Annotated in this window: 203 protein-coding genes; 112 read left to right on the top strand and 91 right to left on the bottom strand. The window is 60.4% G+C overall.

What is annotated here, in order from left to right:
• Nucleotides 1-427: 427 nt before the first annotated feature.
• Nucleotides 428-1,411, bottom strand: a complete 984-nt coding sequence (locus IEX57_RS13565) for a LysR family transcriptional regulator (RefSeq protein ID WP_188704882.1) — start codon at nt 1,409-1,411, stop codon at nt 428-430.
• A 505-nt stretch (nt 1,412-1,916) separates the two neighbouring features.
• On the opposite strand from IEX57_RS13565, the gene IEX57_RS13560 reads away from it, so the two are divergent.
• The 4 genes from IEX57_RS13560 (at nt 1,917) to IEX57_RS13545 (ending at nt 9,528) form a co-directional block, all read left to right on the top strand.
• Nucleotides 1,917-2,930 (top strand): zinc-dependent alcohol dehydrogenase family protein, encoded by a 1,014-nt coding sequence (locus IEX57_RS13560; protein ID WP_188704881.1) that lies wholly within the window; start codon nt 1,917-1,919, stop codon nt 2,928-2,930.
• 95 nt (nt 2,931-3,025) lie between these two features.
• Complete coding sequence (locus IEX57_RS13555; protein ID WP_188704880.1) at nt 3,026-4,225, top strand: efflux RND transporter periplasmic adaptor subunit; 1,200 nt, start codon at nt 3,026-3,028, stop codon at nt 4,223-4,225.
• 682 nt (nt 4,226-4,907) lie between these two features.
• Nucleotides 4,908-8,105: an efflux RND transporter permease subunit gene (locus IEX57_RS13550; protein WP_188704879.1), complete on the top strand. Its 3,198-nt coding sequence runs from the start codon at nt 4,908-4,910 to the stop codon at nt 8,103-8,105.
• Between the two features lies 1 nt (nt 8,106).
• Nucleotides 8,107-9,528 (top strand): efflux transporter outer membrane subunit, encoded by a 1,422-nt coding sequence (locus IEX57_RS13545; protein WP_188704878.1) that lies wholly within the window; start codon nt 8,107-8,109, stop codon nt 9,526-9,528.
• A gap of 139 nt (nt 9,529-9,667) precedes the next feature.
• Here IEX57_RS13545 and IEX57_RS13540 read toward each other — a convergent pair whose 3' ends face one another.
• From IEX57_RS13540 to IEX57_RS13530, 3 genes are all read right to left on the bottom strand, one after another.
• Entirely contained in the window at nt 9,668-10,855 is a 1,188-nt protein-coding gene (locus IEX57_RS13540) for a DUF4034 domain-containing protein (RefSeq protein ID WP_188704877.1), read from the bottom strand.
• Nucleotides 10,856-11,062: 207 nt separating this feature from the next.
• Nucleotides 11,063-11,443 carry a VOC family protein gene (locus tag IEX57_RS13535; RefSeq protein WP_188704876.1) on the bottom strand — a complete coding sequence of 127 codons (381 nt, stop codon included), beginning with the start codon at nt 11,441-11,443 and terminating at the stop codon, nt 11,063-11,065.
• Between the two features lie 20 nt (nt 11,444-11,463).
• The gene (locus IEX57_RS13530) at nt 11,464-11,820 is read right to left on the bottom strand and encodes an antibiotic biosynthesis monooxygenase (RefSeq protein ID WP_188704875.1); all 357 of its coding nucleotides are present in this window, start codon (nt 11,818-11,820) and stop codon (nt 11,464-11,466) included.
• Nucleotides 11,821-11,906: 86 nt separating this feature from the next.
• On the opposite strand from IEX57_RS13530, the gene soxR reads away from it, so the two are divergent.
• Together soxR and IEX57_RS13520 are read left to right on the top strand one after the other, a co-directional pair.
• Nucleotides 11,907-12,389, top strand: coding sequence for a redox-sensitive transcriptional activator SoxR (gene soxR, locus IEX57_RS13525; protein ID WP_188704874.1), 483 nt, complete (start codon nt 11,907-11,909; stop codon nt 12,387-12,389).
• Between the two features lie 120 nt (nt 12,390-12,509).
• On the top strand, nt 12,510-14,123 hold the full coding sequence (locus tag IEX57_RS13520) for a methyl-accepting chemotaxis protein (protein WP_188704873.1): 1,614 nt from the start codon (nt 12,510-12,512) through the stop codon (nt 14,121-14,123).
• 113 nt (nt 14,124-14,236) lie between these two features.
• Here the strand turns inward: IEX57_RS13520 and IEX57_RS13515 are convergent, their stop codons facing one another.
• The 7 genes from IEX57_RS13515 to IEX57_RS13485 form a co-directional block, all read right to left on the bottom strand.
• Nucleotides 14,237-14,497 (bottom strand): hypothetical protein, encoded by a 261-nt coding sequence (locus IEX57_RS13515; RefSeq protein ID WP_188704872.1) that lies wholly within the window; start codon nt 14,495-14,497, stop codon nt 14,237-14,239.
• A gap of 147 nt (nt 14,498-14,644) precedes the next feature.
• Entirely contained in the window at nt 14,645-16,300 is a 1,656-nt protein-coding gene (locus IEX57_RS13510) for an alkaline phosphatase family protein (protein ID WP_188704871.1), read from the bottom strand.
• Nucleotides 16,301-16,392: 92 nt separating this feature from the next.
• On the bottom strand, nt 16,393-17,754 hold the full coding sequence (locus tag IEX57_RS13505) for a sensor histidine kinase (protein ID WP_188704870.1): 1,362 nt from the start codon (nt 17,752-17,754) through the stop codon (nt 16,393-16,395).
• Nucleotides 17,730-18,395, bottom strand: coding sequence for a response regulator (locus IEX57_RS13500; protein WP_188704869.1), 666 nt, complete (start codon nt 18,393-18,395; stop codon nt 17,730-17,732). Before IEX57_RS13500 ends, IEX57_RS13505 begins: the two co-directional genes overlap by 25 nt.
• A gap of 82 nt (nt 18,396-18,477) precedes the next feature.
• Nucleotides 18,478-19,092 carry an undecaprenyl-diphosphatase gene (locus tag IEX57_RS13495; protein WP_229709020.1) on the bottom strand — a complete coding sequence of 205 codons (615 nt, stop codon included), beginning with the start codon at nt 19,090-19,092 and terminating at the stop codon, nt 18,478-18,480.
• Nucleotides 19,093-19,269: 177 nt separating this feature from the next.
• A complete protein-coding gene (locus IEX57_RS13490) occupies nt 19,270-20,988 on the bottom strand; it encodes a hypothetical protein (RefSeq protein ID WP_188704868.1) in 1,719 nt (572 codons plus the stop codon).
• 324 nt (nt 20,989-21,312) lie between these two features.
• A complete protein-coding gene (locus IEX57_RS13485) occupies nt 21,313-21,696 on the bottom strand; it encodes a hypothetical protein (RefSeq protein WP_188704867.1) in 384 nt (127 codons plus the stop codon).
• 373 nt (nt 21,697-22,069) lie between these two features.
• On the opposite strand from IEX57_RS13485, the gene IEX57_RS13480 reads away from it, so the two are divergent.
• Together IEX57_RS13480 and IEX57_RS13475 are read left to right on the top strand one after the other, a co-directional pair.
• Complete coding sequence (locus tag IEX57_RS13480; RefSeq protein ID WP_188704866.1) at nt 22,070-23,689, top strand: methyl-accepting chemotaxis protein; 1,620 nt, start codon at nt 22,070-22,072, stop codon at nt 23,687-23,689.
• A gap of 232 nt (nt 23,690-23,921) precedes the next feature.
• Nucleotides 23,922-26,645, top strand: coding sequence for a bifunctional diguanylate cyclase/phosphodiesterase (locus IEX57_RS13475; RefSeq protein ID WP_188704865.1), 2,724 nt, complete (start codon nt 23,922-23,924; stop codon nt 26,643-26,645).
• Between the two features lie 130 nt (nt 26,646-26,775).
• Here IEX57_RS13475 and IEX57_RS13470 read toward each other — a convergent pair whose 3' ends face one another.
• The 3 genes from IEX57_RS13470 to IEX57_RS13460 form a co-directional block, all read right to left on the bottom strand.
• Nucleotides 26,776-27,894 carry an ABC transporter substrate-binding protein gene (locus IEX57_RS13470; protein ID WP_188704864.1) on the bottom strand — a complete coding sequence of 373 codons (1,119 nt, stop codon included), beginning with the start codon at nt 27,892-27,894 and terminating at the stop codon, nt 26,776-26,778.
• A gap of 106 nt (nt 27,895-28,000) precedes the next feature.
• Nucleotides 28,001-28,450 (bottom strand): hypothetical protein, encoded by a 450-nt coding sequence (locus IEX57_RS13465; protein WP_188704863.1) that lies wholly within the window; start codon nt 28,448-28,450, stop codon nt 28,001-28,003.
• Nucleotides 28,451-29,123: 673 nt separating this feature from the next.
• Nucleotides 29,124-30,065 carry a hypothetical protein gene (locus IEX57_RS13460; protein WP_188704862.1) on the bottom strand — a complete coding sequence of 314 codons (942 nt, stop codon included), beginning with the start codon at nt 30,063-30,065 and terminating at the stop codon, nt 29,124-29,126.
• A 267-nt stretch (nt 30,066-30,332) separates the two neighbouring features.
• Here IEX57_RS13460 and IEX57_RS13455 point away from each other — a divergent pair, with 267 nt between their 5' ends.
• Both IEX57_RS13455 and IEX57_RS13450 read left to right on the top strand, forming a co-directional pair.
• Nucleotides 30,333-31,406, top strand: coding sequence for a Gfo/Idh/MocA family oxidoreductase (locus IEX57_RS13455; protein ID WP_188704861.1), 1,074 nt, complete (start codon nt 30,333-30,335; stop codon nt 31,404-31,406).
• Nucleotides 31,407-31,524: 118 nt separating this feature from the next.
• Nucleotides 31,525-32,322 (top strand): alpha/beta fold hydrolase, encoded by a 798-nt coding sequence (locus tag IEX57_RS13450; protein WP_188704860.1) that lies wholly within the window; start codon nt 31,525-31,527, stop codon nt 32,320-32,322.
• Nucleotides 32,323-32,329: 7 nt separating this feature from the next.
• Here IEX57_RS13450 and IEX57_RS13445 read toward each other — a convergent pair whose 3' ends face one another.
• From IEX57_RS13445 to IEX57_RS13435, 3 genes are all read right to left on the bottom strand, one after another.
• Nucleotides 32,330-34,588: a putative bifunctional diguanylate cyclase/phosphodiesterase gene (locus IEX57_RS13445; protein ID WP_188704859.1), complete on the bottom strand. Its 2,259-nt coding sequence runs from the start codon at nt 34,586-34,588 to the stop codon at nt 32,330-32,332.
• A 111-nt stretch (nt 34,589-34,699) separates the two neighbouring features.
• Nucleotides 34,700-35,128, bottom strand: a complete 429-nt coding sequence (locus IEX57_RS13440) for a TOBE domain-containing protein (protein ID WP_188704858.1) — start codon at nt 35,126-35,128, stop codon at nt 34,700-34,702.
• Between the two features lie 56 nt (nt 35,129-35,184).
• Entirely contained in the window at nt 35,185-35,829 is a 645-nt protein-coding gene (locus IEX57_RS13435; RefSeq protein ID WP_188704857.1) for a PEP-CTERM sorting domain-containing protein, read from the bottom strand.
• Between the two features lie 561 nt (nt 35,830-36,390).
• On the opposite strand from IEX57_RS13435, the gene IEX57_RS13430 reads away from it, so the two are divergent.
• Nucleotides 36,391-36,909 (top strand): hypothetical protein, encoded by a 519-nt coding sequence (locus IEX57_RS13430; RefSeq protein ID WP_188704856.1) that lies wholly within the window; start codon nt 36,391-36,393, stop codon nt 36,907-36,909.
• Nucleotides 36,910-37,102: 193 nt separating this feature from the next.
• On the top strand, nt 37,103-37,435 hold the full coding sequence (locus IEX57_RS13425; RefSeq protein WP_188704855.1) for a hypothetical protein: 333 nt from the start codon (nt 37,103-37,105) through the stop codon (nt 37,433-37,435).
• Nucleotides 37,436-37,505: 70 nt separating this feature from the next.
• On the opposite strand, the gene IEX57_RS13420 is transcribed toward IEX57_RS13425, so the two are convergent.
• Both IEX57_RS13420 and IEX57_RS13415 read right to left on the bottom strand, forming a co-directional pair.
• Nucleotides 37,506-39,215, bottom strand: a complete 1,710-nt coding sequence (locus IEX57_RS13420) for a purple acid phosphatase family protein (RefSeq protein WP_188704854.1) — start codon at nt 39,213-39,215, stop codon at nt 37,506-37,508.
• A gap of 163 nt (nt 39,216-39,378) precedes the next feature.
• The gene (locus tag IEX57_RS13415) at nt 39,379-40,347 is read right to left on the bottom strand and encodes a threo-3-hydroxy-L-aspartate ammonia-lyase (protein ID WP_188704853.1); all 969 of its coding nucleotides are present in this window, start codon (nt 40,345-40,347) and stop codon (nt 39,379-39,381) included.
• Between the two features lie 502 nt (nt 40,348-40,849).
• On the opposite strand from IEX57_RS13415, the gene IEX57_RS13410 reads away from it, so the two are divergent.
• The gene (locus tag IEX57_RS13410) at nt 40,850-41,905 is read left to right on the top strand and encodes an OmpA family protein (RefSeq protein ID WP_188704852.1); all 1,056 of its coding nucleotides are present in this window, start codon (nt 40,850-40,852) and stop codon (nt 41,903-41,905) included.
• 84 nt (nt 41,906-41,989) lie between these two features.
• Here the strand turns inward: IEX57_RS13410 and IEX57_RS13405 are convergent, their stop codons facing one another.
• Both IEX57_RS13405 and IEX57_RS13400 read right to left on the bottom strand, forming a co-directional pair.
• Complete coding sequence (locus tag IEX57_RS13405) at nt 41,990-42,565, bottom strand: FxDxF family PEP-CTERM protein (RefSeq protein WP_229709019.1); 576 nt, start codon at nt 42,563-42,565, stop codon at nt 41,990-41,992.
• 641 nt (nt 42,566-43,206) lie between these two features.
• Nucleotides 43,207-43,683: a MarR family winged helix-turn-helix transcriptional regulator gene (locus IEX57_RS13400; protein ID WP_188704850.1), complete on the bottom strand. Its 477-nt coding sequence runs from the start codon at nt 43,681-43,683 to the stop codon at nt 43,207-43,209.
• A gap of 33 nt (nt 43,684-43,716) precedes the next feature.
• Between IEX57_RS13400 and IEX57_RS13395 the strand changes: the two genes are divergently transcribed.
• The 9 genes from IEX57_RS13395 to IEX57_RS21485 all read left to right on the top strand — a co-directional run bounded on the left by IEX57_RS13395 (nt 43,717) and on the right by IEX57_RS21485 (nt 53,051).
• Entirely contained in the window at nt 43,717-44,457 is a 741-nt protein-coding gene (locus IEX57_RS13395; RefSeq protein ID WP_188704849.1) for a siderophore-interacting protein, read from the top strand.
• A gap of 91 nt (nt 44,458-44,548) precedes the next feature.
• Nucleotides 44,549-44,851, top strand: a complete 303-nt coding sequence (locus IEX57_RS13390; protein ID WP_188704848.1) for a putative quinol monooxygenase — start codon at nt 44,549-44,551, stop codon at nt 44,849-44,851.
• Between the two features lie 197 nt (nt 44,852-45,048).
• On the top strand, nt 45,049-45,219 hold the full coding sequence (hemP, locus tag IEX57_RS13385; protein ID WP_188704847.1) for a hemin uptake protein HemP: 171 nt from the start codon (nt 45,049-45,051) through the stop codon (nt 45,217-45,219).
• A 180-nt stretch (nt 45,220-45,399) separates the two neighbouring features.
• Nucleotides 45,400-47,628 carry a TonB-dependent hemoglobin/transferrin/lactoferrin family receptor gene (locus IEX57_RS13380; protein WP_188704846.1) on the top strand — a complete coding sequence of 743 codons (2,229 nt, stop codon included), beginning with the start codon at nt 45,400-45,402 and terminating at the stop codon, nt 47,626-47,628.
• A 284-nt stretch (nt 47,629-47,912) separates the two neighbouring features.
• The gene (locus IEX57_RS13375) at nt 47,913-48,968 is read left to right on the top strand and encodes a hemin-degrading factor (protein WP_188704845.1); all 1,056 of its coding nucleotides are present in this window, start codon (nt 47,913-47,915) and stop codon (nt 48,966-48,968) included.
• 14 nt (nt 48,969-48,982) lie between these two features.
• Complete coding sequence (locus IEX57_RS13370; RefSeq protein ID WP_188704844.1) at nt 48,983-49,813, top strand: heme/hemin ABC transporter substrate-binding protein; 831 nt, start codon at nt 48,983-48,985, stop codon at nt 49,811-49,813.
• Nucleotides 49,810-50,844, top strand: a complete 1,035-nt coding sequence (locus tag IEX57_RS13365) for a FecCD family ABC transporter permease (RefSeq protein WP_188704843.1) — start codon at nt 49,810-49,812, stop codon at nt 50,842-50,844. Before IEX57_RS13370 ends, IEX57_RS13365 begins: the two co-directional genes overlap by 4 nt.
• Nucleotides 50,844-51,629, top strand: a complete 786-nt coding sequence (locus tag IEX57_RS13360) for a heme ABC transporter ATP-binding protein (RefSeq protein WP_188704842.1) — start codon at nt 50,844-50,846, stop codon at nt 51,627-51,629. Before IEX57_RS13365 ends, IEX57_RS13360 begins: the two co-directional genes overlap by 1 nt.
• Nucleotides 51,630-51,725: 96 nt before the next feature.
• Nucleotides 51,726-53,051 carry a methyl-accepting chemotaxis protein gene (locus IEX57_RS21485; RefSeq protein ID WP_188704841.1) on the top strand — a complete coding sequence of 442 codons (1,326 nt, stop codon included), beginning with the start codon at nt 51,726-51,728 and terminating at the stop codon, nt 53,049-53,051.
• A gap of 26 nt (nt 53,052-53,077) precedes the next feature.
• Here the strand turns inward: IEX57_RS21485 and IEX57_RS13350 are convergent, their stop codons facing one another.
• On the bottom strand, nt 53,078-53,242 hold the full coding sequence (locus IEX57_RS13350) for a hypothetical protein (RefSeq protein ID WP_188704840.1): 165 nt from the start codon (nt 53,240-53,242) through the stop codon (nt 53,078-53,080).
• Nucleotides 53,243-53,343: 101 nt separating this feature from the next.
• Nucleotides 53,344-54,249: a DMT family transporter gene (locus tag IEX57_RS13345; RefSeq protein ID WP_188704839.1), complete on the bottom strand. Its 906-nt coding sequence runs from the start codon at nt 54,247-54,249 to the stop codon at nt 53,344-53,346.
• A gap of 97 nt (nt 54,250-54,346) precedes the next feature.
• Here IEX57_RS13345 and IEX57_RS13340 point away from each other — a divergent pair, with 97 nt between their 5' ends.
• On the top strand, nt 54,347-55,123 hold the full coding sequence (locus IEX57_RS13340) for an AraC family transcriptional regulator (protein WP_229709018.1): 777 nt from the start codon (nt 54,347-54,349) through the stop codon (nt 55,121-55,123).
• Nucleotides 55,124-55,286: 163 nt separating this feature from the next.
• Here the strand turns inward: IEX57_RS13340 and IEX57_RS13335 are convergent, their stop codons facing one another.
• Entirely contained in the window at nt 55,287-56,420 is a 1,134-nt protein-coding gene (locus tag IEX57_RS13335) for an ABC transporter substrate-binding protein (RefSeq protein ID WP_188704838.1), read from the bottom strand.
• 489 nt (nt 56,421-56,909) lie between these two features.
• Here IEX57_RS13335 and IEX57_RS13330 point away from each other — a divergent pair, with 489 nt between their 5' ends.
• The gene (locus IEX57_RS13330) at nt 56,910-58,904 is read left to right on the top strand and encodes a peptidase U32 family protein (RefSeq protein WP_188704837.1); all 1,995 of its coding nucleotides are present in this window, start codon (nt 56,910-56,912) and stop codon (nt 58,902-58,904) included.
• Nucleotides 58,905-58,980: 76 nt separating this feature from the next.
• On the opposite strand, the gene IEX57_RS13325 is transcribed toward IEX57_RS13330, so the two are convergent.
• On the bottom strand, nt 58,981-59,994 hold the full coding sequence (locus IEX57_RS13325; RefSeq protein WP_188704836.1) for a hypothetical protein: 1,014 nt from the start codon (nt 59,992-59,994) through the stop codon (nt 58,981-58,983).
• 127 nt (nt 59,995-60,121) lie between these two features.
• On the bottom strand, nt 60,122-60,787 hold the full coding sequence (gene ypfH, locus IEX57_RS13320) for an esterase (protein ID WP_188704835.1): 666 nt from the start codon (nt 60,785-60,787) through the stop codon (nt 60,122-60,124).
• 120 nt (nt 60,788-60,907) lie between these two features.
• On the opposite strand from ypfH, the gene IEX57_RS13315 reads away from it, so the two are divergent.
• Nucleotides 60,908-61,357 carry a MarR family winged helix-turn-helix transcriptional regulator gene (locus IEX57_RS13315; protein ID WP_188704834.1) on the top strand — a complete coding sequence of 150 codons (450 nt, stop codon included), beginning with the start codon at nt 60,908-60,910 and terminating at the stop codon, nt 61,355-61,357.
• 89 nt (nt 61,358-61,446) lie between these two features.
• Entirely contained in the window at nt 61,447-62,685 is a 1,239-nt protein-coding gene (locus tag IEX57_RS13310; protein ID WP_188704833.1) for an MFS transporter, read from the top strand.
• A gap of 45 nt (nt 62,686-62,730) precedes the next feature.
• Here the strand turns inward: IEX57_RS13310 and IEX57_RS13305 are convergent, their stop codons facing one another.
• From IEX57_RS13305 to IEX57_RS13275, 7 genes are all read right to left on the bottom strand, one after another.
• Nucleotides 62,731-63,132, bottom strand: a complete 402-nt coding sequence (locus IEX57_RS13305; RefSeq protein WP_188704832.1) for a DUF4259 domain-containing protein — start codon at nt 63,130-63,132, stop codon at nt 62,731-62,733.
• A gap of 107 nt (nt 63,133-63,239) precedes the next feature.
• Entirely contained in the window at nt 63,240-64,109 is an 870-nt protein-coding gene (locus IEX57_RS13300) for a transporter substrate-binding domain-containing protein (protein WP_188704831.1), read from the bottom strand.
• A 218-nt stretch (nt 64,110-64,327) separates the two neighbouring features.
• Nucleotides 64,328-65,158: an S-formylglutathione hydrolase gene (fghA, locus tag IEX57_RS13295; protein WP_188704830.1), complete on the bottom strand. Its 831-nt coding sequence runs from the start codon at nt 65,156-65,158 to the stop codon at nt 64,328-64,330.
• Nucleotides 65,159-65,169: 11 nt separating this feature from the next.
• The gene (locus tag IEX57_RS13290; RefSeq protein WP_188704829.1) at nt 65,170-66,279 is read right to left on the bottom strand and encodes an S-(hydroxymethyl)glutathione dehydrogenase/class III alcohol dehydrogenase; all 1,110 of its coding nucleotides are present in this window, start codon (nt 66,277-66,279) and stop codon (nt 65,170-65,172) included.
• Between the two features lie 218 nt (nt 66,280-66,497).
• A complete protein-coding gene (locus tag IEX57_RS13285; RefSeq protein WP_229709017.1) occupies nt 66,498-67,118 on the bottom strand; it encodes an MlaC/ttg2D family ABC transporter substrate-binding protein in 621 nt (206 codons plus the stop codon).
• Nucleotides 67,119-67,256: 138 nt separating this feature from the next.
• Nucleotides 67,257-67,922 (bottom strand): Type 1 glutamine amidotransferase-like domain-containing protein, encoded by a 666-nt coding sequence (locus tag IEX57_RS13280; protein ID WP_268238347.1) that lies wholly within the window; start codon nt 67,920-67,922, stop codon nt 67,257-67,259.
• A 98-nt stretch (nt 67,923-68,020) separates the two neighbouring features.
• The gene (locus tag IEX57_RS13275; RefSeq protein WP_188704828.1) at nt 68,021-68,941 is read right to left on the bottom strand and encodes a transporter; all 921 of its coding nucleotides are present in this window, start codon (nt 68,939-68,941) and stop codon (nt 68,021-68,023) included.
• 640 nt (nt 68,942-69,581) lie between these two features.
• On the opposite strand from IEX57_RS13275, the gene IEX57_RS13270 reads away from it, so the two are divergent.
• From IEX57_RS13270 to IEX57_RS13245, 6 genes are all read left to right on the top strand, one after another.
• Nucleotides 69,582-70,523 carry a class I SAM-dependent methyltransferase gene (locus tag IEX57_RS13270; RefSeq protein WP_188704827.1) on the top strand — a complete coding sequence of 314 codons (942 nt, stop codon included), beginning with the start codon at nt 69,582-69,584 and terminating at the stop codon, nt 70,521-70,523.
• Complete coding sequence (locus IEX57_RS13265) at nt 70,520-72,721, top strand: glycosyltransferase (protein WP_188704826.1); 2,202 nt, start codon at nt 70,520-70,522, stop codon at nt 72,719-72,721. The genes IEX57_RS13270 and IEX57_RS13265 overlap by 4 nt, the downstream gene beginning before the upstream one ends.
• A gap of 24 nt (nt 72,722-72,745) precedes the next feature.
• Nucleotides 72,746-74,137: a class I SAM-dependent methyltransferase gene (locus tag IEX57_RS13260; protein WP_188704825.1), complete on the top strand. Its 1,392-nt coding sequence runs from the start codon at nt 72,746-72,748 to the stop codon at nt 74,135-74,137.
• Nucleotides 74,130-74,936 (top strand): ABC transporter permease, encoded by an 807-nt coding sequence (locus IEX57_RS13255; RefSeq protein WP_188704824.1) that lies wholly within the window; start codon nt 74,130-74,132, stop codon nt 74,934-74,936. Before IEX57_RS13260 ends, IEX57_RS13255 begins: the two co-directional genes overlap by 8 nt.
• 15 nt (nt 74,937-74,951) lie before the next feature.
• Nucleotides 74,952-76,313 carry an ABC transporter ATP-binding protein gene (locus tag IEX57_RS13250; protein WP_188704823.1) on the top strand — a complete coding sequence of 454 codons (1,362 nt, stop codon included), beginning with the start codon at nt 74,952-74,954 and terminating at the stop codon, nt 76,311-76,313.
• A 75-nt stretch (nt 76,314-76,388) separates the two neighbouring features.
• Entirely contained in the window at nt 76,389-78,014 is a 1,626-nt protein-coding gene (locus IEX57_RS13245; RefSeq protein WP_188704822.1) for an FkbM family methyltransferase, read from the top strand.
• Nucleotides 78,015-78,148: 134 nt separating this feature from the next.
• Here the strand turns inward: IEX57_RS13245 and IEX57_RS13240 are convergent, their stop codons facing one another.
• From IEX57_RS13240 to metE, 7 genes are all read right to left on the bottom strand, one after another.
• Nucleotides 78,149-79,057, bottom strand: coding sequence for a glycosyltransferase family 9 protein (locus tag IEX57_RS13240; protein ID WP_188704821.1), 909 nt, complete (start codon nt 79,055-79,057; stop codon nt 78,149-78,151).
• Nucleotides 78,970-79,359 carry a hypothetical protein gene (locus tag IEX57_RS13235; protein WP_188704820.1) on the bottom strand — a complete coding sequence of 130 codons (390 nt, stop codon included), beginning with the start codon at nt 79,357-79,359 and terminating at the stop codon, nt 78,970-78,972. The genes IEX57_RS13240 and IEX57_RS13235 overlap by 88 nt, the downstream gene beginning before the upstream one ends.
• Before the next feature lie 95 nt (nt 79,360-79,454).
• Nucleotides 79,455-80,963 (bottom strand): DUF1254 domain-containing protein, encoded by a 1,509-nt coding sequence (locus tag IEX57_RS13230; protein ID WP_229709016.1) that lies wholly within the window; start codon nt 80,961-80,963, stop codon nt 79,455-79,457.
• Between the two features lie 230 nt (nt 80,964-81,193).
• Entirely contained in the window at nt 81,194-81,703 is a 510-nt protein-coding gene (locus tag IEX57_RS13225; protein ID WP_188704819.1) for a flavin reductase family protein, read from the bottom strand.
• Nucleotides 81,704-81,832: 129 nt separating this feature from the next.
• Nucleotides 81,833-82,867, bottom strand: coding sequence for a methionine synthase (locus IEX57_RS13220; protein WP_188704818.1), 1,035 nt, complete (start codon nt 82,865-82,867; stop codon nt 81,833-81,835).
• Nucleotides 82,868-82,893: 26 nt separating this feature from the next.
• Nucleotides 82,894-83,961, bottom strand: coding sequence for a DUF1852 domain-containing protein (locus tag IEX57_RS13215; RefSeq protein WP_229709015.1), 1,068 nt, complete (start codon nt 83,959-83,961; stop codon nt 82,894-82,896).
• Nucleotides 83,962-84,165: 204 nt separating this feature from the next.
• On the bottom strand, nt 84,166-86,460 hold the full coding sequence (gene metE / locus IEX57_RS13210; RefSeq protein ID WP_188704817.1) for a 5-methyltetrahydropteroyltriglutamate--homocysteine S-methyltransferase: 2,295 nt from the start codon (nt 86,458-86,460) through the stop codon (nt 84,166-84,168).
• A 113-nt stretch (nt 86,461-86,573) separates the two neighbouring features.
• Between metE and IEX57_RS13205 the strand changes: the two genes are divergently transcribed.
• Nucleotides 86,574-87,473 (top strand): LysR family transcriptional regulator, encoded by a 900-nt coding sequence (locus IEX57_RS13205; protein WP_229709014.1) that lies wholly within the window; start codon nt 86,574-86,576, stop codon nt 87,471-87,473.
• Nucleotides 87,474-87,693: 220 nt separating this feature from the next.
• Nucleotides 87,694-88,020, top strand: coding sequence for a hypothetical protein (locus IEX57_RS13200; protein ID WP_188704816.1), 327 nt, complete (start codon nt 87,694-87,696; stop codon nt 88,018-88,020).
• 416 nt (nt 88,021-88,436) lie between these two features.
• Here IEX57_RS13200 and IEX57_RS13195 read toward each other — a convergent pair whose 3' ends face one another.
• The 6 genes from IEX57_RS13195 to IEX57_RS13170 form a co-directional block, all read right to left on the bottom strand.
• Nucleotides 88,437-93,071, bottom strand: a complete 4,635-nt coding sequence (locus IEX57_RS13195) for an IPT/TIG domain-containing protein (protein ID WP_188704815.1) — start codon at nt 93,069-93,071, stop codon at nt 88,437-88,439.
• Between the two features lie 807 nt (nt 93,072-93,878).
• Nucleotides 93,879-94,166, bottom strand: a complete 288-nt coding sequence (locus tag IEX57_RS13190; protein WP_188704814.1) for a response regulator — start codon at nt 94,164-94,166, stop codon at nt 93,879-93,881.
• Between the two features lie 14 nt (nt 94,167-94,180).
• Nucleotides 94,181-95,326 carry an HD-GYP domain-containing protein gene (locus IEX57_RS13185; RefSeq protein WP_188704813.1) on the bottom strand — a complete coding sequence of 382 codons (1,146 nt, stop codon included), beginning with the start codon at nt 95,324-95,326 and terminating at the stop codon, nt 94,181-94,183.
• Complete coding sequence (locus tag IEX57_RS13180) at nt 95,323-99,732, bottom strand: response regulator (protein ID WP_188704812.1); 4,410 nt, start codon at nt 99,730-99,732, stop codon at nt 95,323-95,325. Before IEX57_RS13180 ends, IEX57_RS13185 begins: the two co-directional genes overlap by 4 nt.
• Before the next feature lie 674 nt (nt 99,733-100,406).
• The gene (locus IEX57_RS13175) at nt 100,407-102,377 is read right to left on the bottom strand and encodes an alkyl/aryl-sulfatase (protein WP_188698453.1); all 1,971 of its coding nucleotides are present in this window, start codon (nt 102,375-102,377) and stop codon (nt 100,407-100,409) included.
• Between the two features lie 349 nt (nt 102,378-102,726).
• Complete coding sequence (locus IEX57_RS13170) at nt 102,727-102,972, bottom strand: hypothetical protein (protein ID WP_188698450.1); 246 nt, start codon at nt 102,970-102,972, stop codon at nt 102,727-102,729.
• On the opposite strand from IEX57_RS13170, the gene IEX57_RS13165 reads away from it, so the two are divergent.
• A complete protein-coding gene (locus IEX57_RS13165; RefSeq protein WP_188698448.1) occupies nt 102,964-103,116 on the top strand; it encodes a hypothetical protein in 153 nt (50 codons plus the stop codon). The genes IEX57_RS13170 and IEX57_RS13165 overlap by 9 nt on opposite strands.
• A 316-nt stretch (nt 103,117-103,432) precedes the next feature.
• Here the strand turns inward: IEX57_RS13165 and IEX57_RS13160 are convergent, their stop codons facing one another.
• From IEX57_RS13160 to IEX57_RS13115, 10 genes are all read right to left on the bottom strand, one after another.
• Nucleotides 103,433-103,675 carry a hypothetical protein gene (locus IEX57_RS13160; RefSeq protein ID WP_188704811.1) on the bottom strand — a complete coding sequence of 81 codons (243 nt, stop codon included), beginning with the start codon at nt 103,673-103,675 and terminating at the stop codon, nt 103,433-103,435.
• Entirely contained in the window at nt 103,662-104,528 is an 867-nt protein-coding gene (locus IEX57_RS13155; protein WP_188704810.1) for a TnsA endonuclease N-terminal domain-containing protein, read from the bottom strand. The genes IEX57_RS13160 and IEX57_RS13155 overlap by 14 nt, the downstream gene beginning before the upstream one ends.
• Before the next feature lie 314 nt (nt 104,529-104,842).
• Nucleotides 104,843-106,666: a glutamine--fructose-6-phosphate transaminase (isomerizing) gene (gene glmS, locus IEX57_RS13150; protein WP_188704809.1), complete on the bottom strand. Its 1,824-nt coding sequence runs from the start codon at nt 106,664-106,666 to the stop codon at nt 104,843-104,845.
• Nucleotides 106,667-107,003: 337 nt separating this feature from the next.
• Nucleotides 107,004-107,771 carry an MBL fold metallo-hydrolase gene (locus tag IEX57_RS13145; RefSeq protein ID WP_188704808.1) on the bottom strand — a complete coding sequence of 256 codons (768 nt, stop codon included), beginning with the start codon at nt 107,769-107,771 and terminating at the stop codon, nt 107,004-107,006.
• A gap of 118 nt (nt 107,772-107,889) precedes the next feature.
• Entirely contained in the window at nt 107,890-110,061 is a 2,172-nt protein-coding gene (locus IEX57_RS13140; RefSeq protein ID WP_188704807.1) for a CHASE2 domain-containing protein, read from the bottom strand.
• Between the two features lie 161 nt (nt 110,062-110,222).
• Complete coding sequence (locus tag IEX57_RS13135; RefSeq protein WP_188704806.1) at nt 110,223-110,858, bottom strand: FHA domain-containing protein; 636 nt, start codon at nt 110,856-110,858, stop codon at nt 110,223-110,225.
• A 69-nt stretch (nt 110,859-110,927) separates the two neighbouring features.
• On the bottom strand, nt 110,928-111,776 hold the full coding sequence (locus tag IEX57_RS13130; RefSeq protein WP_188704805.1) for a Stp1/IreP family PP2C-type Ser/Thr phosphatase: 849 nt from the start codon (nt 111,774-111,776) through the stop codon (nt 110,928-110,930).
• A 300-nt stretch (nt 111,777-112,076) separates the two neighbouring features.
• On the bottom strand, nt 112,077-112,778 hold the full coding sequence (mtgA, locus tag IEX57_RS13125) for a monofunctional biosynthetic peptidoglycan transglycosylase (protein WP_188704804.1): 702 nt from the start codon (nt 112,776-112,778) through the stop codon (nt 112,077-112,079).
• Between the two features lie 156 nt (nt 112,779-112,934).
• Nucleotides 112,935-113,759 (bottom strand): shikimate dehydrogenase, encoded by an 825-nt coding sequence (aroE, locus tag IEX57_RS13120; protein ID WP_188704803.1) that lies wholly within the window; start codon nt 113,757-113,759, stop codon nt 112,935-112,937.
• Between the two features lie 59 nt (nt 113,760-113,818).
• Nucleotides 113,819-114,724, bottom strand: coding sequence for a LysR family transcriptional regulator (locus IEX57_RS13115; RefSeq protein WP_229709013.1), 906 nt, complete (start codon nt 114,722-114,724; stop codon nt 113,819-113,821).
• A gap of 144 nt (nt 114,725-114,868) precedes the next feature.
• Between IEX57_RS13115 and IEX57_RS13110 the strand changes: the two genes are divergently transcribed.
• Nucleotides 114,869-115,657 (top strand): NAD(P)H-dependent oxidoreductase, encoded by a 789-nt coding sequence (locus IEX57_RS13110; RefSeq protein ID WP_188704801.1) that lies wholly within the window; start codon nt 114,869-114,871, stop codon nt 115,655-115,657.
• 74 nt (nt 115,658-115,731) lie between these two features.
• Here the strand turns inward: IEX57_RS13110 and IEX57_RS13105 are convergent, their stop codons facing one another.
• A complete protein-coding gene (locus IEX57_RS13105) occupies nt 115,732-116,184 on the bottom strand; it encodes a rhodanese-like domain-containing protein (RefSeq protein WP_188704800.1) in 453 nt (150 codons plus the stop codon).
• Between the two features lie 371 nt (nt 116,185-116,555).
• Here IEX57_RS13105 and glnA point away from each other — a divergent pair, with 371 nt between their 5' ends.
• The 8 genes from glnA (at nt 116,556) to ntrC (ending at nt 124,762) form a co-directional block, all read left to right on the top strand.
• Nucleotides 116,556-117,965, top strand: coding sequence for a type I glutamate--ammonia ligase (glnA, locus tag IEX57_RS13100; RefSeq protein ID WP_188698500.1), 1,410 nt, complete (start codon nt 116,556-116,558; stop codon nt 117,963-117,965).
• A gap of 227 nt (nt 117,966-118,192) precedes the next feature.
• Nucleotides 118,193-118,783 carry an O-methyltransferase gene (locus tag IEX57_RS13095; protein WP_188704799.1) on the top strand — a complete coding sequence of 197 codons (591 nt, stop codon included), beginning with the start codon at nt 118,193-118,195 and terminating at the stop codon, nt 118,781-118,783.
• Between the two features lie 90 nt (nt 118,784-118,873).
• Complete coding sequence (locus IEX57_RS13090; protein ID WP_188704798.1) at nt 118,874-120,385, top strand: sensor domain-containing diguanylate cyclase; 1,512 nt, start codon at nt 118,874-118,876, stop codon at nt 120,383-120,385.
• 89 nt (nt 120,386-120,474) lie between these two features.
• Nucleotides 120,475-121,098 (top strand): HAD-IA family hydrolase, encoded by a 624-nt coding sequence (locus tag IEX57_RS13085; protein WP_188704797.1) that lies wholly within the window; start codon nt 120,475-120,477, stop codon nt 121,096-121,098.
• 27 nt (nt 121,099-121,125) lie between these two features.
• Nucleotides 121,126-121,410, top strand: coding sequence for an Rdx family protein (locus IEX57_RS13080; protein ID WP_188704796.1), 285 nt, complete (start codon nt 121,126-121,128; stop codon nt 121,408-121,410).
• A gap of 26 nt (nt 121,411-121,436) precedes the next feature.
• A complete protein-coding gene (locus IEX57_RS13075; RefSeq protein ID WP_188704795.1) occupies nt 121,437-121,922 on the top strand; it encodes a DUF4124 domain-containing protein in 486 nt (161 codons plus the stop codon).
• Nucleotides 121,923-122,258: 336 nt separating this feature from the next.
• Complete coding sequence (gene glnL / locus IEX57_RS13070) at nt 122,259-123,356, top strand: nitrogen regulation protein NR(II) (RefSeq protein WP_188704794.1); 1,098 nt, start codon at nt 122,259-122,261, stop codon at nt 123,354-123,356.
• Complete coding sequence (gene ntrC / locus IEX57_RS13065; RefSeq protein ID WP_188704793.1) at nt 123,353-124,762, top strand: nitrogen regulation protein NR(I); 1,410 nt, start codon at nt 123,353-123,355, stop codon at nt 124,760-124,762. Before glnL ends, ntrC begins: the two co-directional genes overlap by 4 nt.
• Before the next feature lie 154 nt (nt 124,763-124,916).
• Here ntrC and IEX57_RS13060 read toward each other — a convergent pair whose 3' ends face one another.
• The 3 genes from IEX57_RS13060 to argB form a co-directional block, all read right to left on the bottom strand.
• Entirely contained in the window at nt 124,917-125,588 is a 672-nt protein-coding gene (locus IEX57_RS13060; protein ID WP_188704792.1) for a pyrimidine 5'-nucleotidase, read from the bottom strand.
• A gap of 80 nt (nt 125,589-125,668) precedes the next feature.
• Nucleotides 125,669-126,124 (bottom strand): CBS domain-containing protein, encoded by a 456-nt coding sequence (locus IEX57_RS13055; protein WP_188704791.1) that lies wholly within the window; start codon nt 126,122-126,124, stop codon nt 125,669-125,671.
• An 87-nt stretch (nt 126,125-126,211) separates the two neighbouring features.
• The gene (gene argB / locus IEX57_RS13050) at nt 126,212-127,090 is read right to left on the bottom strand and encodes an acetylglutamate kinase (protein WP_188704790.1); all 879 of its coding nucleotides are present in this window, start codon (nt 127,088-127,090) and stop codon (nt 126,212-126,214) included.
• Nucleotides 127,091-127,588: 498 nt separating this feature from the next.
• On the opposite strand from argB, the gene IEX57_RS13045 reads away from it, so the two are divergent.
• The 4 genes from IEX57_RS13045 to IEX57_RS13030 all read left to right on the top strand — a co-directional run bounded on the left by IEX57_RS13045 (nt 127,589) and on the right by IEX57_RS13030 (nt 132,226).
• The gene (locus tag IEX57_RS13045) at nt 127,589-127,909 is read left to right on the top strand and encodes an H-NS histone family protein (protein ID WP_188704789.1); all 321 of its coding nucleotides are present in this window, start codon (nt 127,589-127,591) and stop codon (nt 127,907-127,909) included.
• 139 nt (nt 127,910-128,048) lie between these two features.
• A complete protein-coding gene (locus IEX57_RS13040; RefSeq protein WP_188704788.1) occupies nt 128,049-130,217 on the top strand; it encodes a UvrD-helicase domain-containing protein in 2,169 nt (722 codons plus the stop codon).
• Nucleotides 130,214-131,884, top strand: coding sequence for a response regulator (locus IEX57_RS13035; protein ID WP_188704787.1), 1,671 nt, complete (start codon nt 130,214-130,216; stop codon nt 131,882-131,884). Before IEX57_RS13040 ends, IEX57_RS13035 begins: the two co-directional genes overlap by 4 nt.
• 42 nt (nt 131,885-131,926) lie before the next feature.
• Nucleotides 131,927-132,226 carry an STAS domain-containing protein gene (locus IEX57_RS13030; RefSeq protein WP_188704786.1) on the top strand — a complete coding sequence of 100 codons (300 nt, stop codon included), beginning with the start codon at nt 131,927-131,929 and terminating at the stop codon, nt 132,224-132,226.
• Between the two features lie 81 nt (nt 132,227-132,307).
• Here the strand turns inward: IEX57_RS13030 and IEX57_RS13025 are convergent, their stop codons facing one another.
• The 6 genes from IEX57_RS13025 to IEX57_RS13000 all read right to left on the bottom strand — a co-directional run bounded on the left by IEX57_RS13025 (nt 132,308) and on the right by IEX57_RS13000 (nt 138,226).
• The gene (locus IEX57_RS13025; protein ID WP_188704785.1) at nt 132,308-134,206 is read right to left on the bottom strand and encodes a potassium transporter Kup; all 1,899 of its coding nucleotides are present in this window, start codon (nt 134,204-134,206) and stop codon (nt 132,308-132,310) included.
• A 92-nt stretch (nt 134,207-134,298) separates the two neighbouring features.
• Nucleotides 134,299-134,853, bottom strand: a complete 555-nt coding sequence (gene ampD / locus IEX57_RS13020) for a 1,6-anhydro-N-acetylmuramyl-L-alanine amidase AmpD (protein ID WP_188704784.1) — start codon at nt 134,851-134,853, stop codon at nt 134,299-134,301.
• The gene (gene ubiB, locus IEX57_RS13015) at nt 134,850-136,367 is read right to left on the bottom strand and encodes a ubiquinone biosynthesis regulatory protein kinase UbiB (protein ID WP_188704783.1); all 1,518 of its coding nucleotides are present in this window, start codon (nt 136,365-136,367) and stop codon (nt 134,850-134,852) included. Before ubiB ends, ampD begins: the two co-directional genes overlap by 4 nt.
• 91 nt (nt 136,368-136,458) lie before the next feature.
• Nucleotides 136,459-137,019, bottom strand: coding sequence for a ubiquinone biosynthesis accessory factor UbiJ (locus IEX57_RS13010; RefSeq protein WP_188704782.1), 561 nt, complete (start codon nt 137,017-137,019; stop codon nt 136,459-136,461).
• Nucleotides 137,020-137,087: 68 nt separating this feature from the next.
• A complete protein-coding gene (ubiE, locus tag IEX57_RS13005; RefSeq protein WP_188704781.1) occupies nt 137,088-137,825 on the bottom strand; it encodes a bifunctional demethylmenaquinone methyltransferase/2-methoxy-6-polyprenyl-1,4-benzoquinol methylase UbiE in 738 nt (245 codons plus the stop codon).
• A gap of 23 nt (nt 137,826-137,848) precedes the next feature.
• Nucleotides 137,849-138,226 carry a gamma-butyrobetaine hydroxylase family protein gene (locus tag IEX57_RS13000; RefSeq protein WP_188704780.1) on the bottom strand — a complete coding sequence of 126 codons (378 nt, stop codon included), beginning with the start codon at nt 138,224-138,226 and terminating at the stop codon, nt 137,849-137,851.
• 314 nt (nt 138,227-138,540) lie between these two features.
• On the opposite strand from IEX57_RS13000, the gene IEX57_RS12995 reads away from it, so the two are divergent.
• Nucleotides 138,541-138,804, top strand: coding sequence for a hypothetical protein (locus IEX57_RS12995; protein ID WP_188704779.1), 264 nt, complete (start codon nt 138,541-138,543; stop codon nt 138,802-138,804).
• Nucleotides 138,805-139,363: 559 nt separating this feature from the next.
• Here the strand turns inward: IEX57_RS12995 and IEX57_RS12990 are convergent.
• The 3 genes from IEX57_RS12990 to IEX57_RS12980 are packed head-to-tail and all read right to left on the bottom strand — an operon-like array spanning nt 139,364 to nt 142,830.
• Nucleotides 139,364-140,869 (bottom strand): ATP-binding protein, encoded by a 1,506-nt coding sequence (locus tag IEX57_RS12990; protein ID WP_188704778.1) that lies wholly within the window; start codon nt 140,867-140,869, stop codon nt 139,364-139,366.
• A complete protein-coding gene (locus tag IEX57_RS12985; protein WP_188704777.1) occupies nt 140,862-141,575 on the bottom strand; it encodes a response regulator in 714 nt (237 codons plus the stop codon). The genes IEX57_RS12990 and IEX57_RS12985 overlap by 8 nt, the downstream gene beginning before the upstream one ends.
• Nucleotides 141,550-142,830: an ABC transporter substrate-binding protein gene (locus tag IEX57_RS12980; RefSeq protein WP_229709012.1), complete on the bottom strand. Its 1,281-nt coding sequence runs from the start codon at nt 142,828-142,830 to the stop codon at nt 141,550-141,552. Before IEX57_RS12980 ends, IEX57_RS12985 begins: the two co-directional genes overlap by 26 nt.
• Nucleotides 142,831-143,221: 391 nt before the next feature.
• On the opposite strand from IEX57_RS12980, the gene IEX57_RS12975 reads away from it, so the two are divergent.
• From IEX57_RS12975 to IEX57_RS12960, 4 genes are all read left to right on the top strand, one after another.
• Nucleotides 143,222-144,475 carry an ABC transporter substrate-binding protein gene (locus IEX57_RS12975; RefSeq protein WP_188704776.1) on the top strand — a complete coding sequence of 418 codons (1,254 nt, stop codon included), beginning with the start codon at nt 143,222-143,224 and terminating at the stop codon, nt 144,473-144,475.
• Nucleotides 144,476-144,823: 348 nt separating this feature from the next.
• A complete protein-coding gene (locus IEX57_RS12970; RefSeq protein ID WP_188704775.1) occupies nt 144,824-145,738 on the top strand; it encodes a carbohydrate ABC transporter permease in 915 nt (304 codons plus the stop codon).
• 17 nt (nt 145,739-145,755) lie between these two features.
• A complete protein-coding gene (locus IEX57_RS12965) occupies nt 145,756-146,598 on the top strand; it encodes a carbohydrate ABC transporter permease (RefSeq protein WP_188704774.1) in 843 nt (280 codons plus the stop codon).
• A 218-nt stretch (nt 146,599-146,816) separates the two neighbouring features.
• The gene (locus tag IEX57_RS12960; RefSeq protein ID WP_188704773.1) at nt 146,817-147,944 is read left to right on the top strand and encodes an ABC transporter ATP-binding protein; all 1,128 of its coding nucleotides are present in this window, start codon (nt 146,817-146,819) and stop codon (nt 147,942-147,944) included.
• Nucleotides 147,945-148,645: 701 nt separating this feature from the next.
• On the opposite strand, the gene IEX57_RS12955 is transcribed toward IEX57_RS12960, so the two are convergent.
• The 3 genes from IEX57_RS12955 to gmk form a co-directional block, all read right to left on the bottom strand.
• On the bottom strand, nt 148,646-150,862 hold the full coding sequence (locus IEX57_RS12955; RefSeq protein WP_188704772.1) for a RelA/SpoT family protein: 2,217 nt from the start codon (nt 150,860-150,862) through the stop codon (nt 148,646-148,648).
• A 92-nt stretch (nt 150,863-150,954) separates the two neighbouring features.
• A complete protein-coding gene (rpoZ, locus tag IEX57_RS12950) occupies nt 150,955-151,161 on the bottom strand; it encodes a DNA-directed RNA polymerase subunit omega (RefSeq protein WP_188698579.1) in 207 nt (68 codons plus the stop codon).
• 119 nt (nt 151,162-151,280) lie between these two features.
• Nucleotides 151,281-151,895, bottom strand: a complete 615-nt coding sequence (gene gmk / locus IEX57_RS12945; protein ID WP_188704771.1) for a guanylate kinase — start codon at nt 151,893-151,895, stop codon at nt 151,281-151,283.
• A gap of 810 nt (nt 151,896-152,705) precedes the next feature.
• Here gmk and IEX57_RS12940 point away from each other — a divergent pair.
• A complete protein-coding gene (locus tag IEX57_RS12940; RefSeq protein WP_188704770.1) occupies nt 152,706-154,046 on the top strand; it encodes a carbohydrate porin in 1,341 nt (446 codons plus the stop codon).
• 751 nt (nt 154,047-154,797) lie between these two features.
• A complete protein-coding gene (locus IEX57_RS12935) occupies nt 154,798-155,730 on the top strand; it encodes a DMT family transporter (RefSeq protein WP_188704769.1) in 933 nt (310 codons plus the stop codon).
• Between the two features lie 3 nt (nt 155,731-155,733).
• Here IEX57_RS12935 and IEX57_RS12930 read toward each other — a convergent pair whose 3' ends face one another.
• Nucleotides 155,734-156,843 carry a P-loop NTPase family protein gene (locus IEX57_RS12930; RefSeq protein WP_188704768.1) on the bottom strand — a complete coding sequence of 370 codons (1,110 nt, stop codon included), beginning with the start codon at nt 156,841-156,843 and terminating at the stop codon, nt 155,734-155,736.
• Between the two features lie 281 nt (nt 156,844-157,124).
• On the opposite strand from IEX57_RS12930, the gene IEX57_RS12925 reads away from it, so the two are divergent.
• The 22 genes from IEX57_RS12925 (at nt 157,125) to eutR (ending at nt 176,321) form a co-directional block, all read left to right on the top strand.
• A complete protein-coding gene (locus IEX57_RS12925) occupies nt 157,125-157,574 on the top strand; it encodes a PTS sugar transporter subunit IIA (protein ID WP_188704767.1) in 450 nt (149 codons plus the stop codon).
• A gap of 37 nt (nt 157,575-157,611) precedes the next feature.
• Nucleotides 157,612-157,878, top strand: coding sequence for a PTS sugar transporter subunit IIB (locus IEX57_RS12920; protein WP_229709011.1), 267 nt, complete (start codon nt 157,612-157,614; stop codon nt 157,876-157,878).
• A 96-nt stretch (nt 157,879-157,974) separates the two neighbouring features.
• Nucleotides 157,975-159,231, top strand: coding sequence for a PTS ascorbate transporter subunit IIC (gene ulaA, locus IEX57_RS12915; protein ID WP_188704766.1), 1,257 nt, complete (start codon nt 157,975-157,977; stop codon nt 159,229-159,231).
• Nucleotides 159,232-159,464: 233 nt separating this feature from the next.
• Nucleotides 159,465-159,800, top strand: coding sequence for an ethanolamine utilization microcompartment protein EutS (gene eutS / locus IEX57_RS12910; protein ID WP_188704765.1), 336 nt, complete (start codon nt 159,465-159,467; stop codon nt 159,798-159,800).
• Nucleotides 159,801-159,802: 2 nt separating this feature from the next.
• Nucleotides 159,803-160,297, top strand: a complete 495-nt coding sequence (locus IEX57_RS12905) for a EutP/PduV family microcompartment system protein (protein ID WP_188704764.1) — start codon at nt 159,803-159,805, stop codon at nt 160,295-160,297.
• Nucleotides 160,294-161,007: an ethanolamine utilization acetate kinase EutQ gene (gene eutQ, locus IEX57_RS12900; RefSeq protein WP_188704763.1), complete on the top strand. Its 714-nt coding sequence runs from the start codon at nt 160,294-160,296 to the stop codon at nt 161,005-161,007. The genes IEX57_RS12905 and eutQ overlap by 4 nt, the downstream gene beginning before the upstream one ends.
• A gap of 8 nt (nt 161,008-161,015) precedes the next feature.
• Nucleotides 161,016-161,831 carry an ethanolamine utilization cob(I)yrinic acid a,c-diamide adenosyltransferase EutT gene (gene eutT, locus IEX57_RS12895; RefSeq protein ID WP_188704762.1) on the top strand — a complete coding sequence of 272 codons (816 nt, stop codon included), beginning with the start codon at nt 161,016-161,018 and terminating at the stop codon, nt 161,829-161,831.
• Nucleotides 161,828-162,847 carry a phosphate acyltransferase gene (locus tag IEX57_RS12890; RefSeq protein ID WP_188704761.1) on the top strand — a complete coding sequence of 340 codons (1,020 nt, stop codon included), beginning with the start codon at nt 161,828-161,830 and terminating at the stop codon, nt 162,845-162,847. The genes eutT and IEX57_RS12890 overlap by 4 nt, the downstream gene beginning before the upstream one ends.
• Before the next feature lie 38 nt (nt 162,848-162,885).
• Nucleotides 162,886-163,179, top strand: a complete 294-nt coding sequence (gene eutM / locus IEX57_RS12885) for an ethanolamine utilization microcompartment protein EutM (RefSeq protein ID WP_088737641.1) — start codon at nt 162,886-162,888, stop codon at nt 163,177-163,179.
• 120 nt (nt 163,180-163,299) lie between these two features.
• Nucleotides 163,300-163,584: a EutN/CcmL family microcompartment protein gene (locus tag IEX57_RS12880; protein WP_188704760.1), complete on the top strand. Its 285-nt coding sequence runs from the start codon at nt 163,300-163,302 to the stop codon at nt 163,582-163,584.
• A gap of 41 nt (nt 163,585-163,625) precedes the next feature.
• Nucleotides 163,626-165,041 carry an aldehyde dehydrogenase family protein gene (locus tag IEX57_RS12875; protein ID WP_188704759.1) on the top strand — a complete coding sequence of 472 codons (1,416 nt, stop codon included), beginning with the start codon at nt 163,626-163,628 and terminating at the stop codon, nt 165,039-165,041.
• Between the two features lie 24 nt (nt 165,042-165,065).
• On the top strand, nt 165,066-165,896 hold the full coding sequence (gene eutJ / locus IEX57_RS12870) for an ethanolamine utilization protein EutJ (protein ID WP_188704758.1): 831 nt from the start codon (nt 165,066-165,068) through the stop codon (nt 165,894-165,896).
• Nucleotides 165,889-167,115, top strand: coding sequence for an iron-containing alcohol dehydrogenase family protein (locus IEX57_RS12865; RefSeq protein WP_188704757.1), 1,227 nt, complete (start codon nt 165,889-165,891; stop codon nt 167,113-167,115). Before eutJ ends, IEX57_RS12865 begins: the two co-directional genes overlap by 8 nt.
• 27 nt (nt 167,116-167,142) lie before the next feature.
• A complete protein-coding gene (gene eutH / locus IEX57_RS12860; protein WP_188704756.1) occupies nt 167,143-168,387 on the top strand; it encodes an ethanolamine utilization protein EutH in 1,245 nt (414 codons plus the stop codon).
• Nucleotides 168,388-168,390: 3 nt separating this feature from the next.
• Nucleotides 168,391-169,815 (top strand): ethanolamine ammonia-lyase reactivating factor EutA, encoded by a 1,425-nt coding sequence (locus IEX57_RS12855; protein WP_188704755.1) that lies wholly within the window; start codon nt 168,391-168,393, stop codon nt 169,813-169,815.
• 12 nt (nt 169,816-169,827) lie between these two features.
• Complete coding sequence (locus IEX57_RS12850) at nt 169,828-171,189, top strand: ethanolamine ammonia-lyase subunit EutB (RefSeq protein ID WP_188704754.1); 1,362 nt, start codon at nt 169,828-169,830, stop codon at nt 171,187-171,189.
• A gap of 14 nt (nt 171,190-171,203) precedes the next feature.
• The gene (gene eutC / locus IEX57_RS12845; RefSeq protein ID WP_188704753.1) at nt 171,204-172,079 is read left to right on the top strand and encodes an ethanolamine ammonia-lyase subunit EutC; all 876 of its coding nucleotides are present in this window, start codon (nt 171,204-171,206) and stop codon (nt 172,077-172,079) included.
• Between the two features lie 14 nt (nt 172,080-172,093).
• Nucleotides 172,094-172,753: an ethanolamine utilization microcompartment protein EutL gene (gene eutL, locus IEX57_RS12840; protein ID WP_188704752.1), complete on the top strand. Its 660-nt coding sequence runs from the start codon at nt 172,094-172,096 to the stop codon at nt 172,751-172,753.
• A gap of 2 nt (nt 172,754-172,755) precedes the next feature.
• Nucleotides 172,756-173,343 carry a BMC domain-containing protein gene (locus tag IEX57_RS12835; RefSeq protein WP_188704751.1) on the top strand — a complete coding sequence of 196 codons (588 nt, stop codon included), beginning with the start codon at nt 172,756-172,758 and terminating at the stop codon, nt 173,341-173,343.
• Nucleotides 173,330-174,685 (top strand): 4Fe-4S dicluster domain-containing protein, encoded by a 1,356-nt coding sequence (locus IEX57_RS12830; RefSeq protein WP_229709010.1) that lies wholly within the window; start codon nt 173,330-173,332, stop codon nt 174,683-174,685. The genes IEX57_RS12835 and IEX57_RS12830 overlap by 14 nt, the downstream gene beginning before the upstream one ends.
• Nucleotides 174,670-175,233: a BMC domain-containing protein gene (locus IEX57_RS12825; protein WP_188704749.1), complete on the top strand. Its 564-nt coding sequence runs from the start codon at nt 174,670-174,672 to the stop codon at nt 175,231-175,233. The genes IEX57_RS12830 and IEX57_RS12825 overlap by 16 nt, the downstream gene beginning before the upstream one ends.
• Nucleotides 175,234-175,259: 26 nt before the next feature.
• Nucleotides 175,260-176,321, top strand: coding sequence for an HTH-type transcriptional regulator EutR (gene eutR, locus IEX57_RS12820; protein ID WP_188704748.1), 1,062 nt, complete (start codon nt 175,260-175,262; stop codon nt 176,319-176,321).
• 67 nt (nt 176,322-176,388) lie between these two features.
• On the opposite strand, the gene IEX57_RS12815 is transcribed toward eutR, so the two are convergent.
• Complete coding sequence (locus tag IEX57_RS12815; RefSeq protein WP_188704747.1) at nt 176,389-177,255, bottom strand: YicC/YloC family endoribonuclease; 867 nt, start codon at nt 177,253-177,255, stop codon at nt 176,389-176,391.
• Nucleotides 177,256-177,524: 269 nt separating this feature from the next.
• Here IEX57_RS12815 and IEX57_RS12810 point away from each other — a divergent pair, with 269 nt between their 5' ends.
• The 17 genes from IEX57_RS12810 (at nt 177,525) to IEX57_RS12730 (ending at nt 189,926) form a co-directional block, all read left to right on the top strand.
• Nucleotides 177,525-178,493 carry a serine/threonine protein kinase gene (locus IEX57_RS12810; RefSeq protein ID WP_188704746.1) on the top strand — a complete coding sequence of 323 codons (969 nt, stop codon included), beginning with the start codon at nt 177,525-177,527 and terminating at the stop codon, nt 178,491-178,493.
• Entirely contained in the window at nt 178,490-179,401 is a 912-nt protein-coding gene (locus tag IEX57_RS12805; protein ID WP_188704745.1) for a PP2C family protein-serine/threonine phosphatase, read from the top strand. The genes IEX57_RS12810 and IEX57_RS12805 overlap by 4 nt, the downstream gene beginning before the upstream one ends.
• Before the next feature lie 178 nt (nt 179,402-179,579).
• A complete protein-coding gene (rph, locus tag IEX57_RS12800; protein ID WP_188704744.1) occupies nt 179,580-180,296 on the top strand; it encodes a ribonuclease PH in 717 nt (238 codons plus the stop codon).
• Nucleotides 180,297-180,420: 124 nt separating this feature from the next.
• On the top strand, nt 180,421-180,747 hold the full coding sequence (locus tag IEX57_RS12795) for a hypothetical protein (RefSeq protein WP_188704743.1): 327 nt from the start codon (nt 180,421-180,423) through the stop codon (nt 180,745-180,747).
• 124 nt (nt 180,748-180,871) lie between these two features.
• Nucleotides 180,872-181,471: a hypothetical protein gene (locus IEX57_RS12790; protein WP_188704742.1), complete on the top strand. Its 600-nt coding sequence runs from the start codon at nt 180,872-180,874 to the stop codon at nt 181,469-181,471.
• A 213-nt stretch (nt 181,472-181,684) separates the two neighbouring features.
• Nucleotides 181,685-182,638 (top strand): tRNA dihydrouridine(20/20a) synthase DusA, encoded by a 954-nt coding sequence (gene dusA, locus IEX57_RS12785; protein WP_229709031.1) that lies wholly within the window; start codon nt 181,685-181,687, stop codon nt 182,636-182,638.
• A gap of 25 nt (nt 182,639-182,663) precedes the next feature.
• Complete coding sequence (rdgB, locus tag IEX57_RS12780) at nt 182,664-183,260, top strand: RdgB/HAM1 family non-canonical purine NTP pyrophosphatase (protein ID WP_188704741.1); 597 nt, start codon at nt 182,664-182,666, stop codon at nt 183,258-183,260.
• Entirely contained in the window at nt 183,260-183,484 is a 225-nt protein-coding gene (locus IEX57_RS12775) for a hypothetical protein (protein ID WP_188704740.1), read from the top strand. The genes rdgB and IEX57_RS12775 overlap by 1 nt, the downstream gene beginning before the upstream one ends.
• Nucleotides 183,485-183,498: 14 nt before the next feature.
• On the top strand, nt 183,499-184,245 hold the full coding sequence (locus IEX57_RS12770) for a metallophosphoesterase family protein (RefSeq protein WP_188704739.1): 747 nt from the start codon (nt 183,499-183,501) through the stop codon (nt 184,243-184,245).
• 41 nt (nt 184,246-184,286) lie between these two features.
• Nucleotides 184,287-184,607, top strand: a complete 321-nt coding sequence (locus IEX57_RS12765) for a hypothetical protein (RefSeq protein ID WP_188704738.1) — start codon at nt 184,287-184,289, stop codon at nt 184,605-184,607.
• A 48-nt stretch (nt 184,608-184,655) separates the two neighbouring features.
• On the top strand, nt 184,656-185,843 hold the full coding sequence (gene hemW, locus IEX57_RS12760) for a radical SAM family heme chaperone HemW (protein ID WP_188704737.1): 1,188 nt from the start codon (nt 184,656-184,658) through the stop codon (nt 185,841-185,843).
• Between the two features lie 58 nt (nt 185,844-185,901).
• Nucleotides 185,902-186,285: a Rid family detoxifying hydrolase gene (locus tag IEX57_RS12755; protein ID WP_188704736.1), complete on the top strand. Its 384-nt coding sequence runs from the start codon at nt 185,902-185,904 to the stop codon at nt 186,283-186,285.
• A gap of 108 nt (nt 186,286-186,393) precedes the next feature.
• On the top strand, nt 186,394-186,807 hold the full coding sequence (locus IEX57_RS12750; protein WP_188704735.1) for a CoA-binding protein: 414 nt from the start codon (nt 186,394-186,396) through the stop codon (nt 186,805-186,807).
• 80 nt (nt 186,808-186,887) lie between these two features.
• The gene (gene dapF, locus IEX57_RS12745; protein WP_188704734.1) at nt 186,888-187,718 is read left to right on the top strand and encodes a diaminopimelate epimerase; all 831 of its coding nucleotides are present in this window, start codon (nt 186,888-186,890) and stop codon (nt 187,716-187,718) included.
• Nucleotides 187,719-187,770: 52 nt separating this feature from the next.
• Nucleotides 187,771-188,481: a DUF484 family protein gene (locus IEX57_RS12740; RefSeq protein WP_188705060.1), complete on the top strand. Its 711-nt coding sequence runs from the start codon at nt 187,771-187,773 to the stop codon at nt 188,479-188,481.
• 6 nt (nt 188,482-188,487) lie between these two features.
• Nucleotides 188,488-189,390: a tyrosine recombinase XerC gene (locus IEX57_RS12735; protein WP_188704733.1), complete on the top strand. Its 903-nt coding sequence runs from the start codon at nt 188,488-188,490 to the stop codon at nt 189,388-189,390.
• 92 nt (nt 189,391-189,482) lie between these two features.
• Nucleotides 189,483-189,926, top strand: coding sequence for an SRPBCC family protein (locus IEX57_RS12730; protein ID WP_188704732.1), 444 nt, complete (start codon nt 189,483-189,485; stop codon nt 189,924-189,926).
• Between the two features lie 26 nt (nt 189,927-189,952).
• Here the strand turns inward: IEX57_RS12730 and IEX57_RS12725 are convergent, their stop codons facing one another.
• A complete protein-coding gene (locus tag IEX57_RS12725) occupies nt 189,953-191,569 on the bottom strand; it encodes a cyclic-di-GMP receptor FimW-related protein (protein WP_188704731.1) in 1,617 nt (538 codons plus the stop codon).
• Nucleotides 191,553-192,944 carry an adenosylmethionine--8-amino-7-oxononanoate transaminase gene (bioA, locus tag IEX57_RS12720; RefSeq protein WP_188704730.1) on the bottom strand — a complete coding sequence of 464 codons (1,392 nt, stop codon included), beginning with the start codon at nt 192,942-192,944 and terminating at the stop codon, nt 191,553-191,555. Before bioA ends, IEX57_RS12725 begins: the two co-directional genes overlap by 17 nt.
• Nucleotides 192,945-193,406: 462 nt before the next feature.
• Here bioA and IEX57_RS12715 point away from each other — a divergent pair, with 462 nt between their 5' ends.
• Nucleotides 193,407-194,144: an ion channel gene (locus IEX57_RS12715; RefSeq protein ID WP_229709009.1), complete on the top strand. Its 738-nt coding sequence runs from the start codon at nt 193,407-193,409 to the stop codon at nt 194,142-194,144.
• 267 nt (nt 194,145-194,411) lie between these two features.
• Nucleotides 194,412-197,924, top strand: a complete 3,513-nt coding sequence (locus tag IEX57_RS12710; RefSeq protein WP_229709008.1) for a DNA translocase FtsK — start codon at nt 194,412-194,414, stop codon at nt 197,922-197,924.
• A gap of 379 nt (nt 197,925-198,303) precedes the next feature.
• Here the strand turns inward: IEX57_RS12710 and IEX57_RS12705 are convergent, their stop codons facing one another.
• The gene (locus IEX57_RS12705) at nt 198,304-198,507 is read right to left on the bottom strand and encodes a hypothetical protein (RefSeq protein WP_188704727.1); all 204 of its coding nucleotides are present in this window, start codon (nt 198,505-198,507) and stop codon (nt 198,304-198,306) included.
• A gap of 63 nt (nt 198,508-198,570) precedes the next feature.
• A complete protein-coding gene (locus IEX57_RS12700) occupies nt 198,571-198,954 on the bottom strand; it encodes a hypothetical protein (RefSeq protein ID WP_188704726.1) in 384 nt (127 codons plus the stop codon).
• Between the two features lie 311 nt (nt 198,955-199,265).
• Here IEX57_RS12700 and IEX57_RS12695 point away from each other — a divergent pair, with 311 nt between their 5' ends.
• The 5 genes from IEX57_RS12695 to pncB all read left to right on the top strand — a co-directional run bounded on the left by IEX57_RS12695 (nt 199,266) and on the right by pncB (nt 204,277).
• A complete protein-coding gene (locus IEX57_RS12695) occupies nt 199,266-200,549 on the top strand; it encodes an aspartate carbamoyltransferase (protein WP_229709007.1) in 1,284 nt (427 codons plus the stop codon).
• 38 nt (nt 200,550-200,587) lie between these two features.
• Nucleotides 200,588-200,800, top strand: coding sequence for a hypothetical protein (locus IEX57_RS12690; RefSeq protein WP_188704724.1), 213 nt, complete (start codon nt 200,588-200,590; stop codon nt 200,798-200,800).
• Between the two features lie 144 nt (nt 200,801-200,944).
• A complete protein-coding gene (locus tag IEX57_RS12685; protein WP_229709006.1) occupies nt 200,945-202,045 on the top strand; it encodes a calcium:cation antiporter in 1,101 nt (366 codons plus the stop codon).
• A 123-nt stretch (nt 202,046-202,168) separates the two neighbouring features.
• Nucleotides 202,169-202,984 carry a cysteine hydrolase family protein gene (locus IEX57_RS12680; protein WP_188704723.1) on the top strand — a complete coding sequence of 272 codons (816 nt, stop codon included), beginning with the start codon at nt 202,169-202,171 and terminating at the stop codon, nt 202,982-202,984.
• A gap of 66 nt (nt 202,985-203,050) precedes the next feature.
• The gene (gene pncB, locus IEX57_RS12675; protein ID WP_188704722.1) at nt 203,051-204,277 is read left to right on the top strand and encodes a nicotinate phosphoribosyltransferase; all 1,227 of its coding nucleotides are present in this window, start codon (nt 203,051-203,053) and stop codon (nt 204,275-204,277) included.
• 74 nt (nt 204,278-204,351) lie between these two features.
• Here the strand turns inward: pncB and pta are convergent, their stop codons facing one another.
• Both pta and IEX57_RS12665 read right to left on the bottom strand, forming a co-directional pair.
• Complete coding sequence (gene pta / locus IEX57_RS12670; protein WP_188704721.1) at nt 204,352-206,409, bottom strand: phosphate acetyltransferase; 2,058 nt, start codon at nt 206,407-206,409, stop codon at nt 204,352-204,354.
• Nucleotides 206,410-206,685: 276 nt separating this feature from the next.
• Complete coding sequence (locus tag IEX57_RS12665; RefSeq protein ID WP_188704720.1) at nt 206,686-207,582, bottom strand: hypothetical protein; 897 nt, start codon at nt 207,580-207,582, stop codon at nt 206,686-206,688.
• Nucleotides 207,583-207,853: 271 nt separating this feature from the next.
• On the opposite strand from IEX57_RS12665, the gene IEX57_RS12660 reads away from it, so the two are divergent.
• Together IEX57_RS12660 and IEX57_RS12655 are read left to right on the top strand one after the other, a co-directional pair.
• Nucleotides 207,854-209,893 (top strand): M3 family metallopeptidase, encoded by a 2,040-nt coding sequence (locus tag IEX57_RS12660; RefSeq protein ID WP_188704719.1) that lies wholly within the window; start codon nt 207,854-207,856, stop codon nt 209,891-209,893.
• A gap of 48 nt (nt 209,894-209,941) precedes the next feature.
• Nucleotides 209,942-212,290 (top strand): carbohydrate binding family 9 domain-containing protein, encoded by a 2,349-nt coding sequence (locus tag IEX57_RS12655; RefSeq protein ID WP_188704718.1) that lies wholly within the window; start codon nt 209,942-209,944, stop codon nt 212,288-212,290.
• Nucleotides 212,291-212,362: 72 nt separating this feature from the next.
• Here IEX57_RS12655 and IEX57_RS12650 read toward each other — a convergent pair whose 3' ends face one another.
• The 3 genes from IEX57_RS12650 to IEX57_RS12640 form a co-directional block, all read right to left on the bottom strand.
• Nucleotides 212,363-212,584: an HP1242/YdcH family protein gene (locus IEX57_RS12650; protein WP_188704717.1), complete on the bottom strand. Its 222-nt coding sequence runs from the start codon at nt 212,582-212,584 to the stop codon at nt 212,363-212,365.
• A gap of 68 nt (nt 212,585-212,652) precedes the next feature.
• Nucleotides 212,653-213,279 carry a glutathione S-transferase family protein gene (locus tag IEX57_RS12645; RefSeq protein ID WP_188704716.1) on the bottom strand — a complete coding sequence of 209 codons (627 nt, stop codon included), beginning with the start codon at nt 213,277-213,279 and terminating at the stop codon, nt 212,653-212,655.
• 57 nt (nt 213,280-213,336) lie between these two features.
• The gene (locus IEX57_RS12640; protein ID WP_188704715.1) at nt 213,337-215,250 is read right to left on the bottom strand and encodes a B12-binding domain-containing radical SAM protein; all 1,914 of its coding nucleotides are present in this window, start codon (nt 215,248-215,250) and stop codon (nt 213,337-213,339) included.
• Nucleotides 215,251-215,467: 217 nt separating this feature from the next.
• Here IEX57_RS12640 and IEX57_RS12635 point away from each other — a divergent pair, with 217 nt between their 5' ends.
• A complete protein-coding gene (locus IEX57_RS12635) occupies nt 215,468-216,226 on the top strand; it encodes a CDP-diacylglycerol diphosphatase (protein WP_188704714.1) in 759 nt (252 codons plus the stop codon).
• Between the two features lie 12 nt (nt 216,227-216,238).
• Here IEX57_RS12635 and IEX57_RS12630 read toward each other — a convergent pair whose 3' ends face one another.
• The 3 genes from IEX57_RS12630 to IEX57_RS12620 form a co-directional block, all read right to left on the bottom strand.
• Entirely contained in the window at nt 216,239-216,838 is a 600-nt protein-coding gene (locus tag IEX57_RS12630; RefSeq protein ID WP_188704713.1) for a LysE family translocator, read from the bottom strand.
• Nucleotides 216,839-216,897: 59 nt separating this feature from the next.
• Nucleotides 216,898-217,731 carry an AraC family transcriptional regulator gene (locus IEX57_RS12625; RefSeq protein WP_188704712.1) on the bottom strand — a complete coding sequence of 278 codons (834 nt, stop codon included), beginning with the start codon at nt 217,729-217,731 and terminating at the stop codon, nt 216,898-216,900.
• A 125-nt stretch (nt 217,732-217,856) separates the two neighbouring features.
• Nucleotides 217,857-218,372, bottom strand: coding sequence for a carboxymuconolactone decarboxylase family protein (locus IEX57_RS12620; RefSeq protein WP_188704711.1), 516 nt, complete (start codon nt 218,370-218,372; stop codon nt 217,857-217,859).
• 131 nt (nt 218,373-218,503) lie between these two features.
• Between IEX57_RS12620 and IEX57_RS12615 the strand changes: the two genes are divergently transcribed.
• A complete protein-coding gene (locus tag IEX57_RS12615) occupies nt 218,504-219,334 on the top strand; it encodes an AraC family transcriptional regulator (protein ID WP_188704710.1) in 831 nt (276 codons plus the stop codon).
• A gap of 10 nt (nt 219,335-219,344) precedes the next feature.
• On the opposite strand, the gene IEX57_RS21310 is transcribed toward IEX57_RS12615, so the two are convergent.
• Nucleotides 219,345-220,799, bottom strand: coding sequence for a carbohydrate-binding protein (locus IEX57_RS21310; protein WP_188704709.1), 1,455 nt, complete (start codon nt 220,797-220,799; stop codon nt 219,345-219,347).
• Nucleotides 220,800-221,077: 278 nt separating this feature from the next.
• Nucleotides 221,078-221,962, bottom strand: a complete 885-nt coding sequence (locus tag IEX57_RS12605; RefSeq protein ID WP_188704708.1) for a transporter substrate-binding domain-containing protein — start codon at nt 221,960-221,962, stop codon at nt 221,078-221,080.
• A 563-nt stretch (nt 221,963-222,525) separates the two neighbouring features.
• On the opposite strand from IEX57_RS12605, the gene IEX57_RS12600 reads away from it, so the two are divergent.
• Entirely contained in the window at nt 222,526-223,266 is a 741-nt protein-coding gene (locus IEX57_RS12600; RefSeq protein ID WP_188704707.1) for an SDR family oxidoreductase, read from the top strand.
• 29 nt (nt 223,267-223,295) lie between these two features.
• Here the strand turns inward: IEX57_RS12600 and IEX57_RS12595 are convergent, their stop codons facing one another.
• Together IEX57_RS12595 and IEX57_RS12590 are read right to left on the bottom strand one after the other, a co-directional pair.
• Complete coding sequence (locus IEX57_RS12595) at nt 223,296-223,616, bottom strand: plasmid stabilization protein (RefSeq protein WP_188704706.1); 321 nt, start codon at nt 223,614-223,616, stop codon at nt 223,296-223,298.
• Nucleotides 223,617-223,767: 151 nt separating this feature from the next.
• Nucleotides 223,768-224,277: a DUF2127 domain-containing protein gene (locus IEX57_RS12590; protein WP_229709005.1), complete on the bottom strand. Its 510-nt coding sequence runs from the start codon at nt 224,275-224,277 to the stop codon at nt 223,768-223,770.
• 223 nt (nt 224,278-224,500) lie between these two features.
• On the opposite strand from IEX57_RS12590, the gene IEX57_RS12585 reads away from it, so the two are divergent.
• Nucleotides 224,501-226,258 carry an FAD-dependent oxidoreductase gene (locus tag IEX57_RS12585; protein ID WP_188704705.1) on the top strand — a complete coding sequence of 586 codons (1,758 nt, stop codon included), beginning with the start codon at nt 224,501-224,503 and terminating at the stop codon, nt 226,256-226,258.
• Nucleotides 226,259-226,260: 2 nt separating this feature from the next.
• On the opposite strand, the gene IEX57_RS12580 is transcribed toward IEX57_RS12585, so the two are convergent.
• On the bottom strand, nt 226,261-227,244 hold the full coding sequence (locus tag IEX57_RS12580; RefSeq protein WP_188704704.1) for a quinone oxidoreductase family protein: 984 nt from the start codon (nt 227,242-227,244) through the stop codon (nt 226,261-226,263).
• Between the two features lie 82 nt (nt 227,245-227,326).
• On the opposite strand from IEX57_RS12580, the gene IEX57_RS12575 reads away from it, so the two are divergent.
• The 5 genes from IEX57_RS12575 to IEX57_RS12555 all read left to right on the top strand — a co-directional run bounded on the left by IEX57_RS12575 (nt 227,327) and on the right by IEX57_RS12555 (nt 230,476).
• Nucleotides 227,327-228,220 carry a LysR family transcriptional regulator gene (locus tag IEX57_RS12575; RefSeq protein WP_229709004.1) on the top strand — a complete coding sequence of 298 codons (894 nt, stop codon included), beginning with the start codon at nt 227,327-227,329 and terminating at the stop codon, nt 228,218-228,220.
• 26 nt (nt 228,221-228,246) lie between these two features.
• Nucleotides 228,247-228,672, top strand: a complete 426-nt coding sequence (locus tag IEX57_RS12570; protein WP_188704703.1) for a hypothetical protein — start codon at nt 228,247-228,249, stop codon at nt 228,670-228,672.
• Nucleotides 228,673-228,868: 196 nt separating this feature from the next.
• Nucleotides 228,869-229,417, top strand: a complete 549-nt coding sequence (locus tag IEX57_RS12565; RefSeq protein WP_188704702.1) for an isochorismatase family protein — start codon at nt 228,869-228,871, stop codon at nt 229,415-229,417.
• 68 nt (nt 229,418-229,485) lie between these two features.
• A complete protein-coding gene (locus tag IEX57_RS12560; RefSeq protein ID WP_188704701.1) occupies nt 229,486-229,830 on the top strand; it encodes an FKBP-type peptidyl-prolyl cis-trans isomerase in 345 nt (114 codons plus the stop codon).
• Between the two features lie 319 nt (nt 229,831-230,149).
• Complete coding sequence (locus IEX57_RS12555; RefSeq protein ID WP_188704700.1) at nt 230,150-230,476, top strand: hypothetical protein; 327 nt, start codon at nt 230,150-230,152, stop codon at nt 230,474-230,476.
• Nucleotides 230,477-230,686: the final 210 nt, after the last annotated feature.

Genomic DNA, 230,686 nt, shown 5'->3' with positions numbered 1-230,686 from the left:
CCGTTGCCGTTGCTTTTGACCTTGGGCCCCTTGACTGCGCCGAGCATCGCAGCGAAGTCCGGGGTTTCGGCGGAGGGGTGTTTGAGCGAAGCGAGTTCCCGTAGCCAGCCGGACTTCGCGAGAAGCGCAGGGAACCCCGAAGGGGCGCAGTCGCAGGGGTCGCCTTTTCTTTGGTTACTTTCTTTTGGCGAAGCAAAAGAAAGTAACGTGCTCCGGCCACCGCCGGTATCAAAACACCGCGCCGCAGGCGCTAACACTCACACATCGCAATGGTGGATTGTCGCTACCGCTCCGAATCCACCCTACGCCCTGACTCTGGCCACAACAGCGTGCCATCCAGGCTCCAGACTGGATTCCGGCCTCCGCCGGAATGACGAACTAGCGGCAACCCAGACCCCCCCTCCGCCAGAACCCCCATCCAGCCCCCCTACTCCGCCAGCAACGCCGGCATCGGATCCCCCCACTGATCCCGATCCCGCCCACTCACCGGCAACAACCGACTCTCACACGACGCACACACCCGCATGCAGATATCCATAATCGTCTGCCGCAACCACTGATGCCCCGGGTCCCGCTCACAGCGGTTGTGCCAGACCATATGCGCATGCGACACCGGCATATCAAACGGCAAGGTGGTGGCATGGATTTCAGAACGGCGGGGGTGCGTCAGCACCACGCTTTCCGGCACCACGGCGATCAGGTTGCACGAGGTCAACAGGTCGATCACGCCATAGAAATTGTTCACCGTCATCGCCACGCGGCGGCGCATGCCTTTTTGCAGCAGCAAATCATCCACAAACCCCACCGGATCGCCCGAGAGCGAGACCAGCAGGTGATCGGCGCTCAGGAAGTTTTCCAGTGACAGCGGGCGGTTGGCCAGCGGGTGGTTGCGGCGCATGGCGCAGACAAAGCCGGCGTCGAACATCCATTGCTGGCGCAACTCGCCGCCGGGCAAGGCTTTGACGCCCACGGCAAGGTCGATCTCGTTCTCGTCAAACTGGTCTTTCAGGCCGTTCACCCGTACCGGCACCGCCAGGATGTCGATCCCCGGCGCGCGCGCTTCCAGCAGGTTGCGCAGCGGCGGCCACAGCGGGTAAGTCATGTGGTCTGTCGCGGCAATGCGAAAGCGGCGCGCGGTGGTGGCGGGGTCAAACGGCGCCGGGTTAATGGTTTCGCGGATGGTGGCCAGCGGCAGGCCGATATCACGCCAGATGGCCGACGCCCGCGGCGTGGGGCGGATGCCGCGGCCTTCCTTGATAAAGAGCGGGTCTTTCCATACCACGCGCATGCGGGCAACGGCGTTGCTGACGGCCGATTGCGTCATGGCCAGTTGCTGGGCGGCCTTGGTGACGGAGCCCTCGGTCATGATGGCGTCGAAGATGGAGAGAAGGTTCAGGTCTACATCACGCATGAGGGGTTCCTGGTTAATGAGGTTAGCGCCTTGCGGCGCGGGGATGACCTGGCTCCGGTTTTGCCGGAGGTGCTGCAGAGGGCAAGTCAAAAGCAACTGCAACTACAGCGGCGACACCGAGAATCAACGGCAACTACAACAGCAAGATTCGACGCACTGCAACATTCTCCGCAATGGCAACACCCTGTCGTGAGTCTGCTGGTTTTTCCACCCAAACCCGCCGATCTTACCCCGAACCAATCAATCACTTTAGATGATGATTGCTATATGCCAAATCAATAGGTCTACGCAAATTTCATACTGACAGCCACTGACACTACAAGCCGACCTCAGATTTTCCAATGCAGGCTTGAATCTTCCGCAAACGCTTTGAAACCGCATCCGTGCTCAATTGCGTTGTTAATCCATCATTCCTGATGATGACATTGTTATCAACTGTCAATTAGACGATTGGTCTAGTTTATCAATATTCTTGCCGCAATCAATCATTATCTGGATGGCCGACATGCGCGCCTTTGTCCTTGACCCCTCGCAATGCGGCAGTGCATCACTGCGGATGCAGCAAGGCCGGGCCACGCCGGCACTGGGTCCGCGGGATGTGTTGGTGCGGGTGCGGGCGGTGTCGCTCAACCATCGGGATCTGGCGATTGCGGATGGTTGCCAGGGGTATCGGGCGGAGCATGCGGTGGTGCCGTTGTCGGATTCATCAGGTGAAGTGATCGAACTGGGCAAGGATGTGCGCGGCCTGAAGCTGGGCCAGCGGGTGGTGAATACGTTTTTTCCGGACTGGACCAGCCAGTGTGCCACGCGTGAGAACACGCGCCGCACGTTCGGCGCGGATAGCGATGGTGTGGCCAGCGAGTTCGCGGTGTTCAACGAGTCCGCTTTGCTGCCGCTGCCTGATGTCCTGAGTTTTGAAGAAGCCGCCGCCCTGCCCTGCGCCGGCGTGACCGCCTGGCATGCGCTGATGGAACACGGCGCGGTGCGGCCGGGTGAGTATGTGGCGGTGCTGGGCACGGGCGGCGTGGCCTCCATGGCGTTGCAACTGGCCGTGGCGGCCGGAGCACGGGTGGCGGTGATCAGTGGCGATGACGACAAGCTCTGCCGCGCCGTGCATATGGGTGCGAGCTACACCATCAACCATCATCGCATGCCGCAATGGCAAGACGGCCTGATCGCATGGACGGAGGGCCGGGGTGTGGATCAGATGGTTGATGTATGCGGCGATACCCTGCCGCGCTCTGTTGCAGCGACCCGGGTCGGTGGCAAGGTCAGTGTGGTTGGTGATCTGGCCAGCCAGGGCGCGGTACTGGACCCGCGCCAAGTGCTGGAGCGCCAGGTGCGTCTGCAAGGCGTCAACGTGGGTAGCCGCAGCATGTTCCAGGCGCTGCTGGCGGCCTTGTCGGTCAACCGGATCAAGCCGGTGATCAGTGATCTGTTTGGATTTGATGAAACCCCCGCCGCCTACGACGCCCTGCGCCGTGGCCGGCATGTCGGCAAGCTGGTTGTGGCCCTCTAGCGCCCGCCCCGCCTCTCTTTTCAACGATTCGTAGTACCCCGATCAAACGGCGAAACAGCCGTGGATAACAGCCAACTTTTTTTCGGAGAAACGTCATGCAACGCAACAAACGCATTTCAACAGTTGCCGCCTTGCTGGTGCTCGCCCCTGTTGCCGCAGCGGTGCTGTCGGCCTGCCAGGACAGCCGCGCCAGTGAACAAGCCGCCGCGCCGCCGCCCCCGACGGTGAGCGTGGCGGCGGTGGTGCACAAATCGCTCAATGACTGGGATGAATTCACCGGCCGGCTGGAAGCGCCGCAAACGGTGGAAATCCGCCCCCGGGTGAGCGGTTATGTGCAGACCGTCAACTTCCGCGAAGGCGCGCTGGTCAAGAAGGGTGATCTGTTGTTCCAGATTGACCCGCGCCCTTTCCAGGCTGAGGTAGACCGCCTGACCGCAGAAAACCAGGCCGCCAAAGCGCACCTGGCCCAGGCCCATAGCGATGCCGAACGGGCGCAGCGTCTGAAGTCGCAAGACGCCATCAGCCAGGAAGACTTTGACGCCCGCAACACAGCACTGCTGGCGGCACAAGCACAGGGCGATGCCACATCAGCCGAGCTGGCATCGGCCAGGCTGAACCTGGAATACACCCACGTCATCGCGCCGATCAGCGGCCGCGTCAGCAATGCGCTGATCACCGCCGGCAACCTGGTGAGCAGCAGCGCGGCAGGCGCCAGTTTGCTGACCACCGTGGTCTCCACCGACAAGGTGTACGCCTACTTTGATGCCGACGAGCAAACCTTCCTGAAGTACCAGCAGCAAGCGCGTCAGCACAAGGTGAACGCGGCCGATGACAAGTACCCGATCTTTCTGGGGCTGGCCGATGAATCCGGTTATCCGCATCAAGGATCGGTGGATTTCCTGGATAACCAGGTCAACCCGCGCACCGGCACCATCCGCGCCCGCGCAGTGTTCGACAACCAGAATGGCGAGTTCACGCCGGGTCTGTTTGTGCGGCTCAAGCTGATTGGCGAAGGCCAGCGTGACGGCATCCTGATCAATGACCGCGCCGTCAGTTCTGACCTGGGCAAGAAGTTTGTGCTGGTGGTGGGCAGCGACAACAAGCTGGTTTACCGCACGGTGGAACTGGGCAGCGATGTCGACAACCTGCGGCTGGTGAAAAGCGGGCTGAAGGCGGGTGATGTGATTGTGGTGAATGGTCTGCAGAAGGTGCGTCCAGGGATGGCGGTGACACCGGCGAAGGTGCCGATGGATACACCGTCTGATCTGGACCGGCAGTTTCCGGCGAAAGGGTAATCGTCATCCGGACGGAGTGTTTGCGGGGATGTGGGTTGGGTTGTTGTTTGGGTAAGAGTCGGTTGCTGCTGTTTTAAAAACAACGGCAACGGCTTGAAAGGCTGAGCGCCTTTGGCGCGGTTGGGTTTGATACCGGGGGTGCCCGGACCACCCTACTTTCTTTGCTTCGCCAAAGAAAGTAGGCAAAGAAAGGCGACCCCAGCCGGGCGGCCCTCCGGGCTTCCCTCGGTCGGTCGGGAGCCTGGGGTCTCCCTCTCTTCCTCGGCGCTGGGCTTTAACGGGGGAGGGAGGTCAAAACCAACCCCAACGACAACAGCAACAGCAACGGCTAGCCAACGCCAACAACAGCAACCCCAATAGCCACCTCAACAACACCCGCGCGCCTGGCCTGCCACTTCGTCATTCCTGCGAAGGCAGGAATCCAGCAGCGATGCAACACCGGGCTACCGAGATGGCAACGCAGGGTGGATCAGTAGCAAAGCGGCAATCGACCAATGCACTGGTGGATTGCTGCGCGAATCCACCCTGCTGGTACCGCCAGCCAGAACACTTGACCCGGTCCACCTGGTCGTCATTGCAGCGCCGGCCCGGCCGGTTGCCGCAGTGGGCCACCACAGCAGTTTGCACATACACAACGCCGGGGCAGTCAGCCCTGGCAGGACCAAAACACTGGGACAGAGACATGAACTTCTCTCAATATTTCATACAACGGCCCATCTTCGCCGCGGTGTTGTCGATGATTATTTTCATCGCCGGCCTGTTGGCGCTGAAGGTGCTGCCGATCAGTGAGTACCCGGAGGTGGTGCCGCCCACGGTGGTGGTGCGCGCGAATTATCCGGGGGCCAATCCGCAGACGATTGCGGAGACGGTGGCCAGCCCGCTGGAACAGAAAATCAACGGCGTCGAGGGGATGTTGTATCAGTCCTCACAAGCCACGTCCGATGGCGCAATGACGCTGACGGTGACCTTTGCGCTGGGCACGGATGTCGATAAAGCTCAGGTGCAGGTGCAGAACCGCGTTGCCCAGGCTACGCCGCAGTTGCCGCAAGATGTCCAGCGGCTGGGCGTGACCACGGAAAAAAGCTCGCCAGATCTGACGATGGTGGTTCACCTCACCTCGCCCAATAACCGCTACGACATGCTGTATCTGTCCAACTTTGCCAATTTGCAGGTGAAGGATGCGCTGGCGCGGATTGATGGCGTGGGTGATGTGCAGCTGTTTGGCGCGGGTAATTACTCCATGCGCCTGTGGCTGGACCCGGAGAAAATCGCCAGCCGCAATCTGACCGCGGGGGATGTGGTCAAGGCGGTGCGTGAGCAGAACATCCAGGTTGCGGCCGGTACGCTGGGCACGCCGCCGTCGTCTTCTACGGCCAATTACCAGCTCAACGTCAACACGCAAGGCCGGCTGATTACCGAGGAAGAGTTCGGCAACATCATCATCCGCAGCGGTGCAGATGGCGAGATCGTGCGCCTGAAAGACGTGGCCCGCGTAGAGCTGGGTGCCGACAAATACGCGCTGCGCTCCTTGCTGGACAACAAACCGGCGGTGGCGATTCCGATCTTCCAGCGTCCGGGTTCCAACGCGCTGGAGATCTCTCGCCAGGTGCGCGCCACCATGGCCACGCTGAAGAAAGATTTCCCGGAAGGTGTGGATTACTCCATCGTCTACGACCCGACCGTGTTCGTGAAGGGCTCGATCGAGGCCGTGGTGCACACGCTGTTTGAAGCCATCTTGCTGGTGGTGCTGGTGGTGATCCTGTTCCTGCAAACCTGGCGGGCGTCGATCATTCCGCTGGTGGCGGTGCCGGTCTCGCTGGTGGGTACATTTGCGCTGATGCATCTGTTTGGCTTCAGCCTGAACGCGCTCTCCTTGTTCGGCCTGGTGCTGGCGATCGGGATCGTGGTGGATGACGCCATTGTGGTGGTGGAGAACGTCGAGCGGAACATTGAACTGGGTCTCTCGCCCATCGATGCCACGCGCCGCGCCATGGGCGAAGTGACCGGCCCGATTGTCGCCACGGCACTGGTGCTGTGCGCGGTGTTTATCCCGACGGCGTTTATTTCTGGCCTCACCGGGCAGTTCTACCGCCAGTTTGCGCTGACCATTGCCATCAGCACGGTGATCTCGGCGTTCAACTCGCTCACCCTGTCGCCAGCGCTGGCCGCCGTGTTGCTCAAGGGTCATGACGCACCCAAAGACCGTTTCACCCGCTGGATGGACGCCGCGCTGGGCTGGTTCTTCCGCCCGTTCAACCGCTTCTTTGTGCGCTCGTCCAACCGTTATGTGGGTAGCGTGCAAGGCATGTTGCGCCGTTCGGCCATTGCCATGATCGTCTATGCCGGTTTGCTGGGCTTTACCGTGCTGGGCTTTCATAGCGTGCCGACGGGCTTTGTGCCGCAGCAGGATAAACAGTACCTGGTGTCGTTTGCGCAGTTGCCCGGCGCCGCCACGCTGGATCGCACCGAAAGCGTGATCCGCGCCATGAGCGCCATCGCCCTGAAAGAACCGGGCGTGGAAAGCGCCGTCGCTTTCCCGGGCTTGTCGATCAACGGGTTTACCAACAGCCCGTCGGCCGGGATTCTGTTTGTCACGCTCAAGCCGTTTGAAGAGCGCCGCAGTGCGGACCTGTCTGCCGGTGCCATTGCCGGCAAGCTCAACGCCAAGTTTGCCGGTCTGCAAGACGCGTTCGTGGCCATCTTCCCGCCCCCGCCGGTACAAGGGCTGGGGACGATTGGCGGGTTCCGCATGCAGATTGAAGACCGCAGCGGCCATGGCTTTGACGAGATGTACAAGCAGGTGCAGAACCTGATCGCCAAGGGCAGCAAGACGCCGGAACTGGCCGGGATGTTCTCTGGCTACCAGGTCAACGTGCCGCAGATCGATGCCCATATCGACCGCGACAAGGCCAAGACACACGGCGTGGCGCTGACCGATGCCTTTGACACCATGCAGATTTATCTGGGCTCTTTGTATGTGAACGACTTCAACCGCTTTGGCCGCACCTACCAGGTGAATGCCCAGGCTGACCAGTCGTTCCGTCTGCGCCCGGATGACATCGTGCGCCTGAAAACCCGCAATGCCGATGGCGACATGGTGCCGCTGGGCGCGTTCATGACCGTGAAGGAAACCAGCGGCCCGGATCGCGTGCAGCACTACAACGGCTACGTCACCGCCGAAATCAACGGCGGCCCGGCACCCGGCTTCAGCTCGGGCCAGGCCCAGGCCGCCATGGAAAAGCTGGCCAAGGAAGAACTGCCCAATGGCATGACGTATGAATGGACGGAACTGACGTATCAGCAAATCCTGGCCGGCAATACCGCTGTACTGGTGTTCCCGCTGTGCGTGCTGCTGGTGTTCCTGGTTCTGGCTGCGTTGTATGAAAGCTGGACCATGCCGCTGGCGGTGATTTTGATTGTGCCGATGGGCCTCTTGAGCGCCATTACCGGGCTGTGGCTGACCCATGGTGACAACAACATCTTTACGCAGATCGGTTTGATTGTGCTGGTGGGGCTGGCGTGCAAGAACGCCATCCTGATTGTGGAATTTGCGCGCGAGAAAGAAGAACTGGAAGGCATGGACCCGGTCCACGCCGTGCTGGAGGCTTGCCGCCTGCGGCTGCGCCCGATCCTGATGACGTCGATGGCGTTCATCATGGGCGTGGTGCCATTGGTGACCAGTACCGGTGCCGGTGCCGAAATGCGCCGCGCCATGGGTACCGCCGTGTTCTCCGGCATGCTGGGCGTGACCTTCTTTGGCCTCTTACTGACACCCGTGTTCTACGTGCTGTTGCGCCGCCTGGTGCTGTCTGGCAAGAAGCAAAAAGCCACCACTGAACAACCGCCGTTGCTGCCGCCGGCCCAACTGGAGGCTAAATAACATGATGCAATTACCACTCAAAGCGCTGACCGCCGCGCTGCTGGCCCTGGGGCTGGCGGCCTGCGCGGTCGGCCCGGACTACCACGCACCCAAGCCGGCGGATTTCCAGATCACCAATGCCAGACTGGACGACTACAGCACGACCAGAATCGAACACAACTGGTGGGCACAGCTGGATGACCCGGCGCTGAGCCGCCTGATCGATCAAGGTCTGGCCAACAACAACGATTTGCGCGTCGCGCTGGCCCGCGTCAACGCCGCCCGCGCGCAATTTGATGTGGCAAAGATTGACCAGTGGCCCACGGTGACGCTGAACGCCCAGGCCACCCGGCAGAATCAGCAAGTACCCGGTTTCACCACCGACCGCGTGCTGACCAACTCCTTCCAGGCCGGCTTTGACGCCGGCTGGGAGCTGGACCTGTGGGGCCGCGTGGCCAATCTGGCCAAAGGCGCCGGCGCCCGCGCCGATGCCGCCGGTTACGATCTGGAAAGCGCGCGCATCAGCGTGGTGGCAGAAATCGGCCGCAACTACTACTTGATGCGGGGCGCCCAGCAGCGTTACGCCGTGGCATTGCGCAACCTGAAGAATCTGGAATCCACGCTGGATATCACCCAGGCCCGCGTCACCAACGGCCAGGGCACCGAGCTGGACGTGGCGCGCGCCAAGGCCAACCTGGCCAACGTGCAAGCCACGCTGCCGCCGCTGGAAACACTGGTCAAGGTCACGCAATACCGGCTGGATGTGCTGACCGGCGTCATGCCCGGAACCCAGGAAGCGCAACTGCAACCGGCGAACCTGGCGCCGATCTCCCGGCCGATCCCGATCGGTGACGCGACCGAACTGGTGAAACGCCGGCCGGATATCGCCTCCGCCGAGCGCGACCTGGCCGCCGCCAACGCCGATGTCGGTGCCGCCATGGCCGAACGCTTCCCGCGCATCAGCGTCGGCGGCTTCCTCGGCTTTATCGCCAGCCGCGGTGGCGAACTGGGCCAGGCCAGCTCACAAGCGTGGAGCATTACGCCATCGGTAGACTGGCCGGCGTTCCGCATGGGTGCGGTGAATGCGCGCATCCGCGCTAACGAAGCCAATGTGGACGCCAGCCTGGCACGCTACAACCAGACCGTGCTGCAAGCCGTGGAAGAAACCGAAGGCGCGCTGGTGACTTACAACCGCACGCAACAACGTCTGTCGCGCCTGGTGGAGTCTGCCCAGCAAAGCAAACGCGCCGCCGACATCGCCCGCGTACGCTACAAGGAAGGCGCCACCGACTTCCTGACGCTGCTGGACGCCGAACGCACCCAACTGGCCGCCGAAGACGCCATGGCCCTGGCCGAGTCTGACTCCTACGTCGAACTCGTCGCAGTGTACAAAGCCCTGGGCGGCGGCTGGCAAGCGCCGGCGGTGGCAACGGCCAGCAAGTGATGCCTCGCTGAATACGCGTTGCAACCCCAAAACGGCTTGCCATCTGGCAAGCCGTTTTTTTGACCTGAAACCCGCATTTGCGCGCGACAAATCGACTTCCGGATGAGGTGAATCTGCACCCCGGGCCTGGCAGATCTGGTCACTGTTTACCCGGCGGTTGGGCTTTTGCAGGTGCAGACGCCATTTCAATGGCCACGGCCCTGCTGTAATAATCGGTGCCCTTTGCTTTGTCTTGTGGCACATGCTCGCCGTACGTATAAATGTGGCCAAGCCTGTTTAATGCATAGGTATTTCCCAGGTCAGCTGCCGTCATATAGTCAAGCAACGCCTCGTCAAACTGCTGCAACCGCTCATGAATCAATCCTCGATTCGCGTAAAGATAACTGCAGTAAAAACAGTCCCCAATCTGGCCGATAGCCCGGTTAAACCAGAGAAGGGCCTCTTCATTTCTTTTGTCTTGCAAATTGATATATGCAATCTGCCCCAGTACCTCTGCAGCAGCCCCCGGTTCAAGTAACCGCTCCTGACCCGCGAACAAATCGGCCGCCTTGCTGAGTAGCGGCAAAGCGGCTTGAGGCTGTTTGCCCTGTACTGCCAGCCAGCCGCTTTCCTGGTAAACCATGGCCTGCAGGATGTTCATCTGACTCGGCGTTAATCCTGTACCTTTGCACTCGCCAAGAAAGCGGGTCATGTCGTCCAGGCTCCCGCCCCAACGGGTTTCCAGTACACGCATATACTTGCGTCGAAGCACGAAACTGTCGGGAGCAGCTTTCAGCCCTTCGTCAAATAGCGCCCGGTTCTCCTCAGATGTCGCCACCCGACTGGAGAGATCCAGCAAATCCAGATAGCTGATCACCGGCTTGTGTGCCATCTGCAGCGAGGCCTGAAAATCCGGAACAGCCTGATCAAAGTACGCCTGCATCTTGTCCATGCTTTCTTTAGGCGTTGCTCTTGCAGACTTGGCACCCCGCGCAAGTAGTCCCTGTCGTTTGAAATGCTCACCGCGCACGACCCGTGCCGCATAGGACCCCGGGTAGCGAATGACCCATTCGTCATAAAAGGCATCCGGTATCGACTGGGTACCAGAGACTGTATAAAACGCCTCTGCAAGATCGACATCGCCGATTTTGCCCGCCTCATATGCTGTCTGAAGTTGATTAAGCTGTTTATCGAGTTCCGCAAACTTGTGCTTCTGAACCAAGCTGAGCAAGCTGCTGTATTTACCGGACGGCGCGGCTGACGCGGTAATCGCGCAAGCCGTGCTTGTGCTCAACAAAATAAACAGCCCCAACACAGCGTAGTTGAAACGAAAGAATGCACTCAACATGACTTTCCTGGCAGTCGGCATATAGGCAAACAATCGCACTATAGGGTCAGCCAACAGCCCGTGCATCAGTAAACCTGACAGGGCGCCAGCGCTGCTCGGCAAACAGCGTGGCCGCATCCACACAAGCGTCGTGCACCTTTAAAAAAGGGAACCGGCTTGCCGGGGAGCAAGCCGTTTTTCATCGTTCCGTTTACCGCGCGTTACTGTTCAAGCGCACACATGCCCAAACGCCGCCTCACTGTTTTTAAGTTCGCACCGGTTGCCGTCCGGATCGGTGAATAGGCCGATGATGCCCCAGTCAAACTGCATCACCTCCACCGGCACGCCCCTGGCGCGTAGTACTGCGGCCTCTGTGCTGACGTTTGCTACGTTGAACCGGATCACGACCGGATTTTCGCCACGGTGCTTTTGCGTGTCTTTGGCGATACCGCCGGATTCAACCATCAGGTAAGCCTGGCCCAATTGCAGGCAGGTCAAGGTGGGTTTGGTGAATAGAAGCGGCAGGCCGATGAGTTCATGATAAAAGCGCACGCATTCCGGATAGCGCTGGGTGAATAAAACAATCCCCGGTTTTTCGATTTTCATCATCCGTAGTTCCGCGGTTGAGATCACACCAGGCCGTAAATGCCGAAGTCTGCGGTCACCCCCAGTTTCTGGATGAACGCCTGCGGCTCGAACCCTTCGCTGGCGTAAATCTGCTGCACCAGCGCCTTGGCGGCGGCCATACCGGCCTGGTTGTGCCATTGCACCAGGGTAAGCACGCGGGTGCTGTCGATGTCCTGTTTGCGGGTGAGCACCAGGTGATGATCGCAACCGGGCATTTCGTGCAGCAGGGCGTCGATGCGGTGGGCTTGCTTCATGAACGCCGGCAAGGCGTGATCGGGCACCACAAACTGGTCGACCCGGAAGACGGTGTCGCGGGTTGCGGTGGGGATGGCGGGCGTGTTGGACAGGGTCGAAGTCATGGTGGCTCTCCAGTAGACAAACGGGCAACGCGCCCGCATCAGCACAGCCTAGAATCTCAAGTTAACTTGAGGTCAAGGAGTTTTTGATGACGCTGGAAGACATGGGTATCGCCACCACGCTCACGGTGGGGGAAGTCGCGCGGCGCGCCGGGGTGGCGGTGTCTACCCTGCACTTTTACGAGACCAAAGGCCTGATCAGCAGCCACCGCAGTGCGGGCGGGCAGCGCCGCTACGGGCGGGATGTTTTGCGGCGCGTGGCGTTTATCCGCGTCTCGCAACGGGTGGGCATCAGCCTGACGGATATCGGGGCGGCGCTGGCCGCCCTGCCCGCCCATGCCGCGCCCAGCCGTGATGACTGGACGCGCTTGTCGCAACGCTGGCGGGCTGATCTGGATGAACGCATCGCCCAGTTGCAAAAGCTGCGCGACGAACTGGATGACTGCATCGGCTGTGGCTGTTTGTCGATTGACCGCTGCCGGCTGCGCAACCCGCTGGATGAACTGGGCCGCCAGGGACCGGGGCCGCAGCGTTTGTGGCTCAGGTCGCGGGCAGAAGAAAACCCCGAATAGCGATGTATATATATTTAGTGGGGCGCGCTGGTAGCGGTGTAGCGGTCTGCGGCTGCAAAAATACAAAGCTGCCCTATGGTTAATGGACTACCCGTGTAAACCATAACAAGGGACACAACCATGACCCTGCGTTCCCGCCTTGTCACCATGGCCGCGCTCATGCTGGGCGTCTGCCTGATCTTTATCGCCAACAATCTGTATGGCCTGCACCGGCTGGCGCATCTGCAAGATGCAGGGGTGCAAAGCTTCCAGGAGGCCGCGCAAGTGCAACGCGCGGTAGGCATGAGCGCCGCGTTGTACCAGGTGATTGCCGATGCAGTGATCAACCACGATCTTGCCGTCTCTGACAAAGAATGGGCCGAGACCAAGGCCGAGGCGCAAAAGCAACTGGCGGATGTGCAAACCCTGGCGCAAAGCCCGCAGGCAAAGCAATCAGCCCAGGCGGCGCAAACGGCGCTGAACCAGTATCTGGATCTGTACGAGAAACAATACCGCCCCTTGCTGGCGACCGAACCCATGGACTTTGCAGCGATCCGCAAGGTTGATGGCCAGATTGACGGCATCCGCGATACGCTGGAACACAATCTGAACCAGATTTCGACCGAGCTTAACCAGGTCGCCACGGATTCTGATCACCAGTTCGACAGCACGCAAAAACAGATGGAGGCAACGTCCATCATCATCAGCGTGATCGCGGTGGCGGTGCTGAGCATTTTGCTGTTCTATACCGGCCGCGCCATTTTTGGCTTGCTGGGCGGCGAGCCCGCTGTGGCCGCCAGCGTGGCCCGGGAAATTGCCGGCGGCAATCTGGCCGTGCGCGTGCCGCTGGCCGGCAGTGATCGCACCAGCCTGCTGGCCTCCATGGCAGAAATGCGCCAGCAATTGCATGCATGGGTCACGCACTTGTCCCGCGCCAGCCAGACGCTGGTCACGGCCGGGCATTCGCTGACCAGTGTCGCCAGTGCGGTGTCCAGTGCGGCAGAAGAACAAAGTAACGCCAGCTCTGCCATGGCCGCCACCGTGCAGCAACTGACGGTATCGATCAACCATGTTTCCAGCAGTGCCGAGCAGACTGCGCAGTCTGCCCGCGCGGCCGGCGAACAGGCGCGGATCGGCGCGGAGCAGGTTGAAGGCGTGGTGACAGAGATCGACGCCGTGAACAAAAGCGCGCAGACCGCCGCGCAATATGTGCGGGAACTGGGCGACAACTCCGAGCGCATTGCCGGCATTGTGCACGTGATCAAAGAGATCGCCGGCCAGACCAATCTGCTGGCCTTGAACGCAGCCATTGAAGCCGCGCGCGCCGGGGACGCCGGGCGCGGTTTTGCGGTGGTGGCCGATGAAGTGCGCAAACTGGCCGAGAAAACCGCCAGCGCCACGGTCGAGATCACCCAGATGATTGACATGAACCAGCAATCTACCAACGCAGCCGTGCGCGAGATTGCCAACAACACGGACCGGGTCAACGCCGCGACCGGCCGCGCCACCGAGGCCGGCGCCGGCATGGGCGTGGTGCGCACCAGCAGCCGCGAGTTGATGGAGCACATCGGCGTGATTTCCGGGGCGCTGCGCGAACAAGCCGAAGCCAGCAACCAGCTGGCGGTGAATATCGAACGTATTGCCAACGGGGCGAGCGATGGCAGCCGGCGGGCGGCCGAAGTGCCCACCGCCGTGGCCGAGATCACGCGGATCTCGGGCGAGCTGGACAAGATGATCGCTGACTTCAAGCTGTGAGCACGCCGGGCGATCTCTCCAGCCACAAAAAAAACGGGCGCACTCTGTGTGCGCCCAAATTCAGTCCACTCCGAATTGCACTGTGGGGTCAGCCGGTCCGTGACCGGCCGGCCTTAAACCTTGATATCGACATTCTGGCCGCTGTTGCCGATCACCAGTGACGAGCGCTGATCGGTGCTGCCAGTGGCATTGGCTGCGGCCTGGGCTTCTCTGGCTTGCAGCCGTTGCGCCTGATGATCGCCTTTGCGGGCTTCTTGCGCAGTTTGCGTCGGTGTTTCGCGCGCTTCTTGCGCTGCGGCAGTCAGGGTACTGGCGCTGCCAGATTGGGTATTGCTGCTGTAACTGGTACTGGCCGGGCTGAGGTTGACGTTCATGTTGCCTCCTGTGCGGGTAGGCCCTGTGCACATCGGGCCATGCTGTCAGCATGCAGGGGCAGACTTAGCCCAGCATTAGCGCGCAAACCGCCAGACGCGCGCGGCGTATCGAACAGATCGACACGCCACACGGCCTGGCCTGATGCCTTAGAAACCCAGGCCCGGCAGCACTGCGGTGCCCTCGGCTTGCACCGCATTCAGCAGCGACGGGGCCACGCCCAGTGCCTTGAGCATGGTCGGGGCAACTTGCGTGGTGCCCACGGCGCTGCTGTTGGTGGCGGCGGTCAGTGTCGGGAACGACACCAGCAGCGCGACGTGGCTATCATCCGGCGCATTGCCGCCGTGTTCCGCGTCTTTCTTGGTGCTGCTGGTGTAGATCACGCCCGGGTTGGGCTGCACGATGATGTCCGGCGTGCGGCCCTGGGCCGGATCACCAAACTTTGCGGCCAGCTGGCTGCCCGACAAGATGTACGCCTGGGCATTGTTGGCGCAGATGCCGGTGCCGGTACACCCGTTGTTGGCGTTCAGCGTGGCGACCACCGCGGCAGTCTGGGTCTGGTCGCGCAGCCAGATCAGGCCCACGTCATCGTCTTGCACCATGCCGGTTCCGGCCAGGCCGGTGCCATCGTTCAGGTTGCCGCTGGTGGTGGCGTTCTGGCCAAAGTTGCCGCTGCTATCCAGATAGTTGTTGGCTTCCAGCAGTGCCATCAGCGTATCGCCATTCTTGACCAGCAAACTGTGGTCAGAGGGCGACTGGCCGTGCTTGGCGGTAATCACGATCAGCGTGCTGCTGTACAGGTTCTGCGCCTTGAGTTCAGCCACCATCTTGCCGATGGCGCTATCCACATACGCAATCGCCGCCGTGACCTGCACGCCCGGGGTGAATCTGGCATCGGTATAACCACCGCCGCTGGCGTTGGTGGCTTTCTGCGCCACGCTCAGGGTCTGGAAGTTGGTGCCAAACAGCGTCGGCACGCTGGCAGTTACGCCGGTCGAATCCTTGCCATCAATCTGGTTGATGATCGCTTGCACATGCAGGTTGTCGAACTGTTCGGTGTGGGTATACACATCGGTGTAATCCTTGCCGGTGGCCGCGTCGATCGAGTTGATCTCGGTGCGGGCCAGATCATCCACGCCCTTGCCGGACGGGCCGTTCACCCAGTCATAGCCCCAGGCATGTTTGTCGGCCCAGGCGGTACGGGCGCCGGGCAGGCTGGCCTTGATCACTTCAAACACGGTGTTGGTCTTGATGTAGTTGTGCGGGTACACCGGCTGGCACACGCCATTCACTTTCTGGTGCGGGATGGCATCCGGGTTGAAAGCGCCACCGCCATCCATATGGATCAGCGCGCCGCCGTTCCAGGCATCAATGCCGGTGGTTTCATCAAACACCACGTTCCAGCCCTGGGCGCCGGTACAGGTGGTGTCGGTCGGGGCGTACAAGGTGCGGTCGTACGACACGTCGTAGAACAGACCGGCTGTTTTGGGCGAGCCACCAGTCAACAGTGCCGCCAGACCCGGAAACGAATCAGACAAACCCGGGGTGGTGGCGCCGGTGTAGTTCACGCCGGTTCTGGCCAGTGCCGCCAGGTTGGGGCAGGTATTGCCGGCCAGGCAATTGACCATGTCTTGCTGGTGCATGCCGTCCACGCTGATCAGCAACACGCGTTTGGCGCTGACGGCAGCGCTGGGGGCCGGCGTGGGCGTCGGGGTCGGGGCGGAGACAGTAGAATCAGACGAGCCGCCGCAACCGGCCAATGCCAACGCCAGTGCAGTTGCGGAAAAAACGTGAAGGGGTTTCATGCCATTTTCTCGCGTGGGGAGGAAAGAAGATGGCGCAGCTTATACAGCTGACATGAAACTGTATTTTCGTTTGTATTAGATGAAACTTAGAGTTACCGATGCAAGAAAGTAATGCGCACCCGCAGGCCGCTGTGAGCCAGCGTATCGGCCTCTTCCAGCACAATGGTGGCGCCGGCGCGTTCGACAATCGCCTGCACGATCGACAACCCCAGCCCGGAGCCGGTCTCGTCTGAACCCAGCACGCGGTAAAACGGATCAAACACGCGGTCACGCTCGTGCTCCGGAATCCCCGGGCCGGTGTCTTCGATCTCGACCGTCACTGCCGCCGCATCCCGCGTGACCGACAAGTCAATCCGCCCGCCGGCCGGGGTATAGCGGATGGCGTTATCGACCAGGTTCTTGAGCAGGATATGCAACTCTGCCGGGTGCATCCGGACCTCGGCCTCGGTCTCGCCCACCACGCCGATATCGATATTCTTTGCTTCGGCCAGCGGCAACAGGTCTTCCAGCACGTGCCGGAAAGTTTGCTGCACCGGCGCGCTTTCAGCCTGGGCATGGGCGGCATCCTGCACCCGCGCCAGGGTCAGCAGTTGATCCAGCAATTGCCGCGTGCGCTGAATACCGCCGCGCAATGCCAGCAGCCGTTCTTGCGCCGCGTCTGACATGGGCGCGCTGCCCAGGCGCTCGGCCTGCAGTGACAACGCGGTCAGCGGCGAGCGCAGTTCATGCGCGGCATCGGCCACAAAGCGCCGTTGCGCGTCCATGGACTGCCCTACCCGCCCCAGCAGCCGGTTGATCGCCACCAGAAACGGGCGGATTTCCGTCGGCAAGGATTCAGGTTTGATCGGGTGCAGTTCGTGGTCTTCGCGCTGGTCGATCTCTTGCGAGAGTTCGGCAATCAGCTTGAACATGTGCCGCACCAGCACGGCCACCACCACCAGCAACACCGGCACCAGCACCAGAAACGGCAACAACGTGCGCAAGGCGCTTTCGCTGGCGATCTCGTCGCGGATATCGGTCTCTTGCGATACCGCAATCCGCTGGCCGCTCGACAGCGTTTTGACCAGCACGCGGTAGTCTTCTTGCTGCGCGGTAATGGTCTGCAAACCGTCGGCCAGGGTATCGGGCAAACCGGGCACGGCCATGTCGGTGTTGGCGGTAGTCTGGCCTTGCGGGCGCAATTGCTGCACTACCACGCGCGCGTCTTCTTCTTCCTCGCTCAGCACGCGCGGCGTGCCTGACGGCGGCAGGGGCAAGTGGTGTTCGTCAAACAGCGACGCCACCTGGCGCAGGGTTTCATCCTGCAACTCGTTGGCTTCGCCCTGCGCGTTGAAAAAGGCAAAGGTGCCGGCAATGATGGCGATCAGCACGATCACCACCGACAGCCAGAACGACAAGCGCGTGCGCAGCGAGTTTTTCAGCGGGTCTTTTATTCGCCCTTTGAAACCATCCATCCCACGCCCCGCACGTTTTTGATGATGGTATTGCCCAGCTTTTTGCGCAGCGAGTGGATCAGAAACTCGATCACATTGCTTTCGACTTCCTCGCCCCAGCCGTAGATGCGGTCTTCCAGTTCAGTGCGCGAGAGAATCGCGCCCGGCCGCGTCAACAACGCCTGCAGCAGCGCGAACTCCCGGTTGGACAAACGCACGGCCTCGGCATCCTTGACCTGGGCCTCCCGCGTGGACGGGTCCAGCGTGATGATGCCATTGGTCATGACCGGCGATACCACGCCGTTCTTGCGGCGGATCACCGCGCGGATGCGCGCCAGCAACTCGGCCATCTCAAAGGGCTTGAGCAGGTAATCATCGGCGCCGCCATCCAGCCCGTCGACGCGGTCTGACAAGGCGTCCCTTGCCGTGATGATCAACACCGGCACCGCGTTGCCCTGGCGCCGGATGCTTTGCAGCACGCCAAGGCCATCCTTGCCGGGCAAGCCCAGATCAAGCAGTACGGCGTCGTAATACTGGCAGGCAACCGTGTTGATGGCGATCTGCCCGTTGCGCACCCAGTCCACCGCATAGGTTTGATCCTTGAGCGCAGACTGGATGGCATCGCCAATCATGGGGTCGTCTTCGACGAGCAACACCCGCATGGGCCTTCTACTCCTGACGGATTCATGCATGTATGAAAGATGATTCGGGCTATAGACGCAAATGCGTGCAGCCCGCCGCTGCTTATCGGCGCAACCAGTGTTGCGCAATCAGCGGAGAAAACACCAGGCGATACACACGCAATGCGAGGTTGAAAACCAGCGCCACGGCACGCTCACGTTGCTGCATGCAAATGGCCGCACTCAAAAAGGAAACCAGCAGCGCGCCCAGCATATCCAGCGGGAAATGCACCCCCAGATAAATGCGCGCCCAGGCCACCGGCAAACCCGCAAGCCACAACGCAGCACCCAGCCGCCGCGCTGACGGATTCAGCAAAAAACTGCACGCCACGCTCCACAACAGCGTCAGGTGATCGCTGGGCATGGAGTTATCCGGCGCGTGTTCAATCCAGGTTTGCCCCAGCCCCATCACAAACGGGCGCTCATGGGGCAACGCCAGGCTCACCACCTGGGAGATCAGCAAACCCAGCACCCCGGCCAGTGCGGCTTCCAGCGCCAGCCGGCGGATCGCGCCATGGCCGCTGAGCCAGCCCACCACCAGCATGGCGGGGATCAGCCAGATCAGCCCGTTGGCGGCAAAGACGGCCAGCGGCATCATCACCGGGCCCGGCTGGCTGGCGGCGTTGATCAGCAAAAACAGCGCGCGGTTGAGTTGCTCCAGTTGATCCAGCCACATCATGCGCGGCCCCGGAATACAGACATAGTTTTCTCCTTGATACGGTCTTGCGTAAAACGCCTGACCATACTGGCGAAAACTTAGTGTTGCCTGAGCGGGGCGCGGTATTTGTGCCAGGCCTAACCCATGAAAAAAACCCGCCGGCATGCGGCGGGTCTGGGTGTGCCGGCCAGCCGGCGTTTACTGGTTGTTGATGTTGTTGGGCGCCTTGGGCAGCGACTTGCTGGTGGTCAGCACCACGTTGCCGATCTGGCGGTAGTTCATCAGATTGGTGCCCGGCGTTTGCACGGCGTAACCGGCAAACGTCATCGACAAGTGGGTCGCGTCGACCTGCACGGCGGTTGGCGCATACAGGCGCTGCGCAAACCACGGCTGGGTCGGGATCACCGGGGTATTGGCCGGAACGGTCACAGTGTTCTTGTTGCCGCCCTGGTTGGTGGTGGTGATCGCGTTGATCGAGGCAATCGGGCTGTTGATGTCGTTGAACACCGTCCAGTTCTTCAGATCGGTGGATTCGGCGTAGCCGATGTAGTGGAACGCATCAGAATCGCCATCCAGGCAGTTACCGCCCGAGAACAACAGGCCCCAGCGGCTGCCGTCACCGTTGATATCGATCAGCGTACCGCGCGGGCTGATCCAGCGGGTCTTGTTGTAGTCCACCGTGGTCGGATCATTCAGGCCATTGACCACGCCCTGATCGGTGAAGTTGATGCCATCCATGGTGGTGGCCAGACGCACGTTGGAGATATCGTGGTTGGTCTTGCCGCTGAAAGGCGCAGCCGTACACTGGTTGGCAGTCGGCATGGCGGTGCTGCCGGTCTTGTCACCGTTCAGGATCTTCTGCACGTAGATGACCGTGGTCGGCTTGGTCGGATCGGTATTGGGAACCACGGCCAGAATGCCGTCCGGGTTCAACAGGCCGACGGTCTGCTTGACCACCACCGGGTTGGTCGAACCCGAGGTGTTGTTCAGGGCCGTGGCAATGGTGTTGATATCCTGGCCGCCGGTTGCCGTGGTGTTGGTGTTCCAGAGCGGGAACTTGGGCGTCACCTGGGTCAGCTGGATCACGTTCAGCGGCGCCACATCCACCTGCGCCGGATCACGGTTCAGTGTGTACAGCATCTGGCCGGAAGCCGAAGAAGTACCCGGCAATTGCAGGATGGAGGCATGGCCCCAGCCATCGTCTGCATCGGTAGAGGCAAACGTACTGTGGACATCGGTCGGACAGGTGCCCGGGTTCAGTTCCAGCACGCTTTGCATGAAGTACCAGGTCTTGCCGTTGTCGTCCGATTCGGCCGCCACCACAGACTCGTTCATGTCTTTCGGGCGCCAGTCAAACAGGCCGATCAGCGGGGTGGTCGTGGTGGTGACATGGCCGGCCGTGGTCACGTTGCTGGTGTACACCAGCGGGAAATAGAACGGCGCCATGTTGACCATCGGGTCTGTTGGCGGCGTCACGAACGAGCTACCGGTGGCGTAGGAAATACGCGTGGCCGGGCTGGCGGCAAAGTTGCAATAACCATAAGCCGGATCAGGCACCGTACCCGTGCTCAGGAACGGGTTGGTGGTGTTCTGGGTGTTGTTGGCATCGCCGGCCAGTTTGTCCAGCGTGAACGGTGTACCGCCGGCGCCTTTGCCAATGGCCGTACCCGAGTTGATCTGTGCCGCTACCGGCGCGTTGCCCGAATCTACCGACCACTTGATCGAAGCGGTCGCTGCAGCCGGCGTCGGCGCAGGTGTCGGTGCTGGCGTGGCAGCAGGTGCCGGCGAGGGGGTCGGGGTAGCGACCGGAGCCGAAACAGAGGTGGACGCGCTATCGCCCGAACTACCGCCACAGGCGGTCAGTGCCGCATTGCCGAGCACCAGCGTGCCCAGCACCATCATTTGACGCAATTGCATGAATACTCCCCGTATCTTGTGAATTGGCGAGTACGGGTGACAACGTTGTAGTTTTTAGGGCCATCTCCGGGCGGCGCCGTATGAAAGCCGCCAGAAAGGTGCGCGCATCATGCAATTGCAATATGACAAGAAAAAGACAGATACAAATATTGATATCGGCAAACATCTAGCGCCCGCAAATACGCCCGGATCAGCGCAGGCAAGCCCTGATCCGTGCTAAAACGACGTCGGCAGACATCGTGTCATGTAGATGTCTTTATGTAGAAAAAGACACAAAAAAGCCCGCAAGATGCGGGCTTTTGCTCACAACAGGAACAGTAAGGCTTAGTTGAAAGCAGTACGTTCGTTGATTTGCGAGGCGAAATTCTGTTCTGCGTTGGCAGCCACTTGCCACTTGGCAGCGGTCACCGGAGTAGCCGGTTCAACAGCGCGGGAGCTGAAAGGAGCGCGGCCCGGTTGTTGCTTGGGTTGCGCAGCAAAGTTCTGGTCAGCTGCTGCAGCACGTTGCCAGGAGGCCAGCACTTGCGGCTTGGCTTCGGTCACGCGGCCGCTGAACGGAGCACGACCCGGTTGCTTGTCGATCTGGGCGCTGTAGTTTTGTGCAGAAGCAGCAGCACGTTGCCAGGGTTGCAGATCAGCAGCTTGAGCCGACAGGGCGGCAGTTGCAGCAACAGCAGCAAAAACGATGGAAGCAGTAAACTTGTTCATGATGTTTCTCCGTAGATTGATGTTGGGCTGTCGTTGTTTTGTTTCCGACATTGGTGCCAATAATACGTAACTCAATTACGTAGAAAAACTACCAAAGCGTTGTTTCACTGATTCCTGGATGTTGATAATCCGGCGCCGCCAAATACCTGGTTTTACTGGGTAATTCCCTTTGTAAATACGCCTTGCAGCCGGTTTTCAGCCCCCGGTTTCCTGTTTCAGACAGATTGCAGGGCATGCCGCTTGTCTGACCTGGACAATTCTGCGCAATTGCCTAGAACCAATGCATAACCGTTCATAAAGCGCGCCCGCGCCATGGTGTGCTGCCAGGGCCGCTGCCCCGTGCCTGTCCTGCCCACGTTTACAGGATCACGCCATGAAGATCAGTACACGTATTGCCCTCTTGCTGGCCCTTGCAGTGGCCGGTCTGGTGATTGTCTCGGTCTGCTCTTTTGTTGCCTTCAGCCGTCTCAAGGGCAATGTCTACGACATTGCCGAGAACACGGTGCCCAGCGAAACGCTCATTTTCAGAATCAAGAGCTCAGTCGGGCGCGCCCGGTTATCGGCGGTGCAGCGGCTGTATTTTGAAGGCGACCAGACCCAGCGCGACCAGCGCCTGACCGAACAACTGGCCGAAATCGATGGCCTGTTCAAGAAATACAAAGACGACGGCATGATCTCGGACGACCAGGACAAAGCCGGGCTGGATGAGAGCCTGGCCATGTACAACCAGTGGTCAGGCCTGGCGCGCAAATACGCCATTGGCGTAAATGCCGCGAAGATTGCCGAATCACGCAAGGTATTCCAGGACGAAGCCGCGCCGCTGGCAGAAAAACTGTCGACCCGGCTGGACACCTGGAGCGACTACAACGAGGGTCTGGGCAACGCGGCCAAAGATGCGGCGTACAGCACCATTGCCAACTCGCGGCTGATCCTGACCAGCATCAGTGTCATTGCCATTCTGGCCATGCTGGTGATCGGCATCTGGCTTTATCGCAGCATTACGGCGCAGATTTCCGGCCTGCAAAACCTGGTGACCGGTATCGCGCAGACGCTGGATTTCACCCGCCGCTCGCATTCAAGCTCGCACGATGAAATCGGCCGGACGGCCTCGGCCATCAACCATTTGCTGGGCACGGTAGAAGACAGCATGCAAAAGATCCTGTCGGCCACGGGCGAGGTCTCTACCATGGCCAGCAGCATGTCCGGCGCGGCCAACGCCGTGGCCACCAGTTCAGTGCAGCAAAGCGATGCCGCCAGCAATATGGCCGCCGCGGTGCAGGAAGTGACCGTGAGTATCAACCATGTCTCCGAGCAGGCCCGCCAGGCGGCGGATGCGTCTTCCCGCTCGGGCGCGCTGGCCAGCGAGGGCGAACGCGTGATCGGCCAGACCACCAGCGACATGCGCAGTATCCAGCGCACCATTGAAGCGGCGGCAGACAAAGTGGGCGAAGTGCAGAGCAGCAGCCAGCAAGTCGACTCGGTGCTGCAGGTGATCAAGGAAGTGGCGGACCAGACCAATCTGCTGGCCCTGAATGCCGCCATTGAAGCGGCACGCGCCGGGGATGCCGGCCGCGGTTTTGCCGTGGTGGCGGATGAAGTGCGCAAGCTGGCCGAGCGCACCGCGTCGTCGGCTATCGAGATCCGGACCATCGTGCAGCAGATGCAATCGACCAGCCATGACGCCAACAGCCAGATGGTCAACGCAGTGGAGATCGCCCGTGGCGCAGTCGAGCGCGCGGCGCAGGCCGAGACGTCGATCTCGACCATCCGCCAGTCCTCCAGCACGGCGGTGGAACTCGTCGGGCAGATCACCAGCGCCATTGCCGAACAAAGCGCAGCCAGCAATGTGATCGCCAACCAGGTAGAAAACGTGGCGCAGATGACCGAACACAATAGTGAGTCGGCGCAGAGCACTGCGCGCTCGGCCGATGCGCTGCAACAGATTGTGTCCCGCCTGACGTCGGAAATCGGGCGGTATCGGCTGGCTTCTTGAGCCGTTTTGTCACATAACACTGCTATCTATCTCATTGATAACAGATTTCCCGGCGTGACAGAAAGACCTGGCGTACGAAGGCCCGTGGGCAAAACACCGCCTGCGGGCCTTTGGGTCGGGCGCTGCGACTTGCCCTGGATGCGGTCAAACCGGGTATCCGCGCCCCGCCAGGCGCTGTGCTATAACAGGTTCAGGCCCACCTTCTCTGAGCCACAAACAGAAAGCGCCCGCCATGACCGCTCCCAGGAGCCCGTTGGTCAGCAGACTCGTCGCCGCCCTCGTGCTGTTGAATGCGTTTGTCTATGTCCTGGTGGCCGCGGCGCTATGGCAAAGCCATCAGCAATATGAACGTCAGGCGATCCAGGCCACGCAGAACCTGGCGCAATCCCTGGCCATCAATGTCTCTGGCACCCTCAAGAAAATCGATGTCGGCTTGTTCTCGATCGCTACCGAATCAGAGCGCCAACTGGCGCGCGGCGGCATTGATGAGGAATCCATCAACCGGTTTATCTACGCCCAGCATCAGCTGATCCCGGAAGTTGAAGGCTTGCGCATTGCCGATGCGCACGGTCACGTGCTGTATGGCGACAAAGTGCCGGCAGGCCCGGCGCGCAATGTGTCTGACCGCGACCTGTTCAAGCGCCTGGCGGCCAACAACACGCGGGAAGCGCAGATTTCCGATCTGGGGGTCAGCCGGGTTACCGGCGCGTGGTCCATGGCCATTGGCCGGCGCATTACCGCGCCCGATGGCTCGTTTGCCGGCATGGCCTACGCGCTGTTGCCGCTGGACTGGTTCAACAGTCTTTATCACCCGTTTGATCTGGGCCCGCACGGCATGATTTCCATGCGCGACAAAGACTTGCGCGCCTGGTTCCGGCTGCCGCCCAGCCCGGCCATGAACACACCGGATGGCAAAGCCATTGTGTCGCAAACCACCAGCGATTACGTGCATAACCACCCCGAAGGCGCGACCTACGAAACTGTGGTCAAGCTGGATAACACGCGCCGGCGCATGTCTTTCCGGCCGATCGATGGCCAGCCGCTGTTCATTTTTGTCGGCCAGGCCACCGAGGATTATCTGGCCTCATGGCGGCAAGAGGTCATGGCGGCCGCGCTGGTGTTGCTGATTTTCTCCATCATCAGCATTGCAATTACCCGGCACGCCTACCGCACCCGGCTGGCGGAGCTGGAATCAATCGAAGCCCTGAGCAATAGCCGCGAAGAATTGCTGCGCTCTGAAACAAGATTTCGCACCCTGCATGACGCCACCATTGATGCCGTGTGGCTGCGTGACAAAGACTTCCACATGATCGACTGCAACCCGGCGGCGATCCGGCTGATGGGCGCACGGTCACGCGCCGAGTTGATGCAGACCGCGCCGGATGATCTGTGGCCGCCGGTCCAGCCCGATGGCACGCTCTCCACGGTCAAGCGTGATGAGTGTCTGGCGCAGTTGCGGCGGGACGGCAATATCCGCGTCGAGTGGGTGTACAAGCGCCTGGATAACGGCGAATCGTTCCCGGTGGAAGTGCTGATGACCGGCCTTATCCTTGATGGTCATCCGCTGTTGCAGATGGTGGTGCATGACATCAGCGACCGCAAAGCGGCGGAAGAACAGATCCGGCATCTGGCGTATTTTGACTCGCTCACCGGCTTGCCCAACCGGCGCCTGTTGATGGACAAACTGGATCAGGCGCTCAAGGCCAGCGGGCAGTCTGGCCAGTTTGGCGCACTGATGATCCTGGACCTGGATAACTTCAAGCTGCTCAACGACACACGCGGTCATGAGATCGGTGATCGCCTGCTGCTGGCGGTGGCGCAACGGCTGATGCAGACGGCCGAACCCGCCGGCATGGTCTGCCGGCTGGGCGGAGACGAATACGTGGTGATCCTGGAAAACCTGGGGCACGAGCGCACGGTGGCGCTGCACCACGCCGAAACCCGCACCGAGATCATCCGCGCCGCGCTTGATCAGACCTGGCCCTTGCAGGATGACGACCTGCCGTTTCACAGCACCTCCAGCATTGGCGTCACGCTGTTCCAGGGCCAGGATACCGAGATCCGCACCTTGCTCAAGCAAGCGGATGTCGCGCTCTACCAGGCCAAGGCCGCCGGGCGCAACGCCTTTTGCCTGTTCAGCCCGGCGCTGCAGGATGTGATCGATACCCGTTCTTCGCTGGAATCGGCCTTGCGCGGCGGGCTGAACCGGGCCGAATTCCAGTTGTACTATCAACCGCAATTCAGCCTGGATCACGGCTTGCTGGGCGCTGAAGCCCTGCTGCGCTGGACGCCGGAACATCACCCGGCGGTGTCGCCCGCGGTGTTTATCCCGGTTGCGGAAGAAACCGGCCTGATCCTGCGCCTGGGGCAATGGGTGTTGCATACCGCCTGTGAGCAACTGGTGCGCTGGGCGCAGCAACCGCAAACGCGTGATCTGAAAATTGCCATCAACGTCAGCGCCCGCCAGTTCCACCGGCCCGACTTTGCGGCGCGGGTGCGCAGCGCGCTGGAAGCCACCGGCGCCAACCCGGCCCGGTTGCAACTGGAACTAACCGAAAGCGTGGTGCTGGAAAAAGTGGGCGAAGTGGTCGAACGCATGCAGCAGATCCGGCAGCTGGGGGTGACGTTCTCGCTGGATGATTTCGGCACCGGTTTCTCGTCACTGTCTTATCTCAAGCAATTGCCGCTGGACCAGATCAAGATCGACCAGAGCTTTGTGCGCGACCTGATCAGCAGCGGCAACGACGCCGCCATTGTGCGCGCCATTATCGCCATCGGCCGCTCGCTGGGTTTGCAGGTGATTGCCGAAGGCGTGGAAACGCAGGATCAGATGGTGTATCTGACCAGCATGGATTGCCGCGCGTTTCAGGGCTATTTGCTGGGGCGGCCGGTGCCCATGCGTGACTGGCAACGCGCCTGGCATGACTGGCAGCACCAGGATGCGCAGGCCGGCTGAGCGATCCGCCTGACCCGGCAAGAAAAATGGCCCGCGCAAGGCGGGCCGGAGTGACTGCATTGTTGGGAGTCAGAGCAAATGCACTTCTACTTCTACAACGCATACAACAAGGTTGACGGCGAAACCTGGCCTAACGCGTGAGCGTACCCGTGGCAGAAATCATGGTCAGTTCAACAAAGCCCGAACCCAGCCGCTTTTTATCGCTGAAGTCCACCACATAGCCGCCCAGGTCATAGCGCTTCATGTCGTTGAGCGCCTGGTAGACCGTGGCACGCGTGGGGTTCTTGCCGGCACGGCGCAATGCTTCGGTCAGGATACGGGCAGAGATATACCCCTCCAGCAGCGCGTAGCTGGGGTACTCACCCGACTTGAGAAACGCGTCGGCGTCTTGCTGGAAGTCACGCACAATCTTCAGTTGCGCGTTGGTGGGCGCCGGGAACACTTGCGACAAGCCCAGCCCGTGCGCCACATTCAGGCCCGCTTGCCGGGTGACTTCATCAAACTGGATGGCCGACAGACCATACAACTGCGAGGTGCCGCCAGCCGCCTTGAACTGTTTGGTAAACGTCGCCGCCGGTTTGGAGATCGCCACCATGATCACCGCTTCCGGATTCATTTTGGCCAGTTCAATGGCCGCCGCCGCCGTATCACCGGTATTGCGGTCATACCAGGCTTCACCGGCCAGTTGCATATTGTGGCGGGCCAGTTCTGCCTTGATGGCGTTGTAACCGGCCTCGCCAAAACTGTCTTTTTGCGCCAGCACGGCAATGCGCTTGATCCCCAGCGAGCGGTGCAGCAGCACCACAATTTTCTCGACTTCCTGGCTGTAACCGGCGCGGGTCTGGAAGAAATACGGGCTACCCGGATTGCGCACGCTCTCGGCGCCGGTATACGCCCCCACCAGCGGTACGCCCGCGTTTTCCAGCGCTTTGGATTGCAACAATTGCTGCAGCGGTGCCGTGCCGTAATAGCCCACAAGCGCAACCACGTTTTCCTTGTCGATCAACTCGCGGGTATTGGCCATGGTCCGCGTCGGATCGTACGCGTCGTCACGGGTGATCAGATTGACTGGCTCGCCATTGATCCCGCCCTGGGCGTTGACGCGGCCGAAGTAGATCGACGCGCCGACCGCCAGCGCCTTGCCGGTGACACTGGCCAGACCCGTGGTCGGCACCGATTCGCCAATATTGATATCCGCACGGGCATTCAGGGCCAGCGTGGCAAGAATTGCGCACATCAGTCGCTTCATGGCTTGGGTCTCCTGCGGCAGATGAAGGGCAAAACAAGGGCTACCCGGCCGTGGAACGGGCCGGAGGCTGCATTGCAAAACAACGGGAAACCAGAAAATCAGGATGTCAGAGCGACATGCTCCAGCCCGCACCTGCGGCGGTGCCGTAACGCGGTCTGGTTGCAGGTGCTGGCGCACGCCGTTGGTACGCCAGCCAAAGATCACGCAAGGCCATGCCCAGCACCGGAATCAACAGCATCAATTGCCAGTGGATGGTTTCATCCGGCCAGGGCTGGCCGGGGTGACCATGACGTTGCAACAACACACAAAACACCGGCATGAGCGCACTGCAGACGATGCTGAGCGCCGCCAGCAAGAACGGAAAGGTGTCCGCGGCGGACAACCAGCCCAGCGCCCACACGGCAAAGCCGATGGCGCAAGTACCCAGGGCGGCCAGCACCAGTGGCATGTCGATACGACACACCACCATCAGCCAGAACGCAAAAGAGAGAAAAAACACGCCAGCCAACAGTGCCAGCACGCCCCGGTATAGCCCGTCTTGCAGTTTCAGTTCCATCGCCGCCCTCTGTCTGGATCAGCATTTCCCTTTACGGGAGATCAACCCCTGGCCTTTGAGTTGATTTATATGAAGCGGCCAAGTGGTCTTATATTTTTTACTGCATTTTTAGCGCAACGACTTGCTGGCGCCTCCCCCGTCCTGCCAGCAAGTCGTCGTCGTCTCGCCTTTTTGTTTGACTCAATTACGCGACATGGCGCTCAAACTGTCAATTCGGGTTGGCGCAAAAAATCCGGTGACGACCTGTATCGCCCTTGCGACAAGCGCGCCTGCCCATAGCAGCCACCGCCTTTTGCGTGCCTCGTCGCGGCGCACAAAAACGCCGTCTTGAATGGCATAAAACCTAGCAATTACCGCCACTTGCACCAAATCATGGCTGATACCACGCACAAGCCAGGTGCACGTTACAGGCTTTCGTTACCGGGCCGGATTGCCGACGAACGGCAAAAAACAAGTGTTGCAGGAAAAGCGCAATCGGCGCGCTGTTTTGCCATCTGCACGCGAGCCAGAATGCTTTCTACAATTGACAGCATTTGCCAGAAAGCGCGGCGCAAGCGCCAGAGAGGATGACAGCCCGTTTCCAGTCACCGCGACACAAAGTGGTATTACCCATCTGGGCCATGTGATTGCAGCTGGTCACCAGAAACAGGTCTGGTGCACGGCAAACCGGGGTTCAGAGGACTGCCGGCGCCTGCGTCAGGCGCGCTGCGCCCCACCAGGCGCTGACGTATTTGCTCTGCGCGCTGGGGCCAATGACATGATAGTGGGCAAAGTTATGCAATGCCGGCTCGGCCAGTACATCAAGGCCGTGCAGTTCACACCAGCACGGATACGTCCGTGCGTAACGTTGCCAGGCGTCGTAAAACCAGCGCGGCAGACCGTGCGCGTCGCGCGGGTGCAGCCGGAACAAGAGGGCGTGGGCCATGTCGCGCTGCCGGTCCAGCGCTTCTGCCATAGACAACAACCGGGCGCAGCGCGCGCTCACCTGGTCTTGCCAGGCCGCACCGGCGGGTACCAGCCCGTTCAGGATGCTGGCAAAACTCACCAGCTGTGCCGCCTGCAACTGCGGATGCCGGGGCAGATCCAGCAAGGTGACGCTAGGCAGACCGGCAAATGCATCGGCAGAACAGGCAAAACAGCCGCCGTAGCCGGGGTGCTGCCAATCAAACCCGACGCCCGGTGTCACTGGCAGACGCAATACGTCGGCCGGGTCCAGTTGCAGGGCATCCAGCAGCCCGTGCTGGTGCAAGGCATGCAAGAGTGGCACGGCATCGGCCAGCAAGGGCGGGATGTGGGCAAGACGCGCCGGACAGGTGCTGGTCTGCCCTTCTTCCAGATAGAAAATCTGCTGCACCCGGGCGCTGAAGCGCAGCAATTGTCCGGCCAGAAACACCGAATGCGGCAGATACAACACCAGGCCGCGTCCAGGCTGGCACACGCCCAGCAACTGCTGCAGATAGCTGCAGGTCTCGTCAATAGAGACCCCGCCATCGTCGGTCACCGCCAGATCAACACCCGGCCCGATCATGCCGCGCGCGCCAATCACGCGCACGTCTGCCCGGTCCAGCCGGGCGATCACGGCCTGGGCCAGTGACCACGTAACGGGGCTATGCACATAAAAGATGTGCGTATTCTTGCCGGGCAGAACCACAACCAGACTCCACGCGATGACGGGTGACGGAACGGGTGGCGTGCAACGCAGCGCGCCATTGCGCCGTACAAACCGGGGCGGGTGTGCATTTTGTCTGCGGCATGCCGGTGCAACCGGCGATATGATCAATAAATACAGGGCGCTTGTGGATGGCTGCGCCGGCAGAATTTTGTACCCTCAGGTATCGTCAGACGCAGTGCGTTACATGTTGCCGACACACAGGAAAAACATATGCAGATCGGGTTTGCCGGATTGGGCGCGGTGGTTCAGACCGCTTACTTGCCAGCGTTGCAACGGCTGGGCATGGCCGATACACCCTGTTACGGATTTGATACCGATCCGGCCCGCGCGCCCGCCGGGGTCACGCGCTGCGACAGCCTGGCGGCGTTGCTGGCGCAGCCGCTGGATATCCTGTTCATTACCACATCAAGCACCAGCCACCTGCCCGTGCTGCAAGAGGCGCTGGCCAGCGCCGTGCCGCGCATTTGTGTCGAGAAACCCGTCGTCGCCAGCCTGGCGCAAATGGCCCGGCTCAACGCCTTGATCGCAGAGCCGGCCCACGCCCGACGCGTTCTGGCGCTGGATCACTGGATGGCCCGCACCAGCTGGCTGGCCACGCACCCTGGCGCGGACATCAATCCGCGGTGGCAGGCTAACGACGAGGCCAGTCTGTCAGTCTCACTGGCGCTGTCTGATATCACGCGGCTGGAAGGCTTCCTGCAAGAACCCAGTGGGTTTAACGCCGCGGGCGAGCCCATTGCCCTTAATTTTGCCACCGGCGAGCCGGACACCCGCCAGCTGCGCCACCCCGACGGCGTCATTCTGGATACCGGCACCCACGTGCTGGCACTGATCCGCGAATTGATCCACGCCCTGGGCGGCGAGGACACGCTGCAGTTGCAGCTGGCGCATGCCAAAGACCGTCTGGGCCAGCCGATTGTGCGCACCGATCTGGTCACCGCAGAAGGACAAGCCCATCTGCATGGGCGGATTGGCGGTATCAGCACCGACATCTGGCTGAACAAATATGCCGGCCCGGCAGGCGGGCAAAAGGGGCTGGCGATCCATCTGCGCGACGGCCGGGTGATCCGCCAGGATCGGCAAGGCAATCTGGATGTCCTGACCGTAACGCACGGCGCGCACAGCAGTAGCTGGTCGCTGCCCGGCCCGATCTACGACCACTGCCTTGCCGCCATCCTTGGCCGCAAAGGCCCGTTCAGCCAGGCCGCCGCCCTCACCCGCCGGCGCATGGCAGAAGTCACCTGCCTCTTGCAGATCCAGCAGTTGTTGCGCGGGCCGCATTAAGGCCGGCGCTTCGCGCAGCCAATGCCACCAGCGGCCGCTGGCATTGCCGTTTTTGCCAAGTGCGAACAACACCGGGCGATCCTATGGTGAAACCTGTCCATAACCCAGGGTGGTAAAGATGCCGGCTTCCGTATTGCAACGTCATCATGTGCAGATCGTGGGCGACGGCCCGATCACCCTGGTGCTGGCGCATGGCTTTGCCTGTGACCAGACCATCTGGCGCAAGGTGGTGCCAGAGTTGTCGTCCGGTTACCGGCTGATCTTGTTTGATCACGCTGGCCACGGCATGGCCGATGCGTTTGACACCGAACGGCACGCCACGCTGGATGGCTATGCCGAGGATGTCGTGGCGGTGCTCGAAGCGCTGGACCTGTGGAATGTGGTGTATGTCGGGCATTCGGTCAGCGGCATGATCGGTTTGCTGGCCAGCAAGCTGGCGCCACGGCGGATCGAACGCATGGTCATGCTGGCGCCCTCCCCCTGTTATATCAATCATCCACAAGACAACTACGTCGGCGGGTTTGAGCGCAGCACCATTGATGAAATGCTCAAAGCCATGGACCACAACTACCAGGCATGGGCAGAACAACTGGCGCAGATTGCGTCTCTGGAAGAAAGCGCCGGCCCGATCAACACGGAAATGCGCCACCGCCTGTTTGCGCTGGACCCAACCCTGGCCAGCCGTTTTGCGCACGCGATTTTCCTGTCTGATTTGCGCGATCAGGTGCAGGCCTTTGCACTGCCGACGCTGATCGTCCAGTGCTCGGATGATCCGATTGCCCCGGTGAATGTGGGTCAGTGGATGGAGCGCGCCATGCATGCTGCGCGCCTGCATGTCATGACCGTGCGCGGGCATTTGCCGCAACTGGCCAACGCGCCGCAAGTGGCCAGCCTGATCCGCAATTTTGTGCAATAAGTGGCGATCAGCCCGGTTGCACCACCAGCGTGGCGGTGAGCGCAAAGCGGATATCCTCGGCCGCCAGCGGCTGGGCAAAGTAGTAGCCCTGATAATCGGCGCAATCGAGCCGGTTCAGATGCGCCAGTTGTTCATCCGTTTCAACGCCTTCGGCGGTGACTTCGATATTCAGGCTGCGCGCCAGCGCCACAATGGCGGCGGCGATGGCGGCATCTTCCTGATTGATGTCGATATCGCGCACAAAGCTCTTGTCGATCTTGATGCGTGAAGCCGGAAAGCGCTTGAGATAACTCAGGCTGGAATACCCGGTGCCAAAGTCATCAATCGCCAGCCCCACACCCAGTTCACGCAGGGCATGCATGACCATTACGGCGCTTTCCGGATTGGCCATCAGCATGCTTTCGGTCAGTTCCAGTTCCAGCTCATGCGGCTTCATGCCGGTTTCGTCCAGAATGGCCGCCACCTGATCGACAAAGCCGGCCTGGCGAAACTGCACCGCCGAGATATTCACCGCCATCAACCCCGGTTGCAGCCCCTGCGCCCGCCAGGCGCTGTGCTGGCGGCAGGCCTGACGCAACACCCATAGCCCGATCTCCAGAATCTGGCCGCTGTGTTCGGCCACGGGGATGAACTCGACGGGCGTGACCTCGCCCAGTTCCGGGCTACGCCAGCGCAGCAGGGCCTCAGTGCCGGTCGGCGTGCCATCCAGGGCGGAGACCCGGATCTGGTAGGCCAGATAGAACTCGCTGCGTTCAATGGCGTGATGCAGGGCGCTTTCCATCACCAGGCGCTGGCTGGCCGCTTGCGCCATGTGTTCAGAATGCAGCGCAAACCGGTTGCGGCCGGCGGACTTGGCCTCATACATGGCAAAGTCCGCCTGTTTCATCAGGTCTCCCGGGTCGGCACTGTCTTTGGGAAACAAGGCCAGCCCGACGCTGGAAGACAAAAACAGCTCTTTGCCTTCAATGTTGAACGGCGGCAAAAACGCCGCCACGATCTTGCCGGCCACCGCGCGGGCGGCGTTTTCGCCACCCAGATCTTCCAGAATCACCGTAAATTCATCGCCGCCAATGCGCGAGACCATATCGCAGCTACGCAAGGTTGCCGCCAGCCGTTGCGCGGCCTGACGCAATACCTCATCGCCCGTGGCATGCCCCAGCGAATCATTGATCGATTTGAAGCGATCCAGATCAATAAACATCAGCGCGCCCAGCGTTTTCATGCGGATCGCGCGTTTGACCGCCACATCAAGGCAAGCCAGGAACATGGCGCGGTTGGGCAGGCCAGTGAGCGAATCAAAACGCGCCAGTTGTTCCATCTGCCGCGCCATTTCCTTGCCATTGGCCAGTTCGATTTCCAGTTGCCGGTTGGCCGATTGCAACGCGGCGGTGCGCTCGGCCACGCGCTCTTCCAGCCGGACATTGGCTTCTTGCAGCGCCACCTGGGCGGCGCGGCGCTCGGCCACTTCTTGTTCCAGCACCGTGCGGGAGCGGCCCAGCTGGGCGCTCATATCGTCAAACGCGCGGCCCAGCTCGGCAAACTCGTCATGCCCGCCAAGCGCCACCGGACGCAGCGGCAAACCCGCGGCCAGCGCCCGCGTGGCGCCATAGAGGCGGCGCACCGCCAGCGCAATCGGCCGCACAATGGCCTGGCCAAACAGCACGGTCAGCACCAGCGCAAAGGCGCCCGCCACCGACAGGATCAACAGCGTGTTGCGCGCAGTGCCGGTGAGTTCATCGGCCAGGTGGGTGTAATCCATCGCCAGCCCGCCCACCAGCCGCCCGGCGCGGTTGCGCAGGGGCGTGACAAAAATCTGGCGCACATCGCCACCGGCCTCGATGCATTCTTCAAAAAATACCGGCGAGCCCTCCTGCGTGGCGGCCGAGATATAGCGTTGCCACCCCGCCGGCACCGGCACGCCGATGTCTTCATGGTCGGTATCGACCACGATCTGTTGCCTGAGATTGAACACGCGGATATCGCGCCCTTTGGCCTGATGGGCGTAATCGACGGTGCGCTGCAGGTTGTAGCGCTCAAACGGGCGCGGCGGGTCCAGATCGTCGTCCTCGCCAAACTGCGCCGCCACCTGGACCACCAGATTCTCTGCCGCTTGCCGCGCCAGCACGCGCGAGGCGTTCTGGGCATCGCGATACACCAGCCATGCCGCCAGCAACGCCAGCGCCAAAGAAGCGCCAATGGCAAAGATCACCACAGCAAGCAGCCGTGTTCCCACCCGCTGCGGCAACCATCGCACCAGAGAGAACATGCCACCCCGCCACGAAATAGGTCCGGATACCTTGTTTGTAGACCTGAACCACGGGGGGCGGGCGACTGGTATCAGGTACGGGGGTCCTGCCAGAACTGGCAGGTCAGCCGATCAGCCAGAGACGCCGACGATCACTTGCGATGCCTTGAAGAAAGCCACAACCGCTTCACCCGCCGCCAGACCCAGCGCGGCGACGCTTTCCATGGTGACAATGGCCGCCAGCGTATTGCCACCCGGCAGGGCGATCTCGACCTCGGCATTGACCGCGCCGGGCTTGACGGCCTTGACCGTGCCTTCAAGGCGATTGCGCGTAGACAGACGGATACCCGCTTGCGGCCGCGCCAGGATAACCCACGAGGCCTTGATCAGGGCAAAGGCCGGGCTGCCGGTTTTCAGGCCAAGAGACTGGGTGCTGTGACGGGTGATGACGGCGACGATGACTTCGCCGCCAGGCAAGGTCATTTCAATTTCATCGTTCACCGCACCTTGAGCGATGGCGGTGACGGTGCCGGCAAACTGGTTGCGTGCGCTGGTATGCATGAGGGGGTGTCCCGTGTCGGGTTCAAGAACACCCCATCATAGCCGGACTTGCCAGATCAGGCGGCGACGGCCTTGCGATCCTTGCGCATGGCACGCCAGCGGGTGGCCGTGACGGCAGTCAGGCCCAGCCCCAGCAGCGCCCAGGTTTCCGGCTCGGGGACGGGGGTCACCGGGAAGCTGGCATACCAGGCACTGTCATCACAGAACTTGGTGTTCTGGACGTGCAAGGCAAACGAGTTGGCATAGACATCCGGCACGATCAGCTTGTTGTTCGTGCCTTCAAAAGTCACTGCCCAACTGACCGTATCGCCCACCTTGAACTTGTTGGAGCCACCGCCAAAGTTGAAGCGGAAATCATAAATGCCAGTCGGGCCGCCACCATTGGCACGCGTTACCGATGGGGACCAGGGACCGGTGCCACTGACGCCGCTGACGATTTCATGCGTGAACGGCCCGCCCAGATCCACCGCCATGGACCCGATAAAGGCGCCGGTGCCAAAGAGCGATGTGAAGTCTGAATCAAGCGTGAGCGAGAACAACCAGGTCGACGTATTGCTCTGGGTGATTTTCAGACTGGCGAAATCAGCAAATGACGGGCCGTCACCTGCAATGAGATGCCCGAAATCGTAATGCCGGGCTTGCGCACCCGCGCTCACCGCCAACATGACGGCAAGACCTGCCGCCTTCATCTTGATGTTCATGCTACCCCCCGGACTGACTGACTACTGTTATTGAATCTGACGTACATACGCTAACGCTTGCTGTAGACAAAAACAATACTTACTGTCTTTTATGGTAAGAAAAAGAATCACAAAAACGACGAACGGCAAAGAGCAAACGTAAGTACGCACCTACAGACAGCACCCATACAGCACACACCTGATGACGGTAGCGCAGCAGAAAAGCGCGGGCCAGGCCGGCCTGGAAGCAGCCAGGACAAAGGCCTGACACATATCATTAAATGCTTGTATTTCATTGATTTATCAGAGAACACTGATGCAATTCGCTGCAAAAAACCGGCTTTTCAGGCAATGGCTACAAGCGTAAGTGTTTCAGGTTTCAGACCGTTTATCCGGCGCCAGACCCCGTCAGAGCCAACTTACAGCCAGCATCGGCGCGGGTTTGCCATGTAATGTTAAAGAAAGTTATCAACTTTCCACACAACCATGACTGACACCGCCCGGCCACTGCCAAAGCTGACGTGGCAAGGCGACTGTCCTAAGATGGATTTCAAACCCTTGTGGTCCCCAGGTAACCGGCCCATGTTCACGCTCTCTCGCATAGAACGCGATCTGCTCACCCAGCTGTTGCGGTACCACGTCTCCTTTTTGCTGGTGGGCAGCAAGGCCATGCAGCTACTGGGGGCGCAGCGGGAGGCGCAAGACCTGAATCTGTTGATTGATCAGCGAACAGAGAACCTGAAAAAACTGGTGGAAGCGTTTGCGGTGCCGCCGGAAAAAACCGAGGCATTCCTCAAGCAGATGGCAAGCCCAGGCGGCGTGCTCAATGTGCCGCAGCAACGGCCTTATCTTTACCGGCTGTTCACCGTGCGCGACGGCCAGAACTACGATGAAATCCGCCAGCGCGCCGTGCCGTTGCAAATTGGCGATGAACATCTGAGCTTTGCCAGCGTTGTGGATCAAGCCGCCATGAAAATCATCCTGATCCGCGAAGGCCAGTTAGAGCTGGACCGGGGCAACCATGCAGAGGACATCACCCGCCTGCTGCAAGATCATCTGCGCCGGGACGTCGATGACCTGGACCTGCTGCGCAAACTGTAGCGGTCTGTGGGATATATCCTGCATACCCTGCCAGCTGGCAGACCTGGCACTCAGCACATCACTCACACCCGCAGCCAGACTCACTGACAGCGCAAACAGCGCCCGTCAGGCAGATTGCGGCCGGCCTTGTGCGGATACTGGTCACAACGACGCAGAACGCGTTGCTACCGACCGGTTACATGGAGTATCCGCCATGAACATCTATCAGATTCCCGACCCTGCCAGCCATAAACCGCTGTTCATCTTGTGCAGCGCCTTTGCCATCCGGGGCCATATGCGCCACCTGGGGCTGGGCTGGGCCGACAAGGTTCCCGCCGCAGTCCAGGGCACCGTGCTGTACAGCGCGCACTACGCACTCAACCCGGGCAAGCACAGCGAGATCAGCTTTTATTGCCAGCCCGAACAATTGCCGGTGCTGGCCAATGCCTGGCAGTTGTCCGGCATTGCCCGCGTGGCGCTGGTTGAGGATGCGCCGCAGTTGCTGGGCACCGGCGCTGGCCTGAAGATGCTGGGCGCCTTGCACTGAGCGTTGCGCCGCATGAAAAACGGCCAGCACACTGGCTGGCCGTTGGCTCAAGGCCTGGGCGCCGGTCTCGTCAGTCGTGATGATGCCCGTGCCCGTCGGGCTGGCGGTCTTTGGACAGCACAATGGTCTCGAACAGCGTGTACTCGGCATTGGCAGTCTGGTCTGCCCCGGCGGCGTGATAATAGTTCATGGTGATGGTGGTTTTGCCGCCGGGCTGGCCCGGATCGTGATCAAACACGGCAATGCCGTAACCGGTACCGGTATCGCGCAGGGCGGACCAGATGGCGTCTTCCAGCGCATCGGCCGGGTGGCGCACAAACGTGCCTGCGGTCGTGCCTGGCACCGGGCGGTTCGGCTTGGTGATCACCTTGGCTTGCGGGTTGCCCGTGCCGGTATCCAGCCCGTAACTGTCGGCCGGAGAACTGGTCCCGCCGCCACCCAGGATCAGGTGGATGGTGCCGTGGCTGGTATCAAAGGTGCTGCTGCCGGTCTGCGCCAGCATGACTGGCCGGGGTTGCAGGGTATCGACCACCTGCCCCGTGCTGGCATCTGTGCCGACGTTGTGATTGCAGCCGCGTACCGGGTAGCTGCGTTCGTAATCGTGATCGTGCCCGCACAGCACCAGATCAACGCCGTACCGATCAAACAACGGCAGCCATTCAGCACGCAGGCCCTTGTCAGAGCCGTTGCCGCCTTTGGATGAACTGAGCGCGTCCTGGTGCATCTGCACCACAATCCAGTCGATATCCGGATCATGCTCGGCAGCGCGCAGGGTGTGTTCCAGCCAGCGGGTCTGCTCGCCGTTGCTGTAACCGTTGATATAAAAAGAAGTCCCCGGTTCGATGGGCGGGTTGCCAGTGCTGGCAGCCGGCACCAGTGCGGCTGGGCCGGCGACAAACGCCGCGCCATCTTGCAGCACGACGTCATCGGCATCCAGCGAGACAAACAGCACCGAACTGACCTTGAAGCTGTACCAGCGCCCCGGGAAACGGGTGCCGTTATCCGGCAGCGCGTAGCGGGTCAGGTAAGATTCAAAACCCTGCTGGCCATTGTGGAACTCTACCTCGTGATTACCCGGGCACGGCATCCAGGGCCGCAGCGCGGCGGAGGTCTGGTTGTTGTTGCCAAAGTCGCGCCAGACGTCTGGCTGATGGGTCGGGTTCAGATTGGCGTAGCACAGATCACCGTTAAGCAAATGGAACAGCGGCGCAAAGCGCTCCACCGCCTGCACGGCAAACTTGCTCTGCGGCGAGGACAGCACCCAGTTGGTGTTAGGCGTGGCCAGATCACCGTAACTGGTAAACCGGAACGGTGCGCGCCCGCGCGGCGCGGTGCTGAAACTGGCGGCAAACGGGTGCGCGGCGTTGCTGTCGTTGTCGGCGGTGACTTCGTACTGGTAAGTGGTGCCGGGGCGCAGATCATGCAGACGGGCGTGATAGGTGAACACCACCTCGCCATTCAACCCATCGGTGTAGGTGCGTTGCACGGCATGCACGCTGGCGCGGCCATGATTGCCGCCCGCCACATGCACGCGCGGGTTGACGGCGGCGGCCAGCGACGCCCAGGAAATCACCACCTCGCAACAGGGATCATTGCCCCAGGTCAGGTGGATTTGCTCCGGCGTGCCATCCGGCGCGGCCGCAGCGGCCTTGCCGGCCAGCACAAGACCACCGGTGGCGGTCGCCACGCCAGAGACACCAGCCAGTTTCAGAAAGCCGCGGCGCGTCACGGTTGTCGCGGCGGGCGTGGACGCGTCGTCCACCAAAGGTTTGTCAGACATGTCATCGGTTCCGGGCTAATCAAGAGATGCCGGCGGGCGGGCCTGCGCCGGGCCTGAAAACCGCTCTGGCGACGGTTCTGCGGCGCATGGTAGCCCCGAAAACATGACTCAAATATGACGCACAGCTTTCTGAAACAGATAATTCACGTGCCGGTCATACACCTCAGGCCGGCGCGAAATACCGCGCCAGATCAGCCAGATCAACATTCCCGCCGCTGATGATCACGCCGACGCGCTGCCCTTGCAGCTGCCGCCCCATGGCACGCGCTGCGGCAAAACCCAGGCAGCCCGTGGGTTCGATCACCAGCTTCATGCGGCTGGCGGCAAACTGCATGCACTCGATCAGTTGGGCGTCCGTGACGGTGAGAATGTCATTGACCTTGTCGCGAATGATCGAAAAAGTAAGCGCGCCCAGATAGCTCGTCTGCGCGCCATCGGCAATGGTTCTGGGCGTGGCAATGCGCACGATCTGCCCGCTTCTGAAAGATTGCTGCCCGTCGTTGCCGGCTTCAGGCTCCACCCCGTACAAGGTGCAGGCTGGCGACTCAACCCGGGTGGTCAGCGCCGTACCGGACAACAAACCGCCGCCGCCCATAGGCACGAACAACGCATCCAGCGGGCCTGTCTCTTCAAACAGCTCCAGCGCCGCTGTGCCCTGCCCGGCAATGATGTCCGGATGATCAAACGGCGGAATCAGCGTCAGCCCGTCACGCTCGGCCAGGCTGCGGCCCAGCGCCTCGCGGTCATCATGGTATCGATCAAAAAACACCACATTGCCGCCATAACCCCGGGTGGCCGCGACCTTGGCCGCGGGCGCGTCCTGCGGCATCAGGATGGTGGCCGGCATACCCATCAGGCGCGCCGCCAGCGCAATGGCCTGTGCGTGATTGCCGGAGGAAAACGCGATCACCCCGCGCCGGCGCTGGTCGGCATCAAACCGCGACAAGGCATTGAACGCGCCGCGGAACTTGAACGCGCCCATCCGCTGGAAGTTTTCGCATTTGAAAAACACTTCGGCACCCAGTTCGTCATTGAGCGTGCGCGAAGTCAGCACCGGCGTGCGGTGCGCATGCCCGGCAATGCGGTCTGTGGCGGCAAGCACATCGTGAAAAGTGGGCAGAGCGAGCGTCATGGAGCACCTCAAGGCGTGGATCAATGCCTGCATCTTATAAAGAGATGCGCTGACCCGGTGGCAACAGACGATGCATTAGCGGTGAGATACAGCCCACGAACGGGGTCTGATCAGACTTGAAAAGGGCCCGAAACCTTGTCGTCTGCCTGCAACAAAGTGGTATTAGCCGGGCAAAACGGGCCACGTCATCACCGGCCAATTCTCCGATGCCGTGATCGCTGCAAGGCTTGCTGTGGCTGATTCTGAGCCGCTCAGGATGGCTCTGGCCCACTGGTCCTATCTGCTTTGCATGAAGCTGAAAAAGTGTTGCAAAAACCTCGCAGCCGAGCTTTCTCTTACCGTACGTCTGCTGATATCCAACTGTCATTTATCGCTGGCTGAACGCCAATCCTATAGTCGCAGAGATTGTCGTTACAAACGCAATCCTGGGTCGCTGGGTCCGCAATGCTGCCAATGGGTAGCCAATGCGGTACACCACAAAAACAATGACAAGGAGTACGCAATGAAGAAAGTTCGTTTTGGTCTGACTTTACTGGCGAGTCTGATCAGCGCGCAGGCCTTGTGCGCCGATGATTTTTCTGGTTTCTTTTTTGGCCTCAATAGCGGGATCAACACGTCCAAGACCAAGGGTGACTTCAGCACGGGTAGCAGCAGCACCTACACCGGCGGCGCCGAATTCGGTTACAACGCCCAGTGGGATAGCACCTGGTTGCTTGGCTTGTCCGGCTTTTTTGATGGCATCGCCAAGAGCGACCATGATGGCCCCATCAACGGCGAGCAGTCCAAGTATGGTGCCAACCTGGGCGGTGCCGATGTCAAACTGGGCTATCAGATGAACAACTGGCTGCCGTACCTCAAGCTGGGGTTCGGGCGGCTGAGCGGTTCGGGCCAGAGTAATGATTTTGCTGCCAACGGCCTGCACGGTGGCGCAGGTCTGGAATACAAGCTGGCACCGCACTGGGGTCTGGCCGGCGAATGGACCGCCATGGCGCCGTCCAGCAACGGCACCAAGTTCCAGAGCAACAGCTTTACGCTGAACCTGAATTACTACTTCGGCACGCCGACCCCGCCACCAGCCCCGGTGGTAGAAGCCCCGGCACCGGCGCCTGCACCGGCACCGGAGCCGATGCCGGCACCACCGCAAGTCGTGACCAAGCATTTCACGCTCAAGACCGACGTGCTGTTCCCGTTCGACAAGGCCACGCTCAAGCCTGAAGGCAAGGATGCCCTTGACCAGCTGTATCAACAGGTCAAGGCCATGGATCCGAAGGAAGGCAAGGCCATCATTGTGGGTTACACCGACCGTCTGGGTAGCGACAAATACAACCAGGACCTCGGCCAGCGCCGGGCCCAGGCTGTAGCGGATTATCTGGTCGCCCAGGGTGCGCCGGCCGACAAGGTCGAAGCACAGAGCAAGGGCAAGGCTGATCCGGTGACCGGTGATACCTGCGCCAAGGTCAAGAACCGCAAGAAGCTGATCGAGTGTCTGGCGCCGGATCGCCGCGTGGAAGTGGACGTGAGCGGCATCCACGAAGAAACCCAGCCGGCAGCGCAGTAAGGTACCGCAAGCGGCGCTGGTGGCCGCCAACAACAAGGCCCGCAGATGCGGGCCTTGTTGTTTTGCTACCTGCAATCTGCTGACTCAGGCCACGCCGGCCTCAAGCCGGCCGCTGGCCCGCTTGCGTGCACGGGCGCGAGCCGCCACCAGCGACACCATCCCCAGGCCAAGCAGCGCCCAGGTTTCCGGCTCCGGCACAGGCGTGAGCATGCCGCTCAGGCCATAAGTGCCACCGCGTGAGCCTGTCGTCAGCGCCCCGATCACCTCCAGCCGGTACTGATGGCCAGAGAAGAAAATCTCTGCCGCATCAAACACGGGCTCATTGATGTTCACGGTGCCGAAGAAAGTGTGCGTCGTGTCATCCCACAGCGAGAGCGTGGCCCAGGCGATGTCATGCAGCGGGCCAACCTGGAACTGGCTGAAGTACACCTCTTCTGCGTAGGAGGTCGGGTTGACGGTGAACTTGATGACATCATCAAACGCCATGCTGCCCACGTTGTAACTGATGAAGAAGTCGTTAGGTGCCTGAATGGTGTCCAGGACATGCTCGTTGCTGCTGGTGGCAGGCAGCGGCTGCAGCGGTGCTGGCTGTTGCTTGGCGAAGGCGCTGGTGGCAGCCAGCGCCAGCGCGACGCCGGCGACGAGTTGACGGATTTGCATGGATAACCCCTGAATTGATTGACTCTGACCCGCCCGGCATAGGCAGGCCCTGTTTTTGCGTTGTGTTGTTTCTTCTTGCCATTGCTGGCCGGCAAGGACTGTCCGGCCTTCCCCTCGGTGGATTCTGGCTTGCATATCTGGCGTAGCCCGTGATGCTGCTTGGCGGTTTTTTTCCTTTAATTTGTAAGGAAAAAACTTTTATCAGCATTTCTTAAAACAAAATTTAATTAGAAATCTTTTGTAAGTAAAATAACGGAATGCTTATGTAGTTTGCATAAAATGCCAACAAGACCAGCGGCAAAATAAAACAAACTTGTATTAATTGCCGTAAGAAATGCGAAAATAACGAGGGAAATTGAGGGTTTCAGGGGAAAATCAGCATGCGCTTATTTTTAAGCCTTATCTATTTCTTACGATAAAAAACAAACACCGGGCGCCAGAAGATTTCCAGACAAGCGGCAGCATGGCTTTACAACATGCCGTTCATCTGCCGCACGCATCGTTGCTGTAAGCACCAATACAGGATCATCAGCACGCCTGTTGCACAACGGCAGTGCATGTAAAAAAGCCCGGCCAGCGCATTGCGCTGCCGGGCTGGCAAGGTGGCCGGCGACGCCAGCCAGGAATGGGTGGGGCAAAAATCAGGCTTGCCGATCGGCTTCCAGGTTGTCGCGCAGTACCGCAAGAGACGCCAGCAATTGCGCGCATTGACCGGCAGACAGACCCGCTACGCCGTGATCGGCCACTTCACGCGCGTGTTCGCGGGCGGCGGCAAACAATTGCTCGCCGGCAGCAGACAAGCGCAAACGCACATTGCGCCGGTCGCTCGGGTCTGGCGTGGCATCCAGCAGGCCACGGTCTTTCAAGCCTTTGATCAACCGCGCCAGTTGCGCCTTGTCGCGCCCGGAATGGGCGACAAGATCGCTTTGCGTGGCGTCTGGATGCCGCGCAAAAAAACCCATGGCCTTGTGTTCCATATGCGTGAGTTCCTGCGCGTCATCGCGCATGGCCCGGTACTGGCGCGAGCGGTAAAGATGCATCACGGTATGGATGGCTTCGAATACCGCCTCGGCCTGATCGGCGTCGTGACGGTTGACATTATCAACTGTATTTTGCATGATGGGTGACATTATCAACTAAAAGGTCATGCCATGGAATCCACAAAGCCATCCCGCCGCGTTGAACGCGTTCGCCATGAAATCAAGATGCGTCCGGCGACCGTTCGCCAGGTCACGCCGGTGGGCAAGCATTTTGTCGCCATCACGTTTGGGGGCGATGCCCTGGCCGACTTTGTTTCGGCGTCGTTTGATGATCACATCAAGTTTATTTTTGCAGATGAAAACGGCGAGCAACTGCGCCGGGATTACACACCCCGCTACTTTAATCGCCAGACTGGTGAGCTGACTATCGAGTTTGATCTCTCGCATGAGGGCAAGGCCGCCAGCTGGGCCAAAGCGGCAGAAGTCGGCAGCCAGGCCGTGATCGCCGGCCCGCGCGGCTCCATGATCATTCCGGCTGATTTTGACTGGCACTTGCTGATTGCTGATGGCAGCGGCATGCCGGCCATTCGTCGCCGCGTTGAAGAACTGCCGGCGGGTACAAAAGTGATGGTGATCAGCATGCTGACCGACGCTGCCGATGGTGTCCTGGCCAGCACGCACGCCACGGTCTCGCAACAACGGGTGGGCAATCCTGATGAATTGTTTGCCGCCATCCGTGCCTTGCCGCTGCCTGCAGGTGAAGGCTTTGTCTGGGCCGCCGGGGAACTGGCGGTAATGCGCACCCTGCGTGAACTGCTGGTCTCTGAAAAACAGTTGCCCAAAGAACTGATGCGCATTGCCGCGTACTGGAAACCGGGCTCGGCCGATTTTCACGAGAACCTGGACGCATAAACCCGTCCTGCCGCCTGCCGGTATGCGCCTGTGACGGCGTGTGTGTTTTCTAGAATGGGACTTCCGTTAACCAGTACGGGAGTCCCGCCCCATGGTCGATTTCGCCATCTATGCCGAACTGAAAGCCAAACCCGGCAAAGCCGCAGAAGTAGAAGCTTTTCTGAAAAGTGCCTTGCCGCTGGCCAACCAGGAAACCGGCACCACGGTCTGGTTTGCCCTCAAACTGGCCCCTGATATCTATGGCATTTTTGATGCCTTTCCTGATGAAGACGCCCGCAATGCGCACCTGCAGGGGCCGATTGCCGCCGCGTTGATGGCCCAGGCCAGCGAGTTGCTGGACGGCCCGCCCGCCATTCACAAAGTGGATGTACTGGCCGCCAAACTGGCCGGTTAAGACCCGCGTCACCACCCCGCGCCACCCGCGCTGTCAATGACAACGGCCCGCCTGTGCGGGCCGCGCCCGCGTGCAGGCGCAGACATCATCACGGCCCCGCCCCGCTGACCGGCGCAGGCGCATGCCGGGTACATCCGGACATATATTCTCGCCACACCATCTTGTTAATGAGAATCATTATCGATTAACATTGCGAAATGGATCGACGACAACGCCCTCTTGCCAGTATCTCCACCGCCGCCAGCGCCCCGCAGGTGGTCGATAGCCGCACGCTGTTGCAGCCCGGCCAATCGGTGGTGATCAAGCACAACGGCGTGCATTACACCTTGCGTGAAACACGCCAGGGCAAGTTGATCCTGACCAAGTAACCGGTCCACACACAACAATCACAACCACCGCGCATGCCAGCCGGACCCGCGCCTGCGTCTGCCCCACAGACGCCCCCGGGCAGCCAGCCGCGCCGGGCCGTGTGCCGCCTGATGGCCGCACGCAGGCCCTGAATCTGTCCGGCCCGCTCATCCGGCAGGTTCCATTTCCAAGGAACTGGCATGAACCGCACCCAGCACACGCTTGCGCTGAGCCTGATGGCCTGCGCGCTGCACTCTGCTTTTGCCGCAGATGCGCCTTCGCAATCGACCACGACCACCACCAGACCGGCCGCTGCCACCGCCAGCAGCACGGCCGCCTTGTCGCCCGTGGTGGTCACGGCAACCCGCACCGAAAAAACCATTGATGAACTGCCGCCGTCAGTCACCACGACCGACCGCAGCACGCTTGATGACAACTTCATCCGCGATTTCACCGACCTGGGCGACCGCGCCGAGCCCGGTGTGACCATGACGCGCCAGCCGCGCTATGGCGGCACCAACATCAATATCCGGGGCCTTGAAGGCAACCGCATCCTGATGCTGGTCGATGGCATCCGCTTGCCCGACACCTTCAGTTTCTCGGGCCGCGATACCTTTATCGGCCAGGACATGGTGGATTTTGGCTCGCTGGCGGCGATTGATATCGTGCGCGGGCCGGGTTCCACGCTGTATGGCTCGTCCGCGCTGGGCGGGATTGTCGGTCTGCGCACGCTGGACCCGTCTGACCTGTTGCGCGGCGGCAAACAACTGGGCGGCCGTGTCGATGCCGATTACGACAGCGCCGACAGCAGCTACGGCGCCCGTGCCTCGGTGGCCGGCGAAATGGCGCCCGGCACGTTCTGGCTGGCCCAAGTGGGCGGGCGCAAGGGGAACGAGCTGGACAACAAGGGCGAAACCGGCGGCACCGGCGCCAATCGCACCGAACCCGATCCGCAAAACACCGAAAGCCGCAACGCGCTGGGCAAGTTGCAGCACTATTTTGAAGGCGGCCACAAGCTGGGCGTGACCGGCGAATACCGCAACACCACGACCGACACCAATCTGCTGGAGGACCTCAGCAGTTCGGTTAAATCCAGCCGCGCTACCGACGAGCAAACCCGCAAGCGCCTTTCGCTGGATTACGACTACACCGCGCCGGATACCAACCAGTGGATCGACTCCGCCACCGCCCGCGTGTACTGGCAAACGCTGCAAAGCGACCAGCACCGCTATCAGGTACGCACCACCGCCGCCGACTACCAGCGCGATGGCCAGTACTACGAAAACATGAAGGGCACCAACGGCCAGCTGGTGAAGAAGTTTGACGGCCCGGTCAGCCAGGAATGGGTGGTGGGTGGCGAGTGGTGGCAATCGCGCACGACCGAGTTCGCTGCCGGCAAACCGGCCTCCAGCACCATCAACGTGCGCACGGTGCCAATCACCAATGTCACGCAGTACGGTCTGTTTGCGCAGGATGAAATCGGCTTTGATGGCGGCCGTTTCAGCCTGACACCGGGTATCCGTTACGACAACTACCGCCAGGACCCGGAAATCGACAGCGTGCTGGCCGCCCAGATTGCCGCCGGCACCGCAGTGGCCCCCAAGGATCAGAGCGACAGCAAATTCTCGCCCAAGCTGCTGGCCACCTGGAAAGTCATGGACCAGCTGACCGTCTACGGCCAGTACGCCCAGGGTTTCCGGGCGCCGAGCGTGGTTGAGGTCAATGGCGAATTCACCAACGCCGCCTTCGGCTACACGCTGGTTCCCAACCCCGACCTGAAGCCTGAAACCAGCTCCGGCTATGAATTCGGCGCGCGTTTTGGTACCGATCAGCTGGGCGGCACGGCAACCGTGTACGACAACCGTTATCGCAACTTCATTGAACAAGTCACCTTGAAGCAAGGCGATGCCGGCTGGATCGCCGGTTACCCGGCGGGCGTGTTCCAGAACATCAACATCGACCACGCCCGCATTTACGGCGCGGAAGCCACCGGCCACTGGCAGTTCCTGCCCAACTGGCACAGCAATGCCTCGCTGGCCTATGCCGTGGGCGTGAACGAAACCGATCACACCTGGCTGGATTCCGTCGCACCACTCAAAGCCATTCTCAGCACCGGCTATGCACGTGAGCAATGGGGCGTGGATGGCACCGTGACCGCCGCAACCGCCAAGCGCCATGTGTCCAGCGACACCTTGTTTGAAGCGCCCGGTTACGGCGTGGTCGATTTCACCGGCTGGTACAAGCCGATGAAAGACCTGCGCCTGTCCGCCGGCGTGTTCAACCTGTTCGATCACAAGTACTGGAACAGCCAGGACAAGCAGTCCTCCAACGGCGGCCCGGGCACCTTGCTGCAGGCCGACAACGTGGCGATCGACCGTTACACCCAGCCGGGCCGCAACTTCCGGGTTGCTGCCAGCTACTTGTTTTAAGGACGCACTGAACCGGTTTTCCTGGCGATCCGGCGCTCTGGCTTCAGGCACAGATGCAATGCGTACACCGCAGGCGGAGTTGCACTACCGCGCGGCTTGACCGCAAAGCAGCTCACCTGAAGCGAGCCTGCCCCGCAAGAAACCGGTTCAGGGTTTCCCCACGCGTAGCAGAGCACGTCTTATCCACGCAGCAGTCGCGACAGCAGCACTGCTTTTTTCCGGCCTGGCCACACCCGTAGGGGTGGTCAGGCGGTTTTTTCTGTTTAACCAAGAAGAGGACCGACATGAGCCAGGCTCTGTTTTCATCTTTCGACGATTTCGCCACCGACCTGCAACAGCGCCATGCCGCATTGATGGCGGCCGAGCCCAAGCTGCGCATCCGCGAACGCGCCAGCCGCCTTGGCGCAAGCGAAGCCGCGCTGGTGGCCGCCGGCTGCGGCGTGACCTCGCACGAACTCTCCGGCACGCCGCAAGAGTTGTTCCGCCAGCTTGGTACGCTGGGCGAGGTGATGGCGCTCAGCCGCAACGACTGGTGCGTGCACGAACGCCACGGCCGGTACGAAGACATTCACGCCGACGGCCCGGTCGGCATGGTGCTGGGCCCGGATATTGATCTGCGCATGTTCTTCAGCCACTGGCGTTTTGCCTTTGCCGTCACTGAGAACGGCCGCGACAGCATCCAGTTCTTTGATGCCGAAGGCATTGCCGTGCACAAGGTCTACCGCACTGAACACACTGACGCCGCCGCATGGCAGACCTTTGTCGCCGCCTTTGCGCGCCCGGCCAGAACCGTTCCGCAATTTGAGACCATTGCCCCGCAGGCTGAATCCGCCCGCGCCGAAGACCCGGCAGCGTTGCGGGCCGCCTGGCTGGCACTGGACGACACCCACGCCTTCTTTCCCATGCTGCGCAAGTTCAAGGTCTCACGCCTGGGCGCACTGTATGCCGCCGGCCCGGATCTGGCCCAGCGCGTCGCCACGGACGCCGTCCAGACACTGTTGCAGCGTGCCGCCGCCACCGGGTTGTCGATCATGTGTTTTGTCGGCAACCGCGGCATGGTGCAGATCCACACCGGCCCGGTGCACAAACTGGTCGACACCGGCCCGTGGTTCAACGTGCTGGACCCGCGTTTCAACCTGCATTTGCTGACCAGCGCCATTGACAGCACCTGGGTGGTCAACAAGCCCACGCGTGATGGCTGGGTCACCTCGCTGGAGGTCTACAACGCTGCGGGCGATCTGATCGTGCAGTTTTTTGGCGAACGCAAACCAGGCAAGCCCGAACTGCCGGCCTGGCGCGAATTGCTGGTTGATCTGTGCCAGGAACCCCTGGCTGCCTGAGGCGGGACATCATCATGAAACGACTTTTCTGCGCCCTGTGGCTGGGCCTTGTCGCCACCCTGACGCACGCGGCAGACGCGCCCAGACGCGTCGTCAGCCTGGGTGGACCGCTGACGGAAATCATCTACGCCCTGAACGCGGGAGACCGACTGGTCGGCGTGGACGCGTCCAGCCTGTACCCGCCTGCCGCCACCCGGCTGCCGCAAGTGGGCTACTACCGCGCGTTTTCGGTGGAAGGCGTCGCCGCGCTTAACCCGGACCTGATCCTGGCCACCGACCAGGCCGGCCCGCCAGCCGCGCTCAAGCAACTGCAAAGCCTGGGCAAGCGCGTGATTGTGCTGCCGGGCGACGCCACGCTGGATGCGCTGGAACAACGCGTTCATGGCGTGGCCCAGGCGCTGGGGCTCAAAGACGATGGCGGCAAGATGGTGGCGCAGATCCGCCAGCAGATCGCCCCGCTGCAAGGCAAGGCTGGCGGTCTGAAAACGCTGCTGGTCATGAACCGCACCGGCAAGCTGGAAGGCGCCGGTACCGACACCACGGCCGACGCCATGCTGCAACTGGCCGGCGCCAGGAATGTGCTGGCCACGCAGAAAGGCTACAAGCCCTTGTCGGCAGAAGCGGCCTTGTTGCTGGCCCCGCAAGCCATTGTCACCACCAGTATGTCGATTACCGCCTCTGGCGGGCTGGACGCCTTCCTGGCCTTGCCAGGCGTGGCCGGCACGCCGGCGGCCAGGGCACACCGGGTGGTGGTGATGGATGACCTGTTGCTGCTGGGCTTTGGCCCGCGTCTGCCGGAAGGCCTGCGCACGCTGCAAAACGGCCTGCTGGCGCCCGCGTCATGAGCCGCGGTGCCGCCCTTGCCGACACCCCGGCCCGCGACGTCACCGTGAACAAAGCGCTTTGTGTCTTTCTGGCGCTCTGCGCTGTGCTGATCGTGCTGGTGCTGGTTTCCAGCAGCCAGGGCGCCGTGCGCATTCCGGTGACCGAAGTGCCGGACTTACTGTTCGGTGATCTGTTATCGGATGAAGAAACACTCTGGCGCAATGTGCTGATGGAGGTCCGGCTGCCGCGGGTATTGCTGGCCGTGGTGGCCGGCGCGGGGCTGACGGTCACGGGCACCGTCATGCAGGCGCTGTTCCGCAACCCGCTGGCCGAGCCGGGGCTGATCGGCATTTCTTCCGGCGGCGCGCTCGGCGCTGTCGCGGCGATTGTGCTGGGCGCACCCACTTTGTTCTGGCTGGCGCCCGCCGCTTTTGCCGGCAGCCTGCTTGCCACGGCGGCGTGTTACGCGCTGGGCCGGCGCCATCCGGGCATGAGCAGTCTGTTGCTGGCCGGGGTGGCGATCAACGTCATCTGCGGCAGCCTGATCGGCCTGTTTACATATATGGCGACCGACACCCAACTGCGCAGCCTGACTTTCTGGAACATGGGCAGCCTGGCCGGGGCCACCTGGCAACAACTGACCCTGCTGGGGCCGTGGACGCTGATCTTGTGCCTGTTGTTGCTGCGCGAATGGCGCGGCCTGAACGCGCTGTTGCTGGGCGAGCGCGAAGCGCGTCATCTGGGTTTTGCCATTGAACCGTTGCGCCGGCGCCTGGTGGTGCTGGTCGCGCTCATCGTCGGCCCGCTGGTGGCGGCCACCGGCGTGATCGGCTTTGTCGGCCTGGTGGTACCGCATCTGGTGCGCTTGTCGCTGGGCGCGGATCACCGCTGGTTGCTGCCCAATACGGTGGTCGCTGGCGCCATTGCGCTGTCGCTGGCCGACTGGCTGGCCCGCATGGTGGTCATCCCGGCCGAATTGCCCATCGGCATGGTCACCAGCCTGATCGGCGGGCCGTTCTTTTTGTGGATGCTGACGCGGAGGATGCGCTAATGCTGATCGCAGACCAGCTTTGTTGTGGCCGGCATGGCAAAGCCGTGCTGAGCGGGGTATCGCTGCAACTGAACCCGGGCGAGGTGCTGGGCGTGCTGGGCGCCAACGGCGCGGGCAAATCCACCCTGCTGGCGACCCTGGCGGGTGAATTGCCGCCGCTGGCCGGCACGTTGACACTCAACGGCGCACCGCTGGCCATCCAGTCGGCGCACCAACAGGCCCGCTGCCGGGCGGTGCTGCCGCAAACGCCGTCACTGGCGTTTGAACTGGGCGTGCGCGCCGTGGCGGCCACCGGGGCGTATCCCTTCCCGGAACTCTCGCCGCCTGATCTGGACGCGCTGCTGGAGCGCACGCTCAGTCTGGCCGATGCCGCAGCGTTCACCACGCGCCGCTACACCACCTTGTCTGGCGGCGAGCAGCAGCGCGTGCAGTTTGCGCGCGTGCTGACCCAGGCGCTGGCGCAGCGGGCCAGCGGCGAATACCGCGCCTTGCTGCTGGATGAGCCCACTGCCAGTCTTGATCCGCGTCACCAGTTGCTGTTGCTGCAAACCGTGGCGCAACTGGCCCGCGAACAACAACTGGCGGTGCTGGTGATCCTGCACGATGTGAACCTGGCCGCCTGGTGGTGTGACCGCCTGTTGCTGCTGGCCGACGGCGCGGTAGCCGCGCTGGGTACGCCGCAAGCCGTGCTGACACCCGGGCATCTGCGCGCCGTGTATCAGATCAATGCCACCGTCACGCCACACCCGCACGCCCCCGAAAGACAACTGGTGTGTTTCGGATAAGTGACCCGCAGAACATGACAATGCGCTGGCCCCGTCCAGTGTGCTATAGCAGTTAATCAAGGCCATACCGGGCCTTTTCCACGGGTGGGGGCGCGCATGTTCAACAACAAGGCAATGAAAGAAGAACTGGAAGCACTGCGGGAAGAACTACTCAGTGTCGAGCAAGTCAGGCAGAGCCTGAGCGACGAAATGCTGGCGGTCTTCCTGGACCCGCAGGGGCGCATTGAACTGGCCAATGCCATGTTCCAGCAAGAAATGGGGTATCGCGAGTCTGATCTGAAAGGCCGGCCCTTGCTGGAGCTGGTACCGTCCGAATTGCGCAACACCGAGTTCTATACCCGCCTTGCTGATGCAATCAGTCATAAAGAGCATTTCAGCGGCGCTGTGCGTTTGCTGCGCGCCAATGGCGAAGAAGCCTGGCTGCGCGTGATCCTGCAGCCAATCTTCACCGGCAAAAAAGTGCTGCAGCGCTATTCGATCTACGCCAACGATCTGACCCGCACCATTGAGGCCTCTTGCGAGCACGAGAACCTGATCAAGGCGCTGCAGCGTTCGACCGCCGTGATCGAGTTCACGCTCGATGGCATCGTGATTACCGCCAATGCCCATTTTCTGCGGCCCATGGGTTATACGCTGGAGCAAATCCAGGGCAAGCATCACCGCATGTTTTGCGAGCCGGAAGAATACAACTCGGCCGAGTACCGGGCGTTCTGGGAAAAACTGCGCCGTGGCGAGTACGTCAACGGCCGGTTCCGGCGGGTGGATGCCCATGGCAATCTGGTGTGGCTGGAGGCGTCCTACAACCCGATCACCGACTCGCACGGCAATCTGTACAAGGTGGTGAAATTTGCCACGGTGATTACCGAGCAAGTGAACCGCGAGCAAGCCGTGGCCGAGGCCGCGACCATTGCGTTCGAGACCTCGCGCCAGACCGATGAAGTCTCCAAGCGCGGCGCGGGCGTGGTCAAAGAAACGGTTGATGTCATGCGTGATCTGGCCGAACAGATGCGCGATGCCGCAGACCGGATCGAGGCGCTGAGCAAGCAATCGCAAGTCATTGGCACCATCGTCAACAGCATTACCGATATCGCCGCGCAAACCAATCTGCTGGCCCTGAACGCCGCCATTGAAGCCGCCCGGGCCGGTGAACAGGGACGCGGTTTTGCGGTGGTGGCGGACGAAGTGCGCAAGCTGGCCTCACGCACCACCGAAGCCACGCAAGAGATCGTCGGCGTGGTGCAGAAAAACCAGGCGCTGGCAGAACACGCCGTACAGGTGATCGATACCGGCAAACAGCAAGCTGAACGCGGCCTGCAACTGGCCGGTGAAGCAGGCGATGTGATCATCGACATCCAGGACGGCGCACAGCGCGTGGTCAGCGCGGTCGGGCGTTTCTCCAGCCAGTTGCAAGTGGCCGGCTGAAGCCGCTCACGCCGTAGCCTGCGCCATCAGGACGCCTTGCCGCCCCGCCCATGCAGGGGCGGCGGCGTCTGTTTGTGCGGCACATGGTTGTGGCGATCGATGGCGATGGCGTTCTGGCGCAATTGCCGTTGCGCCTGCAAACGCGGTTCAAGCGGATTGTGGGCATCCTTGCCGTCTGGATCGTGCCTCATGATGGGTACTCCGGTGGTGCATGGTTTCACCGTATACCTTTGCCGGCGCCTGGCCTGTCAGTCAGAGGGCATTCAGCGGCACAGACGGTACCCACAACACATCATGCGGCCGCGCGGCCTGGCGCAAACAGCGGCTGGCGCCAGGTTTGCGCCAGGGCCACCCCCGCCAGCGCTATGCCGCCGCCGACCAGATGCCAGGTGTGCAGTTGCTCGCCAAACCAGCCCACGGCAATCGCCGCTGTCGCGACCGGCAACAGATTCATGAACATGGCACAGCGATTGGGCCCCAGCAGTTTGACGCCCTGCATCCAGAAAAACGGCAGGATCACGCTGGCCAGTGTCCCGGCATAGGCAATCAGCGGCAGGCTGGCCCGATTGGGCAGGGCCGCGCCGGGCGGCAAGCGCAGCACCACCACCAGCATGAACAACATGGCGCAGATGGCCTGGATATAGGTCGATTGCCAGGACGGCAAACCCGTCTGCCAGCGGCGCAACAGCACGCCATACAGCGCATAAGACAAAGCCGCGACCAGCATCAACATATCGCCGCTATGCACGCCGCCGGAGATCAGCAAAAACGGCTGTCCTGCGGTGATCAGATAAACCAGCCCGCCAAACGAGATCGCGCCACCGGCCAGCATGCCCAGCGTGGGGGACTCGCCCAGCAACAGCACCGACCACAGCATGGTCAGCAGCGGCACCAGCGCAGTCATGATGGCCATATTGGTGGCAGTGGTGGTGTGCGCCGCCTGGTAAGACAAACACTGGAACAACGCCATGGCCAGCAAACCCAGGCAGGCCAGCCGGGGCCAGTGCGCGCGGATCAGCGCGCGGTTGCGCCAGGCCGGCTTCAGGACAAAGGTACTCATCAACGCCACCGCCAGCACCAGTCGCCAGAAGGTGATGGCAAAGGGGTCGATGGTATGGGCCGACAAGCGCGAGACCATGACATTGCCGGCCCACAGCAAGATGGCAAACAGCGGAAACAAAAACGCAAAAGCAGACATGACAATCAGCCCTTCTGGAGTGGAATGCTGATGCTGCCGCCGCAACAAGCGGCCGTCTCACGCTAAACTGGCAATATCTATCGCAAAACTGCCATCCATGATCGCCACGCCCTCGCCTGATGTGCATATCCAGCATGAAGACACGCCCATGCCGGTGGCGGTACTGGCGGCCGATTACCCCAACGGCGCCTTTGTTGCCCCACACCGGCATCGCCGCGCGCAATTGTTGTATGCGGTCGAGGGCGTGATGCTGATTGAAGCGGCCAGCGGTCGCTGGGTGGTGCCGCCCACGCGCGGCGTCTGGCTGGATGCCGGGCTGGAACACTCGGTGCGTATGAGCGGCCATGTGCGCATGCGCACCGTGTTTGTCGAACCCGGCACGGTGGCGCACTTGCCGCAGGGCAGCTGCGTGGTAGAGGTCCAGCCCTTGCTGCGGGAACTGATTCTGGCGGCAGTGAATATCCCGTTCGATTACACGCCCGGCAGCCGCGATGACCTTGTGATGCAATTGTTGCTGGCAGAACTGGCCGCCATTGAACGCCTGCCGCTGTATTTGCCGTGGCCGCAAGATACCCGCCTGCGCCGCTTGTGCGATGCCATCCTCTCCCACCCGCACGAAGACCACGCCAGCGCCGACTGGGCTGCCACGCTGGGCATGGCCACGCGCACGCTGCACCGGGCGTTCCAGCGGGAAACCGGCATGACGCCCGGCCGCTGGCGCCAGCACGCGCGCCTGTTGCTGGCGCTGGAACGGCTGGCGCATGGCGAGAAAATCGTCACGGTGGCGCTGGATCACGGCTACACCAGCCAGAGCGCCTTTACCGCCATGTTCAAGCGCCACTTCGGCGTGGCGCCATCGGCGTTTTATCTTTGAGGGCTGAATGCCTGTGCCATAACCCAAAAAGGCCAGACGCACCGACAACGCCGGCCAGCCGCCACTACAACCGCCACGACATCCTGCCGCCCTGGTATGCGAATTGGCGCCCCAAAAAAAACGGCACCCGCAGGTGCCGTTTTTTTATGTCCGGTCAGCCGTCTTAGCTGTGCACGTGGCCGTCTTTGTCGATCACGGTCAGATCAACAAAGCTGGAGCCCTCGTGGTTGCCGGAGGTGAACTTCACCCGGAAGCCGCCCAGGTCGTAGTCACGCAGTTCTTCCAGCGAAGAGATCAGCTTCTCGCGGGTCAGCGCCTTGCCCGAACGCTTCAGGCCTTCCACCAGCACGCGGGCGCCGATGTAGCCTTCCAGGCTGGGGTAATCCACATTGTCGATACCGCTGGCTTTCAGCGCCTTCACATAGTCGATGGTCACCGGCTTGATCGGGTTGTACGGCGAAGGCATGACTTGCGACACGATCACGCCAGAGCCGTCGTTCTTGAGCGCGGTAATCAGGGCTTCAGTACCTACAAACGACACGTTGTAGAACGGGCCGATGAAGTTCTGGGCGCGGGAAGCGTTGATGAACGCGGCGCTGGAGGTATACGCCGTCACCATGAACACGGCGCTGGCCGGCTTTTTCACGACCAGTTCATCCACGGCCTTTTTCACGTCTGCGCTGTTACGCTGCACAGTGGCAGTGGCGTTGATCTTGATGCCGTTCTTGGCGGCGGCCTCTTGCATGGCCTTCAGACCGGCCTGACCGTAAGCGTCGTTCTGGTAGAACACGTTGATGCTTTGCATGCCCATCTTTTTCATGGAGCCGGCAATTTCTTCGGCTTCATCACGATAGCTGGCGCGGATGTTGAACACGTTGCGGTTCACCGGGCTGCGCAGGCCTTCGGCGCCGGTAAACGGGGCCACAAACGGGATGCCGCTCTGGTTGATCAGCGGCAGCGCAGCGTTGGAGGTCGGGGTGCCGACATAACCAAACAGCGCGAACACGCCCTGATCCTTGATCAGCTTTTGCGTGTTGGCGGCGGTGCGATCCGGCTCGTAGCCGTCATCCAGCGCCACCAGGCGGATCTTGCGGCCATTCACGCCACCATGCTGGTTAACCCAGTCGAAATACGCCTTGGCGCCACGGTTCACGCCCTTGCCCAGTTCACCGGCCGGGCCGGAAAGTGCGGCAGATTGACCGATCACGATTTCGTTATCGGTGACGCCGGTTTCGGCGTGCGCCAGTACGGCGGCAAAAGACAGGGCGGCCAGCAGGCCCGAACGCAACGACTTCATTATGTCTCCAGAGTTAGTCGTGAATGGTGTTAACGATAACAAGTGTCCCCGGGCCATGACCCGCGCGAGTAGACGGGTCGGTCTGGGGAAATACAACGGTTGACCCATGCCGCAAGCGGCACAGACGGGGTAACAGGGTAATCAAGCGGATCACGCCGGCTTTATGCAGCGCCAGCACCGGATGGGGCGGCAAGGGGGAGGCAGGCTCTACCCGTTGCCAGAACAACCAGGCCCGTCGGTTGACCGGTATGCCATGGGGCATATCGCAACGCCGGGCATTCTGTTTTTGTATGCCGTTGTAATATATCAGAAATTGCTAAATCGTTGTCAGTCCATTCAGCGCCGCCGGGCGGATTGAACCTTTGACAAGGGCAACAAAAGGCCGCCGTGATGCGGCACCGTCCGGCATCTGGCACTTTACGCAAGGGCGCGCCAAGGCTTTGATTCTGTTATAGTTCGCAGCCTTGTTTGCCTTGCCCGGATATACCCATGAGCCTCTTGCCGCACCAACTGGAACTTCTCTCCCCCGCCAAGACCGTTGAAATTGGCCGGGAAGCGATCCTGCATGGCGCAGATGCGGTGTATATCGGCGGCCCGTCTTTTGGCGCGCGGCATAACGCCAGCAATACCGTGAGCGAAATCGCCGGGCTGGTGGAATTTGCCCACCGCTTTCACAGCCGCATTTTTGTCACGCTCAACACCATCTTGCATGACGCCGAACTGGAACCGGCGCGTCAGCTGATTCATCAACTTTATGATGCAGGCGTCGATGCACTGATCGTCCAGGACATGGGCATTGCAGAACTCGACTTGCCACCGCTGCAGCTGCACGCCTCTACCCAGTGCGATATCCGCACGCCGGAGAAAGCGCGTTTCCTGGCAGACAGCGGGTTCTCGCAAGTGGTGCTGGCGCGCGAACTGACGCTGGAAAAAATCCGCGCGGTGCGTGATGCGTTGCCGACCGATACCACCGTCGAGTTCTTCATCCACGGGGCCTTGTGCGTGGCGTATTCCGGCCAGTGCTTCATCAGCCATGCCGACACCGGCCGCAGTGCCAACCGCGGCGACTGCTCGCAAGCCTGTCGCTTGCCGTACACCCTGACCGATACCAAGGGCGGCGTGGTGGCGTTCGACAAACACTTGTTGTCGATGAAAGACAACGACCAGAGCGCCAACCTGGAAGCGCTGATCGACGCCGGCGTGCGCTCGTTCAAGATCGAAGGCCGCTACAAGGACATGGGCTACGTCAAGAACATCACTGCCCATTACCGCTTGCTGCTTGATGAAATCCTCACCCGTCGTCCGGAACTGGCGCGTGCCGCCAGCGGCCGCACCGATATCTTCTTTACGCCGGATGTGGACAAGAATTTCCATCGCGGCCATACCGATTACTTTGTAAACGGGCGGCTGGATGATATTGGCGCGTTTGATTCGCCCAAGTATGTGGGCGTGGAAATCGGCACCGTCACCCGGCTGGGCAAGACCTGGTTCGAGATCGACACCGCCGCCTCGCTGGCCAACGGCGACGGCCTGAACTTCATGAAAAAACGTGAAGTGGTCGGCCTGCAAGCCAACGTGGTTGAACGCATGGGCACGGGCGAACGTGGCGAGATCTGGCGCGTGCACCCCAACGAATACATGAGCGAGCTGGAAGGCCTGAAACCCGGCCTGACCATCAACCGCAACCGCGATCACGACTGGGAACAGGCGCTGACCCGCAAGTCGGCCGAGCGCAAGATTGACGCCTGGCTCAAGCTGACCGACGACGCCGCCGGCCTGACGCTGACCATTACCGATGAAGACGGCTGCAGCGCCAGCGTGCACGCGCCGCTGGAACTGCAGGTGGCGCAGAACGTAGAGAAAGCCCAGGCCACCCTGCGCGAGAACCTGGCCAAGCTGGGCAACACTATTTTCAATCCGGTCGACGTCAGCATTGCCACGCGGGAAACCTGGTTTGTACCGGCTGGCGCCATCAACGCGCTGCGCCGCGATGCCATTGCCGCACTGGAAACCGCCCGCGTCGCCGCCTGGCAGCGCCCGGAACGCAAGGCAGAAGTACAGCCGCCCGTGGCCTACCCGGAGACGTCGCTGTCTTACCTGGCCAACGTCTACAACGATGCGGCCCGCGCCTTTTACACCCGCCATGGCGTGCAACTGATCGCCGCAGCGTACGAATCGCACGAGGAACCGGGCGAAGTCTCGTTGATGATCACCAAGCACTGCCTGCGTTTCTCTTACAACTTGTGCCCCAAGCAGGCCAAGGGCGTGAAGGGCGTGCAAGGCCAGGTGCGGGCCGAGCCGATGACCCTGAAAACCGGCAACGACACCTACACCCTGCGCTTTGACTGCAAACCCTGTGAGATGCACGTGGTGGGCAAGATGAAGAACCACATCTTCAAAGAACCGCCGCCCTCTTCTGTGCCGCTGCAGACCATCCAGTTCCACAAGAGCGCACCGGCCGGTATTGGCGGGCGCAAGGGCTAAGGGCGGCGAATAGCCCTTGCTGGAAAAAAAAACCGGTCGCCTGGGCTGACCGGTTTTTTTGTGGCTGGCGTATACGTTATTGCTCGGCTCTGGCCTGCGCCGGGAAAGCTTTGGCTTCTTCTTTCTGATCGACATAGTGACCGGAATAGCGCGCGACGATGGTGTCGGTCGGCACGCCCTTCATGCAATCGGCCATCACCTTGTTGCCAATCGGGTAAGTCTGGTGATGCACGCTGCCGCCACCATGCACCGTGATCTGCACAGCGGGCAAGCCGGCAGCCTGTGCCTTCTGGATAAAATACTGCTGCGAATCAAACGGCACGTCGCCATCCAGCCGGTCGCTGGTCGCAAACAGGCGGAACCCGGGCATGGGCCGCGCGCGCGGCAACTGATCAACCGGGTCCCACACTTCTGCGGTGCCAATCCCGGTGATGTCCGCCGTCCAGCCCTTTTCCTGGATGCGGTATTTCACCGCCGTCACGCCGGATGACGCCACGCCACACAGGATGTCCTGGCGCTCTGAAATCAGCGCGCCCACAAGCCCGCCGCCGCCAGACTGGCCGACCACGCCAAACTGTTTGATCTGGTATTTGCGCTTGATCTGGTCCAGCGCCCCATTGACCACCAGCGTTTCATACTGCGTCCGCCGCACGCGCTGGTTGCCGCTACTGCCGTCGGTCCCCGGGCGGCCCAGCACCAGATAGGGAAAACCGCTGTGTTGCTGTTCGCGCTCGGCCATACGGGTCAGCGCACGCGGCGAGCTTTTCTCGTACTGCGGCTCTGCCATTTGCTTGCCATCCAGCCGGTCACCTTCCATGAACACAATGGTCTGATCAATCGGCGCGCCAGCCGCAAACGCGGGCGACGGGAAATACACCACGCACTCATGATACTGGCCCGCTTCTACCCACACGGCATTGGGTGTACGGCCACACTGGTCCGCCGTGGCGGTGGAGCCAGACATGATCTCGCTATTGGAAAAGTGTTCATCCATGCCATAGGTTTTAACGACGGGGGCGGCGCAGCCACCCAGCAAGGTCGCGGCCAAAGCCAGCGTACCCACTGCGGCAATCCGGAAGTGTTTGCTCATTTTTTTGCTCTTCATGTTCTGGTTATCGAGACCTGCGGAACGCGGGCCCTGACCCGCGCATACAACAACGCCCGCAAGGTGCGGGCGGTGGACAAACTCAAGACTGGGGCATTCTGGCAAACGCGGGCTAATTTTTGTTTACAGTGGTGGCGGCCTCGCCCTGGTCGGTCGCAATCAGTTGCGCAATGCGCTGCACCACCCGGCCATCCAGCCCATGACCCAGATTGGGGAAGAGATCGCAGCTGACATGCGCCCCCAGCACCTGCAACTGGCGCCAGGCATCCACGGCAAATTGCGGGTTGATCACCTGGTCATTCTGGCCATGCAAAAAGTGGATGGCCGTCTCTTGCGGGGCCACGGTGGGCAGCGTGGCAAAGCGGCCTGCCAATGAAATCACCCGCTTTGCCAGGGCTTGCGGCTGACTGGTGGATTCCAGCGCCATGATCGCCCCTTGCGAGAACCCGGCCAGCGTGGTGGCAACCGGGTGCACGCCGGTTTGCTGCTGCCAGTGGCGCACCACCTCGACAAACCGGGGCATGGCGCCGGCAATGCGCACGGGGCGGGATGCTTCGGTCACCCCCTGCACGGAAAACCATTGCCAGCCCTGGCCAAAGTCAGACGGATCAGGCGAGCGCACGCTGACAATCCAGGCCTTGGGCAACAGCGGCGCCAGCGCTTCACCCAGCGGGACGAGGTCCTCTGCGCGGGAGCCAACGCCATGAAAAAACAGCCAGAGTTCGCGGTCACTGGCGGCGACATCGGCCGGTTGCTGGATGATCAAGGCGTCTTGCATGGCAGGTTTCCTGGTAAGGACGACAGATGCCGTTATTGTCATCCGGCCGTGCCGCCAGCACCACCGGCAAATCATCAGGAAAACTTGGTAGTTTACCTTCATATATGCTAGTTTATGAGCATGGACTCATATTCATCCGATGCTGCACCGGCGCAAGCCGCTGCCCTGGCCAGCAATACCCGCTCACTGATGGGCAAATTGCGCCGCCAGCTGCGCGAGCACTCCAACCACGCCACGCTGACACAGTCGCAAATCTCTGTGGTGTTGCTGCTGGAAAAATCCGGCGCCACGGTGTCTGAACTGGCCCGGGCCGAGCACATGCGCGCGCAATCGATGAGCCCCATCGTCGCCAGCCTGATCAAGGCCGGTTTCGTTGCCGGCACACCCGATGAGGTGGATGGCCGCAAAACCGTACTGGCCTTGACCGAGGCCGGGCGCGGCTGGCTGGAAACCGGCCGCAGCGCCCGCCAGGACTGGTTGAGCCACCGTATTGAAGAACGCCTGACGGCCGCAGAACGCGCCAAATTTGCCCACGCGCTTGATCTGCTGACCCGGCTGGTAGAGGACTAACCCGGCTGCTTTGCGCCGGTGTACAAGATTGCTGGATACATCATGTTCGTGATTGCGTTTTTACCCCGCCCCAACCTGGAGGCCGTCGCATGAAACAACGCGCCGGCCTGTTCCGGGCCATGCACAATTTCAATTTCCGGCTGTGGACTGTGGGCTCGCTGGTGTCCAACGTCGGCACCTGGATGCAGCGCACCGCGCAAGACTGGCTGGTGCTCACGCAACTGACCCATCACGACGCCTCGGCCGTCGGCACCGTCATGGCCTTGCAGTTTGGCCCGCAACTGTTGCTGATGCCCTGGACCGGCGCCGCCGCCGATTACTTCAACCAGCGCAAGCTGTTGCTGGTCACGCAGGCCATCATGGGCGTGCTGGCCCTGGCGCTGGGCCTGATGACCGTGCTGGGCGTGGTGCAGTTATGGCAGGTGTATGTGTTCGCCTTTCTGTTCGGCTGCGCGTCAGCGTTTGATGCGCCGGTACGGCAGATTTTTGTCACTGAACTGGTGGGCGACAAAGATCTGCCCAACGCGGTGGCGCTCAACTCGACTTCATTTAACGCCGCCAGAATGATCGGCCCGGGCGTGGCAGGCCTTGTGATTGCGGTCGTCGGCACGGGCTGGGCGTTCTTGCTGAACGGGATTTCATTCATCGCCGTGCTGGTATCACTGCTGATGCTGCGCGTGTCTGAACTGCACCCCAACGCGCGCGCCACCAGCACCCGTGGCGGCATCATGGTCGGCCTGCGTTACACCTGGGCGCGGCCTGATTTGCGCGCCACACTGATCATGCTGTTCCTGATCGGCACATTCGGGCTGAACTTCCCCATTTTTATCTCGACCATGGCGGTCGGCGCATTTCATGCCGATGCCAAGGCATTTGGCTTGTTGTCCTCGATCATGGCAGTAGGCACGGTGGCCGGCGCACTGATGGCCGCCGGGCGTGAAAAACCCGAGTTCGGTACCTTGCTGACCGGCGCTGCCGTCTTTGGCCTGGGTTGCGCGCTGGCCGCCATCGCCCCGGATTACTGGCTGTTTGCCGCCGCCCTTGTGGTCATCGGCATTGCGGCACTTACCTTTACCAACACCACCAACAGCCTGATGCAACTGGCAACCGAACCGGCCATGCGGGGCCGCGTGATGGCCTTGCGCCTTGGCGTTGCCGTCGGCAGCACTCCCATCGGCGCGCCGATTGTGGGTTGGGTGGCCAACGTGTACGGCCCGCGCTGGGCCATGGCCGTCGGCGCAGCCTCCGGCTTTGCCGCCGCAGCAGTCGCGCTGGCGGCGCGCAAGAACATCAGCGCCTCGGCGGCGGCGGAGTCAGCCGCTACGTAAAAAGAAACGGCGCCAGTGGCGCCATTTTTCATGATCGATTGTGCCTCACAGTGTGCGCAACTGATCCCGCAGCGAGGCGGCCTCTTTCTCCCAGGCCGGGTAATCCTCTTCATTCTCCTGCCAGAGTTCTTTGAGCTCGCTACCGTTCGCCAGGACGCGCTCGATCGCGGCAATGGCATCAGGCACCAAAGCCTTCGCGGCAGTCACATCAACCTGCACTTTCCACGCGGTCAAAGAATCCGGCAGTTCCGCTACCGGCAGACCTTGCGACACCGCTACTGCAGCCGCAGCACAAAGTGCGACAGCGCCTTCCGGACTTTCCAGGTAATCCACGTCCACCGCCGCCAGTGCGTCTGCAACCGGCGCAAGCTCACCGGATGGGGCCAGGTCGTAGACCCAGTCCGACGCGTCATCATTTTCGAAAAACCGGGTACCCCAAGCGCCCACAATGACCTCCTCCAGAAAGTAAAACAGGCAAGACCCGCCCTGCGGACGGGCCCGCCGTTTTTACCGGCTCGATATCGTGGCGTCAATCAACCGTGCAGCGGAAGCGCTCAGCAACTGGCCGCCTCCAGCACGCTGCATTCGCGGCCTTTGGCGGGGTTGCGCAGTGCTTCGCGCGTCATCAGGTTGATATCGGCGCCCATCTGGTCGCTATAGCCCTTGAGCAGCGCCAGCGATTCATTGGGCCGGGCGAAAATCTTGCGCAGGCCGGTATCGACCAGTTGCCCGAAATCGCTGTCGCCCTTGCGGGTCATGATGGCGAAGGGCTCGACCGAAATCGGCGCGCCATAGACAAAGCGTGCATCTGGCAGCCCGGATTTGCGGATGGCGCTCTGACTCAGGATTTCACCATCAACATACGCATGTGCCTTGCCCTGGCTGACGGCAGCAATGCCATGTGCGGCGTCGGGCACCGCCAGTACTTTGACGCCGCTGGCCACGCGGGCAATCAGCGCCGCCTGGGATGAGCCGGTTTGTACCGCCAGCGTCTTGCCGGAGATCGTCGAGAGCGATTGCGGCCCGCCGCTTTTCAGGCTGACCAGCCGGGATTCGGTAATGTAGGTCACGATGGAGAAATCTGCCTGTTTCAGCCGCTCCCGCGTGACCGTGGTCGAGCCGCATTCCATATCAATCTTGCCGCTGGCAAGTAGCTCAAACCGGTTCTGCGCGGTGACCGGCACATACTGGATGCGCAGATTCTTGTTGTGAACCGCCGGGGCGATCTGCTCTGCCACAATCTTCTCGCACAGCGACACCATAAAGCCCGTGGGCTTTTCGTTGTCTGCCCAGGACAGCGGCATGGATGACTGGCGATAGCCGATGCGCACTTCACCATTGCTGGATATCTGTTCCAGCGTACCGGCCATGGCGGGCATGGCCAGCGCGGCGGCAAGGAAAAAGAGGGAGGATTTGAGCGGCATATGCGGTGTCCTGGCAGCTGTGTCATCAACCCCGGCCATTACGATCAATGACATCAAGCCGCGCGTAAATTGATAATTTGAGAACCTCCGATGTTGATCCCGCCCATCCGCTGCGCGCTTGCGGTGCGTCAACAAGCCTGATTGCGTCCCGCCAGGCGGCACGCCAATGAAAACGGCCGGCATATTCAGATGCCGGCCGTGGTCTGCGCAGCCTGGTTTCAGGCGTGCAGATACTGCGCGTGCCAGGCCACGTGCTCGCCAATGAAGCTGGCAATGAAGTAGTAGCTGTGGTCGTAGCCCGGCTGCAGGTTCAGTTGCAGCGGGTAGCCCACAGCGTCACATGCGGCTTGCAGCAGTTCCGGGCGCAGTTGTTTTTCCAGGAACTCGTCGCCCACACCTTGTTCCACCCGCAGCGGCAAACGCTCCGCGACATTGGCCATCAGTGCGACGGCATCCCACGCTTGCCACGCTGCCTGGTCCGGTCCCAGATAGGCGGTGAAGGCTTTCTCGCCCCATGGCACCTGGCTGGGCGCGACGATGGGAGAGAACGCCGACACACTGCGGTAACGGCCCGGGTTGCGCAGCGCCAGCGTCAGCGCGCCATGGCCGCCCATGGAGTGCCCGCTGATGGCGCGGGCGCTGGTCACCGGAAAATGCGCCTCGATCAGCGCCGGCAATTCTTCGGCCACGTAGTCGTGCATGCGGTAATGCGCCGCCCACGGTGCTTGCGTTGCGTTGAGGTAAAACCCGGCGCCCTTGCCCAGATCGTAGGCGGCGTCATCTGCAACGTCGTCCCCGCGCGGGCTGGTATCCGGCGCGACAATGGCAATGCCGTGTTCTGCGGCATAGCGCTGCGCGCCCGCTTTGCTGATGAAGTTCTGCTCGGTGCAAGTCAGCCCGGACAACCAGTACAGCACCGGCACCGGCCCGTGCGCAGCCTGCGGCGGCAGGTAGATGGCAAAGTTCATGCTGCAGCCCAGAGTGGCTGACTGATGCCGGTACACGTCCTGCCAGCCCTCAAAGCAGGCACGATGTTCTATGCGTTCCATCGCCCGCCCTTTCAGTAATGCACGACAGAGCGGATGGACTTGCCTTCGTGCATCAGATCGAACGCCTCGTTGATCTTGTCCAGCGGCATGGTATGCGTCACAAAGGGCGCCAGTTCAATCTTGCCCTGCATGGCGTCTTCCACCATGCCCGGCAACTGGCTGCGGCCCTTCACGCCACCAAACGCGGTGCCTTTCCAGCTGCGACCGGTCACCAGCTGGAACGGCCGGGTAGAGATTTCCTGGCCCGCGCCTGCCACGCCAATCACCACCGACTGGCCCCAGCCCCGGTGCGCGCATTCCAGCGCCGCACGCATGACGTTGACGTTGCCGATGCACTCAAACGTGTGATCGACGCCCCAGGTGGTCATCTCCACAATCACTTGCTGGATGGGTTTGTCGTAATCCTTGGGGTTGATGCAATCCGTCGCGCCAAATTGTCTGGCCAGCGTGAATTTGGACGGGTTGGTATCAATGGCAAAGATCCGCCCGGCCTTGGCCTGGCGCGCGCCCTGGATAACCGCCAGCCCGATGCCGCCCAGACCGAACACCGCCACGCTGTCGCCTTCCTGCACCTTTGCGGTGTTATGGACCGCGCCAATGCCGGTGGTCACGCCGCAACCCAGCAGACACACTTGTTCCGGATTGGCATCCGGGTTGATTTTGGCCAGCGAGACCTCGGCCACCACGGTGTACTCAGAGAACGTGGAGCAGCCCATATAGTGGTAAACCGGCTTGCCTTCATACGAGAAGCGCGAGGTGCCATCGGGCATCACACCCTTGCCCTGGGTGGCCCGCACCGACACACACAAGTTGGTCTTGCCGGATTTGCAGAACAGACACTCGCCACATTCGGCGGTATACAGCGGAATCACGTGATCGCCCGGTTTGACACTGGTCACGCCCTCGCCCACTTCCACCACCACGCCCGCGCCTTCATGGCCCAGCACCACCGGGAACAAGCCTTCCGGATCATCGCCCGACAAGGTGAACGCATCGGTATGGCACACGCCGGTATGCGTGATCTTGACCAGAACCTCGCCCTTTTTTGGCGGTTCTACATCAATTTCAACAATTTCCAGGGGTTTGCCTGGGCCAAATGCGACGGCGGCACGTGATTTCATGATGATCCTCGTGAGGTGGTGGGGCCGGTAGAACAAAGACATGCATTGCCGGCAGCGGCATGCAAGATGACTGGTCCAATAGACCGCGCAGTATAGCCGCGACCCGGGCGCCCGCGAAACCCGCAGCACGTCTTGCGCCCACGGGTTACGCCATGAATGCGTGCCGATTCACCTGTTGTAGCTCATCGGCAGGCACTCGCGCGGTAGATGACCGCCGCTTATTTCGTGGCCGTGCGCACGCCGGCTTTGGCATTGGCCGCCGACAACTGCTTGATCAGGCCATCCACGCCGTCTTTCTGGATGACCGAGCCAAACTGGTTGCGGTGACTGTTGATAAAGCTGATGCCTTCAATCGAGATGTCGTACACCTTCCAGCCCGCGGCGGTGTTTTCGAAATCCAGATCCAGTGCGATTGCTTGCTGGCCCGGCTGATTCACCACGCTGTGGACAGTCTGTTCTTGCGCAGTCTCACCCGGGCGCGTGCCTTTGACATCCACCTGCGCGCCTTTATGGTTGCTAAGCACGGCAACCCAGGTCCGCACCAGCATGGCCCGGAACTCGGTGGTCAGCGCTTGTTGCTGTTCCGGCGTGGCGGTGCGCCAGTATTTGCCCACCGCCAGCGCGGTCATGCGGCCAAAGTCGGCCAGCGGCACCAGGCGGGCGTCGGCCATGGTTTGCTGCTTGACCGGGTCCTGCACGTTGGCGTTGATGATTTCCAGCACATCCTTGCTCACCCCGCGCACGATGGCTTCCGGTGAAGCAGGATCGGCCGGCACGGCCAGAGCAAGAACCGGCAAGCACAGCAACGCCGCCATGAACCAATGCGTGATACGAGTCATCCAGATACCCCTAGTTGAGCAACAGGCCAGACCGGCACAATGCCAGCGTCGCCGCGCAGTCACAGTGCATGAGCCGCATTACCATCAGATGACCTGACGGTTTTGCGCCGGCGCAGTGTCGTAAAGCCAGCGACTGACTCAGGCCGTTGCCGCGCCCGCCAGCAATGCTGGCGCCCGGCCCTGCTCGTGCCAGTACACGCCGGCGCCTTCCTTGCTGGCCAGTACCGACTGCACTTTGCCGTTCACGAAATGCAGCATGGCGCCGTCATCCAGGCCGTAACCCGCCGGAATCTGCCCGGTCTGGATACAGTCGTTGAACACGCGCGGGCGTTCTGTGGTGTTGGAGAAATGCGGGCAGGCCGCGCCGGGCAGCCAGCCCAGGCCTGGCAGCGGCCGATAGGCGCCGTGAAAAGAATCGGTGAGGCCCCATTCAAACCAGCAAATGGCCCCGGCGCTGGTGCCGGCCAGCACGACACCCCGCTGCAAAGCCGTATGCAAAAGTTGATCGACACCCCATTCCCGCCAGACTGCCAGCATGCTTTTGGTATTGCCGCCGCCGACATAGATCACGTCCTGGGCCAGCAGATGCGCTTCGATATCCGCCACGTTATTGCGGAACAAAGACAAGTGGGATGGCACGCAATCGAGCTGCTCAAAGTTGCTGTAGAAGCGGCCGATATAAGACTCGGTATCGCCACTGGCGGTGGCCAGAAAACAGATACGGGGCCGCGTTGTGCGTGCTGCCGCCAGAATGTAGCGGTCTGCGATCTGGTTGGTCTCGGTAGAGAAACCGCCACCGCCCAGGGCAATGATGTGCTGGTCCAGGCCTTGTCCTTTTCGCCGGGTTGTCCTGATCAGATATTAACCGCAGATCAGGGCGATCAGGCAGGCGCAAAGCCGCGTTACAAACCGCCGCCCCAGCGTACCTGCCAGGCCAGGCTGAACTGGTTGAAATCCGTGCCGGTCCGCACCGCCACGCCAGAGCTGTAATTGAGTTTGACCGAGTTATAGCGGTTCACCGGCGCGGCGATGGTCAGGCCCAGTCTGGAGTTCTGTTGCAGGTCATTTTTGAGAACGTCATCGACCGTGGTGCGGCCGCCTTGCAACCAGGCGCCGGTTAGCGCGGCCCAGATGCCATTCGGAAAAAACCGCACCAGATTGAGCTGCACGCTATAGATGGGCGCTTGTGCCCGCTCGTGCCCGCCAAAGAAATCGTGATTGGTACTGAAGAACGTCACGCCAGTCGAGCCCTCTACCGACCAGTTGCCCAGCCGCTCGGTAAACCCGACTTCCGGTTTGACAAACCAGCGGTGCGTACCGACATTCACCAGCTTGCTGCTGTCGTACTGGCCGGTGGGTGCCGAGACCAGCACGCTGCCGCCGGCCACAAAGTCTTCGGCATAAGATGCAAAATCCGCCATGCTCAGCGCTGGCGCGCCGATGAAATTGGCCGACACCTGGAACTTGCTGTCCCCCGGGCCAGAGATATTGCGCCCCACCGCCTGGCCGCCATAGCTGGCCGTGCCCTGCATGGAGGAGTACGGCAAGCTGACACTGAACCGCGCCGATTGCCCGCCCAGGGCAAAGACATGCGCAAAGGCCAGCACCGCGGTATCCACGCGCAGCTTGGCATCATCCAGCGGAATGGCCTGATCCAGCGACATGCCGCCGTCCGCCTGCGCCAGCCCCACAATCAGGAAATTCACCCCGATCGGCGCATTGGTGTAAGAGCGCGGTTCAATCTCTGCCGCGTGCGCCTTGAGGCCAGGCCATAACAGCAGCGCCACCGACAAGCCGGTGAGTTTCCAGTAAAGGAAAAGCAAGACAGGGCAATCCGCCCGGCGATGCCTTTGCCTCATCTGAATCTCCCCTTGTCGCGTTGGCTATCTGTTTAATTTTTTCCTTGATCAACATAGCCCACGCCGCTGCGGATGTCAGTGTCGGCATGCGTGGCAAAGCCTTGTTGACACGAGTATCAATGCGGCCAATCCCTCACCGGCTATCGTGCCCGGATGTACAAAGGCGATGCGCAACTTCACATCGAACCAGATTTCCTGATCGAGCCACTCGCCCCTCTCTTCTTTCAGCCAATGACTAAAAACCATTGTCAGACGTTCATAAGAGCTTCAAACACATCAGTGTTTTCTGAAGCATCCGAACATCGGAAAGTTTTGCCATTTTCACTTGCGTTGTGATCGCAACGTTCAACAATGCACAACGCACGGTCTGCCAAGGGGTTTCAGTTTCTGAATGTGGCAATTTTATTGCAACACCCGCATTTGATGGTTTTTTATTCATCCTGGAAACGTTAAAAAACCTGAAAGGTAGAGTAAATACGAAATGATTAAAAAAAGCCTAAGAAAAATAGTTCGGAAAATGGCTAACTGGCCTTTAATTGGCCGTCCCGTACGGATTATTGTAGCCGTAATTCGTCTCCCCGAATTCAGGGCTGAATACCTTGATATGATTCGCTCGCAACATGAATTTCAGACACAACAACTACCAGATCTTTCCCGAAAAATTATTGATCTGAATCACCGGCAGACAGCCAGCGAACATGACATAGAAAACCTGATCAAATCCGGCCCTGTCGCCTTGCGAAAGATCACGCGGGATTTGATAGAAATTCACGAGCAAATAAATTCAATATCAAAAACAGTCAACCAGAAAATCGCTGATTACATTGATCAACTTGAAAAAACATCGAGCATTACTGATCAATGCCTGACCGAGATCCGCGTGAAACTGGATGCTGCCTCGAACAGGGCAAACCAGCTGACCGAACGTCTTGAGTTTGTTCGGAAAGAATTAATGTTCGAAATGCGATATGGCGGAAAACCGCCACTTGCTGACACCGACACAACCGCCCGGACCAGGGCTGAAATTCTCAATCCGCAAAAATTGGCAGCAGCCAGAAATGAACAGTTACGTGTCAATCTGGGGTGCGGGCATATCGCACTCGACGGCTATTTGAACATTGATCGCAGGGCATTGCCTGGTGTTGATATTGTCTCTGAAGTCAATCAGTTACCGTTCGCCGCCAACGAGGTGGATGAAATATTTTCGGCACATTTACTGGAACACTTCCCGCAGGAACAACTTCGCCGGGAACTCTTCCCATACTGGATCAAATTGTTGAAAACCGGTGGTGTCTTCCGTTCCGTGGTACCCGACGCCGACTCAATGATCAAGGAATACGTCGATGGCACTTATCCTTACTCATCGCTACGCGAAGTCACTTTTGGCGGCCAAGATTATGATGGCGATTTTCATTTCAACATGTTTGTCCCTGAGCAGATGGAGGATCTACTGCAAGAGGCAGGGCTTTCTGATGTTGAATGGAAAGCCATAGGCCGGAAAAACGGGGCCTGTTATGAAATGGAATTCAAGGCGACAAAGAAATGACAACTGCATCCGTCATCATCAACACACTCAATCGTGCGCAATTGTTGCCGAATGCGCTCAATTCCTTGCTTCATCTTGATTTCGCCGAATTTGAAGTGATCGTTGTGAATGGGCCATCGACCGACGGAACGGAAGAAGTTCTCGATAAATGGAAGGACAGGATAAAAGTGGGGTATTGCCCCGAAGCAAATCTGTCCATGTCAAGAAATATTGGCATTGCCATGTCAAGTGGTGACATTGTTCTTTTTATTGATGACGATGCAGTTCCTGAACCAGAATGGTTAGGCCAGATAATAGAGGGATTTGAATTACCTGAAATTGCGGCCGTGGGCGGAAAAGTATTTGATCACACAGGCTATAATTATCAATACCAATATGCAAATGCAGACCGGCTTGGGCATGGAAGATGTGCGCTAACAGAGCCGTCGCCAAATTATTGCTTTCCCGGATCCCTGGAATTTCCATATATACAGGGAACAAATAGCGCATTCAATCGATCGATACTGATCGAAATTGGTGGATTTGATGAAGAATTTTCATATTATCTTGATGAAACCGAGGTCTGCCTGCGCTTGATTGACCATGGATATGTCATCAGGCAACTTCCGAACGCATATGTACATCACAAATATGCACCATCATATATCCGGAAAAAAGATGCTGCCATTTATCGGTATCCGGTACTCAAATCAAAAGTCTATTTTTCCAACAGGCATGCACACCCATATTTTTCACAGCAGGAAATTGATGCCGATAATATGGCATTCATGCAAAACCATCGTAACGACGTCATCCACTGTATACAATCAGGGCGGTTGACCGAGGCAGATTTAAAACAGTTTGAAGAGCATGCCTCTATGGCTTTGCGTGCTGGTAAAGCAGCCGCTTCAATGCCTCCAAAATTCATTACTGCGGAGTTGCTTGATCGACATCGGAGTGGGTTCAAGCCGTTTGGGCCGAGAACTGCAGCAAAGTCGCCGATTACAATCGTGCTGCTATGTGAAGACTACCCACCCAATCTCCTGGGCGGAATTGCGCGCTTCACTCAGGACAAGGCAACGGCGCTGGCACGACTTGGCCATAAAGTACACGTCATTGCGCGGGGCCAGACTCACAATACGGTAGATTTTGAAGATGGCGTCTGGGTACACCGGATCGTACCTGCAACACATCGTATCCCCGCCGAACATGTGGGTCTCAACATTCCCCAGTCGCATTGGGATCAGTCCAGATCTTTTCTTGATGAAATCGACCGCATTGCCCTGCACCGCCAGATCGATATCGTCGAAGGACCAGTCTGGAATATTCTGGGCATTGCCCCTTTGTTGTCGGGACGCTATCCAGTTGTCACTAGTCTGATGACAACACTCAAGCTCTCACTCCCCTCCCGCCCCGATTTGACAGGCAACCCCGAAACCATGTCGACCTTTGTCAACCCGCTGGTTGCCATGGAAAAATTCCTGATTTCCGAGAGTGATGCGATCCTGGCGATTAGCCAGGGCATTGCCAGGGAAATTCAGGCGGCCTACGACATCCAGATCCGGCGTGAGCGACTGCATGTCTCTCACCTTGGCATGCCGGACTGGGCGTCCGGTCTGCACAGCATCAGGGAGCATCATGCGGCCCCTTCGATCGACATCCTCTTTGTTGGCCGACTGGAGAAAAGAAAGGGAATTGATCTGCTGCTGGAGATTGCGCCCGCGATTGTTCAGCACTTCCCCCAAGTCAATTTCCATATTGTGGGTGACGACAGCATCCCTTCCGCCAAGGGGCGCACTTACCGGCAGGATTTTGAACTGAAATATCCGCAGCTTTGCGGCTCACGTGTCAATTTCTACGGAAAAATCGACGAGCGCAGCCTGCGCAACCGTTACGCCGATTGCGATATTTTTGTAGCCCCTTCGCGATTCGAATCTTTTGGCCTGATTTACGTTGAAGCAATGATGTTCGGCAAGCCCCTGGTGGGCTGCGATGTGGGGGGCATTCCGGAGGTTGTAGACCATGAAGTAACCGGCCTGCTTGTTCCACCAGACAGCAGGGATCATCTTCAGGCGGCACTGGAAACGCTCGTCAGCAATGCAGATTTGCGACAGCAGTACGGTTCTGCGGGAAGACGGAAATACGAACAGCGCTTTTCGGACTCCAGAATGGCCGACTGCTCTGTGGGTCTGTATCAAAGCGTCTTGATGAAGAACTAGGGGCAGATTTTGAACACGATGATCATGGATGCACTGGCCTGCCCTGCATGCAAGGCCACAATGACACGCAAGGTGTCTCAACAGACTGCAAGTGGCGTCATCAAACAAGGCTCTCTTTATTGCGAGCAATGTGAAAAAGACGTTGCTACCATCAGGCATGGCAAAGTGGACTTCCTCCGGATTGAACCATTGACCCCACCTGCCGGCGCCAGCTTGTGCGGCGAGTTCCATTACAAGCGGATTCCATGGAGTGACGAAGCGGTGTCCGCGCTTCATTGCCATGAAGTGGATGTCGGCTGGAACGCCGAAGGATTTACCGGCTGCCTGCAAGCCGGGTCAACCCCGGATTGGCGAATCTACATCGATACAGAGGCTGTAGATCTTTCCCTGAGATTTCTCTCACACGACTGGAGTGGCTGCGTCGCCGTCACCGTCAACGATGGTGCGGCAACGATTATTGATCTTCATAGTGCCGGGGCCAACGGCGTTAATGCCTACGAGATCTACCGCGATCTGCAGGGGCAAAAAAAGATCACCATCAAGCCCGCAGCCGCCAACCCCTTGTCCCGGGGCGAACAGATTTATTTTTTTGGCATGGATGCCGTATTTTCGGGATGGCCGGCAGCCATTGGCGGAAACCGGGGCAACGGATTTCCGGCAGCTTATCAATGGGTGCTTGATCATTCGGGCCCGGATGCGTTAGTACTGGACTGCGGATCGGGCGACAGAAAATACCCCGATCAACGCGTGGTCTCGTTTGAATACATGCCTTTCGAACTCCCGGATGTGTTTGGAGATGGCCACGCGTTGCCCTTTTCCGATGGCGTATTTGACGCTGTATTCAGTCAGGCGGTTATGGAGCATATGCGTAATCCATACCTTGCTGCCAGGGAGATCGCCAGGGTACTCAAACCTGGTGGGCTAGTTTATGTCGAATCTGCTTTTATGCAGCCCTTGCATGCAGTGCCATATCACTTTTTCAATACGACCACCTGGGGCATCGAAGCCATATTCGGCGACGCCGATGTGACCGGGGAGACTTCAGAATGGTTTGGCCCGATTTCAGCCTCGGTCGACTGGTATCTGAATGCCTGCGGGGGCGGGGGCCTTAGTCCGGCAGAACGGGAACAGTTGCGGCAACTATTTCTGAAAATAGATGAGAACGTCAGTTACGAACAGCTCAAGCCCATTGCCAGCGCGGTCTCTTTCTGGGGAATCAAGGCTGGCGCATCATCGGTATGGAAAGAGCTGCTTGCAACCGGCGGCAAGCCTTCGTTCAAATACACCCTCGCCCAGACGTCAGTCCAGGCGCCTCCACCGGTAATCAATACCAATTCCGGACTACCTGATAAAAGTGGGGCCTACCGCCGCTTGCGGTCAGCCATCAGGAAAATCAGGGGAAAGGTACATGCCTGAGCAATTTCACGCCAAAGAATCCCTTCGCCTGCTCTTTGCCCTGGCCTCGCGCGATCTACGGAACCGATATGCGAGTTCTTACGCCGGCGTGGCGTGGAACATCGGTGTTCCGCTGCTTTATGCAATTATTAACGTGGTCGTGTTTTCGATACTGATGAGTGGGCGGATGGGAGCAAGATATGGGGACGTGCCGTTCTCTCTTTTTTATTTTGTCCCACTCTCGCTCTGGGCTTTTTTTTCTGATGTGGTCATCCGCAGCACAGGTATTTTGCGAGAGTACAGTTACCTGATTAACAAAATTGCCTTCCCCTTCTGGATTTTGCCGCTAATACCGATTGCATCTGCTTTATTAAGCCAGGGTGTCCTGCTGATCTTTATCGCGGGACTTATGAAATACCATGGTCTGGTGCCGGCAAGCACTTCGGGCATTTATATCCTTGTCTGGCTGGTCTGCATTTTGCTGACAGTGGGCGTTGCCTACGCTATTTCGGCACTTGCGGTCTATATCCCCGATCTATCGCAGATCGTCCCGGTTGGTGTGAATATCCTGTTCTGGCTCACGCCGATCTTGTATCCATCAAAACTGGTAGAACAAGGCGGAGCGCTGTGGTTACGCTCACTTATCATGGATTACAACCCTTTTTTTAATATTGTTGAATTATCCCGAGACGCCATATTTGGCACAGCCCATATCTCGTGGTTGGCATTAACCACCACCACTCTGGTTTCATTTCTGGCTTTAATCCTTGGTCTATTCGTGTTTCATAAACTCAAGCCAAGCTTCGCTGATGTCATATAAACAGATTGATCAGCTATGACCATAAATGATGATGACCTGACCATCAGGTTTGCGGGTGTTTCAAAAATTTATCATACCTACTCGACGCCCCGGCATCGTCTGCTGGAGATTCTTTCGGGTGGCAAGCGCAATTACGCCCACGAAACAAAAGCCCTTGATGATGTTTCCTTTTCGCTCAAACGAGGCGGCAGACTGGGCATCCTCGGTGAAAACGGCAGCGGCAAAAGCACATTGCTCAAAATTCTTGCCGGGGTGTTGACGCCAAGTTCAGGCACGGTGGAGGTTAAAGGGCGCATCTCGGCATTGCTGGAACTGGGTGCTGGTTTTAACCCGGAGTTACCCGGTGCCGAAAACATCCAGCAGTTCTGCATGTTGCATGGCATGAACAAAGATGAAATAGAACAAGCGCTGCCTGAAATTATTTCATTTAGCGAACTCAGAGAGGCCATTAATCATCCAGTCAAGACCTACAGCAGCGGGATGTCTGTCCGACTCGGTTTTGCCTGCGCGGTTTACGTCAAACCCGAAATCCTGATTGTTGACGAAGCGCTCAGTGTCGGTGATGCGTATTTTCAAAACAAATGCCTTCACAAAATAAAGTCGCTCCTGGACGAGGGTACGACGTTTATTTATGTGACACACGCTGCGGATGCGATCCGCTCACTGTGTAATGAGGGCATATGGATGGAGCGGGGGAAACTCCGGCATTCAGGTACCTCAGCCGAAGTGGGGGCCGCTTACCAGGCGGAGGTATTCCGCCGGATGGCAAATACAGGCCTTGTCACCAACACCCAGACCGCCATGACGCCGCTTGATCCCGAAGGTAGCGAGAAGCATGGATTGTTGATTGATCACGCGCGCCATCGGGCCTTCGAGGACAGGGTTTTACCCCTGCGTACCGGGAGCGGGGAGGCAAGAATTCAGGATATCGCCCTGGTGAATACAGATGGAGCAGATACAGATAGCGTTGAATTCAATGCAAAACTTCGCGTGAGGGTTTTTTACCAGGTTGAAAGTCCTGTCTCTGAACCATGCACTTTGACACTTGGGGTGACCGATAGCAGTGGCCGGCAGGTGCTGCACTTCAATTCAGCATCACAGGGTGTTTTTATTTCCAGAAATGGCACTCACACACTTCGGTTTATAGAATTCGAATTCTGCAACCAACTTTGCCCCGGGGAATACGGACTTATCGCCGGAATTGGAATTCTTTCAAGAAACCCCATAAACAATGGGCAAAGTCTGGTTGAACAGGTAATTGACTATTGCGTCGGTGGATCCCGGTTTTCTGTCCGCTTTCCCCAGAATGAGTCTGGGTACGATTTATGGGGACTTGTTCATATCCCATATTCCGTATCTGATTTCACTCTTGATTAACCTGCCACTTCGATTCCATCGCCAACAATGAAAAACAAGCCACTTTTCAAGAACCTTGATTGCTTGCAATCAAGCATGGAAGACAAGATGCCAGACAATCCGGCTTTATCGGGGTGGTCGGCTTATTCTTGCGCTGATGAAGATGGCATTATTCGCGAATGTCTACGCAGAATTTCCATCAACGTGCCATTGTCTTACACGTTTTTTGAAGCGGGTTGTGCTGATGGCCTTGCCAACAACACGCATCTGTTGCTTCTGGATGGGTATCGCGGCATCTGGATTGATAGTGACAAAAAGAAGATTTTCGAAATGACCGGTGCGTTGGGACAAGCGGTCTTCGAAAAGCTGTGGATTACCGATGCTATCATCGCATCAGGATCAGCGAATTTGCTCGGGCAGCGGGCCAAAAGATTTTTGGGAGAAGAGTCGATTGATTTTTTATCGTTCGACCTTGATGGTAATGATTGGCATATTCTTCCCACATTGCTTGAGCAGTTAAGTCCTAAACTGGTTTGTGTTAAATACAACGCCAAATTTCCCCCGCCCACCCGCCTTGTCATGCGGTATAACGAGAATCTGTCTTCAGCATACAATGACTATTTCGGAGCGTCCCTGCAGTCCTGGGTAGATCAATTGATACCGCGGGGTTATACGCTAGTTTGCTGCAGTCTCTTTGGGGTTCACGCCTTCTTTGTCAGAAATGATCTTCTGAACAGCTTTACGCTTTATTCACCAGAGTCGCTTTACCAACCACATCGCTGTGCGCTTCCGGAGCACTCACAAACGTACGCCCCAACGTTATGCTGGGCAAAGCAGGTTCTGGAAAATATCGAAGTAGATCAGGCGCGCTTTGTACCCGCCCGACAGGGGGCAATCACCATTGACTTCGCCATCCATATTGGTGTCGACCAGTTTATTTCTGGCGATATTGCAAGAGATGGCATATGGGAACCGTTCGAGACACAGGTATTCTCCCGCCTATGCAAGCCGAAGGATATTGTTCTGGACCTGGGTGCAAATATCGGTTGGTACTCCGTTCTTGCGGCGGGTCTGGTGGGCGACGCGGGTCGTGTACTTGCATTTGAACCCGATGAGCGCAACGCCAGACTACTGGAGATGAATGCAGCCATTTCAGATGCTCATGGCGTGATTGATATCTATCGCAGAGCCGTTGGAGAACGCGAATCCGAGGCTTTGTTTTACAGGTCAGAGACCAATCTTGGTGATCACCGACTATTCTCAGACGGATCATCCCGGCAGACCAGTTCCGTCAGTGTTACCACCCTGGATGTGTTTTTTTCCCTCGTGCATACGAGGCTCCCGGATATTGTGAAGTCCGATACACAGGGCTCTGAGGCAAAAATCTTCATGGGCGCCCAGAAACTGTTTGCGAGCGGCTGGCGCCCAGTCATGATTCTTGAATTCTGGCCGTTCGGACTCACCCAGTCAGGCGATGATCCATTAACCTTCTGGGAGCAACTGGTTTGCCTCGGGTACAAAACGTTCGAAGTATTCGAAAATAACCCTCAACTGGTACCAATTTCTGTTGACCGGATCTCTCGTCGCCTCGAGACCGATATTTCGCCAAGCTCCGGGGGGTTCATCAATCTGCTTTGTATTCCGGAAAACTCGGACCGCCTCGCGCTTGTTAGCGATCTCGTCAACCAGGGAGTGCACTCTCACACCAACAGTAATGAATAATCACCGGGGCAAGCCGGCAGCCAGATTTTCCACGCCCGGAGGCTATCCTCTTCGGCCCTGGCATGATCACTGTAGCCTCTCCGGCAGCGCCAGAGCGTGCGATCAGCACACTGGATACAGGCACCTGGCTTGTATCACGCCGGGGCGCTGGGTGCAGGGGCACATGTCTGTGCCATCCGCTCGGCCAGTGCGTGGCTGACCCGCTGTATCACTTCATCCCAATCGCCCTCTTGCTGTTGCCGGAACAGCCGCATGCCTGGATACCAGGGCGAGTCTTCCCGCGTGCGTTGCCAGCGCCATTCACCGGCATGTCGCAGCAATAACCAGCAAGGTTTGCCCAGCGCGCCGGCAAGGTGGGCGATGGCCGTATCCACACTGATGACCAGATCCAGTTGTTCGATCACGATGGCGGTATCGGCAAAATCCGCCAGCGCCTGAGGCAGGCATACCATGCCGGGTTGATCGGCCAGCAAGGCCGCTTCGGCGGGAGTGATCTCTTTTTGCAGGCAGATGAGCTGGGCGCCCTGCCGGGTCAGCGGCAGCAAAGCCGCCAGCGCGATATCCCGGCCGGGGTTGCAGGCGCTGCCCGCGCCCACTTTGCGGCCAGCCCAGGCCAGGCCGATGCGCAACGGGCCGGGGGCCGCTGGCAACTGCAGTTGCCCGGCTGGCGCGGCATCCGCATGCAGATACGCCTTGCCGGTAAACCCGACATCGCCATCAATGCCCAGCGCCAGCGGCAGGCTCATCAAGGGGCAATGGCAGTCATGCGGCAACGGCGGCGCATCGTCACTGACGACCGTCACCCGTGGGTCCACCGACGCCAGCAGGCGACACAGCGCAGCAGGCACCTGCACGATGACCTTGCCGGCCAGGTCGGCCACCCGCGGGATGAATCGCGCAAACTGCAGGGTGTCGCCCAGACCTTGCTCGGCCCAAAGCAACAGCGTTTGCCCGGTCAGCGCAGTCTGCCCGGTCCAGCGCGGCCGGGAGCTGCGCCATTGCGTGGGCGCCAGTTGTGCGGTTTGCCAGCGCCATTCGTACAATCGCCAGCCTTCGACCATATCGCCCAGTGCCAGCCGGCAATGCGCCTGGCCTCGCCATTGGCTTTCCGGTATTGCTGCGTGCCCACGGCAGACAAGCCCCACAGGTAAACCTGCACCGCGCGCTGGTAGGCCAGTTCATCAAACATGCGCTGCGCAGTTTCGTCAGTGGGCGCATCCAGCTTGTACTGCGGTTTGAAACTGCTGCCGACATCGACATCCGGTGCGGCCAGCGCTGGCACACTCAAGGTCATGAGCATGGCAAGACACGCTGATCCGGTGATGCGTTTGAACTGCGCTTTCATCAGACTTCCCTCTCGGCAAAACAGGCAGGAGCAAGGGCGGCGCCGTGATATTCACGGCCCGCAATGGATGATGGTTGTGCGGTCAGACGCGGCGCTCAGCCCACCAGCTCAAAATCCGGCATTTTGAAAACTTTCTGATTCAGTTCATCTTTGGCGCCGTAGTAACGGAAGGTGGGTAAAGGCCGTTTGCCGCTGGTGGGAATCCAGTTGGCCTCCAGCCCCGCTGGCGCGGTGGGGCCGACATACAAGGTGACGCTGCCGTCGGCATTCTTTTTCATCTTTTCCACGTCATAGGTGGAAAGCGTGGTGCGACTGGATTCGCTGTAGATGAACGAGAACGTGGCGCGGTCGTAGACGGTCAGTGCCCAGAACTGCTTCACCGGCATGTCTTTGGGCACGTCCACCTTGTACAGTTTGCCCGCTTCCAGCAACTTGCCGTTTTTGTCGCTCATGGCCACCAGGTACTGGTTGGCCGGGGAGTCGGCAACCACTTTGGGCATGTAGGTACACCAGAAATACTCGGCGGCGCGTTCGGTAATGTCGATGCGGTCAGGGTAAGTGAAGGTGAACATGTGGTTCTGGTCGGTCTGCAAAATCGAGACGTAATGCCGATCAGGCCAGAACACGCGCTTGACCATTTCGGTATCAAACCACCATTGCAGATAGAACCAGGCATCAATCGCGGCCTGGCACATGGCGCGCTTTGCGGTGTCATCCGGCGAGAACGGCTTGCCTTTTTCAATGCCCAGCGAGGTCAGCATCCCCATCATGACCTTGTCTTGCTCCTTCACCGGCTCGACCGTCATGATCTCGTGCATGTCTTCAAAATGGCGTTCGTCGTAGAACGGCAGCGTGGGATAACGCACGTTGGCCGGGTCAACAAACTTTTGCCGGGGCGGGCTGCCGGCCTGCGACAAGTAATACATGCGCAGCTTTTGCGCGTAGTGATACGCGTCGTCCGTCGTTTTGCCCGCCGCCGGGACAGAGCGAAAAGCGAATGCAATGCGGTAATTGGGCGAGGGCACATGGATATAGCCCGACGGCACGGTGCCGGTGTAGCCAGGCGGCGTGAACAGGATCTTGCCGCCCTGCCCTTTATCCAGCCCGGACGGCCCGACATCGGCAATGGTGAATTGCCAGGCATCCACCACCTGCCCATACAGGCTGCCATCCGGCCCGGCGGGAGGAAGCTCCAGCACCACCGGGCCCTGGCGCAAATCTGAAAACGCCGAAATGTACGGCGTGGTGCTGTTGGCGGTAATGGCCTCCAGCAGCGGCGTTGCTGGTTTTGAGTACGTGATGATGTCGTTGTCTTTCAGGCCCAGCGTCTCAAATGCTGCGCGGCGGAAGGTGTAGATCGCAATAGCCGGCATGTTCCACAGCACGGCTTCAAACGCGCGGTGGTATTTGACCTCGTAATCGAAGTCTTTCATTGAGGTTCTGGCCCCGGCTGGCGGCTGGCCCCCCAACGGCTCGCCCCTGGCGCCAGCCGCGCCCGTCAGTGCAACGGGCTCTGTATCTGCTTGTGCCTCGCCCGCTGAAAGTGTTGCCGCGCCAGCCATGGCGGTGGCGGCACTGGCGAGCAGAAAATTGCGTCGATCCACATCGGTCTCCCTGGTCAAATCACTGCAAAGTGAAGGCACCCGGATACAAACCGGGGCCAAAGGCAATGAATTATCTTAGGCAGACCAGCGGGTTTATGCGCTGGCGCCGGCAAAAACGCGGCAATGACAAAATGAAAAAAGCCCTCTTCCGAGGGCTTTTTCCTGACTGGTCAACGCGCCGGTGCCGGCCTTGCATACAGGACACCTGCTGCGTTTGAGCTAAGGGCGGATCACACCGCGCCGTGCTCAGCGATATTGCGATACTGCCCTTTGTAATACAGCAGCGGCTGCGTGGTGGCCGCTTCTTGCAAGTCCAGCGCTTTCACTTCACCAATCACGATCAGGTGATCGCCCGCGGCGTGTTCGGCGTAAATTTCGCAATCCAGCCAGTGCAGGCTGCCGGCAATGATGGGGTTGCCCAAAGGCGAGGACTGCCAGTCCACCTGGTGCCATTTGTCCGTACCGCGCCGGGCAAACTGGTTGGAAATCCGCACTTGTTCATCCGACAGGATATTGACGGCAAACCGGCCAGCCTGGCGGATTTTGGGGTAACTGGCAGAACTGGACATGACGCTGAATGACACCAGCGGCGGGCTCATGGATACGCTGTAGAACGACTGGCAGGTGAAGCCGATCAGCTCGCCATCAATAAGTGAGGTAATGACCGTGATACCGGATGCGTAATGCCCAAGCGCTTCACGAAAGCGCAATGGCTCGATAGCAGAACTGGAAAGTGACATGACAGGTACTGGATTTCATCCGATGCGCACGGCATCGCCTTCTAATGCGGATCAATATACAGGCCGGCCCGCCAACCCTTGCAGCAATCTGGTTTGGCCAGCGCCAGCAAAGGTCTTCGGGCTTTTGGCTCAGGACTGGTTCAAGAGTTCTCTGCGAACCATATCCGAGCCGGCACTTAATGCGTTCAATTTGCCTCTGGCCACGCCACGCGCCAGCGGGGCCATGCCGCAGTTGGTTGACGGATAAAGCTTGTCGGCATCGACAAACTGCAGCGCTTTGCGGAGCGTATCGGCCACTTCTTCTGGCGTCTCAATGGTGCTGGAGGCCACGTCGATGGCGCCCACCATCACTTTTTTACCGCGGATCAGTTCAATCAGATCCATGGGCACCCGGGAGTTATGACATTCCAGAGAGACGATATCAATACTGGATTTTTGCAATTTGGGGAAGGCTTCTTCATATTGCCGCCATTCCGAGCCCAGCGTTTTTTTCCATTCAGTATTGGCCTTGATGCCGTAGCCATAGCAAATGTGCACGGCCGTTTCGCACTTCAGCCCTTCAATGGCCCGCTCCAGGGCGGCGACGCCCCAGTCATTGACTTCATTGAAGAACACGTTGAACGCGGGTTCATCAAACTGGATGATATCGACCCCCGCCGCTTCCAGCTCCCGCGCTTCCTGATTAAGGATTTTGGCAAATTCCCAGGCCAGTTTTTCGCGGCTTCTGTAGTGGCTGTCGTACAGCGTGTCGATCATCGTCATCGGGCCTGGCAGCGCCCACTTGATCGGCTGCGTGGTTTGCTGGCGCAAGAACCTGGCATCGTCAACAAACACCGGCCTGGGGCGTGAGACGGCGCCCACCACGGTGGGTACGCTCGCATCATAGCGATTGCGGATTTTGATGACCTCACGTCTTGCAAAATCCACCCCGCTGAGGTGTTCGATAAACGTGGTGACAAAGTGCTGGCGGGTCTGTTCGCCATCACTGACGATATCAATGCCGGCGTGCAATTGTTCTTGCAAAGACAACAGCAATGCATCCTGTTTGCCTTCAAGCAATTCTTCGCCTTGCAGTTTCCAGGGCGACCAGAGCGTTTCGGGCTGTGCCAGCCAGGCGGGTTTGGGCAAGCTGCCGGCAGTGGAAGTGGGTAGCAGTTTTTTCACAATGGATAACCTGGTTTTTTTAATGGTTAAAGCGCGTAACTGGCAGACCATTGCTCAAGCATGGTCTGATACGGTTTGATGAAATGTTCTTCAACAAATTTCCCTTGCTCAACCGCCAGGCGGCTACGCTCTTCCCGATCGTAAACAATTTGAGTCAAGGAAAAATCCTGATACTTCAGGCTGGGTTGATAGTGTTTGCCGGCGGGCGAATTGGCATTGTAAATTTCGGGCCGATAAATTTTCTGGAAGGTATCCATGGTGCTGATGGTGCTGATCAATTCCAGATCGGTATAGTCATTCAGCAAATCACCAGAAAAATAAAACGCCAGCGGTGCAACGCTATTGGGCGGCATGAAATAACGGACCTTCAAGCCCATTTTTCCGAAATACTCATCTGTCAGCGAGTATTCATTCTGCTGGTATTCAACACCCAGTACCGGGTGCCGGTTTTCAGTGCGATGATAAATCTTGCTGCTGGACACGCTTAGACAGATCACCGGCAACTTGTTAAAGCTGGCTTTGTATTCGCTTGAATTGACAAAGCACTTGAACAGCTTGCCGTGCAGTTCACCAAAATGATCCGGCAGACCAGATTCAGGCTGGTTGCGGGTGTGTTCCAGCAAGAGCACGCTGAAATCATAATCGCGCACGTAGGATGAAAAATTGTTGCCGACAATGCCTTCAATGCGCTGACCGGTTTTGCGATCAACAATGTGTGTTTTCAGAATCTCGATCAACGGCAGCGCATTGCCATTGGTTGCGCCACCCATATTCATCTCGACAGAAATGATCTCAAGATTGACCGCATAACGATCACCCTGCGGGTTATCCCAATGCGCCAGCGCATTGAAACGATTGTCGATCATCCGGAAGGTTTTGCGTAAATTCTCCTGGCGGCTGGGGCCTCTGGCCAGGTTCGCAAAATTGGTGGTAACACGCGTGTTTTCTGAAGGATGATAATCTTCATCAAAACCAATGCGCTTGATGGAAAATGTGAATTCTTGAGTCATGGTGATCTGGCACTCTGATTGCTGAGATAAAACCTGCGCTGATTTCGTGCTTCTTTTGCACTGCTCTGTTTTCTTTTCAGGCATTTGTTTAAATCAGCGGCCTTTATATTGACGATAATCAAGGCAAATTTTATGACGACCAATCCATGAGTAAAAGTGATTTTATCTCATTGAACGATTATTTTTGCTCATGACTCACACACCAGCCGTAGCACACAGCAGCACCTGAGAAACAAAAACCCTGGCGCCAGGGCACCAGGGTTCAGCCAGGCCGCCACGCAACAGCGCTTAGCCCAGTTCTGCGCGCAAGGTCCTGGCGGCGTTGACCATATTGGTCAGCGCCGGGATCACCTCTTGCCATTGGCGCGTCTTCAGGCCGCAGTCCGGGTTCACCCACAGGCGCTCAGCCGGCACGCGTTCCGCCGCTTTCTTCATCAGTTGCACCATGTGCGCTTCGCTCGGGATATTTGGCGAGTGGATGTCATACACGCCCGGCCCGATCTCGTTCGGGTACTGGAAGTGCTCGAATGCATCGAGCAGCTCCATATCCGAACGCGAGGTCTCGATGGTGATCACATCTGCATCCATGGCGGCAATCGCCTGGATGATGTCGTTGAATTCCGAATAGCACATGTGGGTGTGAATCTGCGTGTCGTCCTCTACGCCATTCGCGGTCAGCCGGAACGCGGCCACCGCCCAGTCCAGATACGCTTGCCACTGGGCTTTGCGCAGCGGCAGGCCTTCACGCAGGGCTGCTTCGTCAATCTGGATCACCCGGACACCGGCTTTTTCCAGGTCTTGCACTTCCTGGCGGATGGCCAGCGCAAGCTGGTAGCACGATACGGAACGCGGCTGGTCGTCACGGACAAAAGACCAGTTCAGGATCGTCACCGGGCCGGTCAGCATGCCCTTCATGGGTTTGCGGGTCAGCGACTGGGCGTATTTGATCCACTCCACTGTCATTGCTTTGGGGCGGCTGATATCACCAAACAGGATCGGCGGCTTCACGCAGCGGGAGCCGTAAGACTGCACCCAGCCGAACTGGCTGAACGCGTAACCATCCAGTTGCTCGCCAAAGTATTCCACCATGTCGTTGCGCTCGGCCTCGCCGTGTACCAGCACATCCAGCCCCAGCGCCTCTTGTTCGCGCACGCTGCGCTCAATCTCGGCGCGCATGGCAGTCAGATAGCCTGTTGCGCCCAGTTCGCCACGCTTGTGCTGGCTGCGCGCCTGGCGGATTTCTGCGGTTTGCGGAAAAGAACCGATGGTCGTCGTCGGGAATTTCGGCAGGTTCAACACTGCGGCCTGCTTGAGTGCACGTGCGGCATACGGGCTTTTGCGCTGACCCAGACTGGCGGTGATGCTGGCCAGCGCGGCCTTCACCGCCGGGTTGTTCACGCGCGGCGAGGCACGACGCGTGGCAATGGCCGCCTGATTGGCATCCAGCGCGGCCTGCACCGCAGCGCGCCCATGATTCAGTGCGCTGGCCAGTACTGACAACTCATCCAGCTTTTGTCTGGCAAACGCCAGCCACGATCTGATCTCGGCATCCAGCGCCTGTTCGCTCTCCAGATCAACCGGCACGTGCAGCAGCGAGCAAGACGGGGCAATCCACAGGCGATCACCCAATCGCCCGGCGATCGGCGCCAGCCAGTCCAGCACGGCGTTCAGGTCGGTTTTCCAGATGTTGCGGCCATTGATCACACCCAGCGAAACCACGCGATCTGCCGGCAATTGGTCGATCAGTGCCGCCACCTCAGCGCGGGCGTTGATCGCGTCCAGATGCACACCCTGGACCGCCAGCCTGGCCACCAGCGGCAGATTGCTTTGCAACTGGCCAAAGTACATGGCCAGCAACAGTTTAACCTTGCCGGTATTGAGGATCTGATAGGCCTTGTCGAACGCCGTTGCCCAGCCGGGTTCCAGCTCGGTAACCAGAATCGGCTCGTCAATCTGCACCCATTCCACGCCCTGTGCGGCCAGGGTGGCCAGCAGTTCCACATAAGCGGGTAGCAAGCGATGCAGCAGCGCCAGCTTGTCGGAGTGATCCTTGGCCTTGCCGATCGCCAGGTAAGTCACCGGGCCGATGATGACCGGCTTGGCCTGCACGCCCAGGGCCTGCGCCTGCGCCAGTTGCGCCAGCAAGCGCGAGGCATCGAGCTTGAATTCAGTGTCTGCGCTGAACTCCGGGACGATGTAGTGATAGTTGGTATCAAACCACTTGGTCATTTCGCCGGCCGCTACCCCGCCGCAGCAATGGGCGTGGTCCTCTGCAGACTGCGCAGAACGGCCGCGGGCCACCCGAAAATAGTTATCCAGCGCATCGCCATGAAACCCCTGAACCCGCTCCGGCAGGTTACCCAGGGTGAAACTCATGTCCAGCACCTGATCGTAGAAGGCAAAGTCGCCAACCGGCACCAGATCAAGGCCGGCCTGGTCTTGCCAATGGCGCTGCCGCAATTGCGCGCCGACGGCCTGAAGTTCATCCCGGGATGACTGGCCTTTCCAATAGGACTCCAGCGCAAACTTCAGTTCACGCTTCGCGCCGATGCGGGGAAAGCCCAGGTTGTGGGTACGTGCCATGGTCATGCGTCCTGGTGATGGAATTCAGATGCCATCATCGTAGCGGCGCATACTCCATGAAGAAAAATGGTATTGTTTCATCCATCAATGAACCTGCGTCATGGATTAGGACAATGCCCATTCTTGAACGTATCCACCTTGCCATCCTGCGCGAAGTCGACCAGCGTGGCTCACTGACCGCAGCCGCAGAGCAACTGAACCTGACCCAGTCAGCGCTCAGCCACACCATGCGCAAACTGGAAGACCAGCTTGGCATTGACGTCTGGCATCGTGAAGGACGCAGCCTGCGCCCCACCCAGGCTGGTGAGTACCTGCTTGCCGTGGCCAACCGGCTGATCCCCCAGCTGGGCCATGCGGAAGAGCGCCTCCGCCAGTTTGCCAAGGGCGAGCGCGGCGCATTGCGCATCGGCATGGAATGCCACCCGTGTTACCAGTGGCTGCTCAAGGTGGTCGCCCCATATCTGACCGCCTGGCCCGCGGTGGATGTGGACGTGAAGCAGAAATTCCAGTTCGGCGGGATCGGCGCCCTGTTCGGTTACGAGATCGACATGCTGGTCACACCAGACCCGCTGCACAAACCGGGGCTGCAGTTTGAACCGGTGTTTGACTACGAACAGGTACTGGTCGTTGGCCCGCAGCACCCCCTGCGCGGCATCGCCTTTGCCACGCCGGAACAATTGCTTGAGGAAACCCTCATCACCTACCCCGTGGAAACCAACCGGCTGGACATCTACACCCAGTTCCTGATGCCGGCCGGCGTTACCCCCAAACGCCACAAACCCATCGAAACCACCGACATCATGCTGCAAATGGTCGCCAGCGGACGCGGCGTGGCCGCACTACCGCGCTGGCTGGTTGAGGAATACGCAGAAAAACAGGACGTCTTCCCGGTTCGACTGGGCGAACACGGCATCGCCAAACAGATTTTCCTGGGCGTACGCGAAGCAGACACCGAAATCGACTACCTGCGCGCCTTTGTCGAACTCGCCCGCAACCACCGCCAGCCTGGGTGACGGGCGGGGCTAAGGGTTCAAGTGCTGGCGCTTAGCCCCGGCGTTGTGACGATTGGCGACACATGTGGGAATATGGCGGCCACCGAGGTACCGGTTGTTACTTAAATGGAACAAAAAGAAGGGAGCCAGCAAAATGGCCTCGTTCACGCAGCCTGATTGGAGACGTCTGCTTTTAAAAGGTCACTGTAGGCCAACGTAGATTGGTGGAGAGCAAGAACAAATGGATTCAATCGAAGAAGATTCAGAGGCACAAATCAGCCTCAAGTGGCATGCCATTGTGAACGCGATTGGCATAGCTATCGTCGTTTGGGGGATACGTATATGTGCCCCACCTCCTGCAGGAGAAGAGCGCGGACCCGGCGACGGATTCGTATTCTTGGTCGTAGCAATGCTGCCAACATTTCTTTTCATGCTGGAAAACCTGGGCGCATTGGCCGTCATTTTTTTCTCTGGAAAAGAAGGAAAGCTCAGAGCCGTGACCCACTGGCTGGGCATTTTGGGGGTATGGGTCATTGCAATCATGCTTACGCTTAAATTCACCTGGTAATTGGGTCAATATCAGCAGATGACCACCAACAGTGACATCCTGGTTGGCACGAACATCAGGCTGCTGGATTTCCCCTGACTGGCTCACACATGACCAGCCGGCAAGCGAACAGGAAGAGATGCGAAGTCTGGCTGGGCAGGCGTCTGAGGTAGAGTCCGCCTTCCAACGCGAAAATAATGCCGGAGACTGAGCGTGTCAGAGCCAGAAGAAAAACAAGTAGCGGTTAAGGCACGTGTCCTCGAAAACGCCCCCTCATATCGCAATGGCGTTGGCGCCGACTCTGTATGGGCAGCGATGAGCCGAGGCAGCCAGTGGCCGGGTGGCTTAGGGCTTGGGCCGACAATGAAAAGTAGCCCCTAAAAGCACAGGGAAGGCAGCGCTGCCTTCCCTGTTGTTGTATCGAGGTGTGCCGAAGATCAGAACCGCGCTTCCATCCCCACATGGAACGATTCGTTCCGGCCAGTCTGGTTATCCAGCGAGCAACTATAATCCACCGTGAAAACCATGTCGTTGCGCAACTGCAGCTTGCCGCCCAGGTCCAGTTGCCACTGGTTGCGCTGGGCTTGTTGCGGGTTGACGGTGTATACCGGGGCGAGTGCACCCATGTCGGCGTAGCTCATGCTGGCCTGATCGGCACCTTCAAAATGATGCTGGAATTCCAGCTGGCCGCGCGGCAGCAGGCGGGCAGTGCCCACATCAAAACTGCCCTCACCGCGCAAGCCGACCTTGCCAGTGGTCATCTTGATGGTCTGATCGGCATAGCTCAAGGCGCTGACACCGGCGGCGGATTCGGTGTAGTCATCCAGGCGGGCGGTCATCAGGTCCAGCCGGCCATAAGGGGTGACCAGCCAGTGCACGTCACGCAACTGGTAGCCGCTGACCAGCGACCCAAAAACCTGCGAGCCATTGCGCGAGCCAGTGGCGTAGCCGCCGGTGTCGGTGATGTAGCGGTTCAGGTCAAAGTTGATGTCACCGTAACCCAGCACACCGTCAATGAACAGCAAGTCCAGCGGCCGCCAGGAGCCATAGCCCACCAGCACGGTGGTGCTGCCGGTGCTCTTGCTGCCGTTGTCGCCCACATCACTGGTATCCCGGCTGTACCCGCCGCCCACACCCAGCGTCAGTTGATCATTGACGTGGTAATCGCTACCCAGGCTGATGCCATCGGTGTGGAAGTGGAAATGCTCCTGATAGCTATTGCCGTCACGCTCGCCCAGATTGATGTTGCCGCCAATCCAGAAGGTCAGATCCTGCCGTTCTGCCGGCGGGCTGGCCGGTTTGGCCGGTGCGCAGGCGGTGTTCTGATCGGGATTGATCTGGCGATCCTTGCTGGCTGCCGGCGTGCAGTCAGCCGGCGCAGTGCCTGCGGCATGGGCGTCCGGTTTGGACGCCCCTTGCACGCCAAAGGAACTGATCCCCAGACCGAAACTGGACTGGCCCCAGCCATCGGTATGCAGGCTCTCCAGACGATGGTTGAAGTTATCCAGCTGGGCGCTGGCAAACCGGCGGGTTGCATCCGCCTGCGCGGCCAGCAGTCCCAGCACTTCGGCATCATGCGATGGATCCAGGCGCGGATTCACCGTCACCGTCGCCGTCCCCTGACTGGTGCCCCAAGCGTTGGAGAGTGCGTAGCCAATCGCCGCCGAACCCGTAAAGGTCGCGGTGGACGCATACACAATCGTATTGCCCTGCACCGTGGCCGTGCCGTTGGCCGGCTGACTGGTAATGGTCAGACCCGTGAACGGGCCGCCAGTGGCGACGGCGCCGACATCCAGCGTCAGCGTCTGGCCAGAGACCGCGGTGGCGTTGACTGCGCCCAATACCGGCGCGGGCAACATGACCTGCAAGGTGACCGTCGCCGCTGCGGAAGTCCCCGCGGCATTGGTCGCCGTATAACTGAAGCTGTCCGGGCCGGTGTAGCCGCGAGCAGGCGTATAGGTCACTGCAGGTGTGCCTGCAGCCACCGCCTGGTGAGCCATCATGCTGGCACCGACGGGCGCGCCATTCAAAGTGAGCGTGCCATGCTGTGGCGCCGTCACAATCGTCAATGAGGTGACCGGCCCGCCCTGGATTTCCAGGGAAATGGCATTGGCCCCGCTGTTGGACACCACATTGGTGGCTTGCGCTTGTGGTGCCGGCAACATTGGGTTGACGGTAATGTTGACCGTGGCCGGAGCCGACGTGCCGCTCGTGTTGGTGGCGGTGTAGGTAAAACTGTCGGTCCCGTAATAACCCGTGGTTGGCGTGTAGCTGATGGCCGTGCCGTTGATGGCGACCGTGCCGTGCGCCGGTGCCGTCGGCACCGCTACACTGGCCGCTGTCCCGCCCGTCAAGGCCAGTGGGACCACGTTGTTGCTGCTGTTGAAGGCCACCGTATTACTGACCGCCCCTGCTACTGGCAGCGCCTGGCCAATGGTGATCAGATAGGTATGAGCGCCGGTAAACGGAGCCCCGGTACCGGTAGTGTGGTCTGAGACGGTGATCGTGACATTGAACGGGCCCGCCGCAGTTGGCGTGCCGGAAATCACCCCGGTGCTGGCATTGATGGACAGCCCGGTCGGCAAGCCAGTTGCCCCATAGGTATAGGATGGCGTGCCGCCGCTGGCGCTGACCGTTTGGGAATACGCCACCCCGGCTGGCCCGCCAGGCAAGCTGGCGGGGGAGATGGTGATCGTGGGCGTTGCCACCACCAAGGTGTAGGCGTTGGTGACGGTAACGTTGGTGTGATCCGTCACCGTAATGGAAAAGGTGGATGGGCCTGCCGCTGTTGGCGTGCCAGTAATGGTCCCGGTGCTGGCGTTCAGCGTCAAACCGGCCGGTAACGTGCCGCTGGTCACGGCATAGCTATATGGCGAGGTCCCACCACTTCCGGTCACGGACTGGCTGTACGGCGTGCCGATGGCCGGTGCAGTCAGTGTGGCCGGGTTCAGCGCCAGGCCGGAGGGGTTGATGGTGACGGAGAGCGTGCTACTGGTGACGCTGACCCGCGTTGGCGTGCTGCTGTCGGTCGCCGTGATCTGGAAGGTAAACGTGCCGGCGGCCGTCGGTGTGCCGGTCAGTACCCCGCTGGACAAAGTCGTACCGACAGGCACCGCACCGCTGGTCACCGCGTAGGTATACGGCCCCGTGCCGCCGCTGGCGGTGTTCATGGACACGGTCAGTGGCGTACCCGCGGTACCGGTGGATGTGGCTGGCGGCGAATAACTCAAAGTCGGCGGGTTGACCGACAAGGTGACGGTGGCCGGAGCCGACGTGCCACTTGCGTTGGTGGCCGTATAGGTAAAGCTGTCTGAGCCCCAGAACGATGAAACCGGGGTATAGCTGATGCTGGTGCCACTGACGGTGGTCGTGCCATGTGCCGCCGGCGTTGCCACGGCCACGCTGGTAGCCGTACCGCCGCTCAGGCTCAGCGCGATGTTGATGTTGCTGCTGCCATAGGGGATGCCGCTGACGCTGACGGCCCCCGCGACCGGCGGTGCGATATAGGTGAACAGGTCGGCAGACCCGGTTGAACTGGTGCCGTTGGGCGTGGTCACGGTGATGTCGTAGGCCCCCGCAGAACTGGCGGGCGAGGTGACCGAAATCGAACTGTCGGAATTGACCACCACGCTGCTGCCCGCCGTGCCACCAAACCTCACCGCTGTGGCGCCGGTAAACCCGGAACCGGACAAGGTCACCCGGGTTCCGCCGGCAGTGGGGCCGCTTGTGGGGCTCAGGCCGGATACCGCTGGCAGGGGTAGATAAGTGAAGGCATCAGCACCGGTTACCGAGCTGGTGCCGCCAGGCGTAGTGACGATGATATCGACCGTGCCCACACCTGCTGGTGCCGTGATGGTGATACTGCCGGCATTGTTGACGGTGAGGCCAGTGCCGGCCGTGCCGCCAAATCTTACTGCGGTGGCTCCGGTAAAGTTGCTCCCGGAAATGGTCACGCTAGTGCCACCACCTTGCGGACCCGAGTTGGGCGACACATTGCCCACGGACGGTGGGGCGACCCAGGTATATTGATCCGCAGCACTCGTCGTACTGGTGCCCCCTGGCGTCGTCACGGTGACATGCTGTGTACCGGCACTCCCGGCCGGAGCGGTCGCGGTAATCTGCGTTGCACTGTTCACCGTAAAGCTTGCGGACGTACCACCAAAAAACACCGCAGAGGCTCCGCTGAAATTCGTCCCGGTCAAGAGTACGGTGGTGCCACCCGCAGTGGGGCCGGAAGTAGGCGAAATGCCGGATACCGTGGGTGCCGTTACGTAGGTGTAGTGATCGGCTGTTCCGGTTGTACTGGTGCCGGAAGTTGTGGTGACCGTGACATCAACGGTACCGGCGGCACCGGCCGGGACCGTGACGGTGATGGAAGTCGCGCTGACCGCGCTAAAAGTGCTCGCACTGGTGCCGCCAAACTGCACACCTGTCGTGCTGGAAAAGTTTGTACCGGTGATGACAATGGTATTGCCGCCGGAGACCGGGCCGGAAGTTTGCGACAGACTGGTGACGGTCGGCGCAGGGGTGTTATACGTATACTGGTCCGAAGCACTGGTGCTGCTGGTGCCACCCGGATTGGTGACGGTGACATCCACGATCCCCACCGTGCCGGCAGGCACCATTGCGCTGATCGTGTTGCTGTTGGTGACCGTAAAGGATGTGGCGTTGGTCGAGCCAAACTTTACGGCGCTGACATGGCTAAAGCCGCTGCCAGAGATCGTGACCACGTTGCCGCCGCTGGCAGAACCATTGTTGGCAGAGACGCTGCTGACAGCAGGGGCCGGGACCACAAACGTGACGGACTGTTGCGCGTAGGGTGGAAATGCCCCGGTGTAGTACGTATAAGTGACGGTCCCGGTAGACTGGAAGGTGCCGTCTGAAGTCGGGGTATAAATGAATTCTTCAGAGGTCCCCGTGGTGTCCACGGTCAGGTAGCTATTGATCGCGCCAGTATCGCCAGCACTGTCGGTATAAAAGCCGCCTGCACCAGTTGAATTGTCAAAGGATGGATCGCAGGCGTTTGCGCTGCTGTAGATGTAGTTATTGGGGCCGCTCGTACTGGAAACCACCAGCGTACAGTTTGCTGAGGCAGTCGCTGCATACAACACACTCAGCACTACCAGCAGCAGTCGTTGTAAGGACCGCGCCACCCGGCTTTGCCCAATGACATTCAACCACGACCGCCCCCCGGTCACGGCAGCACGGCCCCCTCGGCCGTTTTCCCGCAAGACACTCATTTTTTTCCTCACCTGCGCCGCTCATGGGCGGGCTTGTATTCTGATTCGTGTATCCAGGTGCAGACATTCCAGAAAAAGTGTCCGCATCCTGATGTTTTTAATGACTTTGTGATCGCCGTGGATGCTATTGGCATGAAAAACAATGGTCAAGTTACCGACGGCTTTTCGCGACGGTTTTCACCTGGAAACCACAGTTTGATTTGTAAACGGCTCGTCATTGTTTCTTGTGGCCAACACAAAATCACCTGTCAACAACACCAGATAAAACCCGACGAAAACATTACTTGTACCTTATAAAAATCCATTTGCAGTGTTCCGCCGCACTACTTTGGCTGTTCGTTAAAAAACAAACAAAGAGGTCATGATGAATCCGTATTTGGGTGAAATACGGATACTGATTGTTTTCTTGGCGTGTCTGACGTTCATGAGGCAGTCCTGACCGGCCGACATGTGGTGCACACGGTCATTGGTTGCCGTTAAAAGGGGCCCTTCTTCCAGTCACTCTCGGGACACCGAGAATTGCCGCTGCTTTTGCAGGTGCATACAAGGAGCACTTTGGTACCCAAAGCAGCCAGCATTCCAGCAGGTTCTTAAGGTCAGCTCAGGCCGATAAGCCGAAGTTTCAGCATCGGCTTAGCACTATCGTCTGGATGCCCAGATCTGGTTAACCATCACGAAGGGCAAATGGCTCAGTGCTTCGTCTTTGCGCACAGCGATCAGAAAATCCAGCCCGGTCATGATGGGCATATTCCAGTCAGACAGGATCATATCCACGGTCTGGCGCTTCAGAATGCGCAAAGCCTCAGCACCGTCTTTGGCCTGGACCACTCGCTCAATGCCCATGCTGCGTAATTGCGTCAGAGTGGCCTTGCGCATGGGTTCAAAGTCATCCACCACAAGCACCACCAGTTCACCAAACTTTCGCATCCGAGCACTCCCGGTTATGTCTGTTTGAAGCGGGCGAGCGAGGCCACCTTCTGCTCAATATCGCTTTCATGGTCCGCATAGCGGGCGGCAATGGCCCGGAATTCATCCTGCAGGGTGATAAATGCCGCCACGATGTCCGGGTCAAAGTGTTGGCCTGCACCGGCCACGATGATTTCTGTCGCCGCTTGGTGCGACATCGGCGCTTTGTAGACCCGGCGGCTGATCAGCGCATCGTATACATCGGCCACTGCCATCAAACGCGCACTCAGTGGAATGGCATCTCCCACCAGCGCTTGCGGGTACCCGCTGCCGTCCCACTTTTCTTGATGGGACAACGCTACCTCTTTGGCCAGCAGAAAAAATTCGACGGGCCTACCTAGCAGCCGCTCAGCATTTGCCAGCGCGTCGTGCCCTAGCGTGGTGTGCGTTTTCATCACTTCAAACTCTTCGACGGTCAGTTTGCCAGGCTTGAGCAGAATGAAATCCGGAATGCCGATCTTGCCGATATCGTGCAGTGGCGCCGATTTGAACAACAAGTCGATATAGTGGTCGGTCAACATGGCGGCGAAACGCGGATGCTGCCGCAGGCTTTCGGCCAAAGCCTTTACATAGCTTTGCGTGCGCAGGATATGGTTGCCGGTTTCTGAATCCCGAGTTTCTGCCAGCGAGGCCATTGCGGTAATGGTTACGTCCTGAATGGCCACCATTTCTGCCGTGCGCCGCGCCACCTCGTGCTCCAGATGCGCGTTCTGGTCGCGCAGCAGATCGGTGACCGTTTTCAGGGCCAGTTGGGCGTTGACGCGCGCCTGCAGGATATCGGGTGAGATCGGCTTGGGAATGAAATCCACCGCGCCCACTTCAAAACAGCGCACTTCATCAATCTGGCCGGTCTGCGCAGAAAAAAAGATGACCGGGATATCGCGCGTTGCATCTTGCGCCTTCAATTGCAGGCATGTGTCGTAGCCATCAATGCCCGGCATCATGATGTCCAGCAGGATCAGATCCGGTACAGGCTCGCGCGCAGCAATCTCGAGCCCCTTCTCGCCCGTAGTGGCCGTTTTGATCCGGAACCTGGGTTTGAGCAATTGCGTGGCCAGATGCAGCACATCGGGCGTGTCGTCCACCACAAGAATCACCGCTTTACCGTGTTCATCCGTCATGTCTCCGCCTTTACTCCTGACATGGCCATGGCAATGTGCAATTCTGCCAGTGCCGCGTCGAAATCAAACGCATACAACGCTTTTTCGATCAGGCCAAACCGCGAATTGAATGCGCCGCGCAGCAGACCAGCCCACTGTTCAAGCACGTCGCGGGCTTCGACATCATTGTCGGCCATCAACGCGGTCAACCTGGCGCACACCGGCGCCAGTTGCTCTGGCTGGGGGGGGTGGTCTGCAACTGCAACCACCGGCTCTGGCATAGCAGCGTCAATGGCCGTAACCAATGGCGCCAAAGACGCTGCCAGTGCGTTCAGCGCGGCAGCGATGGCATCACCGTTTGCCGCTACCAGTGCCAGCTCAGCTGCCTCAGCCAACGCCTGCACCTCGTGCGCGCCAATCTGGCCCGCTACGCCTTTGGTGGTATGAGCCAGCCGCACTGCCGTGGCGGTGTCGCCTGCGACTTGGGCATCACGCATTGCCGCCACTGCATTGCGCTGGCCTTGGGCGAAACGGCGCAAAAGATCATGATAGACACGCGCATTGCCACGCACCCTGTATAGACCGTCAGTGGTGTCCAGACCGGTTATCATGGGTGTGTCCAGCTTTGCGGTATCGGCGGCCTCTGGCGGGGGTTCTGTTCTGGCTGCAACGGGCAACCAGCGTCGGAGCACTTGCCATAACGCCCCAGGATCAATCGGTTTGGCCAGGTGGTCATTCATCCCCGCGTCCAGGCACAGTTGCCGATCAGCCGCCATGGCATTGGCGGTCATCGCCACAATGGGTTGACGGTAACCCAGGCGGCGTAACTCCTGGGTGGCCGCCACGCCATCCATCACCGGCATCTGCATGTCCATCAACACAAGGTCGTAATTGCGCGCAGCCATCTGCCCAAGCGCGATCTCACCGTTCTGGGCCACATCCACTTGAATACCCCCCTCGGCCAGCAGTTCAACCGCCACTTGCTGATTAAGATCGTTGTCTTCTACCAGCAAGATGGTCAGGCGCTCCGGATCAGCCAGGCCGCCGATCTGGCCCTCATCCAATACATCATGATCCGTCGCAGGCCGCCCGCCGAAGAGCCCGTTCAGGCAGGTGCGCAAATGGCCAAAACTGACGGGTTTGCGCAGCAGCCCAGCCAATCCGCACTCGACCAGCATCCGGTAAGTGTGTTCATCACCATGTGCGGTGACCAGCACTATGTGCGGCGTCAATGACAATACGCTGGAAAAAATCGCCTGCGCCGTCGCAAAGCCATCCATACCCGGCATGCGCCAGTCAACCAGCACCACCTCATAGGGCGCACCATCGTGGTCTGCCTGCAGCGCGTTAGAGACGGCGGCGTGGCCAGAGCCGACGCAGTCCGCGCGCATTCCCAGTTCTTCCAGCAGCCTGACCGCCACGTCGCGCGCCAAGTCGTTGTCGTCTACCACCAGTACCCGGCGGCCACGCAGTATTTCATCGTTGTCCGCAGGGTCTGCTACCGGGACTGAGCCCAGACTGACGGTAAACCAGAAGGTGCTCCCTTTACCTGGTGTGCTTTCTACGCCAACTTGTCCCCCCATCAGCTCGGCGAGCATCTTGCAGATGGCGAGGCCCAGGCCGGTACCGCCATATTTGCGGGTAGTGGATACGTCCGCTTGAGAGAAAGACTGAAACAAACTGGATTGCTGCGCCTCAGTCAAGCCGATACCGGTATCGCTGACCGCGAAATACAGCAACGTGTTATCGTCTTGGGCTTCGACCACATGGGCATGCAAGCGGATCTGACCATGCTCAGTAAACTTGATGGCGTTACTCAGCAGGTTGATCAATATCTGCTTCAAGCGCACGGGATCTCCCGTGAACCGATGCGGCACATCGCACGCGGTATCAAAGACCAGCTCCAGCGATTTGGCGGCGGCTTTTTCCATCACAAATGCGCCAACGTCTTCCAGTAACTTATCCAGAGAGAACGCCACCGTCTCCAGCGCAAGCTTGCCCGCTTCGATTTTGGAAAAATCCAGGATCCCGTTGATGAGCCCAAGCAAGTGCTGGCCAGATGACTGGATTTTGCTCAGATAATCTTGCTGGCGCGGGGCCAACTCGGTTTTTAACGCCAAGTGAGTCATGCCAATGATGGCGTTCATGGGCGTGCGGATTTCATGGCTCATATTGGCCAGAAAATCACTCTTGGCGCGCGTGGCCACTTCGGCGGCTTCTTTGGCATTGCGTTGCTGCTGCTCAGCCTCGAGCCGGTCTGTAGCATCCCGAAAAATGACCACCGCACCATCCAGCTCCCCCACCTTATGCATGGGTGAAATACCAAAATCCACTGGCAGCACACTGCCGTCACGGCGACGCAACAAGCCCGATTGCCCGCTGCCAAATACGCCCAAAGGTCCATCGGTCTGGCCAAAACGGCCCACCTCGTCTGTTTGCGCTATTGCGCCGTCAAATTCAGGCAAACCCCGCCCGAGCAATTCTTCTTCTGCACCCTGCAGCAGTTCCAGCGCGTAGGGGTTTACAAAAACCAGCCGGTTGCGCGCATCGACCCCAATCACCCCCACACCTGCCGACGTGAGAATGACGCGATTGAGTTCTTCCAGCTCAGCGCGCGCAGCCTCATCTGCCTTGCGTTGGGTGATATCGCGCACCGCCACACACACAAAACGCGCTTCCGTGGGCCGCTGGGGTAAGACGGATAGACTGATATCGGCATCAAACTCGCTGCCGTCCTGGCGCAGACCACGGATAACAACACCCCGGCCACCCATGCTGCGCGCACCACCCTCTGCCACAAAACCCGCCCGCGATCTGTCATGTCCTGCCCGGTTTACCTGCGGCACCAATTGTTCGATTGATCTGCCCTGCAATCCCCCCCGTTCATAGCCAAACAGGCTCTCAACCTGCCAGTTGCTCAGCGCAATATCGCCGTTCTCCCCGACCACTAACATGCCATCTGGCGCGGATTCCAGGATGCTGCGAAACCAGTTCTCGGTGGTGGCCAGCTGTTCTTTCTGCTCTTCAAGCTCATTCGCTTGTTGTTCCAGGCGCTCGGTTTTTTCGGCCAACTCGGAATTGTTGTGTTCAAGTGTGCGGGCGTATTCCATTAATTGCTGGCGGGATGAAGCCAATTCATCGGTCTGTTGCTGCAGTTTTTCAACCAGTTCTTTGGCGCGCAGTGTGCGCAGGAGGACCTCCAGTTGCGGCACCGTAACCAGCGCCAGTGTCTGGATAATGCGCCAGTCACGCTCATTGAAGGGGCCGAACGAGGCCAGTTCGATCACCGCCGTTTGCCCGTTGCTTAAACGCAGCGGCACCAATACGATATGGGCCGGTTCGGCACCACCTAGCGCTGAAATCACGTGCAGATAGCCCGCCGGGACGTCGTCGATTTCAAAGGGCGCATGCGCCTGTTGGGCTTGGGCCAACAGGCCGCGCGCGGTCTCTTCGTGTGCGGTACCTTGTGCAGCATTCAAACCATAGCCGCCGCGGTACAAGAGCCCGCTATCGTCGCTGCCCTGGGCATAGAAGGCAGCGGCGCCACAATGCAGCATGGGGGCCAGTTTATTCAGCAACTGTTCGCCAAACCCGGTCAGTGTTTCTGCGGGTTGCGCATTCTCTGCCAGTACGAACAGTCCTTCACGGACAGCCTGGTGATCTTCAAGCTGTTGGGCCAGGGCGTTGTAGGCACGAGCAATGCCGTCGATTTCATCATCGCCGTTGATCTGCGCGCGCGCGCTCAGATCATTGTCCACTTCAGCCCGCAGCATTGCCGCCTGCAAACTGCTGATCTTGCGTGTCAACTGCCGGATCAGACCCAAAGCCGTGATTGTCGCCAGCAGCAACGCTAGCGCCAATGCGCCGCCGGTGGTCAACAGCGCGCCTTGGTAGGCCAATTGTGCCCGCGCAAAATTGGTGGAGGACACCCGCATCTGCAACTCGATGAGCTGCTGCAGGTCGTCACCCACCGCGTTGAACACCGGGGACATATGCTGGTGCACAAATTCATTCAACGCCGCGTTATCGCGTGCCAGCAAAATAGTGTCCAGGCGGTTCAGTGCCGCTTCACCCACGCGCATATGCGTTGCGGTCAATGCGATCAGTTTTGCTTCTTCGGTTGTCTGGTGGTTGGCGGTATATTCATGCCACTGCGCCGCAATGTCGGCGCGCGCGCGCAACAGTTGTGCTCGCGCTTCTTCCCAATCCGTATTTTTTGAATTGAGCCGATACAGCGTCCCAACAACGTCATGTTCGTAGATCTGAGTAGCCCGGGCTAGCTCGCCCAAGCTACGCACGCGATCCTGGTAGGTTGTTTCAACAATCGCGCGCAAATTGGACGTACGGATGATGTTGATCACCCCTTGAAGCATCATGAGCATAAGGATGACGCTCACAAGTGCGATCAGTTTGGTGCGGATGGTCATGGTCGGCCCCTCATCATTGCTCTGCCACCCCGGATTGAGATCTGCCCAGAGGGCGGGGCATGCCAGATGAGTATAGGCAGGGGCAAAATCAGACGCGCAAACCAGGCATAAACAGCTGGCTCGGCTTTTTACAACAGATCAAATGCGATCAGCCTACGCACCTTCATTCCATCGACCTCCCCCAAATTCAGCCCGAGCAAACACTTCAGCCCGATGCCTAAAAGGTCCGCTTTGTAGCGTAAGCGGATTTTCATGGTTACTCATGTGACAGTCCTGACAGTCCGCTTTGACCAATGACCTGCCTGCAGTTTGCTCGGGATTGGCGGCAAATCGGCCAAATCGGTCGTTCATACTTCAACGGTTCAGGGGCCGCAATTCGACGCATAGCGGCCTCTTGCGGAAACTCGTAGGTTATTCCGTATCGTATTTGACCACCCACATGAGCGGTCTTTTTTATAATGCTTTGCGTGGCATGAGCCTCATTCGTTGGAGTCCAAAGACGGGTCTGGAACAGGCAAAAAAAACCGTCCACGTGGAGGGAGGACGGGGAAAAGGTGCTCAAGAGCCGATGAGATGTACGATTTGAGCCTAGGAAAAGAAAACGCTGGATTCAAGAGATATGCCAGTGCCGGTGAGGCCACGGCCCCACCGGTCAGCTAATGGATAACGACAAATCAAGGCGCAGCGATCGGGAACCAGAAATCGAACTTGTCGAAGTAGGTCACCAGTTCATTGAACTTGGCCTTGTCGCCATCAAACTTCACCTCCCCGGTTTCAGACAGATTGCCCAGCTTCAGTTGCCCCAGGGCGATCTTGTCCAGCGTGCTGCGATTCAGGGTAATGGTGGCATCGGCCCCGCTGGGGTACTGCTTGTCTTTGCCGTAACCCAGTACGCCATTCTCTGCATAAAGCGTGAACTTCTCTTTGGTATCCGGGAAGATCAGGTTGAAGTGATAAGTGTGATTGCCCAGTTTGGGCCCGTTGAAGTGCACGCCCAGGAAGTCGAGGAACATTTCTGTGGTCATGCCACGGATAATGTCGGGTGAACTGGTGTTGGGGGTGGCCGCTTTCTGGATGCCGTTACGCAGTTCCTGTGCACCCGACAGATAGAAGTCACGTGCCGGGCCGGATTCGGCCTGATACCCGAGTTGCTCGAGGGCGTCGGCTTCCAGGTTTTTGGCCGCCTGGTTGTCAGGCTGGGCAAATACGATCTTGTTGGTCACGGTAGCTGACCAGCGATAATCGCCCTTGTCAAAGGCCGCTTTGGCGGTGGACATCATCTTGTCCACACCAATCATTTCCACGTACTTCTTCGATTCCTCAACCGGTGGCAGCGGGTTCAGATTGGCCGGATTACCGTCCCACCAGCCTTGATAGAACTGGTACGTGGAACGCACGTTGTGCTTCAGATCGCCGTAGTAACCACGGTTGTAGAACTCTTTGGCCAGGCCATCCGGCAGGACAAACTGATCGGCAATCTCGTGCATGGTCAGGCCTTCGTTGGCCATGCGCAGGACTTGATCGTTAATGTATTTGTACAGATCGCGCTGGTCTTCCAGATGCTTGACCACGCGATCATTACCCCACTGTGGCCAGTGATGGCTGCCCATGGAAACCACGGCATCCTTGCCCCACATGTCCAGCGTGGTATCGAGCGTCTTGCCCCACTTGGATGCATCACGCACCTTGGCGCCGCGCATGGTCAGCAGGTTATGCAGCGTATGGGTAGCATCTTCCGCCAGATCAATCAGCTTGAACTGCGGGAAGTAGAACAGCATTTCTGCCGGGGCTTCTGTGCCGGGGGCCATCTGGAACACGACGTCCACGCCGTCGATGGTCATTTTCTCGCCGGTTTTTTCGATCAACTTGCTGGGTTCAAACAGCGTAATGGTCCCTGCTGCCGTGGTCAGGCCCAGACCGGCACCCACTGCGCCTTGTGGGTTCTTCGGCAGCAAGTTGCCGTACATGTACGAGGCGCGGCGGCTCATCACATTGCCGGCAAATACGTTCTCACTCACCGACTCTTCCATGAAGCCTTCCGGCGCCACGACCGGTACTTTGCCTGCCCGGACGTCTTCTTCCTTCACCACGCCACGAATCCCGGCGAAGTGGTCCACGTGGCTGTGGGTGAAGATCACGCCCGTCACGGGCAGGTTTTCTACCTTGGCGTTGATCAGATCCAGTGCGGCCTTGGCCGTTTCAACCGAAGTCAGCGGATCAATCACGATCCAGCCGGTTTTGCCGCGGATAAAGCTGATGTTGGCCAGGTCGATATTGCGTACCTGATAAACGCCATCGACGACCTTGAACAAGCCGCGCACAGACAGCAGTTGCTCTTGCCGCCACAGGCTCGGGTTCACCGTATCTGGTGCCGGGCCTTGTTGCTTGAGGAAATCGAACTGCGAGAGATCAATCACCGTATTGCCCTTGGCACCTTTGATCACGGGGGAGGGCAAATCGGCGATGAAGCCGCGTTTGACGTCGTCAAAATCCTGTTTGTTATCAAACGGCAGATAGTCCAGCAACTTCTGGTTCTCGGCCTTGGTGAAGCTGGTTGCTGGTTTGGGCCCTTCCGCCCAAGCGTGTCCCAGGGCAAGCAAAAGTGCGGAGGCGATGACAGTTCGACAAAAAGTGGAGCGTTCCATTATTGAGTCCTGGATAAAAAACCAATTACGGAACTGGTGCGGTGACCAGCGGGGGAATAGTTTGTTTTTTATATTCTGAGCGGGCAGAGCGATGGCAGATTTATTACATTCGCCAACGGGTTTAAATTAGGAAGTGATGGACAAAACTGCCAGTTTTTTTACAATTCTCCAGATCTCAGCGAAAGCGAAACGTGCGGGAAGCTACAAGAGCCGGTATGGTTTTCGCGTGTTACAGGAGGGGGTTCTGTTCTTCAGCACTGCGGGGGAACTGAGACAAAGCCGCAGCCTAGATAGGGCCGCCCCTATACTTTGCCTGAAGATTTCATAATCCCGCACAACCAAAACCCCGTCACAGCAATGCGCCCATCAACTTGGCAAGTACTACCTTGAGCGGAAACGGGGTCAAGCAAACAAGAAAAAAGGGTACTGCTACAGGCAACGCGATCAGCAAAATGCCTGCCCTCCCAAAGGGAAACAGACGCATTTGTTTGACCGCCTGGTAGATGGTCTGCACATCTGCCACCGGCCCCAGCTCCGGTGAATCGAGGATGGGTTCGTCTTCAACCTGTTTGCGACCAATCCATCGGTGGTCCACGAGCCGGTGGTGGTGGCTGGCCGTGAAGAAGTGTCAGACCGCTTCCTGTACGAAGGGCGGATTTATATTTCACCGCAGTGGGATGTGGAGCATGCCATCTATCTTGAGGTGGGCGACATGGAAGTAAAGTTCTGTGGTTCCTAACGAATCGAAAGCTTTGCTGTAGTTGCCTACTTAGTTCTGGATTTTTTCCATGCAAATCTGGATTCCGGGGCATGGGTCGGTTTGCCTTCTTTACCTGGGGCAGCCCGAGATTTGGACCGGAATGATTTCCCCAAAGTGGGCAGCATGGGTGAGTGGCAGACATTAGACTTTACGTCTGCTTTTTACGCATCATGCGACATAAATGGCTGCAGTTGCTTTGTCTGCTTTGGCCGAAGAGCGGCCTCACATAGCTCCCGGTAAGTGAAGGGTCAAATCGCCTCAGATTTCTTCGACCAATTTTCTAAGTACCAACGCATCACTTGGGGAGAAAATTCTCTGTGAAGCGGTGGACGACCATCTGCTTCATCCAAATGGCCAGTTTCGCAAGTCCACTCTCAAGATCATCCTCGAGTTGTCTCAGTTCTCGAGGCTCGGGCACTGCAAGGGGGTGGGTCGCATCAATGACAAATGCCGTCGGCTTCCCTGGATGAATCCACAGAATGCGCAGCGCGGAAATCGGCCCCTCTTTATAGAGCAGAACGTCGTTACGCAGCAGCATACGAACCTCCCTGTCCCATGGCATCACGCCGCGCGTTACCGGGAATAGAAATCCAGTCCAGCGGAAGCAGCGGGGAATACGGCAGATCCAGATTCACATCCAGCCGTTTGTTTGCAGCCAAGTGGCGGAGAACCGTCAGTCCTTCCCCGGCGGCAAAACCTTCGGCCGATTCCAGATAACGGAGAAAGCCGCGAAGTGTGCCTCCTTGCTTTGACTGTTTCAGGGTATGAAGGAACCTGTTGCACCGATCTTCCCAGAATCCCGGGTAGGGTGTTTCAACGCCGTCCAGCCTCAGCATTCCGTGGAAAAACAGGAGATTTTTGGCGCGATCGACTGGTACCTCCCTCTCAGTAATGACCCCCCAAGAAGCAACATTCCGGCGATACCAGTAACGGCGTTCAATTTCCAGCTTTTCCACAACACGGGGATTGGATAACTCTTCCGATGGTTTGACCGCGCGGATATGCATTTGCATTCCGGCGGGCGTAAATACATCCAGGACAAAGTCTGAAGTCATGACGATATCGCATCGACTCGACGGGTCATTCGGGTGCTTGACCCCCATTTCCATCGCGATCTCACGCGTTTCATCACGATCCAGCGGGAATTGCTCTCGGATATCCCGAACCGAATCTGACCAGTCAAAGGTCACAAAAGCGTGGGTTTCGATATCTGATAGAAGGTGATGAACCCTTCCGACAACACGGCTAGACATCCGTGTTGAATGGCCGGAGGAGGAGACATCCTGAATGGTCAGCCAGGGGAGATAGTCAACACCATGCCCTTCGCCTCGACCTTCTTTCAGGAAACGAGCGATTTTTGCTTCGTCGATGCCGTACTTGCGCTTTGCCATGTACCCCCCCATCAAACTGCCCGTGAATCTGCCACGGCAGGGGTGACCAAACAAAGTTGGAGACGACACAATGTCTGCTTGTGCCGCCAACTGGATATTTTCGATCCGGACGCTGGGGATGGGATAGAAATGCTGACCGAAGGTGAAGGAGGATGACAAAAGAAAACGCGGCCAGGTAGCCGCGTTTTTTTGTTAGCCATGAGTGTCCAAGTGACTCCCTGCAAGTAAGAACTTTATTCTTCAGGTAAGCACTTCATTCTCTAGATAAGAACTTTATTCTCGCTACACACATCAAAAACCCTCACCCCACTTCCTCACTCAACCGTCACAGACTTCGCCAGGTTGCGCGGTTTGTCGACGTCGGTGCCTTTGCGGCAGGCGGTGTGGTAAGAGAGCATTTGCAGCGGCAGGGTGAGTACGACCGGGGCGAGTGGGCCGGCGGCGGCGGGGAGCGTCAGCACGCGGTGGCTGCCTTCGTGGGCGGATTCGCAGCCGGGTTCGGCCAGCAGGAAGACCTTGCCGCTGCGGGCCTGGACTTCACGCAGGTTAGAGACGACTTTTTCCAGCAGCTCGTCATTCACGGCGCAGGCGATCACGGGCATGTCTTCGTCGACCAGCGCCAGCGGGCCGTGCTTGAGTTCGCCGGCGGCGTAGCCTTCGGCGTGGATGTAGGCGATTTCCTTGAGTTTGAGCGCGCCTTCCAGGGCGATCGGGAACAAGGTGTGGCGGCCCAGGAAGAGTGCGTTGTGGTAGTGGGCCAGTTCTTGCGCCCAGGCTTCCAGCTTGCTGTCCATGGCCAGCACTTCTTCGACTAGTACCGGCAGGCGGTGCAGGGCGTCGGTGATTTCGGTCAATTGCGCGGCCTCCAGCGTTTTTCGGCTGCGGGCCAGCGCGGCGGCAAAGACGTAAAGGGCGACCAGTTGGGTGGTGAAGGCCTTGGTGGAGGCCACACCGATTTCCAGGCCAGCCTGGGTCAGGAACAGCAGGTCTGATTCACGCGTCAGGGTGGAGTGCGGCACGTTGCAGATGGCCAGCACTTTCACGTCGCCGCGTTCGCGCGCAGAGCGCATGGCGGCCAGCAAGTCGGCGGTTTCGCCCGACTGGGAGATCGCGATGATCAGCGTGCCATCTTGCTCACGGCCCTTGCGGTAGCGGTATTCACTGGCGATATCCACGCTGACCGGCAGGCCGGTCCATTCTTCGATCCAGTAGCGGGCAACCAGGCCTGCGTGGTAGCTGGAGCCACATGCAACGATCCGCACGGCGGGCGCAGCGGCGAACAGGGCGTCGGCCTCCGGCCCGAACAGCGCGCTCTGGCAACCCAGTTCCACAACGCGTTGCAGCGTGTTGGCGATGGCGGTGGGTTGTTCGAAGATTTCTTTTTGCATGTAGTGGCGGTAATGGCCCAGATCGGCGGAATCTGCGGCGACGTCCACGGTGCGGGCCTGGCGGGTGACACTTTCGCCAGCGGCGTTGTAGATGCGGACTTCATTGCGGCGCAGTTCGGCCAGATCGCCCTCTTCCAGGTAGATCATGCGCTGGGTGACGGGCAACAGGGCGGCAATGTCCGAGGCAAAGAATTGCTCGCCAAAACCCAGCCCCAGCACCAGCGGGCTGCCACGGCGGGCGCAGATCACGCGGTCAGGAAAATCACGGCTGAGTACGCCAATGGCGAAGGCGCCGGTAAGGCGGCCTACGGTGGCTTGCACCGCGGCCAGCAAATCATTGGCACGTTCCAGATAATGGTGGACCAGATGCGCGATAACTTCGCTATCGGTCTCTGAGGTAAAGCGGTAGCCCTGTGCTTGCAGTTCGGCGCGCAAGGCATTGTGGTTTTCGATAATGCCATTGTGCACGATCAGCACGCTGTCGCCGCCCAGGTGCGGGTGGGCGTTCAGCTCTGTCGGCGCGCCGTGCGTGGCCCAACGGGTGTGGGCAAGGCCGGCCAGTGCGGTCTGGCCCTGTGCTTTGGCGGCCAGATCCGCAACGCGGCCGTTGACCCGGACCCGGTCGAAATGACCGGTGGAAGACAAGGCCAGGCCGCTGGAATCGTAACCCCGGTATTCAAGCCGTTGCAGCCCGGCCAGCAGCATGGGCACAACATTGCGTTCCGAGATGGCACCAACGATTCCACACATGGGGTAGTTCCTGTATCACGATTTTGTTGCCGCGCAACAACGCGCGGGGAAGCACCGAAATGTACGCATCGGCACTGGTATCGTCGTTACACAAAAACCCTGAAACCACTTAGGGGGTTTGTAGTGGTGAATGTAACACTACTTCATCGCCCGACAATCATCACCAAACCCGCATTAAATATGTATTTAACGCAGAACCCAGCGAAACATTCATGGCAAAAAACCGCACCATGGGATGATACCTTTTTTCAAAGTGGTATTATCACTTACCGCAAGCCGCTGCAGTCATTCGCCGGTTTTTTTCCAGCCAGAGCCGTGTTGCTCCAGGTTAAAAGGGTTAAAAGCGAATCACGTCGCCTTGCAGCAGGCGCTTGAGTTGCAGGCCGGCGCTGGCCTGGCCAGTCAGTTCACGCATGATCAGTTCATGATCAAACGGTTTCAGGTGCGTGATGCGGATGTCCAGCCCGCCCGGCAAAGCCCCCAGTGCCGCCAGCAGCCGTTGCGGCGTGAGGTGCCGGGACGCGCGGGCCAGCGCGGCTTCATGATCGGCAAAGGCAGTTTCGATAATCAGCGTCTGCAGGTTATCCACCGCCGCCACGGCCTGCCAGAACGGCGCATGATCATCAGTATCGCCCGAAAAAACCACAGAGGCCTTGCCGCTATCCATGCGGTAGGCGACGGCCGGTACGGTGTGCAGTACCGGTAATGCCGTCAGTGTCAGTTCACCCAGGGTGAAGGTATCGCCGCGCTCCATGACTTCATAGCGCAACAGGCCGCGGTCCGGGTGCGGGATCTGCGTGAAATCCGGCCAGACCTGCCAGTTGAAGATATGGCGCTGCAAGGTGTCCAGCGCGGACTGGCTGGCATGAACGGTCACTGGCGTAGTGCGCACCGGGGCGACGGTATCAAGCAACAGGGGCAGGCAGGCGATGTGGTCCAGGTGCGCGTGCGTCAGGAACACGTGGTCAATGCGCGCCAGTTCGGCCAGCGGCAAATCTGCCAGACCGGTGCCGGCATCGATCACCACGTTGTCGCCCAGTCGCAGCGAGGTGGTGCGGTTGCCCGCGCCGATCCCGCCGCTACATCCCAAAACCTGCAGTTCCATCCTCTCTCCGCTTGCCGGGCCGCTGCCCGGTGGCTGGTCAGCGCCAAGTTTAACCCCGCTTGCAGGCAGCCTGGCACTGTTTATGTATCAAGTCCGTGGCGCTGGCGCCCGGCTCTTTTTATTTGCTTTCAAAGACATGCACGCCGTCCCAGTCTGCTGGCGGCGGGCTGGCCTGCATGGTTTCAAGCCGCGCTTGCCACAGGCCATACAGCGCGCAGTCGGCCTGGCTGCGCAAGATCTGCAATTGTCGCAACGCCTCAGCCCACTGGCGGGCCCGATACGCCACCAGCACGCCGGCAAAGCCATCGGCCTGGGTCTGCAGCAGCGGGTCGGCCACGCTGGACAATGGCTCATACAGCGTCACGGCGTCTTCGCGGCCTTTCACCCGCACGCGGTCAACCTCGCGGTAGACAAAACCGGGTGCGGCATCCCGCGTGGCGCCCGACACCAGTACCGGTACGCCATAAAACTTGGTCAGGCTTTCGATACGGCTGGATAGATTAACCGCATCGCCCATGGCGGTATAAGTAAGCCGGTAACTTGACCCCATGTCGCCCACTGTGGCTATACCGGTATGCACGCCCACCCCCACCACGACTTGCGGCCAGTTGCGGGCGGCAAAACGCTGGTTGAGCGGGCGGATGGCGGCGACGATATTGAGCGCGGCCAGCACGGCATTGTGGGCGTGCAAAGGGTCCGGAATCGGCGCGCCCCAGAATGCCATCACGCAATCGCCAATGTATTTGTCGATGGTGCCCGGCTGGCCGCTGCGGATGATGGTGGATATCTCGGTCAGGAAGGCATTCATGAACTGGGTGAGTTCTGCCGGCGGCATGCTTTCACTGATCGAGGTAAACCGGCGCACATCCGTGAACAGGATAGAGAGTTCGCGGCTCTGGCCCGCCATGGTGTAGCGGCCCGGGTCTGCGCTCATGCGGTCAACCAGTTCTGGCACCACATACTGGCCAAACAGTTCGCGCAGTTGCGACTGGCGCCGCGTCACAAAGATATAGCCCCAGGCCATGTTGAGTACGTACAACAACAAGACCAATGTGAGGGTTGAGGCAAACGGGAAATCCACATGCTGCACGCGCCACAACCAGACATCACCCGCCGCCAGCACCGCCAGCAACACCAGCACCACCACGGATGACTGCAACGGCGGGCGCCGCGCCAGCAACCAGACCAGCAAGGGCGTGAGCACCGCCAGCAAGACCACTTCGGCCCCGAGCAGGTAACCAGGGCGCGAAGGCAAAGCGCCATCAAGCATGGCGGAAATCAGGTTGGCGTGGATCTCAACCCCCGGGTAGGCCTCGCCCACGGGCGTCACGCGCAAGTCATTCAGGCCGGGTGTGGTCGCCCCCAGCAAGACAATCCGGTTGACCAGGGTGGCCGCCGGGATATTGCCGTTGAGCACATCAATGGCAGAGAAATAATCAAATGAACGCGCGGGGCCGCGATACGGCACGGTGGCGCGTCCGTACCGGTCTACCGCCAGCCGGGTGTGACCGACGTGAAGCGCCTCCAGCTGGGGCACGCCAGCGCCGACTTCAATCACTGGCGAGATCGGCGCTTTACCCAGTGCCTGCTGTACCAGCGCCAATGACAAGGCTGGGTAGTACTGGCCGTCAATCTGCACCAGCAAGGGCACGCGGCGGATCACGCCGTCGGCGTCCACGGTTGGTACAAAATGCCCGCCGGCCGCGGCGGCACGTTGCAATTGCGCCAGGTTGGCACCGTAATGCATGGCTTGAGGGATGGCATTGGCGACGGGCGCCAGATCACCGGCATCCAGCGCGGGCGGCGGCAATACGCCGGCAGAGACGGCCTTGGGGTCCTGGCTGAAATAAAAACCAAGCACGGTATTGCGCTGGGCCAGCGCGGTGGCAAAGCGGGTGTCGGTATCCAGCCGTGGGGCGATGCGGTTCAGCGTCGTGGCAAATTCAGGGACATCTGACAATTCGCCGCTGGCAAGGCGCCGCAGCGTGGCCAGACCGGTGCTGTCATCGGTCTCGGCAAACACCACGTCAAAACCCAGCGCTTTGGCGTGGTCACGCACAAAGACCTGATCGACCAGCCGGGCCACGACATCGCGGCGCCATGGCCAGCGGCCCAGCGCGGCCAGGCTTTTTTCGTCGATATCGATAATGGCAATGCGCGGGTCCGGGCCACTGTCTGCGGCCAGGCGCACCCGGGTGTCATAAAGATAGGCGTCCAGCCGGTCCAGCGCAGGCAGGCGCAAGGCGTTGAGGGCATGTGCCGCCAGCAGCACAAAGCAAAGCAGACCCATGACGATCTGCGGCCAGTGTTTTCTCAGCAAGCGTCACCCTCTGTGTGTTGGCGCATCCAGACAACGGAGGAATGTACGGCAAGTCACCGCACGAGGCCAGCCGCCGCGCGCTGGTGTGGTGATCACACAGAATCGCAGCGTCGGCCCGGCACGGGTGCGGCTTAGCGGTAGAAGAACGCCATCTTCACGCCCGCCAGCTCAATCAGGTCTTCTTCCTTGAGCGGATGGGGCGTGGCGCCGATTTCGCGATTGTTCACCAGGGGACGCTTGGGGCCTTCCACGTGAGAGATCGCGTAACCATCGCTGCGGCGGCCGATCGAGGCCACTTGCTGGCCGGCCTTGCCCAGCGTGGTGCTGGCTTTGTTCAGTTCCACCTCACGACCCGCTGCGCTGCCGGTCAGCACGCGGACCACGCCAATGCGGGCGCCCTTGGGGCGGGCGGCGCTGGTCGGCGGCACCAGCAGTTGCGTTGCCTCAAAGCCATCGGCCGCAGCCGGGCGCGGGGCGGCGTTGCTGGTATGAAAGGTGAAGACATGCTTGCCGATGCGGATCTGGTCGCCATCGTTGAGCTTGCACTGGACAATGCGCTGGCCATTGACGGCGGTGCCGTTGGTGCTGCGCTGGTCTTCAATGACGTATTCGCCGCGCATGCAGCGGATCAGCGCGTGCTCGCCCGAAATCGACAGGTGGTCCACCTGGATTTCATTGTGCGGCCGGCGCCCGATGCGCGTGACATCCGGCTTGAGCTGGAATTCATTGATGTAGTTGCCAGAGAGGCTCAGTATCAATTTAGCCATCGTCTTTCCCGTAATTCCCTTTCGACCTTCTTTATGTTGTACGTCTGGCCGTCATCTCACTGACGCGGCTCATGCCGACGGTTCCTGGCCGTCTTTGTGCAAAAAGTCGTGCAACCAGCCGGGCAACATGTCACGCCACCCATCTCCTGGAAGCTGCCTTTTTATATCGGCGAGCACGACCGAGATATTGTCCTTGCCTCCGGCATTATTTGCCTCCTGGATCAGATATGCGGCGGCCATGGGCAGATTGGTGCGCATTGCAGTGAGCACATCCACAACGGTTGCGACCGGAACATCGTCTGAAAGACCGTCTGAACACAGCATATAGAGGTCACCCACCGCGACGGCGTGCTGGTGCACTTCCACCTCTACGTTCTGGCCGATCCCCACCGCGCGGGTAATCAGGTTGCGGTGTCCGGACATCTCCGCCTCGGCTTCGGTGATCAGCCCCAAGTCGATCTGCTCTTGCAAAAAAGAGTGATCATGCGTGATCTGGTTCAGCGTCTCGCCGCGCAGGCGGTACAGCCTGGAATCCCCCACGTGCGCCACAAACAAACCGCTTTCCCGCCAGAGCGCCACCACCAGCGTGGTGCCCATGCCGCGATACGCCGGATTACTGCTTGCCGCAGCAAATACCGCCAGATTGGCATGCTCGACCGCCGCCACCAGCCGGTTGATCAGCTCGGGTGGCTCGGCGGCTTTACCCGTGTGCTGGGCCTCTGCAGAGCGCAAAAACGCCACCACACTTTGCACCGCCAGCGCACTGGCGACCTCGCCCGCGTTATAGCCACCCATCCCGTCAGCCAGCACGGCAAGGCCATCCCTGGCATCCAGGAAAATGGCGTCTTCGTTATGACCGCGCAAAAGGCCGGTATCGGTTTGACCGAGCATGGTCAGCGCGTGCGAGAAATCAGGCATGGGCCGCTCCAGTGTTGCAGGCCATCGGCATCCGGCAAGGCCGGCCAGTCTGGCTTGCCTGGGGTTACGGGCGGGTTTTGGTTTTTGGCAGCCACGCATTCTAGGGGTTCACCCCGGCCTGGCCAATCAAATCCAGCCAGGCTGTCGGTGGGCGTTGTTTTACTGTCACAGAAAGTGTGCAAGCAGCCCAGCGGCAGTTTTCATGGAACCGTCACATTTCAGCCAGCGCCGCAAACAAAACGGGCAGCCACTGCAAAGCGGCTGCCCGTCTGGCCTGGCGTATTAAACAGGTGTTTCTGATCAGGGGATATCCGCGTAAGGCATGCGGCGCGCAATGATGCTGGTCTTGCGCAGCAAGCGGCGATCATTGCGGTGAGTATCGTAATAGCGTGGATCAGGCACCATGGCCGCCAGCTTGGCCGCTTGCCCCACGCCCAGATTGGCGGCGCCCGTGCGGAAGTAATAGCGCGATGCCGCCTCGGCCCCGTAAATGCCATTACCCCATTCGATCACGTTCAGATAGATCTCGAAGATGCGGCGTTTATCAAGCATCTGTTCCAGCATGACAGTGATGATGGCTTCTTCCAGCTTGCGCCATGGCGTACGGCGGCTGGATAGAAACAGGTTCTTGGCCAGTTGCTGGCTGATGGTCGAACCGCCCGCGACAATGCGCCCCTTTTTCAGGTTCTTTTCCCACGCCGCCTGGATGCCTTCCCAGTCAAAACCGTCGTGATCCAGGAATTTGGCGTCTTCGGACGCCACCAGCGCGCGTTTGAGGTTGGGCGAAATCTGGCTGTACGGCACCCATTTGTGCCGCAACTCGGCCTGCGGGTCGGTCTGTTGCAGCCGCGCCAGGCCTTCTTCCATAAAGGCGGTGTCGTCCGGGTTATGGTCTTTCCACCACCAGACATGCCCGAAAATCCACAGATTCCACACCAGGAACAACAAGAGGATGGCCAGCACAATGCGGCCAAACCACCAGCCAAAAGAATGTTTTTTCACAATGGGTTGCGGCAAGCGCCCGGTAGACAGACAGAGACCGCCGCAGGGACGGTCAACACGATTGCCGCGATTTTAGGCGCCTTGCTTACAAGCCGGCAATGGCGATTTTGTCAGGAAAGGTGTCGCCGCCACACCGCAGCGCCCGCCGGCGTGCGCTTAGCCGGCCAGCCCGGCGCGCATCATGGCCAGCACGGGTTCGACATCCGGCGCGCGGCCGGTCCACAGGCGAAACGCCTCTGCCGCCTGACCAACCAGCATGCCCAGGCCGTCAATCCGCTGCGCCACGCCAGCCTCACGCGCTTGCGCCAGAAAGGCGGTTTCATCCTTGCCATACATCATGTCGTAGGCCAATGCGCCGGTGGCGAAAACGCCCGCTGGCAGCGGTACGCGCTCACCGCCCAGGCTGGCGGAGGTAGCGTTGATCACCACATCAAACTCGCCCTGGATGCCATCAAACCCACACCCCGTCAGCGCGACACCGCTGGCATGCGCTTGCAATAGTGCGGCCAGATCGACCGCTTTGGCGGCACTGCGGTTCGCCACCACGATAGAGGCCGGCTGCGCACTGGCCAGCGGCAACAACACGCCGCGCGCGGCGCCACCTGCTCCCAGCACCAGCACGCGCTTGCCGGTCAGCGTGGTGTGCCGCAGGACATCGGTCACCAGGCCCGCGCCATCGGTGTTGTCACCCAGCAGGCTGCCATCGTCTTGCAGTTTGAGCGTGTTGACGGCACCGGCCACGGCGGCCCGGTCGGTCAGCTGGTCGGCCAGTGCAAACGCAGTCTCTTTGAACGGCACGGTGACATTGCAGCCCTTGCCACCGTCGGCCACAAAGCGGCGCACTGTGCCGGCAAAGTCTTCCAGCGGGGCCAGCAGCCGCTCATAGCTGAAATCAGCCAGCGCACATTGCGCGGCAAACGCGGCGTGGATTTGCGGAGACTTGCTGTGGGCAATCGGGTTGCCGATGACGACGTAGCGCATGGTGTGCAAAACAGGGGTGAACAAGGGGAAACCAAGTGTGGTGCGCCCGGCAAAGCCGGTCAAGCCGCAAGTGATCGCGCCGGCACCACGCCGGGCAGGCCGGCCAGTTCCTGCGCCAGGTAATCCACCAGCAGCCGCACCCGGGTCAGCCCGGCGCGTTCAGGCACAATCAACAAGTTGAGCGGCATGGGTGGCAGGTGGTAATCCGGCAGGATGATCTGCACCTGACCGGCCGCCAGCAGATCGTCCACCAGCCAGACATGCGTGGGCGCCATGCCGCGGCCCGCAGCCAGCGCTGCGCGTGCCGCCAGGCCGTGATCCACCCGCAAGCGGCCGCTACCGGGCACGTTGTGGTGAACGCCATCCGGCCCGGTCAGCAGCAGCATGTCGCTGCCGCTGATGTTCATCATGCGGATGCCTTCTTGCCCGACGAGGTCGGCCGGGGTGTGTGGCTCGCCGTGCGCGGCCAGCCAGGCGGGCGCGGCCATCAGTTTGCGCTGGCTGACGCCCACGGTCCGCAGTTTCAGATTGCTGTCGGTCAGCGTGCCCAGCCGCACCGCCAGATCGACGCCCTCTTCGACCAGGTCTACGCGCTCGTCGGTCAGGCTCAGATCAATATGAATACCGGGATACAGGTCCTGGAAGGCAAAAATCAACCGGCTGACATGCAGCACGCCCAGCGCCGCCGTAGAGGACAGGCGGATCAGCCCTTCCGGCGCCCCGCGGACATCGCGCATTTCATCGCTGGCCTGATCCACCAGCCGCAAAATCTGCGTGCAGTGCTGGTAATAGCGGCGCCCTTCATCAGTCAGCGTGACGCTGCGCGTGGTGCGGCTCAACAGCGGCAAGCCAATGGCGGCTTCCAGATCGTGCAAATGCCGGGTCACGGTGGATTGCCCGACACGCAGCTCCCGCGCTACCGCCGACAAATTGCCGCGTTCGGCCACGCGAACAAACGTGCGCATGCGCTCCAGTGTGATATCGGGCCGGGCTTGACCGGGGTTTGATTTATCCATTTTTCGGCAAAATATTATGCATTCAATGCGTATTCCGGATAAGTCTGGCACGCCCTAACATGGTGGTCAATTCACTCAGCTGGAGCCAACACCATGAAAGTATTGATTGTTTTTGCCCACCCGGAACCCGGGTCACTGAACGCAGCCTTGCGTGATGTGGCCGTTGCCGCGCTGCAAGAAGCCGGCCACGAAGTCCAGGTATCTGACTTGTACGCCATGGGCTGGAAAGCCGCGGTCGATCATGCTGATTTTCCCGCACTGGCCGCGCAAAGCCGGCTCAAGGTCGCGGCCGCCTCGCATGAGGCATTTACCCAGGACTCGCTCACCGCAGACGTCAAGGCAGAGCAGGACAAACTGCGCTGGGCCGATACGCTGATCCTGCAGTTTCCGCTGTGGTGGTACACCATGCCGGCCATCCTGAAGGGCTGGGTTGATCGCGTCTATGCCTATGGCTTTGCCTATGGCGTGGGCGAACATAGCGACCGCTACTGGGGTAACCGTTTTGGCGAAGGCACCATGGCCGGCAAACGCGCCATGCTGATCGTTACGGCGGGCGGCTGGGCCGAGCATTATGGCGAACGCGGCGTCAACGGGCCGATTGATGACCTCTTGTTCCCGATTAACCACGGCATCCTGTTTTACCCGGGATACACCGTGCTGCCGCCGTTTGTGAGTTACCGGGTCGACCGGTTTGACGAGGCGCGCTTTAACCAGACCGCACAGGCCCTGCGCGAGCGCATGCGCACCCTGGAAACCACGCCGCCGATTGCGTTCCGGCGCCAGAACGGCGGCGACTATGTGATCCCGACACTGGAACTGAAGCCTGATCTTGAAGCCGGCGGCACCCAGGGCTTTGCCTTGCACGTCACCCCAGCTGCCTGAGGCAAGGCCAGCAAAAAGGCGTGCCGGTGTTCACCGCACGCCTTTGCCCTTACACCGCACATCCCGCTACAGGATCAGCCTTGCGTCCAGGGCAACTTGTGGCCTTTCCAGCCGTTTTTCTGGCCCCGATGCTGCTGCTCATCCTTGTCGCCTTCAAAGCCTTCCAGGATGTTGTAGGCCTCGGTATAGCCATGTCTGGCGGCCAGCGCGGCGGCATCATGCGAGCGTGCACCGGAACGGCACAGAAACAGCACCACGTTCTGCGGGTCTACCTGGGCTTTCAGTTGCGTGAGGAATTCCGGGTTCAGCGCCATATCCGGATAACGTTTCCATTCAATCAGCAGCGCATCGGGCACGGTGCCGACAAACTGCCACTCGGCATGCGTGCGGACATCAACAATCTTTGCGCCCTGCACCCCTTTGAGCAGCGCCCACGCCTCGTCGGGTGTGACTGCCCCGGAATACGCCAGGGCTGATTCGTTTGCGCGCTGGCGGGCTTTTTCGAGGATATTGCTCACGGTGCTCATGACGGCATTCCTTTGCATTTCAGTCGACAAGAATCAGCGATCAGGCCGTCTGGCGGCCTTGTCATGCAATTCTAGCCCTTCTCTTTGCGTCATGAACAATTCATAAAGCGGTGCACGCGTCGCACTGTTTTGCCCCAAAATAATGCACATTATTGGTGCATCAATACGGTGCATGCACCATATCGGGTTGTATAGGTAAAACCCGCAATACGGCTGATTGTTGTGGCACAATGACTCCGGGCAGGGTAAGTAGCCTGGCACAGTTTCTGCTTCATTACGTTCCGACCCGAGCCGGCAAGGTTCAGTACGCTGAACCGGCAGGCCCGAGACAACACTCATTCAAACTATCTCTTGCACCAAGGAGAGCTCAGATGGCGGTAGCCGACGTACTCAAGTTGATCAAGGAAAACGACATCAAGTTCGTTGACCTGCGTTTCACCGACACTATTGGTAAAGAACAGCACGTGACCGTGCCGTCCCACGTCGTTGACGAAGAATGGTTCGAACACGGCCACGCTTTCGACGGTTCCTCCATCACTGGCTGGAAGGGTATCCAGGCTTCCGACATGCTGCTGATGCCGGACGCATCCACTGCCAACATCGACCCGTTCTTCGACGAACCGACCGTGTTCATGACATGTGACGTGATCGAGCCGGCAACGGGCAAGGGCTATGACCGCGACCCGCGTTCGCTGGCCAAGCGCGCTGAAGCCTACCTGAAGGCATCGGGCATTGGTGACACGGCTTACTTCGGTCCGGAACCTGAATTCTTCATTTTCGACAACGTCCGCTGGAACGCTGACCTGTCCGGTTCCTTCGTCAAGATCGGTTCCGAAGAAGGTGCATGGGCGACTGGCCAGGAATTCGAAGGCGGCAACCTGGGTCACCGTCCGCGTCTGAAGGGCGGCTACTTCCCGGTTCCTCCGGTCGACAGCCATCAAGACATCCGCGCCTCCATGGTGCTGGTGCTTGAAGAACTGGGCGTGCCGGTTGAAGTGTTCCACCACGAAGTGGCGAACGCTGGCCAGAACGAAATCGGTACCAAGTTCAGCACCCTGACCCAACGCGCTGACTGGACCCAGATCCTGAAGTACGTGGTTCACAACGTATCCAACCAATACGGCAAGACCGCCACCTTCATGCCCAAGCCGATCGTTGGCGACAACGGTTCCGGCATGCACGTTCACCAGTCCATCTGGAAAGACGGCAAGAACCTGTTTGCAGGTAACGGCTACGCTGGCCTGTCTGAAACTGCCCTGTTCTACATCGGCGGTATCATCAAGCACGCTCGCGCCCTGAACGCCATTACCAACCCGGGTACCAACTCGTACAAGCGTCTGGTTCCGCACTTCGAAGCACCGGTGAAACTGGCTTACTCCGCCAAGAACCGTTCCGCCTCGATCCGCATTCCGCACGTTGCGTCCGACAAGGCTCGCCGTATCGAAACCCGTTTCCCGGATCCGCTGGCCAACCCGTACCTGTGCTTCGCTGCACTGATGATGGCCGGTCTGGACGGTATCCAGAACAAGATCCACCCGGGCGATCCGGCAGACAAGAACCTGTACGATCTGCCGCCGGAAGAAGACAAGCTGATCCCGACTGTGTGCGCATCCCTGGACGAAGCCCTGGACGCACTGGACAAGGATCGCGAGTTCCTGACCCGTGGCGGCGTGTTCACTGATGAGTGGATCGACTCCTACATCGAACTCAAGCAGAACGATGTGAACAAGATCCGCATGTGGACTCACCCGGTCGAGTTCGACATGTACTACTCCCTGTAATGACCCCGCCTGCTCCGGCAGGCTGTCATTGCAAAAAAACCCGCTCAGGCCTCACGGCCGGGCGGGTTTTGTTTTATGTACTCTGACGCTGGTCCACCATAGCCTCACGCAAGTCGGCCCATCAGGCACCTTGTGCTTGAGTCCTTGCTCTTTGTGGTGTTGACTGAAATTGTTGCGCCGCATCACAACCATGACACGCCCGTCCTGATCAGCAAGGTCCATGATCCATGCATGACGCTTTAGCGGCCCTCAAAGCCGAGCTTGAACAATTTGGCGAGTCCAACGATAGCCAGCAGACAGAGCGTGGCCGGCGCATGCTCAATATCACGCGGGATACCGGTGAGTTTCTGGCAGTGATGGTGCTGGCAACCCACGCCCGGCGCATTCTGGAGATCGGCACATCCAACGGGTACTCCACACTCTGGCTGGCCGAGGCTGCGCATGTCACGGGCGGGCTGGTGACCACCGTGGAGCATGCCGAAGACAAGATCGCCATGGCTAGCGCCAATTTCGCCCGCACCAGCTTGTCTGGCCAGATCAACCTGGTTCATGACGATGCCGGCCGTTATCTGGCAGAGGTGCATCCGGCCTCTTGTGATCTGTTGTTTCTGGATTCTGACCGTCACCAGTACCTGGACTGGTGGCCGCTCTTGCAGCGCGCGTTGCGGCCCGGTGGTGTGCTGATTGTGGACAACTTCATATCGCACAAAGCCGAAATGACGGATTTTTACACACTCGCACAATCAGACCCGGCTTTCAGCACCAGTATTGTTGCTGTAGGCAAGGGTGAGTTAGTCGCCGTAAAGCACCCTGATTGAAACCGAATAGCAGCACGCTATTTCCTTACCAATCAAGAAAGAGTACCCTCGCTGGGCTGTGCGTTGCCCCTATCCATTCACCGGTTCTGCATGTTTACATTTCATTCGCCACTTCGCTCCCGCTTGCGGTACTTCCTGCCCCTGCTGATCATTCAGGTTTTGAGCGGCTGGTTAAGTGTCGGCGCCGGTGCCTTGCCGGGCGAAAGCGTCGCCGCCATCTGGTTGCCCAGCGGGGTTGGCGTGGTGACGCTGCTGGTGTTGGGGCAACCGGGTTTGCTGGGCGTCTGGCTGGCCAGTTTGCTGGTCACCATCCCGGTCACCGCGCAACTGACCGGGCTGGGCATGGCCTGGCGCATGGGGCTGGCAGCGGCCGCGCTGGATGCCTTGCAGGCCTGGCTGGCCATGCGCGCCTGGCGCATTCATGAAACCCGCCATCACGCCAATTTTTTACGCCAGCCGCAGGATCTGATCTGGTTCTGGTTCTGGGTATGTACGGTGCCGGCGCTGGCCACCGCCCCGTTCATGACCTTGCTGCAATGGAGCTGCCACGCGCTGCAAGACCCGTCCCTGAGCGGCGTGGCGCGTCATTTCCTGATGCTGGTGTTATCCAACATTGCCGGCATCTTGCTGGCCACCCCGGTTTATGTGCTCTGGCGTGATCGCGGCCGCTGGGACCTGCGCTGCAATGCCCTGCGCCACTTGTGGCCGGTGGCGCTGATCGGCCTGATTCTGGCGGGCGCCTTGCTGATCTACCCGCCCGCCCTGGCCTTGCTGTTGCCGGTGCTGCTGGCGACCACGGTGCGCTTTCGTCTGCCCGGCATGGTGGTTGCCATGCTGGCCACTGCGGTGATTATCTCTGCCGCGACGGTGTTTCATATCGGCCCGTTCGTGCACGGCGACTCGTTGATGGTGTTCATCAACCTGCAGCTGTTCCTGTTCTCGACCACCATCATGCTGCAGTACCTGGCGCTGGCGCAGGAGCTGATCAAGCGTCACCGCGTGCAACTGGAGTCTGAAGTCGCCGCCCGTACCGAGGCCCTGGCGCAGGCCAACGAGCGCCTGAAAGAACTGGCCACCACCGACGAGCTGACCGGTGCGCCCAACCGCCGTGAATGGCAACGCCGTTGCGCCCAGGCCGTGCTGATGGCCCGCCGCCAGGACACGCCGTTGTCGATCCTGCTGCTGGATCTGGATCACTTCAAAATGGTCAACGATACCCACGGCCACCTGGTCGGGGACTTGATGCTGCGCGCCGTGGCCAATACCTGCCGCGAGACCCTGCGCGCCAGTGACAGCTTCGGGCGCTGGGGTGGCGAGGAATTCGTCGTGGTCCTGCCTGATACCTCGCTGGCCGACGCCGAACAAGTGGCAGAGAAACTGCGCATTGCCATCGCTGCCACGCATGTGCCGCTGGATGGCGGTTTGTACGTGCGCATTACGTCCAGCATGGGCGTCGCCCGCCTGCGCCCCAGCGACAACGACCTGGATGACCTGCTGACCCGGGCCGATCACGCGCTTTACCACGCCAAGGAATACGGCCGGAACCGCGTGGTGCTGGAAACCGAACTGCCGGCCAACGATTTACCGGCAAAGCACGGATAACCGGCCGCCCCTGCCCGCCCCTTGCCCTGCGCAACCACGCTCATCCTGGCTACAATAACGGTCCCATCCGCATAACCCGGCTTTGACCCATGAGCGTGCGTGCAGTTGTTTTCGATTTTGGCGGCGTCCTGTTTGACTGGAACCCGGAGTACCTCTACAGCAAGCTGATTCCCGATGCCGCGGAACGCCAGTGGTTCTTGCAGCATGTCTGCAATGGCGACTGGAACCTGCAGCAAGACGCGGGCCGCACGCTGGCCGATGCCACAGCGGCACTCATCGCGCAGTACCCGGATCACGCCGAACTCATCCGCGCCTTTTATGGCCGCTGGCCAGAGACGCTGGCCGGCGTCCTGCCTGAAGGCATCAAGCTGATGGAAGACCTGGAACAGGCCCAGGTGCCGCTGTACGGCCTGACCAACTGGTCTGACGAGACCTTCCCTTACGCTTGGGAGCACTATCCGTTTTTGCATCGCTTCAAGGACATCGTGGTGTCCGGCCGGCTCAAGATCGTCAAACCTGATGCCGCCATCTACCACGAGATGTTCCGCCGCATTGCCAAAGACCTGCCCGACCTGCAACCGGCCGAACTGGTATTTATTGACGATAACGCGGCCAACGCACAGGCGGCTCGCGCGTTAGGCTGGCATGGCATTCATCATGTCAGCGCGGCAAAGACCGAAGCCGCCCTGCGTGAACTGGGCCTGACTTTCTGATCCAACCGTTCTTGACCGGAGCAACCCATGGCAACCGCGACCCGCGTGAGCATTCTTTACTGCACGCAATGCAACTGGCTGCTGCGTTCTGCGTGGCTGGCGCAGGAACTGCTGTCGACTTTTGCTGACGAACTGGGCGAAGTGGCTTTGCAGCCCGGTACCGGTGGCGTGTTTGTCGTGCAGTGCGGCGATCAGGTGATCTGGGACCGTAAAGTGGAAGGCCGTTTTCCTGAAGCCAAAGAATTAAAACAGCGCGTTCGTGATTTGATCGCGCCAGACCGGCCGCTTGGTCATAGTGACCGCCCGAGCTGAACGAGGCTGTGTTAAGGTTCCGCCCCATGTCCAGTTTTCCCGTTTTCCGTTTTGCCGCCCTGACTACGCTGGCCCTGCTGGCCGCGTCTGCCTACGCCGACATTTACAAGTCTGTCGATGCCGACGGCCGCGTCACGTTCTCCAACATTCCCATGAAGGGCGCGGTCAAGGTGTATACCGACCCCATCCCCATGGGCAGCAGCAAGGTGCATGGCAAATCGGGCGGCGGCAGCAAAGTCACCGCCCCCAGCCCGGCTGATTTTCCGCGCGTGGATGCAGCCACCCAGAAATCCCGCGATACCAACCGCCGCCAGATTCTGACTGACGAGCTGGCCACCGAACAGCAAGCGCTGTCTGATGCCCGCAAGGCGCTGGCCGATGCCCAGACCAGCACCGATGCCCAGAACAATCCGCAAAAGTATCAGGAGCGGGTCTCCCGCCTGCGGGACAACGCCACCCTGCACGAGAAAAACGTAGCCGCCTTGCAACAGGAAATGGCGCGCGACCGCTGATCCGCACCTTTGTATCTGCCCAAACGCCCGCCTTTGCGGGCGTTTTGTTTTGTATCGCCCGGTTTTGATTCCTGCCGCGCCCCATCCTGAACCACGTTCCTCACCGACCAACGCCAGATTGATCCCCATACGGGGGCAATGCACCAGTTCGAACCCTATAATGCACCGTATAAGTGCATTGTCTGGTTTGCAGGCGCCCAAATATCCATTTGTGGCGTGTCTGGGGCTGGCCCGCTAATTGCTTAATCATCCCGCATGAAAGAAGCGGCGGGCCGTCACAAGCGACCACGCCAGGCTTCGCGCCTGATTGATCCACGTTTTCATAGACCGCACCCTATGACCAAAAGCCCTATTCCTGCCATTTTTGCCGGACTGGAATTTCTTGATGCGGCGGTATTGGCCACGCGCGACGACGGCGCGCTGGTCTATTACAACCCTGCCGCAGCAGATTTTCTGGGCTTGCGTGACGACTGCCTCGGCATGGCGCTGACAGAGTGTCTGGGCCCCGAGAACCCCGTCGCCCAGGCACTGGCCAATGCCAGCATCAACAACATCAGCCTGACCGAGCACGAAATTGCGCTCAACACCACGCATGGCGAGGTGTATGTCTCGCTGACCGCCAGCCCGATTGAATGCGCTGAAGCGGCGGCGATGGCGGAAATCCGCCAGATTGATCAGCAACGCAAGATCGCCAACGAGGAGCGCCTGCAAGCACAGCAGCAGGCCAACCGTGAGCTGATCCGCAACCTGGCGCACGAGATCAAGAACCCGCTCGGCGGCATTCGCGGCGCGGCGCAGTTGTTGTCGCGTGAATTGCATGACCCGCAACTGAAGGAATACACGCAGGTCATCATCGAGGAATCACAGCGCCTGCAAAGCCTGCTTGACCGCTTGTTGACGCCGCATCGCTTGCCGCAACTGGCGGAGTTGTCGATCCACGAAGTGCTGGAACGCGTACGCAGCCTGATGCTGGCCGAGACGCCCAATGGCCTGGCGATCAAGCGCGACTATGACACCAGCCTGCCGTCGTTGATTGGCGATCGCGAACAACTGATCCAGGCCGTCCTCAACATCATGCGCAACGCCATCCAGGCCATGGACGGCGTGGGCGAGATCATGCTGCGCACGCGGGTGGCGCGTCAGGTCACGCTGAACCGTCAGCGCTACCCGATCGCCATCCAGCTGCAGATCATCGACAACGGCCCGGGGATTCCCGAGCACCTGAAAGAAACGCTGTTTTACCCGCTGGTGTCCGGCCGGCCAGGCGGAACAGGGATCGGCCTGCATCTGGCGCACACCTTTATCAACCAGCATCACGGCACCATCGATTTCGACAGCCGCCCCGGTTATACCTGTTTCAACATGCTGCTGCCGCTCAATGGCTGGCAGGGATTTGACAAGACAACTACAACCAAAGCCACGGAGCATCCATGAGTACTGTCTGGGTCATCGACGACGATCGTTCCATTCGATGGGTCTTCGAAAAAGCGCTCGCTCGTGAAAACATCGCACACGCGTCTTTCGCCTCCGCTACCGAAGCCCTGGCCCGTCTGGGCCGTGAAGTACCCGAAGCCATCGTGTGCGATATCCGCATGCCCGGCGAATCGGGCCTGACCTTTCTGGAACTGGTCAAAAAGGATTATCCCGGCTTGCCGGTCATCATCATGACCGCGCATTCAGACCTGGAAAGCGCCGTTTCGGCCTTCCAGGGGGGCGCATTTGAATACCTGCCCAAGCCGTTTGACGTGGACCAGGCCATTGCCCTGATCCAGCGTGCGCTGCAAGAAGGCGCGCGCCAGGGCGGTACGGAAGAAGCGCCGGTCTCCAACCCGGATATCCTGGGTCAGGCACCGGCCATGCAGGACGTGTTCCGCGCCATTGGCCGGCTGTCGCAATCGGCCGCCACAGTGCTGATCACCGGTGAATCCGGCGCGGGTAAAGAACTGGTGGCACGCGCCTTGCATCGCCACAGCCCGCGTTCGGCCAAGCCGTTCATTGCCATCAACACGGCAGCGATTCCCAAAGACTTGCTGGAGTCAGAACTGTTCGGCCACGAACGCGGTTCGTTCACCGGCGCCGAGGCCCGTCGTCAGGGCCGCTTTGAGCAAGCCGAAGGCGGCACGCTGTTTCTGGATGAAATCGGTGATATGCCGGCGGACCTGCAAACGCGTCTGTTGCGGGTGCTCTCTGACGGGTATTTCTACCGCGTCGGCGGTCAGGCGCCGATCAAGGCCAATGTGCGCGTGATTGCCGCCACCCACCAGAATCTGGAAGAGCGCGTCAAACAAGGCGCATTCCGGGAGGACTTGTTCCACCGCCTGAACGTGATCCGTCTGCGCCTGCCGGCGCTGCGTGAACGCCGTCAGGATATTCCGCTGCTGGCCCGCCACTTCTTGTCCCGTTCTGCGGCAGAACTGGGCGTGGAATCCAAACGCCTGTCTGAAGACGCCATGACGGCGCTGAGCAACTTCAGCTTCCCGGGCAACGTGCGGCAACTGGAAAACCTGTGCCACTGGATCACCGTGATGGCGCCGGGTGCGATTGTTGAAGCGGGCGATTTGCCGCCGGAAATCAACGAAAGCCCGGAAACGCTGGATGGCGTGACCCTGGTTGGCGGAGGCGACTGGCGCGCTGCGCTGGCGGCCGATATTGGTGGGCGTCTGGCCAAAGGCGAGAGCCGCGTGCTGGACGAGATCATGCCTGCCTTTGAGCGGACAGTCATCGAAAGAGCGCTGGCACATACTGGCGGCAAACGGATTGAAGCGGCAGAATTGCTGGGATGGGGTCGCAATACGCTGACCCGCAAGATCCAGGAACTGGGTATGGATGACGAAGTGTAAACGGTTCGTTTTGCGCACCTGCCAGTACGTGGGGCGCATCGTTTACGCGCGACGGGGCGACGCAAGCATGGGCGCCGCCCCGAAGAGGCCGGGAAACCGGCCCTTTGTTTTTTGTGCCTTGCCGCGCGCCACGCACGCGCCAGCCCTGCCCCGGTTACAAGCCGACCGCGCCGGCCAGTTGCCGCCAGTGCTGCGGCAATGCATCCAGCCGCCGCAGCAGCACATCCACACTGGCATGCCCCCGCCGGTGCGGCCGCAACCAGACCGTCTTCATGCCCAGCCGCCGCGCCATGCGCAGGTTATCCAGCGAGTCTTCCACCAGGATGCACTGCGCCGGTTGCAGGTGGTAACGCCGCAAAATATGGCGAAACGCGGCCGGCTGTGGCTTGGGGCTGAAGCGGCCATGCTCAATGGCATGAATCCCGGCAAACTCACGCTCAATCCCCAAGCCCTTCACCATGGCCTCGGCATAGCGGCGCGCGCCATTGGTAAACAAGATCTTGCGCCCTGGCAGGCGGGCCAGGGTGCGGCGCAGACCCGGCATCGGGTGATATTGCGCGGTCAGCTCTGCCAGCGGGTGAGACGCGGCCAGAAAATCATGCGCCTTGATTGCATGCGGATAATGGCGCAACAAGCCCAGCAACGTCGCCCCGTAGCGGTGCCAGTAACCGGTACGCAGGGTGGTTGCGGTGTCGGCATCCACGCCCAGCATCTGCTCCATATAACGGTTCATGGCCGCGTCAATCACCGGGAAAGCGTGGCGGCTGGCGTTGTGCAGCGTGTTATCCAGATCAAATAGCCACACCGGGTAGCGAGAGGCGTGCATGCAACTCCATCAAGGTTGGATACGGCTCATGAAAAAAGCCGGCACTGGCCGGCTTTTTTTAAGCTGCACCCTGGCGCCAATCATGCAGCCATGGGTGAAGAGCGGCCGTGTATATAGCTTTCCAGCTGTTCAATCTGGAACTCTTGCTCGGCAATGGTTTCGCGGACCAGATCACCAATCGACAACAAGCCGATCAGCTCATCCTGGGCGTTGACCACCGGCAAGTGGCGAATGCGCTTGTCGGTCATGATCGCCATGCATTCTTCGACCGAGGCCTCCGGTGTGACACAGATCAGCCTGGACGTCATGATCTCTGATACCGGCGTACCGGCCGAAGTCTTGCCCATCAGCACCACTTTGCGGGCGTAATCGCGCTCAGAAAAAATGCCTGCCAGCTTGTCCCCGTCCATGACAAGGACGGCACCAATGTTCTTGTCGGCCAGAACCTGCAAAGCCTGATATACCGTGGCCTGGGGGGCGACGGTCACGGTTCCGTGAATCGTCTTTTCGGCCAGCAGTTGACGTGCGGTCTTCATGGTGTAGTTCTCCAGGAACAACAACGAGGGTCCTTTCAATCTAGACCTTACACGTCAGCTTGCAACCGCGCCCGCAGCGGCCGCCGGTCAGCTGGCGCGAATCATCGTGCCCACACCCTGGCTGGTCAGCACTTCCAGCAAGAGCGCGTGTTTGACGCGGCCATCAATGATGTGGACGGTCTTGGCCCCGTTCTTGGCCGCATCCAGCGCGGAGGAAATCTTCGGCAGCATGCCGCCGGAGATCGTGCCATCGGCAAACAGCTCATCAATCCTGGCGGCGGTCAGGCCGGTCAGCAGATTGCCTTCCTTGTCCAGCACGCCCGGGGTGTTGGTCATCAGGATCAGCTTTTCGGCGTGCAGCACTTCGGCCAGCTTGCCGGCCACCAGATCGGCATTGATGTTGTAGCTCTCGCCCTCACGATCGACACCGATCGGCGCAATCACCGGAATGAAATCATGCGCATCCAGATGCGCCACGATGGACGGATCAATGCTTTCGATCTCGCCGACCTGGCCGATATCGATCATTTCGTCTTCATTGGCACCCTTCAGGTACATCTTGCGGGCGCGGATAAAGTGGCCGTCCTGACCGGTCAGACCCACGGCCTTGCCGCCGTGTTTGTTAATCAGAGACACAATCTCTTTATTGACGTGGCCGCCCAGCACCATTTCCACCACGTCCATCGTTTCGGCATCGGTCACGCGCATGCCCTGGATGAACTCGCCTTTCTTGCCAATGCGGTCCAGCAATTCATTGATTTGCGGGCCGCCGCCGTGAACGATCACCGGGTTCATGCCCACCAGCTTGAGCAATACCACGTCGCTGGCAAAGCCTTCCTTGAGCTCTTCGTCGATCATGGCATTGCCGCCGTACTTGATGACAATGGTCTTATCGAAGAAACGCTGGATATACGGCAGCGCTTCGGAGAGCACTTCGGCTTTCTGTTGGGCAGAGATTTCGGTCATGACTGTTTCCGGAGCAAAGGCACGGTTTGGATAAGCGCAATTGTACCAGCGCAGTATCGTCAATCGCCAAAACAATAGTGTGACAAGCCGTAGCAGCCGGCCCGGCAACGATTGCACACGCTGGGGAATTATTTGCGAAACCCGTGGTCAAGCACACTCAGACGCACCGTGATTGCACAGCCGGTTGGCAATAAGTCACTACCGTTTGATATATCGCTTGTGATCCGGCTCAGGATATAAACCTGTTGCTTGTGTTGATAAACATTTACTGATTTAGTCAGTGCACGTTATATGCGGTAATTAAGGTTTACCTTGAAATAAACCAATTACAATCGCACTTGAATAGACAAAACGCTGCATGCATAATCAGATCATCGATTTAAATTCTTGCATGCGTACAATGCGTCCCTTGCCGCTCGGCAAGTGTCATGCCACCAGGTGGCTTTGCGCAATGCACCATCAAAACACCATTGCTGTGCTGAACATAGGAGCAACCAAATGGATTTGTCCGGCCTGAACCTGCCGCAACTGTACAAACTGCAAAAAGACCTGGATGCAGAAATCATCCGCCGCAAGGAAACCGACAAGGTCTCCCTGATTAATGAACTGCAACAACTGGCCGCATCCAAGGGTTTCTCTTTGAATGAAGTGCTGGGCCTGGAAGGCAAAAAGGCTGGCAAGAAAGCCGCTGCAACCAGCAAGGCGCAATACCGCAATCCGGATGATGCCAGCCAGACCTGGTCCGGCCGTGGCCGCAAGCCGCAATGGGCGCTGAAATGGCTGAGCGAAGGCAAATCGCTGGAAGACCTGCGCGTCTGATTGCCGTGCCGCGATCACCGTGGCGCAGGCATTGATAAAAAGGCAGCCCGCGGCTGCCTTTTTTGTTGTCTTGAGCCCCCCGAAGACGGCGTGACTGCCAGTACAATGTCTCCTGGTTGAACCTGGTAAAAAGCCTCGCATGTCCCATCCCCTGACCGCATCACTGAACCCCGAACAACGCGCAGCCGTTGAGTTGCCCGCAGAGCACGCCCTGATCCTGGCAGGTGCCGGCAGCGGCAAGACCCGCGTACTGACCACGCGCATTGCCTGGTTGTTGTCGACGGGCCAGATCAGCCCGGCGGGCCTTCTGGCTGTGACGTTTACCAATAAAGCGGCCAAGGAAATGCTGGCGCGCATTACCGCCATGATGCCGCTGAACCCGCGGGGTCTGTGGGTGGGGACATTCCACGGCCTGTGTAACCGCATGCTGCGCCTGCACCATCGTGATGCGGGTTTGCCGGCCGGATTTGCCATTCTGGATTCGCAAGACCAGTTAGCGGCAATCAAACGCGTCATGAAAACGCTCAATGTCGATGATGAGCGCTATCCGCCCCGCAGCATTGCGCAATATATCAATGGCAACAAGGAAGCCGGATTGCGTGCAGAGAAGGCGCAAGCCTGGGATGATTATTCCCGCACGCAGCGCATGATTTATGCCGAATATGAATCACAATGCCGGCGCGAAGGCGTTGTTGATTTTGCTGAATTGCTGCTGGCCTGCTATGAATTACTGGAACGCAATGAACCGCTGCGTGACCATTATCGCAGCCGCTTCCAGCATATTCTGGTCGATGAATTCCAGGATACCAACCAGCTGCAATACGCCTGGCTGAAATTGCTGACCGGCCCCAACAGCGCATTATTTGCAGTGGGTGATGATGACCAGTCCATTTATGCCTTTCGGGGCGCCAGGGTGGGCAACATGCTGGACTTCCAGAAAGATTACAACGTCAAACATGTAATCCGGCTGGAACAGAATTACCGCTCACACGGCAATATTCTGAACGCAGCCAATGCGGTGATCGAACACAATCGCGATCGCCTGGGCAAGCAATTGTGGACCAGCGACGACGATGGCGAACCGATTCGCCTTTATGAAGCGGCCACCGATACGGAAGAAGCCAACTTCCTCGTTGACGAGATCGGCGCGCAGCAGCGGGACGGGATTGCCGCTGACGAGATCGCCATCCTTTATCGCTCCAACGCGCAATCGCGGATTATTGAACACGCCCTGGTCGCGGCGGGTTTGCCCTATCGGGTTTATGGCGGCCTGCGCTTTTACGAGCGCCAGGAAATCAAGCATGCACTTGCGTATTTGCGCCTGATCGCCAATCAGGACGATGACAACGCGCTGTTGCGGGTGATCAATTTCCCCGCGCGCGGCATTGGCAACCGCACGGTCGAAACGCTGACTGATACCGCCCGGCTCTCCGGCATCAGCCTGTGGCAGGCCGCGTGTACCGCTGGCAGCGGGCGCAGTGCCGCCGCCGTGGGCCGCTTTGTGCACATGATCGACAATATGCACGTGCAAGCCCAGGGCATGGCGCTGCCGGACATGGTCAATATGGTCCTGTCGCTATCGGGCCTGTATGAGTATTACCAGAATGAAAAAGAAGGCGAGGAACGCGTCGCCAACTTGAACGAACTGGTGAACGCGGCCACGGCTTTTGTCACTGAAGATGAGAACGATCTGGTGGCCTTTCTGGCCAATGCCTCGCTGGAAGGTGGCGAGCATGCGGCGGAAGCCGGTGAAGCCGCCGTGCAGCTGATGACCATCCACGCCGCCAAGGGGCTGGAGTTTCATACCGTGTTCCTGACCGGGCTGGAAGAAGGCCTGTTCCCCCATGACAACAGCCTGGCCGATCCCAAAGGGCTGGAAGAAGAGCGGCGCCTGATGTACGTGGCCATGACGCGGGCGCGGCGACGCTTGTATATCTCGCTGTCGCAAAGCCGCATGCTGCACGGCCAGATGCGCTATGCGCCGGCCAGCCGTTTTCTGAATGAAGTACCGGCCACGCTGCTGAAGTACCTCAACCGGGGCTATGCCCCCAACAGCTACGGCAGCAACAGTGGCAACACCAATAGCCCAAGCAGCGACTGGTACGCCCCGCCGGCCAGACCGCGGCAGGTTGAGACCCCGGCCCATGGCCTTGCGATTGGCATGAACGTGCGCCACCCCAAATTCGGGGTCGGCGTGGTGGTCAATCATGAAGGCGGTGCGACCGGCAATGTTCAGGTCAATTTTGCCCAGCACGGTACCAAGTGGCTGGCCGTGGCCTACGCCAAACTGGAGCCCATCAAGGAATGACCGCCAGCGACGCCACCATCAACGCCCGCGCCCTTGTCATCGACCGGGCAAGCGAAACCCGTTCCGCGCTGGGCATGGCGCTGGCGGAGGCCGGCGTCGCGACCATTGATTACGCCAACCGCCAGACCACCGCGCTGGGGCTGATCCAGAACCATGATTATGACGTGGTGCTGTGTGAGTACGATCTGGGCGGCGGTATGGATGGCGTGCATCTGTTTGAGGCTTGCCAGCAGCATTATCTGCTCAAGCCTTCGTGCATTTTCATGATGGTCACGGGCGAGCGGCGCCAGGCGCAGGTGATGGGGGCCGCCGAACTGATCCCGGATGGCTATCTGCTCAAGCCGTTTTCAACCGGTGATCTGATCGAGCGACTGAACCGCGCGCAGCGGCGCAAAGCACGTTTTCGCACCATCGACAACGCTGTGCGGGCCGGAGACTATCTGGGCGCCGTCACCGCATGTGACCGGGAAATGGCCTTGCGCGCGGCCAACGAGACGGAAGATTTTCTGCGCATGAAAACCTTCCTCTTGCTGCGTCTGGGCGAACACCAATCTGCCGCAGAATCCAGCACCGCCGCGCTGGATCTGCGCGAAAGCGCCTGGGCGCGGATGGGCCTGGGCAAAGCGCGCTTTGGTCTCAAAGACCTGGACGGCGCGCGTGCCTGCTTTGAAGCCGTGAAGCGTGACCACGAACTGGCCATGGAATCCTATGACTGGCTGGCCCGCACGCTCACCGCACAAGGCGAGATGGCCACAGCCCAGGCCACCTTGAGCGAAGCGCTGCAGCGCTCGCCGCTGGCGGCAGCCCGGCAGACCGCACTGGGCCGCCTGGCCGAACGCAACGGTGAACTGGAAACCGCCGAAAACGCGCTGCTGTATGCGCTGAATCTGTCGCGCGGCTCGTTCTGGCCGGATATCTCGCTCTATTGCGAACTGGGCCGGGTACAACTGGCGCGCGATGACATTGGCGGCGCACGCCGAACCATCCAGCGCTTACGCCGCGAAGTGCCCACCAGCAATGAATCAGTCGAGCCGATCTGCGAGTTGATCGAAGCGGCCGTGCTGGAAAAACTGGACGAACGCAAAGCCTCGGCCGAGTTGTTTGAACACGCTTGCGAGACCCTGCGCGAACAGGAAGACCCGCTGCCGGGCGTGCTGATTGAAGCCGCCCGCCAGGCGTATACGCGGCGGCGGCAGGAAGCCGGGGCCGCGCTGGTGCGCAGTGCGCTGGGCGCCGCGTCGGATGATCCGGCGGTGCTGGCCAGTGTCGAGAGCCTGTATCACGGCCTGGGCGAACCGGAAATCGGGCAGCAAATGGTGGCGGAGGTCACACGTGACCTGAGTCAGCTCAATAATGACGCCGTCATTGCCGTCAGAAATGGTAACCTCTCGGCGGCTGCAGATATGTTCATCAACGCCTTGCATGGCCGCAGCGGCAACGTGCAGTTGCTGCTCAATGCCATCAACACGCTGCTGTCTTGCGTGAACCAGCAAGGCTGGAACGAGCATTACATGGACATGGCGCAACGCTATCTGGCGCGGGTTCGCAAACAGGACCCCACCAATGGCAAGGCCCGCCAGCTGGCAGATGCCATGCGCCGCACGCGGACCCGGTTCGGGATCGATGCCGGCAGCCAGCCACAACAGCAACCGCCCGCCGCTGCCTGAGTTTGCGGGGCGGCCCAGCCCACGCTGACAAAAGGAAGCACCGTGCAGGCGACGTTTGAACTGGAACACCCCGTTGCGCATATCCGGCTGCAGGGCCATTTCACTTTTGAAGGCCAGCGCAGTTTTCGCCAGGCCACCCAGGAAATGCTGGCCACGCCGGATTTCACGGCCATCCATTTTGATCTGACCGACGTCGAGAGCATGGATTCGACCGCGCTGGGCATGTTGCTGCTGCTGCATGAGCGCGCCGCCGGCCGCCCGATCATCCTGCACAGCATGCGCCCGGATATCCGCGCCATGATCAAGATTGCCAATACCGGCGGGATTTTCGAGCTGCGCTAATCGCTGCATCGCTGCGACATCCCATAAAAAAAGGACACCCGAGGTGTCCTTTTTTCTGCGCTACCCGCCCGCGTGGGCCGGTCAGAGTTCGACCTGCATCCCCATTTCCACCACGCGGTTGGGCGGAATCTTGAAGTAGCTGGTTGCGCGCGTGGCGTTGCGGGTCATGAGAGAGAACACCTTGCGCCGCCACCAGGCCATGGCCGGGTATTTGCCCTCGACGATGGTCTCACGCGAGAGGAAGAACGAAGTCTGCATCGGGTCGAAATCCAGTTCCGGCTGCAGCTCTGACACCTGGCGCAAAATGGCCGGGACCGAGGGTTCTTCCTTGAAGCCGTAGGTGGCAATCACCTGATAGAAACTCTCGCCCAGCTTGGGCACCACCACTTTCTCGCGCTTGGCCACAAACGGGATATCGGCGGTGCGAATGGTCAGGAACACCACTTTCTCATGCAGCACCTTGTTGTGCTTGAGGTTATGCAAGAGCGCGTGCGGGACCGAGTCGGCACTGGTGGTCATGAAAATCGCGGTGCCTTCCACGCGTTGCGGCGGGGCGGCTTCCAGGCTTTCCACAAAACCTTGCAGCGGCAATTCGCCTTCACGCAGACGATCACCCAGCAAGGTGCGGCCGCGCTTCCAGGTAGTCATCAGGGTAAAGATGAACAAACCCATGACCAGCGGCACCCAGCCGCCATCCGGCAGCTTGAGCATGTTGGAGCTGAGGAAAATCAGGTCGACCACCAGAAAGCCGATCAGCACGGCGCGGAACAGCATCTTGCGGCCACGATCCAGTGTCTTGCCCAGCACGTTGAAGGCCAGCAGCGTGGTCATCACCATGGTGCCGCAAACCGACAGGCCATACGCCGATGCCAGGTTGTCAGACGTGCGGAACGCCAGCACCAGCAGAATCACCGCCACCATCAGGAACCAGTTGATCTGCGGCACGTAGATCTGGCCGATTTCCTGGTCGGAGGTATGGTCGATATCCACACGCGGGCAGTAACCCAGTTGCACGGCCTGGTTGGTCATGGAGAAAGCGCCAGAGATCACCGCTTGCGAGGCGATCACCGTCGCCGCCGCAGCCAGGATCACCAGCGGTGCCAGCGCCCATTGCGGGGCCAGCAAAAAGAACGGGTTCTTGATCGCCGCCGGGTTATGCAGCAGCAGCGCGCCCTGACCGAAATAACACAGGATCAGCGAAGGCAGCACCAGGCCAAACCACGCGATCTTGATCGATTTCTGGCCAAAGTGACCCATGTCGGCATACAGCGCTTCGCCGCCGGTCACGGACAGCACCACCGCACCCATGATCACAAAACCGCGCAGCGGATAGTCTGCAATAAAGCGCGCGCCATTGAGCGGGTTGATCGCGGCGAAGACTTCCGGCGCATGCAAGATGCTGCGCACGCCCATGACCGCCAGGGTGATGAACCAGAACACCATGATCGGCCCGAACAGCTTGCCGACCTTGCTGGTGCCATGGCGCTGGATGGCAAACAGGGCCACTAGCACGATGATGGTGAGCGGCACAATGTACGGGTCCAGCTTGTGCGAAATGACGCTGATCCCTTCAAAGGCCGAGAGCACCGAGATGGCCGGCGTGATAATGCCGTCGCCATAAAAGAGCGAGGCCCCGAAGATGCCCAGGCCCATCAACAGCAGCCCCTTGCGGGAACGCGGGTCCAGATCACGCAGCGCCAGTGCCATCAGCGCCAGGATACCGCCCTCGCCACGGTTGTCGGCCCGCATGATCACGACCACGTACTTGGCCGAGACCACGATCATGATGGCCCAGAAAATCAGCGAAAGAATACCAAGGATGTTTTCCGCATTGATCGGCAGGTTGCCATGCGCGGTAAGACAGGTTTTAAGGGTGTACAACGGACTGGTACCGATATCCCCGTACACCACGCCGATGGCCCCAACGGTCAGCCCGGCAAGCCGGGATGCGGAAGGAGCCTGGCCATGATTTGCGCCCATGCTGCAGGAGTCTCTTGATGTTGGATCAGGTCATTTATTTATAAAGCTCAAGCGCCGCGATTATAGCCCCGCCTTACGGCTGTAGCCCCGAACTATCCGGTTACAAGGTGCGGCAACGCAACATAGACCCGTTGCCAGTCAAAGCAAGGCCCGGGGTCTGTCTTGCGCAGCGGAGCGATATCGTTATGTCCCACTATGGCACGCAGCGGGCAGGTTTGCCCCAAAGCCTGAGCCAGTGGAATCAACGCGGCATATTGCGCGTCGGTAAACGGGATGTGGTCGGTGCCTTCCAGCTCGATGCCGACCGAAAAATCATTGCAGCGCGCGCGCCCCTGCCAGTCTGACACGCCGGCGTGGGCGGCCCGCTCGTGCACGGACACAAACTGCACGACCTGACCATCACGCCGGATCAGAAAGTGGGCACTGACCCGCAGCGCGCCCAGATCGGCAAACAGCGGATGATCGGCCGGGATGGTATTGGTGAACAGGCGCTCGACCAGATCGCCGCCAAACTCGCCCGGCGGCAGGCTGATGTTGTGGATGACCAGCAGCTCCACCGGTGTATCGACGGGACGGGCGTCGCAGTTAGGGCTGGGCACCTTTCTGGCCGGTGCGTACCAGCCCGCCGCGTCGAACGCCGGGTTCATCTGTGCCACCACAGGCTAGCCACCAGCGCCGCCAGCAGCACGGCAATCACGCCCAGCAGCCAGTTGCGCTTTTTCTGCTCCCACATCAGGCCCTGATAACCGGTCACCAGCAATTCGGTGGTGTTCTGGTTGGCCAGATCATTAAGCTTGCGCGGCAGCGTGGGCAGCATGGCCGCCCACAAAGGCGCTTCATGCTTGATATTGCGCCACAGCCCGCGCCAGCCAATCTGCTCGTTCATCCAGCGCTCAAGGAAGGGTTTGGCGGTTTTCCAGAGGTCCAGATCCGGATCAAGCTGGCGGCCCAGGCCTTCGATATTGAGCAGCGTCTTTTGCAGCAGCACCAGTTGCGGCTGGATCTCGACATTGAAGCGGCGCGAGGTCTCAAACAAGCGCAGCAGCACCTGACCGAACGAGATTTGCGAGATCGGCTTGTCGAAGATCGGCTCGCAAACGGTACGTACCGCGGCTTCCAGTTCTTCTACCCGGGTTTCTTTAGGCACCCAGCCCGACTCGATATGCGCGGCGGCGACGCGGTGATAGTCGCGGTTGAAGAACGCCAGGAAATTGATCGCCAGGTATTGTTTGTCGACTTCAGAGAGCGTGCCGACAATGCCGAAATCCAGCGCGATATAGCGGTTGTCTGCCGCCACAAAAATGTTGCCCGGGTGCATGTCGGCATGGAAAAACCCGTCGCGGAACACCTGGGTGAAGAAAATCTCCACGCCATAGACGGAAAGTTTTTTCAGGTCGATCCCCGCCGCGCGCAGTTCATCTACCCGGCCGACCGGGATGCCATCCATCCATTCCAGCGTCAGCACCTGGCGCGAGCACCAGTCGTAGAAGACTTCCGGCACGATCAGCATGTCCGAACCCAGGAAATTGCGCCGCAGTTGCGAGGCATTGCCCGCTTCGATCATCAGATCGAGTTCGTCATGCAGATATTTGTCGAACTCCGCCACGACTTCTCTCGGGCGCAGGCGCTTGCCATCGGCAAACAGGCGCTCGACAAGGCCTGCCATGACGCGCAACAGCGCCAGATCGCTTTCAATGATCGGCAAAATGCCCGGCCGCAGCACCTTGACCGCCACGTTGCGACCATCCGGCAAAGTGGCACGGTGGACCTGGGCGATGGAGGCCGATGCCACCGGCGTGCGGTCAAACGTGGCGTAAAGCTCGGCCACGGGGCGCTTCAGGCTGCTTTCAATGACTTGCACTGCCAGATCGCCACCAAAGGGCGGCACGCGATCCTGCAAAAACGCCAGTTCATCTGCGATATCAGCCGGCAACAGGTCGCGCCGGGTAGAGAGCACCTGGCCGAACTTGACGAAGATCGGGCCCAGCGCTTCCAGCGCCAGCCGCAAGCGCACCGCGCGCGGTTGATCAAGCCGGCGCCAGAAAAACAGGATGTTGACCAGTCGGGAGAGGCCATGCACACGCTCGTGGCCCAGCAGGAATTCATCCAGCCCGTACTGCACGACCACACGGGCAATCTTGAGAAGGCGGAATATCCGCATGTGTATCCATTTATCCCGTTCCCTTTGCCTGGCCGGGAACGTGTTTGATCAATCAGTAATCAGTAAAAACCGGGGGGGCGCTTGTCTGGCATCAGAACGATTTGACGGTCAGGCGCTCCAGCCGCGCTTCCAGCCGGGCCAGATCATCACGCAGCGCATCCACGCCGCTGCAGAAGGTTTCGACGTGCCGTTTGGTCACCACCAGCGGTGCTTCATCACGCCAGTATTCGGTGAGTTCAATCAAAAGGCGCGAGCCGATGGCGCCAGGAATCCCGCCGATCTTGCCGGCAATCCACGTAATGCGGTTGGCCGCAACATCGCCGACGAGTTGCGACAATTCTTCTGCCATGTCCCAGCGCAGTGTGGCCAGGGCCTGCCCCACGGCGGCGGCCAGTTCGGCATCGCCATTCAGGCCCACTTTCTTGCTGGCCGCTTCGCGATCGAACAACCAGGTCGTGAAAAAGGTGGGCGACAGCAGAATGCTGGCCTCAGCCAGGCCCGACGCCGTTGCAAACGTGCCATCAGGCTGGATCGAAAGCGTACCCGACAGCACCGGCAACACAAGGCGGATGACCCGGCCCTGATAGGGCGCCAGCGCGGCGCGGGCGGCATCGTCATGGGCCAGCATGCGGTTCAGGATTGTGGCAAGCATCAACTCGGACCTCATCAATCAGGACATGACAACGCCTGCCGCCCTTGCGGCAGGCCATTCGGGGCAGATCAGATCTTGATCCCTTTATGCAGGGCAACCACACCAGCAGACATGTTGTGATAGTCCACTTTGGCAAACCCGGCATCAAACATCATGCTCTTGAGGGTTTCCTGGTCCGGATGCATGCGGATGGATTCAGCCAGGTACTGGTAAGAATCAGCATCATTGGCCACCAGCTTGCCCATGACCGGCAACAGCTTGAACGAGTAGATATCGTAAGCCGGCTTGAGCGGGCTCCAGACCTTGGAGAACTCCAGCACCAGCAAACGGCCACCCGGCTTGAGCACGCGGTACATCTCCTTGAGCGCCGCGTCTTTGTGCGTCATGTTTCTGAGGCCGAACGCCACCGAAACGATGTTGAAGTAGTTATCCGGGAACGGCAGTTTTTCCGCATCACACAGCGCCACCGGCGTCGCCACGCCCGCATCAAGCAGACGATCACGACCCACGCCCAGCATGGAGCTGTTGATATCGGTCAGCCACACCTGGCCGGTCTTGCCGACCTTCTTGCAGAACGCTTTGGAAAGATCGCCCGTACCGCCAGCGATATCGAGCACCTTGTCACCGGGTTTGGCACCGCTGGTTTCAATGGTGAAGAACTTCCAGGCGCGGTGCAGACCGGCGGACATCAGGTCATTCATCACGTCATATTTTTGCGCGACGGAATGAAAAACCTCGGCCACTTTCTGGGCTTTGACTGATTCGTCGACCGTCTTGTAACCAAAGTGCGTGGTGTTATCGCTCATAGCGTGCTCACAGTCTTGTCAATTCATTGCGGGTCGCGACTGGCGCCGGCGGCGGCCAGATCGTTCAGATAGGTTTGCCAGCGCGTGGCATGCTCTGCGCCCAGCTCGTACAGGTACGCCCAGGAATACAGGCCGGAATCATGGCCATCATCAAAGACCAGTTTCACAGCATAGTTGCCCACGGGCTCGATGGCCGTAATGGCGACATTGCGCTTGCCCGTCTGCAAAACACCCTGCCCCACGCCATGTCCCTGGACTTCAGCCGACGGGCTGGATACGCGCAGGTATTCACACGGCAGAACAAAGCGCTGGCCGTCATCAAACGCCACCTCCAGCTCGCGCGACGCGCGGTGCAAGCGGATTTCCACCGGGGTTGCGCTGGAAGAAGTCAGTCCGGCCATGCAGGTATTCCTTTTTCTGCACTGGGTGGCAGTGCGAGCGTTCAAAGGCGCAATGATACCGCGTTGCCGCATGGGGCGCGATGGAGGGTGAGGTTGAGGGGGAACCGGCGCGGTTCGCGCGAGGGATTTTGGGTGCACGAAGCTGGAAAACCTTGAACACCTGTTAGCGCCTGCGGCGCGGCTGTTTACATACCGGGGGTGCCCGGAGCACGGTACTTTCTTTTGGATCGCCAGCCTCGGCGGCCCCAAAGAAAGTGGGCAAAGAAAAGGCGACCCCGGGGGAACGCCCGCTGCGCGGGTCCCCTGCGCTTCTCGTGAAGTCCGGCTGGCTACGGAAACTCGGGCTAAAGCCCTCAAACACCCCTTCGCCGAAACCCCGGACTTCCCTGCGATGCTCGGCGCTCCTTAAGGGGCCCAAAGTCAAAAACAACAACAAAACCAGAAGCAACGGCAACGGCAACGGCAACGGCAACGGCAACGGCAACGGCAACGGCAACGGCAACGGCAACGGCAACGGCAACGGCAACGGCAACGGCCAGTTCAACATGCATCCCACAGGCTCGTCATTCCGGCCTTGAGCCGGAATCCAGCTGCAATGCATGCACGCTGTTGAGAGTGAATTCGAACTGAAGTGGTATTCCACCGCAAGCAGCCCATTGGGCTGCGGACTGGATTCCGGCCTCCGCCGGAATGACGAAGTGGTGGGCAAGGTAAATCATCTTTGCCTACAGACCGTTTGCGGGGTTGCTGTTGGGGTTGCTTTTGACGTGCCTCCCCTCCGGCAGCGCCGAGCATCGCAGCGAAGTCCGGGGTTGCGGCGGAGGGGTGTTTGAGCGTAGCGAGTTCCCTGGAGCCAGCCGGACTTCGCGAGAAGCACAGGGAACCCGAAGGGCGCAGTCGCAGGGGTCGCCTTTTCTTTGGTTACTTTCTTTTGGCGAAGCAAAAGAAAGTAACGTGCTCCGGCCACCGCCGGTATCAAAACACCGCGCCGTCAGGCGCTAACAAACAGTTCAGGTTTCAAACAACAGCCAAGGCAGATTCCACTACCTCCCCCGATCCACCCCCACACCAACCAATCAACCAACCCGACACCAAGCCAACAAACCACACCCGACAAGCAACAAACAACTCGCACCGCTAATACACCGCCTCATCCACCGCCACCATCGCCTTCCCCTTCCCGCGCGGCAGCAAAATCGTAGCCACAAGCCCACCCCGCGGGTGATTGGCCAGCAGCAAATCCCCACCATGCGCGTGCACAATATTGCGCGTAATCCCCAGCCCCAACCCCATGCCGGCGCTGTTGGACGCCCGCCCGTGCTCCAGCCGCACATACGGCTGGAACAAAGACGGCAGCGCTTCTTCAGGCACACCGGGGCCGTAATCGCGGATGGTGAGTTCGACTTGCTCATCGGTCTGCGTCACCAGCACCTCGGCGCGGTTGCCGTAAAACAGGGCGTTATCCAGCAGGTTGCCGACTGCGCGTTTAAGCGCCAGCGGGCGGGCGAAGACAGAGACCGGGCCGCCGGCGAAGGTGGCGTCCTTGCCGGCCATTTGCGCACCGTTGACGAGGCGTTCGATCAGCTTGTCCAGGCGGATCTGCACCGGGTTTTCGTGGATATCGGTGTCTTTCACGCTTTGCAGCGCGCCTTTCACCATGACATCCAGATCATCCAGGTCTTCGTGAAACTCCGCCCGGGTCTGGTCGTCGTCCAGCATTTCGGTGCGCAGTTTCAGGCGGGTGATCGGCGTGCGCAAATCGTGAGAGATCGACGTGAACAGGCGCTCGCGATCTTCCAGATAACGCTGCGTGCGCTCGCGCATGGCGTTAAAAGCGCGGGCGGTCTTGATGTATTCGCGGCTGCCGGATTCGGGCAGTGGCACCGAGGGCATGCCCTGGCCGAAGGCATCGGCGGCCTTGGAGAGCGCGGCAAACGGCTTGGTCATCCAGCGCACCACCAACAGCGACAGCAACAGCACCACGCCCACGGTGATCAAGAGCAGCACGATGCGGTCACGCGCCAGCGGCTCGTCGCTTTCCATGAAATACGGGTCTGGCATCAGGGTGGCCAGATACAGCCAGTTGCCGGGTTCGATTTCGGCCTGGATCACCAGAATGGGCGCGGGGCGCGGTTTGACCACCAGGGTGTTTTGCACCCAGCCGTCAGGCAGATCGTCCAGCGTGACGCCGTCGTCCGCCACGGGCAGGCCATCGGGCCAGGCAAAGCCGACCTGGAAATCCAGCAGCTTGGCGTATTCCCGGTGCAGCACCGCCACAATGCGGGCGCAGACGGCGTCGGCCAGCGGCGAGCCCTTGATGCGCTGGATGGGCACTTCGTTGTGGTTCACGCTGACAAAAAAGCGCGTGCCGCCCATTTCCCGCAACTGGTCGATCAGGATGGGGCGATAGTTGGGTGGCAGGCTGCGAAAAAAACGCAGCGCGGCGGCGGCGCTGCCGCCAATGTGCTCGCCGGCGTCCAGTGCTTCGGTGGTGACTTTCTGGCGGACTTCCCCGGCCCAGATCAGGTTGCCGACGACTTGCGTCACCAGCACGCCCAGCACCATGACAATGGTCAGCCGGCCCAGCAGCGAGGACGGAATCAGCCGCACATACCACGGCCGGCGGCGCCCGCCCTCACCCATGGCTGACAGCCACTTCGGCAGAGAACACGTAACCGGCGCCACGCACGGTCTTGATCAGTGCGGGTTGCTTGCCGTCATCCAGCAGGCGCTGGCGCAAGCGGCTGATCTGCACATCCAGCGAGCGATCCAGCGGGCCCAGGTCACGGCCACGGGTTTCTTCAGCCAGCACGCTGCGGTCGAGAATTTCACCGGGGTGTTCGACCAGATACTTCAAGAGCTGGAAATCCAGCCCGGTCAGTTTGACGGTTTCGCCAGTCGGGTCAGACAAGGTGCGCTCGACGGTATCAAGCGTGAAGCCGTTGAAGCGGTAATAGCGGGCCGGCGCGCCGTTTTCTACCCCGGCGCGGCGGTGAATGGCCTTGATGCGGGCCAGCAGTTCGCGCGGGTTGTAGGGCTTGCCCAGATAATCGTCCGCGCCCAGTTCCAGCCCGACAATACGGTCGGTGTCGTCCGCACTGGCGGTCAGCATGATGACCGGCACGCTGGAGCGCTTGCGGATATGGCCGCACAGGGCGAAGCCATCGGTATCCGGCAGCATGACATCCAGAATCACCAGAGACAGTTCATCTTTGTAACGGTCGAACTCGGTCATGAAGCTGGCACCATCATGCGCCAGCCGCACTTCATACTGGTTCTTTTCCAGGTACGCCTTCAACAACGCCCGGGTTTTCTGGTCATCATCAACGACCAGTATCTTGCGAGTCATAACTGTTTCCTTCCAGCGACAAAGCCCGGATTACTGCGGCAATGCGCCGTTGCAGTTCCGATGTCGGAATGCGGTCATCCAGAAAATAACGACGGATCAGGCTGACGATGGCGTCTTTGAGCGCCTCGTCGGTCGCCATGCGATGCACCAGGCTCGGGGCCTGCACCGCCTGGCCTCGCCCGAAGGTGGTCCACGACTGGCGCGCACACGGGTCCAGCGTAGACGGGTCTACATCACGGCGCACCGGCACGGAGCCCTTGATCTTGTTGTAACCGGCCTGCACGGCCGGAGAGGCTACCATCTGCGCCAGTTTTTCCTGGGCGCTCTGGTTGGCGTAATCCCCGGTAAACATGACCAGCGTATCAATACTATATAAGTGCGCGTCGGCCGTCCCAGGCACCGCCGTACAGCCGAACTGGTCGCCCGGGGTCAGGCCCATGGCCTGCAACTCGCCCTTGCCCCAGTCGCCCATGATCCACATGGCGGCCTTGCCGCGCGCCAGGTCAGCGGCTTCGTCCTGCCACGGGCGTTCAGACAGGTTTTGCGGCATCCAGTGCTTGAGGCGGCGCAACCGCTCCAGCGCGCGCGTTACGCGGACGTCGTACCAGGCGTTGGCGTTGCGGCGAACCAACAGGTCGCGATACATGGCCGGGCCGGTTTCAGAGAGCAAGAGCGTTTCGAACAGCGTGGCAATCTGCCAGGACTCGGTGCTTTGCGCCAGCGGGGTGTAACCCGCGCGGGAGATCGCATCGGCCGTCCGTTCAAACTCGGGCCAGCTGCGCGGCGCAGCCAGGCCCAACTTTGTGAAAATGGCCTGGTTGTAAAACAGCGTGTTGATGCGATGAATGCCCAGCGGCGCCGCGACCACATGCCCGCGCATGCGGATGACACTGGCCACCGTGGGAAACAGTTTGTCGCTCCAGTTGGCGCGCCGGGCCACGTTGTCCAGTTCCAGCAACAGGCCAAGGTCGGCCCATTCTGAAATGGCCGGGCCGATCAGCTGGGCGGCATCCGGCGCTTTGCCCGACAGCACGCGGCTTTTGAGCACCTTCATGGCGCCCACACCAGCGCCGCCAGGGATGGCGGCATCTTGCCAGGTCACGCCTTCATCCTGCAGGCGATCAGCCAGGTAATCTGCGGCATGGCGTTCACTGGCAGACGTCCACCAATGCAGTACATCTACCGTTTCTTGCGCCCGGGCCGGGGCCCCCACACATAGCGCACCCAGCAGCAAACCCCACATTGCTTGCCGCATGCGCATGCATCTCCCCCAACGCGCCAGGATCTTGCTTGTATCCATCAAGCTCGCCCCGTGTTTTTTTCGCCGCAGAATAACGTAACGTAGCAACCTGTTTTGTAAAGAAAGATTGCGATTACTTGCGGTCTCTATCTGCGCCCTGCGGGGTCATCCCGCGGGCAATCCTTGATTGTTGCAGTCATTGCCCTTGCAAGGGGTCACCAGAATGTAATGAAAGGTAACACCCCAAGCTGACTGATTTGTTATTTTTCACATAATAATCAATATGTTATTTGTTTTTTGCCAATGAACACAAGCAGTTTTTGTGTCACGCAAAGGTGAATGCTAATTTCCTGGCCATGCCCCCAGCAAAACTTTTAAACAGGGGTAAACCTGAGGAGATCGACCGATGCAAGGCAAGAACATCATGCGTGGCGCCCTGGTGGCTGCGCTGTTGGCTGCAGGTGCTGCACAAGCGGGCACCCTGACCATCGAAAGCTGGCGTACCGACGACAAAGGCCTGTGGGAAGAAGTACTGATCCCGGCTTTCCAGAAGCACTACCCGAACATCCAGATCAAGTTTGCCCCGACCGCCCCGACCGAATACGACTCCAGCCTGAACGCACGCCTGACTGGCGGCACTGCCGGTGACCTGATCACCTGCCGTCCGTTCGACAAGTCGCTGGACCTGTACAAGAAGGGTTACCTGGAAAAGCTGAACGGCAAGAAGGGTCTGGAAAACTTCCCGGCCTCGGCCAAGGTGGCCTGGGAAACCGACGATGGCAAGGATACCTTCTGCGAGCCGATCGCATCCGTTATCCACGGCTTCCTGTACAACAAAAAGATTTTCAAGGAACTGGGCCTGACCGAGCCGAAGACCACCGACGACTTCTTCAAGATGCTCGACAAGGTGAAGGCTTCCGGCAAGTACACCCCGATGGCCCTGGGTACCAACGATCAGTGGGAATCCTCGCAGATCGTTTACACCAGCATCGGCGCACCGTACTGGAAGGGTGAAGAAGGCCGCAAGGCGTTGATCGCTGGCAAGGCCAAGTTCACTGACCCGGCCTTTGAACAACCGCTGGAAATCGAAGCCAAGTACGCACCGTACCTGGCCAAGGGCTACAGCGCTCAAACCTACCCGGATACCCAGAACCTGTTCGCCTCCGGCAAGGCTGCCGTGGTGGCTGCTGGCTCGTGGGACATTGGTTACTACAACCAGAACGCCGCCGGTTTCGAACTGGGCGCGTTCCCGCCCCCGGTCCCGAAAGCTGGCGACAAGTGCTACATCTCTGACCATACCGATCTGGGCATGGGCGTGAACAGCAAGTCCAAGAACAAGGAAGACGCCTACAAGTTCGTAGAGTGGCTCGGTTCGCAGGAATTTGCTGATCTGTACACCAACAAGGTCACTGGCTTCTTCAGCCTGTCCAACCACCTGATCGCCGTGAAGGATCCGGTTGCCAAGGAATTCATCGACTGGCGCAAGAGCTGCGGTTCCACCATCCGTGTGAACGCGCAGATCCTGAACCGTGGCACGCCGAACCTGGAAAACGAACTGTGGAACGTGAACTCGCAAGTCATCAACGGCAAGCTGTCGCCGAAGGATGGCGCTGCACGTCTGCAGTCCGGTCTGGCCAAGTGGTACAAGCCGGCTCAGTAATGAGCTAGCGCTTGCAGTATTCAGGCGGCCGAGTGGCAGGGTTCCCATGAACTGAGCCCGGTTTGACGCGACGGAGACGCGAAAGACTTGTCGGCTGCCTGGTGTAGTAGTGAGTTGTTCTTCCTCTCCATACCCTCGACTGTGAGTTAGGCCGGCGGTTCGCCGCCGGCGTTTTTTTTGGTTGTTTTCAGGCTCGCATCTGACGGGCCGGTAACGCCGTACGAATAACAAGCATCGCCAGCAAAGCCGTTCTGCCGCGACGCCCCGACGCAGTGAGTACATCCGGTACAGCCAGCCGGAGTGACAAGGCGGGATGGCTTTGCTGGCGGTGCATAGGGAGTAGAGGCCATGAAACGTTCGTTTCCCTGGCATATCGTGGTCTTTCTGGCCCCGGCATTTCTGATTTACCTCGTATTCAGCGCCTGGCCGCTGATCGACACGTTGCGACTGGGGTTCTTCACCACCAACGACAACGGCTCGCAAACCTGGGCCGGGCTGGCCAACTATCATTCCCTGCTGTTCGATCCGCTGTGGTCAGAAGGCTTCTGGAATGCCATGAAGAACAACTGCAAGTTCTTCCTGGTGCACATGTGCGTGCAAAACCCGCTGGGTCTGCTGCTGGCGGCCCTGTTGTCGATGCGCGGCGTGAAGTTTGCCAAGGGCTACCAGACCGCCATCTTCCTGCCGACGCTGTTGTCGGTCGTGATCATTGGCTTTATCTGGCAGCTGATTCTGTCGCCGCTGTGGGGCGTGTCAGAACACATTCTGAGCCTGGTGCACCTCGATAGCCTGTTCCAGCCGTTCCTGGGTCAGGAAGAAACCGCGCTGTTTACCTTGTCGGCCATGTCGGTGTGGCAGTTCGTTGGTATCCCGATGATGCTGATCTACGCCGCGCTGATTGCCATCCCGGACGAGATCATTGAAGCCGCGTATGTGGAAGGTGCCTCTGCCTGGCGCATTTTCTGGACCATCCGCGTACCGCTGATCCTGCCGACACTGGGCCTGACCACTATCCTGACCTTTGTTGGCAACTTCAACGCATTTGACCTGATTTACTCAGTCAAGGGCGCGCTGGCCGGCCCCAACTTCAGTACCGATATTCTGGGCACCTATTTCTACCGCGCCTTCTTTGGCTATCAAAGCCAGATTGGCAGCCCGACCATGGGTGCTGCCGTGGCCACGCTGATGTTCCTGGTGATCCTGCTGGGCGTGGGCGTGTACTTCTACTTTATCCAGCGCAAGCTGCAACGCTTCAGTTTCTAAAAGGGAGGCCACCACACATGTCGCAACATAAAGCTTCCCGATTCCTGGGTGCCGGTCTGACCCAGGTGGTCCTGGCCGGTTATACGATCCTGGCGCTGTTTCCGATCGCGCTGATCATCATCAACTCGTTCAAAAGCCGCGGGGCGATCTTTGATAACCCGCTGGCCCTGCCGACCAGCGAGACGTTCTCGTTGATCGGTTTCCAGAAAGTGCTGCATGAATCGCACTTCACGCTGTACTTCGGCAACAGCCTGATCGTCACCATCACCTCGCTGGTGCTGATCTTGCTGTTTGGCGCGATGGCGGCCTGGGCGCTGTCTGAATACAAGTTCAAGGGCAGCCGGATTCTGGCTCTGTTCTTTGCCTTCGGCATCATGGTGCCGATTCGCCTGGGTACGGTGTCGATTCTGAAACTGATGGTGAGCCTGAGCCTGGTGAACACGCTGACCGCGCTGATCCTGGTGTACGTGGCGCAAGGCCTGCCGCTGGCGATCATGATTTTGTCGGAATTCATGCAGCAGATCCCCAAGGAACTGAAAGAAGCCGCCCGCTGCGATGGCGTGGGCGAATTCAAGATTTTCTTCCAGGTGATCCTGCCGCTGATCCGCCCGGCCGTGGCCACCGTTGCCGTGTTCACCATGGTGCCGATCTGGAACGACTTGTGGTTCCCGCTGATTCTGGCGCCGGGTGACTCTACCCAGACCGTCACGCTGGGCGTGCAGCAGTTCATTGGTCAGTACGTGACCAACTGGAACGCCGTGCTGGCCTCGCTGACCCTGGCCGTGCTGCCGGTGCTGGTGATGTATGTGTTCTTCTCACGCCAGTTGATCCGCGGCATTACCGCCGGCGCCGTCAAATGACGGCGCAGTGAGGAGAGATGTGTGAGGGGTGAGGTGTAAAAGCCCGCCCCGGCGCACCAGGTGCCGTAGGGTGGGTTCGGCGCAAAGCGACAACCCACCACCGCAGCCAACAAAACAGAATTCATATCGTAAACGGTCGAGTATCAAAGGTTTTCGGGGTTACACCTCACCCCTCTCACCTCACTCCTCACCGTTTGCGACTAATGGGAGCAAACAAGATGTCTCATGTATCACTGAAAAACCTGACCAAATCCTACGACGGCAAAACCAATGTGCTGTCCGGGATCAACCTGGAAATCAACGACGGCGAATTCGTCGTGCTGGTCGGCCCGTCCGGCTGCGGCAAGTCCACGCTATTGCGCATGGTCTGCGGTCTGGAAGAAATCACCGGTGGCGATCTGGAGATCGACCACGCCCGCGTGAACGACCTGCCCCCGGCCCTGCGCGGCATTGCCATGGTGTTCCAGAGCTACGCGCTCTACCCGCACATGAATGTGTACAAGAACATGGCGTTTGGCCTGAAAGTGGCCGGCAAATCCAAAGACGAAGCCGACACCCGCATCCGCAACGCCGCCAAGATCCTCAAGATTGATCACCTGCTCGAACGCCTGCCGCGCGAACTCTCCGGCGGTCAGCGTCAGCGCGTGGCCATTGGCCGCGCCATTGTGCGTGAACCCAAACTGTTCCTGTTCGACGAACCGCTCTCCAACCTCGACGCCGCCCTGCGCGTCCAGACCCGTCTGGAAATCGCCAAGCTGCACCGCGAACTGGAAGCCACTATTGTTTACGTCACGCACGACCAGGTCGAAGCCATGACCCTGGGCGACAAGATCGTGGTCATGCACGACGGCCTGATCCAGCAAGCCGGCTCGCCGCTGGAACTGTACCAACAGCCCGCCAACCTGTTCGTCGCCACGTTTATCGGCTCGCCCAAGATGAACCTGCTTGAAGGCGTCGTCGAAAGCGCCGCCGCAGATCATCTGATCGTCACCCTCGCCGGCGGCCAGAACGTGCGCGCCGACGTAGACGGCAGCACCGCCACCGTGGGCGACCGCGTCACCGTCGGCATCCGCGCCGAGCACCTGTGGGAAGACAGCAACGGCAGCGAACGCTTCTCTGGCACCGTGAACCTGGTCGAACACCTGGGCGAATCCAACTTCCTGTACCTCACCCTCTCCACCGGCCAGGACCTCACCGTACGCGGCCATGGCGACCGTGAAGTGAACATTGGCGACACCATCAACATCTCCGCCCCGTCGGCCGCCTTCCACGTCTTTGACCGCGACGGCAATGCCTTCAAACGCCTCAAGCCCGGCAACATGGTCGCCGCCAAACGCGTAGGCTGAGATGTAAAAGCGCAATGCCTTGCCAGAGGCTGGACGACGCCTTGTATGCCGATGCATACAGGGCGTTTTTCTTTTTGGGGCGGGAAAGGGATGGCAGTTTTAGCGCCTGACGGCGCAGTGTTTTGACACTGGATTCCGGCCTGCGCCGGAATGCCGAGGTGGTGAGGCAAGGGCGTCATTCTTGCATACGGATGAACCCTGGGTGCCGTTGTCGTTGATTTTCGGGGTTGGGGTTGGGGTTGGGGTTGGGGTTGCTTTTGACGTTGAGCCCCCTTTGACTGCGCCGAGCATCGCAGCAAGGCGCGGCGATCAAGGCGAAGCGGTAGGCCGCAGGCCGAACACGCGAGCCAGCCGCGACTTGCGAGAAGCACAGGGAACTCGCGCAGCGAGCGCCGTCGCAGGGGTCGCCTTTTCTTTGGTTACTTTCTTTTGGCGAAGCAAAAGAAAGTAACGTGCTCCGGCCACCGCCGGTAGGTAATGCCTTTACCCGCGCCGAAGGCGCTAACAGCAGTTAAGGTTTTATGGCTTCGTTCACCAAAGGCCACCTGTGGCGGCCAACTGGATTCCGCCTCAAGGCCGGAATGACGAGGTAGTGGGAAAGCACACATCACCTTCACATCCCACAAACAAAAAACGCCACCCTCAACAGGTAGCGTTTTTTGCAAGCCCTCTCAAATACCCACAGCGGATGCAAAGGCCGCTCAGGCCTTCTCCCCACCCCGCATGCGCAAAATCCGGAACACACTCGGCAACTGCCGCAAAGACCGCATCACCCGCGCCAGATGCACGCGGTTAGAGACCTGCAGCACAAAGGCAATCTGCATAAACCGGTCACCCTCATGTTCCGCGTTTTGCGTTGCCACCGACACAATATTGGCCTCCGCCTCGGCAATCGCGGCGGAAATCTGCGCCAGCGCGCCACGGGTATTTTCCGTCAGCACGCGGATCGGCACGTCAAACAGGCGGGTGGAATCCGGGTCCCATTCCACGTCGATGAATTTGTCGGCATCAATCCGGCCGCGGCCGGAAATCTGCGGGCAATCATGCGTGTGCACCACAAGGCCCTGATCTTTCTTCACAAGGCCAATGATCGGGTCACCCGGGATCGGATTACAGCAGCGGGCGAACTGGATGGCCATGCCTTCCGTGCCGCGAATGGTCACCGACGAAATCTTGCGGCCGGCGGCAGCCGCGGCCGTGTTGTCGTCCAGCCACTGGCCGGACAACTGCAACAGGCGCTTGGCCACCACCACCGCCAGGCGCTGGCCCAGGCCGATGTCAGAAAGCACATCTTCCTTGGTGCGCGCGCTGCTTTCTTTCAGGTAGCGATCCCAGGTGTCGTCGGTCATCGGCAAAAACTGCTGATGCAGCGTGGCAAAACCCTGGGCCAGCAAGCGTTCGCCCAGATGCACCGACTCTTCAAACCGCATGGTTTTAAGGAAGTGGCGGATATGCGAGCGCGCCTTGCCGGTTGAGACAAACGTCAACCAGGACGGATTGGGCTTGGCGTGGGCGGCGGTGACAATTTCCACCTGGTCGCCGCTCTTGAGGCGTGAGCGCAGCGGCACCAGTTCGTGGTTCACCTTGGCAGCAATACAGCGGTTGCCGATATCGGTGTGCACGGCGTAGGCGAAGTCGACACACGTGGCGCCCTGCGGCAGGCTCATGATCTTGCCCTTGGGCGTGAACACGTACACCTGATCCGGGAACAGATCGACCTTGATGTGCTCCAGGAACTCCACCGCGTCGCCGGATTCCGCCTGGATTTCCAGCAAGGACTGCAGCCACTGGTGGGTCTTTTGCTGCACATCAGAAAAGCTCTCGTCGCCGCTCTTGTACATCCAGTGGCTGGCGACGCCAGCGTCCGCAATGCGGTGCATGTCCTGCGTGCGGATCTGGATTTCAATCGGCAAGCCGTACGGGCCGAACAGCGTGGTGTGCAGGCTCTGGTAACCGTTGGCCTTGGGGATCGCAATGTAGTCCTTGAACTTGCCGGGGATGGGCTTGTACAAGGCATGCAGTGCGCCAATGGCCAGATAACACGTCGGTACGTCTTTGACGATGACGCGGAAACCGTAGATATCGAGCACCTCGGAAAAAGAGAGGCTCTTTTCCTGCATTTTGCGGTAAATGCTGTGCAGGTTTTTCTCGCGCCCCGTTACCGTGGCGTCGATATTGCATTCGATCAGCTTGTTCTTGAGGCCGTCCAGAATCTTGCCCACCACCTCGCGGCGGTTGCCGCGCGCGGACTTGAGTGCCCTGGACAGCACTTCATAACGGTTGGGATAGGTGTACTTGAACGAGAGGTCGTCCAGTTCCAGGTACACCGCATTCAGACCCAGCCGGTTGGCGATCGGCGCGTAGATTTCCATGGTCTCGCGCGCAATGCGTTTTTGCTTGTCCGGCCGCATCACGCCCATGGTGCGCATGTTGTGCAGCCGGTCTGCCAGCTTGATCAGGATGACACGCAGGTCGCGCGCCATGGCCAGCAGCATTTTGCGGAAGTTTTCCGCCTGCGCCTCTTCCTTGCTCTGGAACTCCAGCTTGTCGATCTTGGACATGCCGTCAACCAGCTCGGCCACATGGCGCCCAAACTTTTCGGTGAGTTCAAGCTTGGTGATGCCGCTGTCTTCCATCACGTCGTGCAGCAACGCAGCCGCCAGCGCCTGGGCATCAAGATGCCAGGACGTCAGGATGCTGGCCACAGCCAGCGGATGGGAGATATAAGGCTCGCCGCTCTGGCGGCTTTGTCCACGATGCGCGGCTTCAGAGAATTTGAAGGCGACAGCGAGGAACACCCGGTCTTCGGGCTTGAGGTAAGCAGTGTCTTCGGTCAGAAACCGGTTTGCCGCAGCAATGACCGCTGGCGCCTTGGCAGCCAGGTCAGGTACGTCAGCAGCAGCAAGCAACGCTTCCATGAGGGGATACTCCACCGCGGCCATCAGACACTGATGGCCGTCTCCATATTCATTTAAATATAGATGTCAGGTGGGGTGAAACGCAGTGCGGATCAAGAGCGACGATTGAGCATTTCGCGGCCAACCAGGCCGGCAGCCATTTCGCGCAGGGCGAGGACGGTGGGCTTGTCACGGCCCGGGGCGTCCACTTGCGGGGTGGAGCCGTTGGCGATCTGGCGGGCGCGGTAGGCGGCAGCCAGAGTCAGATCAAAACGGTTTTCGATGCGGTTCAGGCAATCTTCAACGGTTACGCGTGCCATATAAATGGAATCTCCGATCAAACCAGGACCGGCTCATGCGATTTGAGCCCGGCCCCAAAAAACCAAAACGGCCATGACGAGAACCCGTTATGGCCTTGAATTGCATTGATTATAACAGATCAGGCCTTGAGCGAGTTCACCAGTTCGGCGTGACGTACTGCCTGACGCTCGCCGCGCAGGCGTTCTGCCCGCACAACGCTGATGATGTCGCGCACGGCGTCATCAATGTGTTCGTTGATGATCACGTACTGCGCTTCGCTGACGTGGCCCATTTCTTCACGGGCTTTGGACATGCGGCGCTGGATGACGTCTTCCGGATCTTTGCCACGGGCACGCAGGCGTTGCTCCAGCGTGTTGATGGACGGCGGCAGGACAAACACGCCCACGGAATCCGGGAACAGCTTTTTCACCTGCTGGGCGCCTTGCCAGTCGATCTCCAGCAAGATGTCGCGGCCGTCATCAATCACCGACTCCAGCCATTTTCTGGAGGTGCCGTAATAGTTGCCGTAGACCTCTGCCCATTCGACAAAGTCACCTGCCTGGACCATGCCTTCAAAGGTGGCACGGTCAACAAAGTGGTAATCCTTGCCATTCACTTCGCCCGCACGCGCAGGGCGCGAGGTGAAAGAGATGGAAAGCTGAATCTGCTGGTCTGCGGCAAGCAGGGCCGCAACCAGTGTGGTCTTGCCGGCGCCCGACGGGGCTGTCACGACAAAAATGGTGCCTTTAGCCATTGATATGAAACCTGTGGGAAAACTTGTCTTGCAGGTTAGCACAAACACAACTTGCTGTTTACAAGCATCAGCGCCCAAACCCTTGCAGACCCCTTCGCCACGGGGCCAGAGCGGCAATTCTGACGGCAAAGGTCATGACCACGCATTTTTCAGGTCACTAAATATAGATACCTTCATCAAGTGGCTGTCGGGTCAGTTTCAGGTGAAATCGTTTGCATGGATTGTTGCTACTGTCCATTTTTTGCAACATTTTCTAACACGCCCCCAAAACGCCAAAAAAAGTAGCAAAGCGCCCTTCGACTACGGGGAACACCTTAAAAATCTGTATGTTTTTAGGTGTGTCCAGTGTTTTTTTGAGCAAATTTGGCGAAATCGCATAAGGACATTTACCTAAGAAGAACACCCGACAGGTGTTCTACTGATTCCTGCAAAACACGCCCCTGCTTATCGTCAACGCACAGTTTCGGAACAAGCTTACAAGCAGTTGCACGCTTTTGAGCCGATCTGCGGATCACCATAAATACATTATTCAAACCTAATAAACACGCGGGTTTGAGTACATGGTGCCGATAGACGGTCCGGAATGAAAGAAGCCCCAAGGCAGTGCCTTGAGGCTTATAGGGAGGACCCTTTTCACCATTCAACTTTCCACGGCCGACTGGTGAATCGGGCAAGTTATTACTACGGCGGCAATTATGTAGTCTGCCGCTTTGTGTTCCCGAATGTAGCAAGCGTCGTGGCAGCGACCTGGCTATTTTGAGTCCCCGTGCAGACGGGTTTACACACTCGAGCAAAGAGAGAGTACCAAAAATGGACTTCAAGTTCCGTATTACCCACTTCGCTGCAGCTGCCATGCTGGCTACCGGCGCGATGGCAATGGCTGATGATGTAGCTCCGACCGCCCTGCAAGCTGCAGTAGGCAGCGTTACCTCCAACGGCTACTTCCGCGCAGGTTGGGGCGAAGCCGGCAAGGGCGGCAACATGCAATGTTTCGGCGTTGGCTATGCCAAGTTCCGTCTGGGTAACGAGTGCGATGCCTACGGCGAAATCGGTCTGGACATTCCTGTGTTCAACCAGTCCAACGGTGCTGTGTGGACTGCACACACCATGGTTAACACCGACATTCCGTATTCCGCTGACTACTGGGATACCAAGCTGGCATTTGCCCAGAACTACATCAGCGTTGCTCACTGGGGCGACGGTGCTCTGAAGGATGCAGTGCTGTGGGCCGGTCTGCGTTACTACGATCGTCCTGACTTGCACATGCTCGATTACAAGTACTTGGTCGGTGACGGCTCCGGTGCTGGTATCGAAAACATCAACCTGGGTAACGACGTGATGTTCAGCTACGCTTTGATGCGTCCGGCTGACTCCAACGACCTGGGCCGCACCTGGCTGGAAAACCTGTTCAAGGTTTCCAACATCAAGGCAGGTCCTGGCGCGTTCACCTTCAACGCTGGCCTGACTGGCGCATGGCACTCGGATAACACCACTGTTACCACGACTGACCCGCTGACCGGCCTGAGCACCACCACCACCAGCGCAACCGCTCAGACCAGCAACGGCTGGTACCTGTCCGGTCTGTACGACCACCCGGTCGGCGATCTGGGTTCCAACCGCATTGGTCTGCAATACGGTCGTGGCGCCAACGCAACGGGTAACTTCAGCAGCATCAACCAGGGCGCTGCCTCTGACGACAGCACCCTGCAGGTGTTTGACAACATCACGCTGGAACCGAAAGACAGCCAGTGGACCGTTATGGGCCACGCTGTATATCGCAGCGATGACTACTCCGACACCACTGGTGGCAAGCGCACCTGGTGGGCAGTTGGTGCCCGTCCGCAGTACCACTTCACTGACATCTTCGGTTTCGCTACCGAACTTGGCTATGAATCGTACAAGCAAGACAACCTGGATCTGGGTAACGAGAACATCACCAAGGTCACGTTTGCTCTGACCGCAGCCGCTGGCAAGGGTGCTTATGCTCGTCCGGAACTGCGCCTGTTCTACACCTACGCCAAGTGGAACGATGCTGCAATGAAGGACCCGGGCAATCCGATGAATGCTGTTTCCAGCAAGGGCGTGCATAGCGTCTACGAAAACAGCACCAACGGCAGCTCCTTCGGCGTTCAAGCTGAAGCATGGTGGTAAGAATCTGATGGTGATTGCCGTGTGAACGGTCCGGTCCACGCGGCAATCAATCAATCGGATGGAGGAGATCTGGCAGCAATGCCAAAGGATGAGACACGGACAGCCTGACTTTCGGGTCGGGTTGTCTGTGCATCACCTTGCAGTGGATGTTGCAATACCAGGGGGCAGGTCGCACCCCGCCCGCAAGTCACTATTCAAACCAGAACAGCCGACCATTCTGTTGTACCCCGGAAACGAAAACCAATAACGACAGTCGTGATTTGAAAGCCGGTGCAACGAAAGCACAGGTGCTGCCACGTCTTGCCTGAGCGCGACGATATTGACCGTTGCCGCCAGCCTGCCGGGTCAGCCGGCTTTGGAATCATGCGCTAAGGTGCCCGAGGGCGCCGCAGTGTGTGGTCACTGCCTTTCTTGCCAGCGCAGTTTTTGCGCCGGGGCAGTCTGCCGCGAGGTAGCAGCAAGAGCACGCTAACTTATATCCCCCCGATCGTCTCCTGGCGGTCGGGGGATTTTTTTGTCTGTCTTTACCCCCTGCCCCCAACGCTGTTGCGTCCACACCACCCGATCGGGCCGGCCAGCCTGAAAGGTCAATGTCTTTAACCTTTTTTGCCTACAATGCCATTGTTGTATGACATCAGGCACACCCATTGCTTGATCTGTCATGGGTTACGCACGCCGTGACCTCAAACCACCCGCGCCGGCCACAAGCCATCAACGCGGATTGATCCATTTTTTCCTACAGGAAAAAAGCATGTCTGCCACCCCGCATTCCCGGCCGGTTGTACTGGCCACGCTTGCTGCGCTCTTCTGGGCCGGCAATTTTGTCGCCGGGCGTTTTCTGCACGGCCAACTCTCCCCTTTGACCATCTCTTTCGGCCGCTGGCTGGTTGCCCTGGCTTGTCTTGCCCCGCTTGTCCTCCCGCGCTGGCGCACCGTATTGCCCCAATTGCGTCCGCACTGGCGAGCCATCGTGGTGCTTGGCCTGGCCGGCATCGCATTGTGCAACACGCTGATTTACCGCGGCGTGACCCAGACCAGCGCCACCAACGCGGTAATGCTGAGCGCCTTCATTCCGATGGGCGTGCTGCTGGGCGGCCACCTGTTCTGTGGTCTGCGCATGACCATGGCGCAAACGCTGGGCACCGTTCTATCGTTCTGCGGCGTGGCGTTCATCCTGACCCATGGCCACCCGGCGGCCTTGCTGCAACTGACGCTCAATCCCGGTGACCTGTGGATTCTGGCAGCGGTGGTGTGCTGGGCGGCTTATACGCTCAAGCTGCGGCAGATTCCCGCCAGTATCGACAAAACCGCGTTGCTGTTTGCAGTGATTGGCGCGGGCACGGTGTGTCTGTTGCCGGCGGTTGCGCTGGAGTGGTCGTTGCGCGGCCTGCCCCACGTTACCGTGCAAAGTGGCAGCGTGCTGTTGTTCCTGGGTGTGTTTCCGTCGGTGCTGTCGTACCAGTTCTATAACATTGCCGTGGCCAGACTGGGTGGCGCCCGCGCCAGCAGCTTCATGCATCTGATCCCGCCGTGCGGGACGGTCATGTCATTGATGTTGCTGGGCGAACAACTGCACTGGTGGCATGTGGCCGGGCTGGCGGTGATTCTGGCAGGTGTGGCGACCGCCAATGGTTTGTTGTCTGGGCATGGGTTCTCCCGCCCGACGCCGGCCCCCACGCGCTGAGGGTCAGGCCTTGTCGGTCACCGACAAGGCCGCAGCCAGGTGTGGATCGATGATCAGGTAGCGCCCGTCTGCCTCCTGACCCAGCACCCGGTTGCGCATGAGTTTTTTCAGGCTGCTTTGCACCTGCGATGTCGATACCCTGGCTGCGCCCGTTTGCGCGGCCAGGTATTGCCGCAGGGTATCGCCATAAAACTGGCGCGTTCCTTTGGCCACCTCGGTCAGCAGCAACCGGTCCAGCCGGCTCATTTCTTCCCACGACAACACCGCCACACGGTGCCGCTGCAACCGTGCTAGTTGCACTTGCAAAGCTTCCGCCGGCGCGCGTTCCGGGTTGAGCACCAGGTCTTCCACCAGCGCGCGAAAGTAATACGGAATCCGCTGCAGCCGGTTAAAGGCGTCCTGCATGATGCCTTCATCCACCTGGCCCCAGGTAATGCCTTGGTACGGGCTGAGCTTGCCAAAGGGGTTGTCGTCTTCGCGCTTGGTGCGGGTGAGCTGGTGATACTGGCCGACCAGGTGATGCACAAACGCATCGCCAATATCAGGCAGGGTCAGCACCGTGGTCTGTTGCTGCAACAGCGCCGGCAAGCCCTGATGGTGCCCGGTCAGGGTGCTGGAGAGTACCAGCCGCGCCTGGCCATTGGTGCCGGCAAACGCGCGCAGGATTTCCCGCAGCAGCGTGTCGCCACCGGCCAGTTGCAGCACGCGATCCACATCATCAATCACCAGCAGCGAGGGTTTTTTCTCGTTTCGCAACTGGGCCAGTTCTTGCACCAGCCGTTCCGGAAACGCCGCTCTGGCGGTTGCGGCATGCTGCCCGGCCAAGCGGGCGAACTGGCGCATCAGCCATTTCTCACCCGCAGCAAAGTCAGATAATGCTTCTTGCAGGCGTCTGGTCAGCGCGCGTGGCGACACCGTGGCGCAGCCAAAATAGCGCACGCGCCAGCCGTGTTCTTCGGCATGCGGCAGCAGGTCGTACTGCAAAAATTCGCTTTTCCCCATCTGCCGTGGCGCCATCAAGGTAATGGCCTGCGCCAGCCCGGACTGCAAGGTAGAGAGCGCAATCGCCGCCAGCGCGCTACGGTTGAAATGCCAGACAGGTTGGACAGCCACGACGTTTACTCTTTATGCATTGATACATAATTATGCATCAACCTGATATTGAACATAAATAAACATAATCCGCCGTGATTGCCATTGGCCATCAAGCCGATATTTATATTTTATCTTTTATTTTCAATGCATTGAAACAATCACCAACACGTTGCGACCCTTACCGCACCGCCGCACAAAGCCGGTGCACAAATCTGCGTATTATCGGTAATTTTCCAATTTCAGCGTTTTATGCCGGGGTAGAACATGGATTTACGCACCAACCCACCGGGAAAAACGCAATGCTCAAAGAAATTCTCACCGCCGACAGCATCCGCTTTGCTGAAGGCTATGCCGACTGGCGCGAGGCCGTACGGGTATCTTGCGAGCCGCTGCTGGAACGCGGCGCCATTGCCCCTTCTTATATCGATGCCATCATCGAGAACGTAGAGAAGATCGGCCCGTATATCGTGATCTCGCCCGATGTGGCGATCCCGCATGCCCGCCCTGAGGCCGGCGCCAGGGCCATTGCCATGGCACTGCTCAAAACCACCACACCGGTGAAGTTCAGCGACGATCCGGATCACCACGCCCGCATGCTGTTTGCGTTCTCCGCCACGGACAACCACAGCCACCAGCGCGCCCTGCGCCAGCTGGCCCGCCTGATCATGGACGAACAGCGTTTTGCACAGTTGCAGGCAGCCAGCACCGCCGAAGCCGTGCTTGAACTGATCGCCGGCATTCCTGAATAAACCGGGTCACCCCCAACACAACAACGGAGAAACCATCATGAAAATCCTGATCGTATGCGGCAATGGCCTGGGTAGCAGCCTGATGCTGGAAATGGCCGTCAAAGACGTGCTCAAAGAGCTGGGCAGCAATGCCGAAGTCGGCCATGCCGATCTTTTTTCTGCCAAGGGCGAAAGCGCAGACCTGTTCCTGGGCGCCCGTGAAATCATCGAGAACCTGGACGACGGCACGCGCAAGGTCGCGTCGGTGAAGAACATCATGGACAAGGCCGAGATCAAGACGGTGCTGGCACCGCATCTGCAATAAATACGGCACGCAAGGCCCGCCGGCATCACGGCCGGCCTTGCAACCTGTTGCCCGTACCATGACGGGCAATCACAAGGTTTGGGGAGTCACACAACAATGATCAAATTCCTGCTCGATATCCTGTCCGATCCGGCCATCCTGATCGGCATCTTTGCCCTGATCGGCCTGTTGCTGCAAAAGGCCAAAGTCTCTGACGTGGTCGCGGGCACCATCAAAACCATTCTGGGCTTTGTGATCCTGGGCGCCGGCGCGCAGATTCTGGTCGGCTCGCTGGATATTTTCCGCCAGGTGTTCGACCACGCTTTCGGCCTGAAGGGGACCATTCCCAATAACGAGGCCATTGTCGCGCTGGCCATGAAGCAGTTCGGCACGCAAACCGCCTATGTGATGATCCTGGGCATGCTGGTCAACCTGATCCTGGCCCGCGTCACACCGCTCAAGTTCATTTTCCTGACTGGCCATCACACCTTGTTCATGGCATGTCTGCTGGTCGCCGTGATGAGTGCAGGCGGCATGACCGGGGTGACGCTGGTGCTCACCGGTGGCGTGTTGCTGGGCATCTTGATGGTGCTGATGCCGGCACTGTCGCAGCCGTTTACCCGCAAAGTCACCGGGAACGACAGCTTTGCGCTGGGCCACTTTGGCAGCATTGGCTACATTACCGCCGCGCTGGTCGGCAAAGCCGTGGGCAAAAGCGGTCGCAGCACTGAAGACATCAAGGTGCCCGAGTCGCTGCGCTTCTTGCGTGATACCTCGATCAGCATGGCGCTGACCATGGGCATTCTGTTCATTGTGGTGTCGCTGGCGGCCGGCCCGACCTTTATCGAAACCACCTTGTCTGGCGGCGTGAACTTCCTCGTGTTCTCGATCAAACAAGCGCTGGTGTTCTCGGCCGGGGTGTACATCATTCTGGCTGGCGTGCGTTTGCTGATTTCCGAAATCGTGCCCGCCTTCAAGGGGATCTCTGACAAGCTCATCCCCAATGCCAAACCGGCACTTGATTGCCCGTCTGTCTTCCCGTTTGCGCCCAACGCGGTGGTGATCGGCTTCATGTCCAGCTTTATTGGCGGCCTGATTGCCATGTTCATCACGCCGGTGTTTGGTCTGGCCGTGATTGTGCCAGGGCTGATTCCGCACTTCTTTACCGGCGCCACAGCGGGCGTTTATGGCAATGCCACCGGCGGCCTTAAAGGCGCGGTACTGGGCGCGTTTGCCAACGGTATCCTGATCAGCTTCCTGCCGGCGATTTTGCTCTCGGGCCTTGGCGCCATCGGCTTTGCCGGCACCACCTTTGGCGACACCGACTTTGGCGTGATCGGGATTTTGCTCTCCTTTGCCACCCGCGCGTTCTAAGCGTTCAACACACGGCGACCCGCGTGTCGCCCATCCCCCCAAAGCCGGCAGCCGCCGGCTTTTTTCATGCCTGCTGCGGTCAGGCCTTTCTTATGCCATCGGGATGAAGTTTTATCTGGATCAAGTTCTGGCCCGATCCCCCGCCCCATCCGCGCATATTTGCCAGTTTTTGATACTGCCCCTGTCCTGACTATCCCTAGTCTGGCCCACAACCAATTGGTGGACGTGGAGCGATGGACAAGGAACGCATCATTCAGGAGTTTGTGCCCGGCAAGCAGGTCACGCTGGCACATCTGATCTCCCACCCCACCGAAGAACTCGCGCGCAAGATCGGCGTTCAGGGCGCAGAGGCCATCGGCATCATGACGCTCACCCCGGGCGAGACCGCCATGATCGCGGGCGATCTGGCCAGCAAGGCGGCAGATATCCAGATCGGGTTTCTGGATCGCTTCTCTGGCGCGCTGGTGATTTCCGGTTCCGCCGGTGCGGTTGAAGAAGCATTGCAACAGACCGTCAGCGGTTTGCAGCGCTTGCTGGCCTACACCATCTGCCCGCTGACGCGCAGTTGATCATGGCCGCTGACTGCCCCTTTCCCCGTTTTGCGCTGGTCGGCTCGATCGAGGCCGGCAAATCCACCTTGTTCAACGCGCTGCACGGCCGTCATGAGTCCGCGCGCAAAACCCAGGCCGTGGAGTTCGACCAGACCGGCGCCATCGACACCCCGGGTGAGTTTTTCAACCACCCGCGCCTGTATCACGCGCTGATCAACACCATCACCGACGTCGACGTCCTGGTTTATGTGCACCCGGCCAACCTGCTGGAATTGCACATGCCGCCCGGCCTGCTGGAGGTCTACCACAACAAGCGGCTGTTCTGCGTCATCAGCAAGATCGACCTGCCCGACGCCACCCCGGCCCGGGTGGAGAACCTGCTGCGCGAGCGCGGCTTTGATGGCGAGATTTTCCAGGTATCCAGCCAGTGGCCCGAAACCGTCGCGGCGCTGAAAGCCGCCTTGACCGACAGCCACCGCGCCCGCCCGTTACCGCATGGAGTACATCAACAATGAAGCAACTGATTACCGCAGAGACCGTCCGCAACGCCCACGCGGCCGGCCGCACCCAACTTGAAGTCACCCTGCCGCAAGACATTGTCACGCCTGAAGCGCGGGTGGTGGCAGAACGCCTTGGCGTGACGCTGACCGAAGCCATTGCCGGCCACAGCGCGCCGGCCCCCGTCGCCGCACCGGCCAGTCCGGCCGCCCCCAGCACTGTGCCGACCGATGACGCCGACCTGGCCGCCATCCGCGCCGCCGTACTGGCGCAATTGCCGGCGGGTTCCGTGCCGGACGAGGTGGTCGCGCAACTGGTACGCAAGGTCGCGGCAGAACAAAGCGCCACCGTCAGCGCCGTGGATGGCGTGACTACGTTGCCTGGCGGCATCAAATGCGTGAGCGGCCAGAGCGTGCGCATGGGGGTGTTTGATGGCGCGCCGGGCGGGCAGATCGGCATTGCTGATGTTATTACCAGCGCCGATGGCAGCAGCATGGCGGCCGGTTTCATGCAATGGAACAACGCCTTTTTCCCCTGGACGCTCAATTACGACGAAGTGGACATGGTGCTGGAAGGCGAACTGCATATTCGCTGCGCGGGCCAGACCGTCATCGGCAAGGCCGGCGATGTGATGTTCATCCCCAAAGGTTCGAGTATTGAATTCGGCAGCCCGGGCCACGTGCGTTTCCTGTATGTGGCCTACCCGGCCAACTGGCAAGAATGCTGAGGCCAACAATGCCTACCTTCATTACCGAAGACTGGCTGCGGGCCCATGCGGGGCTGGGGCAAAACACCCGGATCAGCCTGCCTGCCGACAGCCGCCTGACACCCGCCGCGCAAGAACTGATCAAGGCGCGTGGTCTGGCCGTGAAGTTTGTGGACGAAGCAGGCCGCACCTTTATTGAAAATCCGGGTGCGGATGGCGGACTGACCCCGGTGCACGGTCTGACCGGCAGCGCCACAGCGCAGCCCCAGCACTGCGCCTTGTGCCAGCAAACCGTCGGCAAGAAAACCGAAGCGCTGACCCACCTGAACGCCAGCACCCTTGTTGCCAAAAACGACGAGCGCATCCGTTTTCGCGGGGAACTCGACAGCGCCATTGCGCTGGCCGTCTGGGTACAAACCGTGTTTGACCCGGCGAGCGAACGTACTCGCCTGGCTGGCTATCTGGCGGATATCCGCTCTGGCCTTGGCAACGTTTTGCGCGCAGAAGTCACGGCCGAGCCCATGCCCGAGATCGCCATGGGCGAAGTCAGCGCCGAGCGTCTGCATACCTTGTCGCATCAGCCGCTGCGCACGCTGGGGCACGACCATATCGTGCCGGATGCCACGCATGGCCCGGCAGTTGCGCAACTCAACCTGCTGCGCGCACGGATCCGTGAATGCGAAACCTGCGCAGCGGCGCTGTATCTGGACCGGGATTACCAGCCTGTCCGGCCAGACATTTTGCAAGCACTCAACCGGCTCAGCAGCGCGGTTTACGTGCTGATGATCCTCACGCTGTTACATGAACGCGGCCAGCCCGTACCTAGTCTGGAGAACCCGGCATGAACCTGTTGCAACAATGCCGTGAAGCCGCTCGCGCCCGGCCACAACGCGTGGTCTTCCCCGATAGCCTGGATGTCCGCAGTGTCCGCGCCGCGCATGAACTGGCGCGTTCTGGTTACGCCAGACCCTTGCTACTGGCCAACCCGTTCGAGATGCGCCACTTCTGTCACGCCCACGGGCTCACCCTGGGCGATGTCCCGGTGCTTGATCCGCTGACAGCCGCCCTCCGCCCTGCACTGCTGGCTCACCTGGCCGGGCGCATGACGGGCAAGGCGGAGGCCGAAGTGCGTCAGCAATTGCAAGACCCGCTCTGGCTGGCCGCCGCGCTACTTGCCAATGGGGACGTGGATTGCTGCGTGGCAGGCAACCAGTCCTCAACCGCCGCCGTGTTGCGTGCCGGCTTGCGCGGTGTGGGGCTGACCGAGGGGAACAAGACGGTGTCCTCCATTTTCTTCATGTTGCCGCCTGGCCCGGGCGAGGTGCTGGCCTTTGCCGACTGCGGCGTGGTGCCGCAGCCCACCACCACGCAACTGGCCGATATCGCCATCGCCACTGCCGCCAGTTATGAGCGCGTGACCGGCAACAGCGCGCGGGTGGCCATGTTGTCGTTCTCCACCCGGGGCAGTGCCCGGCATCCGGCGGTCGATCTGGTGCGTGAGGCCACCGCACTCGTCCGGCAACGCAGCCCGGCTTTGTGCATTGACGGCGAGTTGCAGTTCGACGCCGCCATGGTGGCAGATGTCGCCGCGCAAAAAGCCCCCGACAGCCCGCTGGGCGGTCGCGCCAACGTGTTGGTGTTCCCTTCGCTGGAAGCCGGAAACATTGCCTACAAGGTGGCGCAGCGCCTTGGTGGCTATACCGCGCTGGGCCCGATGATCCAGGGCCTGCGCCTGCCGTATCACGACTTGTCCCGCGGCTGTTCTGCCGAGGACATGGTCGCTGTCAGCCTGCTGGCCATGAAGATGGCCGGCATCGGCCAGGACGGACACGCACGGCACCTTGCCGCGCTGGCGTCCTGAGTTTTTGTTGAACGTTTGTTTTTTGAAGGAGTGTGCAAATGGAAGCACTGGGTCTGATCGAAACCCGCGGCATGGTCGCGCTGATTGAAGCGTCTGATGCCATGGTCAAGGCCGCCCGCGTCAAGCTGGTGGGCGTCAAACAAATCGGCGGTGGTCTGGTAACAGCCATGGTGCGTGGCGATGTCGCTGCCTGCAAAGCCGCCACGGATGCCGGCGCTGCCGCTGCCCAGCGTATTGGTGAACTGGTCTCGGTACACGTTATTCCGCGCCCGCACGCCGATCTGGAAGAAGTCTTTCCGATCAAGATGTCGGCCGACAAAAACCTCGACTGACCACCACGGGGCTGAAGCTGTCTTGCGGCCCCGTTTCCCCTTTTCTTGCGTTGCCCTGCTGCCGCCCTGCGGCCAGGGATGCGCTTTGCCCGAAATACATAAACGCAATCCGGAGGAGCCATGAAGCTGGGCATTGTGGTTGGGCAGGTGGTCGCCACGGTCAAGCACGGCAACCTGCGTCTGGACCGGCTGTTGCTGGTCGATCTGGTCGGCCTGGATGGTGTTGCCCGTGGCGACATGCAAGTGGCCGCAGATTGCCTGGGCGCCGGCACCGGTGAATGGGTCTTGCTGGTTTCCGGCAGCTCTGCCCGCGGGTTGCAGGATGAATCCGCGCCGGTTGACCTGAGCGTCGCCGGCATCGTCGATGAAGTCGTCATCGGCGGCAAGGTGGCTTACCACAAGTGAACGCAGCCACCCCGAAGAAGCACTCAAGGAGCACCGCTGACATGAAAGCAGCCGAGATTGAAGAAGTCGTGCGGGCCGTTCTGGCCACCATGAATACCGTAGCGGCAACGCCTGCTGCTGCCCCCGCAGCCGCCTTGCCTGCAGGCGTTTTTGCGGCGCTGGATGACGCCGTTGCCGCAGCGCGCGCTGCGCAAAAACAACTGGCCACCGTCTCCATGCGTGACCGCGTGATCAGCGCCATCCGCCAGGCCGGCGAAGCCTTTGCCCAGGAGCTGGCTGAACTGGCTGTGGCAGAAACCGGCATGGGCCGCGTGGATGACAAGATCGCCAAGAACCTGGCGCAAGCGCGGCATACGCCGGGTACGGAATGCCTGCAGGCGCAGGTGCTGACTGGCGACAAGGGCCTGACCCTGATCGAAAACGCCGACTGGGGCGTCATTGCCTCGGTCACGCCATCGACCAATCCGGCGGCAACGGTGATCAACAACGCCATCAGCATGGTCGCGGCTGGCAACAGTGTGGTGTTTGCCCCGCACCCGGCCGCGCGCAAGACCTCGCAACGCACGATCACCGTGCTGAACGAGGCAATTGTCGCTGCCGGCGGCCCGGCCAACCTGCTGGTCACCGTGCTCAAACCCGATATCGAAACCGCGCAAAAGCTGTTCCGTTATCCGGGCATTCATTTGCTGGTGGTCACCGGCGGCGAAGCCGTGGTGGAAGCCGCCCGCAAAGTCACCGACAAACGCCTGATCGCCGCTGGCGCGGGCAACCCGCCGGTGGTGGTCGACGAGACCGCCGATCTTGCCCGCGCCGCGCGCGATATCGTGTTTGGTGCTTCGTTCGACAACAACATCATTTGCGCGGACGAAAAAGCGCTGATCGTGGTCGATGCCGTGGCCGACGCGCTCAAGGCAGAAATGGCGCGCAACAAGGCGGTCGAACTGACCGCTGAACAAGCGCGCCGTTTGCAGGACGTGCTGCTGGGCCAGATCGACGCGCAAGGGCACGGCGTGGTGAGCCGCGACTGGGTGGGGCGTGATGCGGTAAAGATCGCCGCTGCGATCGGCCTGACTGTGCCGGCCGACACCCGTCTGTTGTTCGTCGAAACCGACGCCAGCCACCCGTTTGCGGTCACTGAACTGATGATGCCGGTGCTGCCGCTGATCCGCGCCCGCGATGTCAACGCGGCGATTGATCTGGCGGTGCAGCTTGAAGGCGGTTGTCGGCATACCGCGGCCATGCACTCGCGCAATCTGGACAACCTGGACCGCATGGCCAATGCCATCAACACCAGTATTTTCGTCAAGAACGGGCCATGCCTGGCCGGCCTGGGCTTTGGTGGCGAAGGCTGGACCACAATGACGATCTCGACCCCAACGGGTGAAGGCGTCACCAACGCCCGCAGCTTTGTGCGGCTGCGTCGCTGCGTGATGGTCGACCACCTGCGCATTGTGTAACGGGCGGCCATGAAACCACTCAGCATGTCGTCCCTGCAAACCCGGCTCAACCGCGCACACAGCCTGCTGGGCAATACCGGGCCGGTTGCGCCCCAGCCTGGCATGGCACTGGGGGTTGATCTGGGGACCAGCGATGTCGTCTCCATGGTGATTTCTGCCAGCGGTGAGCCGCTGGCAGTCTGCCTGGATTGGGCCGACGTGGTGCGCGACGGCATTGTCTGGAATTTCTTTGGCGCGGTACAGATCGTCCGCCAGCAGCTGGCGCAGCTGCAAGACCAGTTTGGCCAGCCGTTCACGCAGGCCGCCACCTCGTTCCCGCCCGGCACCGATCCGCGAATTTCCGTCAATGTGCTGGAGGCAGCGGGCCTGACTGTCAGCGGCGTGATTGATGAGCCCTCCGCAGTGGCGCAACTGTTGCAGCTCGATTGCGCCGGCGTGGTCGATATTGGCGGCGGCACCACGGGAATTGCCGTCGTCAAGGGCGGCAAGGTGATCTACAGCGGCGACGAAGCCACGGGCGGTCACCATATCTCGCTGACGCTGGCCGGCCATTTGCGCCAGACCATTCAGGAAGTGGAAACCATCAAGCGCAAACAGGGCGAGCAAGTCTGGCCCGTGGTGCGCCCCGTTTTCGAAAAAATGTGCGACATCGTGCGCCGTCATCTGCAGGGCCATGACGTGGCCGATCTTTATCTGTCTGGCGGTTCTTGCTCCATGCCAGGCGTGCAGGCGTTGTTCGCGCACGAATTCCCGCACCTCAAGGTGCATCTGCCCCGCCACCCGATTTATCTCACACCCTTGTCGATTGCGGCTTTCGCGCTCAATGCCGGGTGTGCTGGAACCCATCATGCATGACACCGATATGCGCAGCGCCCTGTACCGGGCCATCGACCTGATCAACGCCGGCCAGGTGCGTGAATTCAACGTGCCACCGGGCACCTTTATCGGCCCTGGCGCCATTGCCCGGCTGGGCGATGCGCTGGTCAGCCGCGGGCTCAAGCGCGTGTTTATCGTGATCGACGCTTTTTTGCAGCAGCGCGGTTTCGCTGACAGCCTGTTCCGCTCGCTGGCCATTCATGGCATCGCCCATGAACAGTATCTGTATCCCGCTGGCGAACCGGACAGCGACCGGGTTGAGGCCGCCTGCGCGCAACTGGTCGCGGCCAGTTGTGACGGCGTCATCGCCTTTGGCGGCGGCTCGGTGCTTGATACCGCCAAGGCCATTGCCCTTCTGGCAACCAACCCGGACTTGCGCGTGGCCGATCTGGCCAGCGCCGGCAACAGTACGCTCACCCGCTTGCCGCTCATTGCCGTGCCCACCACAGCTGGCACCGGTTCTGAAGCCACTAATGTCACGGTGATCACCAGCAGCGCCAGCCATATCAAACAAGTGATCGTGCACCCGGCACTGATCCCCGACCTGGCAATCATCGACGCCTGCCTGACACTGGCCATTCCGGCACCGCTAACCGCAGCGACCGGCATTGATGCACTGACGCATGCCATTGAGGCGTACGTGGCGCGTGGCGCCAACCCGCTGACCCAGGCGCTGGCCCACCGCGCCATCACGCTGATTGCCCAGGCCCTGCCCATTGCTGTTGGCCAGGGCAGCGACGTGGCCGCGCGGGAAGCCATGATGCTGGGCTCTTACCTTGCCGGCATGGCGTTTTCCAATGCCGGGCTAGGGCTGACCCACGCCATGGCGCATCAGATCGGCGCCCGCTACGGCATTGCGCATGGCGTCGCCAACGCCATCCTGCTGCCCTCGGTACTGCGGTTCAACCAGCTGGTCTGCCAGCGCCAGTACGCAGAAATCGCCCATGCCTTTGGTTGTACGGCGCGCACGGGCGATGCGCTGATCACGGCCGTGGCGCAGTTGATTGTTGATCTGGGCCTGCCCGTCAACTTGCAAGCCGCCGGCGGCAACCCCGCTGACTTTGCCGACATGGCGCAAGCCGCACTGGCGGATGCCTGCCTGGCCGGCAACCCGCGCGACGTGAGCGCCGAACAAGTGATTGCCGTCTACCAGCACGCGTGGCAACGCCCGCTTACCGATTTGCCAATCCGGGCCTGAGCAAGGCCACAACCTGGAGACCCCGTCATGGGTATCAACGACATCATCATGTGGATCATGATGACCTTTATGGTTATCGCAGCGCTGGACCGCTGCCTGACGCAGTTTGGCGGCGCCGAAGCCGTGCTGGGCAAAGTGGGCCTGGGGGCACTGGGCCGGCAGATTGGCGGCGCGGGCGAGCAGTTTGAAGAAGGCTTCATGGCCATGGGCGCGCTGGGCCTTGCCATGGTCGGGGTGATTGCGCTGGCGCCAGTGCTGGCCCATGTGCTGGGCCCGGTGGTGATCCCGCTCTATCAAGCATTGGGCGCCAACCCGGCCATGTTTGCCACAACCTTGCTGGCCAACGACATGGGCGGCTTTTTCCTGGCGCGTGAACTGTCTGGTGGCGATACCGCTGCATGGCTGTACGCCGGGCTGATCCTGGGCGCGATGATGGGCCCGACCGTGGTGTTCAGCATTCCGGTTGCGCTGGGCATTATCGACAAAGCCGACCGCCGTTTCCTGGCGCTGGGCGTGATGGCCGGCATGGTCACCATTCCGCTGGGCTGCATTGCCGGCGGCCTTGTTGCCATGGCATCCGGCGTGGTCATTGACGGTCAGCCGGTCGATTTCACTCTCAGCATGATTCTGGTGAACATGATCCCGGTGATCATCGTGGCGCTGTTGCTGGCTGCGGGCCTGAAACTGTGCCCGGAAAAAATGATCGGCGGCTTCCAGATTTTCGCCAAATGCCTTGTGGTGCTGATTACCTGCGGGCTGGCACTGGCAGTGTTGCAAGCCACGCTGGGCGTGAGCGTCATCCCCGGCATGGACCCGATCTTCATGATCAAGGGTGACGAGCCTGGCGGTGAAATGCGGGCCATTGAGGTCATTGGCTATATTGCCTGCGTACTGCTTGGCGCATACCCGATGGTGTTCATGCTGACGCGCTGGTTTGAAAAACCGCTGATGCGTGTGGGCAATCTGCTGGGCATGAACAACAGCGCTGCCGCCGGCATGGTGGCCACGCTGGCCAACGCCATTCCCATGTTCGGGCTTTTGAGCAAGATGGATAACCGCGGCAAGGTAATCAACGTGGCCTTTGCGGTATCGGCTGCCTTTACCTTTGGCGACCATCTGGGTTTCACCGCGGCCAATGTACCGGGCATGATTTTCCCGATGATCGTCGGCAAGTTGTGCGGCGGCCTGACCGCCATTGTGGTTGCCATGAAACTGGCGCCCAGGGCGGACGCAAAGCCGACCGCACCTGCCGCCAGAACGCAGGAGGCCTGAGGCATGAATCGCCGCCGGATTCGTAGCGTAGGTATCGATATTGGCACCACCACCACTCAGGTGATCTTTTCCGAACTGGAACTGATCAACCGGGCGGGGGCGACGCAAGTGCCGCGCTACGAGTTCTCGCGCCGCGATATCGTGTTTGAAAGTCCGGTTGCCTTCACCCCCATCAACCCGGATGGCCATATCCGCGAAGCCCAATTGCTGGCCTTCATAGAGGCGCAATACCGCGCCGCCGGCATGAACGCGGCGGATATCGAATCTGGCGCCATCATCATTACCGGCGAGACCTCCAAAGCCCGCAATGCACGCAGCACGGTGCTCCAGCTGGCGGAAACGCTGGGCGACTTTGTGGTGGCCTCCGCCGGGCCGCATCTGGAATCGGTCATTGCCGGTCATGGCTCTGGCGCCAGCGACCTGTCACTGGCCGAGACCCGGCGCGTGGTCAATATCGATATCGGTGGTGGTACGGCCAATTACGCCACCTTTGAAGCCGGCCGCCTTGTCGACACCGCCTGCCTGAATGTGGGCGGGCATCTGCTTGAAGTGGACGCCACCGGCCGCGTGCAGCATGTCCACGCCCCGGCGCGGCTGATCTGCGCCGAGCTATTCGGCGCCGCGTTTGATCCGCAGCAGCTTGATCATACCGGGCTGGCCCGTGTGGCTGACCGCATGGCCGGCCTGCTGCATGAAGTCCTGACCGGCCAGCCCTCGGCGCTGGCGCAGCAACTGTTGATGACCGACTGCCTGCGCCCGGCCCCGCCGGCCGATGCGGTGCTGATCTCTGGCGGTGTGGGTGAGTGCTATTACCACGGCCAGGCCGCCAGCCCGTTCCGCTATGGCGATATCGGCCCCTTGCTGGCCGAGGCCATGCACCGTCACCCCGGTCTGCAAGCCCAGCACATCCGCGCGCCAGCCCAGACCGTCCGCGCCACCGTGATCGGGGCGGGGGCGTACACGCTGTCGCTCTCCGGCAGCACGATCTGGCTGTCTGCCGTGCACTTGCCGCTGCGCAATGTGCCGGTAGTTCACCCGCAACAAGACTGGCAATCGGCCACGCCCGGCGCCTTGTGCGCCAGCTGGGCCACCGCAGCGCAGCGCATGGATCTTGATCTGGCCAGCGAATTGTTCGCGCTGGCCCTGCCCGCAGATTTACCCGTCAGTTACCTGGCCATTGAAGCCTGCGTGAGCGAACTGCTGGCCTTCGCCCGCCACTGGCCCCAGACCCTACCCCTGCTGGTGATCTGCCGCCAGGACCTGGGCAAGGTGCTGGGCATGTTGCTGCAGCCTGGCCTGGCCGGCCGCGATCTGGCGGTCATTGATGAAGTTTCAACCCGCGACGGGGATTACATCGATATCGGCGCGCCCTTGTTTGGCGGCGACATCGTCCCGGTCACGGTCAAGTCTTTGGCATTTCCTTCCTGAGAGGTTGTAGACATGAAATTGAAAACGCAGTTATTCGGCAAGACGTACCAGTTCCGGGACGTCAAGGACGTGCTGGCCAAGGCCAACGAACCGCGCTCTGGCGACCAGCTGGCCGGCGTGGCTGCCGAAAGCGCACAGGAGCGCGTAGCCGCCAAGCAAGTGTTGTCGGAACTGACCCTGGCAGACCTGCGCAACAACCCGGTGATCCCGTACGAAGAAGATTGCGTCACCCGCATCATTCAGGACGACGTGAACGAAACCGCGTTTGCCAAAGTCCGCAACTGGACCGTGGCTGAACTGCGCGAGGCTATCCTCAGTGACGAAACCTCGGTGGCGGATATCAATTTCCTGCGCAAGGGGCTGACTTCCGAGATCGTCGCCGCTGCCGCCAAGATCTGTTCCAACGCAGACCTGATCTACGGTGCCAAAAAGATGCCGGTGATCAAGAAGGCCAACACCACCATCGGCCTGCCTGGCCGTTTCAGCGCCCGCCTGCAGCCCAACGACACGCGTGACGATGTCAACAGCATTGCCGCGCAGATGTTTGAGGGCTTGTCGTTTGGCATGGGCGACGCGGTGATCGGCGTCAACCCGGTGACCGACAACGTGGAAAACGTGCGGCGCGTGCTGGACACCATTTACGGCGCCATCGACAAATACGACATTCCCACCCAGGGCTGCGTGCTGGCACATATGTCCACGCAGATTGAAGCCATCCGCAAAGGCGCGCCAGGCGGGCTGATTTTCCAGAGTATCTGCGGCAGTGAAAAAGGCCTTAAAGAATTCGGCGTATCACTGGCGTTGCTGGATGAGGCGCGCGACGTGGGCCGCCAGTACAACCGCATTGGCGGCGAGAACTGCCTGTATTTCGAAACCGGCCAGGGTTCGGCCTTGTCTGCCAATGCGCATAACGGCGCGGACCAGGTAACCATGGAAGCGCGCAACTACGGGCTGGCGCGCCATTACGATCCGTTCATGGTCAACACCGTGGTCGGGTTCATCGGGCCGGAATACCTCTACAACGATCGCCAGATCATCCGCGCCGGTCTGGAAGACCACTTCATGGGCAAGCTCTCGGGCATCTCCATGGGTTGCGATTGCTGCTACACCAATCACGCCGACGCCAACCAGAACTCTAACGAAACCCTGGCCATCTTGCTGGCCACCGCCGGCTGCAACTTCATCATTGCCATGCCGCTGGGCGACGACATCATGCTCAATTACCAGACCACGGCGTTCCATGACACCGCGACCATCCGCCAGTTGCTGGGCCTGCGCCCGGCGCCGGAGTTTGAAGTCTGGCTGGAAAAAATGGGCCTGATGGAAAACGGCAAACTGACCCGCCGCGCCGGCGATGCGTCCATCTTCTTCTGATCCGAGGCTCACTCATGGAAAAACACCAAATCGACGAGATCGTCCGCGCGGTCATGGCCCAACTGACACCGGCAGCGAACACACCCTCCGGCGCCGCCGCTGCTACCAGCACCCCGGCGGCCACCGGCGAAAGCCTGCCTGACCTGGGTAGCGAGCAGTTCCGCACCTGGATGGGCGTCACCGATCCGCACCGGCCCGAAGTCCTGGCCGAATTTCGCGCCAACACGGCCGCCCGCGTCTGCACCGGCCGCGCCGGTCCGCGCCCGCGGACCACGGCCTTGCTGCGTTTTCTGGCCGACCACTCGCGCTCCAAGGACACCGTACTGAAGGAAGTACCGCAAGAATGGGTAGAACAAAAGGGCCTGCTGGCCTTGCAAAGCGAGATCACCAGCAAAGACCAGTATCTGACGCGCCCGGATCTGGGCCGCAAGCTGTGCGCCGAATCGCTCAACCTGCTCAAAACCCGCTGCAAGCAGCAACCGCAAGTGCAGATTGTGGTGTCCGATGGCCTCTCTACCGATGCCGTCACCGCCAACTTTGATGAAATCCTGCCGCCGCTGCTCAAAGGCCTGGAAAGCGCCGGGCTGGATGTCGGCACGCCGTTCTTTGTGCGCTATGGCCGGGTCAAGGTGGAAGACCAGATTGGTGAAACGCTGGGCGCCAAAGTGGTGATCCTGCTGGTGGGCGAGCGCCCGGGTCTGGGCCAGTCCGAGAGCCTGTCCTGCTACATGGTGTACAGCCCGACCCAGAACACGGTCGAGGCAGAGCGTACGTGTATCTCCAACATCCACCGTGGTGGCACGCCACCCGTGGAAGCCGCTGCGGTCATCGTTGACCTGGCCAAAACCATGCTGGCGAAAAAAGCCTCAGGCATGGCACTGAACCGTTAACCAGGAGAACCCGTATGGCTACGCTGGATCTGATCAAACCCAATGTCAAAGCAGTGCGGCTGATTGCTTCCGTACAGGCTGATTTCAAGAAAACCCTCAAACTGCCGGATCACGTCAACTGCCTGGGTCTGTTGACGGCAGACTCGGACGACGTGGCGTATATCGCCGCCGACGAGGCAACCAAGCAAGCCCAGGTCGAGGTGGTCTTTGGCCGCTCGCTGTACGCGGGCGCGGCGCATAGTTCCTCCCCCACCGCGGGCGAAGTATTGATCATGCTGGGCGGCAGCTCGCCCGCTGAAGTGCGCGCGGGGCTGGATTCCATGGTGGCCACCATCGAACACGGCCCGGCTTTTCGCTGGGCCAATGATGCCGAAGACACCGCGTTTCTGGCGCATCTGGTGTCGCGCTGCGGCTCCTTCCTTGCCGGGCAGGCCGGGGTGCGGGTGGGCGAGCCGCTGGCGTATCTGATCGCCCCGCCGCTGGAAGCCACCTTCGGCACTGACGCCGCGCTCAAGGCCGCCAGTGTCGATCTGGCCATGTACGTGCCGCCGCCGTCTGAAACCAACTATTCCGGCGCGTTCCTGACCGGCAGCCAGGCCGCGTGTACGGCAGCATGCAACGCCTTCACCGAAGCCGTGCTGGATGTAGCGCGGCAGCCAGTCAGCCGGGCCTGATCATGATCAACGCCCTGGGTTTACTGGAAGTACGCGGGCTGGCCACGGCACTGGAGGCCGCCGACGCCATGCTCAAGTCGGCCAACGTGCGGCTGTTGCGCCAGTGGCAGACTGATCCGGGCATGATCTCGCTGATCGTCGAGGGCGATCTGGCCGCCTGCCGCGCCGCGCTGGATGCCGGCACGGCGGCCGCCGCGCGGCTGGGCGAGGTCGTCAGCCGCCAGGATATTGGCCGGCCAGACCCGGATACCGAACGGCTGATCATGCAGTTGCTTGCACCGCCACCGGCCACGCCCGCACCACCGGTGGCGCCTCTTGCGCCGGCTGTGGCACCGGCTGTTCCGGCACCAGCCCCGCTGGCACAGAGCGCGGCGGCACCGGCCCCGGCCGCCGCCGTACCGGATGAAGCCGGCGTGCTGGCCGCCATTGCCGCCACGCCCCAGGGCATGACACTGACGGAACTGCAGGCACGCTTCCCGGATATGTCCATACACCGGCGCTGGCTGGAGGCCCTGTGCCGGGCCGGCCATCTGCATCGCCGGCAGGGGCGCTATGTGATCGCCCATGGAGGGCCGCATGACGCTGCCTGATGCAGACAGCATCCGCGCCAGGGTGCGGGCGGCTGGCGTGGTTGGCGCGGGTGGGGCTGGTTTCCCCACCCATGCCAAGCTGGCTGCACAGGCCGAGATTTACCTCGTCAATGGTGCCGAATGCGAACCGCTGCTGAAGGTGGATCAGCAACTGGCGGCCCGGTACGCGGCGCAACTGGTGCGTGGCCTGCAGTTGTGCATGGCCGCCACTGGCGCCACGCAAGGCATCATTGCGCTCAAGGCCAAATACACGGACGCCATCGACGCGCTGACGCCGCTGCTGCCAGGCCATATCCGCATTCATCTGCTCAAGGATGTTTACCCGGCGGGCGATGAGGTCATCACCATCTGGCTGGCCACCGGCCGGCGCGTGCCCCCGGGCGGCCTGCCAGCACAGGTGGGTGTGGTGGTCAGCAATGTGCAAACCGTCATCAACCTGGCGCGCGCGGTGGATGACGGTACGCCAGTGACAGCGCGCACGCTGACCGTCAACGGCGCGGTGCATGCGCCGGTCACGCTGACCGTGCCCATCGGCGTGCGCCTGCGCGAGGTCATTGCCCAGGCCGGCGGGACCGAAGGCACGCAAGTGGCTTTCATTGATGGCGGCCCCATGATGGGCCGCTTGCTGACTGATCTGGACGAACCCGTCACCAAGACCACCGGCGGGATTGTTGTGCTGCCGGCAGAACACACGCTGATTGGCCGACGCCAGCAAAATCAGGCGCGCCTGCTAGGCATGGCGCGCAGTGTTTGCGAACAATGCGGCCTGTGCACCGAACTATGTCCGCGCCATCTTGTCGGCCATGAACTACCACCGCATCTGATCATCCGCGCCATGAACTACCGGCAGATCGGCCCGGCGCCGTCTACCGTGCTGGCGGCGCTGAGCTGTTCAGAATGCGGCGTGTGCGAGGCCTATGCCTGCCCGGTGGGGATTTCACCGATGCGCATCAACCGCATGCTCAAAGCCGGCTTGCGCGAACAAGGCGCCCGTTACAGCGGCACCCTGCGTGAGGCAGACCCGCTGGCGACGGCGCGGCTGGTACCCACCAGCCGGCTGGTCACGCGGCTGGGGCTGGATGCGTTCAACCACAAAGCACCGTGGCAGCAGGTTAACTGGCAACCCGACGAAGTGGTCATCAAGTTGCGTCAGCACATCGGCGCCCCGGCCACGCCGCAGGTTGCGGTGGGCGAAACCGTTACTCACGGCCAGTTGCTGGCCGATGTACCAGCAGATGCGCCGGGCGCGGCGGTCCACGCCAGTATGGCCGGGCGGGTGCAGGCCATCACCGCTGATGCAATCATCATTACCAGGCAGGAATCCGTATGCAGCACACCGTAAGTCATCACGCCATTGGCCTGGTTGAATTCACCAGCATTGCCAAAGGCATTGAGGTGGCGGATGCCATGACCAAAACTGCCGCCGTGCAGTTGCTGGTGGCCAAGTCCATTTGCCCCGGCAAGTTCATTGTCATGATCGGTGGCGATGTGGCGGCGGTACAGCAGGCCACAGCCCAGGGCTGCCAGCTGGCGCAGCATCACCTGGTGGATCATTTCACCATCGCCAACATTCACCCGTCCGTGCTGCCTGCCATCAGCGGCGTGACGCCGGTTGAAAACGTACAGGCGCTGGGCGTACTGGAAACCTTCAGCGTTGCGGCGTGCATTGAAGCGGCCGATCTGGCGGTGAAAGCGGCCAACGTGGCGCTGATCCGCATTCATCTGGCATTTGGTATTGGCGGCAAATGTTATCTGGTGCTGACGGGTGACGTGGCCGACACCCACAGTGCGCTTGAAGCGGCGGTCTCCTGCGCGGCTGACAAAGGTTTGCTGGTCCACAAGGCCGTGATCGCCCGGCCCGGCAAGGAGATCATCAACAGCCTGCTGTAACCAGCGGCGCGTTGTTGCCGGATACCATGCACAGACTCCCCGCCCCCGCCCTGCCCCCGCTGCACCGCTTGGTCACCGACTTGCAGGACAGCAGCGAAACCACCGAAAAACTCGGGCTGGAAGACAGGTTTCGCCATGCGCGCACCGGCAACGCGTATGAGCAATCTTGCGTAATCACCGCCTGGCAGCAGTTGTACGACCAGCTTTGCCCTGGCGTGTTTACCGGTGAACTCAAGGAGATGTGGCTGGATGAACTGCAATGCTTCGAGGAAACCACCAGCCTGGCGCTGCGGCAATCGTGCATGGTCTGGCCCGATGCCTGGTGGTTTGGCATTCCGTACACCGAAGGCAAAGCCGCCAGCAACGGCTACACGCCCATCGACGACGACGCCATTGCCGTCAGCGCCGGCGGGCACGAGTTTGAACTGACCACGCCGGATGATTTTCACATCATGGGTCTGGTCATCCGCCAGCACGAGCTGGAAACCCATGCCGCCACTGAGCTGGAAGGCGGTCTGGCGCTGTCTGTGCTGGGTGCGCCCGTGCTCAAGGTCGGGCGCGACAAAAAACGGGCGCTGATCCGTACCCAGCAGCACTTGCTGGGTATCGCGGCCCGGCGTCCGCAAGACTTGCATCATCCGGTCAGCCACCGGTTTGCCCGGCATGAACTGCTGGATCAATTGATTGACCTGCTGGCCGATGCCCAGGCGCTGGCTGCACCCCGCCAGAGCCGCAGCCGTGGCAGCCATTGGCGCACCGTGCGCACCGCGCGCGAGTATGTGCTTGATCACCCGGACGAGCCCGTGGCTCTGGCCGATTTGTGCCAGCATCTGCACGTCAGCCGGCGCACCTTGCAGAACTGTTTTCATAACACGCTGGATATCTGCCCGCTGGGATACCTGAAAGCCATCCGGCTGAATGCGGTACGGCGCGAGTTGCTGAGCCCGTATTCGTCTCATGCCACCATCCAGGAGGCTGCGTTCGCCTGGGGCTTCTGGCATATGAGCCAGTTTGCGGTGGATTACCAGCGCTTGTTCGGTGAAAAACCGTCGGCATCGTTACGCCGTGGCCGGGCGCTGCCGGGCTGACTGACGGGTTGGCACAACAAAAAAGCCGGCATAGGCCGGCTTTTTTGTTGTGCTGCGTAGCAGGTGATTACTCCAGATTCTGGATTTGCTCGCGCATCTGTTCGATCAGCACCTTGAGCGCCATGGAGGCGCGGCTGGTTTCCACCGAGACCGACTTGGAGCCCAGCGTGTTGGCTTCACGGTTGAGTTCCTGCATCAAAAAGTCCAGCCGTTTGCCGACGGCGCCGCCCTTGTCGAGAATGCGGCGCACTTCATCCAGGTGCGCAGCGAGGCGTGACAGCTCTTCGTCCACGTCAATCTTCTGCGCGAACACCACGATTTCCTGGCGGACGCGGTCGTCATCCAGCGTGCCCATGGCCTCCAGGAAGCGGCTCTTGAGCTTGGCTTCGTACTCGGTCACGAGTTGCGGGATTCTGGGTTTGACCTCAGCGACGATGGTCTCCATGCCGGCCACACGCTCCAGCAAATGCGCCTTGAGCTTTTCGCCTTCGCGGCCACGGCTGGCGGTGAAGTCCTTGATGACTTCGCCCAGCAAGGCCAGACATGCTTCGCCCAGTTCTTCCGGCTGCGGCGCCGTTTGCGTCAGCACGCCCGGCCAGCGCAGCAACTCGCCCAGCTTGAGTTCGCCCGAGCCTGGCGCCAGTTCTTGCGCGGTCCGTGCGGCAACGATCAGCGACTGCAACAGGTCGCGATCGAGCTTGAGCTCACCGGCGCCACCGGCAGCGGCATTGAAACCAACGCGGCACTCTACCTTGCCCCGGGCCACGCCACCGGCGATCTTCTCGCGGATGGCGCCTTCAAAGGCGCGGAACTCTTCCGGCAGGCGGACAGAGAGATCCAGAAAGCGGTGATTGACCGCGCGCAGTTCCACCGTCAGTGTGCCGGCGGCCAGTTCGCGCTGGGCCACAGAAAAGCCCGTCATGCTGTAAATCATTTGAAATCCTTGCTGTTGGTACTGCCGCGGCAGCGGGCACCACGGCCCGTCGCCCTGCATGATGTCGCCTGCGTGCCCGCGCTGCGCACACGCCCTGTCATTCTGGTGTTTGTTGCTACCTTACTACACAACGGCAGGCCGATCGCCCCCGGAATCACCGGCCAGCTACGTTCTGCCACCGCCCGCTGATTCTTGTAAGCAAGCGCCTTTACTTTCGAGAGGCCGCCACTCACAATGCGCCGAAGTGAGTGAGTATACCAATCCCCATAATGACGACGCCGAGTAATCAACCGCTGGCTCGCGGCTATCAACTGCAGAACTATACGATTGCCAAGCTGTTGTCGGCTGGTGGCTTCAGTATTGTCTATCTCGCGCATGACGAGAACGACTATCCGGTGGCGATCAAAGAGTATCTGCCCAACTCGCTGGTGCTGCGCCGCGAGGGGGATGCCGTACAAGCGACCAGCGACGAAAATCTGGCGCTGTTCCGCCATGGTCTGAAGTGCTTCTTTGAAGAAGGCAAGACGCTGGCGCATATCTCGCACCCGAACATTGTGCGCGTGCTCAATTTCTTCCGGGCCAATGACACCGTCTATATGGTCATGGAATACGAACGTGGCCGCACGCTGCAAAAAGAAATCCAGCTCAAGCATGACCGCGAAGGCGTTGATGAAAAGCTCATCCGCCACGTGTTCTACACGCTGCTCCACGGCCTGCGTGAGGTGCACCTGAACAAGCTGCTGCACCTGGATATCAAGCCCGCCAATATCTATATCCGCAAAGATGGCTCGCCCGTCTTGCTTGATTTCGGCTCTGCCCGCCAGACGCTGACCAGCGAACACAACCGGCTCACGCCCATGTACACGCCCGGCTTTGCCGCGCCGGAGCAATACGGCAAGAAAGATTCGCTGGGCCCCTGGACCGACATCTACGGTGTGGGCGCTACCATGTATGCCTGCATTGCCGGCACCGCGCCGCCCCCGGCCGACGCCCGGCTGAAAGAAGACAAGCTGCCGGATCTGGCCGCCCGTTATGGCGACCGGTATTCGCCCGAATTGCTGACCATGATTGACCGCTGCCTGCGCCTGAATGCCGACGAGCGCCCGCAAAGCGTGCCCGGCCTGCAAAAGCAACTGGCCGAAGCCGGCTCTCGCCCCGCACGGCGCCGCAGCATTTTTCATCAACTGCGCCGCACCTGGCAGACCCTGACCACCAAACCTGCACGAGTGACTGAATGAAGTTCTCCATTTACCAGGACAGCCGGACTGGCGGTCGCAAATACAACCAGGATCGCGTGGGCTACTCGTATAGCCGTGATGCCTTGTTGCTGGTAGTGGCTGACGGCATGGGCGGCCACTTGCACGGCGAAGTTGCAGCGCAGATTGCGGTGCAACTGTTGACTGACCAGTTCCAGAAAAAAGCGCAGCCCTCGCTGGACAACCCCAGCCAGTTTCTGGCCGAAGCCTTTCAGCGCGCGCATGAAGCCATCTTTCACTACGCCGCCAACCATCAGCTGGTCGAAGTGCCGCGCACCACCTGTGTGGCTTGTGTGATTCAGGATGGCATTGCCTACTGGGCGCACGTGGGTGATTCGCGTCTGTATCTGGTGCGCAAGAGCCGCATTGTGGCGCGCACGCGCGATCACTCCAAAGTGCAGCGAATGGTTGATGACGGCAAGATCAGTGCCGAAGAGGCGCTGGTCCACCCTGAGAAAAACAAGATTTACAGCTGCCTTGGCGGCTCTTATCCGCCCGAGATCGAAGTCGGCGGCAAGATCGCCCTGTCTGATGGCGACAGCATTTTGCTGTGCACCGACGGCTTCTGGGCCTCAGTGGAGCAAGACGAACTGACCCAGTTCCTGTCGGCCTTCCCGGTGCTGTTCTCCATCCCGCAATTGATGGATCGCGCTGACCTGCGTGGCGGCAAGTTTGGCGACAACCTCACCGCGCTGGGCATCAACTGGCACGAAGAAGAAGACGACAACGTCTCTTCCAGTGCGTTTGTCTCGACGCAAAAGCTCGACCAGGTGACCATTGCCACCCACGTTGATCCCATCGACATCAAGAAAACCGGCGAAATCACCGAAGACGATATCGAGAAAGCGATCTCTGAAATCCAGAGCGCGATTGCCCGATACTCGAAGTGAGTGAGGTGTGAGGTGTGAGGTGTGAGGTGTGAGGTGTGCCGGGGTGTGTGGCCGCTGCATTCGCCCCGGACACCGTCGCATCATCACGCCGGTCCTGGCCTGACCGGCCCTGGTTGAGCTTTCCACGGCAAGCAGCGGTTATACTTCGTCCAACCTCCAAAAACCCAAGGACAACCGCATGCGCCCCTCCAACCGCCAAGCCGACGAACTACGCCAGGTGCGCCTGACCCGTAACTACACCCGCCACGCGGAAGGCAGCGTGCTGGTGGAGTTCGGCGACACCAAAGTCATCTGCACCGCCACCGTGGAAGAAAGCGTCCCGCCCTTTCTGAAAGGCAAAGGCCAGGGCTGGGTGACCGCCGAATACGGCATGCTGCCGCGCTCCACCAACAGCCGCATGCGCCGCGAAGCCGCCCAGGGCAAACAATCTGGCCGCACCCAGGAAATCCAGCGACTGATTGGCCGCAGCCTGCGCGCCGTGGTGGATCTGGAAAAACTGGGCGAGCGCCAGATTCTGGTGGATTGCGACGTCATCCAGGCCGATGGCGGCACCCGCACCGCCAGCATCACCGGCGCCTTTGTCGCCGTCAGCGACGCCATCAACGGCCTGATCGCCGCCGGCAAACTGACCACCAGCCCCCTCAAAGACCACGTCGCCGCCATCTCTGTCGGCATCTTTGAAAACAGCCCGGTGCTGGATCTGGATTACCCGGAAGACTCCGCCTGCGAAACCGACATGAACGTCGTCATGACCGGCAGCGGCGAGTTTGTGGAAATCCAGGGCACCGCAGAAGGCGTACCGTTCAGCCGGGCAGAGATGAACCAGCTACTGGACCTGGCGGAGAAAGGGATCAAGGAGTTGATCGTGTTGCAGAAGGCCGCTTTGGCATTGTAATAACGGGTAAGGGGCCAGTCTGCGCAAATTCACGCTCACGAACTTGGCCCCTCCCTCGCACGATTGCTTCTAGCTACGCCAGGCACCATCTCATGAGCAGCCCCCAATTCTCGGCAGATATTTGATGCAACCTGATCCTGTACATCTCTATATCGTCCTGCTTTGCGTGGTTTATGGCTTCCAGCTCGTCTTTGTTTTCAGGCCATTACGCGCGTTGCTTTTGGTGATGCTGTTTTTCTCGGGTCAAACCAGTGATTCGAATCTGGACAAGTTTGAAACTGGCTTTCATCACTTATCGGGCAACCAACCGGCCCCTGGATGGCGGCGCTACCTGTACTGGCCTCTGGCGATAGCCAGTCTCCCTGTCTTCCTTCCGCTATACAGCCCGATTCTTGCGTCGTTGATCTTTGTCGCAGGCGCTTGCTGGTTGAAATCTGCACCCACGACTTGAACACGGAGAAGTGTTTCTTTCTCGCTGTTGATCAACGTGCAAACGCATGAGCCCTTGGCGGCACGGCGTATCATTCCTGGCCACCGTTGTTTACCGGTTCAAATACGCTTCCAATCCGTGAAAAATGAATCAACCGACCGAAACAGCAGCCTCCGAGTTGTATGTATTGAGCGCAGATGCGATCAAACAGAAGAAACGGGGCCAGATTATTCGCCTGGTCCTATTTGGCACGCCAGTCTTCTGTCTGTTTGATCTTTATATGGTGTGGCATATCTTCCAGAATCGGGACTATGCGCCGTTAGTATTGGTAATCCCTCTACTGATCGTTATTGGTTTTGTCACCCTCGTTCTTGGCTGGGGGGTGTGGCGCGTTTTACGCCCCTACCCTGAAGAGAAACGCATTTTGCTGCGTCTTGACGATGAGGGGATGCAATGCCTCGTTTACCTTCCGGATGAGGACGTCCTGGCGGGACGGGTGCCCAGGTATTTCAAATACAGCGACATTGCGCGCATCTTCGAAAGAATTGAAAACAATGGTGGCAACGGCGCATGGCGTGTGCTTTGGCTGGAGCCATACACAGGCAAAGCGGTTCGGTTAATCCTTCTTGATCTTCCGCACCCCCATAGCCTCATTCTGGACAAAATCGCCCAGCGAGCCGGGTTGTCACGCATTCCGGACAGTAAAGGTTTGCTGCGGTATGAGCGTAATAGCGCCGCTGGATAAGTTTCATGAGGTATCGACCCCTCTTGGCACCTTCTCTCCACCCGGTTTGACCCACCCCGCCCAACCCCGGATAATGGTTTGTTTTTGTTGATGATTCCGGATCGCTTCACGCCGCGCCCGGTTGATCCTGAACCGATCCAGAACCACGATATGTCCGTAGAAAACAACGCCTTGAACGCCATCGCACCTTCCCGCCGTTACAGCATTGCGCCAATGCTGGACTGGACTGACCGCTACTACCGTCACTTCGCCCGCATGCTGTCCACGCATGCCTGGCTGTATACCGAGATGATCAACACGGGCGCCATCTTGCATGGCGACAAGATGCGTCATCTGCGGTTTGACGGGGTAGAGAACCCGCTGGCCTTGCAACTGGGCGGGTCTGATCCGGCCGATCTGGCGCGCTGCGCGAAGATTGCGGAAGACTGGGGTTATGACGAGGTTAATCTGAATGTGGGTTGCCCGTCTGAACGCGTGCAGTCGGGCAGTTTTGGCGCGTGCCTGATGGCAGAGCCGCAACTGGTGGCCGAATGCGTCAAAGGCATGCGCGATGCGGTCAAGGACATCGACATTACCGTCAAACACCGCATCGGCATTGATGATGTCGAGCACTATGACTATGTGCGCGATTTTGTCGGGCACGTGTCTGAAGCCGGTTGCCAGACGTTCATCGTGCATGCGCGCAATGCCATCCTCAAGGGTCTGTCGCCCAAGGAAAACCGCGAGATTCCGCCGCTGAAGTACGACTATGTGTATCAGTTGAAGCGTGATTTCCCCAATCTGGAAATCATCATCAACGGCGGCATTACCGACCACGCTGAAACGGCTGAACACCTTAAGCATGTGGATGGCGTGATGATCGGGCGTGAGGCTTATCAAAACCCCTTCACGCTGGCCGAGGTTGATACGCTGTTTTACGGCGCCGCGCCGGTAGAGCGATCGCGGGAAGACGTGATGGCAGCACTGCGACCGTTTATCGAGGCCGAACTCAAATCCGGTACGCCGCTGCGCTTTATCGCCCGGCATATCCTGGGCTTGTATCAGGGCCAGTTCGGCGCGCGTCAGTGGCGCCGCATGTTGTCCGATGCCAAACTGCTCAAGGATGCAGACTATTCGCTGATCGAAGCGGCCATGGCGCAAACGCAGCGCCAGCCCACTGAAGCCTGATCGCCACGCTCAACCCGGAAAACCATTGATGAAACGTATTGTTCTGGCCAGCAACAACACCGGCAAGGTGCGCGAGTTCCGCCACCTGTTTGCACAACTTGATCTGGAAATCGTCCCCCAGGGCGAGCTGGGTGTGCCGGAGGCTGAAGAACCGTTTCACACGTTTATCGAGAACGCGCTGACCAAGGCGCGCCATGCCTCTCGCATTACCGGGTTGCCGGCGCTGGCCGATGACTCCGGCATTTGCGTGGCCACGCTGGGCGGCGCGCCCGGTGTGTTCTCTGCCCGTTACGCGGGCGAACCCAAATCTGACGCCCGCAACAACGAAAAACTGCTGCAGGTGCTGCACGGCAATGAAGACCGCCGCGCCTGGTATTACGCCGCACTGGTGCTGGTGCGCCATGCCGATGATCCGCAACCGCTGATCGCCGACGGCACCTGCCATGGCTATGTCTTGCAGGCTGCCCAGGGCGATGGCGGCTTTGGCTACGATCCGCTGTTTTTGATCCCGCAATACAATCGCACCGTCGCCCAGTTGACGCCAGAAGAGAAAGGCCTCATCTCCCATAGAGGCAAAGCTTTGGCGGCACTGGTCGCCAAATTGCGGGAGGAAGGCATTTAATGGCGGATGAAAAGCGCTGGGCTGTGTTTCTGCGCGACGATGGCAGTGTGGTGTCGTGCACGGAAAAAGTGAAAGTCATGAACGAGAACCTGGACGAGATCGTCCAGCTGATGCAGGACGCCTTTGAAGACGGCCTGTTGATGGAAGTGGCCCCGGCGCAAATGCGTGAGGTCCTGCACCGGATGGTCGATGCCCTCGATAACCCGTGGGCCAACAAAGACTGAACAGGCACGCCGCCATGCGCTTTGCACTGGTCTCTGATATCCACGGCAACCTGCCGGCGCTGGACGCCGTGCTGGTCGATGCACACAGCCGTGGCATCAGCACCATTGTGAACCTGGGCGACAGTTTGTCCGGCCCGTTGTGGCCGCAAGAAACCGCTGAATTCCTGATGCGCCAGCGCTGGGTACAACTGGCCGGTAATCATGAACGCCAGTTACTGGCGGTTGATCCGGCCAACCCCGAGCGCAGCAGCCCGTCTGACAGCTATGCCCGCAGCAAGGTCAGTGACGACGTACTGGCCTGGCTGGCAAAGCTGCCGGGCGTGGCCTGGCTGGGGCCGGCCGTATTTCTGTGCCACGGCACGCCAACCAGCGATCTGACGTACTTTCTGGAGACCGTCGAACCTGGCGGCGTGCGGCTGGCGCATGCTGATGAAATCAGCGAGCGGCTTGGCGGCATGGATGCCCAGGTGATCGCCTGTGGCCACACGCACCACCCGCGGATTGTCTGCACTGCGGATGGCAAGCTGATCGTGAACCCCGGCAGCGTGGGTTTACCGGCATACGATGATGATCACCCCTACCCGCACGTGATCGAAACCGGCGCGCCGTTTGCGCGCTATGCCATTTGCGAACAATGCGAGGGCCAGTGGTTTGCAGAACTGCTGGCCGTCCCTTATGACTACCAGCGCGCCGTGGCACAAGCGCAGGCCAATGGCCGACCCGACTGGGCCCACGCGCTGGCCACCGGCTATGCACGCTAACGCGGCGCCAGGCCACAAAAGAGTGAAGGAACCCGCAGTACATGCAGGAATTTGTGTTTGATTTTGAAGTGGACGGCGTGTTTTATTCGCGCCCCAAAGCCGATGCTGACTGGATGCGCTGGAAAGAAACGCCGCCCAGAACCGTCGCCAACCATGCGCTGGCGCGGCCAGAGTTTGCCGCGCAATTGCAGGTGGCCCAACTGAAACTGCACTGGACCACCCAGCGCAAACTGGCCGACCGTGAAGCCGACGGCTACCAGATTCTGTATGAGCTGGATCGCCGCAACCGCGTGCGCCGCCGTCTGGCACTGTACGACGGCAGTTTCCTGCTGGCCAAAGCAGACACCCCTGCCGCCGAATAACGATTTTCACCGCCCGATCATTTGATCTGGCCGTACGCCGAGTTCTTGATGCCCGCCATTTTGCAGCCCACTTCCAGCGCCAACTGGGGCCTGACGGCCCTGCCGCCGCTCTCGCTTTACATTCACTTCCCCTGGTGCGTGAAGAAGTGTCCGTATTGCGACTTCAACAGCCACGCCCTGCGCGATGGCGTGCCGGAGCGCGAGTACATCGACGCCCTGCTGCGTGATCTGGAATCCTGTCTGCCGCTGGTATGGGGCCGCCCGGTCACCACCATTTTCATGGGTGGCGGCACGCCCAGTCTGTTCTCTGCCGCCGCCATGGATGAACTGCTGGCCGGCATCCGCGCCCGCGTGCGGTTGTTGCCCGATGCAGAAATCACCCTGGAAGCCAATCCGGGCACGTTTGAGGCCGAGAAATTTGCCGGTTATCGTGCAGCAGGTATCAACCGGCTCTCGATCGGCATCCAGAGTTTCAACGGCGATCACCTCAAGGCGCTGGGCCGGATTCACAATGATGAAGAGGCACACAAAGCCATCGAAATCGCCAAGCGGCATTTCGACAACTTCAACCTCGACATCATGTACGCCCTGCCCAGCCAGACACTGGCCCAGGCGATCAGCGATATCGACACCGCCATTGCCGCGGGCTCGACGCATCTGTCGGCCTATCACCTGACGCTGGAACCCAACACGCTGTTCCACCGCTACCCGCCTGCACTGCCGGATGACGACACTGCGGCCGACATGCAGGACGCCATCGAAACCCATCTGGCGGCAGCCGGTTTCGAGCACTATGAGACCAGCGCCTTCGCCCGCCCGGGCCGGCGCGCCAGGCACAATCTCAATTACTGGACGTTTGGCGACTATCTGGGCATTGGCGCCGGCGCGCACGCCAAGATCAGTTTTCCGGACAAGATCATCCGGCAAATGCGCTACAAGCAGCCGACCGAGTACCTGAACCAGATGGCGCAGGGCAACGCGGTACAGACGGAAGAACGTGTCACGCTGGAACAACTGCCGTTTGAATTCATGCTCAACGCGCTGCGACTGATCGACGGGTTTGATATCGACCTCTTCAACCACCGCACCGGCCTGCCGATCACCAAAGTGGTCCACGAGATCGAACGCGCCGTGGCCGATGGCCTGATCAGCCGCGATCTGCATCACGTGCAGCCCACCGAACGCGGCCGGCGCTTCCTCAATACACTGCTGGAGCGGTTCCTGCCCGAGGACTGAACAGGTACGGTACACTGGGCCACTTCCTTTTCCACTGCCAATTTGCCGGAGTTACAGCATGAGCAAGTCCATTATCCATAGCGACAAAGCCCCGAAAGCCGTTGGCCCGTATTCGCAGGCCGTGAAGGTGGGCGACACTGTGTATCTGTCCGGCCAGATTGGTCTGGACCCGGTTTCGGGCAACCTGGTAGACGGCTTTGATGCCCAGGCGCATCAGGTTTTCACCAATCTGCGCGCCGTGGCACAAGCCGCCGGCGGTGATCTGTCCGACATCGTCAAACTGGGCGTGTTCGTGACGGATCTGGCCAACTTTGCGCGTCTGAACGAAATCATGACCGAATACTTTGTCGAGCCCTACCCGGCCCGTGCTGCCATCCAGGCCGCCGCGCTGCCCAAGGGCGCCATCGTCGAGGCTGACGCCGTGCTGGTGCTGTCGAAGTAACCACCACCGCCGCCGATCGCCCCAGACAGCCCGGCAGCCTTGTGCGCCGGGCTGGTTTTTGTCAGGCCTGCCCTGATCTACTTTGCATCGAGCCCGCCGGAGTCGCCCATGTTCCAGAACCCGTCTGATGATGAAATCCGCAGCCTGCTGGAGCGCGTCAAACGCATCGCGGTGGTGGGGTTGTCTCCCAAGCCCGATCGCCCCAGCTTTGGCGTCTCGCAAGTCATGCAGCGCGCGGGCTACCAGATTGTGCCGGTGCGGCCCATGGTGTCAGAGGTGCTGGGCGAGAAAGCCTGGGCCACGCTCAAAGACGTGCCGGGCAAGGTCGATCTGGTGAATGTGTTCCGCCGCGCCGAAGAGATCGATGCCGTCGTCGACGACGCCATTGCCATTGGCGCGCCAGCCATCTGGATTCAGCTGGGCATCGTCAATGAAGCCGCCGCCGCCCGCGCCCGTGCGGCCGGTCTGATGGTGGTGATGGATAAATGCATCAAGATTGAATACATGCGCCTCTGTCCGTAATGGGCACGGCACGCCCGAGTTATCTTGCCAGGCAGCGCGCAGCCGTTTAGCCTGAGCACAACGACCAGCAAAGACTTGTTATGAATCTGACTTTTACCAAGATGCAGGGCCTGGGCAACGATTTCATCGTGCTCGATGGCGTGCGCCAGCCCGTGCAACTGTCTGCCGAAACCATCCGCAAACTGGGCGATCGCCATTTTGGCATCGGCTTTGACCAGCTGTTGCTGGTCGAACCCGCTGAGCGTGAAGGTGTGGATTTTCGCTACCGGATTTTCAACTCTGACGGTGGCGAAGTAGAGCATTGCGGCAACGGCGCGCGCTGCTTTGTGCGCTTTGTGCTCGACCAGGGCCTGACCGAGAAAACCGAGATTGTGGTCGATACCGCCAAAGGCGTGATCAAGCCCCGGCTGGAAGCCAACGGCCTTGTGACCGTCGATATGGGCGAGCCGCGCTTTTTGCCCGCCGAGATCCCGTTCGTGGCCGATGCCGATCAGGTGATCCATGCGCTGGATGTCAACGGCGAGCACGCCGACATCACCGTGGTGTCCATGGGCAACCCGCACGCTGTACAGGTGGTCGATGACGTCGACAGCGGCATTGTGGAACGCCAGGGCCCGGTGATTGAATCGCACCCGCGCTTTGTGCAACGCGTGAACGCCGGCTTTATGCAGATCATCAACCGCGGCGCCGTCAAACTGCGCGTGTATGAGCGCGGCGCTGGCGAAACGCTGGCTTGCGGCACGGGCGCCTGCGCGGCAGTCGTCGCTGGCATCCGTCGCGGCTTGCTGGACCCGACCGTGCGCGTGACCACGCATGGCGGCGATCTGACCATCAGCTGGCACGGCCCGGGCACGCCGGTGATGATGACCGGCCCGGCAGTCAGCGTATTTACCGGCCAGGTCCAGATCTGATCCGGCCCGTCACAACAACAGATCCAACATATAGCCAGGAAGAGAGTTGACGATGCAAGCCCAGGAAGTCATGCAATGGTTGCAGGAAAACCCCGGTTTTTTTGAAGACTATGCCGACGAGATCGCGGATATTTTCGTGCCGCACAGTCACAACGGCCAGGCCGTATCGCTGGCGGAGCGCCAGTTGCTGACGCTGCGCGAGAAAAACCGCGCCATGGAAACGCGTCTTGGCGAACTGCTGCAGTTTGGCGAAGAAAACGACGTGATCTCCGATCTGGTGCAAAAGCTGGCGGTCGGCCTGATGCAGGCCAACGACCTGCCAGGCATTGTCGGCACGCTGGAATATCACCTCAAAGAGCGTTTCCTGGTTCCACATGTGGCCCTGCGCCTGTGGCTGCCGGCCGACGCCCAGCTGCGTGAATTCACGCCGGTGGGCGAAGCCGTGCACAAGCTGGCCAACAACCTGGTCTCGCCGTATTGCGGCCCGTATGTGACCGATGAAGTGATCGAGTGGTTTGAAGGCACCGGCGCCAGCCTGAAGTCGTTTGCGCTGTTTGCCCTCAGAACCAGCGATCAGCCGTTTGGCATCATGGTCCTGGCCAGCGATGATCCGGAACGCTTCTTCCCGGACATGGGCACGCTGTATCTGCAGCGCCTGTCTGAACTGCTGGCCGCGGCGATCCGCCGTGTCGTGCCGTCCGGCCCGCCGGTCTTGTCGGCCGAGGTCACGGACGCTGACCTGCCGGTGACGGACGAGCAATAAACCGTCATGACCGAAGACTTGCAGGCGCGCTTTGCCCGGTTTCTTGAAGGCGAGAAACACGCCAGCCCGGAAACCCGCAAAGCGTATCTGCGTGATCTGCAAGACCTGGTCACACTGGCCGGCAACAAACCGCTCAATGAACTGACCGCGCTGGATGTGCGCGGCTTTGTCCGGCAACTGGCTGCGCGCGGGCTGTCTGCGTATTCCATTGCCCGCATGCTGTCGGCCTGGCGCACCTTCTACAAGCTGATGGCGCGCGATCTGGGCTGGCCGCTGGACCCGGCCGCCAGCGTCAAACCCCCGCGCAAACGCCAGCGCCTGCCCAAGGCCATGTCTGAAGACGCCGCCGTGGGCCTGCTGGACAATATGCCCGATGACGACACGCTGAGCGCGCGTGACAAAGCCATGTTCGAACTGGCTTATTCATCCGGCCTGCGGGTTTCTGAACTGGTGAGCGTGCAACTGGCCGATCTTGATCTTGGCGGCGCGCTGGCGCGCATTACCGGCAAGGGCAACAAGACGCGCATGGTGCCGATTGGCCACAAAGCCATCGCCGCGCTGAATGAATGGATGCACGAACGCGCCCTCATCGCCCTGCCCGACTGCACGCACGTTTTTGTCGGCCAGCATGGCAAACCGCTGACCACCCGCGCGGTTCAGGCCCGTTTCAAAACCTGGGAAGCCCGTCTGGGCATTACCGAACCCCTGCACCCGCACAAGCTGCGGCATAGCTGCGCCACGCATCTGTTGCAGAACTCGGGCGACTTGCGGGCAGTACAAGAATTGCTGGGACACGCCAATCTTTCGACCACACAGGTGTACACGCACCTGGACTGGAAAGTGCTGGCCAAAAGCTACGACGCCCATCACCCGCGCGCGCGCCGCAAAGACGACAAAACCGAAGATTGACGCGGCAGGCGCCAAAGCGCTGGCAAGGTGTTCACTATAATCGGGCAAGCCCGGCTGATCTGGCCGCGCCTGACCTGAACAGGAGAACGCCCGTGCCCTCGACCATCACGCTTCATCGCGTACTGCGGACCAGCCCCGCAAACATCTACCGCGCATTTCTGGATATGGACGCGCTGGCGCGCTGGCTGCCGCCCAACGGTTTCACCGGCAAGGTACACCAGATGGAAGCCAGCACTGGCGGGCAGTTCAAGATGTCCTTCACCCATTTCGCCAGCGGCAATAGCCACTCATTTGGCGGCACTTACGTTGAACTGCGGCCGAATGAATACATCCGCTACACCACCCGGTTTGACGACCCGAACCTGGCGGGTGAGATGCAAACGACCATCGAATTGCAACAGGTGAGTTGCGGAACCGACATGCGCGTCACGCAGGCCGGTATCCCGGATGCCATCCCGACAGAGGCGTGTTACCTGGGCTGGCAGGAATCACTCCTGCATCTGGCGCGACTGGTCGAGCCCGAGTTTGCTGGCTAAGAAACAGACAGGCGCTGCGGCCGGACCTAGCGCCCGCTATAGGGCTGGCGTACCGGCTGGGCGTCTTTGGCCGGACCAGACTCGACCGCCTCATCCACCGGCACATCAAACTCAAACAGGTCAAACCCGGCCTGCTGTTCCACCAGCCGTACCGCCGTCAGCATGATGGTGTCGCTGCCGGTCTCTACGCGGAACTGACCGCCTTTGACGAAAGTACCGCGTGGCGCCAGCACACGGGCCGGCTGGCGCAGGATGGACATCGTGGGCAGCATCAGCACCGGAGTCGGTGCGGCCGAAGACTGCGCATCGATATGGCGCAGCAAGCCCAGCTCGGCTTTGGGCGCAAAAATCTGCACGCCGATTTCCAGCGCGCCTTCTTCGCTTTGCTGAATCCAGCGCACGGCGGCGTACATCCAGTTGCCCCCGGCTTCTTGCGGGCGCACAGACACCAGCTCGCCCACGCGCAGGCGCTCTGGCGGGGCTTCCCGTTTGGCCAGTGCGTAGCCACCCGGGCTTTCGTCCACCACCGCCCAGTCCTGCATGTGCAGGTCAGTGGTAATGCCAGCCTGTTCAAGCTGGTCTGGCGGCAGCGGCACGTCGGCATCCATGGCGCAGGGCGCGACATGTTTGAAGCCCACGCACAAATCCACGGTGGCGTCTTTGGGGATGCGCTGGAACATGCGGCGCGGGGCGATGCTCCATTGCTTGAGCAGGCGGCGCAGGATGTCCATCCAGAACTGGATTTTCACCCGGTCCGGCACCGCCGGCGCCTTGGTTTCCAGCCCCTGCAGCATCTTGTGCAGTTTTTTGCCCAGCTCGATGGTATCGATCAGCATGGCCGGGCCGGTGTAATCACCCGGCAGGTTGTTGCCGTAATAGGCCGGCGGCTCATCGGCATCCAGCCGCGCCAGGAAAAACCCGCCGGTGCCGGCATGTTGCGCCACCGGCTGGAAATGCGCGGCCGGAGCGTAGTTGTCGATGATCTCGATGACCTTTTCCAGCTCGATGGTCGAGAACCGCAACGGGTCTGCCAGCGACAACAAGACAATCCGCTTGTACAGCACGCCCACCGGCGGACCGACTTCTTCCAGGTGCGGTTCGTCCAGCTGGCGCGCTTGCGCCATCAGCTGGAACAACTGATGCAGTTCACGCCACATGCCGGAGAACGGCTGCATGGCCATGCGGCAATCAAGCTGGTAGGCGCGGTAAAACAGCAGCATGACCAGTTGCACCAGTTGCGGCACTTGCTGCTTGCTGTTGCCACTGAAGAACGAACGCTTTTCCACGCGCTCCACAAGGGCGATCTTGTAACCCCCCGCCAGCTCCAGCCACAGATTGCGCATCAGCAACATGGCCTGGCGCGGCTTATCCCGCATGGGCATGCCTTGCGATACCGCCTGTGCGGCAAAATCGCCCGACATCACATCCAGTACGCGACGGTATTCATCCAGCAGTTTGATGCGGGCGTCCGCATCCAGCACCGTGCGGTTGCACGAGGCAAGGGCATCGAAAATCTGTCGGCCGGTTTCAAGCACGTGGCCGCTGGGCAGGCCGATCAGCCACATGCGCAAGGCACGCGGATCAGTCTCCACGATGGCGGCCAACCGGGCATCCGGTTGCGGCAGATCAAGCGATAGCTGCATCGTCCAGCTCCTCTTGCCCACCCAGCGCGGCTTGCAAGGCCTGGGTGGCGCCCTCTACGAGCCAGTCGGCTTCGTCGTCCTGCATGACATACGGGGGCATGAAATAAACGGTATTGCCGATCGGACGCAGCAACAAGCCGTGTTCGAGCGCGGCGCGGTACATGCGCTGGGCAAAGCCTGGGCGTGGATCATCCACATCAAAAGCCCAGATCATGCCCGTATTACGATAGTGGCTTACCCGCTCGTGCCGGGCGAAACCGGCAAAGCGCTTCGACCAGCGGGCCGCGCGCTCGCGATTGGTGGCGATCACATCGTCTTTTTCAAAGATATCGAGCACCGCCAGCGCCGCCGCGCAGGCCAGCGGGTTGCCGGTATAGGAGTGCGAATGCAGAAAACCGCGGGTGACGTCTTCGTCGTAGAACGCCCGGTAGACGTCGTCGGTCGTCAGCACGGCGGCCAAAGGCAGAAAACCGCCGGTAATGCCTTTGGATACGCAAATGAAATCGGGCTTGATCGCCGCTTGCTCGCAACCGAACAAGGTACCGGTGCGGCCAAAGCCGACGGCAATCTCGTCGGCAATGAGGTGCACCTGATATTGGTCACACAGTGCGCGCACGCGGGTCAGGTAATGCGGGTCATACATGGCCATACCGGCCGCGCCCTGCACCAGCGGCTCCAGAATGACGGCGGAAATCTCGTCGTGGTGCGCCGCCAGGATCGCCGCCAGGCCGTTGGCCGCAGCATCCGCGACATCCCGTGCGGTTTCACCGGCGCCGGCAAGGCGCGCATCGGGCGAGGGCGCAATGAAATTGTCGCGCACCAGGCTGGAATACGCGCTGCGGAACACCGGCACATCCGTCACCGACAAGGCGCCGACGGTTTCGCCATGGTAACTGCCGGCCAGATAGACAAAGCGGTGCTTGCCCGGCTTGCCGTTGTTCTTGTGATAGTGCGCCGACATCTTGAGCGCGATTTCGGTGGCAGAAGCGCCATCAGAACCATAAAACGCGTGGCCAAGCCCGGTCAGGGCGCCCAGACGTTCAGAAAGCTCGACCACCGGCCGATGCGTGAAACCGGCGAGCATGACATGCTCAAGCCGGTCCAGCTGTTGCGTAATGGCCGCCTTGATCCGCGGCTCACCGTGACCAAACAGGTTGACCCACCAGCTCGATACGCTATCCAGATAACGCTTGCCGTTACTGTCGTACAGCCAGACGCCCTCACCGCGCTCGATCGGAACCAGCGGGAAGGTTTCCAGACGCTTCATCTGGGTACACGGATGCCATACCGCCTGGCGGCTGCGTTCCAGAAGGTTGTCATTATGATTGGCTGCGCCAGGCTGGCTTGTCGGGCTTTCCAGTTTTATCTCCTGCATACAGACTACGGATATTTCCATGTTGCGATGGTTCAAAAAAGTACCAATCGTCACCCATAAAAAACCGGTTGAGCGGCAGGTTATACGATTCTTGGGGCCGCTGTTAAGCACCATATGCTAATTACTTAAAAAATTACTTGCAGCTTTCCAATTCAATTCAATTCAGTTAATTTTTTGGTGACAATTTTCGGCACAAGTGACGTAAATCGCTTCCCAAAAATGGCAATTTGTGTGCTGTACAAACCCTGAAGCAGCACCCCGTGTTTCACCGAAAAACAACCAGTCAGGCATACAAACATGTTTGAGTTTCATTTACCCAAAAGCAGCAACGTGGCGCTTCTGGGCGATCGGGAAATTATTACACATGGCTTGCAAACCCAGTTCTGGAGTGATCTATACCATCGCTGCATGATGGTGCGGTGGCCAGTTTTCTTTCTACTGGTCGGCCTGGCATTCCTGCTTTTGAACCTGGTTTTTGCCACCTTTTACAGCATGGGTCTGCACCCCATCGCCAACCAGTATCCAGCCGGTTTCTGGGGGGCATTTTTCTTTAGTGTCGAAACCATCGCTACTGTCGGATATGGCGACATGCATCCGCAGTCGGTTTATGGTCATGTCATTGCAACAGTAGAGATTTTTACCGGCATGATGAGCATTGCCCTGATTACCGGCGTGATGTTCGCCCGGTTCTCCCGGCCACATGCCCGCATCATGTTTTCCCATAACCCGGTCATCCGCCCCATCGACGGCCAGATGATGCTGATGATGCGCGCCGCCAATGCCCGCCAGAATGTCATCGTCGACGCCTCTGCCCGCTTGCGCTTGATCCGCCAGGAAAGCGCGGTCGAAGGGCTGCAGATCCGCCGCATTCATGATCTGCACCTTGTCCGCCACCAGCACCCCATGTTTGTGCTGAGCTGGACACTGATGCATGTCATTGATGAATCCAGCCCGCTCTATGGCATGACCGCGGCAGACCTGGCGCGGACTGACAGCATGCTGGTCCTGAGCCTGGATGGCACCGACGAAACCACCACCCAGACCATGCGCTCGCGCCAGAGCTACAACCATGAGCAGATCCGCTGGCAATACGCCTACGCCGACCTCTTGTACAAAGACGAAGACGGCCAGATGCACGTGGACTACACCCGGATGAATGAGATCAGACCGTTGACGGTCGTTGAGCAGCCGACCGGCTGAAGCAGCAGCTCCACCTGCGCCGGCAGCGCACCGACGCGCCGGACTCCCGCCGGGAGGGCGGCCACCTCTCGGCGGCCCCAGAGAAAGCACCGTGCACCCAATCCGCCCGGTCGCCATCCCGCCGCTTGCCCCATACACGTTTCAAACACGTCACGCTATGTGTCGAACCTGATGACGCCGGCCCCATAGCGGCTTATGATTGCCGGTTTGGCGAGACAGAACGTCCGTTCACCTTTCGTCCGCAACGCTAGACAAGAAACACCAGACATGAATCAAGGCCAACCGCAACGTACGCCGCGCCCGTCTTTCGGCCGCACTGGCGGCGGCTTTCTGCCCGTAGCCCGCATCGCCCTGTTGGCGTTTGCCTGCTGCATGGCGTTTATTTTCCAGATTTCACACTGGCCACAATGGTGGCACGCGCTGCTGGGTATCGGCGGCTGGTGGGTGACCATCGGCGCAGGTATTGCAACCTGGCAGGCCCTGCGGCAACAGCCCTTGCGCATTACCCGGCCCGGCTGGCGTAGCGCAGCGGGTTATGCTTTGCTGATTGTCAGTGGCGCACTGGCCGGGCACCTGATCCTGGCGACGGGTCATCCCGCGCTGGGTCTGATCGTGCTGGCCGCCGGTACCGGCGCGGGTATTCCGTTGTGGGCCGGTCTGCGCTGGAATGCGCTCACCGAACTCGTTAGCGCCCGCCTTGAGCATGCTATTGCGCAACTGACCAACAAGCTGCCGGTGACCATGGCCGAGGCACAAACCGAACCGCCGGCCCAGACCGTGCCCGAGGACGTGACGCCGGAACCTGCCCCTGCCCCGGCGGCCGCTGCACCTGCAGTCAACCTGCGTTCCTGGTTCACCCGCACCTGGTCAGAACCGGCGCCTGAGTTCGAACACAGCGCAGAGCCCGGCATCGAGGCCAGCCCGCAGCTTGAAGACCTCCCCGAGCCGGCATTTGACCCGGCGTACGAGGCGCATCAGGCCGCCCTGACGCGTGCTGCAGAAAAGCTCGACACTCGTCGCCCCGCTGCATCCGTCAATACCGTCCCTGCCGGTTCGCCGTTGCCGGTGATCACGCTGGATAAATCCTTCCCGCGCGCTGCACCCGCGCCAGCGCCCAAGCCGCTGCCGGTCCTGGGCCGCGAGCAAGTGCTGCAACCGCCCCGCTATTTGTCGCGCCAGCCCGCGCCGCGCCCGGCGCCGGCACCGCAAGCCGATCTGCCGCGTATCGACGCCAACGAAATCCGCGCCCGGCTGCAATCCATGCATGGCCATCGCGATACCCAACGTATCGCAACCCAACATGCCCGTCAGCTTGACCAGACTGCACAAGACGGCACCAAAGCGGCCAGCACGCCGGCGCCGATCGTGGTGCGCAGCAGCCGTACTGTCAGCAATGCCGATGACGCCGTATTTATCAGCGCACGCCGCCCGGTTCAGCGTTCCGCAACAGTAACCCCGGCCGAGGAACCCGCGCCGCTGGCACCGGTGCCGATGCCGGTGGTCGCGGCAGAGTCTGTGGTGCCAGAAACCCTGGCCGAGGCCGAGGCCACCCCGGCACCGCGCTACCAAAGCGGCCGCACCATTCGCACCGCGCAAAGCTATACCGCACCGCCCGAGCCCGTACCCGCGCAAGCAATTACGCCGCCGCCGGCCGTTGAGCCAGCCCCGATGGCACCGCGCCCGTTCTGGCAGCGCCCGCTGCAAGCGCCGGACGCCCACCCGGTTGCGCCAGAACTGGTGCTGCCGGAGATGCCGGTATGGCAAGCGCCCGCCGCCGCGGTTGAAGCCCCGGCACCCGTTATCGCCCAAGCCCCCGCACCGGCACAAGCCATCTGGCCCGCGATTCAGGACGTACCGCTGCCGGCTATTGAAGAGACTACGGCTGAACACCCGGCAGCCCCTGTCGTGGCCCCGGTGGTTGTCGCACCCGTGGTCACGCCTGTCGCGCCCGTCGTGGCCAGCCCGGCTATCGAGCTCGCTGTAGTCGCCGTTGCACCACCCGCAACCGAACCCGCCGCCCCTGCCTTTACGCCCATGCGCTGGCAACCCATGCCATGGGAAGACGCTGATGAGGACGAAGCGCAAGAAGCAGCACTCGCCATTGAGCCGGAACTGCTGCCGCCTGCTGCCGTCCCGCTGCAGCCGCCCGCCCCGGCCTGGCAAAGCCCGGCCGCCAGTGTGGCCGCAGAACTGGCCGCCAGCGGCGACTATCAGCCCTCCGCCTGGGCCACCGACCTGATCAACCGCCCGGCCCCCGCGCCAGTACCGCCGCCGCGCCCGCTGTATGACGAAAGCTGTTTGCCATCGCTGGACCTGCTGCTGCCGCCCGCCCAGGCCATAGACCCGATCAGCCAGGACGAGTTGATTGATCGCGGTATTGTGATTGAAGAGAAACTGGCCGAATTCAAGGTGAAGGTCAGCGTGCTTGATGCCTTCGCCGGCCCGGTCATTACGCGTTATGAAGTCGAACCCGCCGTTGGCGTGCGCGGCGCCCAGGTTGTGAACCTGATGAAAGACCTGGCGCGCGCGCTGGGCCTGGTGTCGATCCGCGTGGTGGAAACCATCCCCGGCAAGACCTGCATGGGTCTGGAACTGCCCAACCCGACGCGGCAGATGATCCGGCTGAGTGAGATCCTCAGTTCCGAGGCATTCCACACCCAAAGCTCCAGGCTGACCATGGCGCTGGGCAAGGACATCACCGGCAAGCCCATCGTCACTGATCTGGCCAAAGCGCCGCACATGCTGGTGGCCGGCACCACGGGTTCGGGCAAGTCGGTCGGCGTGAACGCCATGATCCTGTCCTTGCTGTACAAGGCCACGCCCGATGAAGTGCGCTTCATCATGGTCGACCCCAAGATGCTGGAACTCTCCGTCTACGACGGCATTCCGCACCTGCTGGCCCCGGTGGTCACCGACATGAAACTGGCCGCCAACGCGCTCAACTGGTGTGTGGCGGAGATGGAAAAACGCTACCGCCTGATGAGCGCCATGGGCGTGCGCAACCTGGCCGGCTTCAACCAGAAAGTGAAAGAAGCCGAAAAGGCCGGCAAGCCGCTCAGCAACCCGTTCAGCCTGACCCCGGACAACCCCGAACCGCTCACGCACCTGCCGTTCGTGGTGGTGGTGGTCGATGAATTTGCCGACCTGATGATGGTGGCCGGCAAGAAGATCGAAGAACTGATCGCCCGCCTGGCCCAGAAAGCCCGCGCCGCCGGCATCCATTTGATCCTGGCCACCCAGCGCCCCAGCGTGGACGTGATCACCGGCCTGATCAAGGCCAACATCCCCACGCGCGTTGCGTTCCAGGTCTCGTCCAAGATCGACAGCCGGACCATCCTGGACCAGATGGGCGCCGAAGCCCTGCTGGGCCAGGGCGACATGCTGTTCCTGCCGCCCGGCACCGGCTACCCGCAACGCGTGCACGGCGCCTTTGTGGCCGATGACGAAGTCCACCGCGTGGTCGAATACCTCAAGACCACCGGCGAACCGGACTACGTCGAAGGCATCCTCAACGGCGGCCTTGATGCCGAAGCCGCCGCCGGCAGCAGCGGCGCACCGTGGGCCGAGGCCGGTGGCGAGGAAAGCGACCCGCTGTATGACGAAGCGGTGTCGTTTGTCCTGAAAAGCCGCCGCGCTTCGATCTCGTCTGTGCAGCGACAACTGCGCATTGGCTACAACCGGGCGGCCCGGTTGATTGAGCAGATGGAGAATGCGGGGCTGGTGAGTGCCATGGAGAGTAATGGCAACCGGACGGTGCTGGCGCCGGCGGCGGGGGAGTGAAGGGTTTGTTTTTGGAAACAGGAAGGCGCTGGGAAATCCGGCGCCTTTTTTGTTTTTTTGGGGGGCGTGGGCAGCAAACTATTTTTGCGCGGTGGCGCGGATTTGAACCTGGCTGCCGCGACTAGTTCGTCATTCCTGCGGAGGCAGGAATCCAGTCTGGCCGCCGCAGGTGGCCTTTGGGGCCGGAGCTGAAAACCTTTAACCGCTGTTAGCGCCTGCGGCGCGGTGTTTTACATACCGGCGGTGGCCGGAGCACCCTACTTTCTTTGCTTCGCCAAAGAAAGTAGGCAAAGAAAGGCGACCCCAGCCTGGCGGCCCTCCGGGCTGCCCTCTCTCACTCGGGAGCCTAAGGTCTCCCTCCCTCCTTCGGCGCTGGGCTTTAATGGGGGAGGAAAGTCAAAAACAACGGCACCCCCAAAACCAACTGCAACCCGAAACCAAAATCAACGGCAACGGCAACGGCAACGGCAACGGCAAATTCAACACGCACCCGCACTGACTCGTCATTCCGGCGAAGGCCGGAATCCAGTTGCAATGCTTGCACGTATCGAAGGATAAATGCGAGGCAGCGGCGGTAATCCACCGAAGGCAGCCCATTGGGCTGCGGACTGGAATCCTGCCTGCGCGGGAATGACGGAGTGGTGGGCTAAACCCACCATTCTTGCGAACGGACGGTTTGCACGGTCGGGTTGCTTTTGAAGTTGCTTTTGAAGTTGCCGTTGATTTTCGAAGTTGCCGTTGATTTTCGAAGTTGCCGTTGATTTTCGAAGTTGCCTTTGCCTTTGCCTTTGCCGTTGCCGTTGCCGTTGCCGTTGCCGTTGCCGTTGATGTTCGGGGTTGCAGTTGCTTTTGACCTGCCATCCCCTTTGACTGCGCCGAGCATCGCAGCAAGGCGCGGGGTTTCGGCGGAGGGGTGTCTGAGCGAAGCGAGTTCCCGTAGCCAGCCGCGCCTTGCGAGAAGCACAGGGAACCCGAAGGGCGCCGTCGCAGGGGTCGCCTTTTCTTTGGGCACTTTCTTTTGGCGACCCAAAAGAAAGTGCCTTGCCGTCGGGCAACCCCCGACATCCAAAACACCCGCGCCGCCAGGCGCTAACAGCAGTTAAAAGCTTTAAAGACAGCAGCAGGTGGATTATCGCCACCACTCCAAATCCACCCCACCCACATCCCTCTGGCAATCCACTACAGTGCCCCGGTCACCACCGGCAATCAAACCTCCGTGCCGTCAGGCACTAACAAAGCTTTTGCTTTCCCCTCAATCCACTCATCCCCCCTCCCTCGACATCCCCCACCCCACTCCCTTAATATACGCCCCGCGTACACTAGGAGAAAAAAATGTCCACCATGAGCCAGCAAGTTTTCCTGCGCGATGCAATGCGCAAACTCAACCTCACCCGTGATGGTTTTGCCGATCGCTTCGCCTGCAGCCGCCGCGCACTGGATACCTGGCTCTTGCCGGACGAGTCCTCCGAGTTCCGCCCCATGCCGGAAATGGTCGAGCGGTTTGTGTCGGAGATTCTGCAACGCGACCATCAAGCCGGATATACGCAGAGCGTAGTTCAAACCGGGCTGCGTGACCGGATTTCGGCCAATGGTCGCCCGCAGTTGCTGTCAGTAGATCAGTTCACCCGGGAGTCGGTGGGCGAGTTGCTGCGCGTGGCGGACATCATGCAACCTATCGCCCGCCGCCAGAAGGTATGCCGGGTGCTGGAAGGCGCGGTGCTGGCCAACCTGTTTTTTGAAGCCAGTACCCGCACCCGGGTGAGTTTTGGTGCGGCGTTCTGCCGGCTGGGTGGCAGCGTGTGTGACACCACCGGGTTTTCGTTTTCGTCCATGGCCAAGGGCGAATCGATTTATGACACCAGCCGCGTGATCGCCGGTTATGCCGATGCCGTGGTCGTGCGCCACCCGGAAAAAGGCTCTGTGGCGGAGTTTGCCCGTGCCACCAATATTCCGGTGATCAACGGCGGTGATGGCCCGGGGGAGCATCCCAGCCAGGCGCTGCTGGATCTGTACACCATCGAGACGGAGTTCTCCCGTCTGGGCAAGCTCGTGGATGGAGCGCATATCGCCATGGTCGGCGATCTGAAATACGGCCGCACGGTGCATTCGCTGATCAAGCTGCTGGCCTTGTACCGCGGCATGAAGTTCACGCTGATTTCGCCACCGTCGCTGGAAATGCCAGCTTATCTGGTCGAACACGCCAGCCGCAACGGGCACGTGGTAGAGATCAGCAACTCGCTGCAAGAAGGCTTGCGCGGGGCAGATGTGGTGTATGCAACGCGCATCCAGAAAGAGCGTTTTGTGGGCGAGGAGCTGGAAGGCTATACGGCGGATTTCCAGATCACGGCGGCCGTGGTGAATGCTTATTGCAAGGCCGATACCATCATCATGCACCCGCTGCCGCGTGATAGCCGCGAAGGGGCCAATGACTTGTCCACCGACCTGAACCACGATCCGCGCCTGGCCATTTTCCGCCAGACCGATAACGGCATTCCGGTGCGCATGGCCATCTTTGCCACGCTGCTGGGTGTAGAAAACCAGATCCAGCGCAACATGCGTGATGTCACCTGGCGGGCGCCCCAGCACGTTGGGCCGGATGATGCTGCGTTTTACACGATGGAATGATGCAATCAGCATCTGAACCCGATCCTGACGGAACCGACATGCTACTTCCCACTCCAGCCAATCTTTTTGCCAGCGTGTTTTTCAGCATTGTCGGCTTTACCGCCCTGCGTTACGGCAAGAAGCGCGGCCTGCGCGTGCCCATTGTGGTGGGCATTGCGCTGATGGTGTACCCGTATTTCATTTCGCAAACCTGGCTTTTGTATCTGATCGGGTTTGCGTTATGCGCGAGCATGTTTGTAGTGCGTTCCTGAAGGTCGGCCAGATCGATCTGTGCGCAAGCAAAGCCGGCATCCAGCATGCCGGCTTTTTGTTTTTGGCGGCGCGCCGCCGCCGGTTGCATTGCTCTACACTGCGAACACAAACAACAACACAACCGCAGCCCGAATCACACCATCATGACACTTCTGAAGCAGGAATCCTTTTTACTGGTTGCAGTCCTTGCCACCGTGGCCGCGTACGCGTTTGAGCACGCGGCGGTGGCAGGTGGGCAGAGCGCGGGGCTGATTGCCTCGCTCTTGATCATTGTCGCCATCTTGCTGGCGGCCCTGCGCGTGGCGCACCACGCCGAGGTCCTGGCCGAGAAATTTGGCGAGCCCTACGGCACCATGATCCTGACGCTGTCGGCGGTGCTGGTCGAGGTGGTGATCCTGGCGATCATGACCAGCCACGCGCCGGCGCCGACGCTGATGCGCGATACGGTGTATTCAGCGGTCATGCTCGATATCAACGGCATTCTGGGGCTGGCCGCCATTCTGGGCGGGCTCAAGCATGGTGAGCAGCCGTACAACGTGGATTCCGGCAATACCTATCTGGTGATGATCCTGACTGCCATGGGGATCTCCATGGTGGTGCCGGAGTTCATTCCGCAGGGTAAATGGCAGGTGTATTCCATCTTCACCATTGTGGTCATGGTGTTGATGTACGGGATGTTCCTGCGGCTGCAGACTGGCAAACACAGTTACTTTTTCAGCTACAAGTATGGTTCTCGCCGGCATGGCGCGGCGCATCCGGAACCCACGGCAGACGAAGAAGAAGAACACGGCAACGTGCGCGCTTCTGCCGCCTTGCTGGTGGTCGGGATTGTGCTGATTGGTGCGCTGGCAGAGGTCATGTCCAAAACGCTGGAGGTGGGCCTGGCCGGCACTGGCGTGCCGCCGATTACCGCCGCGCTGATCGTGGCCGTGATCAGCGCCAGCCCGGAAATCCTGACTGCATTGCGCTCGGCGCTGGCCAACCGCATGCAGGGCGTGGTGAACATTGCGCTGGGCGCGTCGCTGTCTACGGTGATTCTGACCGTACCGGTGATCGAGGGCCTGGCGCTGTTGCGGGGCGAGCCGATTTACATGGCGCTCTCCCCGACCCAAACCGTGATGATGCTGCTGACCTTGCTGGCCGCCGCCATCAATCTGCACGACGGCGAAACCAACGCCATTGAAGGGCTGACGCACTTTGTGCTGTTTGCCACTTTCCTGATGCTGGCCGCGCTGGGCATGTAACAGCGCCAGCGCGGGGTGATGCCAGGTGAATAATCCGGCATCGCCCCCATCTGTGCCGGGTGCGGACCAGAAACACGTATAGTGTGATCCTTGCCAACCCGATCTTGTCATCAGGAGCCGGCCATGACTGTCCTGGCCAAAGCGGCAACCCAGTTGCTGCTGATTGATCCGCAGAATGATTTTTGCGATATCCCGGGCGCTGCCCTGCCCGTTCCCGGCGCCAATGCCGACATGCAACGCGTGGCCGACCTGCTGGCCAGACATGCCGCCAGATTTGATGCCATCCACGTCACGCTCGATAGCCACCGGCCCATCGACATCGCCCACCCGGCATGGTGGCGTGACGCCAGCGGCCAGTCTCCCGCGCCGTTCACGCTGATTACTCAAACCGAGGTACAGCAGGGCCGCTGGCAAGCGCGTGACCCTGCCTTGCAAGCGGCCAGCCTGCGTTATGTACAAGAACTGACCCGCCGTGGTCATTACCAGTTGCTGGTCTGGCCAGAGCATTGCCTGATCGGCAGTTGGGGTCACAATGTGCATGCGGGGCTGTTTGCGGCGCTTAACCAGTGGTCGCGCCAGCAAATCCGCCCGGTGCATTACCAGATCAAGGGGCTTAATCCGGGCACGGAGCATTATTCCGCCATTGAAGCCGAGGTGCCGGACCCGGCTGACCCGCACACCCTGCCGGATCAGGACTGGATTGCCCGGCTGCAAACCGCCGATACCATCGTCATAGCTGGCGAGGCGTTGTCGCACTGCGTGGCCGGCACCGTGCGCGATCTGGCCAGGCAACTGGGTGACGCGCACGTGCACAAGCTGCTATTACTGACTGATTGCAGCAGTGCCGTCAGCGGCTTTGAAGAAGCGGGCAATACCTTCGTCCAGGAACTGGTCGCGCGGGGCATGCGTACGGCCACCAGCGACACCCTGTTTGCCTGAACGGGCCACCGTGGCCCAACCCGTCGTCCCGATTTTTGCCGGCGCAGCCCGCGCCAGGAGCACTGCATGACCTTCGCCAACCCGGTGATTGAATCCTTGCTGGATACCGATCTTTACAAGTTCACCATGATGCAGGAAATCCTGCACCACCAGCCCGAAACGCAGGCGGAATACACGTTCCGCTGCCGCAACAAGCCGGCTTACCCGCTGGCCACGCTGAAGGCAGAAATCGACGCCCAGCTTGATCACCTGTGCACCTTGCGCTTTAGCGAGGCAGAGCTGGCCTACCTTGGCAACCTGCGTTTCATGCGCGGCGATTTCATTGATTTCCTGCGGCTGTTCCAGCTGCAGCGCAAGTTCATTACGGTCGAAGAATCCACCACCATTGCTGGCAACCTGGATATCCGCGTGCGCGGGCCCATGCTGCATTGCATGTTGTTCGAGATCTACGCGCTTTCCATCGTCAACGAAGTGTATTTCCGTCACTTTGACCACAGCACCGCGCTGGCCGAAGGCCGCAAGCGGCTGGCCGCCAAGGTAGCGCTGTTGCGTGAGTTCGGCAAAGAGCCGCAAGAACGCGCCAACTTCATCTTTTTCGACTTCGGCACCCGCCGCCGTTTCAGCCGCGACTGGCAAGAAGAAGTCGTGTCAACCCTGGCGCGCGATGCCAAACCGTTCATGCGTGGCACCAGCAATCTCCTGCTAGCCATGCGCCACGGACTGACGCCGATCGGCACCATGGCGCATGAATACATGCAGGCCTTTCAGTGCTTTGGCTCACGGCTGCGGGATTTCCAGAAAAACGCGCTGGAACACTGGGTGCGCGAATATCGCGGCGATCTGGGTATCGCCCTCACCGATGTGGTCGGCATGGATGCCTTCCTGCGGGATTTCGACCTGTATTTCTGCAAGCTGTTTGACGGCCTGCGCCATGACTCGGGCGACCCGTTCACCTGGGGCGAAAAGGCCATCGCGCATTACGAGAAAATGCGGATTGATCCGTCCACCAAACAACTGGTGTTCAGCGACGGGCTTGATCTGGAACGCGCCATCGCGCTGTACCGGCATTTTGGCGAACGCACCAAGCCCTCGTTTGGCATTGGCACCAATCTGACCAATGATTGCGGGATCGAACCGCTGCAGATCGTGATCAAACTGACGCGCTGCAACGGCCAGTACGTGGCCAAGGTGAGCGACAGCCCGGGCAAGGGGATGTGCGAGGACGTGAACTTCCTCAATTATCTGTGCGATGTATTTGATATCCCGAACCGGGAAGCCGTATTGCCGCACTAAGCCTCCGGCGCCTTCCCACAAAAAAAAGCCGGCATACGCCGGCTTTTTTTTGTGGAATGCCTGCCCGCCTGGGCTCAGGCCCCGGTCTGGCCTGCCATCTGCTGGGCCTGAATGGCGGTCAGCGCAATGGTGAACACAATGTCATCCACCAGCGCCCCGCGTGAAAGATCGTTCACCGGTTTGCGCAGCCCTTGCAGCATGGGGCCGACGCTGACGACATGCGCGCTGCGCTGCACCGCTTTGTAGGTGGTGTTGCCGGTGTTCAGGTCCGGGAACACAAACACGGTGGCCTGGCCGGCGACCTTGCTGCCCGGCGCTTTCTGCGCGGCGACGTCGGCAGTGGAAGCGGCGTCGTATTGCAGCGGGCCGTCCAGCACCAGTTCCGGGTGTTTCTCGTGCGCCAGTTCCGTGGCTTCGCGCACTTTGTCCACGTCTACGCCCGCGCCTGATTTGCCGGTGCTGTAGCTGATCATGGCCACTTTGGGATCAATGCCAAAAGCCAGCGCGCTGTCCGCGCTTTGCTTGGCGATTTCCGCCAGTTGCACCGCAGTCGGGTTGGGGTTGATGGCGCAATCGCCATACACCAGCACCTGATCGGGCATCAGCATGAAAAACACCGACGACACAATGGACGAACCCGGCGCGGTCTTGATCAGTTGCAAGGCCGGGCGCACGGTGCTGGCCGTGGTGTGGATGGCGCCAGAAACCAGGCCATCGACCTTGTTGACCGCCAGCATCATGGTGCCCAGTACCACCGAGTCCCCCAGTTGTTCCAGCGCCTGGATATCGGTCAGGCCCTTGCTCTTTCTGAGTTCGACCATGGGGGCAACGTATTCCTGGCGGATTTCTTCCGGGTCCAGAATCTGCAGGCTGGCCGGCAGTTGCACGCCTTGCGCCGCCGCCACGGCTTCAATGGTGGCGCGTTTGCCCAGCAGCACGCAGTGGGCGATGCCTTTTTCTTCACAGATCACCGCGGCCTTGATGGTGCGCGGCTCTTCGCCCTCCGGCAGCACGATGCGTTTCTTGTGCGAGCGCGCTTTCTGGATCAGCTGGTAACGGAATGCCGGCGGCGACATGCGGGTGGACGGCGCCACCTTCACGGCGTTCATCAGATGCACCGTGCCCAATTGGTCCGCCACGGCATCAAGCACCAGATTCATGCGTTCGGTATCGTCCGCGGCGACGGCGGGCGGCACGCGGCTGATGCGCTCGGCCGTGCCATAGCTGTCGGTATCCGTGCGCAGGACCGGAATACCACTCTTCAATGCCGTGGTCGCCAGCGCCTGGATACGCGGATCAGGCGCGCTGGTGTGGGTCAGCAACAAACCGGCCAGCTGGATGCCGCTGCTGGCAGCCAGTGCGGTGGCCAGCATCACGTCGTCACGATCACCGGCGCTGACAATCAGCGCGCCTGGCTTCATGCGTTCCACCACTTCGGGTACAGAACGCGCGGCAATCACGGTTTCCTGCACGCGGCGGGTGGCCAGTTCACCTTCGATCAGGATTTCAGCGTTGAGGTGGCGGGCGACGTCCAGCGTGCGCGGCGCCATCAGGCCGGCGTCGTATTTGATCACGCCCCACAGCGGAATGCCGTCCAGCTCGTACTGGGCCGAGGCAGCGTCAAAACTGGCGGGCGCCTTGTTGAAGATCACGCCGGCCACGCGGCGGCCTTCGTTCTGCAACTGGCGGCCGGTCACGCGCGCTTCTGCTGCCGCGCCAGAGACCGAGGCATTGGAAACCAGAATGATCTCTGCCTGCATGCTGCGGGCAATTTCATCGTTCAGGCGCGCGGTAATGGGGTTGCTGGCATCAATATGCAGCCCTTCGATCACCAGCACATCCACGCCCTGCGCGGCGGTCATGCACAGGCTGACCACGTCTTCGAGCAGTTCATCGTTCTGGCCGGCCACCACGCGTGCCACAACTTGTGCGGTCGACAGCGGCGTGGGGCTGTTGATGTGGCAGATGGTGCTGGCAAAGTGGGTGGAGCGCTCGATGTCGCCATGATCCTGCCCCACCGGTTTGACAAAACCCACCTTCAAACCCTGATGTTGCAAGGCGCGCACCACGCCCAGCGATACCGATGTCAGCCCCACGTTTTGCCGGGTCGGCGCAATCAAGAATGTCTGCATTTTGGAGTTCCTGTGCTCACCGCGCTGGGCGGCTGGTTTCGGCCTGGGAAAATGGGATCGCCATCTGCCATCACAATGCCGTTGGTATAGTCTAGACGTGATTCGCTGGTCTTCTGGCGGGCACGCCACCACGCCCACCCCGCCGTTCATTGAGCAAGATCATGCCTTTTTCAGATTCAACTTGCTTTGGGAAAAGGCAAATGAACCCGGATGCCTGCCGTGAATAGTTGTTTGACATTTTTTCGGCTATGCCAACGTCACTGCTGCAGCGCAGCATCAGGCTGGTTGCAAGCGGCTGCGCTCCTCGGCATACCAGCTTTGCAAGCCCTCCTCCTCAAATGCTGCCGCCATGGCGTCGGCCTGCGCCAATGCTTGCCGGCTGGCGGCGACATCGCCCAGAAGTTGCAGGGCATGCGCCAGTGCCAGGCGCAAAAAGGTCTCGTCGACCGGGGCGGGTTCATGCGCGGCAATCAGTTGCAACCCGGTCAGCGCGTGTTCTTGCGCCGCCACGCCTTGCGCCATTTTGTTATGCACCAGCGCCAGCAGGAAATGCGCGCGCGGCTGATTGACGGGCGTGCCGTGTCGCTGCCAGAAGTGCAAGGCGGCCCTGGCGGCGCGCAGCATCAGCGCGGTTTCTGCTTCATCCAGCGCTGATTCATCCAGCAATTGCGACGCCAGGTTGTTGCTGGCCACGGCCAGCGCCCGGTCACAACCGGGCTCGGCACCGGCAGAGTCGGCCAGTTTGAGTAGCGCGTCATACAGCGGTTCAGCCTCGGTCAGGCGTCTGGCCGCCACCAGCGCCTGCACCACCAGCGCGCAAAACCGGATATGCGTCACCAGGCTTTGCGCAGGCGCCAGCGCAATCAGCCGGGCCTGGCTGGCCAGGGCCGCCGCGGCGTCGCCCGCCATCCATTGCGCAACGGCGACATGCAGCCACACGCCAGACAGATCTGCCCCGGCCGGCAACTGGCTGACCACCGACTCTGCCATGCTGCGCGCGGCAGGCCAGTCGTGCAGGTGATGCCCGAACAGATGCGTGGCCAGCCGCAAAAAATCAGCCGCGTCCTGGGCGTTATCTGCCTGATGCATGGCGCCACGCAAAACGGCGGCCACTTCTTCTGGCTGGCGCGCGTGATCCTTCCAGCCTTGTTCGACCATCCCTGCCAGATTCATGAGGCGCATACTCCCGCAAATGCTGATGTTGTGGCTCATTGTAGCCAGCATACTCAAACCCGTAATCCTTGCCGGCAAGTCACTGTTATTGCGTGCATTACCACGTGCAAACGCAAAGAAGCGGCACCTATGTGGTGCCAAAGCCCGGCGTGTGTAGCGCAGAGCATGACTGAGGCCATCCGGGCTTTGACCGGCCTCAAATAATACTGGCAAAGTGTTCAGCTAACCCAAGCTATTGCCGCTTTAGAACAGCCCAAAAGGCCAGAACATCATGACTACCCACAGCAATCCGCTGCTAGAAAGCTGGGCTACCCCGCACCAGTTGCCGCCCTTTGACCTGATCCGTGCCGAGCACTTTGCGCCGGCATTTGAAACCCTGTTTGCCGAACACCTGGCCGAAATCGACGCCATTGCCGCCAACCCGGCCGCTCCCGATTTTGCCAACACCGCAGCGGCATTTGATGCCGCCGGTGCCCGCCTGACGCGGGTACAACTGCTGTTTGAAAACCTGACGCTGTCTGAATCCACGGCTGAACTGCAGGCAGTGGAGCTGGCCATGGCGCCAAAGCTGGCCGCCCATACCAGCCGCGTCGGCATGCATGAAGGCTTTTTCGCCAGGCTGGATGCCTTGTACCAGCAGCGCCAGCAACTGGAGCTGGCAGAAGAAGAGCGCCGTCTGCTGGATCGTTTGCATACCGATTTCATCCGCACCGGCGCCAAGCTTGAAGGCGCCGATCGCACCCGCTTTGCCGAAATCGCCAGCCGCATTGCCGAACTCTCTGCCCGGTTCAGCCAGAACGTGCTGGCCGACGAAGCCGAGTTCCGCCTGACGCTGACGTCTGAAGCCGAGCTGGCCGGCCTGCCGCCGTTCTTGCGGGATGCTGCACAAAGCGCCGCGCGTGAACGTGGTGTGGATGGCTATGTCATCACGCTGTCGCGCTCGCTGGTGGTGCCGTTCCTGAGCTACTCCACCCGCCGTGACCTGCGCGAAACCGCATGGAAAGCCTGGGTGAGCCGTGGCGAAACCCCGGGGCGCGAAACCGGCCCGCAGGCGCAGGAAATCCTGGCGCTGCGTTATGAAAAGGCCATGCTGCTGGGTTACAAGAACTTTGCCGATTTCGCCCTGGCTGACCGCATGGCGGGCACGCCGCAGGCCGTGTACGACCTGCTGCAACAGGTCTGGGAACCGGCCAAGCGCCGCTGCGAAGCCGAGAAGGCCGATCTGGTCGCCATTGCCCGCAAACTGGGCGAGCCGGATGCCGTACAAGCCTGGGACTGGTTCTACCTGTCCGAGAAAGTGCGCGCCGACAAGTACGATCTGGATGACGCCGAGATCAAGCCCTACTTCAGCCTGGATGCCATGCTGGGCGCCGCGTTTGATTGCGCCGGCCAGCTGTTCGGCCTGAGCTTTGCCGAGCGCCATGACGTGCCGCTGTATCACCCGGATGTGCGCCTGTTTGAAGTCAGCCGCAATGGCGAGGTGATGGGGCTGTTCCTGTCAGACAACTACGCCCGCGCCAGCAAGCGCGGCGGGGCCTGGATGCATATCTACCGGGGCCAGTCGCGCAATGGCGCGGTCAAGCTGCCGGTGGTGGTGAACAACAACAACTTCGCCAAAGCCAGCAGCGGCCCGACCCTGCTGGGCTTTGATGATGTACGCACGCTGTTCCACGAGTTTGGCCACGGCCTGCACGGCTTGCTGTCCAACGTGACCTACAACCGTCTGGCCGGCACCAATGTGCCGCAAGACTATGTGGAACTGCCTTCGCAGTTGCTGGAAAACTGGGCGCTGGTGCCGGAAGTGCTGGAAAAGCACGCCCGGCATGTCCAGACCGGCGAGGTAATCCCGGCAGAACTGGTCAAGCGGATTCGCGCAGCGGCCACGTTCAACCAGGGTTTCGAGACCGTCCGGTATACCGCTTGCACGCTGATTGATCTGGCGCTGCATCAGGAAACCGATCCGGCCGGTGTCGACATTGCCACCTTTGAAGCGACGGAACGCGCGCGTCTGGGTGTTCCTCCGGAAGCCGGCATGAACCATCGCCTGGCACATTTCCGGCATTTGTTCTCGGATGAATGGTACGCCGCCGGTTACTACGTCTACATGTGGGCGGAAGTGCTGGAAGCCGAAGCGTTCGAGGCCTTTGAAGAAGCGGGCAATCCGTTTGATCCGGCCCTGTCTGACAAGCTCTACCGCTATATCTACAGCGCCGGCAACAGCCGCGAGCAGAAACTGGCTTTCCGCACCTTCCGCGGTAAAGAGCCGGTTGCTGCGCCCATGCTGCGCAAACGCGGACTGATCGAAGCCTGACCCCGCACATGTTCAAGCCCACCGGCCCTGCGGGGCCGGTGCGGCGGCGTGCGCCCGTGTGACGGCCTGATCCGGCAGAACCTGGCAGAACAAGAAGAAAAAACAGGCAACAAAAACAAGAAGAAGAACCGCACCATGATCCCCAATGCGTTTTATCGCTGGCCGGCCTGTGCCGTGCTGGCACTGGCCTCACTGAGCCTGACTGCACCTGCCCACGCCAACAACGCCTGTGCGGCGCGCCACGTGCCCGACAACGCCAAAGTGGTGTTCGACGGCACGCTGGACGATGCCCTGTGGCAGTCGGCCACCGAGTACGACCAGTTCTGGGAATACCAGCCGGTGGACGGCAAGGTGGCGCCCGTGCGCACCACCGTGCGCGTGCTGTATGACGCCAGGGCGGTGTACTTTGGTATCCGCGCCTATGACCCGCACCCGGAAAACATCCGCGCGCCGCTGGTGCGGCGTGACAACGTGAAGACCAATCAGGACTTCGTGGCGGTCTATCTGGACCCGATCGGCGCCGGTAAATCCGCCATGTTTGTGCGGGTGAACCCCAGCGGCGTGATTGCCGATGGCACGTACAGCGCGGACACCGACAACGCGGATTTCTCTCCGGATTTCGAGGTCGACGCCCGGGCCGTGCGGCTGGCTGATGGTTACTCGGCGGTGATCCGCATTCCGTTTACCGAATTGCGTTTTACCGATAACGCCAAAAAGAGCTGGCAGTTCCAGATCATGCGCAGCTATCCGCGTGATCAGACCTATCTGTTCCTGAGCGTGCCGCTGATGCAGACGGCCACCAACATGCTGGAACTGATGTCACCGCTGGATGATCTGCAAGCCGCGCCGCCCAACAACAGCGTCAGCGTACGGCCGCAAGTGACCGTGCGTGCTGATCGCGACAGTGTGGCCGGGCAGCCGGCCAGGCAGTCCCAGCATCTGGATGCCGGGGTTGATCTGAAATGGCAGCCCAACGCCGCATGGGTGGTCGATGCCACGCTCAAGCCGGATTTCTCCCAGATTGAGCTGGATGTGCCGCAACTGACCAGCAACGCGCAGTTTGCCCTGCAATTGCAGGAAAAACGCCCGTTCTTCCTGGAAAGCAGCGACATTCTGGAATCCCCCTCGCTGATGAACGAGCAAGGGGGCAACGGCTCGCGTGCCTTGTACACGCGCTCTATCACGCAGCCGGACTGGGGTTTGCGCGCCACCCGCCGCGACGACAATACCGAAGCCACCATCATGGCGGCAGCGGATACCGGCGGCGGCCAGGTGCTGATTCCGCACGCGTTTACCACGGACGAAGTCAGCCAGCCGGAATCGGACGTCGCCTTTGGCCGCGCCCGCACATACCTGGACAACTTCTCGGTGGGCGGCCTGTTTACCGCACGCAATTACGCAGATGGCGCGGGCGGCAATGCGGTGATCGGCCCGGACGTGGTCTGGCGCTCGGCCGAAGGCGACCGGATTCGCGGACAGTGGTTGTTGTCCAGCACCTCGGCGCTGGCGGGCGATGACGGCTTGTTGCACAAAGGCGTGGCCCAGAGCGGTTCTGACGTGCTGGTGGACTGGATCCGCAAAACGCCGGACTGGGAACCGTCACTTACTTATCAGCAGGTCTCTGATGCCTTCCGCGATGACACCGGCTTTTTCGGCCAGTCCGGTTATCGGCAACTGACCGCGCAACTGGTGCAAAAGAAGCGTCTGGGCGAAGACTGGAGCGAGCTGGACAGCTACGTGCTCTACCAGCAGTCCGTCACCACTGATGACGGCAGCACGGTGCAGCGGCTGGTTGATCCGGGCTTCACGCTGTATGGGCCGCACAATACAGCCATCAATGTGGAATACCACCCGGCCCAGGCCCAGCGCGTGAAAGCCGGCGGCGAGCTGCACAGCTTCGATCAGGTCTTGCTGGATGTGCAATCCAACCCGGCGGCCTGGTTTCCGTTTATCGAAGCCAAAACCATTCTGGGTGATCAGGTAGATATCGAGAATGATCGCGTCAGCCCGGGCGTGTACACGCTGCTTGATGCCCGTTTCCGGGCGCTGGACCGGCTGGAGATCGAGCCGCGTTTCGAGCAAACCGTACTGCGCGGCCCGGATGGCGATACCACCTTGCGTGATACCGCCATGCAGTTGCTGGCCGTGCTGCATTTCACTGGCCAGGATTCGGCCCGCGCCATTGTGCAGCGGGAAACCACGCGCCGCAGCGCGGCTTTGCCGACAGATGTCGCGCCATCGTTTTACCAGAGCGATTCGGTCTCGTTGACTTATGCGCACCGCTGGTCAGCGCTCAAGGTCTGGTATCTGGGCGCCACCTGGAGCCAGAGTATCCAGACTGGCTCTGCGACTACGCGGGATGCCGAGGTGTTTACCAAGTTCCAGTTTGAAATCTGATCAATCTGGTACGCCCACAAAAAAACCGCGGCCATGCACCGCGGTTTTTTTGTGGGTTGAGCCCCGCGGGGATCAGACCGGTGCGGCGGCTTTTTTCAGCAACAAGTGCAGTTCGTCCTTGATCCGCAGCTTCTCTTTTTTCAGGGTTTCGACTTCCAGTTCGTTGTAGCCGGGCACGCGGGTTTCAATCTGTTTGATGGCGTGATCCAGTTCGTTATGGCGGTTAAAAAGACGGGTGAAATGCGGGTTGGTCTGCTTGAGCTGGGTGATCAGGTCACGGTATTCCGGAAACATGCGCGGCTCCTTTGTCGTGGGCAAACCCCTACGCTAGGGGTTTGCCACACGCCGTGTGCTGATCCGGATCAAGGCCAGTATCGGGCCTCCACCTGCGCAAAGGACGGATGCGCTTCAATGCGCGCCAGCAACGCGCTGAACGCCGGGCGCGAGCCCTTGAGATACGCGCGCGCACCAGACCATTTGGAAACCACCACCGCCAGAAAATCCAGTGCCCCGGGCGAAGCGCCGTTCAGGAACGGCGTGGCAGGCCAGGTATCGGCAAAGGTATCCCACAAGGTATGCAGCCGCTGGCGCGTGCCTAGTTTGATCGCGGCAAGCGTGCTCTCGTCAGCGCCGGTGATCCAGCGCTCGGGGTAGTCGATGACGCCAATGGCGGCGTAGCAATTGGCCGCAATATAGACAAGGCCGCGGATCGCCTGGGCCTGAGCAGAAAGATCGGTCGGCAACAGGCCGCTGTGCGGGTACGCCAGGCCCAAGTGGATCAGAATGGCAGCGCTTTCCGTCAGCACACTGCCGTCGGGCAGGACCAGCGTCGGGATCTGCGCCAGCGGGTTGATCCGCCGCAGTTCATCCAGTCCCCTGCCGGGCTCCCACGAGGCGGCGTCGATCACCTGGTACGGGACATCCAGCAGCGCCAGCGCCGCTTCAATGGCAGCAGCGCCAGACGTTTTGGTGCCATAAAGCGTGTACATGAGCATGCCCTGTGCGCGGTTGCCAACCGTCAGTCTAGGCCATGCCCCGGACGGGTGTTACATCGCCCCCAGCGCCTGGGCGATGTAATGGCGCGGCACCTGGGGTTTGGGCACACGCACGGCAAACCAGCGGCGCACATCCTGCTCCAGCGCAATGCCGTGCATGAAGTTGTACAGCGCCTTGTTCAGCGCCTCGCCCATCAGGTCATGATCCACGCCCGTGGGGTCAACAAAACCGACGTCATTGGTGGCGAAGGTGATCTCTGGCAGCGGTTCGAGCGTAATGCCGTACTCTTGCGGGTTCTGGCCGACCGGCGAATGCACCGTACAGGCAAAGCGGTGGAAAAAGCCGGACTGGATGCAACCCTCTTCAAACAACTGGCGCACGTACTCCAGTGCATCCACCGTGTCCTGAACGGTCTGCGTGGGAAAACCGTACATAAGATAAGCGTGGACCAGGATGCCGGCCTCGGTAAACGCGCGGGTCACGCGGGCGACCTGCTCGACCGAGACGCCTTTTTTCATCAGCTTGAGCAAGCGGTCAGACGCCACTTCCAGCCCGCCGGAGATGGCAATGCAGCCGCTGTCGGCCAGCAACTGGCACAACTCTGGCGTGAACGATTTTTCAAACCGCACATTGCCCCACCAGGAAATGGACAAATTGCGGCGCAGCAATTCTTCCGCCAGCGCCTTGAGCGCTTTGGGCGGCGCGGCCTCATCAACAAAGTGAAAGCCGGTCTGCCCGGTTTCGGCCACGATGCGCTCGATGCGGTCGACCAGTTCCACCGCCGAGGCGTTCTCATAGCGGGAGATATAATCCAGGCTGACATCGCAAAAACTGCATTTCTTCCAGTAGCAGCCGTGCGCCACGGTCAGCTTGTTCCAGCGCCCGTCTGACCACAGCCGGTGCATGGGGTTGAGCATGTCCAGCAGCGACAGATACTTGTTCAACGGCAGGCCATCCCACGTGGGCGTGCCGACTTCGGCAAACGGCACATCGGCTTCCATCATGTTGATGTACTGCACCTTGCCTTCGGCATTGCGCACAAAGGTGCGCACCAGCCGCTGTTGCGATCGCTTGCCTTCAATGTGTTCCAGCAGCGCCAGCAAGGGGCGCTCGCCGGCGTCCAGCGTGACGTAATCTACATAATCGAACACGCGCGGCTCTTTGAGTTCGCGCAGTTCGGTGTTCACAAAGCCGCCCCCAAGGCCAATCACAATGAACGGGTCATGCGCCTTGATGCTCTGCGCAATGCGGAACGCCGCATATACCGCGCCCGGGAAAGGCACCGACAGCAACACCAGCGTGGGCTTGTGCTGTTCGATGGCGGCCAGGGTCAACGCGTGCAACGTGTCATCGACCAGATTGGCCGGCGCGGCCAGGGCCGTGGCCAAGGGCTCGAACGTCGGCTGGCTTTGGGCCAGCGATTCGGCGTAGCGCACAAATTCAAAGCGCGCATCGACCGCCTCGCGCAGCACATCTGAAATATCGTTCAGATACAGCGTGGCCAGATGCCGGGCGCGATCCTGCATGCCCAGCGCGCCAAACGCCCAGGCCAGCGGGTCGCCGCCGTCTTCATCCACGTACACATCCAGCGACTCAAAGCGCGGGCCTTCCGGTAGAAAGTTGCGGTTGCAGATGCGGTGGCCCAGCGTGGAATCGCGCCCTTGCAAAAACCCGACCGTGGCGTCGATGGTGGCCAGATAGCGCTCGAACTGCTCGCAGAACTGGTACACCGCCGCACTGCGCTGGCGTGGGGGAATGGCGTGCTGGATGTGATCGAACAGCTTTTGCAAACCGCTGCGGCTGAACAGGCTCAGCACCAGTTCCAGCGCCAGATCATGCTGGAACGCCGTGACATTGCGCGAACGCAGAAAGCCGGTCAGATACGCCGTGGAAGGGTACGGCGTATTGAGCTGCGTCATGGGCGGGATCAGCGAGAGCACACGTGTGGGGCGGTCGGCGGTCATGATGCGCTCCGGCAGATCAGGCAAGACAGATACGCCGGCGCACACGGCCGGTTACAGCGTACAGACATAGGGCTCTCAAGGGTTCGGCTTGCTCGGGACAGGGCGGATTGTCACACGAACGAGGCAATACAACGGTATATTCGGGCCAGCCAGCCGCCCGCTGGCAGTGTTCATTATACCTGTTCGCCGCGGGCCTTCTGCCCCGCCGGAGCCACCCATGAAAGTACGCCGTTTTCTTGTCGTCGCCCTGACCCTTGCCAGCGCCCTGGCCGCAGCGGACGAACAAGCCTGCCAGGGCCGCAACGATCTGCCGCGCGTGCTGGAGCATGTCTGCTACAACGGCCAGCCGGACCCGGTGAGTTGCCCGTATCACGATGACGCGTTCGGTATTTTCGAGAACAACCGCGCGCCGTATCACTACTTGCTGGTGCCCAAACAGAAAGTCTGCGGTATTGAAAACGAGGCGCTGTGGCAAAGCGGCACGCACGACTGGTTTGCCGAGGCCTGGCGCCTGCGGCATATGTTTGCCGATGCCAAACCGGTCAGCGGCGGCGTGCCGCTGGCGCGTGTCGGTATCGCGATCAATTCCATTCCGGGCCGCAGTCAGGGCCAGTTGCATGTGCATATCAGCTGCGTGGAAACCGGCGTGGCCAGACAACTGGCGGCGCATGCCAGCCAGTTCAATGACCGCTGGCAACCGCTGGACTTGACCACCACCGACGGCGTGCAGCATTACCTGGCGCGCCGGCTGGCCGGCCCACAAATCGACGCCGATCTGTTCGCCAGCCTGGCCAAAGCGCACCCGGAACTGGCTGCGGACAAAGGCAACATCACCGCGTTTGCCGCCAGCGTGGCTGACGGTGACGCCACGCGGCCACTGGTGCTGATCGGCCACTATAGCGATCACAACCAGGGCCACGCTGAAGACTTGCTGGACGGCTGCGGCAACGTGCAGGCCGAACCCAGACCCCAGTAACAGGCGCCGCGCTCAGCCCAGCATGCTCGACCAGGCCGACAGCAGCAACAACACCGCCAGCGCCTGATTCAGCCAGCGCCAGTGCCGCGGCGAATGCAGCAATACCGCCACCCCGCGCCCCAGCAATGCCCAAAGCGCCATGCACAGCACAGCGGCGATAAAGAAGATCAGCGCCATCAGCGCCACGCGGGTGGATTTATCCGGCCCGTTGCCGGCAAACACGCTGACCACGGCCAGCGCCATCATCCACACCTTGGGGTTAACGATCTGCAGCCCGCCGCCGGCCAGCATGCCCATCTGGCCGCGGCCGGTATCGCCCGCTTGCGGTACTTCTGGCGGGTGGCGGAACAACAGCCAGGACAAATGCGTCAGCCAGGCCAGCGCCAGCCACCTGGCGCCGGTCTGGATGGCCGGGTGACTCATCAACACATTGCCAAGGCCCCAGCCCGTGAACAGCACAATGGCCGAGGCCGCGACGCAAATACCCAGCGTAAGCCGCAAGGCCGACGCCAGCCCGAACCGGGCGCTGCTGGACAACACCAGAATATTGGCCGGCCCCGGCGTGATTGAGGCGACAAGCGCAAAGACGGTGAACGGTAACAGGGATTGCATGATCGGCTCCTCGGCGCGGTGTGCGCTGTTGAGCCGTTATTCTGTAAACCGTCGCGGGGCTAGTCTGGAAGCTTTGTGCAGATCTTGCGGTACTGGGCCGGGCTTAACCGATAGGCGCGCTGGAACCAGCGGCCAAAGTGGCTTTGATCGGCAAAACCCAGCGCGGCGGCAACTTCAGCCGGCGTGTCGCCGCGCGCCAGGCGCGTGCGGGCGCGGGCCAGCCGCAGCTGGATCAGATAGGCATGCGGCGCCACGCCAAACGCCGCCTTGAAGGCGCGGGTCAGGCGAAAACGGTCGGTGCCGGCCACTTGCGCCAGTTCATCCAGCCCGACGTCTTCCATGTAATGCGCGTGCAGGTAATCACGCGCGCGCCAGGCGGCGGCCGGTAACTGGATATCCTCCCGGGTTTTGCGCCAGGACAGATGCGCGCTCAGGCTGGTCAGCAACCGGTCCAGGCTGGCCTCACGCACAATACGCATTTCCTGGTGGTGTAGCGCGTTGAACGCGCCCATGGTCGCCAGCGCCAGCGTCGGGTCGTCCGACAGTGTATTGGGAAAGCCCATCTCGAACCCGCCCGGCGCTTCTTCAAACAGCGTCGCCATGGCGCCATCCAGCCAGGCCGGATCGACATACAGCGTGTAGTAGGTGAAGCCCTCTTTTTCCGGAGCATGACCATCGTGGATTTCGCCGGGCTCCAGCAAAAACACATGCCCGGGCGTGCTGTTGACGCGGTTGCGGCGGCAGTTGAATTGCTGCACGCCCTGGCGGGTTACGCCAATGACATAGGTATCGTGCCAGTGCGGATCATAGGCGTGACCTTCAAAGTGCGCGTGCATGGTTTCAATGCGGGTTTGCGCATCTTGTCGCAAATCCAGCCAGTCACTCGCTCCCATGTTGGTTCACCCCCGTTACGCGCCCGCAGCACCTGTGAGCTTATATGGGGTCGGCCGGGGATTTCTAGAATATTCGTGCAGCATAACGCGGCCGGAAGATCACCGGTCATGCTGCACGCAGGGCCTCAGGCTGCCGGCGGAAAATCAATCGGGGTACCGGCGATGATGTTCAGATAGTTGGTCAGCGTCAGCTGGGCTGCGACGCCAATCACGTCAATGATCTGCGCATCGGTCACGCCAGCGGCGCGGGCGGCGGCCAGTTCAGCGGCCGGCACATGCCCCCGGGTTTGCACAATCTGCTGCGCCAGGCGCGTCAGCGCGTTCAGATCACCATTGCGGGCGCTGGCAATGTCCGCCTGCGCCAACCCGACCTTGCCGGCGGCAAAGGTGTGCCCGGCCAGGCAGTAGTCACAACCATTGACTTGCGACACCGCCAGCGCCACGGCCTCACGCTCTTTGGCCGACAGGCTGGAGCGCACCAGCGCGGCTTGCAGTTGCAGATAGCCACCCAGCGTGGCTGGCGCATTGGCCATCACTTTGTACATATTGGGCACAAAACCGACGGCGCGGCCCACGGCCTGCAACTGGGTCTGAACGGCTTCAGGGGCGTTTTCCGGCACAACGGGGGCGATGGTGGTCATGGTGTTTCTCCGTAATCAGGTCTGTTGTTGATGCGTGATTGCACAGTGCCCAGATTACGCAGTCAGATCAGCACAATGGCTGCAAATCATCCAGAATATGCAACAGATCGTCTCACCAAAGGCCTGGACTGATGGATCGGCTATCCAGTTTGCTTACCCGGTTTGCCGTACATGCCGGCGTATTTCATAGCGGCGCGTTTTGCGGCATCAGCGCGTTTGATGGCAACGGCGCCACCGGCACCGTGCATTTACTGCGGGCCGGGCGGGTCAGCGTGACCCTGGCAGACGGCCAGGAACTGACCATCACCGAGCCCGCCCTGCTGTTTATTGCACGGCCGTATCGCCACCGTTTGCACTCGGTTGAGGCCGATCAGACCGAACTGGTCTGCGCGGCGCTGGGCTTTGATGGGGGCAGCGGCAACCCGCTGGCCAGCGCGTTTCCGGATTATCTGTTGCTGCCGCTGGCAGACCTGCCGCAACTGCGCCAGACGCTGGAGTGGCTGTTTGCCGAGGCATTTGGCGAGGGTTGCGGGCGCATGGCCATGGTGGATCGCTTGTTTGAGTTGCTGGTGATCCAGTTGATGCGCCATGTGCTGGATACTGGCGGCGTGCGCGGCGGCATGCTGGCCGGGCTGGCTGATCCACGGCTGGCACGCGCGCTCAACCTGATTCATGCCGCGCCCGGTGATGCATTGAGTCTGGACACGCTGGCTGCCGCCGCGCTGATGTCACGCGCCCGCTTTGCCGCCCATTTTCATGCGGTGATCGGGCAATCGCCCGGGGACTACCTGCTGGAATGGCGCCTGGGCCTAGCCCGGCAGCGCCTGCGTGAAGGGGTGTCGATCCAGATTGTGGCGGGCGAAGTGGGTTATGAAAGCCCATCCGCACTGGCACGGGCATTCCGCCGCAAAACCGGCCAGAGCCCGCGTGAATGGCTACGCGATCAGGCCATCAAGCCCTGAGGTCACACATCTATTTGCAAACGCCGCCGGCCTTCCACAACGAGGGCGTCGCGGCCGGGTTCCAGTTGGCGCCCGCGTAATCTGTCTGCGTCACCAGCGCGGTGTAGTTCTTGCCGTTGAAGCTGACCACGGCACCCACCGCGTAACTGCCACCGTCTTGCCAGACCGGACACGTCCCGGCCGAAGGCGCGGGGGCCGGCGTCGGCTGGGTTGCGGGCGGCGGGACAGTCGCGGCGCCCTGGCAAGCGCCAGCGACCGACCACGGCTGACCGCTGCCGGCCGGGCCGCTGTTGGTGGCCGGGTTGTTGCCCTGCGTCCACCAGTTGGCCTTGTAGTTCACGCCGGCCTCGCTGACGAGTGCGCCGCCAAGATACGCCGTATTGGCATTCCAGGCGGTGTAACACGCCCCGCCAGGCGTCGGGGCCGGCGTCGGGCTGGGCGCAGGTTGCGGTGTCGGCACGGGCGTGGGTACCGGCGTCGGGGTCGGCGTGGCAGTGCTCCCGCCCGTCTGCGCAGCCTGGAACATGTGCAAAAACTGGAAACCGGTCTGCGTGGTATCGGAATAATCGTCCTTGCTACCCGTGCCGGCGCGGTCACGCTGCAAGGCCCAGTAGCTCAGCAGGCCAATGCCGTTCTGCCGGGCAAAACCGGCCACGGTGCTGGCGTCATTGGTGCTGAAGACTTCGGACGGATCATCATTCACGCCAATCATGGGCGTTATGCCGATCATGCCCCACAGCTCGCTGCTGGTCTTGCCGGGGAACACGCTCTTGAGCTGGTTGTACGCGGCCGTAGCCGAGCCCGTCGCCGCCTTGCCCATATTGCTGATGCCGCAATTGCTGTCGCAATAGTCCATGGTCATCAGGTTGACCACACTGACATTCACGCCGGCCAGCGCGGCCGACTGCACCACCGCCAGACCATCGCTCTCCAGCCCGTTCTGCGCCACCGGCAAGGTGAGCGAGACATACAAGGACGGATAGCGCTGCTGCAGTTGCAGGATGGCGGCATTGCGCACCGTGTTGAGGTTGCCCTTGCCCAGCTGCGCGCCTTCTACGTCAAAGTCGATGGCCCGCACACCGGTGGTTTGCAGGATGCCCGCAATCAGGTTGGCCATTTGCGTCGCGGTACAGACGGCCTCCAGATAGGTACCGTCTGCCCCGCCAAAAGAAATGATCACGCGCCCGCCCGCAGCCTGGAAGGCGGTCAGGTCGCTTTGCATTTGCGATACGGACTGATCAACGGCACAGCCGTTTCTGGAGACAAGAAACGCCAGCGTGGCGCTTTGCAAACCGGCCTTGCTGCGCGCATCCATCAGGCTGGTTATGGCGTAACTGGTGTTGCCATACGCCCAGGTCATGAAGTACGGAGAGACATCCATGGCAAGGCCCGGCCGCACGGTGCCTGCCAGCGCCAGCGCGCACATCAGTGCCTTCAGGCGTGTGGAGCCTGCCGGTTTGCCCATGTTATCGATGTCCCTGGTCGTGTGATGTCACGGGCAGCATGCGCCCGGCAGATGTCATGCAGATTTGAAAACGTTTTCAAAATTCTGACACCACACTATATAAAGCTACGGGGTTTGAGCAAGCGGCACCGTGTGCGCTATCCCGTTGGCACGATGAACGGTCAAAGCCCCTGAATTTGCTGATGGTTTGCATACCGGCCGGTATGTTTTCAGGATGGGCGGACGCAAAAAAGGCAACCCGCAGGTTGCCTTTTTTGTACTCAGCGCGCCAGCCAGAATCAGCAAGCGCCCTTGTCGATCAGGCTGCACTGGCGCGAATACGCTGGCGAACGGATCGCATCACGGGTCAGCGTGTTGACCGGCACACCCAGTTCGGCCGAATAAGACTCCGCAGCGCGGATGGCTTTTTCAGTGTGCGAGAAATTGTTGCGAACGCCAGCGCTGACCAGCTTGCCAAACGCGGTATCACCCAGGCGGAACGCAATGCCGTACGGTTCGACAGAAAGCGGATCACTGAAGGTGAATTGCTTGAAATCCAGACCGGCCTTGTGGATGGCGCCCTGAATCAGCAGTTCATCGTCCAGGTAAGCCACGGCCTTGTGATCTTGCAGGGCCTGAATGCCTTGTGCCGCGTCATTCACGCTCAGCACATGAATGCCACCGACCATTTTGGAAATCAGCTCGATATGGCTGGAACCGGCCTTGAGTGCCAGCGTCTTGCCTTCCAGCGACGGCAACGAGGGCTTGGTGCCGGCAAGGCTGACAAGGCGCGAGGTCGTGACAAAATCCACCACAGAGAAACCCACTTGCTTCTGGCGTTCTTCAGTAATGGTGGTCGAACCGCATTCCATGTCGATCTTGCCGTCCTTGATCATGGCAAGACGGTTTTGCGCAGTCACCGGCACAAACTTGATCTTCACCGGCTTTTTGACGGCATCAGAAATGGTAGTGGCGACGATATCGCGGCACAGATCAACCACAAACCCGGTCGGGTTGTCGTTCACCACATACGACACCGGCTGGGACGACTGGCGATAGCCGATATTGATCGTGCCGGTGGCCTTGATGTTATCCAGGGTATCGGCTTGGGCAGGGGTGGCCAGGACGATCAACGCAGCCGTCAGCGGGTAAGCCAGGGCTGTAATAAAACTACGCAGTTGCATGGTGATGCCCTGCCTCACAGAGTAAAAAAGGATCGGCTCGATTCTACCGTGGATTCACATGGCAACGTCATGAATATGGCAGTGGGATTTTTCTCAATAGCGCAAAAACAGACAACGTGTTAAAGATACGCATCATTCTGATTTTTCTGCACTTTTACGGGGCATTGGGCCCCTGTCCACGCCCTGCAATCACCCGTTTTTCCTGCGCAAAAACGCGCCAGAACCTGACTTGTTTCAAACGCTCCGGCTTGAGCTGACAAGTGGGGTCTTTTACTACATAAACGGTCAGAAACTACATTTATTGCGCTAGCGCAAAGCACCATGTCAGGCATGAAGTGAACACGCGTGCACTTGCCGGCTGTGGCGTCAGGCAGACGCCTTTGTCTGGCCTGGCGTGCCGATGCGGGCAAGGACCGGGTGCGCTCAGTATTTTCATAACAATCCCGCCCTTCGATTGGCAATTGTTATTGATGTTCGAACAATAAAACCAGGTTGCGGCAGATTATCCGGCGGGCGCTTTGGGGGAGCATACGTCTCACCCCATTCACCATCGGAACAACATCATGCAAAGCACGCAACAGAAAGTCGCCATCGTCACCGGCGCCTCACGCGGGATTGGCGCCGCAGTGGCCCAGCGCCTGGCGCGCGACGGCTTTGGCGTCGTCGTGAACTACGCCGCCAGCGCCAGCGAGGCCGAAACGCTGGTCGCGCAGATTACAGCCACGGGCGGCCGGGCCGTGGCCATCAAGGCCAATGTGGCCAGCGCGGCAGAAGTACGGCAGCTGTTTGAAGAGACAGAACGGCAACTGGGCAAGGTATCTGTACTGGTCAACAACGCCGGCATCATGACGGTACAGTCCGTGCTTGATACCACTGACGCGTTGTACGAGCGCATGTTTGACATCAACGTGCGCGGCACCTTCAACACCCTGCGTGAGGCGGCCAGCCGCATGGCTGAAGGCGGTCGTATCATCAATTTTTCCACCACCGCACTGGCCATGAACCTGCCCGGCTACGCCACCTACAACGCCACCAAAGCCGCCGTAGAGTCTTACACCCGCGTGTTTGCCAAAGAACTGCGCGGCCGCAATATCACGGTCAACGCCGTGGCACCGGGGCCGGTGGCGACTGAATTGTTCCTGAATGGCAAAACGCCGGAGCAGATTGCCCACTTTGCCAGCCTGCCGCCGCTGCAACGGCTGGGCGAGCCGGAAGATATCGCCGCGGTGGTAAGCATGCTGGCCGGGCCGGATGCCGGCTGGGTCAATGGCCAGATCCTGCGCGCCAACGGCGGCGTGGCCTGAGGCCAGGCGCTGCGCCCCGGGCCGGGATTTCAGTGCTGCGTGCGGCCTTGCGCGGCATTGCGCTTGCGGGTCTCGGCCCCTTTTCTGGCCGAGGCCGAACGGGCCTCCGGCGAGCGCGCCGCGGCGGCCTGCCCGCCCAGATGGCCGCCCTTGCGGGAAGACGAATGGTCTTCTGCTTTCCCGCGGCCTGATCCGGATTTCTTGCCGCCCCCGGTTTCCTTGTTCACCGTAGCCCAGGCGCGGCGCTCTGCTTCTTCTTCCGGCACGCCCCGGTCCTCGTAACTGTCTTCGATGTGCTGCGCCATCCGCTTTTGTTTGTCGGTATACGACGATTTATCACCCCGTGGCATGACAAGCTCCTGTGTAGTGGGTGAACAGCCGTGCTGTTCTGTCATGCCAAGTTTACGCCGCACGCCGGCGCATGCGTGTCAGCGCGCGGCGGCAAGCGGTGTCAGTGCATTGCCGCTTGCCGGACCAGCAGGGTGCCCACGGCCAGCGGCATCAGCCCGCGCGGCGCTGTTGCCAGACCCGCGCCGCCAGGAAAATCACGATTCCAGCATTGCCTAGCACCACCAGCGCGCTCGTTACCGTCGGTTTGCTGAACAGGTGGTGTACTTCAAACGGGATATAGATCGCCCCGGAGATCGCCCCCAGCCACTGCGCCCATGCGCGGTCGTACCACAGGCCCCAGGCTTCAGCGAAACGCAGCACCACATAGGCCAGCGCAGCCGGGATCAAAAACCGCAGATTGGCGTCTTGCACGATGTCGGCATAACGCAGCAGCACCGCCGGATAATGCGCGTACGGCGATAACCCGGCGTGGCCAATCAGGTCCAGCGCCAGATGCCGGATATCGTGATGGACAAAACCCAGCAGCCCGATCCCTGCGGCCAGTGCGGCAAGCCCTTTGAGTGCCTCGAATGCGGCAATGGTCCTGAGCGTGCGCTGACCACGCACCTGATGCGGCTCATGCGCAGAAGTCATTGAAGTGACGGGTTCAGCGGGTTGCATGCAATGTCATCCTGCATTGGTCGGTCCAACATGAACGGCTGACAAACAAAGACCATTGTCACGGTGTTTTCGTTCCGCAGACAACGCCAGCCTGATGCCGGGCCAGACGATGCAGTCGTGGCTCCGCCGCATGGCTGGTCGATACGGTTTCATCGCTGTAACGCGGCAAGGGTGAACTATGCTGACCGCGTGCCCACCGTTGTCCGTCCCCCGAGGTTTTGTCATGACCGCTTTGACCCAGGCTGCCGTTTCTGTGGCAGAACCCACCCTGCCCGCCAATGAGATTCTGGAAGGCAGTGGCGACGCGCCGTTTTCGCCACTGGAATCACGCCATCATCAGCGTTTTCCCAAACTGACCGAGCAAGAAGTAGAACGCATGCGGCGTTTTGGCGAAATCCGCGAGTACCCGGCCCAGGCCATGATGTTTGAAATCGGTCAGCCCGGCCCTGGCTTGTTTGTGATTCTCAGCGGGCGCGTGCGGATTATCTCCCGGGACGGGCTGGGTCATTCCACCATCATTATTGAACAAGGCCCGTTCGAGTTTGCCGCAGAAGTGGCGCAGTTGTCCGGCAAACCCTCGCTGGCCGATGGCCTGACGCTGGAACCGGTCACCGCCCTGTTGCTGCCGCCGCATCAGCTGCGCGCCTTGCTGGTGGCCGAAGCCGAACTGGGCGAACGCATCATGCGCGCGCTGATCCTGCGCCGCGTGGGCTTGCTGGAACGCGGGCGCGGGCTGGTGCTGGTCGGCGGTGAAGCCAACAACAAACTGCACGCGCTGCAGAGCTTTCTGCGCCGCAACGCCTATCCGCACACCATTATGGAAGCCGAGACTGATCCGGACATCGTCGATCTGCTGGCGCGCATTTCGGTGCGGCCCAGTGATTTTCCGCTGGTGATCTGTCCGGATGGCAACGTGCTGCGCGCGCCCGATGAAGGCCAGCTGGCCAGTCATCTGGGCCTGCTGCCCGAGTTCGACCCTGGTCATGTCTATGACGTGGTGGTGGTGGGCGCCGGGCCAGCCGGGCTGGCGGCCTCGGTCTATGCCGCATCAGAAGGGTTGTCGGTGGCGGTGTTTGATTGCCGCGCGCCAGGCGGCCAGGCCGGCGCCAGTTCACGCATTGAAAACTATCTGGGTTTCCCCACCGGGATTTCCGGCCAGGCGCTGGCGGGCCGCGCGTTTGTGCAGGCGCAAAAGTTCGGGGCGCACGTTGCCATTCCGCTGGCCATCAAGACGCTGCACTGTGATCGCACGCCCATTGAGCTGGAACTCGACGATGGCCGCTGCATTGCCACCCATACGGTGGTGATTGCCAGTGGCGCGGTGTACCGCCGCCCGCAAATTCATCAGTTATGCCGTTTTGAAGGGCGTGGCGTGTATTACTGGGCGTCGCCCGTTGAGGCCAAACTGTGCCGCGATGAAGAAGTCATTCTGGTCGGTGGTGGCAATTCGGCCGGTCAGGCAGCGGTGTTTCTGGCCGCGCATACCGCCAAAGTCCATGTGTTGATCCGCGCGCCCAGCCTGGAAGCCAGCATGTCGCGTTATCTGATCGAGCGGCTGGCGGCACTGCCCAATGTCGAGCTGCATCCGTATTCGGAAATCACCGGGCTGGATGGCGATGAACACGGGCTGGCCACCGTGGAGGTCCGCACGCGCCGCGCCGGCAAAGAGTCCACCACCACCATGCCGGTGCATCACGTATTCCTGTTTATCGGCGCCGACCCCAACACCAGCTGGCTGCGTGATTGCGCAGTGAAAATCGACGCCAAAGGCTTTGTGCCGACCGGGCTGGATGCCGTAGCAGACGGGCAGATTCCGGCGTTTGCGCTGGAAACCAGCGTCAAGGGCGTGTTTGCCATTGGCGACGTGCGTTCAGGCTCGGTCAAACGGGTGGCTGCCGCCGTGGGCGAAGGCGCGGCGGTGGTGGCGCAGATTCACGCTTTCCTGGCGCAGCACCGCGCCGCTATTGCCGCCGCCCGCTAAGGTCACGGCCGCAACAGCAAGGCGCCCGTGGTGCGGCCGGACTCCAGCAACTGATGGGCCTGGGCGGCGTGCGCCAGCGGCAACACCTGGCCGATCTCGCTGCGCAGGCCGTTTTGCATGCGGGTCAGCACATCGGCCGCAGCGCTGTGATAACGCGGCAGATCCTGCACAAAACCCAATATGCTGGGCCGCGCAAACCCGATCCCGCGCTGGGTCAGCACGCTGGTATCGGCCAGTTTGCCGGTGCCGGCAACCTGCCCCACGCTGGCCACCATGCCGGCATTGCGCACCACGCCCAGCGTTTGCAACAGTGTGTCGCCGCCAATGCCGTCAATCGCATAGTTCACGCCAGCGCCGCCGGTGATCTCCAGCACGGCCTCCGACCAGTTTTGTTCCTGGTAAACAATGGCGTGATGCGTGCCGTAACTGCGGGCGAGTCCGGCTTTGGCCTGGGTGCTGACGGTGCCGATCACGGTGGCGCCTAGCTGCCTGGCCCACTGGCTGAGGATCACCCCCAGGCCGCCGGCCGCGGCATGGATCAGTACGGTTTCTCCGGCCTGCAAAGGGCGCACGTGGTGGAACAGCATGTGCGCGGTCATGCCGCGCATCAGCACGGCGGCCAGCGGATCGGTTTCAACTTCATCGGGCACACTGATCAGCATGCTGGCGGCCACATTGCGCACGCTGGCGTAAGCGCCCACCGGCGCTCTGGCGTAGGCCACGCGCTGGCCGGTGCGCCAACCGTCAACGCCCGTACCCAACGCCTCAATCACGCCGACGGCCTCTACCCCTGGCGTGCCGGGCAAGGCTGGCAAAGGGTAAAGGCCGCTGCGCTGATAGACATCGACATAGTTCACGCCAATGGCCAGATGGCGCACGCGGACTTCTCCGGCAGCGGGCGGCGCCAGCTCCAGTGCGTGCGCCTGCATCACGTCGGCGCTGCCGTATTGATCAAGTTCGATGCGGATATCGTGCGTGTCAGCCATGGTCGGTCTCCTGTCGGGGTTGGCAGACACACGATAATCCGCGCAGAATCAATCCGGAATTCTCAATTTGCGAACACGTTCTGTGCAAAAAAGCCCAAACACCCTTGCCGGCAATGCCGACCTGCAGTGGGACGACATCCGCTACTTTCTGGCGCTGGCGCGCCAGGGCAGCTTGTCGGGTGCCGCGCGGCAGTTGCAGGTGGAACACACCACCGTGGCGCGACGCGTGCAGGCGCTGGAAGACACCCTGCATCTGCGCCTGTTCGATCGCCTGCCCCGCGGCTGGCAGTTGACGCCAGAAGGCGAAACGCTGGCCCGGCAGGCCGGTGCGCTGGAAGAAGAAGCGCTCAATTTCACCCGGGCCGCGCTGGGGGTGGGCAGCGTGCAGGGCACAGTGCGGCTGGCCGCGCCGCCGGCGCTGGTCAGCCATTTCCTGATGCCACGGCTGGCACCGCTGCGCCAGGCCTGGCCAGGCATTGATCTGGATATCCTCAGCGACACGCGTGAAGCCAACCTGGCACGACACGAGGCCGATCTGGCGCTGCGATTAACGCGCCCCAGCGCACCCGGATTAACAGCGCGGGCACTGGGGGAAGTCGGCTTCGGGCTGTATGCCACCGCACACTGGCGGGATGCGCCGCCTTCTGCGTGGCAGTTTCTGGGTTACGACAACGCCATGCGCGATGCCCCGCAGCAGCAATGGCTGGAGAAAACCGCCGGCGCCCGCCGGTTTGTGTTGCGCTGTAATGATCTGGTGGCGCTGCGTGAAGCCGCCCGCGCTGGCCTGGGGCTGGCGGTATTGCCGCATTTTCTGGCCAGCGCCACGCCGGAACTGGTCCCCGTTGAACAGCCGGCCTGCCCGGTCAGCCGCACATTGTGGCTGGTCATGCACCCGGACGTGCGTCGTTCACCCCGCGTGCGCGCCGTGGCCGATGCGTTGATTGCCCTGTTCCCGCCCGGGCAGGCCATACTATAAAGATGACGACCCGACCGGAGCCTGAAATGTCTGCTTTCTTGCGTGCGCTGCGCTGGCTGAGCCTGACTGCATGTTTCTGTGTAGCCAGCCTGGCTGCGCGTGCGGACAAGCTTGATGGCGTGTATGTCGGCCAGATTGATCGCACCGTGTACATGCTGCAGATCGTCACCACCCGCAACGCCCAGTGGACCGGGCGGCTGGAGCAAACCTTTGTTGACCAGGATGGCCAGACCCAGACCCAGAGCGCGCCCATCAACGGCAAGTTGTCGGGGCCGCATCTGGTTACGGAGCTAAGCCAGACCAATCTGGATATGGGCATTGTGGCGCTGGGCAGTACCTTCCAGTCACGCGTGTTGCGGCTCACCATCAAGGGTGGCGCCACCGCGCAGCTGTACCACACCGACCAATATGCCTATCAGCGGCAGATTGCGGCGCTCAAGGCGCATCATTGACGCAGCCGGCCGCCTCCCTTATGTTAAAAGCATGAACCTGCGCCGCCTCACTACCCCGACCACCACCACGACCGCCAACGGCGGGCCGTGTATGGGGGCGTGAGCGCGATACCAGGTTCTCCCCCAACCAGGGCCCCGCCAGTATGGACGGGGCCTTGTTGTTTCCCCGTCCGGCCCGCCCAGACAGGAGAAACCCATGCACAGCGCACACCCGGCCCGCGCCGGCTTGTTGATCATCGATATGCAAGTCGGCCTTGTGGGTGGCCCGGAGCGGCCTTACGAACTGGCCCGGTTGCTGGCCAATATCAATATCCTGCTCGCCCGCGCCCGCACTACCCGTACGCCGGTTTATGCCGCACGCCACACCGGCCCGGCCGGCACACCCATCGCCGCCGGCAGCCCGTTCTGGCAATTGACTGCCGCGCTGGACTTCAACCCGTCTGTTGACCGTGTTTTCGACAAGCACCGCCCCAGCTGTTTTGTGGGCACGCCGCTGGCCGACTGGCTGGCGCAAGATGGCGTGACACAATTGGTGGTGGCCGGCCTCAAAACCCAGTATTGCGTGGACACCACCTGCCGCGACGCCGCCGGGCGCGGCATGGCCACCATTCTGGTCAGCGATGCGCACAGTTGCATGGATACGCCCCAACTGGCCGCGCGTGACATCATTGCGCACCACAACGCCACGCTGGCCGGGCCATTTGTACAACTGCAAAGCGCGGCGCAAACCAGCCTGAATGCATGACGCCGCTTGCCCTGCGCGGCAAATCCTGCGACAACGCCATTTCAGGCAACACAACAAGAGCATTCATCATGAGTAACGAACTGATCATTGAAGACCTCGTCGTTGGCGATGGCAAAGAAATTGCCCGCGGCGCGCTGATTACCGCCCACTACACCGGCACGCTGGAAGACGGCACCCGGTTTGATTCCTCGCACGATCGCGGCAAGCCATTCCAGTGCGTGATCGGCACCGGCCGCGTCATCAAGGGCTGGGATCAGGGGCTAGTGGGCATGAAGGTGGGCGGCAAACGCAAGCTGTTTGTGCCAGCGCATCTGGCCTATGGCGACCGGCAAATGGGCCCGCATATCAAGCCCAATTCCAACCTGGTTTTTGAAATTGAATTACTGGAAGTCTTGACCCGCGACGACGGCTGACTTCAGACACGATGAGCGGTAAACCGACAGGTGGCTGTCAACCGTTTGCACGGTTTTGAGCGCATCCCAGTCCGGTTTACCGCTGTCCTGGCGCAAAGCAAAGCGTGGCGCGGGCTGGCGTTCAGGGGCCCAGGATGGTGATTCTGGAGGTCGCCAGCGACGTGTCGGATGACACTGACATTTATCAATAAAGGGGAAATAAACTAACAACGGTTTGGTAGTTTTTCTACGTACTTTCGAGGCATACCATGGCTTCAACGTCGCGAACAAAACAACAACGACGTCAGGTTAAAACCTTGAATCTACACGGAGAAACATCATGAACAAGTTTGCTGCATCCCTCGTTTTTGCCGCTGTTGCCGCCACCGCAGCCTTCTCGGCCCAGGCCGCTGACAACAGCCATGTCGTGACCACCCCGACCGCCCAGCAAGGCGCTCTGCCAGTATGGCAACGTGCCTCCCACGCCACGCAAAACTTCGCTTCGCAAATTGACCAGCAGCCGGGCCATACCGGTGTCGTGCTGCGCCCGGTAGCCCAGGAATTCCCGGCTTCCCACGCCAGCACCCGCGGTCAGGCCGCTGCCTACGCAACGCAGAATTTCGCTTCCCAGATTGATCAACAACCGGGTCGCGTCGTCGCTGACTAAGGCATCGCTTTAAAAGATTTGTTGCCAGGAAAAGCCCGCCGCAACAGCGGGCTTTTTATCGGGAGCCGCTCACACAACATGGCTGGCCAACACGGCCAGACCCACCACACAGCCAGGCATATACAAGGCCGGCCATGGCGTGGTGGATGCGCTCTCAGGCACTGACGACTCTCCGTCTACAAGCAGGTGGCCACAAGCCGGGTCTGTCCA

The sequence above is a fragment of the Silvimonas iriomotensis genome (assembly GCF_014645535.1).
Taxonomy (GTDB): Bacteria; Pseudomonadota; Gammaproteobacteria; order Burkholderiales; family Chitinibacteraceae; genus Silvimonas; species Silvimonas iriomotensis.
The sequence above is the reverse complement of the archived record's forward strand: the minus strand, read 5'-3'. Positions and strand labels throughout refer to the sequence as shown.

Excerpts from the sequence above, each read along its gene's own strand:
- IEX57_RS13565 (WP_188704882.1), bottom strand. The coding sequence starts at position 1,411 with ATGCGTGATGTAGACCTGAACCTTCTCTCCATCTTCGACGCCATCATG.
- IEX57_RS13560 (WP_188704881.1), top strand. The coding sequence starts at position 1,917 with ATGCGCGCCTTTGTCCTTGACCCCTCGCAATGCGGCAGTGCATCACTG.
- IEX57_RS13555 (WP_188704880.1), top strand. The coding sequence starts at position 3,026 with ATGCAACGCAACAAACGCATTTCAACAGTTGCCGCCTTGCTGGTGCTC.
- IEX57_RS13550 (WP_188704879.1), top strand. The coding sequence starts at position 4,908 with ATGAACTTCTCTCAATATTTCATACAACGGCCCATCTTCGCCGCGGTG.
- IEX57_RS13545 (WP_188704878.1), top strand. The coding sequence starts at position 8,107 with ATGATGCAATTACCACTCAAAGCGCTGACCGCCGCGCTGCTGGCCCTG.
- IEX57_RS13540 (WP_188704877.1), bottom strand. The coding sequence starts at position 10,855 with ATGTTGAGTGCATTCTTTCGTTTCAACTACGCTGTGTTGGGGCTGTTT.
- IEX57_RS13535 (WP_188704876.1), bottom strand. The coding sequence starts at position 11,443 with ATGATGAAAATCGAAAAACCGGGGATTGTTTTATTCACCCAGCGCTAT.
- IEX57_RS13530 (WP_188704875.1), bottom strand. The coding sequence starts at position 11,820 with ATGACTTCGACCCTGTCCAACACGCCCGCCATCCCCACCGCAACCCGC.
- soxR (WP_188704874.1), top strand. The coding sequence starts at position 11,907 with ATGACGCTGGAAGACATGGGTATCGCCACCACGCTCACGGTGGGGGAA.
- IEX57_RS13520 (WP_188704873.1), top strand. The coding sequence starts at position 12,510 with ATGACCCTGCGTTCCCGCCTTGTCACCATGGCCGCGCTCATGCTGGGC.
- IEX57_RS13515 (WP_188704872.1), bottom strand. The coding sequence starts at position 14,497 with ATGAACGTCAACCTCAGCCCGGCCAGTACCAGTTACAGCAGCAATACC.
- IEX57_RS13510 (WP_188704871.1), bottom strand. The coding sequence starts at position 16,300 with ATGAAACCCCTTCACGTTTTTTCCGCAACTGCACTGGCGTTGGCATTG.
- IEX57_RS13505 (WP_188704870.1), bottom strand. The coding sequence starts at position 17,754 with ATGGATGGTTTCAAAGGGCGAATAAAAGACCCGCTGAAAAACTCGCTG.
- IEX57_RS13500 (WP_188704869.1), bottom strand. The coding sequence starts at position 18,395 with ATGCGGGTGTTGCTCGTCGAAGACGACCCCATGATTGGCGATGCCATC.
- IEX57_RS13495 (WP_229709020.1), bottom strand. The coding sequence starts at position 19,092 with ATGATGTGGCTGGATCAACTGGAGCAACTCAACCGCGCGCTGTTTTTG.
- IEX57_RS13490 (WP_188704868.1), bottom strand. The coding sequence starts at position 20,988 with ATGCAATTGCGTCAAATGATGGTGCTGGGCACGCTGGTGCTCGGCAAT.
- IEX57_RS13485 (WP_188704867.1), bottom strand. The coding sequence starts at position 21,696 with ATGAACAAGTTTACTGCTTCCATCGTTTTTGCTGCTGTTGCTGCAACT.
- IEX57_RS13480 (WP_188704866.1), top strand. The coding sequence starts at position 22,070 with ATGAAGATCAGTACACGTATTGCCCTCTTGCTGGCCCTTGCAGTGGCC.
- IEX57_RS13475 (WP_188704865.1), top strand. The coding sequence starts at position 23,922 with ATGACCGCTCCCAGGAGCCCGTTGGTCAGCAGACTCGTCGCCGCCCTC.
- IEX57_RS13470 (WP_188704864.1), bottom strand. The coding sequence starts at position 27,894 with ATGAAGCGACTGATGTGCGCAATTCTTGCCACGCTGGCCCTGAATGCC.
- IEX57_RS13465 (WP_188704863.1), bottom strand. The coding sequence starts at position 28,450 with ATGGAACTGAAACTGCAAGACGGGCTATACCGGGGCGTGCTGGCACTG.
- IEX57_RS13455 (WP_188704861.1), top strand. The coding sequence starts at position 30,333 with ATGCAGATCGGGTTTGCCGGATTGGGCGCGGTGGTTCAGACCGCTTAC.
- IEX57_RS13450 (WP_188704860.1), top strand. The coding sequence starts at position 31,525 with ATGCCGGCTTCCGTATTGCAACGTCATCATGTGCAGATCGTGGGCGAC.
- IEX57_RS13445 (WP_188704859.1), bottom strand. The coding sequence starts at position 34,588 with ATGTTCTCTCTGGTGCGATGGTTGCCGCAGCGGGTGGGAACACGGCTG.
- IEX57_RS13440 (WP_188704858.1), bottom strand. The coding sequence starts at position 35,128 with ATGCATACCAGCGCACGCAACCAGTTTGCCGGCACCGTCACCGCCATC.
- IEX57_RS13435 (WP_188704857.1), bottom strand. The coding sequence starts at position 35,829 with ATGAACATCAAGATGAAGGCGGCAGGTCTTGCCGTCATGTTGGCGGTG.
- IEX57_RS13430 (WP_188704856.1), top strand. The coding sequence starts at position 36,391 with ATGTTCACGCTCTCTCGCATAGAACGCGATCTGCTCACCCAGCTGTTG.
- IEX57_RS13425 (WP_188704855.1), top strand. The coding sequence starts at position 37,103 with ATGAACATCTATCAGATTCCCGACCCTGCCAGCCATAAACCGCTGTTC.
- IEX57_RS13420 (WP_188704854.1), bottom strand. The coding sequence starts at position 39,215 with ATGTCTGACAAACCTTTGGTGGACGACGCGTCCACGCCCGCCGCGACA.
- IEX57_RS13415 (WP_188704853.1), bottom strand. The coding sequence starts at position 40,347 with ATGACGCTCGCTCTGCCCACTTTTCACGATGTGCTTGCCGCCACAGAC.
- IEX57_RS13410 (WP_188704852.1), top strand. The coding sequence starts at position 40,850 with ATGAAGAAAGTTCGTTTTGGTCTGACTTTACTGGCGAGTCTGATCAGC.
- IEX57_RS13405 (WP_229709019.1), bottom strand. The coding sequence starts at position 42,565 with ATGCAAATCCGTCAACTCGTCGCCGGCGTCGCGCTGGCGCTGGCTGCC.
- IEX57_RS13400 (WP_188704850.1), bottom strand. The coding sequence starts at position 43,683 with ATGCAAAATACAGTTGATAATGTCAACCGTCACGACGCCGATCAGGCC.
- IEX57_RS13395 (WP_188704849.1), top strand. The coding sequence starts at position 43,717 with ATGGAATCCACAAAGCCATCCCGCCGCGTTGAACGCGTTCGCCATGAA.
- IEX57_RS13390 (WP_188704848.1), top strand. The coding sequence starts at position 44,549 with ATGGTCGATTTCGCCATCTATGCCGAACTGAAAGCCAAACCCGGCAAA.
- hemP (WP_188704847.1), top strand. The coding sequence starts at position 45,049 with ATGGATCGACGACAACGCCCTCTTGCCAGTATCTCCACCGCCGCCAGC.
- IEX57_RS13380 (WP_188704846.1), top strand. The coding sequence starts at position 45,400 with ATGAACCGCACCCAGCACACGCTTGCGCTGAGCCTGATGGCCTGCGCG.
- IEX57_RS13375 (WP_188704845.1), top strand. The coding sequence starts at position 47,913 with ATGAGCCAGGCTCTGTTTTCATCTTTCGACGATTTCGCCACCGACCTG.
- IEX57_RS13370 (WP_188704844.1), top strand. The coding sequence starts at position 48,983 with ATGAAACGACTTTTCTGCGCCCTGTGGCTGGGCCTTGTCGCCACCCTG.
- IEX57_RS13365 (WP_188704843.1), top strand. The coding sequence starts at position 49,810 with ATGAGCCGCGGTGCCGCCCTTGCCGACACCCCGGCCCGCGACGTCACC.
- IEX57_RS13360 (WP_188704842.1), top strand. The coding sequence starts at position 50,844 with ATGCTGATCGCAGACCAGCTTTGTTGTGGCCGGCATGGCAAAGCCGTG.
- IEX57_RS21485 (WP_188704841.1), top strand. The coding sequence starts at position 51,726 with ATGTTCAACAACAAGGCAATGAAAGAAGAACTGGAAGCACTGCGGGAA.
- IEX57_RS13350 (WP_188704840.1), bottom strand. The coding sequence starts at position 53,242 with ATGAGGCACGATCCAGACGGCAAGGATGCCCACAATCCGCTTGAACCG.
- IEX57_RS13345 (WP_188704839.1), bottom strand. The coding sequence starts at position 54,249 with ATGTCTGCTTTTGCGTTTTTGTTTCCGCTGTTTGCCATCTTGCTGTGG.
- IEX57_RS13340 (WP_229709018.1), top strand. The coding sequence starts at position 54,347 with ATGATCGCCACGCCCTCGCCTGATGTGCATATCCAGCATGAAGACACG.
- IEX57_RS13335 (WP_188704838.1), bottom strand. The coding sequence starts at position 56,420 with ATGAAGTCGTTGCGTTCGGGCCTGCTGGCCGCCCTGTCTTTTGCCGCC.
- IEX57_RS13330 (WP_188704837.1), top strand. The coding sequence starts at position 56,910 with ATGAGCCTCTTGCCGCACCAACTGGAACTTCTCTCCCCCGCCAAGACC.
- IEX57_RS13325 (WP_188704836.1), bottom strand. The coding sequence starts at position 59,994 with ATGAGCAAACACTTCCGGATTGCCGCAGTGGGTACGCTGGCTTTGGCC.
- ypfH (WP_188704835.1), bottom strand. The coding sequence starts at position 60,787 with ATGCAAGACGCCTTGATCATCCAGCAACCGGCCGATGTCGCCGCCAGT.
- IEX57_RS13315 (WP_188704834.1), top strand. The coding sequence starts at position 60,908 with ATGGACTCATATTCATCCGATGCTGCACCGGCGCAAGCCGCTGCCCTG.
- IEX57_RS13310 (WP_188704833.1), top strand. The coding sequence starts at position 61,447 with ATGAAACAACGCGCCGGCCTGTTCCGGGCCATGCACAATTTCAATTTC.
- IEX57_RS13300 (WP_188704831.1), bottom strand. The coding sequence starts at position 64,109 with ATGCCGCTCAAATCCTCCCTCTTTTTCCTTGCCGCCGCGCTGGCCATG.
- fghA (WP_188704830.1), bottom strand. The coding sequence starts at position 65,158 with ATGGAACGCATAGAACATCGTGCCTGCTTTGAGGGCTGGCAGGACGTG.
- IEX57_RS13290 (WP_188704829.1), bottom strand. The coding sequence starts at position 66,279 with ATGAAATCACGTGCCGCCGTCGCATTTGGCCCAGGCAAACCCCTGGAA.
- IEX57_RS13285 (WP_229709017.1), bottom strand. The coding sequence starts at position 67,118 with ATGACTCGTATCACGCATTGGTTCATGGCGGCGTTGCTGTGCTTGCCG.
- IEX57_RS13270 (WP_188704827.1), top strand. The coding sequence starts at position 69,582 with ATGATTCGCTCGCAACATGAATTTCAGACACAACAACTACCAGATCTT.
- IEX57_RS13265 (WP_188704826.1), top strand. The coding sequence starts at position 70,520 with ATGACAACTGCATCCGTCATCATCAACACACTCAATCGTGCGCAATTG.
- IEX57_RS13260 (WP_188704825.1), top strand. The coding sequence starts at position 72,746 with ATGGATGCACTGGCCTGCCCTGCATGCAAGGCCACAATGACACGCAAG.
- IEX57_RS13255 (WP_188704824.1), top strand. The coding sequence starts at position 74,130 with ATGCCTGAGCAATTTCACGCCAAAGAATCCCTTCGCCTGCTCTTTGCC.
- IEX57_RS13250 (WP_188704823.1), top strand. The coding sequence starts at position 74,952 with ATGACCATAAATGATGATGACCTGACCATCAGGTTTGCGGGTGTTTCA.
- IEX57_RS13245 (WP_188704822.1), top strand. The coding sequence starts at position 76,389 with ATGGAAGACAAGATGCCAGACAATCCGGCTTTATCGGGGTGGTCGGCT.
- IEX57_RS13235 (WP_188704820.1), bottom strand. The coding sequence starts at position 79,359 with ATGAAAGCGCAGTTCAAACGCATCACCGGATCAGCGTGTCTTGCCATG.
- IEX57_RS13225 (WP_188704819.1), bottom strand. The coding sequence starts at position 81,703 with ATGTCACTTTCCAGTTCTGCTATCGAGCCATTGCGCTTTCGTGAAGCG.
- IEX57_RS13215 (WP_229709015.1), bottom strand. The coding sequence starts at position 83,961 with ATGCCTGAAAAGAAAACAGAGCAGTGCAAAAGAAGCACGAAATCAGCG.
- metE (WP_188704817.1), bottom strand. The coding sequence starts at position 86,460 with ATGGCACGTACCCACAACCTGGGCTTTCCCCGCATCGGCGCGAAGCGT.
- IEX57_RS13205 (WP_229709014.1), top strand. The coding sequence starts at position 86,574 with ATGCCCATTCTTGAACGTATCCACCTTGCCATCCTGCGCGAAGTCGAC.
- IEX57_RS13200 (WP_188704816.1), top strand. The coding sequence starts at position 87,694 with ATGGATTCAATCGAAGAAGATTCAGAGGCACAAATCAGCCTCAAGTGG.
- IEX57_RS13190 (WP_188704814.1), bottom strand. The coding sequence starts at position 94,166 with ATGCGAAAGTTTGGTGAACTGGTGGTGCTTGTGGTGGATGACTTTGAA.
- IEX57_RS13185 (WP_188704813.1), bottom strand. The coding sequence starts at position 95,326 with ATGACGGATGAACACGGTAAAGCGGTGATTCTTGTGGTGGACGACACG.
- IEX57_RS13180 (WP_188704812.1), bottom strand. The coding sequence starts at position 99,732 with ATGACCATCCGCACCAAACTGATCGCACTTGTGAGCGTCATCCTTATG.
- IEX57_RS13175 (WP_188698453.1), bottom strand. The coding sequence starts at position 102,377 with ATGGAACGCTCCACTTTTTGTCGAACTGTCATCGCCTCCGCACTTTTG.
- IEX57_RS13160 (WP_188704811.1), bottom strand. The coding sequence starts at position 103,675 with ATGCTGCTGCGTAACGACGTTCTGCTCTATAAAGAGGGGCCGATTTCC.
- IEX57_RS13155 (WP_188704810.1), bottom strand. The coding sequence starts at position 104,528 with ATGGCAAAGCGCAAGTACGGCATCGACGAAGCAAAAATCGCTCGTTTC.
- glmS (WP_188704809.1), bottom strand. The coding sequence starts at position 106,666 with ATGTGTGGAATCGTTGGTGCCATCTCGGAACGCAATGTTGTGCCCATG.
- IEX57_RS13145 (WP_188704808.1), bottom strand. The coding sequence starts at position 107,771 with ATGGAACTGCAGGTTTTGGGATGTAGCGGCGGGATCGGCGCGGGCAAC.
- IEX57_RS13140 (WP_188704807.1), bottom strand. The coding sequence starts at position 110,061 with ATGGGTCTGCTTTGCTTTGTGCTGCTGGCGGCACATGCCCTCAACGCC.
- IEX57_RS13135 (WP_188704806.1), bottom strand. The coding sequence starts at position 110,858 with ATGGCTAAATTGATACTGAGCCTCTCTGGCAACTACATCAATGAATTC.
- IEX57_RS13130 (WP_188704805.1), bottom strand. The coding sequence starts at position 111,776 with ATGCCTGATTTCTCGCACGCGCTGACCATGCTCGGTCAAACCGATACC.
- aroE (WP_188704803.1), bottom strand. The coding sequence starts at position 113,759 with ATGCGCTACGTCGTCATCGGCAACCCGATTGCCCACAGCAAGTCTCCG.
- IEX57_RS13115 (WP_229709013.1), bottom strand. The coding sequence starts at position 114,724 with ATGCGCACGTTTGTTCGCGTGGCCGAACGCGGCAATTTGTCGGCGGTA.
- IEX57_RS13110 (WP_188704801.1), top strand. The coding sequence starts at position 114,869 with ATGAAAGTATTGATTGTTTTTGCCCACCCGGAACCCGGGTCACTGAAC.
- IEX57_RS13105 (WP_188704800.1), bottom strand. The coding sequence starts at position 116,184 with ATGAGCACCGTGAGCAATATCCTCGAAAAAGCCCGCCAGCGCGCAAAC.
- glnA (WP_188698500.1), top strand. The coding sequence starts at position 116,556 with ATGGCGGTAGCCGACGTACTCAAGTTGATCAAGGAAAACGACATCAAG.
- IEX57_RS13095 (WP_188704799.1), top strand. The coding sequence starts at position 118,193 with ATGCATGACGCTTTAGCGGCCCTCAAAGCCGAGCTTGAACAATTTGGC.
- IEX57_RS13090 (WP_188704798.1), top strand. The coding sequence starts at position 118,874 with ATGTTTACATTTCATTCGCCACTTCGCTCCCGCTTGCGGTACTTCCTG.
- IEX57_RS13085 (WP_188704797.1), top strand. The coding sequence starts at position 120,475 with ATGAGCGTGCGTGCAGTTGTTTTCGATTTTGGCGGCGTCCTGTTTGAC.
- IEX57_RS13080 (WP_188704796.1), top strand. The coding sequence starts at position 121,126 with ATGGCAACCGCGACCCGCGTGAGCATTCTTTACTGCACGCAATGCAAC.
- IEX57_RS13075 (WP_188704795.1), top strand. The coding sequence starts at position 121,437 with ATGTCCAGTTTTCCCGTTTTCCGTTTTGCCGCCCTGACTACGCTGGCC.
- glnL (WP_188704794.1), top strand. The coding sequence starts at position 122,259 with ATGACCAAAAGCCCTATTCCTGCCATTTTTGCCGGACTGGAATTTCTT.
- ntrC (WP_188704793.1), top strand. The coding sequence starts at position 123,353 with ATGAGTACTGTCTGGGTCATCGACGACGATCGTTCCATTCGATGGGTC.
- IEX57_RS13060 (WP_188704792.1), bottom strand. The coding sequence starts at position 125,588 with ATGCACGCCTCTCGCTACCCGGTGTGGCTATTTGATCTGGATAACACG.
- IEX57_RS13055 (WP_188704791.1), bottom strand. The coding sequence starts at position 126,124 with ATGAAGACCGCACGTCAACTGCTGGCCGAAAAGACGATTCACGGAACC.
- argB (WP_188704790.1), bottom strand. The coding sequence starts at position 127,090 with ATGACCGAAATCTCTGCCCAACAGAAAGCCGAAGTGCTCTCCGAAGCG.
- IEX57_RS13045 (WP_188704789.1), top strand. The coding sequence starts at position 127,589 with ATGGATTTGTCCGGCCTGAACCTGCCGCAACTGTACAAACTGCAAAAA.
- IEX57_RS13040 (WP_188704788.1), top strand. The coding sequence starts at position 128,049 with ATGTCCCATCCCCTGACCGCATCACTGAACCCCGAACAACGCGCAGCC.
- IEX57_RS13035 (WP_188704787.1), top strand. The coding sequence starts at position 130,214 with ATGACCGCCAGCGACGCCACCATCAACGCCCGCGCCCTTGTCATCGAC.
- IEX57_RS13025 (WP_188704785.1), bottom strand. The coding sequence starts at position 134,206 with ATGGGCGCAAATCATGGCCAGGCTCCTTCCGCATCCCGGCTTGCCGGG.
- ampD (WP_188704784.1), bottom strand. The coding sequence starts at position 134,853 with ATGAACCCGGCGTTCGACGCGGCGGGCTGGTACGCACCGGCCAGAAAG.
- ubiB (WP_188704783.1), bottom strand. The coding sequence starts at position 136,367 with ATGCGGATATTCCGCCTTCTCAAGATTGCCCGTGTGGTCGTGCAGTAC.
- IEX57_RS13010 (WP_188704782.1), bottom strand. The coding sequence starts at position 137,019 with ATGCTTGCCACAATCCTGAACCGCATGCTGGCCCATGACGATGCCGCC.
- ubiE (WP_188704781.1), bottom strand. The coding sequence starts at position 137,825 with ATGAGCGATAACACCACGCACTTTGGTTACAAGACGGTCGACGAATCA.
- IEX57_RS13000 (WP_188704780.1), bottom strand. The coding sequence starts at position 138,226 with ATGGCCGGACTGACTTCTTCCAGCGCAACCCCGGTGGAAATCCGCTTG.
- IEX57_RS12990 (WP_188704778.1), bottom strand. The coding sequence starts at position 140,869 with ATGGGTGAGGGCGGGCGCCGCCGGCCGTGGTATGTGCGGCTGATTCCG.
- IEX57_RS12985 (WP_188704777.1), bottom strand. The coding sequence starts at position 141,575 with ATGACTCGCAAGATACTGGTCGTTGATGATGACCAGAAAACCCGGGCG.
- IEX57_RS12980 (WP_229709012.1), bottom strand. The coding sequence starts at position 142,830 with ATGCGGCAAGCAATGTGGGGTTTGCTGCTGGGTGCGCTATGTGTGGGG.
- IEX57_RS12975 (WP_188704776.1), top strand. The coding sequence starts at position 143,222 with ATGCAAGGCAAGAACATCATGCGTGGCGCCCTGGTGGCTGCGCTGTTG.
- IEX57_RS12970 (WP_188704775.1), top strand. The coding sequence starts at position 144,824 with ATGAAACGTTCGTTTCCCTGGCATATCGTGGTCTTTCTGGCCCCGGCA.
- IEX57_RS12965 (WP_188704774.1), top strand. The coding sequence starts at position 145,756 with ATGTCGCAACATAAAGCTTCCCGATTCCTGGGTGCCGGTCTGACCCAG.
- IEX57_RS12960 (WP_188704773.1), top strand. The coding sequence starts at position 146,817 with ATGTCTCATGTATCACTGAAAAACCTGACCAAATCCTACGACGGCAAA.
- IEX57_RS12955 (WP_188704772.1), bottom strand. The coding sequence starts at position 150,862 with ATGGAAGCGTTGCTTGCTGCTGCTGACGTACCTGACCTGGCTGCCAAG.
- rpoZ (WP_188698579.1), bottom strand. The coding sequence starts at position 151,161 with ATGGCACGCGTAACCGTTGAAGATTGCCTGAACCGCATCGAAAACCGT.
- gmk (WP_188704771.1), bottom strand. The coding sequence starts at position 151,895 with ATGGCTAAAGGCACCATTTTTGTCGTGACAGCCCCGTCGGGCGCCGGC.
- IEX57_RS12940 (WP_188704770.1), top strand. The coding sequence starts at position 152,706 with ATGGACTTCAAGTTCCGTATTACCCACTTCGCTGCAGCTGCCATGCTG.
- IEX57_RS12935 (WP_188704769.1), top strand. The coding sequence starts at position 154,798 with ATGTCTGCCACCCCGCATTCCCGGCCGGTTGTACTGGCCACGCTTGCT.
- IEX57_RS12925 (WP_188704767.1), top strand. The coding sequence starts at position 157,125 with ATGCTCAAAGAAATTCTCACCGCCGACAGCATCCGCTTTGCTGAAGGC.
- IEX57_RS12920 (WP_229709011.1), top strand. The coding sequence starts at position 157,612 with ATGAAAATCCTGATCGTATGCGGCAATGGCCTGGGTAGCAGCCTGATG.
- ulaA (WP_188704766.1), top strand. The coding sequence starts at position 157,975 with ATGATCAAATTCCTGCTCGATATCCTGTCCGATCCGGCCATCCTGATC.
- eutS (WP_188704765.1), top strand. The coding sequence starts at position 159,465 with ATGGACAAGGAACGCATCATTCAGGAGTTTGTGCCCGGCAAGCAGGTC.
- IEX57_RS12905 (WP_188704764.1), top strand. The coding sequence starts at position 159,803 with ATGGCCGCTGACTGCCCCTTTCCCCGTTTTGCGCTGGTCGGCTCGATC.
- eutQ (WP_188704763.1), top strand. The coding sequence starts at position 160,294 with ATGAAGCAACTGATTACCGCAGAGACCGTCCGCAACGCCCACGCGGCC.
- eutT (WP_188704762.1), top strand. The coding sequence starts at position 161,016 with ATGCCTACCTTCATTACCGAAGACTGGCTGCGGGCCCATGCGGGGCTG.
- IEX57_RS12890 (WP_188704761.1), top strand. The coding sequence starts at position 161,828 with ATGAACCTGTTGCAACAATGCCGTGAAGCCGCTCGCGCCCGGCCACAA.
- eutM (WP_088737641.1), top strand. The coding sequence starts at position 162,886 with ATGGAAGCACTGGGTCTGATCGAAACCCGCGGCATGGTCGCGCTGATT.
- IEX57_RS12880 (WP_188704760.1), top strand. The coding sequence starts at position 163,300 with ATGAAGCTGGGCATTGTGGTTGGGCAGGTGGTCGCCACGGTCAAGCAC.
- IEX57_RS12875 (WP_188704759.1), top strand. The coding sequence starts at position 163,626 with ATGAAAGCAGCCGAGATTGAAGAAGTCGTGCGGGCCGTTCTGGCCACC.
- eutJ (WP_188704758.1), top strand. The coding sequence starts at position 165,066 with ATGTCGTCCCTGCAAACCCGGCTCAACCGCGCACACAGCCTGCTGGGC.
- IEX57_RS12865 (WP_188704757.1), top strand. The coding sequence starts at position 165,889 with ATGCATGACACCGATATGCGCAGCGCCCTGTACCGGGCCATCGACCTG.
- eutH (WP_188704756.1), top strand. The coding sequence starts at position 167,143 with ATGGGTATCAACGACATCATCATGTGGATCATGATGACCTTTATGGTT.
- IEX57_RS12855 (WP_188704755.1), top strand. The coding sequence starts at position 168,391 with ATGAATCGCCGCCGGATTCGTAGCGTAGGTATCGATATTGGCACCACC.
- IEX57_RS12850 (WP_188704754.1), top strand. The coding sequence starts at position 169,828 with ATGAAATTGAAAACGCAGTTATTCGGCAAGACGTACCAGTTCCGGGAC.
- eutC (WP_188704753.1), top strand. The coding sequence starts at position 171,204 with ATGGAAAAACACCAAATCGACGAGATCGTCCGCGCGGTCATGGCCCAA.
- eutL (WP_188704752.1), top strand. The coding sequence starts at position 172,094 with ATGGCTACGCTGGATCTGATCAAACCCAATGTCAAAGCAGTGCGGCTG.
- IEX57_RS12835 (WP_188704751.1), top strand. The coding sequence starts at position 172,756 with ATGATCAACGCCCTGGGTTTACTGGAAGTACGCGGGCTGGCCACGGCA.
- IEX57_RS12830 (WP_229709010.1), top strand. The coding sequence starts at position 173,330 with ATGACGCTGCCTGATGCAGACAGCATCCGCGCCAGGGTGCGGGCGGCT.
- IEX57_RS12825 (WP_188704749.1), top strand. The coding sequence starts at position 174,670 with ATGCAGCACACCGTAAGTCATCACGCCATTGGCCTGGTTGAATTCACC.
- eutR (WP_188704748.1), top strand. The coding sequence starts at position 175,260 with ATGCACAGACTCCCCGCCCCCGCCCTGCCCCCGCTGCACCGCTTGGTC.
- IEX57_RS12815 (WP_188704747.1), bottom strand. The coding sequence starts at position 177,255 with ATGATTTACAGCATGACGGGCTTTTCTGTGGCCCAGCGCGAACTGGCC.
- IEX57_RS12810 (WP_188704746.1), top strand. The coding sequence starts at position 177,525 with ATGACGACGCCGAGTAATCAACCGCTGGCTCGCGGCTATCAACTGCAG.
- IEX57_RS12805 (WP_188704745.1), top strand. The coding sequence starts at position 178,490 with ATGAAGTTCTCCATTTACCAGGACAGCCGGACTGGCGGTCGCAAATAC.
- rph (WP_188704744.1), top strand. The coding sequence starts at position 179,580 with ATGCGCCCCTCCAACCGCCAAGCCGACGAACTACGCCAGGTGCGCCTG.
- IEX57_RS12795 (WP_188704743.1), top strand. The coding sequence starts at position 180,421 with ATGCAACCTGATCCTGTACATCTCTATATCGTCCTGCTTTGCGTGGTT.
- IEX57_RS12790 (WP_188704742.1), top strand. The coding sequence starts at position 180,872 with ATGAATCAACCGACCGAAACAGCAGCCTCCGAGTTGTATGTATTGAGC.
- dusA (WP_229709031.1), top strand. The coding sequence starts at position 181,685 with ATGCTGGACTGGACTGACCGCTACTACCGTCACTTCGCCCGCATGCTG.
- IEX57_RS12775 (WP_188704740.1), top strand. The coding sequence starts at position 183,260 with ATGGCGGATGAAAAGCGCTGGGCTGTGTTTCTGCGCGACGATGGCAGT.
- IEX57_RS12770 (WP_188704739.1), top strand. The coding sequence starts at position 183,499 with ATGCGCTTTGCACTGGTCTCTGATATCCACGGCAACCTGCCGGCGCTG.
- IEX57_RS12765 (WP_188704738.1), top strand. The coding sequence starts at position 184,287 with ATGCAGGAATTTGTGTTTGATTTTGAAGTGGACGGCGTGTTTTATTCG.
- hemW (WP_188704737.1), top strand. The coding sequence starts at position 184,656 with ATGCCCGCCATTTTGCAGCCCACTTCCAGCGCCAACTGGGGCCTGACG.
- IEX57_RS12755 (WP_188704736.1), top strand. The coding sequence starts at position 185,902 with ATGAGCAAGTCCATTATCCATAGCGACAAAGCCCCGAAAGCCGTTGGC.
- IEX57_RS12750 (WP_188704735.1), top strand. The coding sequence starts at position 186,394 with ATGTTCCAGAACCCGTCTGATGATGAAATCCGCAGCCTGCTGGAGCGC.
- dapF (WP_188704734.1), top strand. The coding sequence starts at position 186,888 with ATGAATCTGACTTTTACCAAGATGCAGGGCCTGGGCAACGATTTCATC.
- IEX57_RS12740 (WP_188705060.1), top strand. The coding sequence starts at position 187,771 with ATGCAAGCCCAGGAAGTCATGCAATGGTTGCAGGAAAACCCCGGTTTT.
- IEX57_RS12735 (WP_188704733.1), top strand. The coding sequence starts at position 188,488 with ATGACCGAAGACTTGCAGGCGCGCTTTGCCCGGTTTCTTGAAGGCGAG.
- IEX57_RS12725 (WP_188704731.1), bottom strand. The coding sequence starts at position 191,569 with ATGCAGCTATCGCTTGATCTGCCGCAACCGGATGCCCGGTTGGCCGCC.
- bioA (WP_188704730.1), bottom strand. The coding sequence starts at position 192,944 with ATGCAGGAGATAAAACTGGAAAGCCCGACAAGCCAGCCTGGCGCAGCC.
- IEX57_RS12710 (WP_229709008.1), top strand. The coding sequence starts at position 194,412 with ATGAATCAAGGCCAACCGCAACGTACGCCGCGCCCGTCTTTCGGCCGC.
- IEX57_RS12695 (WP_229709007.1), top strand. The coding sequence starts at position 199,266 with ATGAGCCAGCAAGTTTTCCTGCGCGATGCAATGCGCAAACTCAACCTC.
- IEX57_RS12690 (WP_188704724.1), top strand. The coding sequence starts at position 200,588 with ATGCTACTTCCCACTCCAGCCAATCTTTTTGCCAGCGTGTTTTTCAGC.
- IEX57_RS12685 (WP_229709006.1), top strand. The coding sequence starts at position 200,945 with ATGACACTTCTGAAGCAGGAATCCTTTTTACTGGTTGCAGTCCTTGCC.
- IEX57_RS12680 (WP_188704723.1), top strand. The coding sequence starts at position 202,169 with ATGACTGTCCTGGCCAAAGCGGCAACCCAGTTGCTGCTGATTGATCCG.
- pncB (WP_188704722.1), top strand. The coding sequence starts at position 203,051 with ATGACCTTCGCCAACCCGGTGATTGAATCCTTGCTGGATACCGATCTT.
- pta (WP_188704721.1), bottom strand. The coding sequence starts at position 206,409 with ATGCAGACATTCTTGATTGCGCCGACCCGGCAAAACGTGGGGCTGACA.
- IEX57_RS12665 (WP_188704720.1), bottom strand. The coding sequence starts at position 207,582 with ATGAATCTGGCAGGGATGGTCGAACAAGGCTGGAAGGATCACGCGCGC.
- IEX57_RS12660 (WP_188704719.1), top strand. The coding sequence starts at position 207,854 with ATGACTACCCACAGCAATCCGCTGCTAGAAAGCTGGGCTACCCCGCAC.
- IEX57_RS12650 (WP_188704717.1), bottom strand. The coding sequence starts at position 212,584 with ATGTTTCCGGAATACCGTGACCTGATCACCCAGCTCAAGCAGACCAAC.
- IEX57_RS12645 (WP_188704716.1), bottom strand. The coding sequence starts at position 213,279 with ATGTACACGCTTTATGGCACCAAAACGTCTGGCGCTGCTGCCATTGAA.
- IEX57_RS12640 (WP_188704715.1), bottom strand. The coding sequence starts at position 215,250 with ATGACCGCCGACCGCCCCACACGTGTGCTCTCGCTGATCCCGCCCATG.
- IEX57_RS12635 (WP_188704714.1), top strand. The coding sequence starts at position 215,468 with ATGAAAGTACGCCGTTTTCTTGTCGTCGCCCTGACCCTTGCCAGCGCC.
- IEX57_RS12630 (WP_188704713.1), bottom strand. The coding sequence starts at position 216,838 with ATGCAATCCCTGTTACCGTTCACCGTCTTTGCGCTTGTCGCCTCAATC.
- IEX57_RS12625 (WP_188704712.1), bottom strand. The coding sequence starts at position 217,731 with ATGGGAGCGAGTGACTGGCTGGATTTGCGACAAGATGCGCAAACCCGC.
- IEX57_RS12620 (WP_188704711.1), bottom strand. The coding sequence starts at position 218,372 with ATGACCACCATCGCCCCCGTTGTGCCGGAAAACGCCCCTGAAGCCGTT.
- IEX57_RS12615 (WP_188704710.1), top strand. The coding sequence starts at position 218,504 with ATGGATCGGCTATCCAGTTTGCTTACCCGGTTTGCCGTACATGCCGGC.
- IEX57_RS21310 (WP_188704709.1), bottom strand. The coding sequence starts at position 220,799 with ATGGGCAAACCGGCAGGCTCCACACGCCTGAAGGCACTGATGTGCGCG.
- IEX57_RS12605 (WP_188704708.1), bottom strand. The coding sequence starts at position 221,962 with ATGCAACTGCGTAGTTTTATTACAGCCCTGGCTTACCCGCTGACGGCT.
- IEX57_RS12600 (WP_188704707.1), top strand. The coding sequence starts at position 222,526 with ATGCAAAGCACGCAACAGAAAGTCGCCATCGTCACCGGCGCCTCACGC.
- IEX57_RS12595 (WP_188704706.1), bottom strand. The coding sequence starts at position 223,616 with ATGCCACGGGGTGATAAATCGTCGTATACCGACAAACAAAAGCGGATG.
- IEX57_RS12590 (WP_229709005.1), bottom strand. The coding sequence starts at position 224,277 with ATGCAACCCGCTGAACCCGTCACTTCAATGACTTCTGCGCATGAGCCG.
- IEX57_RS12585 (WP_188704705.1), top strand. The coding sequence starts at position 224,501 with ATGACCGCTTTGACCCAGGCTGCCGTTTCTGTGGCAGAACCCACCCTG.
- IEX57_RS12580 (WP_188704704.1), bottom strand. The coding sequence starts at position 227,244 with ATGGCTGACACGCACGATATCCGCATCGAACTTGATCAATACGGCAGC.
- IEX57_RS12570 (WP_188704703.1), top strand. The coding sequence starts at position 228,247 with ATGTCTGCTTTCTTGCGTGCGCTGCGCTGGCTGAGCCTGACTGCATGT.
- IEX57_RS12565 (WP_188704702.1), top strand. The coding sequence starts at position 228,869 with ATGCACAGCGCACACCCGGCCCGCGCCGGCTTGTTGATCATCGATATG.
- IEX57_RS12560 (WP_188704701.1), top strand. The coding sequence starts at position 229,486 with ATGAGTAACGAACTGATCATTGAAGACCTCGTCGTTGGCGATGGCAAA.
- IEX57_RS12555 (WP_188704700.1), top strand. The coding sequence starts at position 230,150 with ATGAACAAGTTTGCTGCATCCCTCGTTTTTGCCGCTGTTGCCGCCACC.